Genomic DNA, 230,686 nt, shown 5'->3' on the forward strand with positions numbered 1-230,686 from the left:
TTGAGGTCGAGGCGCCGGGTGCGGGCGTGGGCTCCATCGGCGGCGGTGGCCGTTACGATGGGTTGGTCGAGCTTGAGGGCGGTAAGCCCACGCCGGGTGTCGGATTCGCCGTGGGCTTTGAGCGCGCCATGCTCGCCCTTGAGGCGTTCGGCAAGGAGATGGCATGCGACGATGAGGGCTGCGTCTTCGTGGCGAATGCCGGTGCCGACCTTCGCGACGAGGTGTTCGCGTTGGCACTCGATCTACGCGCCCGTGGCGTCCGCACCGAGTGCGACTACCAGGGCAAGTCGCTTAAGGCCCAGTTCAAGCTGGCGGATAAGTTGGGCGCGTCCCACATCGTGATCATCGGCGGCGACGAGCTCGCCGCGGGCAAGGTCAAGCTGCGCAACATGGCAACGCATGAGGAACGTTTAATCGATCGCGTTGGGGCCGCTGAAATCATTGCAGCTCTGTAGCGCATTCGACGATGGAAACCCAGGGCGGTGGGAACAAGTGTCCCGCCGCCCTTTCCGTTTGGGGCGGCTGCGCTGCCCGCCGAGAAGCTCATGCCGCCCGCCGAAGTGCGCGAGCCGTCTACCGATAATTTGTTGAAACGTAGGAGATGTACTCCACTTCACTAAAGTATGTGGTAGATACGGGAGAGCCTGCCTATAATAATGCGGTCTGCGAGGTTTATGCGCCTCGTGCTAAGCAATGAAGGAGGTAGTGTGGCAGAGAATACGCAAGCTGGCCAGCGCCTGAGCGAAGCGCTCACCGGCGACATGATCGCTGATGTCATGTCGGGCACCCGTCGTATCGACCTGACCGACCTTGAGGCGGCGGTCGAGGTTCTGTCCGACATCGACATCCCCGCCGAGCTCCGCGACAACCTGGCGCTGTTCCTGCGCCTCGAGCGCCGCATCCTGCGCGAGTACGACGCTCAAGTGCTCGATGTATTCGATGAGCTCATGGTGAGCGTCATTCGCGCGAACGCCGGCGATCCCGGTGCCGAGGCCGATGGCGAGGATGTTGACGAGCAGGGCATGCCCGCGGGGGAGACGCCCTCCGCCCGCGCCTTCCGCGACGCCGTCTCCCTCATCGACGCACTGCCCATCGACCAAGCTCAGGTCATCGTACGCGCCTTCACGGCGTTTTTCCACCTGGCGAACCTCTCCGAGGAGAGCTATCGCGTGGGTATCCTGCGCGAGCGTGAGCGCAGCGTCTCCACCGAGGACGCCGTCGACCCGGCGAACGCCCTCACCGTGGCGTTCCATCAGCTCACCGATGAGGTGGGCGGAGCCAAAGCAACCGAGCTGCTCTCTCGCCTGGAGTTCCATCCGGTTTTCACCGCGCATCCTACCGAGGCGCGCCGCAAGGCCGTTGAGGGTAAGATCCGCCGCATCGCCGGCCTGCTCGAGGAACGTGGGCGCCTGGGCGGCTCCGACCTCGTTGAGAACGAGCGCCACATGCTCCAGGAGATCGATGCGCTCGTGCGCACGAGCCCCATTGCCCTCAAGAAGCCCACGCCCGTCGAGGAAGCCGACACCATCATCGACATCTTCGACAGCACGCTGTTCGATACCATCCCCGTGGTGTACCGCCGTTTTGACGACTGGGTTTTGGGCGAGTATGCCGGCACGGTTCCGCCCGTGTGCCCGGCGTTCTTCCACCCTGGCAGCTGGATCGGCTCCGATCGTGACGGCAACCCCAACGTCACCGCCAAGGTGAGCCGTCAGGTTGCCGCGAAGTACGCCACGCACATGATCGCCAAGCTCGCCGACAAGTGCCGCCGCGTGGGCCGCAACCTCACGCTCGAGGCCGCATACACCAAGCCGTCCGATGAGCTGCTCAACCTGTGGAGCCATCAGGTGGAGATGAGCGAGGTCCTTACCGAGCGTGCCAGCGAGATCTCCAACTCCGAGCCCCATCGTGCCGTGATGCTCGTGATGGCAGCGCGCCTGGACGCCACCGTGGCCCGCAATGCCGACACGATGTACCGCACCTGCGACGATTTCCTCGCCGACCTGCGTGTGGTCCAGCGTTCGCTCGCCGAGGCCGGCGCCGTTCGCGCCGCATACGGACCGGTCCAGACCCTCATCTGGCAGACCGAGACCTTCGGCTTCCACATGGTGGAAATGGAATTCCGTCAGCACTCCGTGGTGCACACCCGTGCGCTCGCCGACATTCGCGAGCACGGCATCCACGGCGAGCTCGCCCCCATGACGCGCGAGGTGCTCGACACGTTCCGCGCCATCGGCTCCATCCAGAAACGCTATGGCACCAAGATGGCGCGCCGCTACATCATCTCGTTCACCAAGAGCGCCCAGCATGTGGCCGACGTCTACGAGCTCGCGCAGCTCGCCTTCGCGCATGCCGAGGACGTGCCGATGCTCGACGTGATCCCGCTGTTCGAGCAGCTGGAGGATCTCGAGGGCTGCGTGGACGTGCTCGAGGAGATGCTCAAGCTCCCCGCCGTTCAGGCGCGCCTGGCGCAGACCGGTCGCCGCATGGAGGTCATGCTTGGATACTCCGATTCCTCCAAGGACGCCGGCCCCACCACCGCCACGCTCGCCCTGCACTCCGCACAGGAGCGCATCGCCGCGTGGGCGGAGAAAAACGACATCGACCTCGTGCTCATGCACGGCCGCGGTGGTGCCGTGGGCCGTGGCGGTGGTCCTGCCAACCGCGCGGTGCTGGCCCAGCCCGCCGGCTCGGTGAACTGCTTCTTCAAGGTCACGGAGCAGGGCGAGGTCATCTTCGCGCGCTATGGCAATTCCACGCTGGCACAGCGCCATGTGGAGAGCGTCGCGGCGGCGACCCTGCTTAACTCTGCGCCCTCTGTGGAGCGCACCAACACCGAGACCACCGAGCGGTATGCCGACATGGCCTCTGTGCTCAACCGTGCGAGCCACAAGCGCTACCTCGACCTGCTTAACGCCGAGGATTTCACCCCGTGGTTCTCGACCGTCACCCCGCTTACCGAGGTCGGCCTGCTGCCCATCGGCAGCCGTCCGGCCAAGCGTGGCCTGGGCGCCAAGTCGCTTGACGACCTGCGTACCATCCCGTGGGTGTTCTCGTGGAGCCAGGCACGCATCAACCTGGCCGCGTGGTACGGCCTGGGTACCGCGTGCGAGGAGCTGGGCGATCTGGAGTTGCTGCAGCGCGCATACCGCGAGTGGCCGCTGTTCAGCACGTTCATCGACAACATCGAGATGTCGATCGCCAAGACCGACAACCGCATCGCTAAGATGTACCTGGCGCTGGGCGACCGCGATGATCTTGCCGCGAAGGTGTTTGATGAGATGATGCTCACGCGCTCGTGGGTGCTGCGCATTGTGGGCGACGCGTGGCCGCTGGAGCACCGCCGCGTGCTCGGCCAGGCGGTGCGTGTGCGCAACCCGTTTGTGGATGCCCTTTCGTTGGCGCAGGTCCGTGCGCTGCGTGAGGTCCGCGCCAACCAGGACGAGCTGTCCGAGGAAGCCAAGGCCGAGTACATGAGCCTCGTGCTGGAGACCGTGACCGGCGTCTCCGCCGGCCTGCAGAACACGGGGTAATCCGGAGTACGATGCTCCCACAGCGCCCCCGCAGGTTGCTTTGCCTGCGGGGGCGTTTTTTTGTTCGCGGCGGTACGTGGCGTCAGCAGGCACCGACCTCGACGCGTGCCGCGCCCGCAGGAGCCGGACCCCGCCACGTGCCGGACCTGTAAGAGCCGCACAACGCCGCGCGCCGGACCTACGGATTGACATTGCCTATGCTGCCCATAGGCAATCCCGGCCAAGGGCGGAAGCTGATGACGAAACCCGGTTAGTCTATGCGCCACACGGGATCGGCAGCAGTGCCGGTGACCAGCAGCTCGGGTTGGTTTCCGTGCCATGCCAGCGCGTAGTCATCTCGCGCGACGGGGTCGACGCCGTCATCGCACCCGAATGCCGCGTAGTATTCACCGAATCCCACCCCGCCCGGCACGACGTATGCGGTCGTTTCCCCATAGAGCAAAAAGTTGTAATGGACGGCGACAACGCGGTCGCCTGCCGGGCTTGGCGGATTGAGGACGTGGGTAATTTTCAGAGATAGCAGAAGCCCTTCGGCGAATATCGTCCAGACGGATGCGCATAGGGCGCATGTGAGCATGATGCGACTCAGGTGTCGCATGAGATGGCCGGGGCAACGTGCGGCACGGCTCGCGTCTCGTGCGAAACGACCTCGGGGGCGTATGAAGCGGTCCATGCACCGCGCGGAGTGGTCGAGGCTCCGTACGAAATGACCCGTGTGTTGCGTGAAGCGACCCGGGTGCCGATCCCGGGATGTCGGTTCGGCGTCGTCTCGCCGGTGCTTCCGATACAAACGCGAGGCGAGCACCAGCGTGGGGCATGTGAGCGCCACCAGGAATATGGCGAGGCTTCTGCATGACGCGATTGCGACCGGTCCAATGAGGAGGGGCGCATCGAGGGTGCTCGGCACGGAGGCGTGCAGCGCAAGAGCCGCCCCGCCTGCGACGAGCGCCGCGAGATCAGCGCGCATCGGCGCCACGGGAATGGAAATCCCCGTCATGCTCCGGCACGTATTCCAGAATGTCACCTGGCTGGCAGTTGAACTCCCGGCATATGGCTTCGAGCGTGCTGAAACGGATGGCCCGGGCCTTACCGGTCTTGAGGATGGAGAGATTGGTGGTGCTGATACCCACGCGCTCGGACAGTTCGCCGAGCTTCATCTTGTGCCTCGCGAGCTCCACGTCGAGGTTAATCCGAATTCCCATGGCTACACCGTCAGATCTGCATCGTCTTTGAGCTCGGTCGCACGCATGGTGAGGTGGACGAGCGCGAATGCGATGGCACTCAGGCAAAGGCTTCCCATGAGGAGCGACAGGGCAACGATGAGCGAGTAGGGGGCCGCGGCGGCAAGTGGAATCCACAGGAGGGCGCATGCGAGCCACGCGGTCGCGGCGGCTCCGTACCAGAGCGTCGCCCGTGAGAGGAGTCCGGCTGCCCTGCGTTCGAATCCCCCATTATCGCCGACGAGCGTGAACACGCGCCAAATGTAGGAATGGTGCAATTGGGGACGTACCCCAATTGCACCATTTTGCCTTACAGCGCCAGCAATCCCTGGTCAAAGGCGCTGGGGAACAGGAACGTGCGGTGCTTGGGATTGCCGTGCTTGTCCAAGCCCAAGACGACCTCGATGCGTCCGCCCTCTCGGTCGATGTCCACGTTCACTTCTTGCTGCTCTCTATAGGGGCATTTGACTGCTGTCGTACTCGATGGACGCCGCAACGACCCCGTCAAAAGTGAAGTTCAACCGTACGTTGTCATGGGGAATCACATCATACTCCCAGGGTTTACCGTTGTGATCGGCGTTCCATTCGGTAACGGCTCGGCAGTACTCTCGCGCAGCCTTTGCCTTGGCACGAACGTCTTCATTGTCGACGTCCTTCGCCGCTTTGGTTTCGATCATGTAAATGCGATTGTCGGTCTCAACGATGAAGTCGGGCTCATACCGTTTCGTGGCGGCAGAGTCATAGTAGATATTGAACTGCTTCGGCGAGGGTCTCATCCATCGTAGAACAGCGCCATCATTTTCGAGGATTATAGCGAGTGTTCTCTCAGTGTTGCTGTCGAACTTGTATAGGGTGTGGCACGCCTTCTTGAACCCTCCAAAAACCTTTGAGTGCACCTCTCCAACGGGCACGTTGGAGTGCAGGTCGAAAATGTCTTCGGCTGCCATCTTGCTGCCAAAGCCGCTCTCTATCTTCGAGAACGGACGCATCTGGACGGTCTCGTACCCGGTCTCCTCTCGGTAGAAGTGCTCATTCATTTGAAGGTAGATCATCTCGGCGATGCCCTTCTGATGTTCGCGCATCACCTGCTCGGCATCGTCTTCATTGAGGTAGGTGAGAAGGTGTTCCTTGAGCTCGCCGATGAGCGAGTACAGCAGGTCGGCGCACTCGCCGTATTCGATGTTGTCGCGCACGATGATGTGGCGAACGATTCCATTTTCCGGGGTATCGACGTGCGTCTCGGCAGCACTGCTGACGTCCAAGCTTACGGTGCGGCCACCTTCCATGAGTTCGGTGCCAACGAGTTTGTCTCCCGTCGGCCTCCAATTCATGTTTCGCGTGTTCAAATGGAACGGGTGGTAGCCGCGCTTCACTTTGGCGAATGGCAGAACAACAGCCCGGGGGATTGGGATGATGCTGTCGGTGAGCGCCTGCACGCAGGCTTTCATGGTGGTTTTAACGACGGATGTTAGTCTTTCCTCGGAGAGGCTGAGTCCCGGGAACTGGCGCATGGTCTCGTGGGCTACGCTTGTCGTGGCTATCTCGAGGGTTCGCTCATCGCTGATCGCATCGAACGTCCGGACCTGCTTGTTGAGCTCCTCTGTCGTTTTCGATGAGAGGGCGGCGACGAACCGAGCGACTTCTTCCATCTTCTCGGCAGTTTCCGTCTCTTCGGGCGAGGTTGCGCCGACGGCGTCTTTCAACGCCAGGGCGACATGGCCGACAAAGCTCTCATCGCCGGTGGCGGTGTCATAGACCGTGGGCATCTCGACCGTTGTCTGCGCTTGGGGGACATTGCCTCCAAGGGAGGGATCAATGAAGTAGACTTTGCGGACGAGCGAGTTTGGGTCATTCGCCTGCTTGATGATCTCGGCGTATTTGTTGTGGCTCACAATGGTGAGGCGGTCGATATGCTCATCTCCCGTGCGGCTGCCGTAAGGCAGGCGAAGGCCGCGGCCAATCGTCTGCTCAGTGAGGGTGTCGGAGGCGGAGGTGCGCAGCGGAACGATGGTGTAGAGGTTGGTGACGTCCCAGCCCTCTTTGAGCATGTTCACGTGGATGACGATTTCAACTTTGTTGTCCGGTCGCTCGAGGGAGAGCAGAAGCTCAATGTTCTCGTCCTTCTCGGCGCCCTTCTTTGTGGAGTTAACCTCTATGACCTTGCCGTGGTAATAACCCCCGAAGAAATCGTTGGACGTAACGTACTCCATGATGTGCTTCGAGTGCTCCGTGTCTTTTGCGACCACCAATACAAATGGCTTGACGAATGGTTTGCCGAAGGTGCGGGAGTAAACCTCGAGACGGCTTTTTGTGTCCTCGTGGAGGCGCAGACCGTCAAGGAGCTTGATGCGGTCGAGTTGCTCTTCGGTGTAGTCCTCGGGTCGGAAGTTCTCTCGAGTGGCAACGAGGGGCACCTTTACGTACATCCCGTCGTTGAGGGCATGCGCCAGCGAATATTCGTATACGACGTTTCGGAAGTCGATTTTCTTCGCGCCCTTTTGGATCTGAGGGGTCGCGGTCAGCTCCACGCCGAGAATCGGACGCAGGTCGTTGATGACCTCGAAACTCTTGTCGGCATGATAATGGTGGCTCTCGTCCATGAAGATACAGAGGTCGGGAAGGGATTGGAGGTACTCGAAGTAGGACTGGCCGAGTATCTCGTTAAGCCTTTTTGTTCGAGCACCGCCCTTCTTGCCGTCCTTGCTTTCGGAATTGAATTTGGCGATGTTGAAGACGTTGATGACGACGTCGTTGACGCCGAGGGCGCCCTGTCTGAAGTCTCCGTAGTTATCGCCGTCGATGATTCGGGGAGGGTTGACGAACTTGTCGAGCCCGCGGAACACGTACTTTGGGTTTGCAGGGTTGCCGAGATCGTCCTTGAGCTTGCGGTAGATCGTCAGGTTGGGGGCCATGACGAAGAAGTTCCTGATTCCCTTCTCATAGTGTAAGTAGGCGATGCAGGCGCCCATCAGCCTCGTCTTGCCGATGCCTGTGGCGAGGGCGAAGCATATGGAAGGGAAATCGCGCTCGAAGGACGTGAGCGTGGGGTAATGCTCGCGTACATTGCGCAGGTCCTCGTCATAGAACGAGGAATCCGCGTCTGCAGGCTTCTTTGTGGGGCTCAGAATGTCGCAGATCCGCGCGAACACCTCGAGACTCTCGTGCTGAGGGGTGCGTAGAGAGAGCACGTTGCTGATGTACTTTGAGCTATAGCTGTAGTAGCGCTTGCTATAGGGTTCCTTAATCATCTTCCCGCTCCTCGTCGTCGCAGACGGGCAGGTCGACGATGTTCAGGTTGTAGTTGTCCACGCCGTACTCGCACTTGGCGAGGACGGACTGCGGGATCTTCTTAACGGTGATATTGTCGTACCGCTTGTTGAGATCGAGGTCGAATGCCGGGGCGCACACGAGAAGGCTCTCCAGCGGATCCATATCGGAGGCGATCCCATCGAGCATTCCTGCGGTCAGGTATTGCGTGGTGACGTAGATGTAGCTCTTGTCCTGGCTGTAACCCTGTTTCCAGAACACGTCTGGATCCGGGGCGTAGCGGAAGCCGTTGAGCTTGGTGACGGCTGCAACGAGCATCTCAGGGCTGTATTGCTCGGAGAATACAGGGTTGCCGCGACTATCGATTGCTATGAGGCTGGGAGCAAGTTCGAAAAAGCGGTATCCTCCACCTCCACGCCAGCTGACCAAATCGGTAATTCCCGTTTCGTCATTTCCATCGATGACCTTTTTCAATCTCGGTATGCAATGCGTATATGCATGGCCCCCCAGCTCGATGCCAATCCATCTCCTGTTCATCTTCTGCGCAACAGCGGCGGTTGTTCCCGAGCCGAGAAAAGAGTCGAGAACAAAATCGCCCTCATTTGTGCAAAGCGAGATTACTTTCTTGATCAGCCTTTCTGGTTTCTTGCTGTTCGCAAACAGGACTCCGCCCTCTTGGCCGACTCCACCAGTGGTCTTTATATCCAACCAGAGGTCTCCCTGATTCTGAGACAAATTATCCGATGCGAATATCACTTGGACGCGCGGCTGCTTTGCATTCATGTCGACACGCGTATTGACGAGATAGATCAGGCCCGATGATGATGGGACTGCCATAACATCTTGGTCTAGCAGATGTGTGTTCTTTGCTATCTTAAAAACACTTGTCGAGCCTACCGCCTGGATAATGTACTTCGCATGCGCGAACTTCCAAGACTCCTCTTCTTCTTTCGGAAGTCCCAATCCCTTGAAATGCTTTGCGAGCGATACAACCTTGCCTCTTGATAGTATTGAATTGCATCTGTTTAACGTCGCTTCCGTTGCCCCTTCAGAGGAATGCAGTATATTATGCAGCTCGTCGATCTCGTCATCGGAGATGCCAGTGAGAAGCTGCTTGTATTCGTTGTTCCATTCCTGCAAGGGCACTTTTTCAGGAGTAATTAACGGTGGTTGCGCCTTATAATAGACAAGGATGTATTCTTTCAGTTTTGGGAGGCGCTTGTCGGCGTGTGCCATTTTCACGCCAGAAGCCTCACTCATTTTAACGGTTATAGTGTTGAGTCGATTCTTTCTGCCGAATATCTCATCGAGCAGAACCGTCAAATAGGCCTGCTCGTTATCATCTATTTGAACGAACAAGAGGCCATCATCGGCTAATAGACTGCGGAGAATCTCAAGTCGGGGCTTCATGAGATCAAGCCAAATCGAGTGCTCTAGATTGTCGTCATAATATTCGAACGCAGCTCCAGTGTTGTACGGCGGATCGATATAGATGCATTTCATTTTGCCGGCATAGTCCTGTTCAAGCGCCTTGAGCGCGAGCAGGTTGTCGCCGTGGATGAGCATATTACCAGTATCAGGATCTCCGTAGTCCATCGATGGATCGTGGATAAGGATGCGAGGCTCAACCTCAGGCTCTTCGCCCTTACCGATCCAAGTTAGCTCGAGTCTCTGCATATTATTCTCCTATTCAACCTCAAAGGAAATGGTCATGATTCGTTCGAGCTCGCTGTTGCCGCGAAGCTTCTCGCGCATCTCGGCTTGGAGCTGCTCGTTTTGTGCTTCGATTTCGTCCTCACGGTCATAGAGGTCTCGCTGCATCCGCTTTCGCTTACGCTTCAACTCTTCCAGCTCGTCCTTGACGGCAAGCATTTCGTCTAGGGGGAGGTCGGTGCTGTTGCGGAATTCACGGTTCTTTTCGGTGATCGCCTTTTTTATGTCGTTCAGCTCGCGCTGGAGACCTTCCTTTAGGTCCTCGCTGTACGCGTCCAACTTGGCGCATTCGTCTAAGTAGTACTGCTTGTTTGCCGCCTCGATGGCTCGCTGACGCTGTTCGACGCGCTCCTTGCGGAGTGCTTCCACCTCACCGTTAACGGCACCCGCCGCATCGGTCAATTCGGCGGGAAGTTCGAAAAGGGTGTTTACGAGGTCTTCGTCTAGCTGGCGCCCATCGTCCATGACGGCGGTGATGACCAAATGCTCTTCCTCTCCAATGCCGGAGTAGGAGAGCTTGTCGATCGTGATGACACCCCTGATCCCAGGGTGCTCATCGAGATAAGAGACTCGCCTGTCGCTGTTGCTGTAAAGGAACTTGACCGATCCAAAAGGCAGGTCAATGGACTTTGCCTCATCAATCCAGTGAAGATACCTTGGGTCATCTCGACGCAAGAAGGTGTCGCCTTCATCCTCAGCGTCTCGCCACTGCAGGTTGTACACACGCCCGCTCGGGTCTCCGCCGAATCGGAATCTCAGCTTGTTTTCGGGGGTAACGCGCTCGGCCCCGTGGGCAAGCAGGAAGAACAACGTCCATTGACTGAACTTGTCTAGGCTGGCGACGGTGCTCGTTTGACAGTCCTTGAGACGGGCTGCCACATCTTCGTCGAAGTTCTCGAGGATTGAGTGACGGGCCTCGACCATCTTCTCATCGATGCTCTCGGCGAGCTCGTCCTGCAGCGCGTCGAACTCCGCCTGTATCTCGTCGGAGGTCTTGCACTTCTGATAGATCCCGGCGATGCGCTTCTCGAAGTCGACGCCGGACTCGATGGACCCGATGACCTCGTCCGAGGAGCCGAAGACTCCATTGAAGAGGTTGAACTTCTCGGACAGCAGCTCGTAAACACGGACGTCCGCGGCGTTCCTCTTGTTGAGGAAGTTGATGACCACGACGTCGTTCTTCTGGCCGTAGCGGTGGCATCGTCCGATGCGCTGCTCAATGCGCTGGGGGTTCCAGGGGAGGTCGTAGTTCACGAGCAGGCTGCAGAACTGGAGGTTGATTCCCTCGGCAGCCGCCTCGGTGCCAATGAGTATGCTGGCACGGTCGCGGAATTCCTCGACGACGGCCGCCTTCATATCCGCCTGCCGCGATCCCGATATTGCTCCGTCGCCGTCGTGGCGTTGCTTCCAGTCCTCGTAGATGCGCTTTGACACCTCGTCATTGTTCGAGCCGTTGAGGAATACGATCTTGTCCTCGTAGCCGTTGTCCGAGAGCAGCCTTAGCAGGTATTCCTGCGTGCGTCGCGACTCGGTGAAGATGACCGCTTTGCGTTTTCCACCGAGCTCCTCAATCTTCGCGAAGCCTTTCTCAAGCGCGAAGAGGAGGTTATCGCCCTTTGCGTTGTGTGTGATGCTGTTTGCGAGTGAGGCATACTCGTTCAGTCGCTCGAGCTCGAGGAGTATCTTGTCGCGCTCTTGCACAAGGTTGGGGGCGCCGATGTCTTCCTCGTCTTGATTTCCGTCCATAAGGTCGCCGTACGCGTCGTAGTCACTCATATCCAGATCGCCTTCGACGCCTGCCAGTAGTCCCTCCAGGCGTTCGATCAGCGAAGATAGCGTGCCGGAGATGGCGAACGACGACGAGGCGAGCAGCTTCCGCAGGACCATCGTGATGAGGGTGCGCTGACCTTGCGGGAGCGCATAGAGCTTGTCTGATTGGAGGTAGTCGGAGATGCCGTTGTAGAGTTCTTCCTCCTCGGCAGAAGGAGCGTATTCCTGCAGGATGGCGTGCCTGTTCGTGTAGCGGATGTATTCAGTTACCTGTTTGCGCAGTGTGCGGTGGCAAATGTGCTGGAGCCTGTCCTTAAGGTTCTTGTTCCGCAGATCAACGTTCGAGGCCGTAACATACATGTCTCGGAACGTCCTCGCGTCGCCAAATGCGTGATCATCGATGATGCTGGCGAGGCCATATAGCTCCATGAGGTTGTTTTGAAGCGGCGTTGCCGTGAGAAGTAGTTTTTTGCGGCCGTCTAGGGCGCGCTTGAGCTTCTTACCAGTGACGTTGCTCTTTTTGTAGACGTTTCTCAGGCGGTGCGCCTCGTCCATGATGACAAGGTCCCATGGGACCGTGCGGATTTCGGCATCCTTCCTTGCGGCGAAGTTGTATGAGCAGATCACCACGCGGCCATCGATGTCGAAGGGGTTGGGCTTGCCCTCACGCTTTGCCTTATTGAACGGAGTCGCCTCCATGAGGATGGAGTCGATAAAGAATTTCTCGGTGAGCTCTTGTCGCCACTGCATGCGCAGTGACGCCGGAACGATGAGCAGGATTTTTCTTTTGCGTTCAGCCCAGAACTGGGAGAGCACGAGTCCCGCTTCGATGGTCTTTCCGAGTCCGACCTCATCGGCGAGAAGCGCTCCAGAGGACAACGGGGACCTCAGTGCAAAGAGCGCGGCGTCAACTTGGTGTGGGTTGAGATCGACCTTTGTGCCCGACATTGCGGACGCGAGATTGTCGACGCTGGACTGCGGCCTCTTGAGCGAAAGTTGTTCGGCGAAGTAGCGCGTCTGATATTGGGTGTACTTGGGGGCTGCCATTACCGCATCGCCTCCACCTGCTGAATCGGTCCCTGGCGAACGGGTGCGTTGGGATTCATGTCGAGCATGGCGTTTACCTCGCGCTCGTTGGTAAACACCTCGCCGTGGTCCTGGACCCGCTGCTTTGATTTGACCTGCTGAGCCATGCCATTTCTCCATGTGTACGATATATAGTACAGCAGTGTAGCCCAAATCTGGTATGTACGAAATATCAGACACTGTACGGAATATGAGTCAATACGATGGACTCATGAAGAGAGACGAGACATGTGAGTACGTATGCAAGAAGGTGGGCGAGAACATCGGCCGTCTTCGGGAAGAGCATGAAGTTTCACAGGCTGAGCTTGCCCGGCGAATCGAGGTAAGCCGTCCTAATCTCAATAAGGTTGAAAGCGGCAATCAAAACTTCTCGCTCGACTATCTCGTCCTGATCGCAAACGGTCTGGACATTCCCGTTATCGAGTTCTTCTCCGGCTTGGAAAAAGATTCCCCGCGGGTCATCCTCGAGAAGAGCAGGGCCGCCGACCGGCAATAGGGCCTGTCCGTCGTCCGGTGACAGCGCATTGTCCCTTTATAGCAGCGGATTCTCCCTGCTCATGTGCTCCTAATGTCGAATGGTGGAAGTTCCTAATGTCAGATTTGGGAACATTGCCAACCATTTAAATGGAGCTGGATTAGACCCATGTGCACACAAGCGATGGCTGTTGCAATGTCGAACGTGTCGGCTCGGTTTCAGTCTATGTAGGTCCGATAATGTATCAAATCGTGATTTATATAATCGTGATATGATGAATCCAGATTCTCAAAAAGAGGGTGGGCAGCATGGGCTTTATCGAGTGGAACTTGTTGACGCCGTTGACCTCGTGAGCTGATGTTCGGGGTGTTGGGGCGGTTGACCTGCTGGGCAAACCGTTCGGGGCTCTTGCCGCCATGTAATTCTGCCATTGGCATGCCCGACCCCACCCTCCAATGTTCCCAGCGTGTTAAGACCGCGTGAGCCGGGCGCTCTTCTGTGATGGAGTGCCCTGCTTTCCGCTATCCTAGTGAGCTGTCGCGCGCGGAGGGCCGCTGTGGCGAGGGGCGATTTCATCGTCGATCCCGGCAGCCGGAATCCGTGTTCGCGATATGCCGAGCCGCGCTGTCTACGCGCCCCGGCAGTCTGTACACCAGCCGCCCGCTTACGGCACGGGGCGGCACAGATCAACAAGGAGGAAGCAGTGGCACAAGACTGCACCACCAACCCCGCCAACATGCATTCCATGCACACCCGCACCTGTGGCGAGCTCCGCTCCGCCAATATCGGCGAGGAGGTTACCCTCACCGGTTGGGTGAGCCGTCGCCGCGACCACGGCGGCCTGATCTTCTGCGACCTGCGCGACCGTGAGGGCATCACGCAGATCAACTTCGACCCCGAGCACTCCGACGGCGACGCCTTCAAGATCGCCGAGACCATGCGTCCCGAGTGGCCCATCCTCGTGCACGGCATCGTGCGCGACCGCGGCCACGACGCGGTGAACCCCAAGCTCGCCACCGGCGAGATCGAGGTCCTCGTCGACCACGCGCAGGTGCTCAACCGCTCCAAGACCCCGCCGTTCCAGATCGAGGACGGCATCGAAACCGCTGAGGACACGCGTCTGCGTTACCGCTACCTGGACCTCCGCCGTCCGGAGATGGCCGCGCGCCTGCGCCTGCGCTCCGATTTCACCTTCGCCATCCGCTCGGCTCTCCACGACCGCGCCTTCACTGAGGTCGAGACGCCGGCCCTGTTCAAGTCCACGCCCGAGGGCGCTCGCGACTTCGTGGTGCCCAGCCGCCTGCAGCCCGGCAACTTCTACGCCCTGCCGCAGTCCCCGCAGCTGCTCAAGCAGCTGCTCATGGTCGGTGGCGTCGAGCGCTACTACCAGGTCGCCAAGTGCTTCCGCGATGAGGACCTGCGCGCCGACCGCCAGCCCGAGTTCACGCAGGTGGACATCGAGATGAGCTTCGTGGAGCAAGACGACGTCATGGCGCAGCTCGAAGACGTGCTCGCCGACGCGTTCGCCAAGGTGGGCGTCGAGATGCCCACGCCGCTGCGCCGCATCTCCTACTGGGACGCCATGGACACCTACGGCTCCGACAAGCCCGACACCCGCTTTGGCATGGAGCTCGTGGACCTCACCGACGTGTTCGCCGGATCCGCCTTCAAGGTGTTCGCCAGTGCCGCGAACACGCAGGGCCACGTGGTCAAGGCCATCAACGCCAAGGGTGCCGGCAGCTGGCCGCGTGCTCAGATCGACAAGCTCGCCAAGGTCGCCGCGACCTTCGGTGCCAAGGGCCTGGCATGGATCGCCTTCCGCGAGGAAGGCTCCATGAACAGTCCCATCGTCAAGTTCTTCACCGACGAGGAGATGGCCGAGCTCCGTCGCCGCTGCGACGTCGAGCCCGGCGACCTGGTGATGTTCGCCGCCGGCCCGCGCCTCGAGGCAAACGAGATCCTCGGCGGCATGCGCTGTCACATGGCCGACGCGCTGGAGCTCCCGCGCGAGGGCCACGACTTCCTGTGGGTCGTGAACTTCCCGCTGTTCCATTGGGACGAGGAGGGCAAGCGCTACGAGGCGGAGCACCAGCCCTTCACGCTGCCCCACATCGACGAGCTGCACCTGCTCGACGAGGACCCGCTCAAGATGGGCTCCTGCACCTACGACTTCGTCATGGACGGCTTCGAGGCCGGCGGTGGCGGCATGCGCATCCACGACTCCGAGCTGCAGCTCAGGATGCTCGAGTTTATGGGCTTCACCGAGGAGCGCGCCCGCGCGCAGTTCGGCTTCCTCATGGAGGCCCTCGAGTTCGGCGCCCCGCCGATGGGCGGCTTCGCGCTCGGCCTCGACCGCGTGTGCATGCTGCTTGCCGGCACCGACTCCATTCGCGACGTCATGGCGTTCCCCAAGACCAGCAGCGGCTCCGACCTCATGTCCGCGGCTCCGTCCGAGGTGAGCCTAGCGCAGCTCAAGGAAGTCGGCCTGCGCCTGGAGTAGCCTCGCTTTTCCAGGCACCCCACCTCGCCCTTCAATCGTCGGGCGCCGCACGCAAGGCGTGCGCCCTCCTCTTTCAGAGCGATCTGGGGCACCTGGAAAACCGAGCGGCTGCGCGAGGCGCCCGACCTTGCCCCTCAATTTGGGGACAGACACGTAATTGAGGTTCAAATCTTGCACTTGATGGGGAGGCAGCCAGTTGGCCGCCTCCCCATCTTACAAATAACGACAATTTGTACCAATGGGGCGCGATGTTGGAACTCTCGGCGCCGGTGATTCTAAAGAAGACGAACAAATAATGGAAATATGTCCAATATCGTCATCGCGTGGCATCGCTTAGGGAGTCTCAATCGCGTCTGTTTCTCAAAAATGTCTTCGCCGACGTTGATTTTGGTACAGATTATCGATATTTGTATATGATGGCGCCGAGATGGCATAAGGAGTCGGGCTGCGCCTGGGGTAGCTCGCATGTTCGTATCTCAATTTAGTGCCTGTTCCTCAAATGAGGTACCAATCACCTCCGTTGACCATATGGACGGGTATTGGAGTTTTATACTGGGGTGACGGATGAAGCCGACCCGAGGGAGGGCGTTATGGACCAGCAGTTGATCGGTGCGATCGAGGCGGGTGGCACCAAGATGGTGCTGGCGACCGGCTATGCCGATGGAACGATCGTGGAACGTGCGAGCATTCCCACCGAGGAGCCAGCGAAGACGGTTCCCGCCATGGTCGAGTGGTTCGCCGATAAGGGGATCGCCGCTCTGGGTATCGCTGCCTTTGGTCCCACGGCGGTCAATCCCAAATCGCCCGACTACGGTCACATCCTGCAAACGCCTAAGATCGCTTGGCGCGGCTATGACTTCCTTGGCGAAATGGCCCGTGGGCTCAACGTACCCTGCGGCTACGACACCGACGTGAACGGTGCATGCCTGGGCGAGGTCATATACGGTGCGGGCAAGGGCCTCGACAACGTGATCTACATCACGGTGGGCACCGGCATTGGCGCGGGCGTGTACGTTGGCGGGCATCTGCTCCACGGCATGCTGCATCCCGAGGCCGGGCATATCGCGCTTGCGCGCGTGCCGGGCGATGAGGGCTTCGCGTGCAACTGCCCGAGTCATGAGAGCTGCTTCGAGGGCCTCGCCGCCGGTCCCGCCGTGGTCGCCCGGTACGGCGTGGAGCGGGCGTCCGACATGGCCGACGATGAAGGATTCCTCGAGCTCGAGAGCACGTACATCGCCCAAGGTATATGCACGTATATCTATACACTCTCGCCGCAGCGCATCGTGTTGGGCGGTGGCGTGCCCGATCACGCCCCCAAACTCATGGCCCGCGTGCGCGCCAAGGTACTCGAGCAAATCAATGGGTATCTGGCGACGCCCGAGCTCGCGGATATCGATACCTATATCGTGTCGCCCGCCTGCGACGGCAACCAGGGCGTGCTTGGTGCCATCGCCTTGGGCGCCAGAGCACTCGAGGGCTAACACGGGGTTCCCTGCTTCTAACACGAGCACGGTGCCGTAAGGATATCGGATGGCGCCGCGCGGCCAGTTAGATGGCCCCCCCCCCCCCCCCCCCCCCCCCCCCCCCCCCCCCCCCCCCCCCCCCCCCCCCCCCCCCCCGCCCCCGTAAAACGCGCTTTTGTTGCATTAGCGCTCGAGCGCTGCCAGGTAGTCGTCCACGGCCGCCCCAAGGGCACCGAGAGTCCCTGGTTCCGGCGTCAGGACATCGCTGCTCCACTCTTCGGGCGTGAGGGAGATTCCCAGACTCGGCCCGCCGATGATTTGAACACCCATGGCGCTGAACAGCCGTTCTAGATCCTTGCGCATGCCGGCGGTGGCGTTTCGTCCGCCAACGCCGCTGATGGCAGCGCGCTTGCCCTTGATGGCGGACGGGCTGGTGCGGTCATGCTCGTCGAGGGGGCGCGAGAGCCAGTCGAGGAGGTTCTTGAGCCCTCCCGGAATCTGGTAGTTGTATTCGGGCGAGAAGAACCACAGGCCGTCGGCGGCGAGTACGGCGTCGCGAACGCGTTGCACCGCCTCCGGGGCTGGCCACTCGATGTCCTGGTTCATGAGGGGCACATCGCCCCAATCGAGGAAAGTGACCTCGGCGCGATCGCCGATAATGCGTTCGATCTCACGTGCGAGTTGATGGTTAAACGACTGCTTGCGCAGCGAACCGACGATCATGAGGATACGGGGCATGCGAGCTCCTTTCGGATGGTGGGCGCCTTCGCGCGCCCGTATTCACATGGTTCCCGCAGGGCATCAATCAATACCTACCGAATAGGTATACATAAAACGTACGCGAGAGAAGCGTGGGTTCATCATGATGGGGGTGCCTGGCCTACGGGACCCTATCGGCCGCGTGCGCCCCATCGCTTCGCGCGATTCCGCCATCCTGTGACGCTGGGGGGGTGCGTGCGGAGGCCCCGCGGCGCTGTGCCGTCGATTCTCTCAGCGTACGTAGTGGGGCGTGAGTACAATAGAGGTCGGATCGGGCGTGCGTGCCTTCGATCCGAATGTCGATTCGCAGGAGAGGATGTAGGCGATGGATTCGATCATCAAGCTCGTGCCCGATTTCAAGGGCAAGATCTGGGGCGGACGCCGCATGGCGAGCGATTTTGGGTATGACATCCCGGATGGCCCCGTGGGCGAGTGCTGGGCCATCTCCGCGCATCCCAACGGCGATGACGTCATCGCCACGGGCGAGTCCGCCGGCAAGACCCTCTCCTGGCTGTGGGCCAACCACCGCGAGCTGTTCGGCAACTGCGAGGGCGACGTGTTTCCGCTGCTCGTGAAGATCATCGACGCCGCCGCCGACCTGTCCATCCAGGTGCATCCCGACGACGCGTACGCCGGCGAGCACGAGAATGGCAGCCTCGGCAAGAAGGAGTGCTGGTACGTCCTGTCCGCCGACGAAGGCGGCACCATCGTCGTCGGTCAGAACGCGCGCTCGCGCGAGGAGTTCGCCCAGATGGTCGAAGAGGGCCGCTGGGATGAGCTGCTCAACGTGATTCCGATCCACGCCGGCGACTTCTTCCAGATCGACCCCGGTTGCGTGCACGCCATCAAGGGCGGCACGGTGATCCTCGAGACGCAGCAGTCGAGCGACGTGACCTACCGCGTGTACGACTACGATCGCCCTGGCGACGACGGCAAACTGCGTCCTCTGCACCTCGAGCAGTCCCTCGACGTCATCGACTACGCCATGGATGCGCCCGAGTCCGGCGAGATCACCGCGCCCGAGGTCGACGGCGTAACGGTGCTCGTGTCCAACGACTGCTACACCGTAGAGCGCCTGCGCGTCGACGGTGAGCTGAAGTTCGCGACGCCCTTCCCCTTCACCTGCGTGAGCGTCATCGAGGGCGACGGCTCGATCAATGGCGAGCCAGTCGTCAAGGGTAGTCACCTGCTGGCACTTTCCGCCTGCGATGAGCTGGTGCTCACGGGCGACATGACGATCATCACCTCGCATCTATAGCGTTTTCATCACGCCGCGGCGCATCGTCGCCATTTCTGCCCGAAAGGGCTCCCGGGTTTCCGAGGTCTTTCCTGTCTTCAATCGAATGCGGCCTTCGGTCGCGAAATCGTCTCGATTTCGTAGCTGAAGGCCACTCTCGGCACGAGCCGGCGAGATATGCGAGCGAGGGCGGTCTTCAATTGCGCGTCCTGGCTGTCCCTCAGCGCCTTGTTGTCCTATACTCACCTGTGTACCAACGGGGAGCTGGCGGAGGCCGGCTGAGAGGAAGCCCGTGGGAGCGGATGCGCTCGCCCGTCAATCGCGGGGTGCCGCGCGTCTATCGGCGATATGCAGCGTCGTCGCCTTTCCCGCACCGCTTCGACCCGCAACCTGATCCGGGTAATGCCGGCGTAGGGATTGAGCAGCCTTGCTCCGAGTGAACAGATGCGAGCGGGCCCCTACGGAGATGAGGGGCCCGCTTTTTTGTGACCCCGGAAAGGAAGGCTCATGGAGGCAAGCGTCGCGATCCAGGTCCTGCCCCAGCGCGTGGGCGGCAACGACGAGGTGTGTCGCATCGTCGACGAGGCAATCGCCTACATTCAGACCAAGTTCCCCGACGCATATGTGGGACCCTTCGAGACCACCATTCAGGGCGACTACGACCTGTGCATGGAGGTCGTCGCGGGCGTGAACCGCATCTGCGTCGAGGCGGGCGCGCCCGAGGTCGCCACCTACGTCAAGATTTTCTTCGCACCCGAGGAGGGCGTCCTCACCACCGAGGAGAAGATCTCCAAGTACCACGAGAACGATGCGTAAGGACGTGAGCACATCGAGCACCAAGGCGTGCGGGGGTACCGACGTCCGCGATGGCTCCGCATCACCGGTGACACGAAGTGCGGATATGAACAAGGTTCATGTCGCTGATGATGCGCATCTGGAATGCAAGGCGGGGTCCCGGGCGCGGTCTGCGGTGCTCACGAAGCTTGTGGCACCGTTGACCATCGTTGCGCTGCTTGGGCTGTGGCAGCTCGCATGCTCGACAGGCCTGGTGCCTCCGTTCATGCTGCCGAGTCCGGTGCGCGTGGTGCAGGCGCTCGTAGGTGACTGGCCCTTGCTCGCGGGTCACGCCGCGACCTCGCTTGCCGAGGCGGGCATGGGTTTGGCCGCCGGCGTCGCGCTCGGCTTTGTCGCCGCGCTTGCGATGGATCGCTTCGATCTGCTGTACCGCGCGTTCTACCCCATTGTGGTGCTCACCCAGACCATCCCGACCGTCGCCATCGCACCGCTGTTGGTGCTGTGGTTTGGCTACGGGATGTTGCCCAAGGTGGTGCTCATCGTGGTCGCCACGTTCTTTCCCATCACGGTGGGATTGCTGGAGGGGTTGCGCTCCGTCGACCCGGACGAGATCGACCTCATGCGTGCCATGGGCGCCTCGCGCCTGCAGATCCTGCACCACGTCAAGCTGCCCGCCGCCCTGCCGCAGCTCTTTAGCGGCCTCAAGATCTCGGCGGCGTATGCCATCGTGGGCGCCGTGATTGCCGAGTGGCTCGGCGGTTTTTCGGGGCTGGGCGTGTACATGACGCGGGTGCGCAAGGCGTATTCGTTCGACAAGATGTTCGCGGTGATCTTTTTGATTTCCGGTCTGAGCTTGGCGCTCATGTGGGTAGTGGATGCGCTTCGCCGCGCGCTCATGCCCTGGGAGCGCCAGTCGCGTGAGCCGTAAGGGACCCGCCGCCGTGGCGTGTCTGCCGTCGTGGACGAGAGGGGTAGAAATGTCGATAATACCCCTCGTTTTGAAGCGATTTTTCGTCATTCCTACCCATTTGCTGATCGACACCATATCGCAATGATTTTTCAGAAAGAGGTTTTCCATGTTTACAGATGAAAACAGCCTGATTGTTTCACGCAGGGCGGCGTTGGGCGCCGGTGCTGCGGCTCTAGGCACTGCCGGCGTTTTGGCGCTTGCGGGCTGCGGCGGTGGTAGCTCCCAAGGATCCGGTTCCTCGTCGGGAGAGGGCTCCGGCCTTCGCAAGGTGACCTTTGCCCTGGACTGGACGCCCAACACGAACCACACGGGCGTGTACGTTGCCGCGGAGCGCGGCTACTACAAAGAGGCGGGCCTCGAGGTCGAGATCGTGCAGGCCCCCGAGAACGGTGCCGATGCGCTCGTGGCCGCAGGCGACGCCGAGTTTGGTGTGAGCTTCCAGGACACCATGGCAGCCTACGTTTCCGGCGATGACAAGCTGCCGGTGACGGCCATCGCCGCGATCATCCAGCACAACACCTCGGGCATCATCAGCATGAAGGACAAGGGCATCACGAGCCCCGCCAAGATGGCGGGTCACACGTATGCCACGTGGGAGATGCCCATCGAGCAGGGCGTGATCGAGCGCTGCGTCGAGACGGACGGCGGAGATTTCAGCCAGGTCGAGATGATTCCCTCCACGGTGACCGACGAGGTCACCGCGCTTTCCACCGATCAGGTTGACTCGATTTGGATTTATTGGGCCTGGGCGGGCGAGAAGTGCAAGCTCGCGGGCCTCGATACCAACTACTTCGCCTTCGCCGACATCGACTCGGTCTTCGATTACTACACGCCGGTGATCATTGCCAACGATGATGTCATCAAGCAGGATGCAGATATGGTGCAGGCCTTTGTCGATGCGACCCGCCGTGGGTATGAGGATTGCATCGCCGATCCCGAGGGTGCGGCCGAGATCCTGCTGAAGGCTGCTCCGGAGCTTGAGAAGGAGTTGGTCGTTGCGAGCCAGACGTACCTGGCCGAGCAGTATCAGGCCGATGCAGAGGCTTGGGGCGTGATTGACCAGGACCGCTGGGATGCGTTCTTCGAGTGGGTGGGCGACCAGGGCTTCGCCGATGCGATTGAGCCTGGTGCCGGCATGACAGATCAGTTCTTGTCGTAGCGCGGCGGTATCGGCGGATGCTTGCATTTCGATAGGGCATGAGATCAAAGAGCGGCTTTTGGGGAAGGTTTACTGGTATTCGTTACCTGCGGTTTCTCCTGCAAACGATGCGGGATACTCGAAAAACAGCGAAAAACTGCCTCTTAAAGCCGCGCTTTGCTCAGAGGGAGTGAATTTCAAAGTGGCGCACTTGGAAATACAGGGGGTTTCAAAGGGTTTCGACGGTGTCGATATCCTTGAGGGCATCTCGATGACGGTCGAATCTGGGCAGATCGCCTGCTTACTCGGCCCTTCCGGGTGTGGCAAGACTACGCTGTTCAACGTGGTGGCAGGGCTTTCTTCTCCGCAATCGGGGCGGGTCTTGCTCGATGGCGAGGACATCACGGGGAGCCCAGGGCACCTATCCTATATGCTGCAGAAAGACCTACTTCTGCAGCACAAGCGCATTATCGACAACGTTTCGCTGCCGTTGGTGCTGCGTGGTGTCCCCCGCGATGAGGCGCGTGCCCAGGTCGCGGGACTCTTTGAGACGTTTGGGCTTGAAGGCACGCAGATGCGCTGGCCCAGTGAGCTCTCGGGCGGGATGCGCCAGCGTGCCGCCCTGCTACGCGCCTACCAGTATTCACGCGATTTCATGCTGCTCGACGAGCCGTTCTCGGCACTTGACGCCTTCACGAAGGCGGACATGCACACGTGGTTCCTCGACGTCGCCGAGCGCATGGGCACGACTTCTCTTATCGTGACGCACGACATCGATGAGGCGATTATGCTGGCAGATCACATTTACGTGATGCGCGGAAACCCCCAGGCGGGAGTGCCCACCACCATCGTGGGGGAGGAGCTCATCGCTTGTCCCCGTTCCGCCCGCGCCGAGTTCGCCGTGAGCGAGGCGTTTCTCGTCCATAAGCGCCGGATTATGGGACTGCTCGGTCGATAGCCCCCTCCTTTCCTCTCTTTTGTTCACGCTTGGCACATGATGTTGAGGTTTTTCGTACTGTTTTTGCATACTTCTGAGTAGCGATCGATTATGTCCCAACGCGACCTGCGGTTTTATCGACTCAAATGAGGGTGTACTTGCCAATTCGCAAAAGTAATACGAAAAACCTCAACTTCTGGCGAGAAGTGGCATGTGGGTCCGTTGTGCCGCGCCCGTCAACGCCCGCGAGAAGTGATTGCGTGTTATTCCGATGCAACCTGCAGCACTGGTGTGAAGTGACGCATGAACAGCTGAACGCCTCAAAAGAGTGAGGTATTTCAAAAATGTAACAGATGGCAAACTTTCTAGTGCCAATGTGCTTCCGTTGTGTTAGTTTACTTAGGTGAACATTCCAATGGAGGTGCTTCGTCATGCAGAAGATTGGTCAGACTTTGCCGTTGTCGCTGGTACGAGCTGGTGAGACGGTCACTGTATGCCGGGTTCGCGGCAACGAGGACATGAAGCGCCACCTGCAGGAGATCGGCTTCGTCGATGGAGCCGAGGTGCATGTCGTCTCATCATCGGGGTCGAACATCATCGTCCTCGTTAAGGGGGCACGGTTTGGCATTGACGCCAAGGTTGCGCAGCACATCATGGCGGCCTAGCCGCGCGTGTGAGGGTTGCATCGTGCAACGGAATCGGGCACACCGGTGCGTCTGTGCTCACCGGTACGCCCGAGACCTCTGTGCGTTCGATCAGTATGACGAGACCGTTTACGTCCGGGATGTTCAAGATTTGCAGAAAGGGGGAAGTATGAAAACGCTGGCAGAAGTAGAAGTGGGGGATAGTGCCACGGTGGTTAAGCTCCACGGCGACGGTGCCCTTCGCCGTCACCTTATGGACCTGGGGCTCATCAAGGGCACGCCGTTCAAGGTCGTGAAGGTCGCTCCGCTGGGCGATCCGGTCGAGCTCACCGTGCGCGGCTATGAGCTGTCCATCCGCAAGGAGGAGGCCGCGATCGTTGAGGTCGCCTAATGCGCCAGATGCGCATGGTTCTATCGGTAGAGTTAGCTTTATCTAACAAGTGAGACGGAAAAGGAAGCGATTCCAGAAGGCACTTCGAGCCGCAGCTGAGCGGCACGCCGGAAAAACACCTCCGCCCTCGCTTAGGCGAACTCAGCAACGAATACGTTTCAAAGCCAAGAGAGAAGAAGGATCGCATGGCGAATCCAACACTGCATATCGCGCTTGCCGGCAACCCCAACTGCGGCAAGACCACCCTATTCAACCTCATCACCGGTGCCAACGGGTACGTGGGCAACTGGCCGGGTGTCACGGTTGAGAAGAAGGAAGCACCCCTGTCGCGCGACAAGGGCGTGATCATCACCGACCTCCCCGGCATCTACTCGCTGTCCCCGTATAGCCCCGAGGAGCGCGTGAGCCGCGACTACCTTATGAGCGGCGAACCCGACGTGGTCATCCAGGTGATCGACGCGACGAACCTTGAGCGCAACCTGTATCTCGCGCTCCAGGTCATCGAGACGGGGCTGCCCGTGGTCGTGGCCCTCAACATGGCTGACCTCGTGGAGAAGAGCGGTGACCGGATCGATGTCTCCGCCCTCGAGAAGAGCCTGGGTTGCCCGGTCGTCATGATCTCCGCACTCAAGAACAGGGGGGTGGACGAGCTCATCGCCGCCGCCCGCAAGGCCGCCACGGCGAAGCGCGGGGCGTCGGAGGCCGCCGCATGCCGACATGCCTTCGACGCCGCGATCGAGGGCGTTCTCGAGCGGATTGAGGCGCAGATTCCCGCGTCGGTCGAGGTTGGCAAGCGCCGCTACTACGCGGTCAAGTTGTTCGAGCGCGACGCCGAGATCTTGGCGGAGCTCTCCCTGCCGCAGGCGTCCGTCAAGCGGATCGAGGAGCTTGTGGCCGCGTGCGAGCGTGACTGCGACGATGACGCCGAGTCCATCATCACCGGCGAGCGCTACGCCGTGATCGCGCATATCGTGGATGCGTGCCTGCATCGCGCGCCGGCACGCATGAGTACTTCGGAGAAGATCGACCGCATCGTCACGAATCGCTGGCTCGGCCTGCCCATCTTCGCCCTGATCATGTTCGGCGTGTATTACCTGGCAATTTCCACGTTCGGCACCGCCATGACCGACTGGGTGAACGACAGCCTCTTCGGCGATGGTTGGGAGCTGCTCGGTGCCGCTATGCCGAGCGTGCCCGCCCTGTTCGAGGGCTGGCTCACGGCCGCCGGCGCATCCGACATGGTCATCTCCCTGGTTTGCGACGGCATCGTGGCCGGCGTGGGCGCCGTGCTCGGCTTCATCCCGCAGATGTTCGTCCTGTTCGTGCTCCTGTCCTTCCTCGAGGACTGCGGCTACATGGCTCGCGTCGCGTTCGTGATGGACCGCGTGTTCCGCCGTTTCGGCCTCTCGGGTAAGTCGTTCATCCCCATGCTGGTGTCCACCGGCTGCGGCGTGCCCGGCGTGCTCGCCACCAAGACGATCGAGAACGAGAAGGACCGCCGCATGACGGTCATGACCACGACGTTCATCCCGTGCGGCGCCAAGCTGCCCGTGATTGCGCTCGTCATGGGCGCGCTCATCGGCGACGCCGAGTCCACGTGGATCGCGCCGCTCTTCTACTTCCTCGGTGTTGTAGCGGTCATCGTCTCCGGCATCATGCTCAAGAAGACGCGTCTGTTCGCCGGTCGTCCCACGCCCTTCGTCATGGAGCTGCCGAGCTACCACATGCCGAGTGCGCGCAGCTGGGCTTTGCATGTGTGGGAGCGCGTGAGCGCCTACGTCAAGAAGGCCTTCACGATCATCTTCGCCTCCACCATCGTGGTGTGGTTCCTGTCCAACTTCGGCTTGTTCGACGGCGCCTTCGGCTACCTGCCCGCCATGGCGGGAATCCCCGAGGAGTTCACGGACCACTCACTGTTCGCCATGGTTGCGGGTGCGGTGAGCTGGATCTTCGCCCCGCTCGGCTTCGATACCTGGCAGGCCACGGCAATGTCCGTCACGGGTCTCGTTGCCAAGGAGAACGTCATGGCCACCGCCGCGTCGCTGCTGCACCTGACCGACGCCACCGAGACCGACCCGAGCCTGTGGTCCGCGTTCGCGGCGCTCTTCCCCAGCGCGGGCGCCATTGCCGCGTTCGGCGCGTTCAACCTGCTGTGCGCTCCGTGCTTTGCCGCCATGGGTACCATCCGTGCCCAGATGAACTCCGCAAAGTGGACCGCCATCGCACTCGGGTATGAGTGCGGCTTCGCCTGGGTGGTCGGCCTCATGATCAACCAGTTCTACCTAGCGGCGACCGGCGTGGTCGGCGTGTGGACCATCGTCGCCGTCGCATTCGCTGTGGCGATTGTGTTCCAGCTCGTGCGCCCCATGCCCTCGTATGCGTGGGATGACGCGGGCATAGGATGCGCCTGCGCCACAAAGGCTTAGCCCCTTTTTGGCAGCTGGGTCGAATGTGCAGCTATCCACCGTGATGGTTGGGATGCAATCCGGCTGCCCGTGCGGGCTCGCGGCTCGTTTCGACGCGGTGCTCGACGGACATGCTTGCATGCTCGGGCATCCGCTTGACGCAAATACGGCGTTTTTGTAACGAGTTTTTTGACAGCTCGAGTAGACCCCTGTTTTTGCCAACAAAACCCCAGTTGGCAAGTGCGCAAAATGGGCCTGTACGTAGGAGCCTTCGGATTTCGTTACAAAAACGTCCGATTTCGGGCATGATGGGTTTGTCTTTAGAAAAAGGAGTTGTATGTCGGCTATCGACTTTGTGATTCTCACGTTGGTCGCGGTGGCGTTCATCGCGGTCGTGCGTCGTATTCGCAAAAAGGGGACGTGCGCTGATTGCGCGAGCGCGGGATCGTGCAGCGGGTCATGCTCCAGCTGCTCCTCGTCGGGGAATGCCGCTTGTCCCGCCTGCGAGGGCGTGGACCGCGTGGCCGAGAAGCTCGCTCGCAACGTCGACAAATCGTGAATCCGCGGCGTCCCGTGCTAAGCTGGGCGTGAACGCTCTGCCAGCCAGCGGGAAGGAATAACCGTGAATTCGTTCGGTCGGACCGACCAATCCCTCAAGTACTTGCGTCTTCTTTCCCAGCAATTCCCCACGCAGCAGTCCGTCTTCACTGAGATCATCAACCTGCAGGCAATCCTCAACCTGCCCAAGGGCACCGAGCATTTCATGAGCGACCTGCACGGCGAGTACGAGGCGTTCCTGCACATCCTGAACAACTGCTCGGGCGTGGTACGGGAGCACGTTGACGACATCTTCGGCGACACGCTCTCCGAGGACGAGAAGCGCGAATTGTGCACGCTCATTTACTATCCGCACGAGAAGCTCGAGCTTGCGCACCATATGCACCTCGATTCGCCGAGCTGGTACAAGACCACGCTCGATCGGCTGCTGGTGGTGACGCGTTCGCTTTCCAGCCGATACACGCGCTCCAAGGTGCGCAAGGCTATTCCCCACGATTACGCCTACATCATCGACGAGCTGCTGCACACGCACCCGGACGAGAACAACTACCGCGTTCGCTATCACGAGCGCATCATCGACTCGATCCTCGAGACCGATGCGGGCGAGGACTTTATCTGTTCGCTTTCCGACCTGATCAAACGCTTGGTTATCGATCATCTGCATCTGGTGGGCGACATCTTTGACCGCGGCGGCGGGGCCTCGAAGATCATGGACCGGCTTTCGAGCTACCACTCCTTCGACATCCAATGGGGTAACCACGACCTGCTATGGATGGGTGCCGCAGCGGGCCAGCCCGCCTGCATCGTCACGGTGCTGAGGAATAACCTGCGCTATGGGAACTACGAGATTCTCGAGAACGATTACGGCATCTCCCTGCGCGAGCTCGTCGCGTTCGCGGAGCGTACGTACCGTCCGGTTCCCGAGGGCGTGTCGGGATTGGCGGCGATGCTCACGCCACTCATGAAGGCCGTGAACGTCCTGCTTTTCAAGCTCGAAGGCCAGATCATCATGCGTCATGCCTGCTTTGACATGCACGATCGGTTGCTGTTGGAGCGGATTGATTTGGAAGCGGGTACGGTCCGGCTGCCGGATGGTCGGGACTACGCGCTCGCGACGTGCGATTTCCCCACGCTCGATCCAGAGCGCCCCTATGAGCTACGTGAAGACGAGCAGCACATTGTAGATCGCCTGGTGGCGGAGTTCACCACCGCGGATCACCTGCATCGCCACGTCAACATCTTGTACGGCCACGGATCCATGTATCTGGCGCATAATCACAACCTGCTCTTCCACGGGTGCGTTCCCATGAACGAGGATGGCACGTTTTCGAGCATGAACTGCCTGGGCACGTGGCGGAGCGGCCGCGACTACCTGGACTTCTGCGATGAGATTGCCCGTCGCGCATGGCGTACGCACGACCAGGATGCCCTGGATTGGATGTGGTACCTGTGGATTGGCATGAAATCCCCTGCGAGCGGGCGCCTGGTCAAGACGTTCGAGCGCACGTATATCGATGACCCTTCCTGCTGGCAAGAACCCATGGATCCGTATTTTGAGCTGACGCGCGACGAGGGCGCCTGTGACGCCATCATGGCGGAGTTCGGTTTGATACCCGGAACGGGACACATCATAAATGGGCATACGCCCGTGCACACCTCCGAGGGCGAGCAGCCCATCCGCGCGCACGGACGCCTCTTGGTGATCGATGGAGGGTTTTGCAGCGCATACCATCCTAAAACGGGGATTGCGGGGTACACCCTGATCTCGAGCTCGCGCGGGTGTCGCCTCAAGGCGCATCAGGCATTCGAGAGCGTTGAGGCGGTGCTCGCGCGTAACGCCGATATCGTGAGCGAGACCGATCGGTTCGATGTCGCCGAACGTCGTCGTATGGTGAGCGACACCGATACCGGCGTGCAAATTCGCGAACAGATCGCCGACCTGCGCGCCCTGCTTGAGGCGTATCGCACAGGTGTGTTGGAGGAACGCCTGTAGGTGACTTTCCCATCGGGATCGAAGCGGCTTTGTTGCACCAGGGTTTGGCCACCGGAGCAACTCCCAGGGTTCTTTGCCGAGGGCGAAGGCGAGTCGGTCGAGTGTCGAGAGCTTGAGGTTATCGCGTCCCTGTTCGATAAGGTCGAGCGTGACCCGGCTGATGCCGAGCTGCAAGCTGAAATCGACCTTTGACAGGCCGAGATCTTTGCGAATGGCGCAGATGTTCCTGCCCAGGGTATGTTGCGAGCTCTCATTCATGCTACGAGCATGCCCGCGCAAAAAAGCGAAACGTAAACTGCGCTTTACGTTTCGGCCTTTCGCATAGGGATTACAGAAGTGCGGCGAGGGGCGTCCCTTCCTGTCATTGCGCATCGAGTCGTCGCCGTTCATGGCGACGCGGGCTTTGCTGCATGCGGAGTTATCCACATGAGGGATACGCCGAGATGCTCCAACCTTACGGCGACCCGACAATAATCTGCCGTCTGTCCGCCTTCTTTCAACACTGACGGAATTGTAGGTATCTTCGAAAATGAATAGGGGGTACGTAAAGTGCGCCTACAGCGATATGAAATGCAGAAAGTATGCGCAAAGATAGAAATATAGCCACAATTCATGCAGAACGGGAGGTTGGCCTGGAATTGCGGAAAACCTGACACGCATCTGACGCAATGCCAAGCGATCAGACATATACCTGACGTTGTGCCATCGACGTTTCGTACCGTTGTAGACGAGCGGTATCGGAAAAAGGAGAGCGGATATGGCACAGGTAAAGACGTGCGATTTGGTCGAAACCGAGCAGAAGGCACCAGAGGGTGAGACGGGTGGAGCCCAAGAGGGGGTGTCAGTTCCAACGCTGAGGAGAGCCGTCCATCGTGCTCGCATCTTGAGGGACATTAAGCTGCGCACGAACGAGGTCAGTGCGACCATTGTGATAGCGCCCGACGGGTTTGGAAAGACGACCCTGCTTTGCCAGCGCGTGGCGGAGGTCCAACGGGACTCCAGTCGCGGCGTCGCACGCATGATCGATGCGGCGGGGATGGATGGCGAGGAGCTGTATGGGCTGCTGGGAGAGTTGGAGATGCATCTTGATGCCCGCATGCGCCCGCTGGTTGCAATCGACAACCTTCCAACGCTCCACGGCGCGGCACTCGAAGGAGTTGCGGGAAGGATGCGCTCGCTTCATCGGAGGGGCTTCGAATTCTTGCTGGCGTGCCTTCCCGGCAATCGCGCATTCGCGAACGGTATGGGCGATGCCTATAAAGTCACGCCTCAGGCCCTCGTGGTCCGTCCGCGCGAATACTCGGATTGGACGCGGATGCTCGGAATCTCCGGTGAGCTCGACGTGTACGATTTGACCCAGGGGATACCCGCGCTCGTCGCGATGCTCGGCATTGTCGACGGTCGGCAGCTGAGCTTGGAGGCGTTTTCTCGCGCAGCCGCGGCGTTGTACCGGGGCGCGCTCGAGGAGATGCGTCGCGGAAGGGATTCCCTGTACCGAACGGCTTGCCTGCTCGTATTGACGGGCGCGGGATCGCTCCGCGACTTCGAGCGCATCGGCATGCGTGTGCGCGTGCAGAGCTGGTCGCGCATCGCGCGCGAATACCCGTTGTTCGGAGTGGATGTTGAGCAGGGGACGTATCGCTGTCTGGTGCAGGGAAGCAAGGCAATGGGCGAGCTATGTTGTCAGATGACGCGCGCACGCCCACTTTTCGCGGTGCGTGCCATCAAGATCCTCATGGCGGCGGACAACGTCGACCGTGCCGTGCACATCGCGGGCATGCTCGAACATACCGAGGATGCACTGGGGGTCCTGACGGAGCACCCGACTTCGTTTGCGTTGAGCGGCAATGTGGCGTTCGTGCGCGACATGATGGAGTCGATGGGGGATGTCTCCGCGGCGTCGACGCCAGTGGGAGGCGTGCTGGCGCTGTATCTCTCAGCATTGATGAGCGGGGAATTTCGTCTCGCCCGTGCATTGGGCAGTGAGCTCAGGCGCAGGAGGAACGAGATCAAAGGGGAGGTTGCGCCGGAGTCATGGGCGCAAGCACGTGCCTTGTGCAACATGTGGCCGGATTGTAGGGGCATCGGCCTGCCCGAGATCGACGCCGCGTTCACGCAGGGGCATGCGACCGTCGCATCCCAAGATCTAGAGCTTCATGCCAGGATATATGCGGAGCTCATCGGTGGATCTGGGGACGTCACGCTCGAAAGTCGCATACAGGGCTTTACTGAGCTGTCCGGAGAAGGAGTGTCCATTCCTCGGGTGCTGCTTGCGTGCGATCGTGCACTCGTCGATGCGATGTGTGGGGATATGGGCGATGTTCGAGCGACGGATGCGAACATGCAAAGGATGGCGACGAGACTTTTGGAGCGCAAGGTAGCGCCCATCGCCACGCATATTCGCATGGTCGCCGCGACGTGCCGATTATTCTCCGGTCTTCCCGTTGCCGATGAGCGCGCGTTCATCGATGCCGGCACGCTTTCCGTTCGCACCTCGGATTTTGCGACGCAATTGTTCTGCCTGGTGGGAGAGGGTTGGCAGGCCCTTGTTCTCGGGCAATGCTCCAACGCCCTGTTTCGCGCACATCAGGTGCTCAAATTGGCAACTGAGGACCAGCGTGTGGTGATGGCATGGGCTCGCATGCTCGAATGCTGTGCGCATCTCGCCGACACGCCCCGTATGGCACTTGATGGCGAAGCGGACCTGCTTGATCTTGCAGAACCGGCGCAGACACCGGCCGAGGCTTGGACGGCTGCGTTGAGACTCGCTGCGGCCCATAGATCGTCGGAGCTCAGCGCATGGTGCTCGCTGAACAAGAAGATGCTGCTCACCAAGGGCTTCACCGCGTTCGCCCGTCAGGCGGTCGCCGTGCTGGGCGATAAGGTGGGGCTGATCACCCGGGTGCTCCCCGGCGATTATGCGATGGCCGCCGGAATGGATTCGGAGCCCGCGCCGCGGGAAGGCGAAGCGCCTTGGGAGGGCTCAGACGATGCGGATCTGCTGTTAGGCCAGGTGAATGTGAGGCTCTTTGGAGGATTCCAAGTTGAGCGCGGTGGCCATGTGGCGACCGACGCAATCTGGCGACGCAGGAGGGCGTGCATCATTGCCGCCCGCCTCGTCTTGGCTGCGGGGGCCTTTGTGGGGCGCAAGGAGATCGGAGAGGAGGTGTGGCCCGACAAAGACTATCTTCATGCGCGTGAGACGCTGTACGCCGGCCTTTCGTCGTTGCGGTCGGCTTTTGGCCAAAGTGACGATGGCCCCCAATATGTGCTGACGCAAGGCGAGGGGGTTGCCATCAACACGGAGTATGTGGTTTCGGATACGATGCGTTTCGATGCTCTTGCCAGGGACATTCTTCTCGGCCGCGCGAGGACGACGGGCAGGCAGCTCATCGAGGCGTGTTTGCGGCTGGATGAGCTTTATACCGGCCCCTTGTACGTCCCGAACTTTGGAGATACCTCATTCTATGTGCGGCAGCGGCGCCTGTACCAAACCAAGTTCGTGGACTGCATGATGCGCGGCGCGCATGTGGCACTGGAGCTGGATGATCTGCCTGTCGCCTCATGGCTTATCGATGCTGCTTTGCGCCAAGCCCCGCTGCGGGAGGACGTCATCCGTGCCGCGATGCACATATACGACAAGGGCGGGCGTCGTCGCGAGGTGGTCGAACTGTACAACAGCCACGTACATGTGCTGGAACAGGAGCTGCACTCCCTGCCCGAGAGGGAAACGCAAATGGCGTACGAGGCGATAATTCACGGTGATAGAGAGGTGGAACTCTTGGCTTAGCGTCACCAGGGTCCACTGCAGAGCGAACTCGTGCAAAAAGGGGCGACCCGCTGGCCGCCCCTTGAGTTGATCGAGCAGGTAATCGAGTAATTAATCGAGTGTGATGTGCTCGATGTCCTTGCGGCTGCTGACGCGGTACAGGGCAAAGCGATGACCGATCACCTGGACGACTTCGGAGCCCGTGCGCTCGGCGAGTTGGTCGGCCGCCTCGCGGCAGGAGAGTAGGCTGCCATCTTGGACGGCGCACTTGATGAGCTCGTGCGCCTCGAGGGCCTCTTCGGCCTGCTTGGCGATCGCGTCGGTTACGTCGGCTTTACCGATGAGGACGACGGGGTTGAGGTGATGGGCGAGGGCGCGAAGCTGACGGACCTGCTTGCCGGTGAGTGCCATGTATCTACTCGCTTTCTGCGGGAGCGGTTTTTGCAGGTCAACGATACCGCACCCAGCCTCGTCCGACAAGCTGTTTGCATATGAAGACCACGTGGGTGAGCATTTAAAATACGATTTCGAGGCGAGCGAGAATACCCGACTACATGGTCCGCGTGTGCGGTTTTGATTTTGGCGCGCGGCAATCTCGTTGCTTCTTGTGTTTCCACTTGTTCCGGTGCGCAGGTGGGAAAGCGCGCGCGCTAAAATAGAGAGAACGCAAAACATGAACGTACGATCCGCAAAGGAGACCGCCATGTCCATTACGCCCCAGGAGATCGCCGAGACACGCGGTATGGTCTCAGAGCACAATTTGGACATTCGCACGATCACCATGGGCATATCGCTCATGGGCTGCGCCGACGAGAATCTGGATCGCATGTGCACCAAGGTGTACGACCACGTTACCCGCACGGCGGAGCATCTTGTCGAAACGGCAGAGAGCCTTGAGCGTGAGTACGGTATCCCCATCGTGAACAAGCGCGTTTCGGTGACCCCGGTCGCCCAGATCGCGTCGGCGTGCCCCGATGAAGATCTTGTGCCCCTCGCGTATGCCCTCGACCGCGCCGCCGAATCCCTTGGCATCGATTACCTCGGCGGTTATTCGGCGCTCGTCCACAAGGGCATCGGAAACGCCGATCGCCGTCTCATCAGCTGCATTCCGCGTGCGCTTGCTGAGACGAGCCGCGTGTGCTCCAGCGTGAACGTTGCCACCCTGCGCGCTGGCATCAATATGGATGCGGTGCTCATGGCGGCCCAGACGATCATCGATGCCGCCAAGCTCACCGCCGATCGCGAGTGCGTGGGCGCGTCCAAGTTCGTCTGCTTTGCCAATATGGTCGAGGACTCGCCCTTTATGGCGGGTGCCGTGCATGGTTCCGGCGAAGCTGACGCCGTCATCAACGTGGGCGTATCCGGCCCCGGCGTCATGGCAGCCGCCCTTGAGGAGCTGCCCGAGGACGCCGATATGATGCAGGTCGCGGAGCGCATCAAGCAGACCGCCTTTAAGATTACGCGCGCTGGCGAGCTCATGAGCCGCGAGGCCGCTCGCCGTCTGGGCGTCGACAAGGGCATCGTCGACCTCTCGCTTGCCCCCACACCCGCCATCGGCGACTCCGTTGCCCGCATCCTCGAGATCATTGGTGTCGGCCAGTGCGGAGGCCCCGGCACCACGGCGGCACTCGCACTGCTCAACGACTGCGTTAAGAAAGGCGGCGTTATGGCGAGCTCCTCGGTGGGTGGCCTGTCTGGTGCCTTCATCCCCGTCTCCGAGGACGCCGGCATGATCGAGGCAGCGGAGGCTGGTGCGCTCTCCCTCGAGAAGCTCGAGGCCATGACTTGCGTGTGCTCTGTGGGCCTCGATATGATCGCCGTTCCTGGCGACACCGATGTCGAGACCATCGCGGGCATCATCGCTGACGAGATGGCCATCGGCGTCATCAACAACAAGACCACCGCCGTCCGCATCATCCCCGCTATCGGAAAGGGCGTCGGCGAGTCGGTCGATTACGGCGGCCTGTTCGGTCGGGCTCCCATCATGCCGGTCAACAGCCATGCCGGCACGGTGTTCGCCCATCGCGGCGGCCGTTTCCCGGCACCCATGAATTCGCTCAAGAACTAGCGAAGCGTCGAGGTTATCTCGGTTGATGCGCAGGTGAAGTCTAGCGCGGACGGGGTCTTAGGACCGGCCCGTCCGCGCTTTTGTCCGCTTAGGTCGATTGCGGCGTTGATTCGACAAAGATGTTGAGGTTTTTCGTATTCATTTCGGGTTTTGTCGAGTAGCAGCCCCAAATCCCCAACATGTACCTGCGTGTTTGTTGGGAAAAACCGAGCTCTACTTGGCAAAACCGGAAAACGATACGAAAAACCTCAACTTCCAAGCTGGATTACGTTAGCCGAAGACTTTTGCGGCGATGCGTGCGGACTCCGCGGCGTCTTTGGCATAGAAATCGGCGCCGATCTGCTCTGCATATTCGGGCGTGAGCACGGCTCCACCCACCATGACGAGCGTTCCTGGGGCCTCGCGGTGCAACAGGTCGATGGTTTTCGCCATATTGGGGACGGTCGTGGTCATCAGTGCGGACAGGCCCACGAGCTTAATGTCGTGTTCGCGCACCGCATCGAGCACGGCCTGCGGCTTTACGTCGCGTCCGAGGTCGATCACCGTGTATCCGTAGTTGTCGAGCAGCATTTTGACGATGTTCTTGCCGATGTCATGGATATCGCCCTCAACGGTGGCCACGCAGATCGTTCCCTTGTCGAGCTCCTTACTGGCGGGCATCTGCTCCCGTATGACGTCAAAGCCCGCACGCGCCGCTTCCGCCGAGGCCATGAGCTGCGGCAAGAACAGCTCTCCTCGATCGAAGCGCGTCCCAACTTCGTCAAGGGCGGGGATAAGGTGAGCATCGATGAGGTCGAGCGGGGAGAGAGTGTTCAGCAGTTCGCGTGTGAGCTCGGCCGTCTCGCGTTTGCGTCCGGTGAGCACGAAATGGCCGATTGACCGCTCGGAGTTCGGGGAAGGCGCGCTCGGCGCATTCCCATCGACGCGTGTGGAGGCGGTAGCGTCCGGCAAACGGATGGCCTTGTCGTCGGACTTCGCGTATGGATCGCGCCATCCCGCGTAGCGCTCGATGTAATCGCGTGCGCCGGCATCCTCGCCATTGAGGACGCGGAAGGTGCGCACGGCGTCCATGTAGCGATCCGAGCCGGGGTTGAGGATCGGGGTGTCCAGTCCGGCTCCGAGGGCGGCGGCGAGGAACGCGCCGTTGAGCAGGGGCCGCTGCGGCAGTCCAAAGCTGACGTTCGACACGCCGAGCGTGCACTTGACCCCCAGGCGTTCCTTGACCATCGAGATGGCACGGAGCGTCTCGAGCGCTTGACGCTGATCGGTCGAGACGGTCATGGCGAGGCAGTCGATGAGGAGGCGCGTGCGCGGGATGCCGTGTCGCTCGGCTTCTCCCACGATGCGCGTGGCGATTTCGAACCGCTGCTCGGCGGTGGTGGGGATGCCCGCCTCGTCGAGCGTGAGGCCAATGACGTTGGCTCCGTATCGCGCGGCGATGGGCAAAATCTCGTCCAGGACCTCTTGCTTGCCGTTGACGGAATTGATGATCGGCTTGCCGGGGTACCGCCGGACGGCGGCCTCGAGCGCGGCGGGGACGGTGGAGTCGAACTGGAGCGGCAGTGTGACGGCCCCCGAGAGGCGTTCACCGGCGACCTGTAAGGCATCGACCTCGTCGATATCGGGGAGTCCCACGTTGACGTCGAGGATATCGGCCCCCTGCTCCTGCTGCGCGATGCCCTCGCTTACGAGATAGTCGAAATCTCGAGTGCGGAGCGCCTCCTTGAGCCGCTTCTTGCCCGTGGGATTGATACGTTCGCCGATGACGGCGATGGCTCGGCTTTCGGTGGGAAGCGAGATGAGTGCTTGGGCGCTCGTGACGGTGAACGCCTGGGGCACCTCTCGCTTGCGCGGGGTGCGCCCCCGCAGCACATCGGCGATGAGGGCGATGTGACGGGGATCGGTGCCACAGCATCCTCCGAGAATACCAATGCCGTCGTCCACCATGCCACGAACTGCCGCGGCGTACTCCTCGGGCCCGATGTCAAAGACGGTGCAGTCGTGTTCGACATGGGGAAGACCCGCATTCGCCTGGACAATCAGCGGCTTTTCCGTGACGGCGAGCATGCGCTGGGCAAGTGCGCGCAGCTCGTGCGGCCCTTGGGAGCAGTTGATGCCCAGCGCGTCGACCCCAAGGGCATCGAGGGTGACGGCGGCGACTTCTGGGGAGGTGCCCAGGAACGTACGGCCATCCGCCTCAAAGGTCATCGTCACGAAGATGGGAAGCCCGGTGTTTTCGCGGCAGGCAAGGATGGCGGCCTTGACCTCGAGTACGTCGGTCATCGTCTCGATGATGAAGAGGCCGGCGCCGGCGTCCGAAGCAGCTCGAGCCTGCTCGGCGAATGCGTCGTATGCCTCATCGAAGCTGAGCGTGCCCAAAGGGCGCAAGAGCGCGCCGAGCGGACCGATATCGGCGGCGACCAGGTGAGCGCCGGCAGCACGAGCGCACGAAACGGCGGCAGCGTAGACCTCGTCGACCGTGGCACGGCCATCGAGCTTCAATCGGTTCGCCCCAAAGGTGTTGGTGGTGATGACATCGCTGCCTGCCTCGACGTACGCGCGATGGATGGCCTCGATGTGCTCGGGGTTCGTGAGGCAGAGCAGTTCGGGAAGTTCTCCGGCAGCTAGTCCGGCGGCTTGGAGCATGGTTCCCATGCCGCCGTCGAATAGCAGGTGACAGTCTCCGCTGATGGCTTTGTGCAGCAAGGTGTCCATGAGTCTCCTTGTCGTTGGATGGTCTTTCATCCTAACAGGTGGTGCCGCGTTTGCGCATGGAGCAGGAGGCGCGCATGCGGCAGATGGCGCATCGCGCCGGCGCATCGGCGGCACGGGGCGGCCCCTCAAAAACGCCGATCATGGCGCTTACGGATTTACTGGGCACCATGAGGTTGGTGGGTGTGACGGTGAGCCCGATGCGTCGGGTGGCGTCAAGGGATGCGAGGAGCCGCCCCTGCGCCTCGAGCGGGCAATCGCCATATCCGCACGAGAAGCGCCAGTTGCATGAAAGGCCGGCGGCGGATGCCGCGTCCTGCACCATGGAGTCGAGATGTCCGACGGCGGACTCGATGAGCGCGGAGGACGCTGCATCGTAGATTGCGGCATCCAACGGGCTTTGTGCGCCGAGCGCGCGCAGGCGCCGCTCGTTGTCCATGCCGAGCGTGCATGCGAGCACCGTGCACCAGCGTGCGTCCTTGAGGTGGCGGTAGATGTCACGCCCCCTGAGGGTTGCGACCGTTCCCGTGAGGCGAATACACGCCTTCCCCTCGTCGTCAAGGGTGGAGGCGTCTACGGGAAACGTCGCGAAGACGCCTCGCGCCCGTCCATGGGCTTCGACGTCGCGTGCGACCCGCTCGATCCTGCACGCCAGGTCGTCTTCGATGTTCTGTCCCGTATGCCCCAGATATCGCAGCATTTCATTGCGGTCAATCGCGAGGGGATCCTCCGTGCCTCCAAGCGTGACGACGCGCGGCCCCGCAAGCGCGCCGGGGAGCTCGCGCATGTTCGACGACGTGGCCTCGGTTTGCGTATCCACGGCTAGCGGGTCTCTTGACGAAGGGCACTCATAGCGGCACGGGCGACGCTCGGTCGGTTCATGGTGTAGATGTGCAGGCCGTCCACGCCGTGGTCGGCGAGGTCCTCAAGCTGGCGGCACGCATATTCGATGCCGGCGGCACGCAGGCTGTCCGGATCGTCTTCAAAACGCGCGAGCAGTTTGATAACGGGAGAGGGAAGCGAGGCGCCGCACATGAACACCATGCGGCTGATCTGCTGCTTTCCCATGAAGGGCATGATTCCGGCGGTGATGGGGACGGTGATGCCCGCGGAGTCCGCAAGCTCGCGGAAGCGATAGAAGTAATCGTTGTCGAAAAAGAGCTGCGTCACGAAGAAGCTCGCTCCCGCATCCTGCTTTTGCTTGAGATGGCGCATGGAGCGCGCGAGGTCGTCGCATTCCAGGTGGCCTTCCGGATACGCCGCCGCGCCGACGCAAAAGCCCGCCTCGACGAGCGGCGGGATGATGTCCTTCGCATAGCGGAAATCGGCGCAGCCCGGGCCGGTCGGGGCTCCTTCGGGGACATCCCCGCGCAGCGCGAGCACGTTTTCCACACCCGCCGCGCGCATCTCGTCGATCTTCGCGGCGAGGTCCGCGCGCTTGAGCGAGATGCAGGTGAGGTGGGCGACCGAGGGGATAGCGAGTTCCGTATCGATCATCTGGGCGATCTGCGTGGTGGCGGCGTTGTTGCCCGATCCTCCAGCCGAATAGGTGACGCTGATGAAGTCGGGCCCCAGGGGCGCGAAGGAGGCGGCGACTTCTCGAGCTCGCTCGAGCGTGAGCTCGCCTTTGGGCGGAAACATCTCGAACGAGACGGGGAGCCTGCGGAGCCGCTGCGCCGTTTCGAAGATATCGGATATATACATGGTGAGCCTTCCCCTTGCAATGGTAGCGATTCACTATAGCGCAGCGGAGCGCTGGTGGGCGGGAGGGGCATCCACGATATATATTGGTTACGAAGGATGCCGCGCGCAGCCAGCTTTGATTGCCGCTGTGCTCACCATAATCTAACTGGTATTTTGTGTGTAATGCCAATCTTGCCCCGCATAACCGTTCACCGTTCGATGGCGCACGCTGGCGGCTCCGCCGGGAAGCGGACGGTATAAAACTGACATGCTGTACCTCATATATGGCGAAGCTATGCGTCGACATCGGGTCGACGATAGAAGGAGGTTGCATGAGTACATTGCACACCCAAAGCCGCCCCGGGAAGGGAGCGCACCGTACGCGTACGAAGCGCGTGCTGTGCGCGGCGCTGGTGGGCGCTTTGGCGCTTGGCGCTCCTGCGGTGTCGGCGGTCGCGGCGGGGCTGGGTCCCTCGCTGCGTTCGCAGTCGACGACGCAGATGAGTTCCAAGCCCGAGGTCGTCTACATCAACAGCGTGACCGATCCGGCTCAGCGCGTGCAGGGGTTCAACGAGAACTGGAAGTTCAAGTTGGGCGAGGTCTCGGGTGCAAACACCGAGGCGTTCGACGATTCCTCGTGGGATGTCGTCGACCTGCCGCATGATTACAGCATCGACCAGGATTACACCAAGACCGGCGAGGCGGAGAGCGCCTACAAGCCGGGCGGTATCGGCTGGTACCGCAAATCCTTCGAGGTGGGCAACGACCTTGCCGGCAAGCAGGTCCGCATCGACTTCGACGGCGTCTACATGGACGCGACCGTTTACATCAACGGCCAGGAGCTGGGCAGCCATCCGTACGGTTACACGCCCTTCTCCTTCGATCTCACGCCCTATCTCAAGGTGGGCGAGCAGAATGTCATCGCCGTTCGCGTGAACAACCAGATCCCGTCGTCCCGCTGGTACTCCGGTTCCGGTATGGGCCGCGACGTCGACCTGGTCGTGACCGACCCCGTCCACGTTGCCAAGGACGGCGTTCAGGTGACCACCCCGCAGCTGGAGTCCCAGAAGGGCGGCAACGTCACCACGCATCTGAAGACCTCCGTTGCCAACGCGGGCAAGTCCGAGGCCGCGGTGACCCTCGTCCAGACCGTGTTCAAGCGCGGTGAGAGCGTCGAGCAGGCCATCGGCACCCAGACCACGCAGGTCACGGTTGCCGCTGGCGAGACGAAGGCCGTCGAGGCCGACCTCACAGCGACCAAGCCCGAGCTGTGGGGCACGGATAGCCCGGTGCTCTACACCGTGCGCACGCAGGTAAAGATGGGCGACAAGGTTATCGACACCTACGATACCGATTTCGGCTACCGCTTCTTCAAGTTCGACGCCGCCAAGGGCTTCTCGCTCAACGGCGAGTCCATGAAGATCAAGGGCGTGTGCATGCATCACGACCAGGGCGCCCTGGGCTCCGTCTCGACGCGCGATGCGCTCGAGCGCCAGGTGAAGCTCCTGAAGGAGATGGGCTGCAACTCCATCCGCACATCGCACAACACGCCGGCCCGCGAGTTGGTCGAGATCTGCAACGAGCAGGGCATGCTGCTCGACCTCGAGTTCTTCGATGGCTGGACGTCGCAGAAGAACGGCAACTCCAAGGACTACGCTCGCTTCTTCAACAAGGCCATGGGTGAGTCCGAGCTCATCGGCGCCTCCGCGGACAAGACCTGGGCGCAGTTCGATCTCGAGCAGAGCATCGCGCGCGACTACAACGCGCCCGCGATCATCATGTGGTCCATCGGTAACGAGATGACCGAGGGTACCGGTGGCATCTCCAACTTCAACCAGGTGCAGCAGAACCTGATCGATTGGGTCAAGGCCGTCGATACCACGCGCCCCGTCACCACGGGCGACAACCAGTACAAGAACAATGGCAGCACCACGCTGAACCCGCAGGGCATCGCGAACGCCAAGGGCATCGTCGGCCTCAACTACGCCGACGGCAACGTGTATGACAAGGCTCATCGCGAGCATAGCGATTGGATCTTGATCGGTTCCGAGACCGCTTCCGCCATCAACAGCCGCGGCATCTACAACACGCATGGTCAGGATGGCAGCGCCCAGCAGCTCACCGCTTACGATTACAGCGCGGTCGGCTGGGGCCACGTGGCCTCGAAGGCTTGGTACGATGTGCTCACCCGCGACTTCATGTCCGGCGAGTACGTGTGGACCGGCTTCGATTACCTGGGCGAGCCCACGCCGTGGAACGGTACGGACTCCGGTGCCAAGGGCACCTGGCCGTCTCCGAAGAACTCCTACTTCGGCATCATCGATACCGCCGGCCTTCCCAAGGACTCCTACTATCTGTATCAGAGCCTGTGGAACGAGGACGTCAACACCCTGCACATGCTGCCCGCATGGAACAGTGATGTGGTGAAGAAGGACGGCCAGAACAAGGTCGATGTCGCGGTGTACACCGATGCAGCAGCCGTCGAGCTGTTCTTCACGCCGAAGGGTTCCACCGAGCGCCAGTCGCTGGGTAAGAAGGCCTTCACGACCAAGACCACCGAGGGCGGCGTTTCCTATCAGATCTACGAGGGCGATGGCGCCTACACCGGTAACGATATCCATCGCAACCTGTACCTCACCTGGAAGGTCCCCTATGCCGACGGCACCATCACCGCCGAGGCATACAACGCCAAGGGCGAGAAGATCGACACCTCGACGTGGCAGGGTCGCCAGAGCGTGACCACCACCGGCAAGGCCGCGAAGCTCAAGGCCGAGGTCAATCGCGAGGGCATGACCGCGAACGGCACCGACCTCGCATACGTTACCGTGAGCGTGACCGATGCCGAGGGCAACGTCATTCCCAACGCGACCAACAACGTGACGTTCAAGGTGACCGGCTCGGGTAGCCTCGCCGGCATCGACAACGGCAGCTCGCCCGACCATCAGTCTTATCGCGATGACAACCGCGATGCGTTCTCCGGCCAGCTGGTGGGTATCGTGCGCGCGGGCGAGAAGGCTGGCGATGCCACCGTTACGGTGAGCGCCGATGGCCTCGAGTCCACCACCATCACGATCCCCGTCGCCGCCTCCTCGGATGCTCCCGAGGCGAAGACGGCCGACAGCCTGTACTTCGCGCGCTACCACTACGTGAAGACGGGCTCCGCGCTCGAGCTTCCCGCCGCCGTTCAGGTGCGCTATAGCGACGGCGCGTCTGAGAACAAGGCTGTTACCTGGGATAACGTTCCTGCTGATAAGCTGGCGACCCCCGGCAGCTTCACCGTAAGCGGTACGGTCGCCGATACGCCCGTTCGCGCTACCGCCGTGGTCACGGTCGTCGACGATATCGCTGCGCTGCTCAACTACTCCACCACCGTGAGCAAGGGCGCCGAGCCCGTGCTGCCCGATAGCCTCCCGGCCGTTATGGCGGACGGCACCGTGCTCAACGCCAATTTCCCGGTGACGTGGAGCGCTGCCGAGGACGGCGCGTACGACAAGGCGGGCACCGTGATGCTTGCCGGCACGTCCAACGTGTTCGGCAAAGATGTCACCGTTACCGCTTCGATCCGCGTCCAGGAGGAGACCATCACCATCGGCGGCAACATCGCCAAGGATGCGATGAAGATTACGCAGAGCGTGCCCGAGGGCAAGCAGAGCGATACGCTGATGGCGATCGTAGACGGCAAGACCGAGCCCGGTGCGAATACCGGCGGCGGTGCAAATCCCACGCTGTGGTCCAACTATGATTATTCTCAGGATGGCAACAAGACCGCGCAGGTTACCTTCGAATATGCAACTCAGCAGCGTTTCGGCCAGTTCAAGGTGACCTTTGCCAAGGACAGCTGGTCCGCTCGCTTCCCCGATGACAACGCGACGAAGTTCGAGGTGTCTGAGAACGGTAAGGATTGGACGCCGCTGACCGTTACCGAGACGCGCGCGGATGCCCAGGGCAATGCTCGCCTCTACACTTATGACTTCGCTCCCGTCACGGCGACCTTCGTCCGCATGACGGTGACGAACGCCGACGTGCAGACCGGCACTACTGCAAAGCCCTGCACCGCGATCACCGAGGTCGAGCTGAATACCGCTCAGGGTAGCTTCGTGACGAACGCGACCGCGAAGCTCGCCTCGCTCAAGGTGAACGGCACCGCCGTGCCGGACTCCGCCCTGAAGCAGGGTGGCTATAACACGCCCGCCGAGACCGCTAAGGTCGAGCCGGTCGCCGCCGATAACGCCGCCGTGACCGTGCTCCCCGCGCACGACGACAAGGTCCTGATCATCATCGAGTCCGAGGACCACAAGACCCGCAGTACCTTCACCGTCAACCTCGGTGCCCCCGAGACGATGGATCCCGCCGACGATTCGCGCGACTATCCGGTCGACAAGATCGTCAATACGGAGACCGGCAGCGTGCATGAGCCCGCTTCGGGCAACGAGGGTCCGCTGTCCTTCGCCTTCGATAAGAACAACGAAACCTACTATCACTCCCACTGGACCGCGACCACGCTCGACAACCTGTGGGTAACCATGGAGCTCGAGGAGCCCACCGCCATCGACGGTCTGCGCTATCTGCCGCGTCCTGCCAGCAGCGGTAGCCACAACGGCACCTTGTTCGGCGCCAAGCTCCAGTACAGCGAGGACGGCAAGACCTGGAAGGACGCCGGAACCGCAACCTGGCTTTCTCCCGAGGATGCCGACTACACGCGCGATTGGAAGCTGCTCCAGCTCGCCAAGCCCGTGACGGCCAAGTACTTCCGTCTGCAGGCTACGGCCACCTATGCCGACGGCGGCCGTAACAATGCGTTCCTGAGCGCCGCCGAGCTGCGCTTGACGAAGGCGAAGAGCACGACGACCGACATCGCCAGCGATGCCGTCTCCATCGAGGTTCCCGCTTCCGTTACCGTCGACCGTGTCGACGCCGAGCATCCCGTGGATGCCTCCGTGGTATCCGTCGTGGTCAAGCATGGCGAGAAGACCTTGGAGAACGGCGTGGATTACACGCTCGAGTTCGCCGACAACACCGCTGCCGGCACCGGCAAGGTGACCGTCAAGGGTATGGGCAAGTACGCCGGCTCTGTCGAGCGCACCTTCGAGATCAAGGTTGCCGAGCCCGTGCTCGAGGGCATCGCCATCAAATCGGCTCCCTCGAAGACCACGTACAAGGTCGGCGAGAAGCTCGAGCCCGCAGGCTTGGTGCTGATGCTGAGCTACTCCAATGGAGACGCCGTCGATGTTGAGTACGGCGCCGATACTGCTGCGGCGTTCGCGTTCACGCCGGGTCTGGACGAGGCTTTCGCCGAGGAAGCCGCCGCGCTCGAGGTAACCGTTGCCTACGAGGGCAAGACGGCTGTGTTCGACGTTCGCGTCGAGAAGGCCGCCGAGCCCGAGCCCGAGCCCGAACCCGAGCCCGAGCCCGAACCGGAGCCCGAGCCCGAACCGGAGCCCGAGCCTGGCGTCAACTACGCCGGCAAGCTCAAGGAGCTGCTGGCGAACAACGCGAACCTGGTCGAGTCTGATTACAAGCCCGAGGCCTGGGACCGCTTCGTCGCCGCCCGCGACGCCGCGCAGGCTTTGCTCGGCAGCGGATCGGCTACCGACGAGCAGCTCAAGGATGCTTTCAACGAGCTGAACGCGGCTGTGAAGGGCCTGCTGGAGAACCCCTCCGACAAGCCGGCTACCGGTGACAAACCCGCCGCGGGCGACAAGCCCGGTGCGGGCGGTGGCCTGGCGCAGACGGGTGATCCCGCCGGCATTGCCGCCGTCATCGCCATGGGTGGTGCCACAGCCATCGCTGCAGCCCGCCGCCGTCGTCGCTAAACGACGATCATGCAACGGGGGAGGGCGCAACCGCGCTTTCCCCCCGCTTTTTATTCAGAGCCCCCTGCCTCAAGCAGCTGGGGGAGCGAAAGGTTGGACAGGGTCATGAAGATGACACGAATGATTAAGGGGGCGAAGTTTCCCCTGAAGGCGGCGACCGCGGTGGTCCTAGCGGCGACCGTGGCGCTTCCGGGTGTCGGTTGGGCAGCGTCTCGCAATGCCGACGCGTCCGACGTCACGGTGAATGCCGTGACCGTCGGCAACCCCTTGAGGCTTCGCTATGACGAAGCCGCGTCGGCCGCCGGCGATGCAGCGGGCGATGTGTGGCAGAAGCGCACGCTGCCCATCGGCAACGGCGACATGGGCGCGAACGTGTACGGCGAGGTGCAGACCGAGCACCTCACCTTTAATGAGAAGACGCTGTGGACCGGTGGTCCGAGTGATTCCCGCAAGAACTACAACGGCGGCAACAACGTCTCGAAGGGTGCCAACGGCGCTACGATCAAGCGCATCCAGCAGCTCTTCTCCGAGGGCAAGAACACCGAGGCCGCCAATATGTGCGACCAGCTCATCGGTGACCAGGAAGGCTACGGCGCCTATCAGGCCTGGGGCGACATCTACTTGAAGTACACCGACCTGGGCAATGGCTCCGCGTCCGATTACGAGCGCTCGCTGGATCTTACGACCGGTATCGCGGGCGTCGAGTTCGATGCGGCCGGCCGGCACATCGCGCGCGAGTTCTTCGCCAGCCATCCCGACAAGGTCGTCGTAGGCCGTCTCGAGGCGAGCGGCAAGGCAGGCGTCAACGTCGAGATCACCTTCCCGTCCAAGCAGGCGGGCGCCAAGGTCAGCGCATCGGGCAACCAGATCACCATGACCGGTGCGGTGCAGGATAACCAGCTCAAGTACGCTTCCGTGCTCAAGGTGGTGGCAAACGGCGGCAACGTGAAGGCCCAGGGCGACAAGCTCGTGGTCTCGGGTGCCGACGACCTTACGTTCTACGTTGCAGCGGCGACGGATTACAGGAATGATTATCCGGTCTATCGCACCGGTGAATCCGATGCCGAGCTCCTGGCGCGCGTGCAGAAGACGGCGGACGACGCCGTGGCGCGCGGCTACGACGCCGTCCGTGCCGACCACGTCGAGGACTTCTCCGCGCTCATGAACCGCGTGGACCTCGACCTGGGCTTTGACGGCGTGGTGTCCGAGCGCGCCACCGACGACCTGCTCACCGCGTATCGCAATAAGACCGCGACCGCGGCCGAGCGCCGTCAGCTCGAGACCATGCTGTTCCAATACGGCCGCTATCTCACGCTGGGTTCTTCCCGCGAGGACTCGCAGCTGCCCAGTAACCTGCAGGGCGTGTGGAACAACGTCAACAACCCGCAGTGGGCGTCCGACTACCACATGAACGTCAACCTGCAGATGAACTACTGGCCCGCGTACTCCACGAACCTCGCCGAGTGCGCCACGCCGCTGCTATCCTACGTGGATTCCCTGCGCGAGCCCGGTCGCGTGACCGCCGCCGTGTATGCAGGCGTCGAGACTCCCGAGGGCGACACCCAGGGGCAGGGCTTCATGGCCCATACGCAGAACACCCCGTTCGGCTGGACCTGCCCCGGCTGGTCCTTCCAATGGGGCTGGTCGCCCGCTGCCGTGCCCTGGATCCTTCAGAACACCTACGATGCCTACCGCTACAGCGGCGACCTCGAGCTCCTGAAGAACGACATCTACCCCGCCCTGCGCGAAGAGGCCCAGCTGTACAGCAAGACGCTCATCAAGGACGAGAACGGCAAGTACATCTCGTCTCCGGCGTACTCGCCCGAGCAGGGTCCGCGTACGGCGACGAACACCTACGAGCAGGTGCTCGTGTGGCAGCTCTTCCACGATGCCATCGAGGCCGGCAAGCTGGTGGGCGAGGATGAGGCGGTGCTCGCCGTATGGCAGGACCGTTTCGACAACCTGCGCACGCCCATCGAAATCGGTTCGGACGGCCAGATCAAGGAGTGGTACATCGAGGACGCGTACAACAAGGACGCTGATGGCAACACCTTGGGCGAGGGCTATGGCCACCGCCATCTCTCGCATATGCTCGGCCTGTTCCCCGGAACGCTCGTGTCCCAGGACACGCCCGAGTGGTTCCAGGCGGCACGCACGTCCATGAACCTGCGCACCGATTCCAGCACGGGCTGGGGCATGGGCCAGCGTATCAACACGTGGGCGCACCTGCGCGACGGCGACCGTGCGCTCAAGTTGATCGGCGACCTGTTCAACAGCGGTATCTATCCCAATCTGTGGGACACCCATCCGCCGTTCCAGATCGACGGCAACTTCGGTGCGACCTCCGGTATCGCCGAGATGCTGCTGCAGAGCTCCAACGGCTACATCGACCTGCTGCCTGCCCTGCCGAGCGAGTGGGATCACGGTAGCGTATCGGGCCTGGTGGCACGCGGCGACTTCGAGGTCGCGATGACGTGGGCTTCCGGTGCGCTGGTCACGGCCGATATCACGTCGAACAACGGCGGCGTGGCCACGGTGAACGTGCCCGATGCCGCGCTCGCCACCGTGACGGATGGCACGGGCGCCCCCGTGGCGTTCACGGCGCTCTCCGCCGATCGCATCAGCTTCGATACCACCGCTGGCGGTACGTACCGGATCGCCCAGATTCCCGCTGTCGAGCGCCCCGCCGTGCCGCAGAACGTCGCCGTCGCCGCAACGGGCGAGGGCGAGGCTACGGTCACCTGGGATGCCGTGGCGGAGGGCGCCCTCTATACCGTCGAGCGCCGCGTCGACGGCGGCGACTGGACGGCCGTGGGCAACAGCGTGTCCACGACCACGTTCGCGGACGAGGCCTGCCCCGCGGGCTTTGGAACGGTTGAGTACCGCGTCCAGGCGATTCTTAACGGCCTGCGCGGTCCCGCCAGCGAAGCGGTCGCGCTGCCCGAGGCGCCCGCCGTGTGCGAGGTGCTCGGCCGCGTCGACGACCAAGACCCGCATGTGATCTACAGCGGCGCTTGGGCCAATTGGAACAACAGCACTGACGGCAACTACGGTGACACCATCAAGTACCTGCAGAATCCGACCGGCACCGAGACCGCGAGCCTCACGTTCCGCGGAACGGGCATCGAGGTCGTCACGGTGACGAACTACGACCGCGGCTACTACGAGGTGACCATCGACGGCAAGGTCGTGGCAGAGCGGGTCGACACCTACTCCGCGACGAGCGTGCGCCAGAAGACCGTCTACTCCAAGACGGGTCTCGAGCCCGGCGTGCACACGATCGTGCTGCGCGCGACGGGCACCAAGAACGCCTCGTCGTCCCTGGCCAAGGTGGAGCTCGATGCATTCAACGTGATCGATACGTCTGCCAAGCCGGTGACGGGCGTGACCGTGCGTTCGGAGAACGGCATGACGCTGCTGGCAAAAGACGGCTCGACGCTCCAGATGGTCGCGGACGTGAAGCCTGCCGACGCGCGCGTGCAGGACATCGCGTGGTCGGTTGCCACGAAGAGCGGTTCCGCCACGGGCACCATCTCCGAGGACGGTCTGCTCGCGGCGAGCGGCGAGGGCGTGCTTACGGTCACGGCTGCGTGCGGCGACATATCCGGCTCGCTCGATGTGACCCTGGCTCCTGCCGGGACCGTGTCCACCGCGGTCGAGGACTGCAAGGGCACGCCTCCCGTGGATGCAAAGGGCACCCTGAACGATGATGAGCGCCTCACCTGGACGGGTGGCTGGTACAGCTGGGGCGAGGCCGGTCACCACGGCGGCTCCAAGGGCGAGAGCAACAACCTGGGCGATTCGGTGAGCCTGCGCTTCGAGGGCACGGGCATCCGCGTGTACTCGGCGTTGAACAACGATAACGTGGCCTTCAAGGTCGAGATCGACGGCGCCGTGGTGAACGAGGCCCTATCGCTGGGCGGCAATGACCAGAAGAACGTGAAGGTCTTCGAGAAGCTCGACCTCAAGAACGGCGAGCACACCATCAAGCTCACCTCCGTCGCGCGCGCGGGCGCCGGCCAGAGCAAGTCGAACGTCGACTGGTTCGAGATCATCGCGCCGAGCGACGCGGCAAACAAGATCGAGCTGCAGGCGCAGATCGAGGCGGGAGCGGGTCTGCTCGAGGGCGCCTGCACCGCTGAGAGCTGGGACGTCTATAGCAAGGCGCTCGATGCTGCGGTGAAGGTCATGAACGACGTGAACGCCACGAGCGAGACGGCCGCCGAGCGCGCCGCATCGCTGAAGGAAGCGCGCGAGCAGCTCGTTTTGATCGACGACGCTTCCATCGAGTTTGACACCGAGGCACATCTGGCATTTCCCGCGATCGAATCGCGCGCGGTGTGCGCGAGCTGGGACGCCGTTAAGGATGCCGCGACGTATCGGGTGCGCGTCTTTGCAGCCGATGCCGAGGGCGCGCCCACGGGCGACGCCCTGTCCGATATCGTGGTCGACGGCGTGCTCGCGCGCGTGAGCGGCCTCGATCCCGAGACGTCCTACGTCGTGCGCGTCGATGCACGCAACGAGGCGGGCCGCGTTATCAAGCGTATCGAGGGCGCGGTCGACACCCTGCCCGTCGCATCCGAGGATGCCCTTGAAGCCCCCACGGGCCTGGCGGTGCAGCCGAGCGAGACGAAGGGCGAGGCCGTGCTTTCGTGGAACGCCGTCGAGGGCGCTACGCGCTATCACGTATACGTGAACGGCGTGAAGAGCGCGGCGGTCGACACCGCGTCGGTCATGCTGTCCGGCCTGGTGAAGGACGGCGTGTACTCCGTCAAGCTCGTGGCGAGCAGCGACAGCGGCGCCACATCCCTGCCGGCATCCCTCGTGTTCACGTACGAGGGCGCCCAGGAGCCCGCCGTTGACTACGCGGGCAAGATTCGCGACCTGTTGGATGCGAACAAGAACCTGGTCGAGTCCGAGTACGAGGCGGCTGCTTGGAAGCAGTTCGCCGAGGCCCGCGATGCGGCTCAGAAGCTGCTCGACGACGACTCGGCAGACGAGAGCGCTCTGAAGGCGGCGTACGAGAAGCTGGTGGATGCGCTCGAGAATCTGGCGGACCATCCCGCCAAACCCGAGCCGGGTGTGGACTATGCCGAAATGATCCGCAAGGTTCTGGAGGAGAGCAAGGGCCTGGCCGAGGACGAGTACGAGCCCGAGGCGTGGACGCGTTTCGCTGCCGCCCGCAACGCGGCGCAGGCGCTGCTCGACGCGGGGTCGGATGACGCCGAGGCGCTGAAGGCCGCCTACGACGAGCTGCTCGCCTCCATCGCGAACCTCAAGGAGCATCCGGCGCCCGAGCCCGAACCCGAGCCCGAGCCCGAACCCGAGCCCGAGCCGAGCCCCGATCCCGATACCGGCGGCAACGGCGGCGGTAACGCCGACGGCAACGGTGGTAGCGCCGGTGGAAACAATGCCGGCGGCAACGCTGCATCGGGCGGTGGAGCAGGGTTCTCGAACGGTCTGGCCCAGACCGGCGACCCCGCATCCCTCGCCGTGGTGTTCACGGCGCTGGGTGCCGCGGCAATCGCTGCAGCGCGCCGCAAGCGCTAGGACGTCATGCCCGCGGTGCCGGCTGCCGGCTTGTGAAGCCGGTATGCGGATGCCCACGGATAAAGGACCAAGCGTGAAGGCCCCGTCGCATGGAGCGGCGGGGCCTTTTACTTTTGAAGGCCCGTCCGCCCAAAGGGCGTACGCCGGCGGAAGATTTGAGTTCCAACCGTGTTGTCAATTGTTGTTTGAGGATGGCTCCGCTATGCCTAGCTGCATGCTTCCCGCTGCGATCGCACCGGGGAGCGAGGTGTAGCGCCTGGCGCGAGGCAGCGCGGGGCGCGTCTGTATCGACCGACCATCTCGGGGCGGCGCCGCGGCGCCGCGGCTTTTTGACCTATGAAAAGGGAGCTCCCCTATGGCTGATCTTACCGAGCGTTTTGGAACCATGGTCTTCTCCGAGGACGAGATGAAGCGGTGGCTGCCCAAGGACGTGTACAAGAGGCTCGCCAAGACCATCGAGGAGGGCGAGTCGCTCGACCTCGATGTGGCGAACGCCGTGACGCACGCCATGAAGGAATGGGCGCTGCTGCACGGCGCCACGCACTACGCGCACTGGTTCCAGCCGCTCTCGGGTATCACGAGCGAGAAGTACAACAAGCTCATGAACATCGAGGCGACCACCATGGTGCGCGAGGCGCGCCGCGCCGTGGACGCGATGGAGGAGATCGTCGCCGCCGACTACTGGCCCGTTCCCACCTACGACGATATCCTGTTCTACGTGCAACCTCTCAGAAAGGGGACAGGCACTTTTCTGAGGTCGCGAGCTGAGGCTACAGCGCGAGCTCGCGGGCGACCTCGTCTGCACAGGCCAGGGCGTCGGCGATGGCGTTGACTACCAGTGAGGAGCCGGTGCGCGCATCGCCGCAGGCGAAGACCGCGGCCCCCGGCGCGCCCTGCGTCTTGGGGGCGCAACGGTGGGAAGCCCCCTCCATGACGGTCAGGGCGCGCCCCTGGTCGGAGACGAGCGCGCCGAAGGCGTCGAACGTGCTCGTCTCCGGTCCGGTGAACCCGCAGGCGATGAGCACCAGCTGTGCCGGGATCTCATGCTCGGATCCCTCGATACGGCGGGGGGTGCCGTCGCTCCAATCGAGGTTGGCGACGAGCAGCCCGCGCACGCCGCCCCGTTCGTCCGTGAGAACCTCGATCGTGTCGGCAGCCCACGTGCGCATCTCGGCGCCCATGAGTTCGATGGCCTCTTGCTGCCCGTAGTCGGTCTTCTTCACGTTGGGCCATTGCGGCCAGCCATTGCCCTCGCGCGGGCATGCGGGCGGCTCCGGCAGGAACTCGAGCTGGCGCACTGATTGCGCTCCCTGGCGCACGGCGGTGCCCACGCAGTCGTTGCCAGTGTCGCCGCCGCCGATCACGACGACGTCGAGGCCGCGTGCCGATATGACGCTCGAGTCCGTATCGCCCGCGAGTACCGCGCGGGTCGCCGCCTCGAGGTAGTCGACGGCGTATACGACACCCGCCGCATCGGCGCCCGGGGATGCCAGGGGGCGCGGCGTACGCGCCCCGCATGCGAGGATGACGGCGTCCGACTCTTCGAGCAGCCCCTCGGCGACGTCTGCGCGAGAGGCGTCGACGCCCAGCCGGAATTCAATGCCCAGCGACTCCATGAGGTCCACACGGCGCTGGACGATCGACTTTTCGAGCTTCATGTTGGGGATTCCGTACATGAGCAGACCGCCGGCTCGGTCATCGCGCTCCACGATGGTCACGCGCGCGCCGCGCCGGGCGAGGTCCCACGCCGCCGCGAGCCCGGCGGGGCCGGATCCCACGACGGTGACGCGCGGCGCGTTCCTGCCAGGGGCGGGGAAGCGTGCGGGGCCGCCGTGCTCCCACTCCCAGTCGGAGATGGCGCGCTCGTTGTCGTGGATCGTGACGGGCTGGCCGTCGACGGTCCCGAGGTTGCACGCCGCCTCGCACAGGGCCGGGCATACGCGGCTCGTGAACTCGGGCAGGGGTGAGGTGAGCGCGAGGCGTTCGGCGGCGGCCTCCATACGTCCACGGTAGATGAGCTCGTTCCACTCGGGGATGAGGTTGTGCAGCGGGCACCCGCTCGTGCGTGCGCGCCCGAACGATATGCCCGATTGACAGAAGGCGACGCCGCACATCATGCAGCGGCTCGCCTGCTCACGCCGGACATCCTCGCCGGGTTCGCGATACAGCGGGTCGAAGTCGCGCGTGCGTTCATCGGTCGGCCGCAGGACGTGGGCCTGCCGATCCGTGGTGAGAAAAGCTCCGGGTTTACCCATGGTGGGCCTCCTTGGTGCTCATGGGACTGCAGATGGATGAGGGAATGGTGCTTGCAGCGGATGCTGCGCTTGCTGAGGGCGCGGTCATGATTTCGAAGGCGCGTTCGACGGCCGCCTCGTGGGAGTGTCCGGCGCGTTCCTCCTCCGTCACGATCTCGAGCATGTGCCGGTATTCGGTGGGAATCACCTTGATAAAGGCGTGCTCGATGTCGGAGAAGCAGTACAGAAGCCTCATGCCGCGCGGACTCGCCGTGTACCTGACGTGCTCCTCGATGAGTGAACGGATGCGGGCGAGTTCGGAGGCGTCCGGCCGCTCGAGCGTGAGCGTCTCCGCGTTCACGCGGCTGGCAAGCGTGCCGTACTCGTCGTAGACGTAGGCGACGCCGCCCGTCATGCCGGCGCCGAAGTTGTGCCCGACCTCGCCGAGGATGAGCGCGACACCGCCCGTCATGTACTCGCAGCCATGTGCGCCCACACCCTCGACGACCACGGTCGCACCCGAGTTCCTCACGGCGAAGCGCTGGCCGGCAAGGCCGTTTACAAAGCCGCGACCGCCCGTCGCGCCCATGAACGCGACGTTGCCCACGATGACGTTCTCGTCGAACTTGAAGGTCGCGCCCTCTGGGGGTGCCACGGACAGGACGCCTCCCGAGAGGCCCTTGCCAAAGTAGTCGTTCGCGTCGCCGCGCACGCTGAGCGTCATGCCGCTGGGAACGAATGCGCCGAAGCTCTGGCCCGCAGAGCCCGTGCACCGTACCGTGATGGAGCCCTCCGGCAGCCCGTTGGGGTGCGCACTGGTGACGGCATGTCCGAGCATGGTGCCCGTGCAGCGGTTGATGTTGGCAATGTCGACGTCCAGCTGGACGGGGACCATGTGCGAGCGGGCGTGGGCGGTGCGAGGGATGAGCAGCGTGGCGTCGAGCGTCTCGTCGAGGTTCGAATCGGCCGCCATGTAGGGCAGGTAGTGGCGGCAATCGGCCCCGGGGATATGGGAGCCGAACTCGCAGCGAGCCGGCGCGAGGACACGGGAGAGGTCGAGGAGGTCGGACTTCCAGTTTCCGGCGCCGCGCACCTGGCGCAGGCATTCGACGTGCCCGACCATCTCGTCGACGGTGGCGAAGCCCAGACGCGCCATCACGCCGCGCAGCTGCTCGGCGACGAACAACATGAACCGCTCGACGTGCTCGGGCTTACCGGCGAAGCCGTGGCGCAGGCGGCAGTTCTGCGTGGCGATGCCGGCCGGGCACGTGTCCTGCTGGCAGTCGCGCTGCATGAGGCACCCCATGGCGATGAGCGGCATGGTGGCGAAGCCGAACTCCTCGGCGCCCAGCAGGCACGCCACGGCGACGTCGGTGCCGTCCATGAGCTTGCCGTCCGCCTCGAGCACCACGCGGGAGCGCAGGCCGTTGCGCACGAGCGTCTGCTGTGCCTCGGCAAGGCCGAGCTCCAGCGGCAGGCCGGCGTGCCAGATGGAATCGCGCGGGGCCGCGCCCGAGCCGCCGTTGTGGCCCGAGATCAAGATCTTGTTGGCGGCACCCTTGGCGACGCCGGTGGCGATGGTTCCCACGCCCGCCTCGCTCACAAGCTTGACGCTCACGCGCGCACGGGGGTTGGCGCACTTGAGGTCGAAGATGAGCTCGGCCAGGTCCTCGATGGAGTAGATGTCGTGGTGCGGAGGAGGCGAGATGAGGCCGATGCCGGGCGTCGACTGTCGGACCTCGGCGATCCAAGGGTAGACCTTCTTGCCGGGCAGGTGGCCGCCCTCGCCGGGTTTCGCGCCCTGCGCCATCTTGATCTGGATCTCGGTTGCCGAGGAGAGGTACCGGCTCGTCACGCCAAAGCGGCCAGAAGCGACCTGTTTGATGGCGGAGTTCACCGAGTCGCCATCCGCGAGCGGCGTCTCGCGGCGCGGGTCCTCGCCGCCTTCGCCCGAGTTGGACCGGCCGTGCAGACGGTTCATGGCGATGGCGAGACACTCGTGGGCCTCGCGGCTGATGGAGCCATAGCTCATGGCGCCGGTGTTGAAGCGCGTGGCGATGGAGCGCGCGTCCTCGACCTGATCGAGCGGGATGGGCGCGCGATCGGATGCGTCGAAGTCGATCAGGTCGCGCAGGCGCACGACGCGGCCCGGGCGGTGCAGGCGGGCGCTATACGCTTCGAATGCCTCGGCGTCGTCTTCGTGCACGGCACGTTGCAGCAGGTAGACGGTTTGGGGGTCGATGAGGTGGTCTTCGCCGCCCAAGGGGCGCCACTTGGTGAGGCCGAGCGTGGGGAGCTGGTCGGGCGCGGGAGAATGCGCGATTCTCTCCGCGGCATCCACCCGCTCATCGAGTTCGCGCTGAAGCTCGGCGAGGCCCATGCCGCCCACGCGGCTGACCGTGCCCGAGAAGCAGCGGTCGACGAGCTCAGGTGCGAGGCCGACGGCCTCGAAGATCTGGGCGGAATGGTAGCTTTGCATGGTGGAGATGCCCATCTTGGACATGATGGACACCACGCCCGCTGTTGCCGCGCGGTCGAAGCGTTCGATGCCCTCTCGAGCGCAAAGCACACGGCCGTCGGCTTCCACAAGGTCGCCCTCGTGCGCCAGACGCGCGATGTGCGTGTGGGCGCCGTACGGGTAGATGCCGCTTGCCGAGTAACTTACAAGCGCGGCGAGGTCGTGCGCCGAGAGCGCGTCGCCGCACTCGACGATGAGGTCGGCGAAGGTTCGCAGCCCCGAGCGCATCAGGTGGTTGTGAACCGCTCCGACGGCGAGGAGCGACGGGATGGAGACCTCACCTGAGCCCGCGCGGTCGGAGATTGCCACGATGTTCACGCCGTCGCGCACCGCCCGCTCGACCTCGCGGCACAGCTCATCGAGCGCGCGCTCAAGCGCACCTTCTCCCGCATCGCGCAGGTAGACGGCGCGGAAGGTGCGGGCATGGAAACCCGTGCGGTCGATTGAGGAGATTGCCTTGAACTGCTCGCCCGTGAGGATCGGGGAATCCAGGCGAATGAGCTGGCAGGCGCTGCGGCTGTCCTCCAGCAAGTTGCCGTGATTGCCCAGGTACAGGATGGTCGAAGTGACCACGTGCTCGCGCAGCGCGTCGATGGGCGGGTTCGTCACTTGGGCGAACAGCTGGTAGAAGTAGTCGAAGAAAGAGCGCGTCTTGGTGGAGAGGCAGGCGAGCGGGGCGTCGATGCCCATGGAGGCGAGCGGCACCTTGCCCGTCAGGGCCATGGGGCGCACGACCTCATCGACGTCATCCCAGTGGTGGCCGAGTTTGGCGGCCTCGACGGCCGACAGCATATCTGCCCCGTCGGTGTCTGCATTGCTGCCAGACTCGTCCGCGATGTCCGCAAGGGTGAGCATCTCCTCGGCAATCCAGTCGCGGAACGGCTTGAGCTTGGCAAGGCCAGAGCGAAGCTCGTCGTTGTAGATCACGCGCGCCTGGGAGAAATCGACCTCGAGCATCTCGCCCGGACCGAGCAGCCCGGAGGTGAGGACGTTGGCAGGGTCGACCTCGATGGTTCCAACCTCGGAGGACAGCAGGAAGCGGTCGTCGCGCGTCACGTAATAGCGAGCCGGGCGCAGGCCGTTACGGTCGAGGGCGGCGCCGAGCGTGCGTCCATCGGTGAACGCGATGGCGGCAGGTCCGTCCCAGGGCTCCATGAGCATGGACTGGTAGGCGTCGTAGGAACGGCGCTCCGGCGTGAGCGCGTCATTGTGATCCCAGGGCTCGGGCATGAGCATCGAGACGGCGCGCGTGAGGGGCCTGCCGTTTTGCACAAGGAATTCGAGCACGTTGTCGAGGATCGCGGAGTCCGATCCCTCGCGGTTGATGATGGGCAGCACGCGTTCCAAATCGTGTTGGAGCACGGGCGAATAGAGGTTGGGCTCACGCGCGCGGATCCAGTTGACGTTGCCCTTCAAGGTGTTGATCTCGCCGTTGTGGATGATGAGGCGATTGGGGTGCGCGCGCTCCCAGCTGGGCGTGGTGTTGGTCGAATAGCGGGAGTGGACGAGCGCGACGGCCGTCTTGACGGCGGCGTCGTTGAGGTCGATGTAGAAACGGCGCATCTGGGTCGCGACGAGCATGCCCTTGTACACGATGGTCCGCGCGCTCATGGAGCAGATGTAGAAGATCTTCCCGTCGAGGGAGGGCTCGGCATCGGCGCGCTTCTCGATGGAGCGACGGCACACGTAGAGGGCGCGCTCGAATTCGTCACCGGCCTCGATCGAGTCGGGGCGTCCCAGGAACGCCTGCATGATGGTGGGCATGCAAGCTTGTGCGGTCGAACCGAGGTCGTGCGGATCGACGGGGACGGTGCGCCAAAAGAGCAGGGGGATACCGCAAGCGGCGCATTCCTCTTCGAAGATGCGGCGTGCGTCCACCACTCCGTGTTCATCGCGCGGCAAAAAGACCATCGCCACGCCGTAGTCGCCCTCTGCGGGCAGGAGATGCCCGCACTTCTGTGCCTCCTTGCGGAAGAATCGGTGGGGGACCTGGAAGAGAATGCCCGCGCCGTCACCGGTGTTGCGCTCGAGCCCCACGCCGCCGCGGTGCTCGAGGTTCACCAAGACGGAGAGGGCGTCGTCGAGGATCTGGTGGCTGCGCTCACCCTTGATGCTCGCCAGGGCGCCGATGCCGCATGCATCGTGTTCGAATTCGGGTTTATAGAGGGTCGGCTGGTCGTCCTTGCCTGTGGCGGGCGATATGGGTGTCTGTTCCATGCCTGCTCCTTTGCTCTTGATGCCAGTGAGAATCGTTCGGCAGGAATGGTACGTTCGGTTGGTTGCGTGTGGTTTGCAGGTGTGTTTCCCGATGGTTTCCGGCATGCGAACATCTGAATACGCACATTTCACACCCATGCTGAGCTGGGATTATCCAAAAACGGACGAAATACGCCGTCGCATGATTTTTTTGCCGCAGGTGTGCTTACGACATTCTTTCCGCAGGCAGCATGCGGTACGCTACGATATGTTTCACGCTTGCAACGCAGCGGTAATTGCATCGAAACGTATGGCGTATAGGCTGCAATCGTCCGCTAGCACCAGCGTCGCTCACGCGCGGCGCGCCACGAAGGGAGCATCTGATGGCCGATCTCACCGACCGCTTCGGCACGATGGTCTTCTCTGAAGACGTCATGAAGAAGTGGCTGCCCAAGGACGTGTACAAAAAGCTCGCGGGAACCATTGAGGAGGGCAAGCCGCTCGACCTCGACGTCGCGAACGCCGTGGCCCACGCCATGAAGGAATGGGCGATCGCTCACGGCGCCACGCATTACGCGCATTGGTTCCAGCCCCTGTCGGGAATCACGAGCGAGAAGCACGACAGCTTCCTTGAGCCCAACCACGATGGCACCGCCATCACCAAGTTCTCGGGCAAGGCGCTCATCAAGGGCGAGCCCGACGCCTCGAGCTTCCCCAACGGCGGCCTGCGCGCCACCTTCGAGGCACGTGGCTATACCGCATGGGACGCCACGAGCCCGGCGTTCATCAAGGACGACGTGCTCTGCATCCCCACGGCGTTTTGCTCCTACACCGGCGAGGCGCTGGATAAGAAGACCCCGCTGCTGCGCTCCATGACCGCCCTCGACGAGCAGGCCAAGCGCGTACTCGCCCTGTTCGGCAAGCATCCCAAGCGCGTCGTGCCTTCCGTGGGCGACGAGCAGGAGTACTTCCTCATCAAGAAGGACGCATACCGTAAGCGCCGCGACCTCGTTATCTGCGGCCGCACGTTGTTCGGCGCGGCTCCGTGCAAGGGCCAGGAGCTCGAAGAGCACTATTTCGGTGCCATTCGCCCAACCGTCTCCGCGTACATGAAGGACCTCGATAACGAGCTTTGGGCACTGGGCATCCCGGCCAAGACGAAGCACAACGAGGTGGCGCCGTGCCAGCACGAACTCGCGCCCGTGTATTCCGAGCTCAACGAGGCCGTTGACAACAACCTCCTCATGATGGAGAAGATGAAGCTCATCGCCAGCCGCCACGATCTGGTGTGCCTGCTGCACGAGAAGCCGTTCGAGGGCATCAACGGTTCGGGCAAGCACAACAACTGGTCGCTCGGTACGGCCGACGAAAACCTCCTCGACCCCGGCGACACCCCGCTCGAGAACTTGCAGTTCGTGGTGTTCCTTACTGCGGTCATCGAGGCCGTCGACAAGTACCAGGATCTCCTGCGCGCCAGCGTCGCGAGCTGCGGCAACGACCACCGTCTGGGCGCCAACGAGGCGCCGCCGGCGATCATGTCCATCTTCCTGGGCGATCAGCTCACCGAGGTCGTCGAGATGCTGATGGACGGCGAGGCGAGCGTCCACGCCACCACCGACACGCTCACCTTCGGCACGGTGCTGCTGCCCAACCTCGAGCAGGACAACACCGACCGCAACCGCACGAGCCCTTTCGCCTTCACGGGCAACAAGTTCGAGTTCCGCGCCGTGGGCTCCGAGGCGAACGTCTCCGACGCGAACCTGGTGCTCGACTGTGCCGTCGCCCAGGCCCTGCGCGACTTCGCGGACGCCCTCGAGGGCACGCCCGAGGACGACTTCCAGGAGGCCGCGCTGGCCTACTGCGCCGAGCATCTGCGTGAGCATCGCCGCATCCTCTTCTCCGGTGATGGTTATTCCGAGGCGTGGGAGAAGGAGGCCGAGTCTCGCGGCCTGTGCAACTTCCGCACCGCCGCCGACGCGCTGCCGGCATTTGTCGCCGAGAAGAACCTCGCGCTGTTCCAGGAGCTCGGCGTGCTTTCCGAGGCAGAGGCCGTGTGCCGCTACGAGGTTAAGCTCGAGAAGTACAACAAGCTCATGAACATCGAGGCCACGACGATGATCCGCGAGGCGCGCCGCACGTACCGCCCGGTCATCACCGCCTACGCCACCAAGGTCGCCAAGGGTCTTGAGGCCATCCGCGCCGCCGGTGCCGAGGCGGCGATGCAGTGCGAGCAGAATACGCTCAATAAGCTCTGCAACGGCATCACCGACATCAACGAGGCCATCAAGGCGCTCGATGCGGTGCACGTCAAGGCGGAGTCCATGGCAGATGGCCAGGAGCAGGCGAATTGCTATGCGCACGAGGTTGCACCCGCTATGGCCGACCTGCGCGCGGCAGTCGATGCCATGGAGGAGATCGTGGCTGCAGATTACTGGCCGGTCCCGACGTATGATGACGTCTTGTTCTACGTGTAGGAACTCTGTTATACTCTTGCGCGCTGTCCCCATCGTCTAGCGGCCAAGGACGCCACCCTTTCAAGGTGGATATCACGGGTTCGAATCCCGTTGGGGGCACCATCGAATTGCCAGCCCGGATCCCTTGCGGGATTCGGGCTTGTTGTTGTAACGGGGCTCGTTCTTTTCATGAATGGGGGAGCAACATGGACGCCAAGCGTATTGCCCGTGCCGGACTCATGGTGGCGCTATTGGCGGCTTCCGCCCAGGTCATGCTGCCTTTTGGCCCCGTGCCCTTCACCTTGCAGACGTTCGTGCTCGCCATGATCCCCGCCGTGCTCGATCGCCGCACGGCGGTCCTTACGGTTGTCGCGTACGTCTTGCTCGGCGCCGTTGGCCTTCCGGTTTTCTCCGGCTTCATGGGAGGCTTCGGTGCGCTTGCGGGCCCCACGGGCGGTTTTCTGTGGGGATTCATCCTGGGCATGGTAGCAGCCGGCGTTCTGGACAGGGCGCTTCCGGCACGTATCCCCGCGTACCCGCGTGCCCTCGCATCCGCCGCTGTGTTGCTGCTCGTTTCGTATGTATGCGGCACCGTCCAGCTCATGGCGTTTCTGACGATCGACCTGTGGGGCGCGCTTGCCATCGCGGTGGCTCCCTTCATCATCCCCGATGCCGTCAAGCTCGTCTGCGGCGCGCGGGTCGGGGTGTCCGTTGCCCGCGTCTTGCCATAAAAACGCGCGCCACGGGACGTGACGCGCGCATCTTCGAATATGTGCCACAGGGACTGGCGGCTGCGTTAACCAAGCAGTTTCATCGCCGCCTCGTGTGCGGCGTGCTCGCAGGCATCGTCGAGCATGGCGAGTGGCAACAGCTCTCGCGCCTGTATGTTACCGCCGCGCCCGCGGCGCTCGAGGGCTCGCGTGATGAGCCAATCGGCGAGCTCGGGGTTCTTGGAGAGCGCGGGTCCGTGGAGGTATGTTCCCACCAGGTTGCGGTGGAGGCATCCCTCAGAGCCGTCTTGACCGTTGTTGCCGGTGCCCTCGAGCACTGAGGTGCCGAGCGGATGCTCGCAGGCGTCGAGCACCGTGCGTCCGCCGTGGTTTTCAAACCCTACGAACGGGGCGTCGGCGATATCGGTTTTCACCGCGACGTTGCCCGTGAGGCGGCCTTCGCCACGTACCGTGTCGGCGGCGATGATGCCCAGCCCCTCAACCTTTTCATCGCCCATGTAATACGAGCGCCCGAGGAGCTGGTAGCTGCCGCAGATTGCGAGAACGACGCCATCATCCTCAACGTAGCCCTGCAGCTCGTCGCGCTGGTGGCGCAGCTCGTTGGCAACGGCGAGCTGGTCGCGGTCGGCACCGCCGCCTATGAGCACGATGTCCGCCGTGGACAGGTCGAGCACATCGCCCATGTGCACGTCGTCAACCTCGACGGGAATGCCCCGCCACCTGCAGCGGCGTTCGAGGATGATGGCATTGCCGCCATCGCCGTACAGGTTCAAGGCGTCGGGATAGAGGTGGACGATGCGCAACGGACGACCCAGGTCGAGCATCTTGTCCGAGTGCTGGGTGTCGTCGTCATCGTGGATGGCCGTTACATCGATGGACACGGTTTTCGCATCGCCGGTCACGACGTCCCCGAGCCCCTCGAGCTCCTTGACGATTGGGGGGAACGCGGTGTAGTTGGCAACGGCATGAAGGACCTCGCCGACATCCTCGCCCGCCAAGGTATCGATGACATCGCCGATGCTATTAACGAGCGAGGCGTCGATGCCGGCGTACTTGAGGCGAACCTGCAGGTCGTGCGCGCGCGATCCGCCCGCAAAGGCATGTACGCCGGGAGCGCTCAGACATTCGAAGTCAACGTCCCAAATCCACGAGACGTCGCGTCCGTCCGCATCTGCGTCGTTGAGGTAGAAGGCCATGAGTTTGCCGCCCGAGGCCTTGACCTGCTGGATCTGACGATCGAAGCCCACGGGATTCTTGGCCAGGTCGGTCGCGACGATGCGCCCCTTCGCCTGCCAACGCGTCATGCGCCCTCCGGTGGGCACATAAGTGTCGAGGACGCCCTGGAAGCGGCTGGAATCGCCGTCGAGCGCGTCGAGGACCCAGGCGGCGGTCCAAGCGGCGGTGATGTTGTAGACCATGTACAGGCCGTTGTATCTGGTGGAGAGGGGCGCGGTCTGCGAGGACCCGTCTTGCTGCGCCTTCAATTCGAAGGAATAACCGGTGCTGGTGAGGTGCACGTTCGAGGCCCCCGAGGCGAGGTCGGGGCGCCTCCAGCCACAGGCGGGGCAGTGGTAGGAGCCCAGCTGACCGTATTGGATGTAGTCGTATTCGAGTGGGGCGTTGCAGTGGGCGCAGAAGCGCGACTCGGCGATGTGCGAGGCCTCGCCGCCGGTGGGGCCATCGAGCCCAAAGGGAAGCGAGGGATTGGGCACGCGGTCGGCGATGGAGGCGCACAGCGGGTCGTCGGCATTGAAGATCAGCGTGGTCGTTGGCGACAAGGCGAGCGCCTGCGCGATGACGTCCTGGGTATGGTCGATCTCCCCATAGCGGTCGAGCTGGTCGCGGAACAGGTTGAGCAAGACGAAATACGTGGGCTTGAGGCGCGGCAGGATGCGCACGGTGTACAGCTCGTCGCACTCGAACACGCCCACGCGGCGCTTGCCGGCGGTTCGACGTCGATTGGAGTTCGCCTCGAGCAGGGTGCCCGTGATACCGGTCTCCATGTTGTTTCCCGCTCGGTTGCACACGCAGACGGCTCCGCTCGCCGCCACGGCATCGGCTATGAGGTTCGTCGTGGTGGTCTTGCCGTTCGTGCCGGTGATGACCACGCTTGCGTCCAGGAGGCCGGCAAGATCGGCGACGAGTTCGGGGTCGATGGAAAGGGCGAGCTTGCCGGGCAGTGCACCGCCGTTACGATGGAGGACGGAGCGGAGCCCCCAGCGGGCAAGGTCGGCGGTGACGGTTGCGATGTTCGATCTGATGCTCATGAGAGCTCCTATCGTGATGGGGATGTCATGTGCCTGGCGTTCGCTCCCGCCTTCCATGGTGGAGGGCCGGGGAGAACGACGGGCTTACTGGCTGGCAGCTGCGTATCGGGCGCGGCTGCGCTCCTCGGGTGTCATGCGGCTGCGCGGGGAGTAGATGACGTGTGTGCGGCAGCACTCGACGCACAGATCGCATCCGGCGCAGGCATCTGCGTCGATGCGGAACACGGGCGGCTCAAAGCTAATCGCCGGGCAGCCGGTGATTTGCTGGCAGCGGTGGCAGCTCATGCAGGCGTATGCATCGATCTCGGCGGGCTCCGCCTCGTATTCGCCGCGCTGGATTTGGGCGCAGGGCGAGGCGAACACCACGGCGTGGACGCCGGGGCGCGCCAAGGCACCGCAGAGAACGCCCGCGGCGCGTTGGCTGTCGAACGGATCCACGATCACGGCGTCGCCGCAACCCAGGGCGAGGGCACGTTCCGCCAGTCCTTCGATGGCCTCACGCGTGAGGAATGCGCGGCTGGATGCGAGCACGGCAAGGATGGTGACCCGTCCTTCTGCGGAAAGCCCCGCGAGTTCGGCTGATTCGTCATCACGGGCGAGCGCGGCGTCGGGCACGAAGTGGATGCACGCCTCGCAGGAGGGTTCCTGCGGTGTACCGCCCTGGGGCACAGGCACCTTGTAGCGGTCGAGCAGCGCCTCTTCGCCGCCTACGCACGTGCAGGCGGCCGGGTGCATGGAGCCAACGGCGGCGCAGCCTGCGTCGCCGCAGATAACGCGGGCGCGTCCACGCCCAAGTGCCTCCCTACATGCCACGTATGCCGCGCGGTGGGGGCAACCCGGGCACGCCACGCCGCGCCGGATGGGATGGGACGTCACCATGGTCTACGCCTCCTCATCGGTATAGGGCTCACGGCTCACGAGCGAGAGTTCGAAGGTGAGGGTGTGCCCGGCCATGGGATGGTTGAAGTCAAACAGCGTGTCGCCGTCGTCGGCCACGCGCATCACGCGTGCGAGTTGCTGGTAGCCCTCGCCGTTCATGAGGTAGATGAGTTGCCCGGGTACCAGTTCCTCATAGTTTGGAATCTCGATCGTGGGCATGACGTACAGAAGGCGCGGGTCGTGCTCACCGTAGGCGTCCCTGGGCGCAAGGGTCACGGTCTTCTTCTCGCCGGGCTCCATGCCGAGCACCGCGACCTCGAAGCCTGGGACGACCTCGTGGTTTCCCTCGACATATGTGAGCGGCGTGCGGCCCTCGGTGGTATCGAAGACCTCGCCGTCCTCAAATGAGCCGGTGTAGTGCACGGTGACGCGGTGCTTGAGCGAAAAATCCTGCACGGGCGGTTCCTCCGGAATCGATTGGCAACCCGATAAGCGTATCACGGATGGCCCGGTGCCCGGCGCGCATGGGGGCTAGAACCCATGCCGTAACGCGAACTCCTCGGCACGCTCTCGGATTCCCTCGACGCCCTCCGCCCATGCGGCGAAATCGGGCGTGTCGGCGATGATGCCGTCGGCCTCCCACACGGCTTGGTGCGACAAGTCCCATGCCTCGAGGGCCGCGGGCCGCACGGGCAGGTACGGGTCGTGGTAGGTCGGGTTGATGAGGAAGAACGCCCCGCCGTCGCAGCGCGCCGCGAAATCACGGAGCGCACGGCGCGCGCTGCGACGCTGTCCGAGCTTGTAGAGCAAGATGGTGCGTCCCAAGAGGAACCACGGCAGGTCCTCGGCGTCCTCACCCGCATCGCGCGCAGCCGCGAAGAACCCGTCTTCGTCCTCCAGACGCGCGAGTGCGAGGAAGAGCGTGCCCACGGCGAGGTTGGGGTAGCCGTGCGCGCGCATCACCGTGCGGGCGTACGAGGCGGCGGCGCGGTAGCGGGCTGTGAAGATGCATCCTTGGGCGAGCGCCTCAACGGTGTGAAGCCAGCCGATGACCTCGGGGTCGCGTGCGGTGAGCTCCCCGGCATCCTCGCTTGCCGCGAGTGCGCTTTCACGCCATAGCCCCTCGATATCGGGGTCGAATCCCGGACGGGACATCACGAGTCTCTCCCGAGTTTCACGTTCGAGCTGGAGCATATCGCCCAGGCAGGCATCGAGGGGCACCTCGGCGAGCTGTATGGCGACGAGCCTCGCGTCGACGCAGTGGGGGTCCGTTCGCATGATCGCCGCGAGCTGGGCGCGGGCACGCTCGAAGAGCGCGCTGCGGTCGCGTTCGAAATCTCCGTCGGGCAGGTCCTCCATGCGGAGCAACCCGTCGAGGAGCTCCTCCTGCACGCGCATGTACGACACGAGGGCCCGCGCGCCGTCATCGGTTGCATAGCGATCGGGATCGCGCTCGATCTGTTCGTGAACGAGTTCGCGCGCCGCGTTCGTGAGCTCGGGATGGGCGAGGGCGTAGCGATGTTCAAGGTACGCGGGAACGTATGCACGTGGATTCATCAGTTCTCGCCTCCGGGTGCGTTGCCGCGCGTCTCGGTGTGGGGGAGCGGGTCGCGTGCGTCGAGGGAACGCTGCACCAGGTCGTGTTCGGCGATCCACAACGCAAAGCTCGCCGAATCGGGCGTGCCCATCCCTTCTTGCAGGAGCGGCGTCGCCTCCGAGAGGGCCAGCACCAGCTCATCCTCGCTGCCGGGTTGCACATTCACGCGCGAGAACACGCCGTCGGGGAATTCTGCCTGGAAGTAGAGGGATTGGGCACTGCGAGGGTACACGCGCATGAGCGTTCGCAACGCCGTCGTGGCCCCTGCCATGTCGAAGGAGCGGTATGCCAGGCTCATCTGCGCGATAAGGCTCCACGCGTCCGGTGCGTGGCCGCCGGGTTGTGTGCGGCGCGAGGCGCTCTTGCCCGCAAGTTGATAGGCGGCTGCATGGCGCGAACGGTAGCGTTTGAGTTCCTCGGGCGCCACCTCGAGCTTGGCGAGCGCGAGCATGCCGGTGTGGCGAATGCCCGCCATGTCGAGTGGGTAGGCTCTCAGGCCCTCCTCGGCGCACATGAGGGCCATGCGGTACTGCCCGGCGATGAACAGCCGCGAGGCGAGCATGGCAATCCAGCGTTGGAGGGGCCGCTGCCCCAAATCGCGCGCGAACTCCTCTTCGTAGGGGTTCGATGCGTCCTCGAGGAGGTGCTCGACGTCGCGTTCGACATCTGCGCGATGGTCGAGCAGATAGGAGATGAGTTCGTCGTCCGATTCCGATTGCAGGGTGGCGAGCATGCGCTGGGCATCCCAATTGCGCGGGTCGAGCTCGGTCGCCTCGCGCAGGTAGTTCTCCGCAATGTCGAACTGCGCCTCGGCGTCCTGTTCGGTCGGTGCGAACGGCGCACGGTAGTCGACGACCTCCGTTGCCTTGGATACCAAGTGAAACGAGCGCTCACGATCGGTGTGGATGAGCGACGAGGGGTCGTTTTGGAACGCCTCGGAGGCACGATCGATGTACAAGGGGTCTTGGAGGAGCTGAACGCCTTCGCGTTCCATATTGGCGAGGATGAGGCGAAGGCAGTCCTCCTGGATGGGGTCGAATGCCATGGGTCTCTCCTTTCCGGTTGACTGGTGGCGTGGGCCTGGTCGTTCGTGATGGTCGCGGGACGTGGCTCCGGGGCCCGAGGTATATATCCGCACGTACGGCTCTTATTCGTTATCGAACTAGTGTAGCCGTTTTCTTCTTGCCCATGGCGTGCGTCCCTTTGGGCTCACGCCATTGGCTTGCAGGACGTTGACGCGTCAATGAAGGACGGTCGCCTGTGACTCGTCTTGAACGATTTCGACGACGAGTCCGTGGGGAAGGCATACGATTTCTTCTCCAACGCCCGCAATGGGGTCATGCTCGACACAGACCTGGTTGTTGCAGTTGGCGCTCTCGACCTTTACGGTGCCGTTCGCGATGCGAATGGTGTTGAGGCCTTCGTGCGCATCGGGCCCCGTTCCCGTCCCGGGCGTTTCGACCACATATGTCGTCTCCGTGGAGAGCGGGTCGGTGCGGCGGAAGCCCTCTTTGGTCTGGGTAACCACGAGCGCGCCGCTCGCCGAAAAATCGCCAGCGTTTGCGGAGTTTGCCAACCACCAGATTCCACCTATGACGGCTGCCAGCAAAAGACCAGTAAAAAGGAGGATATCCCCCGTTTTGATGCGCGTTTTCATACACGTTCCCTTTCGCGACCTGCTGCTAAGAGGGCGAAGTATGCAAGAAGCCTAACAGATTTCGAACCTAGTCGGATGGGCGCACGCGATATGATGTGAGCGTCTGTGATTGAACGATTTACCACGCTCTCGTTAGGCACTCGGGAATCCGCGGGGGGCGCCCCCTCGGGCACCTGTTTGGGCCCGAGCGGTGAAACCGGTCGATCTGCGGGCATAGTCCATGTGGGGCTAACGGTGCCCCGCGCAAACGCGGTTGATTCCGCGAAATGGGAGGTAAGTAATGGGACGTTTCACCAATCCTCGCGACCTGTATTTTGGTGAGGGTGCTCGCCACGAGGTCAAGAACCTCAAGGGCTCCAAAGCCATGATCGTGACTGGCGGCGGCTCCATGCGCCGTGGCGGCTTTTTGCAGGACGTCGAGGCGGACCTTAAGGAGGCCGGTTTCGAGGTCGAGATCTTCGAGGGCGTCGAGTCCGACCCGTCCGTCGAGACGGTCATGAAGGGCGCCAAGGCCATGGAGGCCTTCCAGCCCGACTGGATTATCGGCATCGGCGGCGGTTCCCCGATCGACGCCGCCAAGGCCATGTGGCTGTTCTACGAGTACCCGGAGGAGACCTTCGAGCAGGCCGTCGTGCCCTTCTCCTTCCCCGAGCTCCGCACCAAGGCCAAGTTCTGCGCCATCGCCTCCACCTCCGGCACCGCGACCGAGGTCACCGCGTTCTCCGTCATCACCGACTACGAGAAGGGCATCAAGTACCCGCTGGCCGACTTCAACATCACGCCCGATGTCGCCATCGTCGACCCCGAGCTCACCTACACCATGCCGGCCAAGCTCTGTGCCCACACCGGCATGGACGCGCTGACCCATGCCATCGAGGCCTACGTCTCCACCGCCGGCTCCATGTACACCGACGGCAACGCGCTGCACGCCATCCGCGAGATCGTCGAGTGGCTGCCCAAGTCCTACCAGGGCGACCATGAGGCCCGCGCCCACATGCACGACGCCCAGTGCATCGCCGGCATCGCCTTCTCCTCCGGCCTGCTTGGCATCGTCCACTCCATGGCCCACAAGACCGGCGCCGCATTCTCCGGGGACCACATCATCCACGGTTGCGCCAACGCCATGTACCTCGGCAAGGTCATCCAGTTCAACGCGAAGGACGAGCGCGCCAAGAGCCGCTACGCCTTCATCGCCAAGGACATCCTGCATCTCGAGGGTGAGACCGAGGACGAGCTCGTGGAGGCCCTTGTCCAGAAGATCCGCGACCTCAACGACGCTCTCGACATTCCGCAGGGTATCAAGAACTACGGCCAGTACGGCGTGAAGGCCGATGAGTCCATCATCGACTACGATGAGTTCGAGGCTAAGAAGTCCGAGGTTGCCGCCAACGCCATCCTCGATGCCTGCACCGGTTCCAACCCGCGTATCCCCACGCAGGAGGAGATGGAGCAGCTGCTCGAGTGCGTCTACACGGATACCCCGGTCACGTTCTAGTCTCCCTTGGCGTGCGCGCTGCGTGATTCGCGGCGTGCACGTGCGATGTCATCGCACACATGAGCCGCCCTGGGCAGTTTTGAACTGTCCCAGGGCGGTTTTTTTGATGCTTGTTCTTACGATCGCCCGATTTCCGCGCTTGCGTCCCGGCCGATGCCGCTGTTGGTCGGCCCCCGGCCTCCTTCACTCGACGACGCGAAGAAACGTGGGTTTGAAACGAGTGCATTATTTCAAACCATTGATTTCTCACATAAACGGCCTTGGTAATGTGATTTATCACGGGTTTGAAATGAACGCGCTCATTTCAAACCCGTGTTTCCTCACAATCCAGCAGGACGAGCGGGCGGCCAAGGAGGGTTTGATCGATTTGTCAAGCCCCGAATAGGTCGTACGGCCATATTGGGGGTACAGACGGTCGAAAGAACTTTCAATGTGACGCAAGTCGAGCTCTGATGATGCGATTTCGACCTTTGACCCGACCGTTGGCCGATGAATTGCCACCGCCCATGGATAAAAATGCATCGGCTGTGGCACTGAGCTGGGTGTCAGATAATCCCCAACCACGTGCAAGACTCATTCCGTCGTCTCATTGATACCGTAGAGGTTCCGAGGTGTGCGGATGACGGGACGACATATGGGGGACGCAAAACAGCGAGTTTTGGATAAGTTCGACCGGTGTGACCGGCAGGGACTGTGGCTGATACCGGAGTGCCACGCAGAAGAGGCCTTGCTGCATCGGCTTCGCGCGGCAGGCGAAGTGACCTGCCCCTGTCGAGGCATCTTCGCACGGACCGCGGCGTATGGGTCTGCCCCGCCGCGCGTGCGTTCCTACAAGCTCGTCCGCACTTTGGGCAAAACGCACCCGGAATGGATATTCTGCCTGTATTCCGCTGCGATGGTGCACGGATTGCAGGTTCCGAACCGGCTGCTCGACAAGGCGCACGTGGTGTCGGCGCTCCCAAACAGCCCTGCAAGTCCAATCGCGCGCCACACGTGGGCGCTACGCGATGGCGACGTCGTCAAGGTCATGGGAGTGCAGGTGACGTCCTTTCGGAGGACTCTTATCGATTGCCTCTGCGCGGCGCCGTTTAAAGAGGGTCTGGCGATTGTCGACTCCGCATTGCATTGAGGGATGACAAGTGAGGAAGAGCTGAGTCAGTGGCTGGCGGAGGATGGCTTCCGTAAACGGGGTGTTCGCCAGGCACGCGAGACGCTGTTGTGGGCGGATGGGAGAAGTGAGAACGGAGGAGAGTCCATCGCGCGCGCCACGATGATCGAGCTCGGTTTCCAGCCGCCTGAATTGCAGGTGGAAATAATCGACCCCATGGAACCGGACAACCCGAAGTACGGTGATTTCGGCTGGTGCTTGAGCAACGGCCACTGGATCATCGGCGAGCTGGACGGGCTGGAGAAGTACCGGGCGAGAGCGGCGAATGCCGGCGATATCGATGCGGTGATTCATGCCATGGCGAAGGAGCGCCGTCGGGAGGCGCATATCAACATGGCCAATGCAACGGTGATTCGGTTCTCCATGGAGGAGGTCTACAACGTCGAGTACTTCGAGAACCTGTTGACGACGGCGGGCGTTCCTCGACGGGATTACGTCGACCGGGCGTCACGACAAGGTGTTGTGCGCGGCGGGACATCGCGCTGATATGGCGAATTGAAACAGCGGGGACGATTTCAAACCCATGATTTTTCACATTTTGAGGCTTGGTAATGTGATTTACCAACGGTTTGAAATTGTGGCGTCATTTCAAACCGTTGATTTCTCACAGAAAGCAGCTTGATAATGTGATTTATCAGGGGTTTGAAATCGGGACCCTCGTTTCGGAGCTCGCGTTTCGAAGCGCGCGTGTCGGCTTTGTTACGAATGTATAAAAGTGAATGAATCAATCAGAAATGATAATATTTACTGTCAAACTTTCGCAATATTGCAAATGTTTTGATGGGCAATGCATATGGAAGCGACGAACGGCCTCGGGTCGGACAACGGTCCCGGAAGCGGCAGCGGACCAGGGCTCGGCAACGGCCCCGGGAGCGACGCACGGCCCCGGGTCCGGCGGGCGGAGCTGCATCGCAGCGTATACATGGCAGAAGGGCGGAACACATGGCGTATCAGGTAGGAGTCGTTGGCGCAGCGGGGTACGCCGGGGCGGAGCTCGTCCGCTTGCTCCTCGCACACCCGGATTTCGAGCTCAAGGCGATAACGTCCAACGCCGATGCCGGTGTGCGGCTCGCGGACATCTACCCCGCGTTTACGGGAGAGACGGACCTCGTGTTCACCAGCCATGACGATCCCGCGCTGATGGCCCTCGATGCGGTGTTCCTTGCCGTCCCGCATACCGCAGCCATGGGGATGGCGCCCAGCCTCTTGGCGCACGGCGTCTCGGTGTTCGACTTGTCCGCGGATTACCGGCTGGCGAGCGCGGAGGTCTACGAGGAATGGTATGGGGTCCCGCACGCCTCGCCCGAACTGCTCGCAGGGCGCGCATTCGGGCTTCCGGAGCTGTTCGCCAAAGATCTCGCCGATGCCCGTGCCAGTTTGGAGACGGGGGAGCCAGCCCTGGTGGCATGCGCGGGGTGCTATCCCACGGCCACGTCGCTGGCGGCTGCTCCGGCGTTGCGCATGGGCTGGTGCCGCGAGGATACGATTGTGGTGGTGGATGCCGTCTCTGGCGTGACGGGCGCGGGAAAGGGCTGCAACGCCCGCACGCATTATTGTTCGGCCGATGAAAATGTCGAGGCATATGGTGTGTGCAAACACCGTCACACGCCGGAGATCGAGCAGATCTTGCAGGCGAAAGACCGTGTGGTGTTCACGCCGCACCTCGCGCCGCTCAAACGCGGACTGCTGTCCACCGTGACGCTGAGGCTCACGCAGGAGGCGGCAGCTATGGATGTTGAGGAGGCCGTCGAGGCGTACCGCTCGTTTTACGAGGATGCGCCCCTTGTCACCGTGCTCGATGCGGGCGCCATGCCGCGAACTGCCTCAGTGGCGGGCACGTGCCGGTGCCAGATCGGCCTCGCCGTGGACCCGCGCACGGGAGTGCTGGTGGCAACGGGAGCCATCGACAACTTGTGCAAGGGGGCTGCCGGTCAAGCTGTGCAGTGCGCCAATATCGTCTTTGGGCTCGAGGAGCGACGAGGTTTGCCGCTTGTCGCCATGCCAGTCTAGCCAAAACGAGTCCTAAGGGATGCATTATGAACACGACCTTCAACACGACCTCGACATCTTCCGCCGTATCGTTGCGCCCCATCGCTCGGGGCGGCGTGACGAGTGCGCAGGGCTTCACCGCCGCCGGCGTCCATGCCGGTTTTCGAAAGAACCCGGGCCGCGCCGACCTCGCGCTCGTGGTCGCCGACCGCCCCGTTGCCGCAGCCGGCGTCTTTACCACCAACCGGTTCTGCGCAGCCCCCGTGCAGGTGAGCCGCGAGCAGCTCGGCGGAATCGAGCACGGATATGGCACGATGCGCGCTGTGGTCATCAACTCCGGTAACGCCAACGCTGCGACGGGGGAGCCCGGTCTCGCCATCGCACGGGAGACCTGTGGCGTCGTCGCGGATGCCCTAGGTTGCAAGGCAGGTGAGGTGCTTGTCGCCTCGACGGGGGTCATCGGTGTCCCCCTCGATATCGAGCCCTTCGAGCAAGGGGTCCCGCAAGCGGCGGCGGCGCTTTCGCGCGAGGGCGCCCATGATGCGGCCCGCGCGATCATGACGACTGATACGCATGCCAAGGAGTACGCGGTTGCGTACGAGAGCACGGCGCCGGGTTTTGAGGGCTGCGCGTTCACTGTGGGCGGTATGTGCAAGGGCTCGGGCATGATCATGCCGAACATGGCGACCATGATCGCCGTCATCACCACCGACGCCCCCGTTCAGCCCGCCGCCCTGCACGAGATCTTGCTCTCGCAGGTGCGTGTGACATTCAACAAGGTGACCGTCGATTCGGACAGCTCCACCAACGACACGTGTGTGATATTCGCCTCGGGTGACGCGGCACCGGGCGTTGCGCTCATCGAGCAGGGGACGCCGGCCTACGCCGAGCTGTGCCAAGCGGTCCATGCCGTGTGCGAGAACCTTGCCCGTGCAATCGCCGCGGACGGCGAGGGTGCCTCGAAGCTCGTGACCGTGAACGTTCACGGTGCCGCTACCAAAGCCGATGCCGATACCGCCGCCCGTTCCGTTGCCAATTCGCCGCTGGTCAAGACTGCGATCGCCGGTCACGATTGCAACTGGGGGCGCATTGCGGCGGCCCTTGGCAAATGCGGGGTGCCGTTCGATCAGAGCCGGGTCGACATCGACATCATGGGGATGCCCGTGTGTCGTGCCGGCCTCACCGTGCCCTTCGATGAGGCCGAGGCCCTGCGACGATTCGAGGAGCCCGAGATCGTCATCGAGGCCAACCTGGGCGCGGGCACGTGCTCCACGACGGTGTGGACCTGCGACCTCACGCACGAATACGTGTCCATCAACGCCGATTACCGTTCCTAGGAGCAAGTCATGAAATACGCACGCGACAGCAGGACCTCGCTTTCAAGCGAGGAGACCGCGCAGCTGCTCTTCGAGGCGCTGCCTTGGATGAAGAACCTGACGGGCAAGACGGTCGTCATCAAGTACGGCGGCGCCGCGATGGTGGACGAGCGCCTGCGTGCCGATGTGATGAGCGACATCGTGCTGCTCAAGATCATGGGGATGAAGCCGGTCATCGTCCACGGCGGTGGTAAGGATATCAACGCCGCGCTCAAGCGGCACGAGATCCCCGTGGAGTTCCGCGGCGGCCAGCGCGTTACGAGCAATGAGGCGATGGAGCTCGTGCGCGAGGTGCTCGTGGGAAAGGTAAACGGACAGCTCGTGTCGGCGGTCAACCAGCACGGCAATCTTGCCGTGGGCGTGTCGGGCTCCGATGCGGGAACGATTGTGGCCGAGCAGCTCGCGCCCGAGTTGGGCCGTGTGGGGCGCATTGTCCGCATCAACGGCGGCTACCTTAACAACCTGGTCGAGAACGACTACATTCCCGTCGTCGCGACCGTGGGCGTTGGCGAGGACGGCGGTTTTTACAACATCAACGCCGATGTCGCCGCAGGGCACATAGCCGCTGCGCTTGGCGCCCACAAGGTGATCTTCCTCACGGACGTCGACGGCCTGTACGAGGACTTTTCCGATAAGTCCTCCCTCATATCGAACCTCACGGTCGACGAGACGCGCGCCATGTTGAAGGACGGTGCGATCGACGCGGGCATGATCCCCAAGCTCGAGAGCTGCATCGCCGCCCTCGCCGGCGGCGTGCTGCGCGCCCACATCATCAACGGGACCATGCCGCATTCGCTGCTGCTGGAGCTGCTCACCGACGCGGGCATCGGCACGGTGATTCACGCGTCCCGCAATGCCTACGAATACGACCGCCATCCCGATCCGTCGGCGTATGACGCCGAGGCCTGCGCGCCGTCTTCGCCAGCACCGCTTGACGCGTTTTCCGCGCGCTTGACCGAGAACAGCTAAACGAGAAAGGGGAGGCGTATGTCGCTTGCGGCTCAACAGACGCTCGAGTCTTCATATGTAATGCACACCTTCGGCAGGTCGGAGGTAGAGTTCGTCGGCGGTCACGGCATGACGCTCGTCGACGACGCGGGACGCGAGTACCTTGATTTTCTCGCGGGAATCGGCGTGTGCTGCCTGGGTCATGGGCACCCGGCGGTTTCGCGTGCCGTGCGGGAGCAGGCGGATCGGCTGGCGCACGTGTCGAACTACTTCTATATCGAGCATCGAGGCGAGGTGGCGGCGCTCATCTCCAAGCTTGCCAACGGCGATGTGGAGGGTGCGCGGGCATTGGCTCATGCCATGGATGCAGGTGATGAGGAGGCGGTGCGCGCCGCGTCTGCCCCGGCGGAGGGCGAGCAGGTGTGGAAGACATTCTTTGCGAACTCGGGTGCGGAGGCAAATGAGGGTTCGATGAAGCTCGCTCGCCTGTACGCCAAGCGTGTCGGCAACGGCGGTAACACGATCGTGTGCCTGCGCGGCGGTTTTCACGGGCGCACGCTCGAGACCATCGCGGCGACCATGCAAGATTGGCTGCAGGAAAGCTTCCGGCCGTTGCCGGGCGGCTTTGCGGCGTGCACGCCGAACGACGTTGATGAGCTGAGGGCCATCTTCGATGCCCTGGGCGATGAGATCTGCGCCGTCATGCTCGAACCCATCCAGGGGGAGAGCGGCGTGCATCCGCTCACGCGTGAGTTCATGGAGGCAGCGCGCGACGTGGCGCATGAGCATGGAGCGCTGCTCATTGCCGATGAGGTCCAGACGGGCATCTTCCGCTCCGGCAAACCGTTTGCGTTCCAGGTTCTCGGGGTAGAGCCTGACATCATGAGCCTGGCAAAGGGTATCGCCGGCGGCGTTCCGGCGGGGGCGTGTGTGGCCAAGAAGGAGATTGCCGACGTGTTCCGTCCCGGCGACCACGGGTCGACGTTCGGCGGGAGCTGCTTGGCAGTTGCGGCGGCGGCAGCCGTGCTTTGCGAACTCACGCTCGGCGCATATGACGACCGCGCCGCCGAGGTGGGAGCCTATTTTGCGGAGCGTCTTGGCAGCTTGGATGCGGTTCGCGAGGTGCGTGGCATCGGCCTCATGGTGGGCTGCGATATCGCCGAGGATGTGGGAGATGCCCATGATGTGGTGGCGGCGATGCTCGCGGAGGGCTTCGTGATCAACGCTACGGGCCCGCATACGCTGCGGTTCCTACCCCCGCTCATCTGCGGTACTGCGGATATCGACCGGCTCATTTCCGCTCTCACTCGCGTTTTGGCCTAGTTGCCGCTATACTGTTCACCCACGGGCGATTGGCGCAACGGTTAGCGCAGGTGCTTTACACGCACAAGGCTGGGGGTTCGAATCCCTCATCGCCCACCATAGAACGTCAACGCGGGGGTCACGGCGCCCCCGCGTTTTCGTTTGAATTGCGTGGATTCGAACCCCGTTCGGGGTGCGGAGCTGAGGAAACGGCGCGAGCCGTTTTCCAGCGCAGCCCGCAAGGCGCGCGAGCGCCGCGGCGGGAGGAGGGCGGCGCCAGCCGCCCGGCGAATCCCTCATCGCCCACCCATGTTTTTGAACGCGGGGGCAGAGAGTGCCCTCGCATTTTTGTTTATGATGGTGAGGACGAACCTGCATCGCGAGAAAGGCTGCCATGAGCGACTTCGACCTCTCGAACTATCCCGTCCTGCCGTGCGAACCCACGGGTGGGCTGCACGACAAGCTCGCCCGCGTGAAATACGTCTTCACCGACCTCGACGCCACTATGCTGGCGCCTGGCTCCTGCGCCCTCTCGGACAACGACGGCAACCCGTCAACCACACTCGTCGAGGCCATCGTCGCCCTCAAGCGCGCCGGTATCGAGATCATCCCGTGTTCCGGCCGTGCCCGCGTGATGATGCACGAGGACTCCCGCATCCTCGGTTTCAACTCTTACATCGGCGAGATGGGCGGCCTGCTCATGCTCGACTTGAAGGCGAACCGGTGGGAGTACTTTACCGGCGACATGCCCTACGACCCCGATTGCGGCCTCACACCGCATCAGGTCATCGAGCGGGCAGGCGTGTGCCAGGGCATCATCGATCGCTGGCCGGGGCGCATCGAGTACCACAACGACATGGCCAACGGCATCAAGTACCGCGAGGTCACCGTCGGCATGCGCGGCGAGGTGCCGGACGATCAGGCACAGGCGATGATCGACGTCGCCGGGCTCGGTCTCGTGTGGGGCAACAACGGCTATCTCACCCACGTGTCCAAGCCCACCACCCTCGACCTCGGCGAGGACGGTTCCGGTCGCGCCTTCAACATCATGCCCGCCGGCCTCAACAAGGGCCGCGGCATCGAGCGCTTTTGCGAGCTGTGCGGCATCGACCGCTCCGAGACCCTCGCCATCGGCGATTCCGAGTCCGACTTCCTCGCCGCCCCCTACGTGGGGACCTTCGTGTGCGTGGAAAATGCGCTCAAGGACCCGGCTGCGCCCGCGCTCATCGAGGAGAACGACAACGTCTACATCACGCGCGGCAAAGTCGTCGAGGGTTGGATCGCGATGGCGAACGCCCTGCTGGCGGCTAAGGCGTAGAAAGACCACGCGGGATTGCCCCGTATCGCGCAGGCGAAATATCACACGGTGCCGCTCCGCACGGTGGGCACGGCAAGAGGGGAGAGCGTTTGATGCTCGATAGCGAACGACCGATCGGTGTATTCGATTCCGGTTTGGGTGGGCTCACGGTGGCACGTTGCATCGCCGAGGCGCTGCCGCATGAATCGATCTATTACGTGGGTGACACCAAGCGCTGCCCGTATGGCGTGCGTTCCGAGGAGGAGGTCCGCTCGTTCGTCCTCCAGGCGGGGCGCTGGCTGGCCGAGCGCGACATCAAGATCATGGTGATCGCCTGCAACACCGCGACGGCGGCGGGTCTGCGCATCGCACAGCAGATCCTGCCCGTACCCGTGATCGGCGTGATCGCGCCCGGAGCGCGCGCCGCCATCAATTCGACCCGCACCCGCAAGGTCGGCGTGCTCGCCACGCCGCTCACCGTGCGTACCGGTGCCTATACGCGCGCCATTCAGGACTTGGACGCGGGCGTCGACGTGTATGGCTGCCCCGCTCCCAGCTTCGTCGAGATGGTCGAGCGTGAGCTTGCCACCGGGGCCCACCTGCAGGAGCGCTGGCTCCAAGACGGCGACATCTTCGACACGCCGGAGAACCGCGTGGAAGTGGAGCGCACGTTGGCGCCGATTGTCGATGGCGGGGCCAAGGTGGATACCGTGGTCTTGGGCTGCACGCATTTCCCGCTGCTTGCAGGACCCATTCGTCATGCGCTCGGCCCGGGCGTGCGCGTTGTGTCCTCTGCGGAGGAGACCACGCGTGAGCTCGAGGACATCTTGCGTCGCCGCGACCAGCTGGCGCCGGAGCCCGTCCGTCCCGAGCATCGCTTTGCCACCACGTCCGACAACATTGCCGAGTTTGCCGCGGCCGGCAGCTTCATCTTCGGTCAACCGCTCAAGAGCATCGAGCATATCGCACTCGACGAGCTTCGCGGGCTGTAGGGACCGCTGCGGGGACCGCCCCGTGGGCAAGACCGAGGCGGGCCGCGAACGTTGAGTGCCGTTCGCCCGTCAGCCTGAAGTCGGCTGCCCGCGTTTGGTGAGACCCCAACCCATATACGACTCACAGGTACGTGTCGCGCCATGCGCGCTCAGATCGAAAGGAACGAAATCCATGGACCGCATGCTCATCGACCGCTCATACGGCCGCGCAGCAAACGAGATGCGCCCCGTCAATCTCACCCGCGACGTCATGAAGAACGCACTGGGCTCCTGCCTGGTTGAATTCGGCGATACGAAGGTGCTATGCGCCGCCACGATCGAGGAGGGCGTGCCCGGCTGGCGCAAGGCGAGCCGCCAGGGTTGGGTCACTGCGGAGTACGCCATGCTTCCCGCGTCCACCAATCGTCGTACTCGTCGCGAGACGAATAGCCGCAAGGGCCGCTCCATGGAGATCGAGCGCCTGATCGGCCGCAGCCTGCGCACCGTGGTGAACATGAAGGCCCTCGGGGAGTGCACCGTCACCGTGGACTGCGACGTTATTCAGGCCGATGGCGGTACGCGCACGGCCAGCGTCACCGGCGCCTGGGTCGCGCTCCACGACGCGCTCATGGCCTGGGTGGAGGCGGGGAAGATCTCCCGTCTACCCCTCACCGGCCAGGTCGCCGCCGTTTCCATGGGCCTCGTGGACGGCTGCGAGCTGCTCGACCTCGATTATTCCGAGGACAGCCATGCCGAGATCGACATGAACCTCGTCGCCACGGATTCCGGTCAGATCATCGAGATCCAGGGCACCGGAGAGCAGACGCCTTTCGACCGCGCGCGCCTCAACCGGCTGATCGACCTCGGGGAGCTCGGCATACGGGAGCTCATCGACCTGCAGAACGACGTGACGGCCTTCCGCGACTGAGGAATGCGGGGCGCCCAGGTTCCCACTCGACCCATCAGACGCCCGTCCGGGCGCACGTAAATCGACAGAGCACATGAGAGGACAGGAGGCGCACATGGCGCTGGATAAGATCGACATCGATACCCTCGACTCCGAGCGCACCATCGTGGTGGCGACGGGCAACGCCCACAAGCTCACGGAGATCGAGGCGATTCTGGGCGCGGTCCTGCCCGAGGTCCGCTTCGTCGCCCTGGGACAACTCGGGGACTTCGAGGACCCGGAGGAGAACGGGACGACCTTCGTGGAGAACGCCATCATCAAGGCCGAGGCCGCCGTCGCGGCGACGGGGCTCGCCGCTATCGCCGACGACTCCGGCCTCGTGGTCGATGCGCTCGACGGAGAACCTGGCGTCTATTCCGCCCGCTATGCCGGCGTTCACGGTGACGATGCCGCGAACAATGCCAAGCTCCTGAGGAATCTCGGTGATACGCCGGATGTGGAGCGCACCGCACGGTTCATGAGCGTCATCGCCCTCATCGAGCCCTCGGGTGCCGTCCTCACCGGCACGGGAGCCTGCGAGGGTACTATCGGCCATGAGGGCCGCGGTGACCACGGCTTCGGCTACGACCCGCTGTTCCTGCCGGACGACACGCCCGGCAAGACCATGGCCGAGCTCATGCCAGAGGAGAAGAACGCCATCAGCCATAGGTTCCACGCGTTGCAGGACCTCTCGCGCCAGCTCGTCGGCTCGGCGGGCGACGCCGCGGCGGAGGGCCGCTGACGTGCGCGCCGTCGTCCAGCGCGTGTCTCATGCCCGTGTGAGCATTGGCGGCGAGCTCGTGGGGTCCATACGCCGCGGGTACCTCATCTTGCTCGGCGTTGGTCATGCCGACACGCGTGAGACTGCCGAGAAGCTCTGGGGCAAGATCTTTGCCCTGCGCATCAACGATGACGCGGAAGGCAAGACCAACCTCGCCCTCGACGATGTAGCGGGCGAGGTTCTCGTCGTGTCGCAGTTCACGCTGTTCGCCAACTGCAAAAAGGGCCGCCGCCCGTCCTTCACCGAGGCCGCGCCCCCGGCGCAAGCAACGGAGCTCTACGAGTACTTCGTCAGTCTCGCCCGAGCCGATGTGCCGCACGTCGCGACAGGCCGCTTTGGAGCCAACATGCAGGTGGAACTCGTCAACGACGGCCCCTTCACCATCGTCCTCGACACCGACGAGCTGTAACTCGCAAGACGAATCGACACCCACCCCGGCACACCGATTGCCGGGATTGCCTATGCCCACCGGGAGATTGCCTATGGAAAACATCCTTTTCGCAAGTCCAAAGGGACGAACGTCATAGGCAATCTCCCCCGTGCCATAGGCAATGTTGTGCCCATGGCCGGCGTGACCTTGAGGGACACGCCGTCTCCCTGCTATACTTCCAGCGTTTGTATATTTTGGGTGCAATCTGTACTTTTGCGCCCCAACGGAGGCTATGGCATGGAAGAGCTGGAAGTTAACCACGTCGCGGAGATTCAGGATGCGCTTGCTGGAATGGTCGGCGACCGTGTGAAGGTTAAGGCCAACATGGGCCGAACCCGCGTTATCGAGCGCATGGGCGTCATCAAGGGCGTGCACCCTGCCGTGTTCATCATCGAGGTCGACGAGCGTCGTGGTCGCAAGTCCCGCCAGTCGTATCAGTACGTCGACGTGCTCACGGGTACGGTCGAGCTGTTCGACCCCGAGAGCGGCGAGCACATCTTCACCCCGCTTGGCACGCAGCTCGAGGAGCACTAGATGTCGGCGACCGGTCAAATGACGGGCACTGTGCCCAACCCGGCGTTCGACCCGTATCGCGCAACCGCTCGTGCGCAGGGCACCATAGCCCCGCAGGGCCGGTCCATGCTTATCACCGCGCCCGCCAAGATCAATCTGTACTTGGGGGTTCATGAGGGCACTGGCGAAGACGGCTACCACCGTGTCGATACGGTCATGACGACGCTCGACCTCACGGACACCTTGGCCATCGCGCCGTCCGATCGCCTCATGGTCAAGACGGTGCCCGAGGCCGATTTTCCGCAGGAGAGCAACACCGCCTACAAGGCCGCAGTCGCGATGGGCAAGGCGTTCGATCGCGAACCGAACTTCGCCATCCTCATTGACAAGCATATTCCCATCCGCGCAGGACTCGGTGGTCCGTCCACCGACGCCGCTGCGACTATCATGGGTATCTGCCGCTATTGGGGTGTTGACCCGCGTGATGAACGCATCGATGCCGTGGCTCGTTCCATCGGCGCCGATGTGCCGTTCTTCCTCTACGGGCCACCCGCCCACCTGGATGGACGCGGAGATCGCATGAGCGAGTTGTTCCGCCCGCTCACCGGCACTCCTGTGGCTCTGGTCAAACCCATGACGGGTGGCGTGTCCACGGTCGAGGCATACCGCCGATTCGACGAGGCCCCCGTTGCGGCCAGCCCGCTCGAGCCCATGCTCGAGGCGATGCGGTCCCACGACGAACAGGCCATCTTCGAGCATGTCTCGAACAACCTTGCACCGATCGCGCGCGAACTGTGCCCCCAGATCGGCGAGATCGTGGACTGGATGCGCGAGCAACCCGACGTCCGCGCGGTCGATGTCTGCGGTTCCGGCGCGACCGTCTTTGCCGTGTGCAACACGCAGATGGCGGCCGAAAAGATTGGCATCGCGGCCATGAAGGAGCATGGTTGGTGGGCGCAAGCTGCGAAGATGGAAAAAACTGGACCAATTATCGCTGTGGGCTAGATTTTCATCCGAGGCTTTGATACTATAGCGAAGCTTCGGGTTGTGGCTCAGCTTGGTAGAGCACCGCGTTCGGGACGCGGGGGTCGCTGGTTCAAATCCAGTCAACCCGACCATCGATTTTTACAGGGTCGCCTTCGGGCGGCCCTGTTGCGTAAGGGGCTCTGCGAATGCTGGCATATGGCAAGAAGCGTGCAAGGCCCCATAGATTGTCTAGAAGCCGTTTACCGAGTCCTTACGAAGGGCCTCGATCGCCCGTGTAAAATAGGCGGATGTTGTGCAGAGCCATGGCGGCGGGTTATACTCATTCGAGCTGTAACGCGCACGGTGTTTCGCCGTTCACGCCAAACGGAAAGTTTCTGGGAGGAAATGTATGTTCCCTAAAGGTTTTGAGTGGGTTGTCATCCTGATCGTCGCCCTGCTGATCTTCGGTCCCAAGAACCTGCCTAAACTCGGCAAGTCCCTGGGCAAGACCGTCAAGAACATCCGTGAGGGCATGTCTGGCGAGGAGTCCACCACCGAGGACGCCGAAGTCGTCGAGGAGGACGACGAGGTCGCCCAGCTCGAGGCTCAGCTCGCCGAGGCCAAGGCCAAGAAGGAAGCCGCTGCCAAGGACGCCGAGTAACCCGCTCGCAAAAGGGTTGATCGCGGCCGGTTGACCCGCTTTGGGTTCACCGGTCGCTTTGCTGTTATTCTGCACAATAAGAAGAGGAGTTCGACGCATGGATGCAAGCCAGATCGTACTGACCGCCGAAGGCCGCAAGAAGCTCGAAGAGGAGCTCGCCTATCTCGAGGGTGAGAAGGCCAAGGAGATCGTCGAGCACATCAAAGAGGCCCGTGCGTTCGGCGACCTTTCCGAGAATGCCGAGTACGATGCGGCCAAGGAAGACCAGGCCCGCAACGCCGCCCGTATCGCCGAGATTCGCGCCACACTCGCCAACGCTCAGGACGCCGTCGCCGGCTCCAATGCGATCGTCTCCATTGGCAGCATCGTGACGCTGATTGACGGCGACGGCGAGGTCTCCGACTTCACCATCGTCGGTACCACCGAGACCAACGTGCTTGAGCACAAGATTTCCAACGAGTCTCCGGTCGGCCGTGCCATCATCGGTCATGCCGAGGGCGAGAGCGTTGAGGTCGTGCTTGCATCTGGCAAGAAGCGCGTTTTCACCATCGCCAAGATCACGCGCTAGGGTTCGCGCTCCGTATTTCCGGTAGAACCCTAGCGCTCGTTCCGCTCCCTGGCGCCTCATGGCGCTGGGGGGCGGTTTTCGTTTACGTTGCTTATGGCGGGGACGATGTCCGCGTCTCCCGTTGACCATCACTGTCCGACGGACCCGATTCCGTCGTATGAGAGGAGCTGTTCGCATGGCCGAGAACCTCGTTGCCACCGAGGCCGTCAACACGCTGAATGACGAGCGAGCCCGCCGTCTCGCCGACCGCGCCGCCCTGTACGCCGCCGGCAAGAACCCCTATCCCGAGCACTCCAGCGTGACCGACCACGCGGCCGATTTGCTCGAGCGCTACGAGGGGCTTGCCAATGAGGAGTTTGCTCCCGAGGTCGTCACCATTGGCGGCCGCGTGGTCGCCAAGCGCGGCCAGGGCAAGATCATGTTCATCGTCGTGCGCGACCCCTCCGCCGATATCCAGCTTTTCTGCCGCGTGAACGATGTGGAGGAGGAGTCCTGGGAGGTGCTGAAGGAGCTCGACCTCGGCGATATCGTCCAGGCGACCGGCCAGGTGACCCGCACCAAGCGCGGCGAGCTCTCCGTCGCCCCGCGCACGGCGCAGCTGCTCTCCAAGGCCGTGCGTCCGCTGCCCGAGAAGTTCCACGGTCTCTCCGACAAGGAAACCAGGTATCGCCAGCGTTATGTCGACCTCATCGTGAACGAGGGTGTGCGCGAGACCTTCCGCAAGCGCTCTGCCATCGTCTCCGCGTTCCGTCGCTACATGGAGGACAACGGCTACATGGAGGTCGAGACCCCCATCCTGCAGTCCATCCAAGGCGGCGCCACCGCCAAGCCGTTCATCACGCACTTCAACGCGCTCAACCAGGAGAACTACCTGCGTATTGCCACCGAGCTGCACCTCAAGCGCCTGCTCGTGGGCGGCTACGAGCGCGTGTTCGAGATCGGCCGCATCTTCCGCAACGAGGGCATGGACCTCACCCACAACCCTGAGTTCACCACCATGGAGGCCTACCGCGCCTACTCCGATCTCGAGGGCATGAAGGAGCTCGCCGAGGGCGTCATCAAGGCCGCCGCGCGCGCCATCGGCCTCGAGGGCATGATCGACTACCAGGGCCAGGCCATCGATTTGTTCTCCCCGTGGCCGTCTCGCCCCATGACCGACGTCGTGTCCGAGGTCCTCGGCCGCGAGGTCACCATCGACACTCCCGTCGAGGAGCTCCGTGCCGCCTGCGACGAACACGACATCGAGTACAAGCCCGAGTGGACCGCCGGTAAGCTCATCGCCGAGCTCTTCGACGAGCTGGGCGAGGCCATCCTCATCAACCCGACCTTCGTCGTGGATTACCCGGTCGAGGTGTCCCCGCTGGCCAAGCGCCACGAGGACGACCCGCGTCTCACGCACCGCTTCGAGCTGTTCATCGCCGCGCACGAGTACGCCAACGCGTTCTCCGAGCTCAACGACCCGGTCGATCAGGCCGAGCGCTTCGCCGCGCAGATGGAGGAGAAGGCCGGAGGCGACGATGAGGCCATGGAGTACGACGAGGATTACGTGCGCGCCCTCGAGCACGGTATGCCCCCGGCGGGCGGCATCGGCATCGGCATCGACCGCGTGGTCATGCTGCTTACCAACTCCACGTCCATCCGCGACGTCCTGCTGTTCCCGCACATGAAGCCCGAGAAGGGCTCCAAGTCCGGCGCCGCTGCCGCCAAGGCCGCCCAGATGGCCGAGGCCGCGGGCGCCGCGAGTCCGTTCCTCACACCCATGAAGCCCACGGTCGACTACTCCAAGGTGGTCGTCGAGCCGCTGTTCGAGGACTTCGTCGACTTCGACACCTTCGCCAAGAGCGACTTCCGCGCCGTGAAGGTCAAGGACTGCGTCGCCGTGCCCAAGTCCAAGAAGCTGCTGAACTTCACCCTGGACGACGGTACCGGCACCGACCGCACTATCCTGTCCGGCATCCACGACTACTACGAGCCGGAGGACCTGATCGGCAAGACGCTCATCGCCATCACCAACCTGCCCCCGCGCAAGATGATGGGCATCCCGAGCTGCGGCATGATCATCTCCGCTGTCCATGCCGAGGCAGAGGGCGACGAGACCCCCGAGCGCCTCAACGTGCTGATCGTGGATGACAGCATCCCCGCCGGCGCCAAGCTGTACTAGGCTTTCCCAGGCACCCGATCTTGCCGTTCAAGCGGGGGCGCGCCACCCTAAGGTGTACGCGCCCCCGCTTTCGCGTCAATATCGGGCACTTGGAAAACCCTAGCTTCGCACGGGGCACCCCGCCTTCGGGTTCAATCGTCGGGCGCCGCACGCAAGGTGTGCGCCCTCCTCTTTCGCACGAAATGGTGCAGTTGGGGACGTACCCCAACTGCACCATTTTGTGAAAGGCCGTTCGAGCTGCTCGAGCGGCCTTTCGCTATGAAATGAGCTCCAGTGCTCGGTCGGGGGTGATGCATGCCTCGGGGAAGCGTTGCAGCAGCGGGGCATCGCGCGTGACGATGTAATCCGCTTGCGCGGATTCGCCCGATGCGAGAACCAGATTGTCCTCCAGGTCTCCGAACTTATCTCGCAGAGACCGCGCCATGGTGCATTCAAAAAGACCGAGGGGCGTTGGCGTGGCGAGCTCAAGGATGCGCTCGACGCATGCCCATGCGACGGGTTCGTATGATGGGCCCGCTTTGCCCTCACGCATATCCTGCTGTCGAAATCGCCTCGGCAGGATGTAGAACACGTCCTTTAGGGTGGTGGGGCAAACGAGCAGGGTCGTCTCGCTCAAGATGGCGGCCTCGAGCAAGCGCTCTGATGCGCCTGCGTTGACTTCGCTTCGCATGAAGTAGTCGATCCACACGTTGGTGTCGATTATCAGGCTGAGGTTTTTGCCGGATACACGCATCGGGCCTCCATCTCGCCGATCATGTCGTCGTACATCTCGTCGCGCAGCTGATGCCAGGTCTTTTCCCCTAACAGGTCGCCGGTGGGACCCGTGTAGCCGTGTTGTCGTGCGGCCCTGATTGCCAAGCCGGCGCCGTCATGGATGAGAGATAGCTTCCTTTGTCGGTCTGCGTCTATATCGCATGCCTCGGCCTCCTTCATAAACGGGGGCACATCCTGGTGGTCACATAGATATGTCCAAAGCGCCCGAACGGCCTGGCTGGGGCTATAGCCGCACTGGCTCAAGACCGCGTCGCCTCCGACTTTTATCGAGCGTGCTAGGCGTGTGTTCATTTGCATTGTCGCTTCCATGGCTCCTCCTGACGCTATACGTATAGCATAAGTGTATCAGGTAACGGACCATACGCTTCGCCGTCTGCCGAGCGGTGAACGGTTTCGCGCCCGCCATAAGCTACTTAGCGTTACTATGTAGCTACTACCTAGTAAGGCAAAGTAGCTTTGCGGAAGAGCGGCTCAAGGCGGTGGTGCACATGTTGCGTTACATGCAGGCATTGGTAAAAGTCATGGTGAAGAATCCTGTTTTGTGGTTGGTTATCCTGGTGTGCCAACTCATGTTGGCGGCTCCGTTTATCAAAGGCGACGACACGATGGGCTACTTCCTGGGAGCGGAGCAGCTCGATACCGCGTTGCGAGAGAGGCGCAAGAGCATTGAGGAAGGTGCGTACGACTCCGCTCCGCCCGAGTTCCGCGAGCAGATGAAAGAGGAACTGAGCCTCATGACGCGGGCGAGCCTGACCGATGATCCGGCGGAGTACGCCCGTCTACGCGCCCAACTTCTCGCGAGTGACCTCGAATCATTCAGGGCGGGCAATCTGATCGGCCCCACCGAGAAGAGTCTCGAGTCGGAATACCAGTTCTTCACCCTGCTCTCCCAGCAAGAAGACTCGCGCATATTCGAAACGTACCGCGAGGCTCCTGCGTTGTTCTATTTCGCTGCGGCATACAGCTCGCTTCCCCTGCTCATGTGGGTGTTGCCTTCGGTTGTGCTGGCGGTACTGCTCAACCGCTCGGTGAGTGGCAGATGCCTGCTCGCTCAAGCTCCCTTGGGGTGCTTTACCGCGATGGCGGGTCAGATCCTTGTGCTCTCGGTGCTCTCGGTAGGCGCAATCATCCTTATCGCCCTTCCCTCGTTCATTATCCCCATGCTCGTCAATGGTTTCGGCGAGGCGAGTTATCCAGTAGTGAATGTGTTGGGCGAGGCCCAGACAGCGGTGCGCGAATGGTCGGTGGGAGAAATTGTTCCCCGTGCCCTACTAATGCTGCTTCTAGCGGCCATGTTTTCCACGCTTCTCACTCATGCGATAGCCCGTGTCGTGCCGAGGCGAATCTTGTTTGTCGCCCCTGTGACGGTTTGCTTGCTCCTGGCTTGGCCGATGGTCGAGGCGTATATGGCGATGGGGTCGCTCCCCGGCGTCGAAAGCGTGAATAATGAATCTGCCATGCTCGAGGTAATCGCGCCATACAATCCGCTTTCATATTTGAACGACTTTATGGACGTGGCGGGTCGTGCGAACTATTGGCCCAATCAGGTTCAGCTGAACGACGAGCGCCTTACGCTTGGATTGGCGGCTGTCGTACTGTTGGGGTGGGCGTTCGTGGCCCTTGCAATTGCCTTTGGCGCTGTCGCTGTGCGAGGCCGGGCGCTTGCTCGCAAGGATGCCCACCGCCCCGCTTCGTCCGGTAGCGGCATGGTCGTCCAGGGAGTCTTGTTATCATACGGAACCCATGTGGTGATTGACAACGCCTCATGCGAGCTGCCCCCGGGCACGATCACGGGACTCATAGCGCCGAATGGCAAGGGCAAGACGACGTTGCTCGAGGCCATGGTGGCGTTGAGCGGGACGCGACGTGCGGGAAGCGTGCATGCCAACGGCATTGCATCGGCGCAAGCGGCGTTTCGCAGGCTGGTGCTGTACGTTCCCTGCGATGCAGGACTGCTGTACCCCAACCTTTCGGCGGCGGACCATATCAAGCTCGCCGCAGCACTGTGGCCCGATAAGGTGGACACGCGCAAGCTCATCGAGCTGTGCGGTCTTACGGGTTATCTCAACAAGCCCGTCCGCGCGTATTCCTCGGGCATGAAGCAGCAGTTGGCGCTTGCGGTGGCGTACTGTACGGGTGTTCGTTATCTGGTGCTTGACGAGCCCATGAACGCATTGGACCCTGGTAACGTGGCGCTCAATACGTACATCATGAAGCGCTTGGCGTTGCAGGGAATGAGCATCTTACTCTCATCGCATATTCTGTCCAACCTCGACGAACTCTGCGATACCATGCTGGCCATCAAAGACGGCTCGCTCATTCGTGCTGCACTCGATGCGGAGAGCGGGGGCGCGCGAGAGGTGTACGAGCGGTTGTTTGGAATGCCTCGCACATACGGGAGCGAAGGGAAGGATGGCACTCCATGACCTCATCGCAGATGTTGAAAGGCGTGCTCGAGGGGTGCGTGCTGGCGCTTGTCGGGCGAGGGGAGACCTACGGGTACGAGCTTGTGGGCACACTTGCATCGTGCGGGCTTTCGGGTATTGCCGAGGGCACTCTGTACCCGCTGCTCATGCGCCTGGAAAAGAAGGGCTTCATCTCCTCGACGTACCGCGAGTCCGAGATGGGCCCGCGTCGCAAGTACTACCGCATCACGCCCGAGGGCGCGGCGGAGATCGACGCGTTCGCCGAGGAGTTCGCGAAGCTGTCCGACGTGGTGGAGAGCGTACTGGGGGAGGAGCCCGGCAGCGCAGCTGGGAAAGCGCTCGGCAGCGTGTCCAGGCCAACATTCGAAATGAGCGAGAGTATCGAGGAGAAGGCGGGGAAGACCCATGCGTGAGACCATCATCACCCTGCGTGTGCGCAATGCAAAGCTCGAGTGCGCCTTGGCATCCAAGTCGGCGCAAAACGCGATTCGGCGCATCCGGACCGAGCTCACCCGCCGTGGCCTCACCACGGCTCAACGCGAGGGCATCTTGCACGACAATCTGCTCATGCTGGCGGAGTGCGAGTCCTCGGGCGGCGATCCAGTCGAAATGCTGCTGGGCACCGCCAGCGTGTCGTCCTTCGATGCGGCGATCAACGCGTTTTGTGACGGCGTCGCGCCCGAGTGTCCGCGGCTGCCTACGGCGCTCGTCGTCGTGAGGTTTTTCGCCCTGATGCTCGTAGCGCTTGCCGTGGTGCTCGCCGCGCACTTGGCGTACCGGGTTGGCAGCAAACCCCCGGGAGGCTGGCTGCCCTGGTACATGGTGAATCTGCGGACCTTCGACATGCTTATGTTCAACATGGAGGTCGTCCTGGTGGCGACAGTCTTTCTTATCGTGCAAATCGTCTCAGCACGTGCTCGCCGTAATCCATGGCCGCATGCGTTGCCTGCAGTTGCGGCACCTTTACTGCATGCATTGCTCATGTGGTATACGTCAGTAGTCGGCGTCATCACGCTGCCCGGAGGTGTCATCATCTTCAATCCTCTCGTATTGGATTCCATCGCTCCGATTGTCCAGGCGCAGGCTTCGATGCGAGCGATGTTACCGGGGGAATTTGGCTCAATTGTGTATACGAGTGACCAGCCGTGGATGAACGTCAACTACCTCATTTTATTTGCAGCGATTGCAATCGTGCTTGTCTTGAGCGCACTCGTTGTATACCTCATCGAGTCGCGCAATCCACGTACGTAGTCCGTTCATCGTGGCACATGCACGCCAAAGCGCGCTAAAGGGGCACGTCCCCCTTTGGCGCGCGGTCGTCCCATGCGGCTGTCGGAACATTGATACCGTCGATTTCTCACAGAAAACGGCCTAAAACTGTGAGGAATCAGGGGTTTCAACGTACGCGAGGAGATTCCGCTGCCGCCGTCTAGCGACATCACGGAAGCGTCTGCGGGCGCGTGCTGGTTTGGCGCGTTGATCTTTGGGAATATACAAAACCGTATGTGAAGTATTCACTGACGTTGTTCCAAGGAGGCACCATGGACTACAAGATCACCGGTTACGAACCAGCCAAGCTATTCCATTACTTCGAGGAGATCAGCGCTATCCCGCGCGGCTCCGGCAATGAGAAGGGCATCAGCGATTACCTGGTGGCGTTCGCCAAAGACCGCGACCTATGGGTGTACCAGGACGACGTATATAACGTGATTATCAAGAAGCCCGCCTCCGCAGGCGCCGAGGACAAACCCGCCGTAATGCTGCAGGGCCACATCGATATGGTGTGCGACAAGCTCGGGTCCGTCGAGCACGATTTCGAGAAGGACGGCATCGACCTGGTTGTCAAAGACGGCATCCTTACTGCTAACGGCACCACGCTCGGTGCCGACAACGGTATCGCCGTCGCCCTCATGCTCACCGTGCTCGATGATGATGCGCTTGCCCATCCGGCACTTGAGTGCGTCTTTACCACCGATGAGGAGTCCGGCCTCGTGGGCGCCGAGACCCTCGACAAGTCCCAGATCGACGCTCGCATCATGATCAACCTCGACTCCGAGGAGGAGGGCGTTGCCACCGTGAGCTGCGCCGGCGGCGTCGTGGTCACCTACACCCGTCCCATCACGCGCGAGCACAAGTCCGGCAGCACCCTCACGCTCGAGATCTCCGGCCTGTTGGGCGGTCACTCCGGTGCTGATATCCACCTTGAGCGCGGCAACGGCAACCTCATCATGGCCCGCATCGTCGAGCGCCTCATGGCTGCCGGCGAACCCGCCCTCGTGAGCTTCAACGGCGGTACCAAGGACAACGCCATCAACCGCGAATGCAAGGCGGTCCTTGTCTACAAAGATCACGCCGCCGCCGAGGCGGGCGCCGAACTTGCCCGGAGCATCGCCGATGCCGTCTCCGCGGAGCTCGAGGTCTACGACCCCGGCTTCTCCTGCGCCCTCGCCATCGCCGACGACGCCGAGGTCGAGGCCATCAACGAGGACACGGCGCTCGCCTTCGTGCGCACCCTTCGCCTCGCGCCCAACGGCGTGATGCGCCGCAACCTCGCGGCGGGCGGTGCCGTGGACGTTTCTTCCAACATCGGCGTGGTCGCCACTTCCGACGACGAGGCCACGATTCTGCTGTCCCCGCGTTCCTCCATCACTTCCCTGCAGGAGGAGTTCAAGGACCGCCTGCAGACGCTCGCCGACGTTCTGGGCTTCGACGCCAAGTTCGAGTACGAGTATCCGGGCTGGAGCTATGCCGAGCACTCGCCCGTGCGCGACGTTTTCCTCGAGAGCTACCGCACGTTGTTCGGCACCGAGCTGCGCATCGAGTCCATCCATGCCGGCCTTGAGTGCGGTCTGTTCGCCGAGGCCCTCGACGGGCTGGACGCCATTGCCGTGGGCCCAACCCTCAAGGACGTCCACACGCCCGACGAGAGCATGGAGCTCGCCTCCTCCGAGCGCTTCTACACGTTGCTCGTCGACGTGCTCAAGCGCCTCGCCGCGTAGCGCGGATTTTCAGTTGGGGACGTATTCCAGTTGCAACAGAAGAGGACGTCCCTACCAACTTCATCATCGCGCCTCCGGTAAGCCCACGGGCTACCGGAGGCGTTGATTCGTTTGGCGTCATGTTGCGCGGCTTCAAAAGGAACGGTGCTCGCGCAAATGGGCTCGCCCCCCGTTGATCTTGAGGTTTCGTTACGAAGCGCGTTGCGTCCGTGTGTGTCACTTCAACGATTGAGCTGCTATCGGGTATGATGGTGAACCTTAAAGGGTACAGACCAAAACTAATACGTCTGAGATAGCACGTAAGAGGTACACGCATGTTGGATCGATTCACCGACCGCGCACGCAAGGTCATGTCACTTGCGAAAGAGGAGGCCAAGTCCCTCAAGACCACCAAGGTCGGCACCGAGCACCTGCTGCTCGCGCTCGCCAAGGAGCAAGAGGGCATTGCCGCCGAGGCCCTGCGCGACCTCGAGATCACGTACGATGACGTCCTGGAGCAGCTTAAGGAAATCCGCAGTTCGAAGGCGGATGAGCAGGAGACCGAGGATGCCAAGCTCGCGTTCACGCCGCTTGTGATCTCGGTTATGGAAAAGAGCTTCCGCCTGGCGCGCGAGAACAACCAGACCTATGTTTCCACGGAGCACCTGCTGCTCGCCATTGTGAGCGAGGGCGACGGCGTCGCGATGGACATCTTGCGCCGTTTGGGCGTTTCCGCCGCGAGTGTGCGCACCGCTGTGGAAAAGCTCACGTCAAACGACCAAGGCAAACAGCGCCCCCTTGCGGGCGCCGGTTCCGGTCGCCCGGGCGCGGGGCTGCCGTTTTTTGGCGGAGGAGCGCAGGGGCAGGCGGGCGGCAAGACCGAAAGCACGCTCAAGCAGTTCGGGACCAACCTCACCGAGGAAGCGCGCGCCGGCAAGCTCGATCCGGTCATCGGGCGCGAAAAGGAGATCTCCCGCATGATGGAGATCTTGTCCCGCCGAACCAAAAACAACCCGCTCATTCTGGGTGATCCGGGCGTGGGCAAGACCGCGATCGTCGAGGGGCTGGCACAGGAGATCGCGGCGGGCAACGTGCCCGAGAACCTTATGAACCAGAACGTCTGGACGCTCGACCTGCCCGGGCTCGTCGCCGGCGCCAAGTATCGCGGTGAGTTCGAGGAGCGCCTTAAGAACGTGATCGCCGAGGCAACCGAGGCGGACGACATCATCCTGTTCATCGATGAGATGCACACGCTCATCGGCGCGGGTTCGGCGGAGGGCTCCATCGACGCAAGCTCCATGCTCAAGCCTGTGCTCGCCCGCGGCGCCTTCCAGATCATCGGTGCTACCACGGCCGAGGAGTTCCGCAAGTACCTCGCCAAGGATCCTGCTTTCGAGCGCCGTTTCCAGGCGATTGATGTGGATGAGCCGAGCGTCGAGGACACGGTGGCGATTCTCGCCAAACTCGCCCCCAAATACGAAGAGCATCATCATGTTCGGTACACGACCGCGGCGCTCGAGGCGGCCGCGAGCCTGTCTAACCGCTACGTCCAAGACCGCTTCCTGCCCGATAAGGCGATTGACCTCATGGACGAGGCCGGCGCCCGCGCGCGCATTGCCCGCAACAAGGCCCCCGAGGCGGTTCGCGAGGCGGAGGCGCGCGTTGCCGAGCTCAGGGCGGGCATGGATGAGGCGACCGCTGCCGACGACATGAACAAGGCCGCAGAGCTCAAGGAGCGAATGCAGGCTGCTGAGATTGCCCTGGGCGAGGCCCGCGCCGCTTGGACTGCGGAGCTCGACGCGAGCCCCATCGTCATCGATGTGCCGCAGATCGCCGACATCGTGTCCGTGACTTCGGGCGTTCCCGTCTCGTCGCTCACCGAGGACGAGAGTCGTCGCCTGCTTGCGTGCGAGAGCGCCCTCAAGACGCGCATCATCGGCCAGGACGAGGCCGTTGCCGCCGTCGCAAAGGCCATTCGCCGCAGTCGCAGCCCGCTCAAGGACCCCCGCCGCCCGGGCGGCTCGTTCATCTTCCTCGGCCCCACGGGCACGGGCAAGACCGAGCTCGCCAAGACGCTCGCCGAATATCTGTTCGGCAGCAAGGATGCACTCATCAGCTTCGATATGTCCGAGTTCGGCAGCCAGTACGAGGTCTCCAAGCTCATCGGTTCGCCTCCCGGCTATGTGGGCCACGAGGAGGGCGGCCAACTCACCAAGGCAGTCCGCCGCAGCCCGTACTCGGTCGTCCTGTTCGACGAGATCGAGAAGGCGCACCCGGACATCTTCAACATACTGCTGCAGGTGCTCGATGAGGGACGCCTCACCGATAGCCAGGGCAAGACGGTGGACTTCCGCAATACGGTCGTCATCATGACGAGCAACGTCGGCGCACGCGAGATCGCGCAGGACGCGAGCGTGGGCTTTGGCACCACGGGCGAGGCCGGTCTCACCGCCAACGAGATCAAGAGCCGGGCGATGGGCGAGCTCAAGCGTTTGTTCCGGCCTGAGTTCATCAATCGCGTGGACGACATCGTGGTATTCCAAAAGCTGCAGGGCGAGAGCCTGACGCGCATCGCCGAGCTGCTCGTTGCCGACCTGCGCGAACGTCTGATTGCCAACGGCATGAACATCGTGCTCACCGACGAGGCGCTCGACAAGATCGTGCGCGAGGGTACCGATCTGTCCAACGGGGCCCGTCCGCTGCGCCGCGCCATCCAGCGGCTGATTGAGGATCCGCTCTCCGAGGAGCTGCTGGCGGGGGAGTGGAATGCCGGTGACACGGTGCTCTGCGATGTGGCGGATGGCAAGTTCGTGTTCAGCCATACGACGGGCGAGATCCCCGCACCCCGTGCGGTTGGCGCGTTGGGTGCCGGTTTTGGACCTTCCGCTCCGCGTCGCGCCACGAGTGCTCCGCGCAAGACCAATAGCGCCGGTGGCCTCACCAGCGTCGGTGCGGGCGCGCAGTAAACGCAAGGATGCGATTTGGACCCGTGTGCCAAAGGGGTGTTCCCCAAAGGCGCACGGGTCCAGTTTTTCGCGCTGAGTAGCTTTTCTGCAAATCCTTCGGACACTGCGCGATTCATGCGACAATGGGACAAGCGTGTAATCGAGGAGGTTCGTCGTGGAACAGAAGAGCACAGAAGATCGCATGAAGGAGGCCGTACGCCTCACTGCGCCCGGTCAGCCGCTGCGCACCGCGCTCGACATGATCATCGCGGGTCACATCGGCGCCCTTATCTGCGTGGGCGACACTGAGGCCGTCCTCGCCGCCGGCAACGATGGGTTCCCGCTCAACATCTCCTTCACGAGCAACCGCCTGTTCGAGCTTTCCAAGATGGACGGTGCCATCGTCATCGACGGTGGGCTCAACAAGATCCTGCGCGCCAACTTTCACCTCAATCCCGATCCGTCGCTCGCCACGAGTGAGACGGGCATGCGTCATCGTACCGCCGCACGCATGAGCGTGCTCACCAACGCTACGGTCATCTCGGTCTCCGAGCGCCGCGGCGTGGTGAATGTGTACGTTGACGGCCGCTCCTACCAGATTCAGCCCGTCACCGAGATCATGAGCTCGGTCAATCAGCTCGTGTCCACGCTCCAGACCACGCGCTCCTCGCTCGACCGTGCGCTGCTCCGCTTGACCGCCCTCGAGTTGGACGACTACGTCACCCTCGCTGACATCACGAGCATCTTCTCCAGCTTCGAGATCATGGAGCAAGCGAAGGTCGAGCTCCAAAGCTGCATCACCAAGCTCGGCAACCAGGGCAAGCTCGTGCAGATGCAGCTCGAGCAGCTCGCCGGCGCAAGCATGGAGACCGAATACAACCTGATGATCCGCGACTACGCCGCCGATGCTTCCGAGGAGAACAGCGAGCGGATCCGCGTGATGTTCTCCGACATGTCGGCCCAGGACCTTACGAGCCCCAGCAAAGTCGCCGCCGCTCTGGGGTACGAGGACCTCGACGAGGATTCCGTTATGTCGCCGCTGGGGCTGCGTACGCTTTCTCGTGTCTCGGTTGTTCGCGATGGCGTTGCGGAGCGGATCGTGGACGAGTACGGCTCGCTGCAGGACCTCATGGACGACATCAAGAAGGACCCCGATCGCCTGGGAAGTTTTGGCGTGAACAACCCTGCCATTCTCGCGGACTCGCTCGCGCGCATGCATGGCGGAAAGCGCGAACCGTAACACGATACCTTGGACGAGGCGGCGCGGCTTTGCGCCGCTTTGCATGTAGGGGGATGCATGGATACAAATACGCGCGCCCGCGGCTGCGCCATCATCGTCGCCGGCGGGTCCGGCACGCGGTTTGGAAACCCGGGCGGCAAGCTGTTGATTGATGTGGCGGGAAAGCCACTGATCACCTGGACGCTCGAGGCGTTCGATGCCGCAAGCCGGGTCGAGCGCATCGTCGTGGTATGCCCACCCGAGAAGACGGATGAGATGAATCGGGCGGCCGTCGCGCCGTTCGGATTCGCGACGCCCATCGCATTCGCGCCCTCTGGCGCTGAGCGGCAAGACTCCACGCGTAACGGTTTGGACTCTGTTCCCACAGACTGCGATATCGTTTTGGTGCACGATGCCGCCCGCCCGTTGATCCTCCCGGAGACGATCGATGCGGCGATCGACGCGCTGGTATCCGCCGATCAGGCCCCAGCATTCGGCGACCCGGGTGGGAACGTTTCTGGCAAACGCGAGCTTGGAGCAGACTGCGCACTCCATGGTGATGCGCCCAGTCCGACTCGGTGCGAGGACGCATCGATTAGCTCCGTATCTGCCTCCGATGACCTTCATGCACTCGATGGCGTCGTGTGCGGCCAGCCCGCGGTCGATACCCTCAAGGTCATCGATGCAGGAGGGTGTTTTGTCGAAACTCCTTCTCGCGCTCAATTCTGGACGGTCCAGACCCCGCAGGTGTTCTGGGCCGATTCCCTGCGCCGCGCGTATGAGTGGGCCGATCGCACGGGCTTTGTGGGCACTGATGATTCGTCCTTGGTCGAGGGCATGGGCGGCCGTGTGCGCGGCTTCAAGGCTCCTCGCGACAACCTCAAGGTGACGCTGCCCGAGGACCTTGCCCCAGTGGAGGCCGCCCTGCACGCCCGGCTTCAAGGCTGACCATCGTGATGCAGGTGCTTCCTTAGCGTTGAGTGCCGCATTCGGGAACGCATCTTGAGGTTTTTCGTACTGGATTTCGATTCCTTCGAGTAGAGCTTCTGTTTCCAAGACAAAAGCGCAGCTCGGCGTTGCTTGAAAACGCGGTCTATTCGGGCTTTTCCGAAAACGATACGAAAAAGCTCGAGAAGATGTCCGAGAAGGTACCCAGTGGCCAGTCAATTCCGCGCTATGGGGCGAAAAGAGCGTTGCAGGGTATATGCTTAGCCCGTGCACACAGTTGGAACAGGGGGTCGCATGGCATCGAATCTGCGCATTGGGCATGGATATGATGTGCATCGGTTGGTTGAGGGCCGCCGCTGCATTATCGGCGGTGTGGATATCCCGCACAGCAAGGGGCTGCTCGGGCACAGCGATGCCGACGTGCTTGCCCACGCCCTGTCTGACGCTATCTTGGGAGCCTGCCGTGGAGGGGATATCGGTAAGCTATTCCCCGATACCGACCCGGCGTATGAGGGCGCGGACTCTTTGACGCTACTTTCCAAGGTGATGGAGTATGCGCGGCAGCTCGGATATGAGCTCGTAGATGCCGACTGCACCATCGCCTGCCAAGAACCCAAAATCGGCCCGCACCGCGAGGCTATGCGCGAGAACCTCGCTCGCGCCATCGGCTGTTCGGTAGAGAACATCGGCGTCAAGGCCACCACCACCGAAAAGCTCGGCTGGGAAGGCAAAGGCGAAGGCATCGGTGCCTGGTCCGTCTGCCTGCTGGAGCGATGTATCTAAAATGATTGCCCTTGGGCGATTCGCCATCTTGCTTTGCATCCTGAGCGGACCTATGCCCGGCGGAGCGGAACTCCCCGCTTCTGCAAGGTCACCCGCTCGTATAGACTGTCACGTATACGGTTCCAAGGTCGCTCGGGGGCGTTTCATCCGCCGCGAGTTCCGCACGCAAAGCAGAGTCCAGCGGACTCTGCGTCTTGCGCAGGACTGTCCGAGCGCCGGATGAAACGCCCCCGAGCGACCCAGGAGGAGTTGCTTATGAAGATCTACAACAGCGCCACCCATCAAAAAGAAGAGTTCCGCCCCATCGAGGAGGGCAAGGTCCGCATGTACGTGTGCGGCCCCACTGTCTACGACAACATCCACATCGGCAACGCCCGCACGTTCATCAGCTTCGACGTGATTCGCCGCTGGCTCATCGCGAGTGGCTACGAGGTCACGTTCGCCCAGAACCTCACGGACGTCGACGATAAGATCATCAACCGCGCCAACGAGCAGGGCCGCACGGCCGAGGAGGTCGCGACTGAGTTCTCGGACAAGTTCATCGGTGTCATGCGCGCCGCCAACGTGCTCGACCCCGACGTGCGCCCCCGCGCCACCAAGGAAATCGGCGCGATGATCGGCATGATCAAGACGCTCATCGAGGGCGGCCACGCCTATGCGGCCGACAACGGCGACGTGTACTTCTCCGTCCGCAGCGATCCCGCGTATGGCGAGGTGTCCGGCCGCAACATCGATGACCTCATGGTCGGCGCCCGCATCGAAGAGAATGAGGACAAACGCGATCCGCTCGACTTCGCCTTGTGGAAGGCCGCCAAGCCCGGCGAGCCCAGCTGGAAGAGCCCCTGGGGCGAGGGCCGTCCCGGGTGGCACACCGAGTGCGCCGCGATGGTCCACCGCTATCTGGGCACCCCGATCGATATCCACGGCGGCGGCTCCGACCTCGCCTTCCCGCACCATGAGAACGAGTGCGCTCAGGCCACCTGCGCCTGGCACGAGGGTTTTGCCAACACCTGGATGCACACGGGTATGCTGCTCGTTGACGGCGAGAAAATGAGCAAGAGCCTGGGCAACTTCTTCACGCTGGCCGAGGTGCTCGAGAAGCACTCCGCTGCGGCCCTGCGCCTGCTCATGCTGCAGACCCACTACCGCAGCCCGCTCGACTTCTCCTGGGAGCGCCTCGAGGGCGCCGAGAACTCGCTCGCGCGTATCGCGGGCACGGTCCGCAACCTCAAGTGGGCTGCCGACCATGCCGAGGGTGAGCCGAATGCCGAGCTCGCCGAGGCCCTGACCGCCGCCATGAGCAAGGCTGCAGCCGATTACGAGGCCTGCATGGACGACGACTTCAACACGGCCGGGGCCGTCGCCGCGTACTTCCAGCTCGTGACCGAGGCGAACAAGTACCTTGAGCAGGCGGCTGGTGCTGTTGACGAGGACGCCTCCCGCGTGTGCGCTGCCGTGATCTCCGGCGCGCTCGCGCAGCTGGGCGTTGAGCTTCCCGTGATCGAGGAGCCGCTTCCGGTTGGCCTGCTTGGCGTGGCCGCTGGCCTTACGGGCTATACGGGAGACGATATTGACGAAGCCGCCGAGAAGATCCTCGAGGCTCGCGCCGCCGCTCGCGCCGCGAAGGACTGGGGCACCGCTGACGCCATCCGTGACCAGCTGCGCGACATGGGGCTGGCGATAGAGGATACCGCCTCCGGCTCCCGCATCAAACACCTCGCTTCCTAGGGCACCCCACCTTGCCCCTCACTCGTCGGTCGGCGCCCTAAGGCGTCCTCCCTCCTCCTTCGGGGCAATCTGGGGCACCCTAGGAAGCGAGGATTTGGGCACGCCGTCTTGCCGTTCAATCGTCGGGCGCCGCATCCGACCCCGGGTGCGGCGCTCGTGTGTAAATTGGGGATGGGTGCAGTTTTGCACGCCGGGATGTGACAATGTCGCTGAATGATTCATAGCGAAGGGGGCCGAGATGGCACAGGGGAAGCGCCCGCAAAGGGGCGGAGACTATCAGGGCAAACCGAAGCGCGTCAATGAGAGCCGCTCCAAGACGCCGCGTAGTCACGATCAGAAGTCCGCAGGGCAGCAGCGTCCCGTCAGGGCCCGCGGCCAGCAGTCCCGCGATGTCCAGCGAACCACGCAATCCCAGGCGGCTCCTCGACGCCGCGACGTCCATGTTGCAGAGGGGAACTACATCGAGGGCCGTCGCGCGGCATTCGAGGCGCTGCGCACGGGCTTTCCCATCAAGCGTGCCCTCATCGCCCAGGGAGTGGAGGGCGAACCGGCTATCCGTGAGTTGCTCGCGGGCCTTGGCGAGGCAGGCGTGAACGTCAAGAGCGTCCCCCGCGCACAGCTTGACGCCATCTCCAGTCACGGGGCGCATCAGGGTATCGTGTTCGAGGTGGGCAGGTTCCCCTACGCGGACCTTTCCGATATCATCGCCGCCGCCCCCGCCGACCGTCCGGCGCTCGTTGTGGTGCTCGACCATGTGACCGATGCCGGTAATTTCGGCGCCATCGTGCGTTCCGCCGAGGTCGTGGGTGCCTCTGGCGTCGTCATCCCCAACAAACGCGCTGCCGAGGTGACAGTCGCCACCTACAAGACGTCGGCTGGCGCGATCATGCACCTGCCGATCGCGCAGGTTCCCAACATAGCCCGCGCGCTCGAAGACCTCAAATCCGCTGGCTTTTGGGTCGGTGGTGCCACCGAGCATGCCACCGATGTGTGCTGGGATGCGCCATTCGAGGGCCGCGTGGCGCTCGTTATGGGATCGGAGGGCGATGGCATCTCGCGTCTGGTCCTCGACACGTGCGACTTCACCACTAAGCTCCCCCAACTCGGTCAAACCGAGAGCCTCAATGTGGCCCAGGCCGCCACGGCTTTGTGCTTTGAATGGCTGCGTCGCAATCGCACGACGTTGGTGGATGCACCGGCGATGGGGGAGTAAGAGGTCATGCACATCAAATTCACGGCACTGCCACGTACAATGCGCTGCGCGGCACGGAATGCGGGGGAGTAGGACATGACCAAAAAGAACCGCCAAAAGTCAAAGGCCAAACGCTTTGGCGAGGGTTCTGCAAAGCCCATTGTCGATGCCAGCACCTACGGCGTGGGGAACGCGTTCGCCGGGCTCAATGCCACCAACACGGCGGGCCCCGTAGTCCCTCCGCGCGGTGTGCGCTCGGGCAAAAAGGAGCTGCTCGTCGTCGACGGCTACAACGTAATTCATGCCACGACCAAATACGAGGGCCTCATGTTCGATCGTGGTGACCATCCGTACTCCACAGATCTCTACGACTGTGCCCGTGAGGCGCTCATCAACGATGTCGCCGCATTTGCAGGCCGCCAGTACGAGGCAGTCGTGGTGTTCGACGCCGCGGGCAACGTGTCTCCCGAGCGGCCGAATCTACCCCAGGGAGGCGTGCGAATCGAATTCTCCCCCACGGGCGTCACAGCCGATACGGTCATCCAAGACTTGTGCACAAAAGCGCGCGAGGAGGGGAGGGCATGCTCGGTGGTTACCAGTGACGCCATGATCCAGGCCACGGTCATGGGGCATGGCGTCACGCGTATTTCCGCCCGTATGCTCGTTGAAGAGATTGGCGATATGCAGCGCGACTTCGAGCGCGCACGTGAGGAGAATGTGGACATAAAGCTCACGCTTGGCAGCAGGCTCAGCCCCGAGTCCCTCGCCAAACTTAAGTCCTTGCGCGGCAGGTAGAGCTCGGCTATCCTAAAACGGCTTCGCATGTGCGAACGTGCCAAGCGTGCCAGCGTGGCTCAACGGTAGAGCAACTGATTTGTAATCAGTGGGTTGCGGGTTCGATTCCTGTCGCTGGCTCCATTGAGGTGAGAAGTCCGGTGCCATTTGCGGTGCCGGGCTTTCTGCTATGACGGGCCGGAATCGAACCCGGTTGCGGGCGCGGAGCTGAGGCAATGCAAAGCATTGACCAGCGCAGCGCGCAAGGGCCGTGAGGCCCGCAGCGGAAGGAGGGCGGCGCTAACCGCCCGGCGATTCCTGTCGCTGGCTCCATTGAGGTGAGAAGTCCGGTGCGATTTGCGGTGCCGGGCTTTCTGCTATGACGGGCTGGAATCGAACCCGGTTGCTTGCGCGCAGTGTGAGGAATCCGCAGTTTGAAACAGCTGGGACATTTCAAACTGCGGATTCCTCACATAAAAGGGCCTGGTAATGTGATTTATCATGGGTTTGAAATACCAGGGTCATTTCAAACCAACGTTTTCTCACACCGAGCACGGGATCCTACCGAGCACGGGATCCGGCCGAGCCGAGCACAGATCTGTACGGACATCACGCCCCAGCGCTGCATCCTCCTAAAGTGCTTGCACGGAACATGCGTGCACATGAGCTGAGAGAGTGGCAATCACAGGTCCAACACATCAAGAATATGGCCATTGACCTGCAATGCGATACGCCCGGACACGTGTATATAAAAGCTTTTGTTGACATGGCCGGTTTTCACGTTTTATTATTCCATTCGCTCGAGCACGCAACGAGGGAAACCAAGGACCGTGGTTGAGTTTGACAGACTGGGGATGTGGCACAGCGGCAACTGCGGCGGACTGTAAATCCGCTCCCTCTGGGTTCATAGGTTCGAGTCCTATCATCCCCACCAGTCAGGCCTGTATAGCTCAGTCGGTAGAGCACTTCGTTGGTAACGAAGAGGTCACCAGTTCAAGTCTGGTTGCAGGCTCCATCTGGCGGTGTAGCTCAGTTGGTCAGAGCGCACGGTTCATACCCGTGTTGTCACTGGTTCGAATCCAGTCACCGCTACCAGGTAACTAGGGCGGCTTCCGAGGAAACGAGGGGGCCGCTTAAGTTAAGTAGGGACTTGCTCCAAAAGGGGGCAACCTTTTCCAGAAGGAGGGCTTCATGGCCAAGGAAAAGTTTGAGCGCACTAAGCCGCATGTTAACATCGGCACCATCGGTCACGTTGACCACGGTAAGACGACCCTGACCGCTGCCATCACCAAGACTCTGTCTGAGACCGAGGGCTGCAAGGCCGACTTCACCGCCTTCGAGAACATCGACAAGGCTCCCGAGGAGCGCGAGCGCGGCATTACGATCTCCGTTTCCCACGTTGAGTACGAGACCGCCACTCGTCACTACGCTCACGTTGACTGCCCCGGCCACGCCGACTACGTCAAGAACATGATTTCCGGTGCTGCCCAGATGGACGGCGCTATCCTCGTTATCGCCGCTACCGACGGCCCGATGGCCCAGACCCGCGAGCACATCCTGCTCGCCCGTCAGGTCGGCGTTCCTTACATCGTCGTGTTCCTGAACAAGTGCGACATGGTCGACGACGAGGAGCTCATTGACCTCGTCGAGATGGAGACCCGTGACCTCCTCTCCGAGTACGAGTTCCCGGGAGACGACCTGCCGATCATCCGCGGTTCCGCTCTCGGCGCCCTCAACGGCGAGGAGAAGTGGATGGATTCCGTCCGCGAGCTCATGAAGGCTGTTGACGAGTACATCCCGACGCCTGAGCGCGACAACGAGAAGCCGTTCCTGATGGCCGTTGAGGACGTCATGACCATCTCCGGTCGTGGTACCGTCGCTACCGGTCGTGTCGAGCGCGGTGAGCTCAAGCTCAACGAGAACGTTGAGATCGTCGGCATCAAGGAGACCAAGTCCACGGTCTGCACCGGCATCGAGATGTTCCGCAAGTCCATGGACTTCTGTGAGGCTGGCGACAACGTCGGCCTGCTGCTCCGCGGCATCAAGCGTGAGGAGATCGAGCGCGGCCAGGTTCTCTGCAAGCCGGGTTCCGTTACCCCTCACACCAAGTTCACTGGCGAGATCTACGTCCTGACCAAGGACGAGGGTGGCCGTCACACCCCGTTCTTCGATGGTTATCGTCCCCAGTTCTACTTCCGTACCACCGACGTGACTGGTACCGTGAAGCTGCCTGAGGGCACCGAGATGGCTATGCCTGGTGACCACATCACCATTACCGGCGAGCTCATTCACCCGATCGCCATGGAGGAGGGCCTGCGCTTCGCTATCCGCGAGGGTGGTCACACCGTGGGTTCTGGTATCGTCTCCACCATCATCGAGTAACCTACACTCGCTGATCTAGGCGTATTTAAGGGACCCGGCGCCGCATTTGGTGCCGGGTCTTTTTTCTGCCAGTCTCGTACCTAACGCGCCAAAGGTGTTGGGTATTCTCACGTCTGTGCTGCTTTTCACGGCCTTTTGTATAAGAGTTGTGAATCTCATTTGCAGAATAGACGCGGTAATACCAATGGGATTGACAGCATTACCAAGATGATGGTATTGTTAGCGACCGTGCCCGCAACGGGGCAGTACATGGAGGTTTAGATACATGCGCACTATGGTTACCCTGGCTTGCACCGAGTGCAAGCGTCGTAATTACACGACCACCAAGAACAAGGCAAACATGCCTGATCGCATGGAGATTAAGAAGTATTGCCCTTGGTGCAAGAAGCATACGCTGCACAAGGAGACTCGCTAGTCTCTTTCGCATACACGCCAGTAGTTCAATTGGTAGAGCAACGGTCTCCAAAACCGTCTGTTGAGGGTTCGAGTCCTTCCTGGCGTGCCAGTCTTTAATCCGTAAGCCTCCTCGCGAGGCTTACGGTTTTCAATGTATAGGCGCATTGCGCGGAGGTAAGCCATTATGGCCAACAAGAAGAGCACCAAGACGCCTGCGAAGGCGAAGAAGTCAGACAAGAAGCCTGGCCTCATTGCCCGCGGCAAGGCATACATGGCCTCTGTTCGTTCCGAGATGAAGCGCGTTGTGTGGCCTACCAAGAACGAGCTCGTCAACTACACCGTCGCCGTTTGCGCCTCACTGATTGTCGTTGGCGTATCGATTGCCGTTCTCGATCTTGTCATCAGTGAGGGCCTCGTGCTCTTTGCCAGCTTGAGGGGGTAAGCAGATGTCCAAGCGCTGGTACGTCGTACATACCTACTCTGGGTACGAGAACCGTGTCAAATCCGATCTTGAGCATCGTATCGAGACCATGGGCATGCAGGATCGTATCTTCGACATTCAGATTCCCACCGAGCGTGTCACCGAACTTAAAGAGGGCGGCAAGCGCGATGAGAAGGACGTCAAGATCTTTCCCGGTTATGTGCTCGTCCGTATGGAGATGGATGACGACGCCTGGACTTGTGTTCGCAATACGCCCGGCGTCACCGGTTTCCTCGGTGGCAGCGGCAAGCCCGCTCCGCTTTCCCGTGACGAATACAACAAGATGATGCGTAAGACCGACAAGGGAGCATCTGCACCCAAGCGTGCTGTCGTCGATATCGAGGTCGGGTCTTCAGTTCGCGTCATCTCCGGCCCGCTCTCTGATTTCGACGGTAAGGTCTCCGAAGTCATGCCTGAGTCTGCCAAGGTCAAGGTAACGCTCATGATCTTCGGCCGCGAGACTCCCGTTGAGCTTAGCTTCGACCAGATCACGGTCATTGCCTAAGCATTCCCGTTTGTTTGTCCGCGCTTGAGCGCTTCGGCCCCGACCGCTCATCGGTGTCCGTGCTTCTAGCGAACGTGCGCTGACGATATTTGATTTCGATATTCCACGTTCAAGGAAGGTGTGACATGGCAGAGAAGAAGATCGCCACCGTCATCAAGCTTCAGATTCCGGCCGGCAAGGCCAACCCCGCTCCGCCCGTGGGCCCCGCCCTTGGTGCCGCGCAGGTCAACATCATGCAGTTCTGCCAGGCTTTCAACGCCGCCACGCAGGACAAGATGGGTGACATCATCCCGGTCGTCATCACCGTTTTCGAGGATCGTACCTTCGACTTCGTGTGCAAGACCCCGCCGGCGGCTCACCTCATTAAGAAGGAGCTCGGTCTCAAGGGCGGTTCCGCCGTTCCCCAGCGCGATAAGGTCGGCCAGCTCTCCGATGAGCAGCTCACCAAGATCGCCGAGATCAAGATGCCCGATCTCAACGCCAACGACATCGATGCGGCCAAGAAGATCGTCGCCGGTACCGCCCGTTCCATGGGCGTCACCATTGCCGAGTAAGTATTTGCTCGCTCGTTATTAGGTAACTCGCACGCCAAAGGGGCGTGTGAACGATGTGGGAGGGTTCGCCCGCTTGCACCACAGGAGGTATTGACATGGCTACTAAGCATGGCAAGAAGTTCCGCGAGGCTGCGGCCAAGGTTGATCGCGCCGCCGTCTACTCTCCGCTTGAGGCCGTGAAGCTCGTCAAGGAGCTTTCCGCCGCTAAGTTCGACGAGACCGTTGAGGCTCACTTCCGTCTGGGCATCGACACTCGTAAGGCCGACCAGAACATCCGTGGCTCCATCTCCCTGCCCCACGGCACCGGCAAGACCGTCCGTGTCGCTGTCTTCGCCGAGGGTGCTCAGGCTGAGCAGGCTGCCGAGGCCGGCGCTGACGTCATCGGTTCCGACGAGCTGATCGCCCAGATCCAGAAGGGCGAGATCAACTTCGACGCCGCCATCGCCACCCCCATGATGATGGCCAAGGTTGGTCGCATCGGTAAGATCCTCGGCCCCCGTGGTCTCATGCCCAACCCCAAGCTGGGCACCGTGACCATGGACGTTGCCAAGATGGTCTCTGAGCTCAAGGCCGGCCGCGTTGAGTATCGTGCCGACCGTTACGGCATCTGCCACGTGCCGCTGGGCAAGGTCTCCTTCGATGAGCAGAAGCTCGTTGAGAACTACGCCGCCCTCTACACCGAGATCCTCCGCGTCAAGCCGGCTTCCGCCAAGGGCAAGTACGTCAAGAGCATCTCCGTGTCCTCTACCATGGGCCCTGGCGTCAAGGTCGACTCCGCCGTTCAGCGCAACTTCATGGAGGCCTAAGCGATACGTCGCTTCCTACATATGACTCGGAAACCCGGTTCGCCCCGTGCGGACCGGGTTTTTCTTTAGGTCTAGTAAACCGGCGGCAATAACCGCTCACGTCATTCTGGCTACCGTCTACCTTCTAGTAAAGAGTACATCGACACACATAGTACTATGTAGTAAAGTAGTTTCACAATCCAAGTACGAAGGAGGTGGCCGATGTGGCGACACGAGATTCAGTGAGCGATTTAATTAGGGGAAATATCGATGCGATTATCTTAAAAACTCTTTCAGGCGCTGATAGCTATGGGTATGAGATTCTCAAATCCGTTGCTACAGTGAGTCATGGCGAGTACGAGATGAAGGAGCCATCGCTCTATACGAGCCTTAAACGCCTTGAGATGCAGGGTTATGTCGAAAGCTACTGGGGAGACGAGACGCAAGGCGCTCGACGTAAGTACTATCGCATGACGGTGGAGGGCGCGCAGGAGCTGACTGACGCGACTGAACGTTGGATCCATGTGCGTCAGATTATCGATAGCTTACTGCTGCAAGATGGGAGCGAACAATGAACGAACTTCGCATGTACGTTGAGCACCTCTTTGAGGGCAGGGTACTCACGGCGGAAAACATTGAACTCAAGGAAGAAATCTACGGCAACATGGTTGCCCGCTATGAAGATCTGCTCGAAGACGGACTTTCTGCCGAGGAGGCTCTTCGGCGCACCAAGGAGAGCTTTACGAGCGTCGATGATGTGCTTGCCGAAGAGGGTGCGGAGCACGTTGTGCTTCCCGAAGTCGATGCATCGATCGAATCGGTGGTCCCCCTTGATGATTCGGACCAGCTGACTGCAACGTCTGATCCGGTTGTGACGCATGGATATCCCACGCCTGTTACGGAATCCGGTTCTGCCGTCCTGCATCCGCAGCCGAGCCAATCGGTCGAGCGTCGCCGTATATGGCCACTCGTCCTTATATCGGTCGCGGGGATTATCATCTTTTTGCTCATCGGCCTCGTTGGCTGCAATATGGTGCGCGGTATTGAGAGCCTGGGTGCCTTCACGGGTAACCATGGTGACAGCGTGAGTATTGATGAGAGCGGAGTGCATGTCCAGGGCGGGGGCAGTACGGTTGATGTGACCCCTGATGGCGGCGTTTCCGTCTACAAGGAAGACTCCGGAGTTGTGGTCGATGCGAACGGGCGTGTATACCTGGATGGCGATGTTGCCGACGAGTTGACCAAGGAGGTCGTAAACGCTTCGAGCAATGACGTGCTGACCTACGTGAACAGCAGCCTGAGTGATGTTGATGGGCTGGGGGCGCTTCTTATCAATCTGCCTATGGGCGAGTGTAGCGCCAATCTTGACGTGACGCGCGGCAGCGGCGTGCTGCGCTTTGATTACCTGCGTGTTCCCGATTATGTTGACGGGGATTCCATCGATTTGGCGCTTGCATACAACGCGACGGTGCTCTTCTGTGTGGTTCCTGACGTGCAGGAGATTCAGGTGACGCTCACCGAGAGCGATGATCCCCATGATGCTGATTACTACGTGTTTAAACGTGCCACAGTCGAGGAGATGTACGGCGTTTCCCTGAACGCCGATATGGTGAACGAGGCAGGCTGGGATCAGCTCAAGCGCGATAACCTGTACAAGCACGATGTTGCGGAGCATATAGTCGACCGCGCGGAGAGCGCAGGACAGTAGGCTCTCAAAGAGCGGAACGTATTGCGGCCGTCGCAGTAATGCGGCGGCCATTTTTATGAATTGAAATGCTGTGAAATATGTAACGTATGTGAACGGCGCAAGACGATAACGAACGCCGCGCTTCTACAACACGCATGAGCTGGGTCAGTTAATACCAACCGAAATACTAGTAATATAAGTGAACAGTTTCTAATTAATGAATCGGTATATCAGTGATGTAATTTGCTAAGGTGGATAATACATGTGTACACCATGCCTCAGGGGGAGGTTCGTTTTGTTTCGTAAGGCTGTCATTGGGTTGCTGATCGCCTCATGCTCGCTGGGGTCATTCCCCGCCGGCGTTGGCGCCTATCAGGCAGCTCAGGCGTGCGACAAAATCGAAGCGGCCCTTGCGGGCTATTCCCTTGCCCAAGCCGATATGAAGACGCGGATGGAGCGAGCGAACACCGAGGTGGAGGCCAGCGCCGAGGTTGTCGCAGGCGCCGATGCATGGACGCCGTCACCCCTCGCTTCGGATTTGGAGCGTGGGGGGGGGTATTCCCAGGTTGTATCGAATGAGCCTGCAGTAGGGTCGAGCGGGCACGATGTAGCTGCGGTAAACGACGAATTGCCCGATGGGGTGCAGAGCGCTTCCGAATCGGAACAAGGCAATCTGAGCGCAACGGATGGTGCGCGCGAGGATTCCCCGAATGAGCAAGATGAATCGGACGTCGCGCAAAGCGAGCTCTCCAGCTCCGATGGGGTAGGGGAGCCTGTTGCCCGCGCGACCGAGGGTGCCGACGGGCAGGATGACGCTGCTTCGGGCACGGTTTCGGATGCGGAACAAGACGCTGCGCAGATTGAAGGCGCCGAGGTCCTGCAACAGGGTGACGGCGAAACGACCGGCAACGTGCTGGTTGCCGATCGCGCTGCGGTGGACCCGCTGGGCGGCCGTGACTTCGTGGGTCAGGTTGTCAAAGATATCAACGGAACAAAATACATCCTTATCGGCAACGAGCAGCAGCTGCGCGCGATTGGGTCGAATAAGCATGTCGTAGGGAAGGTATTTAGTCGAACAGAGATTCTTGGAATGCCAGGGCCGTGGGAGCTTGAATACGCGGGCGATGCCGATATCGATGTGGGCAATAAACTGTCGGACACGAATTACGGTGACTCGCTGATTATCGGAAAAGAACACTGTGGCGTCGATGCTTCTGGAAACATGGATACCAAGGCGAGCCCTAATACCGGTCTCGTGTACTCGGCAACGGCCAATTACATCATTTTTCGCGATATCGACGTGAGCTCTGGTGGAAACTGGACGCCCCTCATGCTCCAGGGAACCATGACGGGTGCGGTTGCGGCAGAGGGTGAAAAGATTTGGGATGCCACTGGCAGCACCATTCTTGCTACGGGGCGCCCTTCGATTTCGGGCGTTAATGTTGACATCCAAGGAGTGCTGGACACTTCGGAGTATGCTGGCGTTGGCTTTTTCGGTACGGTTTCGAGTCCGATGAACCTTAACAGCATTGGAGTTTCGGGGGGAGTTGCTCGTGTGAGCAATATCGCACTCGTGGCTCCTCAGGTGAATAACGCGACGACGCGCTTCAAGGATGTCCCCGATAATCTTGTTGAACTTTTGACGAGTTTGCTCGGTGGTTTGCTCGGCGGCGTAGGCGACTTGCTGTCTTTGCTGCTCAAAACTATAACCGTAGGCAATCTAGAAATTGATCTGGGCGACGTGTTGCGCGGCTTGCTTAACTTGCGCAATGCCGACCCATCCACCACGGCATCCGGTACATTCGCCGGTCGCCTTGTGGGCGATGTGCGTATAGAAAACTGTGAAGTGGTCAATGCTCCCGATGGCGCAGCTGCCCGCGTCACGAGTTCCTGGGGAATGACTGGCGGATTCGTTGGTTATTCGGAGGGCATGACCGAATACGATGGCCTCTCGAAGATCCTCGGGTTTACAGTTGATGCTCTCGAGACGATTCTCAACGCCGTTCCTGGTCTTGGCTTGGGTGATCTCATTAAACTCTTGCTCGCAAACAACATTCTAGATGTTAAGAGCCTGATCCCTACGGGGTACAAAAATCCGGTGATTTCGGAATGCTCGGTTTCGCTTTCTCAGGAGGGGCTGCGGCGGAAAAGTTGGACCGTTCCCTACGCTGCAAGTCCCAGGCTCCGACGGTACTGCGCCGGGCTCATGTAGCCCAGATTGCTCTTGAGCCTCCCGTCACGGTACCACGACAGGTAGGCATCGAGCCTGCCCATGAACTCCTCCATGGTCACCCCGGACCAGTCCTGCCCATAGAAGAACTCCACCTTGAGCCTCCCGAAGAAGCCCTCCGCCCTCGCGTTGTCCGGGCTGCACCCCTTCCTGGACATCGACCTCACCAGCCCATGCTCCTCGCATATCCTCAGCCAGCCGGGCCAGCGGTAGTGGCAGCCGCGGTCGCTGTGCACCTTGGGATGCTCGCCCTCGCGCAGCTGCCTGCATGCCTCCAGCAGCGAGGAGTTCGCCATCTCGGCGTCGGGGGAGGTGGACGACGACCAGCTGATCGGCATGCCGTCGAAGCAGTCCACGATGGGCGACAGGTACACCTTCCCTGCCGGGATGCGGAACTCCGTCACGTCGGTGACCCACAGCTCGTTTGGCCTGTTCGCGCCGAAATGGTGCTTCCCATCCTCGTCCCTCAGCAGGTTGCCGGGGGCCTCCGATATCTCGCCCGCATAGGAGCTGTAGCGCCTCCTCCTCTTGGGCGCGCGGGCGGCGAGGCCCTCCTGCCTCATGATGCTGCGCACGGTCCACTCGCCGATCCCCGCATCCGGCCCGGCCCCGGAGTTGACCTGCGCATATATGCGCCTGTATCCGTAGGTCCCGCCGCTCTCCTCGAATGCGGCCCTGACGGCCTCCCGGGCGGCGGCGCGCTCCGGGCCCTCGCCCCTGGCCAGGGCCCCCTTCGCGTACTCATAGCTGCTCTTGGCCATGCCCACGGCGGCCAGCAGCTCCCGGAGGCTCCACCTCCCCCTCAGCGCCTCCACCATCGACGCCTTCTCCCTGTTCGTCAGCCGGTTCGGGTCGGTGCCCGGGTCTTTTTTTACGATCTCGAGGGTCGCCTCGCGCACGTCCAGCTCGAGCTGCACCTGTCTGAGGCGCGCCTTCGCCTCTCTCAGCATGTCCTGCAGCTGCCCGATGTCGTCGGGAAGCTCGTCGATCTCCTTGGCCACGGGAAGCCCTTTCTCCTGGTGTCTCCCTCCATTATGGCCCATGATCTCCCTGCGCCATGCGTAAGGCGCGGTCCGCGACACGCCGTTCCGCTCGGCGACCTCCGCCGCCGTGCCCGTCCTGGCCTCGAGCTCCGCGACCACCTGCACCTTCCTTTCCAGGGGCACGGGGCCCCGATCCGGGCTCGGGCCCCTGCGTTTCCTCTGGCCCGGCGCATATTCGTCGATCCACTCGCCGAGCAGCTGGCGGCTCTTGGGATAGCCGAGCGCCCTCGCCGTCCGTGCCAGGCTCCTGCCATGGCCGAGGTAATAGTCGACCGCGGCGCGCTTCATCGCGTCGGTGTATGTCGGGTCGGAGACGGACTTCCGGACAGGCACCACGCCGGTCCTCTCGTATTCCCTCCACCAGCCCCTGAGCGTCCCCCGGTTGGGATACCCCAGCTCGGCAATTGTGTCAGCATAGCTATGGTCGAACCTGATGAATGTCTCGAGGGCGCTCCTTCTCTGCTCCTCGCTGTATGCCATGCGATGGCCTCCTTGAACTCCTTTGGTCCAAGTTCTCCACCGCAGTCCCGGACAGTCCTGTTGGCTTGTCGACGACAGACAAGAACGGCGGCTTTATTGGTGAACAGTCGGGCACCATTATCGTGTCTTGCGCGGTGAACTCTCCCGTGATGGTAAAAGCGCGTCTGTTCGCTGGTGGTTTTTCTGGCGTTGCTCGTAATGGGGTAATGAAGGGCGCCTTGTCCGACCTGGGAGTTGAGCTTGTCAGGGTGGCGCAGCCCCAGAGCGTTACTCAGGAATGTTCGGTTGTCGCTGGCGCTTCGGTTGAGGCTGCCAGTTATGCGGGCGGATTCGCAGGCGCTTTCTCCAATAGCTATAGCATCAACGACACCATTTCGGGGCCTGTTGCGGTAAGGGCGACAATCCATTCTGAAGAATCGGGCGATGAAGCTAAATCTTACGCTTTGGCGGGCGGGTTTGCAGGTGCTGCGACGCTCGGCTGGGTGAGTGATTTAGGTAAATCGGAGAATGCACCTGAAGAGAATAATCTGATCGGTTTAGTTGGCGATCTTTTGACGGATGTGCTTGAGGGCAAGGATTCCGACGGTAGACGCGATGCCCTCTTGACTCTTTTGGGCGTTGACGAATCCGCCATTCTGGGCGCGAAGATATCTGGCGGCACGATTACGGTTGAAAGCGCCGGCGATTATGCGGGTGGTTTGTTGGGCCGTGGCGACGGCACGCTTGTCGCCGCGTCAGATGACGCCCATTGTTCGAAATTGAAAATCTATAGCCGCGCCGACGGTCTTTTATCGAAGCCGAATACGCCTCGTGGAAATACCATATCGCAGTTGGCTATGGTGAAAGCAAGTGGAAGCCATGCTGCGGGTGTTGCTGGGTTGATGGGTACCGCTTCGGTTGGCGGTGTTCTTGATAGGACCGTCGGTCTGGGCGGCTATCTGCCGTTCGAGCTAAGCGATGTCACGGTGGCGGGCGTCGCGGAGGGCGCAACGGTGACTGCGGCCGACTCGTATGCGGCCGGTGCCGTTGCCGAGGCTGCGGGTGGATCGTGCACCAACGTGCATATTAAAGACATTGCGTCCGTGCAGGCGGGCACGCACGCCGGCGGTTTCGCGGGCGTTATGGGTCCTGGCAACTTGGCGGGTAGCGGTGGTCTTGACCTACTTGGTCTTGGCGCTGTGAGCGTTAAGGGCCTGCTTGCCGTAAGCGAAGGCGTGAACGTGACGGCGGAAAACTGCACCGTGGCGGGCCATGCAAACGGGTTCACAGTGGCGGCAACGAAAGACACCGCGCCCTTGGCCGGCGTTTCCGCAGCAACGGCAGGCGGCTTTGTGGCCGACAATCATAGCGGCCAGCTGTCGAACTGCAACGTGACGGGCCTTCATCGCGTGACGGCCGATGCCGACAACGGTGCGGCCGGCGGCTTTGTGGGCAATTCCGAGACGGGCGGCTTGGCCGATGTGGCAGATGACACGTCCATCCTTGCGCTCGGCTCCATTTCCGGCCTGCTCAATGCCGTTCCGTATCTCATTCCGAAATACAGCGACTGCAACGTGACCTATGCGGGTGACGCTGCCGTCGCAGCCGACAAAGCCGGCGGCTTTGCGGGCGTGTTCCGCAGCGGCGTGGTGGAAGGCAAGCCCGCCGATGATACGGATGCCGACGAGTGGGCCGTTAACAACCTGAAGAGCGTCGAAGGCGGCGGCTATGCAGGCGGCTTCGCGGGCTTGCTTACTTCGGGCGCGCTTGCCGCAGCGGCCGATGGCGGCGGCGGTCTGAGCATTCTGGGCGGTCTCAAGGGGCTGAAGGTCGATGTGTCCAATTTGCTTAGCCTAATCGACGCCTATGTTGCCACGGTGTCGGATGCGGGCGTGAATTCGCCTGATGGTTTCACGGTGAGTGCCAGCCGCGTCGACGCGCTTGACGCGAATTCCGGTGCGGCGGGCGGCTTCGCGGGCTATGCCTCGGGTGTCCAGATTTCCAACTGTGACGTGAGCAAGATCGCCCATACGGCGATCGAAGACCCCGCCGATCTTGAGGCCGACGCGATCGATGCCTATTACGACGCAACCACGCCGTGGGCCATCGACGGCCTGCGCTATGCAGGCGGCTATGCGGGCCGCCTAGACATCGGCTCCACCGCATCGGTGGGCGAAGGCCTAGGCATTCTGGGTACGGCCATCAACCTGACCGACGTGCTCTCCGCACTCAATGTGATGGTTTCCACGGTCGAGCATTCCGATGTCTACGGCATGCCGGGCGGCTATGCGGTGCGTGCCACCACGGCCGACGGCACCGAGGGCTACGCGGGCGGCTTCGCGGGTCGAATCACTGGCTCGCATGTCCAGGATTCGAGTGCCCATTCGTTCTCGCACGTGGTGGGTCGCATCGCTGCGGGCGGCTATGCCGGCGGCATGGAGCCTGGCAGCGCGGCCGAAGTGCTCGGCGGCGGTGAAAGCAGCATTCTGAAAAAGCTCGTCAACATCGACAGCCTGGCGAGCCTGGTGGAAAGCTTTGTTCCTACAGTGCGCAATAGCTCCACCGACTGCGTGCCCTGCGGCGGCGTGGTGCGCGCGCAGGCGGCATCCGACGGCACCACCATGCGCGGCATGGCGGGCGGCTATGCCGGATACAACGAGGGCGGCCAGATTTGGGGCAACGATACGCGCGATTGGAAAGCGGCTGCATACACCGGTCCCACGCGCACGGCGTTCGCCGACCGCATGCGCTCAGTGTTCGGCACCGAGGTCGCGGGTGGCTACACCGGCATCATGCGTCCTGCCGATACGGCCGATACAGGCAGCCTGAGCCTGCTGTTCGGCCTGATCAAGGTTGACACGCTGGCCTCGGCGCTGTCGGTGGTCTATCCCACGCAGCGTCAGACGCGCGTGACGGGTCCGCTTTCCGGCATCGATGCAAACACCTGGAACACATGGGTCGATTACGTCGGCGTGAACGGCGGTTTCGGTGCCGACCTTGCCCAGACCGGCAAGGTGAACTCGCAGGAAGAGCTGGACGCCAAGCTTGCCAACTATATATACGGCTACAACGTGGCGGCGGGCCGCAGCGCCTATAGCAACGCAGCCAACGAATGCGACGGCGGCGTGGCCGGCGGCTACGTGGGCATTATGCGCAGCGGCGTGGTCAGCGACGGCGCGGCAAGCGATGCCAAGACCGTACGCGCCATGCGTGCCGCGGGCGGCTATGCGGGCTTCATGGAAAGCGGCGGCGCGGCCAATCTGGGCGGCGTGAGCATTCTGGGCCTCAATCTCAACCCGGGCCAGCTCGTTTCGGCTGCCGAAGTGTTCGTGCCCAGCATTCAGGGCTCGTCTTCCACGACGGGCTATCGCGAGGGCATGACGGTGCAGGCCCGCGGCATGGGCAGTGCCGAAAACGACGAGAAGTACGACCTTGGCCATGCGGGCGGTTATGTGGGCTATGCCGAAGGCGCGCAGATCTGGGGCGATACCGAAAGCGCAACGGGTTGCAACGTAGGTAACCTGCGCCTGGTGAAAGGCACCAACACGGTGGGCGGCTATGCGGGTACGGCGGCTCCAGGATCTGCGGCAGACGCGAACACCCATGCAAGCAACGGTCTTTTGCAGGGCATTCTGGATACTGTCATCGGCCAGCCGGGCGATGTTGCTAATGTGCTCGAGGCAACCATGACCACCATCCGCGGTGCGTCTGTGACGCCTGCCAATGAGGCATGGGGCTTCGTGGTTGACGGCTCGTATCAGCGGGCCGGCGCAACCGGGTTCGCCACGGCAGCGGGCGGCTTCGTGGGAAGTTGCGAATCTGCCGTGCTGGGCAGCAAGGAGGGCGCTTCGAAACTTTCCGTCAACGGTCTGCGCGGCGTTTCCGGCGGCAAGAACGCTGGCGGTTTCGTGGGTCTTGCCGACGTGGGCAGCGTGGCTGACGTGGGCGGCACCGATGCCGGCACTAACAAGACATCCATCTTGGACCTGATCGGCCTGGGCAACGTCAGCGTGCTGGATGCGTTCCGCAGCTACGTGTACCACGCGAGCGTGACGGGCGTGGCAGACGGCGCCCAGGTGCGCGCCAACACGGCAGACAAGGTGGGCACCATGGATTCGTTGCGCTACTTCGGCAACGCGGGCGGTTTTGCCGGCAGCTTGTTGAACGGCTCTGTCAAAGATTGCACCGTGAGCGCGCTTTCCACGGTGTCGGCTCCTAGCTACGCGGGCGGTTTCGCAGGCTATATGGGCAAGAACTCCACGGTTGATATCGATGAAGCTAGCGTGGGTATCGGAAAGATATTCAATCTGCTGAAGCTACAGGCAGGCGTACTGGACGTGTGGGGGTCGCATGCCGACCGTTGCCGCGTGGAAGGCGTTGCCTCCGGCTTCACGGTAACCAGCGGCGCCGATGCCGGTCAAGACATTGTGGAACAGGGTAACGATGCCGCGCAAAACATCGCGGGCGGTTTCGTGGGCCTGGGCGATTTGTCCAAGATCGACGCCTGCGAGGTTTCGAATCTGGGAATCGTGCGCAGCGATCAGGTTGCGGCGGGCTTCATCGGCCAAACCGACATGTCGTTCATTGCGAACACGGAGGTCGATTCCGCTGTGGTTGAGCTGCTGCTGGTTATTGTTGACCAGCTGGTACGGGCTCTTCACGGGGACAAGCTTCAGAACATTGATCTGGCAAACTTCAGCATCACCGGTTTGGATAAGCTGCTGAATTTGAAAATTCTCTCTGACGGCGATTTGCTCTACGTGAATCTGCTGGGCCTGCGTATCGGCGTGGCGCTTGCCAAGCCCGATCCGAATAACCCGACGCAGTCGGATGCGGTCATTGTTACGATTGGCGATTCCTCCATCAAACTGCCATGCAATAAAAATGGCGTGATAAGGGATGGCAAAACCGAGGCGAATCTTAAAATCACGCTCATCAAGGGCAACCGCACCGCGGTGACCAATTCCAAGGTCACGGGTGCGCATGCGGGCTACGATGTATTCGGCGGAGGCGCCACGCAGGATGCCGACGGCGCGCCGGTGGAAGGCGTCCTGCCCGGCAACGTGAACCAGCGTCCCGACAACGCAGGCTATGCCGGCGGCTTCGTGGGCCACAACAAAGAAGGCCTGTTCGAAGGCAACCAGATGGTCTATTGCGACGTGGTGCGCGGCACCGCCGAGCTGGTGGGCCCGTTCTCGGGTATGACCAATCTCGAGTCGAAGTATTTCAAAGACGCAAGCACCATCGAGGGCAAAGACAACGAGGGCCGCTACAACCTGTATTCGATCTATCGCGACATGAACGCCGCGCTGACCGACGCCGTGGCGAAGGTCGACGGCACCTTCTCGCACGCGCAGCAAGACACGGCGAGCGGCACGGACTACAACCGCTACGAGGTGCAGCACTACGACAAGATTTCAAGTTTCGACGAACTTGAGGGCGCCGTCATGCAGGGCGCCGCGGGCACTATGCCGGTGGCTATGGACGCCTATGTGTCTCCCGCGAAGGCCGTGCTCATGGATGACGCGCTCAATATTCCCGGTACGGGCGGCATCACGCCCGAGCCGGGCGAGGGCCAAGACCCGTGCTCCGCGCTGGTGGACATCACGCTGCAGAAGGTGTGGATGGACAACGGGAATGCAGGCAACACGCGCCCCGACGAAGTAACCTTCAAGCTCAAGCGCACCTACACCAACGCCGCTGGCGTGGTCGTGGACGACCCGACGTTCGGCACGAATGGCGTGCTCGAGGTGAAGCTGACCGCGGCCGATGCCTCAGAGTGGTCCGAAACCTGGCGCAAGGTGCTGACCGGCCTGCCTGTGGCGTTTGAAGACACGACGGTCGATCCGTCGGTTGTGCGCTACTACACCTACTCGGTGACCGAGGTACGCGTGGGGGCATACGACGCGACGACCCATTACAGCTACGCGATTGACAACGACGATACGGGCTACGTGATCACCGTTACCAACACCTTGCCGCTGCCCGAGACAGGCGGAAGTGGCACCTGGTGGATAGTACTTGCGGGCGGCATGCTGCTCGCGTGCGCTGCCTACGAGCGCAGGCGGCGATCCGTTGCATATGCCGGGTACGCACCCAGACATGCCGCTCGTGAGGCAACCGGTGCGCCCCATTGGTTGCGGTTTGGGATTGCCCGCGACCCGCGCAAGCACCTGAGGCATGCGCGTGCGAATCGTCGGCGGAAGTAGGTGTCTCCGCGGTGCCCATGGTGCGCCGCGTCAGATAGGTAGGTATTCAGGTCATGCGTTTGAGGGAAGGAATGATTCAATGAAAACGATGACAAAACGCATCGCCAGCATGGCGCTGGCGACAATCATGGCGGTGGTGCTGCTCGCGAGCGCCCTGCCCACGAAGGCCTTCGCGGCCACCACGGGCAATCTGACCATCACGAGCCAGAGTGCCGAATTCGACGGCAAAGACGTCAAGGCGTGGCAGATGTTCTCCGCCACCGCTACCGCTGACGGATCCAATGCGAGCTACACGCTTAATGCGGCATGGGAGCAGTTCTTCACGACCGAAATTGGCGGCAACATGACCGGTCTGTCCGATGAAGGGCTCTCTCAGGCGGCAATCGAGTACGTGAACGCTCTTGGCGCCAGCGACAGCGCCAATGTGATCGATTTCGCCAAGAAGGCCTCCGACTGGGCGAAGAAGCAGAACATCCTGGCAACCGCTACCGTTACTGCTACTGCAAGCGGCAATAGCTACGTTGCTACGTTCACGGGTCTTGCTTTGGGCTACTACGTGGTCTCCCCCGAGGGTGGCTCCACCGCTGATCGCGGAACCGACGCCATCCTGGCGAACGTGGTCAAGGCTGACCAGAACGTGAACCTCAAGAGCGAGTATCCCACCATCGAGAAGACCGTTGATGGCAACAACCATGCAGACGCTCAGGTTGGCGACACGCTGAACTTCGAGCTGAAGTCCAAGGTTCCCAACATGACCGAGTACACCACCTATGTGTTCAACTTTGTCGATACCCTGTCCAAGGGCCTGACGCTTAACCAGAACAGCATCAAGGTGACCATTGGCGCTTCCGAGCTTCAGAAGGACGTCGATTACACCGTCTCTGCCACGGGTGGCAATAGCGCTGCTACCGAGCTGAAAATCATCATGACCGACTTCAAGACGGAGCATGGTGACAAGGCTGGCCAGGAAATCAAGGTGACCTACTCTGCAATCATCAATGAGCATGCCGTTGCTGGCCAGGATGACGCAGGCAACAGCGCGAAGCTCGAGTACAGCAACGACCCCATCAAGGGTGGTACGGGTACTTCTGTTCCCAGCGTGACCCACGGCTACACCTTCGACTTCGACATCAACAAGACCGACGGCATGGACGGTTCCGCCCTTGCCGGCGCTGTCTTCCAGCTGCAGAAGAAGGGTGAAGGCACCCCGATCAAGCTGATTGTTGAAAACGCTGGCAACGAGACCCAGCCCGCCATCGTTCGTCCTGCCAAGACCGGCGAGACGGGCCAGGCTGTTGACACCATCACCACTCCCAAGAGCGGTAAGATCACCTTCGAGGGCCTGGACGCCATCGCCTACCAGCTCGTCGAGACCAAAGCTCCCGACGGATACAACAAGCTCAAGGATCCCGTCGACGTGACGATTGCCGCAAATTACGATCAGGATGGCGTGCTTCAGAGCTGGACGGTGAACGGCGGCGGTAACGACGTTGCTCTTAACATCCAGAACAACAAGGGCACGCTGCTCCCTGAGACCGGCGGCATGGGCACCATCCTGTTCACGCTCGTTGGTGCGGCTGCCATCGGCTACGGCATCTACCGCAAGCGCACGGCCAAGCACGTTGCGTAATCGGGTTCAGCAATGAAAAAGCCCCGCGACTGGTTCTCAACCTTGGCGATCATCGGCGGTTTGCTGCTGGTGCTCTACCCGACCATCTCGAATGTGCTCAACTTGTTCAACGCCACGCGCGTGCTCGAGCAGTATAGTGAGGCGGTCGACGAGCTCACCGATGAGGAGGCGGCGCAGCTCATGGAAGCTGCCCGCGTTTACAATGCCAAGCTCGCGGGGCTTTCGGGCATCCCGGCTGCCAAAGGTGGCTGGGATGCCATTGAGCCCTCGATGGCTGCCGAGCTTCGCGAGGAGTACAGCAGTCTGCTCGACCTCACGGGCACGGGTGTGATGGGCTACATCACCATCCCACGCCTCGACGAGACCATGCCCATTTACCACACCACCGAGGAAAAGGTCCTGCAGGTGGCCACGGGGCACATCGAGACCTCGTCGCTGCCGGTGGGCGGCGCGTCTACCCACGCGGCGATCTCCGGCCACCGCGGTCTGCCCTCGGCCAAGCTCTTCACCGAGCTCGACAAGATGCAGCTCGGCGACATCTTCTACGTCCGCGTTCTCAAGGAGACCTTCGCCTACCAGGTGGACCAGATCCTCACGGTGCTACCGGAGGAAACCGAGGCGCTTGCCATCGAGCCGGGTGCGGACTATATGACGCTCGTCACCTGCACGCCCTACGGCATCAACTCGCATCGGCTTCTCGTGCGGGCGCACGCGATTCCGTATCTGCCCTCCATGGAGGGCGAGGTAGGCGTGATGGGGAACCCCATCAATCTCTCGTGGCCGCACGTGGCCCTGGTTGTGGGGCTGGTGCTCGCCGCGATCGTGCTGGCAAGCTTGCGGCTGCGGCACGAGCAGAAGCGCGAGGGCTCGCAACGCGGTGCGTATGGGAGCGAAGCGGGCACGACGTACGGACGATCGAAGGGAAAGGAGGACGAACATGCGCGTGGTGGACGGCATTTTGCTTAAGCGGGGATTCGTGTTCGCGCGTCACCGGTTGCATCTCAAGCGCTCGACGTTTCCCTCTGTCCGCATGAGACTCGTCCTCTTGTGCGTCTGCGCGGCCCTCGTCCTGTGCGCTACCCCAGCCGTCGCATCCGCTGCTCCCACGGGCTCCATCACGTTGAATTGCTCGGTCGAGCGCGACGGGGTGGACGCGCCGCTTGCGGGGGATCGCTACGCGGCGGTCTTGGTTGCCCGTGCCTCGATTGACGGGGATGGCGTGCACTACAAGGTGCTCGACGCCTTTGCCTCCGCGGATTGCGCGTGGGCGGAGCTGGACGCGGCCGGGCTGCGCGATAAGGCGCGAGAGGTCCATGACCTGGCGCTTGACGCCGCCGTGAACGCCGCGGACACGCTCAGCACTAACGCGAGCGGCATCGGCTCTGTGTATGGGTTGGAGCCGGGCGTCTACCTGCTCTATCGTACGGAGGCGGCACCTGCCAATGCCGACACGACTGTCGACCCGTTTTTGGTGAGTGTCCCCACGCTGGTGAACGGGGTTCTTGCCTACGAGGTGACGGCGTATCCCAAGTTCGGCTTTGGGGACGACGAACCCGACGCTCCTGAATCTGGGAAGCCCGGCCAGGGTGACTTTGTTCCCTGGCTCGACCTACCCACCACGGGCGACCTTCAGATGATCGTCGTGGGGGTGCTGGTCCTTGCCGGCGGCGCGATGTTTGCCCTCGCTCGCCGCATCACCCGCTAAATCCGACGCCCCGCCGTTTACAATCGGGGACGTAGTCGTTTTGTAAATCGTGCGTGCCGAGTGTACGCCGAGTGTGCGCCAGAGGGGATGGGTACTTTTGGCACGGCGACTCGGCACGGCGCCTTGGCACGTCGCCTTGGCGCACCCTAAACCAGCGTGGCGATGGCGCGTACGATGGCATCGGCCGCGGCTGAGGTCTTGGACGCATCCTCGACCTGCAAGATGATCTTGCCCTTGATGCCCAGTTCGGAAATCTCGGAGAACAGTACGCGTGGCCCGTCGATGACGGGGGAGACGCCACCGGCGGCGGTGCGCGCGAGCGCGATGAGCTGCTCGGCAAGACCATCCATATCGTCGGCACGAGCACTCCCGTCCTCGCCTAGGCGCGGGACGGCAAACGGAACGGTCACGCGGCTGGCGGGCAGCAAATGCACGAGGGCGGTCTTCGAAATGATCGAGTTGGGGATGATGACGGTCTGCCCCATGGCGTCGCGGATGGTGGTGTGGCGCCAGGTGACGTCCTGCACCACGCCGCGCTCCGCGCCGACCTCGATGTTATCGCCAGGGGTGACAATTCCCATGAAGGTCACCTGAAGCCCGCCGATGAGGTTGGACAGCGTGTCTTGAAAGCCGAGCGAGACTGCGATGCCGCCAACGCCAAGGGCCGCCACGAGCGCGTTCGCGTTGACGCCAAAACACGCGTCGAGGATGATACTCGCCCCCGTTGCCCAAATGACGCCGCGCGCGATGTTGACGATGATGCTCGAGCTGGGCAGCGGGTTGCTGTCGCGGTCGAGGAAATGCTTGAGTGCGCGGCTGGCGATGCGCGCAACAACGGCCGTCGCCGCGATGAGCGCGATGGCCCACAAAATGCTCTGCACCAAAGGAATCTTAAAAAACGAGATCATGGCTTCCATGGACGGCTCCTCGTATGTGTGCGCGGGTGCGCTGCCGCGATGCTCGCATGGGGGTGCGCGCCTCGCGGGTGTAGCGTGTCGAACATGGAGAGTGTGCCCATTCGCGCGCACTTTGAGACGGTGCGCACCCGTTTGCAGGGCAAGAAGCGTGTCAGCCTTCCCGGGGAACGGCGCCCTCGCGCTCGGCCATGCGCCTTGTGAACCTCAGGAACAGCTCGTCCGAGACGGCAATCTGCGCATCGTTGTAGTGGACCATGGCCATGTTTTCGAGCATACGCTCGTAGTCCTTATCCGGTCGCAGCCAGTTTGCGGCATCGAAGCAATCGGAGATCTTGTCGAGGAACGCCATGCCCGCCTCGATTGCCGCTTCGCGCTCACGCGGCGTCGCGTCGCTCGGCAGCCCGTCCATGAGGTCGCTCACGTGCAGGTACGCTTCGGTGAGGTTTCGTTGCGGAATGGCGCGGAAGATGCGCTCGATTTCTGCGAGCTCGCCATCGGAGTAGAGATGGGCCGCAATGCCCATGGCGACGCGGTCATCGTCGGTGAGGGCGCTCAGAAGGAAGCCGAATTCGTGCGCGGAGCGTTCAAAGGAGTCGATGGCATCGAGCACGCGGGCGGCGCGCTCGGGATAGTCGGGGTCTGCCTGGCGTGCGCGGATATGGCGGATGAGCTCGCGCTGATGCTTAAGATGGGCGATCTGCTCGTCAAGCTGACGGTCGAGATCGTCGAGCAGGCGGTCCGCTCGTGCGCCTAGGTCCTCGCCCTCGCGGCGCTCCGCGTCGAGTTCGTCGAGCATGGGCCCGATTTGATCGAGGGAAAACCCGAGTGAGGCGAGCTGACGGATGCGCAAGAGGCGCAACAGGTGCACCGCGTCGTAATCGCGGTAGCCGTTGTCCCCGCGCGGGGGCTCGGGCAAAAGCCCGATGGCGTGGTAGTGGCGCAACGTCCTCACGCTCACGCCTGCCATGCGCGCCAGCTCGCCACTCTTCATGCTGTTCCCCATTTCTCCTATCGCATCTATCCGATCTTGTACCCGTCCGCGTGATGTGTCATTTGGGGAGGTACCCCAAATGACACATCCGTCCCTTATTGGTGCGTACCTCGGCACGCGTATGTGTTATGCGGGCTCGTCGTCCAAGTTGCGCAGCGTGGGCGCGGCGAGAGCCACGGCTGTCACGGCGATCCACGCGATCGCCAGCACCATGAAGGTGCGCTCGATACCAAAACCGGCGATGAGCGTGGAGCCCAAAAACGTTCCCGCAGGAGCGACGACGAGGTAGAGTGCGTTGAGCGTGCCCATGGCAGATCCGCGGCGTTCCTCGGGGATACGCTCGTAGGCGAAAAATCCCAACAGCGCGGATGCCGGACCCGAGAAAAGGCCCACGGCGGCGGCGCTGACAAGAAGGAGCCCCATGGCGGGCAGCGTGCCCATAATGCTCACGCCCGCGGCCATGCCCACGAGTGAGAGCACGAACCATCCGCGGCGGCTCAAACGACTTGAGAGTGCCGTGTAGATAAGGGATCCCAGTAACATGCCTATGCCCATCGCCGAAATGAAGACACCGGCGAGCTCGGGTGTGCGCTGTGAGGTGAAGTACGCTGGCAGCACAATGCCCTGCCAAGCCCCCATAACCATGGTGATTCCAAAGGACAGCAGCGTGGTGGCGCGGAGCAGGCGGTTGTTGGCGAAGAGTGTGGAGAGGCCGTCGGTGAGGACGGAGCGCGCGAGCGCGATGATGCCGCCTTTGCCGGCAGGGGAGTTGGCGGTGCTCGCCGGCGATATCGTCCCCACACCGTGGGGGAGGCTGGCGCTGACGAGCGCGGCGGCGCAGGAGCACACGGCGGTGACCCAGAGCGCGTCGATGTCGTTGAGCAGACCGATGAGCAACGCGGCGGCAGCCGGACCGACGATGCCCGTGAGGGCGTTGAGCGATTGGCTCGCACCCACGAAGCGCTGGAGATCGACGCCCTCGCGTTCGCAGACTTCGGGAAGCAGGGCGTCGCGCGCGGTCATGCCGGGAACGTCACCCACGGCGCCGAGCAGCCCGAGCGCCACGAACCAACCGAAGGAGAGTCCCACCGTGGCGTCTATCACGGGCAGCAGGGCCACGCTGAGCGCGGAGATGAGGTCGGAAGCGACGCAGATGGCCTTGCGATTGACGCGGTCGAGCACCGCGCCGCCCACGATACCGAGGACGAACTGCGGTACGGCGCAAATGAGCGCGAGCGATCCGGCAGCCAGGGCATCGCCCGTGCGGGCCAACAGGACGAGCGGCAGCACCACGCCGGCGATGGAATTGCCGAGCAGCGACAGCGCATCGGAGATGAGGTAGCGCAGGACGGCGCCTTTGAACATGAGGTTCCTCTCGAACGGGGCGGTACATCCCGCCGTTGTTCGACAGTAAAAACCCCGACGTAGCGTCGTGGTCAAAGCCCTGCACAAACCTTTCACGATGTGTAATTCGGGGACGGGTGCATTTCGCACATCGGGGATGGACGCGTTTTTTTAGAAGAGCTCAACTGGGGTTTTGCCGCAAAAAACCACGGGCTACTCGACCACTTTCAAAATTCGTTACAAAATCGCCCGATTTGTGGCACCGACCCCGTCTGGGCACGCCAAAAGGCCGATCGCAATACGGCCACACGCGGTGCCTTTGCATCGATGGCCGTCCGGCCGTGATCGGGTGGAAGGACGGGGCGGCGCCCTTCCCAGTGGCTTCGCCGTGCTCGAACATACCTGCTAGAATGAACGATTGTGAGAAAACGCAACGCGCGGCACGACGCGCCGCGGATATGAAAGGAATGGCATGGATCGCACCAAGATCGCCCAGCTATACGCCGACGCCGAATCCCTCGGCGGCCAGACCGTGACCGTTGCCGGCTGGGTCAAGTCCGTCCGTGATATGAAGAACTTCGGCTTCGTCACCCTGAACGACGGCAGCTGCTTCAAGGACCTGCAGGTCGTCATGAACCGCGAGGCGCTCGCCAACTACGACGAGATCGCGCATCAGAACGTCTCCGCCGCGCTCGTGTGCACCGGCGAGCTCAAACTCACCCCGGAAGCGCCGCAGCCCTTCGAGCTCGCCGCGACCGAGATCGCGGTCGAGGGCGTCTCGGCACCCGACTACCCGCTGCAGAAGAAGCGCGCGACCGTCGAGTTCCTGCGCACCCAGCAGCACCTGCGCCCGCGCACCAACCTCTTCCGCGCCGTGTTCCGCATCCGTTCCGTGGCCGCCGCCGCCATCCACCGCTTCTTCCAGGACCGCGGCTTCGTTTACGTGAACACTCCCATCATTACCGCGAGCGACTGCGAGGGTGCAGGCGAGATGTTCCATGTCACCACCATCGATCCGGCCAACCCGCCGCTGGATGATAAGGGCAACGTGGACTACTCCAAGGACTTCTTCGGCGCGCCCGCCTCGCTCACCGTTTCCGGTCAGCTCAACGCCGAGAACTTCGCCATGGCCTTCGGCGATGTCTATACCTTTGGCCCCACGTTCCGCGCCGAGAATTCCAACACCACGCGCCATGCCGCCGAGTTCTGGATGATCGAGCCCGAGATCGCCTTCGCCGACCTCGCCGACGACATGGACCTCGCGGAGGATATGCTCAAGTACGTCATCCGTGATGTCATGGACCGCTGCCCCGACGAACTCGCCATGCTCAACAAGTTCGTGGACAAGGGCCTCGTCGAGCGCCTCACGCATGTCGCCAACTCCGATTTCGCGCGCGTCACCTACACCGAGGCCGTCGAGATCCTCGAGCGCGCCGTCGCCGCTGGCCATGAGTTCGACTACCCCGTGAGCTGGGGCATCGACCTGCAGACCGAGCACGAGCGCTTCCTCACCGAGGAGCATTTCAAGTGCCCGACCTTCGTGACCGACTATCCTGCCGAGATCAAGGCCTTCTACATGCGCCTGAACGACGACGGCAAGACGGTCGCCGCGTCCGACTGCCTGGTGCCGGGTATCGGCGAGATCATCGGCGGCTCCCAGCGTGAGGAGCGCCTCGATGTGCTCGAGCGCCGCATCGCCGAGCTGGGCATGGACGCCGAACAGTACCGCTACTACCTCGATCTGCGCCGCTACGGCACCTGCAAACACGCCGGCTTTGGCTTGGGCTTCGAGCGCCTGGTCATGTACCTCACGGGTGTGGGCAATATCCGCGACGTCCTTCCGCATCCCCGCACCGTGGGCAGCTGCGAGTTCTAGGGCGGCGCCCCTCGACTCGTTTGACCGGGCGGCGCCCCGGCTCGTCTGTGCGGGTTGCGCCCCGGTTCGTTTGTATGGGGCGCGCTCGGCTCGCTTGTGTGAGGCGCCCTCGGCTCGCTCAATTGAGGGTAACAATGTCGAAAATCCTGCCGGTTTTGCGGCTTGTTTTCGACATTGTTACCCTCTCTTCGCATGCGACGGCTGTGGTGCCGTGCCGGCCGCGAGACCTCGGGTCCCGCGAGACCTCGGCGGCCGCGACGCTTCGGCGGCAGCGCCGGCTCGTCGGCTGGGCATCAAGCCCCCGTCGTGTTACACGTCTGTAACGAGTTTGAGCGCGGCGCGGGGGCACGTTAGTATATCCCTTGCGTGCTTTTATACGGTAAAGCGCCTTATCAAACACGGCGTCGCCGGCATCTTGGCGGGCGCCCGGAACAGCGAAACGGAGTTGATCGCCATGCTGAGTATCTCGCGCAGGAACCTTATCACCCTCGGAGCGGGCTTTTTTGCCGCGAGTGCGCTTGCGGGCTGTGGCGATGACGGCAAAGCCGTCCCAGGCGGCGGCGCCTCCTCCAAGGACTCCTACAAGATCGGCGTGCTGCAGCTCACCGAGCACGGCGCGCTCGACCAGACCAACGAGGGCTTCGTGGCTGCCATCGAAAAGTCGGGCATCGACGCCAAGATTGACCAGCAGAACGCCCAGAACGACCAGTCCGCCTGCCAGACCATCGCGAGCAAGCTCGTGAACGACGGTGACGACCTGATCTTCGCCATCGCCACACCTGCCGCCCAGGCGGTCGCCGGCGCCACCACCGAGATCCCCATCGTGGGGTCCGCCATCACCGACTACGCGGAGGGCGGCCTCGTGGAGTCCAACGACGCTCCCGGCGGCAACGTCACCGGCACGTCGGACCTCACCCCCGTCGCCGACCAGATCGACCTGCTTCACCAGTTGCTGCCCAATGCCAAGACCGTGGGCATCCTCTACTGCTCCGCCGAGTCCAATTCCGAGGTGCAGGTGCAACTCGCCGAGGAGGCTCTTGACGACGCGGGTCTTGCGCATGAGCGTTACTCCATTTCTTCCTCCAACGAGATCCAGCAGATGGTCGAATCCATGGTCGGTAAGGTCGACGCGATCTACGCTCCCACCGACAACACCATCGCCGCGGGCATGGCGACTGTCTCCATGGTCGCCAATGAGAATAAGCTCCCCGTCATCGTAGGATGCGACACCATGGTCGAGGATGGAGGGCTGGCGTCGTATAGCATCAACTATTACGACTTGGGCTATAAGGCGGGCGAGATGGCCGTGAAGATCCTCACCGAGGACGCCGATCCCGCCAGCATGCCCATCGAGTACCTGTCGAGCGAGGAGTGCCAGCTCATCGTGAACCAGGCGACTGCCGACGCGCTTGCCATCGATATCTCGACCCTCGAGGATGCCCAGATCGTCTAAGCGATTGCCCGGGATACGGCGCCGTGCGCGCCTCGATCCTCGTCGTTTTCCTCAACCACGCCGCGCCTCCTTCCGGGCGCGTTAGGAGAATCTCATGACTGATATGACCTGTTCCCGCCGTTCGTTCGCGAAGGGCGTTGCCTGCGCCTCCGCATGTGCCGTGGCGGGCGGCCTTGGCCTTTCCGGCTGCGGCGGCGATTCTGCCGGCGAGGCCGGATCTTCCGATGCCAAGGCGGCCTCGTACAAGATCGGTGTTCTGCAGCTCACTGAGCACCCGGCGCTCGATGCCGCTAACAAGGGCTTTGTCGAGGCGATCGAAGCTGCCGACATCAACGCCAAGATCAACCAGCAGAATGCGCAGAACGACCAGTCCGCTTGCCAGACCATCGCGAGCACGCTCGTGAATGAGAATTGCGATCTGATCCTCGCTATCGCCACGCCTGCCGCCCAGGCGGTCGCGGGTGCAACCTCCGACATTCCCATCGTCTGCACTGCCATCACCGACTTCGCCGCCTCTGGGCTGGTCGAGGACAACGACGCCCCGGGCGGCAACGTCACCGGTACTTCCGATATGAATCCCGTTGCCGACCAAATCGACCTGCTTCACCAGTTGGTCCCCGACGCCAAGAAGGTCGGCCTGCTCTACTGCACTGCCGAGTCAAATTCCAAGATCCAGATCGACCTCGCCGCCGAACAACTCGATGAGCTCGGCCTGGAAGGTGTCGAGTACACCGCCTCCAGCTCCAACGAGGTCCAGCAGGTGGTCGAGTCCATGATGGGCAAGGTCGACGCGATTTACACGCCCACGGACAACACCATCGCCTCGGCCATGACCGTGATCGCCTCCATCGCCAATGAGAATAAGGTTCCCACGGTGTGCGGTGAGGTCGCCCATGTCGAGGCGGGTGGCTTGGCGAGCGTGTCGATCAACTACGAGGAGCTCGGCCGCCGTGCGGGCGAGATGGCCGTGCGCATTCTCACCGAGGACGCCAACCCGGCCGAGATGCCCATTGAGACCATGACCGCCGACGAGTGCGACCTGGTCTACAACCAGAAGACCGCCGACCAGCTCGGCATCGACGTGAGCTCCCTCGCCGACGCCGGCGGTACCGACGTGAGCGCATAGGGCGTGCGCATGGTACACTGACCTGCGCATCTATATCTGTCGCATAAGCGATGAACCCCGGCGAACACCTCCGTCGGGGTTCATTTGGCTCGATTTGAAGGAGGGACAACATGAGTGGTGCTCTACTCGGCGCCGTCTCCCAGGGCATTCTCTGGGGCATCATGGTCCTTGGTGTGTTCATCACCTACAAGCTGCTCGATATCGCGGACCTTACGGTTGACGGCAGCTTCGCGCTCGGCGGAAGCGTCTGCGCCGTGCTTGTAGTCGCCGGTGTCGACCCCCTCATCGCGATTGTCGCCGCGATGCTCGCCGGTATGCTCGCCGGTGCGGTCACGGGCTTTTTGCACACCGTGTTCGAGATTCCCGCCATCCTCGCCGGTATCCTCACGCAGATCGCCCTGTGGTCGGTCAACCTGCGTATTATGGGCAAGTCCAACACGCCCCTGCTGCAGCATGACACGATCTTCTCCCGCATGACGGAGGCGACGGGCCTCTCCATCAACGCCGGCTCCATCATCGTGGGCCTTATTGTGGCGGTCCTCATCATCGCCCTGCTGTACTGGTTCTTCGGCACCGAGATCGGCAGCGCCCTGCGCGCCACCGGCAACAACGAGGACATGATCCGCGCGCTTGGCGTGTCCACCGCCAAGACCAAGATGATCGCCCTCATGCTCTCCAACGCGCTGGTGGGCCTCTCTGGAGGCCTCATCTGCCAGAGCCAGAAGTACGCCGACATCGGCATGGGCACGGGCGCCATCGTCATCGGCCTCGCCGCCATCGTCATCGGCGAGGTGCTCGGCCGCCTCACCCCCGGCAAGCTCACCGGCTTCAAGAGTCGTCTGGTCTCCGCCGTGGCTGGATCCGTGGTCTACTTCCTCATCCGCGCCATCGTTCTCCAGATGGGCATGGACGCCAACGACATGAAGCTCCTGTCCGCCATCATCGTCGCGCTCGCCTTGTGCGTGCCCGTGGTATGGGAGAGGTTCAAGCTGCGCGCGAGCTACTCGAAGGGTGGTGAGGCAGATGCTTAAGCTGTCCCACGTCAAGAAGACCTTCAACCGCGGAACCGTCACCGAGAAGCGCGCCCTCACGGGCGTCGACCTCACCCTTGCCGACGGCGATTTCGTCACCGTCATTGGCGGTAACGGTGCGGGTAAATCCACCCTGCTCAACATGATTGCGGGTGTCTACCCGCTGGATTCCGGTACAGTTGAGCTTGACGGCGAGGACATCTCCCGCCTCTCTGAACCCAAGCGCGCCAAGTACCTGGGCCGCGTGTTCCAAGATCCCATGCGTGGCACCGCCGCGGACATGCAGATCGAGGAGAACCTGGCCCTCGCCAAGCGCCGCGGCGAGCGCCGCACGCTTCGCTGGGGCATCACCCGCGCCGAGCGCGAGGAGTACGCCGAACTGCTCAAAAAGCTCGATCTGGGCCTCGAGACCCGCATGCAGGCCAAGGTGGGCCTGTTGTCCGGTGGCCAGCGCCAGGCACTCACGCTGCTCATGGCCACGCTCACCAACCCGCGCGTGCTGCTGCTCGACGAGCACACCGCGGCGCTCGACCCCAAGACGGCTGCTAAGGTGCTCGAGCTCACCGAACAGATCGTCGGCGAGCGCAAGCTCACCACCCTTATGGTGACGCACAACATGAACGACGCCATCCGTCTGGGAAACCGCCTCATCATGATGCATGAGGGCCGTGTGATCTACGACGTCGCCGGGGATGAGAAGCGCGCCCTGACCGTGCCCGACCTGCTGCAGAAGTTCGAGGAGGTCAGCGGCGGCGAGCTCGCCAACGACCGCATGCTGCTGAGCTAGGAACGTCTCGGCGCCCCGGCACCCACCGCCGCGCCGCAACCCGCGCCGACATCGCCTATGTCCGCACGCACATTGCCTATGGCTTCCTTCCGTTTGACCGGGTTGAATAGGAAGGAAGCCATAGGCATTTTTCTTAAGCGGGGATTGTGGGTACAAGGCTGAGAAAGCACAATTCCAATGTGCTGGTATGGAAGGGGTACACCATGAAGCTGCGGATTAAGGCGAAGCTCTTGAGCGTTCACAGCGAGGTGGAGGTGAGCACGACAGATAAGGAGGTCGTCTATTGTGCGGACACCGACCCGCTCTCCTCGCCGCGCCTCACGCGCCTCAAAGACGCCGAGTGCCGCGAGCTTGCCACTATCACGACCGTACGCCTTGACGCCAAGGACCGCGCGCATCATGTCGTCATGGCCGGGGGTCGCACATTCGATATTAAACGCAGATTTCGCACGCCTGCCAGCACAGTCGAGAGCTACCTCACCGTCGAGGGCGCCGATTGGCAGGTCGTGATGACGCGCGGTTGGACGAATCGCTTCGAGGTGCGTGATACGGCCGGCAGGGTCTACGTGGAGGCGAAGCAAGTCCCCATGGAGCGAAATGACACATACGAGCTGAACGTGAAGATCCCAGAGCACATGGATGAGCTGATGGTCATGTGCATCGTCGCGCGCAGCATCATGGCGGCGGATGCACCGGCGAACGCCATGTAACTGGTTCTTGTACGGGCGTGTGTGAACCGGGCGAACGTCGCGTAGTGACCGAGTGAGGCTAGAACAAATGAGCGGACACGTTCAAGACGTGCCCGCTCAATGCATGTAAAGACGATGCGATGTCCGCTATTTCCTAGAGCGCGCTGATGAAGCGCTGCAATCCGGCGCGGCCCGTGTCGTTCCACTTGAATACACCGGCGTCTTCAAGTACGCCCGCAAACACTGCGGCGACCTCGTCGCGCAGGATGCGCTGAGCGTTCTCGCGCGTGAGGTCCGGATGACGTCGCGCCACCTCGGTCGCCCATTCGGCATGCGGGGCGGTGCGATCGTTGGCCTCAAGGTGCATGAGGAGCGTCGCTTCATCCTCGTTAGTTGCCCGCGCCGCCAACAACACGTCCTTGACGCATGCGAGCTCGTCAACCAAGCGCGGAGGCAGAATCGCCAAGCCCATGACCTCGATGAGGCCGATGTTCTCCTTCTTGATGTGATGTTTGTCCGCATGGGGATGGAACACGCCAAGGGGATGCTCGTCGGTGGCGATGTTGCAACGCAGCGCGAGGTAGAGCGTGTAGTTCCCGTTTTCCCTCGTGGCAACCGGCGTCACCGTGTTGTGAGGCGTCCCATCTGGATCGCGTGGCACGATACCGCATGACGCATCCGCGTGACCGCGCCATACCTCCAAGACGTGGGCGGCGGCATCGAGCACGCGGTCGCGCGATTCGCATGAGAGCCGCAAGACGCTCATGGGCCACTGGAGCACCTCGCCGCGGACATCGTTGAATCCCGGCATGGTGAATGTGCGTTCGACCTGTGCCCGCATCATTGGGAACACGTGGCGCCCGCCTTGGAAGTGATCGTGCGTGAGGATCGATCCGCCCACGATGGGAAGATCGGCGTTGGATCCCACGAAGTAGTGGGGCAGCGTATCGACGAAGTCCAGCAAGCGTGCGATGTTCTCACGGTCCACGTGCATGGGACGGTGCTCTTGGCTCATCGCGATGCAGTGCTCAGTGAAATACGCGTAGGGGCTGTATTGGAGCCCCCACGTTTCATCTCTGAGCTCGATGGGGACGATACGGAGATTTTGACGTGCCGGATGCGCACCCTGTGGGCTTGCCGCCGCCCGTCCTGCGTATCCCTCGTTGGACATGCACAGCTGGCAGGCGGGATAGGGCTCGGCATCGTCAGCGCGCGTGAGGGCGGCAGCGATGTCGCGCGGGTCCTTCTCGGGCTTGGAAAGGTTGATGGTGATCTCGAGTTCACCCCACCGTGTCGGAGAGGTCCACTCGATATTGCGGGCGATCGCCGAGCGGCGCACGTATCCGACGTCGCAGCACAGACGGTAGAACCAATTGGTGGCGTCCAACGCTCCCTTTTCCCGGCGAAGGTCTTCGAATGAGCGGGCGATGTCGGAGGGACGCGGAGTAAGCCGTCCCATGATTGCCATCGAAGCGCGGTCTCGCCCACCCGCACTGTCCTCGAACCTTCCGTTGGCCACGGCGACCTCGGACAGCACGGCGAGCGCGTCATCCAAGTCGAACGAGTCCTCATCGAACGTTTCGGTTCCCGCTTCCCAGGCCGTGCTCGGCGCAGGTCCTTCGGCTCCCATGGTATCGAGGAGCTCGTTGTATGCCCAGCGGCGATCTTGCGCATCGATGATGCCGCAGTCGATCGCATATAGAGTCATCTGCTCGAGCGCACGCCTCACCTGCTCGTGCTCGTCGCATGTGGGGGTGTCGGTTACAGCCATGTTGCGGAAGCACCGTCCTCGGTGATGGCGTAGGTGCGGCAGGAGCCCTCTCCCAGCCATGCATCCATGCGCTGACAGAACTCGGCGGCCAGCTCGACAGGGACGAAGCACTGGATGGAGCCGCCGAACCCGCCGCCGTGAATACGCACTGCGCCGCGTCCGTTCAGGATGTGCTCTGCCAGGCCCAGGGCGAGCATGGCGTGCTGCTCGCGCACGTCAACGCCGGAGGGGGAGACGTTTTGCAGGTACATGGCGGAGCTTGCGCCCGACTGGCGCGTGTAGGCGAGGAAGGCGTCGATGTCCCCGTTCTTCAGGGCTGCCCAGCGTTTGTCAACGAGGTCGTTCTCGTACCAGTAGTGAATGGCGCGCAGCACGGCGCGATCCCCGAGCTTCTCGCGGAGTGCCGGCACGGCGGCATCGAAATCGGCGGGGTCAACCTCGCACAGGCGCGTATGGCCGAGCTCTGCGGCGACCGCCTGCATCTCGGCGGGGGTGGCGGCGTACTCATGGGTGAGGTCGGTGTGGTCTGCTCCGACTTTCACCAAAACGAGGGAGTAGCCGTAGTCCTCGAAGGCGAGAGCGAGTTTTTCGGTGGCGGGTCGGGCGTTCTCGAAGTCCATGAATGAGAGCCCGCCCAGGCACACGGCGGCCTGGTCCATGAGGCCACACGGCTTGCCGTAGTAGTTGTTCTCGGTGCGCTGGCTCATTTGTGCCAGCGTGACGGGATCGACTGCGGGCGCTTCCCAGAGAGCCTCCATGGCCCGTCCGTATGCCGCCTCGACCGCCGCGGAGCTGGACAGGCCGCCGCCGGAGGGAACGGTGCATACGAAGGCGAAGTCGAAGCCCGCCGGGGTGCCACCGTGCGCGGCGATCTCATGAGCCATGCCACGCACGAGGCTGGCGGAGGTGCCGACCTCGTCTTCGCGCACGTCAAGGTCGTCGAGCTCGATGCTGAACGTGGGATACCCCTCGTCTGCGATGCGGACCGTGTTGGTGCCGTTTGCCACGGCGATGCCGTCCACCGAGACGTCGAGTGCACCGGCGATCACATGCCCGCCCTCGTGGTCGGTGTGATTGCCCGAGATCTCCGAGCGTCCGGGTGCGTGGATGGCGAGCACGTGGGCGTCGGCAGGGATGGGGCCGAACTCTGCCTCGTACAGCTCGCGAGCTTTGTCGAGCGCCTGAGTGCGGGTGATGGTTGTCATGGTTTGATCCTCCTATCCGTTCGCCGCGCGTATCGTGGCGTGTTGCGGTGATTGGCGGGTGGTCGAGAAGCGGTAGACGATGCGCTCCCGATAGGGTGCGTTTGGCGTGCAGACGGGCTGGTCCCATGCGGGATGATGCACCGCGTCGGGATAATACTCGGGCTCGAAGGCGAAGCCGCAGCGCGGCGTGTACGACGCGCCGTCCTTCGCCTGCGCATCGTCGAGCCAGTTGCCGGTGTAGAGATGGGCACCTGGAGCGGTTATGGCGACGTCGAGCGTCCGTCCACTCGTCGGGTCCTCGGCGTGAAGCGCGTGTCGCGGTGCCGCGCCGCGTTCGAATCCGTCGATGCAGAGGCAGTGATCGTATCCGCGCGCGCGGCGGAGCTGTTCGTCGACTTGGGTTATAAGCTCGCCCAACTGGTGCATCTTGCGGAAATCGAAGGGAGTTCCGGTGACGTCGAGCACCTCGCCGGTAGACACGCTGTCTTCGCGCACGGGCAGGTACGAGTTGGCGTCGATGCGGACGAGCTGGTCGTCGACCTGCCCGCTGTCGTGCCCGGCCAGGTTGAAGTAGCTGTGGTTCGTCATGTTGACGACCGTCTCGGCATCGGTATCGCATTGATGCGATACCTCGAGGGCGATGGACCCGTCGTCTTCGAGAGAGAGCCGGTAGGTCACGGTGAAGGTGCGATTACCCGGTAGTCCGATCTCGCCGTCGGCGAGGTGGCAGGTGAGTGCCAGGGCGTTGTCGGCATCGAGCGCGCGCGCCTCCCAAAGGCGCTTGTGCAGGCCGGTGTCGAGGTCGGAGTGCAAGTTGTTGGCGTGTTCCGGGCCATCGTTGGCGGGCAGGTGGTACAGGGCTTCACCCAAGGGGACCTCGGCGCGGTCGGTGCGGTTCGCGATGGGCCCGATGGTCGCCCCATAACAGGCGGGATTGTCGAGATAGCCGTCTATGGAGCCGAATCCGAGGACAATGTCCGCGATGGATCCCGAGGCATCGGGAACACGGACGGACAAGATGGTCGCTCCGAAATCCATGATCGATACGGAGGCTTCCCCCACTTGTAGCGTGTAGACGTGCACGTCCTCCCCGGTGGGCAGGGTGCCGAACGGTTCGGCTTCGATCATACCGACCTCCTTGCAAGACGAAAGACGCTGTTTTCGGCGGGTGAGCGCGAAAAAGACGCATGAGTGCGCCGAAAACAATGTTAACGTACTCATAAGTAAAATCACGCGATATACCCCATTTGGTCGATTTCGCGGCGTGAACGGTCGAACGAATCCACCGAGAACGGGGGTGCACGTTGATGGGAGGATATTCGATGGTCGATCGGGAAGTGACCCTGGGCGCCACGCAGCGCGCGGGGCGCAACGTCTCCATGTCCGATGTCGCCGCCGCCGCCGGGGTCTCCCAGCAGACCGTATCCCGCGTGGTGAATGGGGCGCCGAACGTGAGCGAGAAGACCCGGACGATGGTCCTTGAGGCGATGCGAGAGCTGGGGTTCAGGCCCAACTACGCGGGCAGGTCGCTGCGAGGGGGGTGCTATCGCGCGGTGGGCCTGTGCGCATACGATGTCACGCAGGTGGGCAACCTCACCATGCTTGACGGCATCCTGGCGGCGGCATGCGCCCAGGGATGCGCGGTGACGATGGTGGAGATGGATGAGAGGTCTGCCTTCTCGCTGGAGGACGCCTCGCGTCGCATGGCCGCCCTGCCCGTCGACGCGATGATCATCGGCATGAGCCGCATGGCGCCCGATTTCGAGACGTTCGATCCTCAGCCGGGTATGAACACCGTCATCGTGACCATGTGCGCGCACCCGCGCGTGACGACGGTCGATTCCGACCATTACGGTTGCTCCAAGCTCGTGATGGACCATCTATTCGAGTATGGTCACGAGCAGATTCGCTTCGTGGGCGGCCCTGCCTTTTCCATCGACAGCAAATTTCGCGAGGCGGGATGGCGCGATGCGCTCGCGTCTCGCGGGATCGAGCCCGTGGCGCCCCTGCGCGGTGACTGGACGGCCGACAGCGGCTACGAAGTCGGGCGCGCCCTTGTTGCCGATCGCACCATGACCGCCGTGTACGTTGCGAACGACCAGATGGCGGTTGGCGTCATCGCGGCTCTGCGCGAGGCGGGGCGCCGCGTCCCGGAGGATGTGAGCGTGGTGGGCATCGACGATTCGCTTAGGAGCATGATCCCCCATGTGGAGTTGACGACAGTTCGCTTTGATTTGAGGGAACGCGGCCGATTGGTGTTCGAACATGCCATGGGTTCGGTCGATGCGCCCATAGAGGCGGTGCGCATACCCGGTGAGCTGGTGCGTCGTTCGACAGTGGCGCCTCGCCCCTAGGCGCGCCGACGGTTCCGCCTCCGGTATCCAAAAACCGTCCACGTAGAAAAACAGACCTTCTGGCGATATAAGACGGGCAAGGGAGGTGCGTATGCCCTTGCGGTGTTAACGTTACCACAAGCACGAGACACGGCGTGTCCAAGAGAAGGGGGCGCCGGGTCGCCATGCGCAACCAGCGCATGGCGTGGTTCAATGCGATATCCCATCGCATGAAAGGAGCGTTTCAATGCAAGTTTCACGTCGTCAGTTCCTGCAGGTCGGCGGTCTGGGCCTCATGGGAGCCATGGGCGCCGGTGCCCTCGTTGGCTGCGGTGGCGGCTCCGAGGCCCCCGCTGGTAGCGAGCCCGCTGCCTCCGGCACCGACAAGCCGGTCATCTTCTACAACCGCCAGCCTTCCAACAGCTCCACCGGTGAGCTGGACATGACCGCGCTCAACTACAACAAGAACACCTACTACGTCGGCTTCGACGCCAACCAGGGTGGCGAGCTCGAGGGCACCATGATCGTCGACTACATCAAGGCCCACATCGACGAGATCGATCGCAACGGCGACGGTATCATCGGTTACGTCCTCGCCATCGGCGACGTGGGTCACAACGACTCCATCGCTCGTACCCGTGGTTGCCGTAAGGCCCTGGGCACCGCGGTCGAGAAGGACGGCGCCATCGTGTCCGACGCCGCCGGCACCAACACCGATGGCTCTGCTACCGTGGTCAAGGACGGCACCCTCGAGGTCGACGGTAAGACCTACACCGTCCGCGAGCTCGCCTCGCAGGAGATGAAGACCACCGCCGGCGCCACGTGGGACGCCCCCACCGCCGGTAACGCGATCTCCACTTGGGCTTCTTCCTTCGGCGATCAGATCGACGTCGTCGTCTCCAACAACGACGGCATGGGCATGGCCATGTTCAACGCCTGGTCCAAGGAGAACAAGGTTCCCACCTTCGGTTATGACGCCAACTCCGACGCCGTCGCCGCAATCGCCGAGGGCTATGCCGGCACGATTTCCCAGAACCCTGCCGTCCAGGCCTACCTCACCCTTCGCCTGATCCGCAACGTGCTCGACGGCGTCGACATCGACACCGGCATTGGCACGGAGGACGAGGCTGGCAACGTGATCGCCGCCGACGACTTCAAGTACAGCGCGGACGAGCGCTCCTACTACGCCATGAACCTTGCCGTAACGGCCGACAACGCCGACAAGTTCGTCGACGCCACCGCTCTGTACGAGACCGCGCAGGAGCAGCTCAGCGAGGATGATAGCCCGTCCAAGAAGATCTGGCTGTCCATCTACAACTCCGCCGACAATTTCCTGTCCTCCACCTATCAGCCCCTGCTCGAGAAGTACAAGGACATCCTCAACCTCGACCTCGAGATCGTTGGCGGCGACGGCCAGTCCGAGTCCTCCATCACCAACAAGCTCGCCGATCCCAGCTCCTTCGACGGCTTCGCCATCAACATGGTCAAGACCGACAATGGCGCTTCGTACACATCCTTGCTTGGCTAATCGGTTGACCCGCGCTGCAAACACGGTTTCGTAGCGACTCATGGGGGAAGAGGCGGCGCTTCTTCCCCCTGATTTATGAGGGCGCCGGTGCATGTGGCTACTTTTCACGGCGGCGCCCTTCCTCTTTCCTTCGGCACATCCCGTCTTTGGAGAGGCGGGCTTTCGAGAGATACCGGGAGGGATTACATGACAGAATCACAGCAAGATATCGTCCTCTCCATCAAGGGGATGAGCAAGACGTTCGGGCGCAACCGCGTTTTGGATCACATCAACCTCGATCTGCGCCGCGGTAGCATCATGGGCTTGATGGGCGAGAACGGCGCCGGCAAGTCGACCATGATGAAGTGCCTGTTCGGCACCTATCAAAAAGACGAGGGCACCATCACGCTCGACGGTCGCGAGATCAGCTTCTCCGGACCTAAGGACGCGCTGGAAAACGGTATCGCGATGGTGCACCAGGAGCTCAACCAGTGCCTGGAGCGCAACGTCGTGGACAACTTGTTCCTCGGTCGTTATCCCGTCAACAAGATGGGCGTCGTCGACGAGGCGCGTATGCGCAAGGAGGCCAACGACCTGTTCCGCCGCCTGGGCATGACCGTTAACCTCACCCAGCCCATGCGCACCATGTCGGTGTCCCAGCGCCAGATGGTCGAGATCGCCAAAGCTATCTCGTACAACGCCAAGGTCATCGTTCTTGATGAGCCCACTTCGTCGCTTATGGCGCAGGAGGTGGAGAAGCTCTTCCAGATGATGCGCAAGCTTCGCGAGCAGGGCATCTCCCTCATCTACATCTCGCACAAGATGGATGAGATCTTCGAGATCTGCGATGAGGTCTCGGTGCTGCGCGACGGCAACCTCGTGATGACGAAATCCACCAGCGAGACGAACATGAACGAGCTCATCTCGGCCATGGTCGGCCGTTCGCTCGATAACCGCTTCCCGCCGGTGGACAACGTGCCGGGCGAGCCCATTCTGAAGATTCAGAACCTGTCCACGAAGTTCGACCCGCACCTGCAGGACATCACCTTCGACGTGCGCCGCGGCGAGATCTTCGGTCTGTACGGCCTGGTGGGCGCCGGCCGCACCGAGTTGCTTGAGACCATCTTCGGCATTCGCACCCGCGCTGCCGGCCGTGTGTATTTCCGTGACCACCTCATGAACTTCAGCAACGCTCGCGATGCCATGGATCACGGCTTCGCCCTCATCACCGAGGAGCGCAAGGCCAACGGCCTCTTCCTCAAGGGCGACCTCACGTTCAACACCACGATCGCGAACCTCGAGCAGTACAAGAACGGCCCCGCCCTGTCGAACGACAAGATGGTGCGCGCCACCAACCGCGAGATCAAGACCATGAACACGAAGTGCATGGGGCCCGATGATCTCATTTCCAGCCTGTCCGGTGGCAACCAGCAAAAGGTCATCTTCGGCAAGTGGCTCGAGCGCTATCCGCAGGTTTTCCTTATGGACGAGCCCACGCGCGGCATCGACGTCGGCGCCAAGTACGAGATCTACGAGTTGATCATCGACATGGCGAAGAAGGGCACGACGGTCATCGTCGTCTCCTCCGAGATGCCCGAGATCCTGGGCATCACCAACCGTATCGGCGTTATGTCCAACGGCCGTCTGTCCGGCATCGTTGACACCAAGAGCACGGACCAGGAAGAGCTCCTGCGTCTGAGTGCTAAGTATCTCTAGCGAGGGGGAGCTATGGCAACTACACCTAAGATCCTGACGGTTGAGGGGGAGACAGCCCTCCTGCAACCAATCGATACCTACATGAGCGGTATCCAGAGCAAGATCGATGAGCTTCGCTCGAGCGGCACCACCAAGGTGCTGTCGCTGCAGTCGAGCATCGACGCGATCAAGAGCGACCGCCTGCTCACCAAGCAGGAGCGCGAGCAGCAGATCGCCGCGCTGCAGAAGGAGATGGACGCGGCCAAGCAGGTCGAGAGCTCCCACAAGCAGCAGGTGGCAACGCTGATCGCCGACGGCGAGGCATACCTCAAGGCCCACTACGACAAGGAATACCTCACGCCGGTCAAAGAGAGCTGCGCGGCCGAGCGCGTCGTGGCGAAGGAGAAGTACCAGAAGCGCCTAGCAGAGCTCGAGGCCGAGCACAAGCAGCTGATGGCCAAAACCTCCGACGCCAAGGAGGCCAAGGAGGAGAAGTACGTCTACAAGAACAAGCAGTTCGATGCCAAGGTGACCTACCAGCTTGAGCTGCAGCGCATCAAGGATCGCCAGCACGACGCCGCGGCCTATCGCTATCACCTCATCGACCTGCTCCGTATGAGCCACTTCACGCTCGCCGAGAAGCTCGACCAGCGTTGGGAAGCCTATCGCTACACGTTCAACGCGCACGACTTCCTGCTGAACAACGGCCTCTACATCGCCATTCTGCTGGTGTTCGCGGGCCTGTGCGTGGCGGCGCCCATCGTGAAGGGCACTAACCTACTCACGCCGCAGAACCTGCTCAACATTCTGCAGCAGGCATCGCCCCGTATGTTCTTGGCTCTCGGCGTTGCGGGGCTCATCCTGCAGACCGGTACCGACCTGTCCATCGGTCGTATGGTGGGTATGAGCATGGTCGCCTCGACGGTCATCATGCACCAGGGCCCCAACACCGGTACCATCTTCGGCGTGGCATATGACTTCTCCGGCATCCCGGTGGTGGGCCGCATCGTCATGGCACTCGTCGTCTGCGTGGCGCTGTGCACGTTCTTCTCGGCGATCGCCGGCTTCTTCACCGCGCGGTTCAAGATGCACTGGTTCGTGTCCACCATGGCCAACATGCTGGTCATCTTCGGCTTGGTAACCTACGCTACCAAGGGTGTTTCGTTCGGCGCGATCGATCCTACGATTCCCAGCATGGTGACGCCTAAGATCAACGGCTTCCCCACGATCATCCTGTGGGCTATTGCCGCCATTGCCATCGTCTGGTTCATCTGGAACAAGACCACCTTCGGTAAGAACATGTTCGCCGTCGGTGGTAACCCCGAGGCCGCTGCCGTCTCTGGCATCAACGTCTTCGCGGTCTCCATCGGTGCCTTCCTGCTTGCCGGCGTGCTGTACGGCTTCGGCTCCTGGCTGGAGTGCATCCGCATGGTCGGCTCCGGCTCCGCTGCGTATGGCCAGGGCTGGGAGATGGACGCGATCGCCGCGTGCGTCGTCGGCGGCATCTCCTTCACCGGTGGTATCGGTAAGATCTCCGGCGTCACCGTGGGTGTCCTGATCTTCACCGCACTCACCTATGCGCTCACGATTCTCGGTATCGACACCAACCTGCAGTTCGTGTTCTCCGGCGTCATCATCCTTATCGCCGTCACGCTCGACTGCCTGAAGTACGTTCGCAAGAAGTAGTTGACCGACTACGGGGCCGGTGCCCCATCGATGCGATTCCCATCGCCCCTCGGAGTATCGGCGCTTCATGAGCCTATGGAGAATGTCATGAAGAAGGTATTCATTTGCTGCACGTCTGGTGTCACTACCGGTCTGCTCGTTCAGAAGATCGAACTCGAGGTCTCGAAGCGCGAGCTTCCGCTCGAGGTGGAGGCCCTTCCAATTAACGTGTTGGTCGAGCGGTTGTCGGAGGCCGACGCGATTCTGCTGAGCCCCCAGGTCGCATTCGCCCAGAGCGGCATTCGCGAGGCTTCCGACGTTCCGTTGGCGAGCATCGACCCAGATGTGTACGCGCGTGCCGATGTCGCGGCAATCGTCGACGCGGCGCTCGAGCTGCTCGCGTCAAACGCATAGGCACTGCCTACGCGCAAACATGAGCTGATGAAAGAGGCGGCGGCCCCGATGTTTGTCGGGACCGCCGCCTTGTTTATATCAGTTGGGGCGCAAAGGGGTGGAGGGCGCAAAGTGCAAGGGGTGCCTTAGCGTGTGCGAAGCGGCCTGTTCCCGTTGCGATACACGAGGAAGCTGTAGAGGTACGTCACGATGCTTGCACCCAGGACCGCGGCCATCAAAACCCAGAACGCGATCTCTCCGTGCTGGAGCGAGAGTGCGCCCGCGCCGACGACCGCAATTCCGGCCAATACGCACGCGATGCCGCAGAAGCGGTGCGTGAGGCGCCAGTTGTCATCGTCATTCAGTGCCCATGGGGTCCTTACGCCAAAGGTGTAGTTGCTCTTGATCTTGGGCATGTAATTGCCGAGTAGCATGAGGCCCACTCCCACCGCGATGCTCGTCGCTGCCCCGATGGGGCTGCCCGATTCGGGCAAGATGCCGAAGACGGTGAGTTCGGAGCTCCACGTCATGGCGACGATGAAGATCGTGAACAGGATGACGAACCCGGTGTAGAACAACCCCATGCGCTCGTACGCCTGGCCGCGCGGATCTATGCGCGGGATGATGTGGAACATGAAGAGGAATAGCAGGGGCAGCGCATCGAGGGCCACAATCGCGGTGCGCCCCGTCCATCCGTCGACGGTTCCGGCTGCGTCCCAGTGTGTGGGAATCATCTCGGGCATGTGGGGGAGCAGGGCGATATGTCCCAGCAGGCTCACGATGCACAGTGCCGTCAAGGCAATGAGGGTGCGGCGGCTCAGGGGGCTTGTGGAGTGTCCGGGCTTGGTCGCCCTTTTATCGTTCGACATGGTGCTCATTGGAATCTCTCCTATCGGTGAACGTGTAGAACCAACTCATCAGATCCTGCAATACCGTCGTGTCGAGGCTGTAGATGATGTTCTGGCCATCTCTGCGTGCCTCGACCAGGCCTGCTGCCTTGAGTGAGTTCAGGTGGTGGCTGAGGGACGGTTTCGTCATGTCGAAATGGGTGGCGATCTCGCCCGCAGTTAGTTTTCCGCCGCGCAGCAACTCGAGGATGCGCCTACGTGTGGGGTCGGCAAGCGCCTTGAACGCCTCTCCTCCCATCGATCCTCCAATCCTTGGGGTCTTGGGGTCGATCCACCCGTTAGGTGGACGGCCTTTCACTTGGTTGATATTAGAAGATTAGATATCTATCTAAATAATGTCAAGTGCATTCTTTGGGGTGAGGCGGATGATGGTCACTATCGTGGCAAAACGCCGCCTGGGCCTGCGCCAGCCCGTGCCGATGCGCAGCATGGCGCGCATCGGTGCTTCCGCGCTCCGTTGGGATCAGATGCCGCGGGTTTTGTTTTTGAGGAGGAGGACGGGGCCGAGGTCGGGTTCGTGTGCCGGTGCAACGAGGCGGCAACCGGGACCGAGCGCGCGGGCAAGCGGTTCGAGCAGAAGGTCGCCCGCGGCGAAGGTCCCGCCCACATACGTGACGGGGATGGACGCGCTCTGTGGCCCGCTGCGATGGAATAGCCCCCGGACGATCGCGTCGACCATGTCGGCCTCTTCTTGAGCGGCGCGTTCGAGGATGGCGAGAGCGGAGATGTCGCCGGCACGGGCGGCATCCGTGACGATCGGCGCGAGCGCGGAAACCGATGAGCGCTCGGCGTAATGACGCTGAGCCCACCCGATTACGTCGAAGTCATCGTCGATACCGAGTCTTTCGCGCACGAGTGTGTACAGGGCACCGCGCGCGTCGCGCCCATCGGCTTGACGGGTGAACGCTCGCAGGGCCTCCTTGCCCAGCCAACCGCCGGACCCCTCGTCACCGAGCTCGTAGTCCCATCCGCCGCAGCGCATGCTCTCGCCTCGACAGACGCCCAGCGCGATGGACCCGGTGCCGGAGATGATGGCGATGCCGTCCGCACAGTCCAGTCCTGCGGCCCAGGCGGCCTCGACGTCGTTGACTAACAGATGGGGCCGTGCGCCGGCGATGCGTTCCACCACCTCGTCCATGCGTCGCGATACATCGGCGCCCTCGCCGTAGCCGCAGAGGGCGAAGCCGATGCCCACGCTGGGAGCAGCGGGCTCGATGCACGTGTGGGAGGCTCGATCGAGTCCCCAGCAGACGCCTTCGGAAAGGACGCGCTCCATGCCCTCGAAGCCCACTTGCGAGTAATGGCAGGTGCCCAGTACCAGCCGATCGACGAAGGTGATGTCATCGTCATACAGGGAGAAGGCGGTTTTAGTTCCGCCTCCGTCGACGCCGAGCCACATCATGGGCAATGCCTTTCGTAGAAGTTGGTCGCTAAAGGGTAGAGGGGTGCGGGGAGGGGGCATGGGGCGAGCAGGATGCCCGAGGCGGGTCCATCGATCATGTCGTTCACGGCACGGCGTGAGCGGATGGCGGCGATTAGCTGGTCGATGCGCTCGGAGCGTGCGCGGCGCATACGGCCCATACGAGGACCGCGTGCACACGGCTCGATGAGGGAGCCGCCGCCGCACGCAAGTCCGCCGCCCCAGGGGACGCCGGCCTCGCGACAAGACGCCGTGAGGCGCATGAGCGCGTGTTCGGCGGGAGTGCAGGCATAGGTGTCGGTTGCGGCGAGCGCGTATAGGGGGCGCACGTGGCCGGGAAACGCTCCGGCGATGCGCGCAGCCTCTTCTGGACCTGTCGATTCGGCCGCGCTTGGGATGGGCGGCACGATGCGTTGGACGCGGATATCCCGCGCTTGGGCGATGCCGTCTGGCTGTTGGGGGGCGAACGTGCGCTCGTAGACGCCGAGGGCCTCCTCGAGGTCGTCCGCGAGGTGGAGCAATGCGGCTCCGAGCTTCCCTGTGCCCGCGTCGAGCAGTGCGAGGCCGATGGTGAACCCGCAAGCGGGATCGGCATCCTCGGAGTGTGGGAATTGAGCGGCCATCACGGGTCCTTGCGGGGTGGAGGGCAAACGAGATTGAGGATTACTCTAGCGCGTCCGCGCCGTAACGGAAAGGGCGAAGTTTTCGGTGAAGCTCGATGAGGATGTCGCATGATGTGAGGGCGTAGCGATGGGAGAGGGGCCGTATAATGCCGTACCGTAACGATGCCCACTCCACGAGTGAAAGGTCTGGCTCGTGTCCCGCATGATCTACCTCGTCCGCCATGGTCAGACGGTATTCAACACACGCCTGCTGATCCAAGGCCGCTGCGACTCGCCGCTTACCGACCTCGGCCGCGAGCAGGCCCGCGCCGCGGCCGCCTGGCTGCACGGGCGCGGCGTCCAATTCGATGCGGCGTTCTCCTCGCCCGCCGAGCGCGCCTGCTCGACGGCGGAGATACTGTGGGGTGGGCCGTATGCGCGCCTCATGGGCCTGAGCGAGCGCTCTTTCGGTGCGCTCGAGGGGACCGACGTGCTTGCGCTGCCCAAGCCGATGGGCGATTATCCGGTGGCGTTCGGGGGAGAATCCGAACAGGAGCTGACCGAGCGCCTGAACAGGGCCATGCGCGCGATCGCATGTGGGGACCTGGAGCGGGACGCGGCTACCGAGCACACTTCCGCGTCCGCAGCGCTACCCATTCCGGGCCGCAGCGACGCTCCCATCGAGGCGTGCGCGATCGAGCCCCTTCCGACGGGTGCTCCGCGCACGGGAAACGTCCTCGTCGTGAGCCACGGGGCCGCGTGCAAGACGTTTGCACGAGCCTGGAGCGAGTTCGCCCAGGACGAACTCCCCGACCCCTTCCCCAACTGTTGCGTGCTCGTGTATCGATACGACCATGGCCGCTTCACCTTGCTCGAGGCTGCCGACCCCGCCTCGCACCTCGGTGGCGAGGGGCTCCCCATCTAACGCGTCTGCTGGGATGGCGCGTCCCGCGGCTCGCGTGCGGCGCCCCGTGCCTCCAGGCGCTTTGCGCGACGTTCCGCTTTGCCCCTCGGTTCGCTCGTTTCGGGACCGAGATCGAGATTGCGGAAATCTGGCTGCATGGCTCCTGTCGTTGTCGGTCGCGTTATCATCATCACGAATGACAGCCATGGGTAACATGTGCCGCGCCCTCGTGAGACTGGATCGGGCGCGATGGGAGGGCGGAATGGAACACGCAATCGACACGTCATCAGAGCCGACGGGCACGGAGCCCGAAGCTTGCGTATGGCCCCTGCGCCTCGATCATCTGGAGATCGGCAAGGACGCCGTCGTCGCATCGGTTGACTCGGACGACCAGGCGCTTCGTCAGCATATTCTCGACATGGGCCTCACCCCGGGCACCGAGGTGACCATGATGAAGTACGCGCCCATGGGCGATCCGATCGAGATTCGCCTGCGCGGTTACGAGCTCACGTTGCGCCGTGCGGATGCGGCCCGCATCGCGTTGGCGAATATCCACGACGCGCACAAGCTTCAGCGCGAGAACGCCGCGGTCGGTTCGACCGAGCATCCGGCTCTGGGGGAGAAGGCCTATCGCCCCCGTCCCGGTGCCCATTCGATTCCCGCGGGGAATCCCATCGCCTTCGCCCTCGCCGGCAATCAGAACTGCGGCAAGACCACCTTGTTCAACCAGCTCACCGGATCGAACCAGCACGTGGGCAACTTTCCCGGCGTGACGGTCGACCGCAAGGACGGCCAGATCAAGGGGCATCCCGAGGCGACCATCACCGACCTGCCCGGCATCTACTCGCTTTCGCCCTATACGAGCGAGGAGGTCGTGAGCCGCAATTTCATCCTACAGACGAAGCCCGACGCTCTCATCGACATTGTCGACGCCACCAACATCGAGCGCAACCTCTACCTTACGATGCAGCTCATGGAGCTCGATTGTCCCATGGTGCTCGCCCTCAACATGATGGACGAGGTTGCCGCGAACGGCGGCACCATCGACGTCAACCTGCTCGAGAGCATGCTGGGCATTCCGGTCGTGCCCATCTCCGCCGCCAAAAACGAGGGGACGGGGGAGCTCGTGGAACACGCGATGCATGTCGCGCGTTACCGCGAACGTCCGGGTCGTCTCGACTTCTGCGCGTCCAACGGACCCGATGGCGGCGCCCTGCATCGCTGCATCCACAGCGTCGCGCACCTGATCGAGGACCACGCGAAGGCAGCGGGGATTCCCGTGCGCTTCGCTGCGACCAAGCTTGTCGAGGGCGATACTCTGGTGCAGGAGGCGCTCGGCCTCGATCAAAACGAGCTCGATGCGCTTGAGCACATCATAAGCCAGATGGAGGGGGAGTCCGGGAAGGACCGGCTCTCGGGCTTGGCGGACATGCGCTTCGCGTTCATCGGCGAGGTGTGCCGTGCCTGCGTGGTCAAGCCCCGCGAGAGCCGCGAACACAAGCGCTCGGTGGCGATCGACCGCATCCTCACCGGTAGGTTCACGGCGTTTCCCGCGTTCCTGCTCATCATGGCGCTCGTGTTCTGGGTCTCGTTCGGCTCCCTCGGTGCATGGCTGCAGGGCCTGATGGAGGAGGGGGTTTCGTGGCTGACCGGCCTCGCGGCCGGCGCGCTGGCGGCCGCCGGCGTGAACCCCGTGGTCCAGTCGCTCGTTATCGACGGCGTGTTCGCGGGTGTTGGCAGCATGTTGTCGTTCCTGCCGCTTATCGTCGTGCTCTTCCTGCTGCTCTCGATGCTCGAGGACTCCGGCTACATGGCGCGCGTCGCGTTCGTGATGGACAAGGTCCTGCGCCGCTTCGGCCTGTCGGGGCGCAGCTTCGTGCCCATGCTCGTGGGCTTCGGCTGCAGCGTACCGGCGATCATGGCGACGCGCACCCTGCCCTCCGAACACGACCGCAAGATGACCGTCATGCTCACCCCGTTCATGAGCTGCTCTGCTAAGTTGCCCGTGTACGGCCTGCTCACCGCAGCCTTTTTCGCTCGCAACAGCGTGTTGGCAATGGTGTCGCTCTACTTACTGGGCGTCGCCGTCGCCGCCGTGGTGGCGCTCGTGCTCAAACGTACGGCGTTTAAGGGCGAGCCGGTGCCGTTCATCATGGAGCTGCCAAATTACCGCCTACCCTCCGCCAAAACGACGGTGATGCTCGCGTGGGACAAGGCGAAGGACTTCATCCAGCGCGCCTTCACCATCATCTTCGCGGCGAGTATCGTCGTGTGGTTCCTGCAGACCTTCGACGGCCAGCTCAACGTGGTGTCCGACCAGTCGCAGAGCCTCCTTGCGGGCCTCGGCGGCATCATCGCGCCCGTGCTCGCGCCGCTCGGCTTTGGCGATTGGCGCGCCTCGACGGCGCTCGTGACCGGACTGCTCGCCAAGGAGAGCGTGATCTCCACGCTCGCGGTGCTGCTGGGGACGGAGTCCGCCTCGGCGCTTACCTCGCTGTTCACGCCGCTTACCGCCTATGTCTTCCTCGTGTTCACGCTGCTGTACCCGCCGTGCGTGGCGGCAATCGGGGCGGTGAAGAACGAGCTGGGCCCGCGTTGGGCGGTCGCGGTCTTTGCCTTGCAATGCGGGGTGGCGTGGATCGCTGCGTTCGTCGTGCGCATAGTCGGCACCGCCTTGGGCTTTGCCTAGCGGCACTGCGTGTGATTTGGGAGCGGCCGTGCCTTTGACCCGTGCCCTTTGCGCGGCCTTGCCCGGGGCTCTGGCGCCCCCCCCCTGCCCGGGACCCCAGTTCCGCCTAGCCCGGGGCCCTAGCACCCCCTTGCCCGGGTCTCAAATTCCGCCTAGCCCGGGACCTTTGTGAGGAATCCTATGTTTGAAATAGCCGTTTCGTTTCAAATCCATGATTCCTCACAGAAAAGGGCCTGGTAATGTGATTTATCATGGGTTTGAAACGAACGAGGATGTTTCAACGAGCGCAGGGCCAACGAGCGCACCGTCAATGTGTGCAGCTTGTGCGCGATTAGCGTCGCTACCGTTGCCACTTGACGCCCACTTCCTTACTTGCGATACTACCTAACCGCACACGCACGATTCGCTGCCAGAGACAGCCGGTTCCCGCGTGCCCGCTCAGACGGGTGCAACGGAGTAAAGGGGCAACCCGCCAGCCGAGGTGGTTGAGTAGATATGTCTTCTCACCCCCGTCGCTCTTGCAGCGCGGGGGTTTCTTTTTCGAGACACACCCCCGCCACTCTTAAGGCGGGTCGTGCCCGGGAAAGAACAAGAAGGAGGTGTACCACATGCCAAAGCAGTACAAGATCGATGCAGTTGCCGAGATCGAGTCCAAGCTCGAGTCCAACGCCGGCGTCTTTGTCGTGGCTTACAACGGCCTCACCGTTCTTCAGGCTCAGGAGCTCCGCAAGCAGCTTCGTGAGTGCGGCGCTCAGATGAAGGTGTACAAGAACAACCTCGTCCGCATCGCCCTGGAGAACAAGGAGCAGCCGAACCTCGACGAGATCCTCGCTGGTCCGCTCGCCTACGTGTTCTTCGAGGAGGAGCCTGTCAGCGCCGCCAAGGTGCTCAAGGAGTTCGCCAAGAAGTCCAAGGGCGTTCTCGAGATCAAGGGCGGTATCTCTGACGGTCAGGCTGTTACCGCTGCCGAGGTCGACGCCATCGCCGAGCTCCCCAGCAAGGATCAGCTCCTGGGTCAGATCGCCGGTCTCATCAACGGCTTCGCTCGCGACATTGCTGTTTGCGTCAACGGCGTTTCCTCTGGTCTCGCTCGCACCGTTCAGCAGATCTCCGAGCAGAAGGCGGCCTAGTCGGCGGCCTTCCCGCGGCCGCCTAAGGCCGCACCTCTGGCGCTTTGCGCGCCGTACTTTAGTTTGATCTCCCTGCCAGATGCAGGGAAACCGAAAGGACTTAGAAATGGCTAAGCTTACCACCGATGAGATCATCGAGGCTCTGAAGGAAATGACCCTGCTCGAGGCTTCCGAGCTCGTGAAGGCTATCGAGGAGACCTTCGGCGTTTCCGCCGCCGCTCCTGCCGCCGTCGTGGCCGGCCCTGTTGCCGCTGCCGAGGAGGCCGAGGAGAAGACCGAGTTTGACGTCGTGCTCGAGGGCTTCGGCGACAACAAGATCCAGGTCATCAAGGTCGTCCGTGAGCTCACCTCTCTCGGCCTCAAGGAGGCCAAGGAGGTCGTCGAGAACGCTCCTAAGGCCGTCATCGAGGGTGCCAAGAAGGAGGACGCCGAGGCTGCCAAGGAGAAGCTCGAGGCTGCCGGCGCTGCCGTCACCCTCAAGTAGTTTCCTGCAGGTGCATCGCCTGCAAGCTGCCTGAGCGTACAAGCTCTTTGCAAGGCGGGATCCACTCAAGTGGGTCCCGCCTTTTTTATGGATGAACACCTTAGAATGGGATTTCTGGCTAAAAAATACCGTTTTGTATCGCTGATGGCCTTGTCGAACCCCGCGCAGAGCCTCGATTCTGCTTCCGCATGGGCTACGGGATGTATTTCTCGGCTTTGTGAGCCTCTGGGTAGTGCAATATGTGCCCAGGGAAGTCTAAAACCGTGGCGAAAGGGTTGAATGCTCAATAGTCAAGTGCAGCTAACGGTACAAAACGGTACTTTTTAGCCATTTTCATTGCCCTTGCGAAATCTGAGACTACAAATAGAGCGGATATGCCAAGAAGTCTGGGAGGGGCGGAGCAGCTAAAGGATCTTGACGCCTAGATATCTGCTGCTTTTTCGTCTATGGAAGTCCTGCGTCCGACCTGCTCTTAAATTAGCTCGAAAACCGTCCAATTAACGGCGCGCACCTTCTTTGTGAGATCGCGCGCGATGAAAAAGTCCCGATGCGCCCAAACAAACCGCCTCCCATCCTTCGAGGTCCGAGAGATGGGAGGCGGTTTGTGTGAAGCAGGCTTTTCGCGTGCAGCTGTGGCGTGCGACGGGAGTGTTTCGCCGCATGATCGCGATGTGTTACAGCACGGCAGAGGCAACAATGTAGACGATATAAATGAACACAAAGAAAACGCCCTCGCGTCGAGTCATGGTGTGCTTGGTGCCCACAAAGGCGAAGCCCACGAGGACGACGGAGAAGATCGCGAGCAGGGCGAAGTCGATGTTGTAGCTGAATGCATACACAATGGGGGAGAACAGCGCGGGCACGCCCATGACAAGCAGGACATTGGTGATGTTCGAGCCCACGACGTTGCCCACGGCGATGTCGGTGTTGCCCTTGAACGCGGCAACGACGCTGGTGACGAGCTCGGGCAGGCAGGTGCCGAGCGCGATGACGGTGAGGCCGATGATGCGCTCGCTGATGCCGAGCGCGGTGGCGATCTCGACGGAGTTGTTCACGACGTAGTCGGCGCCGAACTTGAGCAGGGCGATGCCGAACAGCACAAGGGCGATCGAGACGTGCATGCCACGGGGCTCGCCCTCGTCTTCCTCCTCGGCGACATCGTCGTCTTCATCCTCGAGTTCATGAGGCATGAGCTGCGTCTCGGGGTCGAGCTCCTCGTGGCCGCTGTCGCCTTCGCGCAGGCCGAGGAACACGGTGTAGCCCATGAACGCCGCGAAGACGGCAAGCAGGATCAGACCCTCGACGGCAGTGAGCTCGCCCCCGGTATTGGAGAGGAGCATGAGCAGGAGCACCGAGGCGACGCTCACGGGGATCTCGAAGCGCTGGGTGTGGCGGGCGAGCGGTAGGCGCGTGATGACCGCGCTCATGCCGAGAATCAGCAGGAGGTTCGCCATGCAGCTTCCGGCGACATTGCCGAACGCCATGTCGGCGTGTCCATCCACGGCGGAGACGACCGAGACCACGAGCTCGGGCATGGCGGTGCCCACGGCGACCACCGTGAGGCCAATGACGCGGTCGGGAAGGCCAACACGTGCGGCGATCTGACTCGACCCGTTTACGAGAAGGTCGGCGCCCCAGACGAGCAGGGCGAATCCAACGATGATGAGGAATAGTTGCAGGAGCATGTCTGCCTTTCGTTAGGAGATGGATGATGCGGACGGCGGTTTTCAAGAAAGAGGGCGCGGAACGCGTGCGCTCCGTGCCCTCTCAGTCGTTTAACTGACACGCTTATCTAGATTACCCAGATTTTTGCAACGGTGGCAAGGATTCAAGCTTCGTATCCGCAGGAAATCTGGGGGTTGCCGAACGAAAGAAGCGACAGAAGACTCATGCGAAGCAAAAGCCGCAGCGTGAAGGCCGTGCTAATTCGCCTCGACGCCTTGTGTCCAATCGGCAATGTCCTCGATGCGGATGACGTTGGCCACCTCGACGGCCGCAGCGGCGCCAGAGAGCGCCCCAAGCGCGGCGAACATGTTTCCCTCACGGCAGGTGTTGGTGAGCAGTGCAAACGATCCGTTCTCACGCGGGATGACGCGTTCGACAGTGACGCCGTGTTGATTGAGAACCTCTGTGGCGCCCGTCGCGACACCGTCCGTGCCGTCAGCGGTCAGGCGCACGTAGTAGCGGGTCTCGAGGTCCGCCACGTTGCGGATGGGAAGCTCACGTGCGAAGGGCGCGGGTTCGGGCAGGGGCTTCACGCCCGCGGAGATGTCTTCGGCGAGATTCATGACGTCGCCCACGATGGCGCTCGCGGTGGGGAAGGCGCCCGCGCCGGCACCGTAGAACATGGTTTCGCCCACGGCATCGCCCACCACGTACACGGCGTTCATGGCGCCGTTCACGCCGGCGAGCGGGTGACTCGCGGGGATCATGGCGGGGTGCACGCGGATGTCCACGCCCTCATCGGTGCGGCGTCCGATGGCGAGCATCTTGATGGCGTAGCCGAGCTCGCGCGCGACCTCGATATCCTCAGCGGAAATCTTGCGGATGCCCTGCATATACACATCGTCGGTGGTGATGCGCGTGGTAAAGCCGATGGAGGAGAGGATGGCGATCTTGCTCGCGGCGTCGAAGCCATCGACGTCTGCGGTGGGATCGGCCTCGGCGTAGCCCAGGCGCTGGGCGTCGGCCAGGACCTCCTCGTAGCCCAGGCCCTCGGTCGTCATGCGCGAGAGGATGTAGTTGGTGGTGCCGTTCACGATACCGGCGATGGCAAGGATGTTGTTGCCGGTGAGGTCGTGCTCGAGCGTGCCCACGATGGGGATGCCGCCGCCGCAGGACGCCTCGCAGCGCAGCTGAACGCCCGCGGCGCTGGCGGCACCCGCAAGTTCGGCCATATGGCGGCCGAGCAGGGCCTTGTTAGCCGAGACGACATGCTTGCCGGCGGCAAAGGCCTCCGTGAAGATCTCAGTCGCGGGATGCTCTCCGCCGATGACCTCGACGACGATGTCGATGCGCGGGTCACTTACGACGTCACGCCAATCGGTGGTGAATTGCTCCGCGGTGACTCCGAGTTCGCGGGCGCGCGACTCGTCGAGGCCGCAGGCGCGGGCGATGCGCAGGTCGATGCCGTAGGCCCGGCGGTATTTCTCGGCATGGGATTCGATCAGCTGGAAGACGCCGCCACCGACGGTACCCAAGCCGATGAGTCCGACGTTGACGGTGCGGGTGCTCTGGTGCATGACGCGCTCCTTTACCTGCTGTCGCGCGAATGCGCGCGACGGGGCTGATTCTTGCATAGCCTGCATTTTACCCGCTTGCATACGGATGCGGCCTCTGTGCTGCGTAACAACTGTGTTACATGGTGCCTTAGATGCAATCAAGTCCCTACCGAGGCTAATACATGCATATTTTCGGAACGACTTCGCATGAATGGGCACGCAATTGTTTCACCGATATTTCGAGGGGATTTTCCTTACTCCGGTATGCTAAAGCGTGTACCCTAGAGCAACCGCGCAAATATACCCGCGGGCCAGCTCATCGCCGTGCTTTCAGCCGGCCTCGTTTGAAAGGAGAGCCGCATGTCGTGCCTCACCGGTAAGTCATTCAACCCTGTAATGAATCGCAGAAGCGTTATCGCGGGCGTAGCAGGTTTGGGGGCTGTAGGTATTCTAGCCGGCTGCTCCGGCAACGAGTCCGAGGGCGGCTCCACCGCTGCCGCTGACGATGGCTCCGCGTTCAAGATCGGTGCCATCGGCCCGCTGACGGGCTCCGCCGCGTCGTACGGCACTTCCGTGTGCAACGGCGTCGAGCTCGCCTGTAAGGATTTCTCCACCGACGACCTCAAGTTCGTCAGCAAGTCCGAGGACGACGTCGCCGACGGCGAGAAGTCCGTCAACGCCTTCAATAGCCTCGCCGACTGGGGCATGCAGGCACTCGTCGGCCCCACCACTACCGGCGCTTCGCTTGCCGTGGCCGAGGTCGCCAATCAGGACCCGCAGATGTTCATGATCACCCCGTCCGCCTCGAGCCCCGATGTCACTGCCGACAAGACCTGCGTGTTCCAGGCCTGCTTCAACGACCCCAACCAGGGTGCCAACGCCGCCACGAAGCTCGCCGAGATGTTCCCCGACGAGAAGTTCGTCGTGTTCTACAACTCCGGTGACACCTACTCCTCCGGCATCCGCGACGCCTTCGTGGCAAAGGCCGAGGAGCTCAAGCTTAACATCGTGGATGAGGAGACCTTCAAGGACGATTCCGCCACGAGCTTCACCAACCAGCTCACCAAGGCCAAAGACGCCGGCGCCACGATGATCTTCGCCCCTATCTACTACACCCCCGCCTCCGTTCTGCTGGCTAACGCCAACGAGATGGGCTATGACGTGAAGATGATGGGCTGCGACGGCATGGATGGCATCTTGGGCGTCGAGGGCTTCGATACCTCCCTGGCCGAGGGCCTCTACCTCATGACCCCGTTCTCTGCGGACGAGGAGAAGAACGCCGATTTCGTCGCTGCCTACAAGGACGCTTACGACGAGGTGCCCGATCAGTTCGCCGCCGACGCCTACGACGCGGTCCACGCGGTCTCCCTCGCACTCGCCGAGGCCGGTCTGGGTGCCGACGCCGATCCGGCCGACGTCGCCGCCAAGCTGCCCGAGGCAATGACCAAGATCACCGTCGAGGGCCTCACCGGCACCCTCACCTGGAACGACAAGGGTGAGGTCGAGAAGGACCCGATGGTCTACGTAATCAAGGATGGAAAGTACGTAGCGGCCTAAGCGCCGTCCGTCCTGTGCCGCCGCGCGGTGCATCAAGCTACGATGGGGACGGGCCTTTACCGAGGGTCCGTCCCTTTGCCTGTTGCGCCATGCGGCGCGTGAAAGAAGAAAGGGGGAGAGGCTATGACGGTCTTTTTGCAGTACCTCGTCAACGGCCTGTCGATGGGAAGCGTCTATGCCATCATCGCCCTGGGCTATACCATGGTGTACGGCATCGCCAAGATGCTCAACTTCGCCCACGGAGACGTCATCATGATCGGCGCCTATATCTCGTTCGTGGTGACCTCGTACATGGGGCTGCCGGCGATCGTGTCGGTCATCGCCGCCGTCGCCGTCTGCACGGCGCTCGGCATTCTCATTGAGGGGCTTGCGTACAAGCCCTTGCGCCAGGCCGGCCCGCTTGCCGTGCTGATCACCGCCATCGGTGTGTCCTATTTCCTGCAGAACGCAGCGCAGCTCATCTGGGGCGCCACGCCCAAGAACTTCACGTCCATCGTGAGCTTCCCGGTACCGGCGTTCCTCAAGGCTTATAACGTCTCGGCGGTCTCGCTTGTCACGGTGATCGCCTGCCTGCTTATCATGGTGGGTCTCATGTGGTTCACCGGAAAGACCAAGATGGGCAAGGCCATGCGTGCGGTCTCCGAGGATAAAGCGGCCGCCCAACTCATGGGCATCAACGTCAACCGCACCATCTCCATGACCTTCGCCATCGGTTCGGCGCTCGCCGCCATCGCCGGTGTCCTGCTGTGCTCCTACTCCCCGGTGCTCCAGCCCACCACGGGTTCCATGCCCGGCATCAAGGCCTTCACCGCTGCCGTTTTCGGCGGCATCGGCTCGATCCCCGGCGCCTTTGTGGGCGGCATCCTGCTCGGCATCATCGAGGCAATGGCCCAGGCCTATATCTCCACGAGCCTCGCCAACTCCATCGTGTTCGGCGTGCTCATCGTGGTGCTGCTCGTCAAGCCCGCCGGTCTGTTCGGCAAGTACGTCCCCGAGAAGGTGTAGCGCCATGTTTAAGTTCCTCCAGAACAAGAAGACGCGCAGTGACTTTTTGACGTACGCCCTAGTCATCCTCGCGTTCATCGTCGTGTCCTTCCTCAAGGACGCCGGTATGATCCCGCGCATGATCGCGGGCCAGCTCGTGCCCATCTGCGCCTATATTGTCATGGCCATCTCCCTCAACCTCGTCGTCGGTGTCGCGGGCGACCTGTCGCTCGGCCATGCGGGCTTCATGAGCGTGGGTGCCTACAGCGGCATCGTCGCCGCGATGAGCCTTTCCGAGGCGATCCCCAACGACACGGTCCGTCTCGTGATAGCGCTTGTCGTGGGTGCCGCCTGCGCCGCCCTTGCCGGGTTCCTCATTGGCATTCCGGTCCTGCGCCTGTCCGGCGACTACCTCGCCATCGTGACGCTCGCGTTCGGTGAGATCATCAAAGAGGTCGTCACCTGCCTGATCGTGGGCGTGGACGAGCGCGGGCTCCACGTCCTGTTTAATCTCACGGGCAAGCTCACGGTCGACAACCTCGGCCTCTCCGAGACCGGCGTCGCCATTATCAAGGGCGCGCAGGGAGCTTCGGGCACGGATATGATCTCGACGTTATTCGCCGGCTTCGTGCTGGTCATGGTCGCACTCGTGATCGTGCTCAACCTCGTGCGCAGCCGTACCGGCCGCGCCATCCTAGCCGTGCGCGACAACCGCATCGCCGCGGAGTCCGTGGGCATTTCCACTACTAAGTACCGTATGATCGCCTTTGTAGTCTCCGCCGCCCTCGCAGGTGCCGCGGGTGCGCTGTTCGGCAACAGCTTCTCACAGCTGTCCGCCACCAAGTTCGATTTCAACATGTCCATTCTCATTTTGGTCTTCGTCGTCCTGGGTGGACTGGGCAACATGCGCGGCTCGATCATCGCCGCGACGATCCTCACCATCTTGCCCGAAGCGCTGCGTCAGTTCTCCGACTACCGCATGCTCGTCTACGCCATCGTGCTGATCCTCGTGATGATCGGTACCAACAACGACTCGCTCAAGAACTTGGTGGCCCGCGTTATCCCCAAGCGCAAGACGTCCGAAGAGGAGGTGTCGGCAGATGCCTAAGTTCGAATTCGAGCGCGGCAAGATGGTGCCGGTCCCCAGCCACTCCATCGTGCCTGAGCGCGACGTCGATTCCGCTCCCGTTCTCGAGGCCCTGCACCTGGGCATCGATTTCGGCGGCCTCAAGGCGGTCGACGACTTCAACCTCACCATTGGCAAGACCGAGATCGCCGGACTCATCGGTCCCAACGGAGCGGGTAAGACCACGGTGTTCAATCTGCTCACCAAGGTGTACGCTCCCACCCGCGGCACCATTCTGCTCAACGGCAACGATACGAGCGGCAAGTCCGTCTACCAGGTCAACCGCATGGGCATCGCCCGCACGTTCCAAAACATCCGCCTGTTCAACACCATGACGGTGGAGGAGAACGTCAAGGTCGGCCTGCACAACACCAAGGCCTACTCCACGCTCTCGGGCATCCTGCGCACGCCGGCGTACTGGCGTCGCGAGGCCGAGGCGCACGAGCGCGCCCTCGAGCTGCTGTCAATCTTCGACATGCAGGATCTCGCCAGTCATCAGGCGGGGAGCCTCCCTTACGGTGCCCAGCGCCGCCTGGAGATCGTGCGCGCGCTCGCCACGAACCCGAGCCTGCTGCTGCTCGACGAGCCCGCCGCCGGCATGAACCCCTCCGAGACCGCCGAGCTCATGGAGAATATCGTCAAGATCCGTGATACCTTCAACATTGCGATCATGCTCATCGAGCACGACATGAGCCTCGTCATGAACATCTGCGAGGGCATCTGCGTGCTGAACTTTGGCAAGGTCATCGCCAAGGGCACGCCCGAGGAGATCCAGAGCAACGAGGCGGTCATCGAGGCGTACCTCGGCAAGCAGAAGGAGGCGTAAAGACGATGGCTGCGGACACTGCCAACAAGGTCCTCGAAGTCGAGGACATCAACGTCTACTACGGCGCGATCCACGCCATCAAGGACGTCTCGTTTGAGGTCCATGAGGGCGAGATCGTCGCGCTCATCGGCGCAAACGGCGCCGGCAAGTCCACGACGCTCAAGACGCTCTCGGGCCTGCTGCGCTCGAGTACGGGTTCGATCGAGTTCATGGGCGAGGACATCATGCATGTCCCCGCAGATAAGCTCGTCGAGCGCGGTCTGGCGCATGTGCCCGAGGGCAGGCGCGTCTTCGCCCAGATGAGTGTCGAGGAGAATCTCGAGATGGGCGCCTACACCCGTCCCAACTCCGAGATCGCCCCCGGGCTCGAGCGCGTCTATGCGCACTTCCCGCGCCTCAAGGAGCGCCGCCGCCAGGTTGCAGGCACGCTTTCCGGCGGCGAGCAGCAGATGCTCGCCATGGGTCGCGCGCTCATGAGCGCACCCAAGTTGCTGATGCTCGATGAGCCCTCCATGGGCCTCGCCCCCATCTTGATCGAGCAGATCTTCCAGATCGTGAAGGACCTGCATGCCGCTGGTACCACGATCCTACTCGTTGAGCAGAACGCCCAGATGGCGCTCTCCATCGCCTCGCGCGCCTACGTCATGGAGACGGGCCACGTGACCCTTTCGGGCACCGGTGACGAGCTGCTCCACAACGACGACGTTCGTCGCGCCTACCTTGGAGGGTGACGCCCCCCCCATACGGTCCACGCCATCCCACCCTCGGCGCGAGGGGCCCTGCCCGCCTGCTCGCGTCGAAACCCCATCGCGCGCCCTCGTCACGCCATCCGACGGGGGCGCGCCCATCTGCATCGATGTCCCGCTGGCCCTGTCGCCCGGGCGCTTCCCCCGATGTGCGCCTCGGGCCTCGAAAGATCGCCGCACGGGCGAGATTCTCGCAGTTCCATGGCTTGGATTCCAGTAAAGTTGAGGGGTTGAAAATCCGCAGCGTGCCCTAAGGGGGCTCTCGATCTTAAACTCGCGAGGTCGGGGAGTTGCACAGGAAGGAGTCTTGAATGACCGAACAGGTTTCAACGGAGGAAAAGGGCGAACTTTTCAAACTCGACGGTAAGCCGTCGTTTGGAGAGGCGTTCCCGCAGGCCATGCAGCACGTCCTTGCCATGCTCGTGGGCAACATCACGCCGCCCATGCTCATCGCCGGTACCTGTGGCCTTTCCGCCGCCGACCAGACCATGCTCATGCAGTCCGCGATGATCATCGGCGGGCTTACCACGCTTGTGCAGCTGTTCCCGGTGCTCGGGTTCGGCATGGGGCTTCCCAGTGTCATGGGTGTCGCGTTTGCGTACATGCCCATTCTTACCACGATTGGCATGCAGTACGGTATCGCCGCGATCTTTGGTGCCCAGCTCGTGGCGGCGTTCGTCTCGATTTTCATCGGCATGTTCATCGGCAAGATCCGTAAGTTCTTCCCGCCCATCGTGTGCGGCACGGTCGTGCTCGCCATCGGCCTGTCGCTCTATGCCACCGCTATCAATTACTTTGGCGGCGGAGCAGGGGCAAAGGCGGCCGGGACCTTCGGCTCTCCCGAGTTCTGGATCCTCGCGGCGGTCACCCTCGGTGTCACGCTGGCCTGCAGCCTGTTCGGCAAGGGTTACATCAAGATCTCCGGCATGGTCATTGGCGTGGGCGTGGGCTACGTGGTCGCGCTCATCATGGGAGGCCTGATCGACTTCACGCCGGTCGCCGAGTCCGCGATCATCTCTGCGCCCATCCCGCTGCACTTTGGTCTCGAGTTCCACCCCGACGCGATCATCATGATGATCCTTATGTACATCGTCCAGGCCGTGCAGACCATCGGCGATGTGTCCTCCACCACCATGGGTGGCTTTGGTCGCGACGCGAAGGACACCGAACTTGGCGGCGCCATCAAGGGCCAGGGCATCTGCGGCATGATCGGCGCGCTCATCGGCGGCCTGCCCACCGATCCGTTCAGCCAGAACGTCGGCCTCATCTGCACCACCAAGGTCGTCGCCAAGCGCGTGTTCGCCATCGTGTCCGGCATCATGCTCGTCGCGGGCTTCTGCCCCAAGCTCATGTCGCTCATTGCCACGGTCCCGCAGCCGGTGCTCGGTGGCGCGACCATCACGGTGTTCGCCGCCATTACGCTCTCCGGTATCCAGCTCATTTCCGAGCAGCCGCTCAACTACCGTAACCGCATGATCGTGGGCATCTCGCTCGCGTTGGGCGTCGGCATCGCCAGCGTGCCCGAGATCCTGCAGTTCGCTCCGCAGCTTGTGCAGAACGTCTTTGGCAGCTCGCTCGTGGTTGCCTTCATCGTCGCCTTTGTGCTGAACATGATCGTTCCCGAGGACGATAGCGAGGAATAAATACGCCAAGAGCGCTTCAAACCGATAGCTCCTCGAGTTGAAGGGGCTTCGCGCCTAAGGCGGCTCGCGCGCACGGCGCAGTCAGGGCCCTTCCGCAATGCGCGGGAGGGCCATTCTTGTCATGAATGCGGTTTAATTTCAAACCCCTATACGTTTCGCCGACTGCGCTGATTGCGGTATTTCCCTCTTCGGGAGGGAGCCGAACGGTATTCTTGCGTCGCGGTTATAGCTGTCGGCCTCGGAGACTTCTTGGCTTGAGCCGCTTTACAACGAGATTCGTCATGCGCTGTTGCTGTGGGTCTCTTGGGGGAAGGGAGACCGCGAACCCAGTTCCGAAAATGACGACTTGCGCGCAAACGGTTGGCGTGTGGCGACCCCATCTTTCGTTTTTTGGGAGATACTGGGGCGATGGATAAGAGTTCGAAGGGACTTGCATGAAGCTCGGTTGCATTGTCATGGCGTCAGGGGCGGGCGAACGTTTCCGCATGGCAGGAGGCACGGGCTCCAAGTTGCTCACGTCCATCGACGGACCGCTTGGTGAAGTTCCGCTTGTGGTCCAGACGGCGGCGAGCGTGCCTGATGACCTATTCGAAATTGCGGTTGTTGCCTGGCGGTCTGAGGTCGACTCGGTCGTGCGGTTCGCGGGGCTCAACGTCGCCGTGGTGAGCCCCTGCGTCGATATCCAGCCGCGGAGGAGCGACACGGTTCGTGCCGGCGCCGCCTATGCCGATGCGCGAGGCTGGGACGGCGTTCTGTTTCTTCCGGGTGACCAGCCATTGGTGATGCGTGAGAGTTTCCGTGCCCTTGCGGAGGCGTTCACACGCGATCCCTCGCGAGCATGCCGTTTGAGTTGGCGCGGCGTTCCGGGCTCTCCCGTGCTTTTTCCCGCACGTTGCATTCCGGTGCTTATGGCGTTGCAGGGCTCCGATGGGGGCTCATCGCTCTTCAGGTCGGGGGAGCTCGAGGTGTCGTTGACCGAGGCACGAGAAGCGTGCGAACTTATCGACGTCGATATCCCCGCTGATCTCGAGCGCATCAAGGAAGCATGTCGGCAGCGGCGTCATTTGGAAATCGTATAGGCCGCTTCGGGTGAGCGCCTTTCGTGCGTTGCACTCATGTGAAACGGACGAAAGGCGCTCGCTCGGCGAGGGATCGAGTTCGCAAAGCGCGCTCGCGGGATTCAAATGCGCTGCAGCCGGTCGGTTCGCAGGGATCCGGCGTATATGGAGGCGGGGCACGAGCGACGGAGCTCCGCAGCGAAGGAGCGCGTCTGCCGCGCTGCTCGGTCATCGTCGACTTGGTTGACGATGACGAGGCCGTTCGCGTCCACGAGGCCCTCGGCGGCGATGGCGCGTGCGACGAGTTCGGGTGTTGCGGAAGCCTCCAGCTTCGCCCCGGTGAGCGTGCAGAAGACTTCGGGTCGGTGTACGGTCCGGGCGATTGGTCGCTCGAAGCCACTCGCCCCCACCACGAGGACGGCTAGGGACGCGCGGGCGGGGATAACCGGCTCCCAGGTTGCGTGGGCCTTGAGGGGCAGACATCTCGACCCATCCGCCTCGACGAGCACGTAATCGGCATGCGCGGCGAGCGCATCGATGCCGCACGGGGGCTCGGCGACCTTGCCCGTCGTGGCGTCAAACGCTCCGACCGCCGCGATGCCGTCACGCGCGAGGACGGCATCGAGCCGCTCCACGCCGTCCAGGAGCGACATGTTCGACGGGGGGAGCATATGCGTCGAGGTCGCGAGCACCACGCGCGCCCCTTGGGCGGAGAGCGCGCGTCCGCCGCTGGTGAGCAGTGTCGACTTGCCCCCGCTTCCCACCACGGCGATGATGCCTCGGTGACGTGCGAGCAGGTCGGCGATGCCCCAAGTCGTGTCCATGCATCCTCCGTTCGGTCTTCCGTAACGGTACCATGTAGATGCGCGCCGAGCCTCGCGCGCGAAAGGAGTTCACATGTCCGTTGTAGATGCCCTGGGGAAGACATGCCCCCAGCCCGTGATCATGACGTCCAAGGAGCTCGACGCCCTCGCCGCCGCCGGACGTTCAGCCGAGGCGGTCGAGGTACTCGTCGACAACATGGTCGCGGTCGAGAACCTCAAACGCTTGGCGGGATCGCGCAAGCGCGGGGTCGAGATTGCGCAGGAGGAGCCCGGTGCCCGATGGCGCGTCGTCATCGCCGGTGGAGAGCCGGGTGACGAGACCCCCGCGGAACCGTTCGAGCCCTCATGCGACATCCCGCTGCCCTCGGTTGCCCAAGTTGCCGGCAAGGTCATCGCCGTGGGCAGCGAGTTCATGGGGCGCGGCGACCAGGAGCTCGGCTCGATTCTCATGAAGGGCCTCATCTACGCCTTCGCCAACGCCGACACCCCGCCTGCCAAGATGGTCTTCTTTAACGGGGGCGCCCGCCTCACCTGCGAGGGCTCGGTCTCTCTCGAGGACATCCGCCAACTCGAGGAGCGCGGTTGCGAGATCCTCACCTGCGGCACGTGCCTGGACTTCTTTGGCATCAAGGAGAAGCTCGCCGTGGGAGGCGTGACGAACCTGTACGCCCTATCCGAGATTTTCCTCGCCCCCGAGGGCGTCGTATCCCTGTGATGCAGGTATCCCATCGCCCCCGGGGACCTGCGCGCATCATCCCGTGCTCGGACAGTCCTGAGCTCGCGCGGAGGGCACATTAAGTGCCCTCCGGCTCGTGCGGAACTGCGCGCGGGACGATGCGCTCAGGTCCCCGGAGCGATGGGATGGTTGGAGCGAAAGGAAGGCGAATGCGGTGATATATCTCAATTGCGCGGCGACATCGCTCGTGAGGCCGCCGTGCGTAGTCGATGCGGTGGCCACCGCGATGACGGCACTCGGGAGTTCGAGCCGCGGTACGGCTGAGGGCGACCTGGCCGCGGCGCGCACCGCGCTCACGTGCCGCATGGCCGTGGCCGACCTTTTGGGCAGCAGCCATCCCGACCGCGTCATCTTCACCGCCAACGCCACGCAGGCGCTCAACACGGCCATCTTCGGGCTCGTACGCGCGCATGACCGCGTGGTCACCACGGTGACGGAGCACAACTCGGTGCTTCGCCCGCTCAACGTGCTGGCGCGCGACGCCGACGTCGAGATCGAGCACGTGGGCCTCGACGTCGCCCACGTGCTCGATTATCGTGCGCTCGAGCGAGCGGTCACGCCGGCCACGCGCGTGGTGGTGTGCAGCCACGCCTCGAACCTCACGGGAGACGTGGTCGACATCGAGCGTGTCGCCGCCATCGCGCACGCAGCCGGTGCCTTGCTCGTGGTCGACGCGGCGCAGACCGCAGGGCATATCCCCGTGGATATGGAGCGCACGGGCATCGACGTCCTGTGTTTCACGGGTCACAAGGCCTTACTCGGCCCTACGGGGACAGGCGGTCTCATCGCGGCACCCGGCATCGACATCGAGCCTTTGCTCCAAGGCGGCACGGGCGTGCATTCCGCCGATCCGTTCCAGCCCGAGGCCTGGCCCGAGCACCTCGAGGCGGGGACGCTCAACGGCCATGGTCTCGCTGGTCTGGAAGCCGCAGTGCGCTATCTGGACGAACGCGGCGTCGAGGCCGTGGCAGCCTACGAGGAGCGCCTGCGGTCGCGCTTCGCCCGGGCTGCGCGGGCCATCCCGGGCGTCGTGCCCTATGGTGCGGGTGACGCCGCCTTTGGCCACACGCCGGTTGTGGCGCTGAATCTCGTCGGCATGACCAGCTCACAGTTGGCCGACGTCCTCGCCAGCCGGTACGGTATCGCCGCGCGGGCGGGCCTGCATTGCGCCCCGCTCATGCACCGCGCGCTGGGAACGATCGAGACGGGCTCGGTGCGCTTCTCCTTCGGCCAGTTCACGACCGAGGCGGAAGTGGACGTCGCCTTGGCTGCCCTGGCAGAGATCTCGGCTGAGGAGGTGCGCGCATGAGCACTCGTGCGCCCGAGCCCGTCTGCGTGGTCTCGTTTTCCAGCACGCACGATGCCGTGCGCGCGGAGCTCGCCTGCACCCAGGCGGGGGTTCCGGGGCGCATCATCCCCACGCCCGTGCAGATCCACGCCGACTGCGGGTTGGCGTGGAAGATGCCACCCGCCGCGCGCGCGGCGTTCGAGGCGGCCGTCGCTGGCGCCGTCGAGCCGGCGGGGTATCACGACCTGATGTTGTAGTGTTCGGGCCAGGGCCCCACGTATGCGTCATCGCGGTTCGCATCGACGTGCGCGGGTGCCCATCTGGGCTTGATGGGAGGAATGGACATGCTGGTCTACATGAGAGGGGCGGGCGATATCGCCACGGGCATCGCGCTGCGCCTGCATCGTGCCGGCCTCGCCGTGGTGATGGCCGACATCGCCGAGCCTACGTGCATCCGCCGCACCGTGGCGTTTTGCGAGGCCATCCGCCTGGGCGAGGCGTGCGTCGAGGGCGTGTGCGCCCGCCTGGCGCACGATGCGGCGCAGGCACGTGCGATCGCGGATACGAGCGACATCGCCGTCGTCGTGGACCCCGCAGCCGATATGCTGGGCGAGACGGCTCCCGATGTGGTCGTCGATGCGATCCTCGCCAAGAAAAACCTCGGCACGACGATCGACATGGCCCCGGTCGTCATAGGCGTGGGGCCCGGTTTCACCGCGGGCGTGGACTGCCATGCGGCGGTGGAGACCAAGCGCGGCCACTATCTCGGCCGGGCCCTCTATGAGGGAAGCCCCATCGCGAACACGGGCATCCCCGGCATCATCGGCGGGCATGGGTCCGAGCGCGTCCTGCGCGCGCCGGCCGACGGCACCTTCGATCCCCTCGCCGCGATCGGCGACATCGTCCGCACGGGAGACGTGGTCGCGCGCGTCGATGGCGTGCCGATGCCCGCCACGATAGACGGTGTCCTGCGCGGTCTGCTTGCCCCCGGTGTCCACGTGCTGCGTGGCATGAAATCCGGCGACATCGACCCGCGGGGCGATGCGTCGTTCTGTGATACGGTGAGCGATAAGGCGAGTGCCGTGGGTGGCGGCGTGCTCGAGGCGATCTTGCGGCTGAGCGGCGCCCTGGGTCGCCAGACCGCGGCGCCGGCCCTGCGTGTCGAAGTGGCCCCGACGGCGTTTCCGGAAGGGGAGTGACGGCAATGTCCGAAGACGTGAAATTGACTAAGCTCGCCGCATGCGCCGGGTGCGGCGCCAAGGTGGGCGCGGGCGAGCTCGCAAAGCTCTTCGAGGGGTTCGAGCAGCCGCGCGACCCCAACCTGCTCGTGGGCTTCGACCGCGCCGACGACGCCGCGGTCTACCGCGTGAGCGATGACGTCGCCCTGGTCCAGACCCTCGATTTTTTCCCGCCCATCGCCGATGACCCCTTCGTGTTCGGCGCGATCGCCGCCACGAACGCGCTGTCCGACATCTACGCCATGGGAGGGGAGCCCAAGACGGCACTCAACATCATGATGATCCCCGAGGACCTTGATCCGGGCACGGTGCGCGAGATTCTGCGCGGCGGCGCCACTAAGGTCGCCGAGGCCGGTGCCATTGTGTGCGGAGGACACAGCATCTACGATCGCGAGCCCAAGTACGGTATGGCGGTGACCGGTCTCGTGCATCCGCGGTGCATCCTCACCAACGCCGGCGCGCATGTGGGCGACGCGCTCATCTACACCAAACCGCTCGGCATCGGCATCGTGACGACCGCCGCCAAGGCGGGTTTGGTGGGGAGGGCCGCCGCGGACGAGGTCGAATCCCTTATGATGACGCTCAACCGCCCCGCGCGTGACGCGATGGTTCGTTATCGCGTCCACGCGTGCACGGATGTGACGGGTTTCGCCGTTATGGGGCATATGCTCGAGATGGCGCAAGGGGCGGATGCGGCAATCGAACTCGAGGCCGCTGCCTTCGAGCTACTCGATGGGGCGCGCGACCTGGCGGCTATGGGCATCGTACCGGCCGGCGCCTATCGCAACCGCCGGTACGCGGAGGACGCGGCGGACCTCTCGGGTATTCCGCTCGACATGGCAGACGTGCTCTTCGACCCGCAGACTTCCGGTGGCCTCATGATCTCGGTCGATCCTGCCGACGCGTCCGCGTTGCTCGCAGATCTCGACCCGGTCGTCCCCGCGGCGCGTCTGGTGGGGCATGTAGTGGAGCACGAGCCGGGATCGTCCCGCGTCCGCGTGCATTAGGGCACGCCTGACAACACGCAGACGCTCGCTCGGCGGAAGAGGGCCCGTATCGAGCCGCTCGCGCATGCGCAAGAGACCATTCGAGAAAGGAAGTCCCCATGCGCAAGATCGAAACTATCGACAGCTTGATCGGCGCGCTCGACCGGGATGTGCCTGCGGTGCTCGTCATCGTGGTCGAGACGGCAGGCTCCGCCCCGCGCGAGCCGGGTGCCTGGATGGCGGTGTTCGACGACGGCCGCATCGAGGGCACGGTCGGCGGGGGAGCGTTGGAGGCCCGGGCCATCGAGGACGCTCGGTTGCTGCTGGCGTCGGGTGGGTCGAGGCTCGTGCGCTATACCATCGGCGGGGCGCAAAGCGACACCGGCATGGTGTGCGGCGGTGCCGTTGAGCTGCTTTTCATGCGCATGGGCGGGGAGCATCGTCTCATGTTGGAGAAGATGACCGCCATGTTCGGCGCGCGTTCCGAAGGCGTGCTTGCCATTGACCTCACGGCATTCGGCGGGTCCCTCTGGCCGGGGGAGCACGGCCCGGACGCCTCCCGCACGATAGAAGGCGCTCCGCACATGCGCATCGAGTGCTCTGGCGATGGGGGCGCCCGACCGGGCGTTGTCGGCACGTGGTATCGCGAGCCGATCTTCCACGAGGGTCGTGCGTACGTTTTCGGGTGCGGACATGTGGGTCGTTCCCTCGCCGAGGTCTTGGCGTTCGCGGGATTCGAGGTCGTGGTATGCGATGATCGCGCCGAAGTCCTCGGGCTCGCCCATCTGCCCCGCACCGTGGAGCGCCTCCGCGTCGATTACGGGGACCTCTCTGTGCGCGTCTCGATTGATGCGCGGGACTTCGTGGTGGTCTGCACGGCGGGCCACGCATCGGATTTCGACGTCTTGGCGCAGGTCTTGTCCGCCCGTCCTCGGTACGTGGGGTGTTTGGGCAGCAAGAAGAAGGCGGCGCATACTCGGGCGCGTCTGCGGGAAGCCGGGTTTCCTGCCGACGCGATCGATTCGATCCACATGCCGGTGGGTGTTCCGATCGCCTGCGAGACACCGGAGGAAATCGCCGTCTCCATCGCCGCCCAAGTGGTGGACGTGCGCCGCTCGATGTAGACCGGGGCTTGGCCGGAGCTTCGGAGCCTCGTTCACATCTTCCGGTGGCTCATATCCTCCACTGGTGCCGTCAAGGTAAAATGACGAGGTTGCCTTCAAACGTGAAAAGGGGAGGATATGCTGAAGTTCGCCAAGCGCCTCGTTCCGGCGACGACCGCCGAGGCGCATGAGATGCTGCTCGCCAACCGCGGCGCCCGTGTGCTAGGGGGCGGCCTGTGGCTGCGTCAAGGGCGCCGAGCCATCGCGTGCGCCATCGATCTGTCCGCTTGTGGTCTGGATTATATCGAGGAGAGCGACGATGCCTTCGTCGTCGGCGCCATGACTCCGCTGGCGGACCTCGAGCACGATGCGGCGTTCAACAGCGCGACTTGCGGCGTGTTCGAGCACGCGGTGCACGACATCGTGGGCGTCCAATTCCGCAACCTCGCAACCGTGGGCGGCAGCTTGTACGGCAGATTCGGCTTTTCTGATGTCCTCACGGCGCTCATGGCCCTCGACGCCGGGGTCAAGTTCACCGGCGCCGGCCGCATCGACCTGTCCACCTTTGCCGCGAGTCCCTATGAGCGCGACGTGCTCGAGCACCTCGTGGTCCATCGTCGTCCGTACAAGGCCGCCTACGGCTGTCTTCGTCGTCAGGCGACTGATTTCCCCGTGGTGAACGTGTGCGCCGCCTGGTGGGGCGATGCATGGCACGTGTCGGTGGGCGCCCGACCGCTGCGTGCGCGCCTGCTCGCGGGTGAGGAGCTCGGCTGCGGCACGCCCAAGCCTTCTCGCGAGGAGCTCTCCTGCGCCCTCGAGGCCGTTCGCTCACTCGATTACGGCACGAATTACCTTGCCGGTGCCGCCTACCGTCGCCACCTTGCGGGCGTGCTCGCCGTCCGCGCGATCTGCGAAGCGGCCGGTATCGAGGTGCCGCCTTCTCTCGAGGAGCGTTTCGAGCTGGAGGCGCGTGCATTCGAGGGCGATGCTGCCGCGTCCCCGTCGGGCTCTTGCGTCCCAACAGCCCCGATTGATTCCGCTGCCAAGGAGGCCGCTCGATGAAACTCACCCTGAACGGACGGCGCATCGTTGAGGACGTCGCCCCGGACATGACCCTGTTCGACTTCCTGCGCTCGCACGGATGCAAGTCCGTCAAGTGCGGCTGCGAGACCACGAGCTGCGGCTTGTGCACGGTGTGGCTCGACGAGCGCCCCGTCCTCTCGTGTGCCGTCCCCATGGCGCGCGTGGAGGGCCGTGCGGTCACCACGCTCGAGGGGCTGCAGGCGGAGTCCGCCGGTTTGGCGCGCTGCATGGCCGAGGAGGGCGCCGAGCAGTGCGGCTTCTGTTCCCCGGGCCTCATCATGAACGTGCTCGCGCTCGCCCGCGCCGCCGCCGACGACCCCTCGCTCGTCGCCACGCGCGAGGACCTCTCCCGCAACCTCTCGGGTAACCTCTGCCGTTGCACCGGCTACGAGAGCCAGCTGCGCGGCATTGTGCGCTATCTGAGGGAGGAGGGCGTCGCCGTTGGCTTCAAACTGCCTGTCATCGAGCAACGTCCGACCTGCGACGAATCCGACGCGCGGATCGCGGGCGGCTTTGAGCGCATTGCGCACCCCACGGTCAAGAAGGACGCGGCGGCCCTGCTCGCTGGCAAGCCCGCCTACACGGATGACCTCGCCCCCGCGGATGCCCTGACGGTCAAGTTCCTCCGCAGCCCCCACGCCCATGCGCGTATCCGCCGCATCGATACCTCCCGCGCGACGAAGGCCCCCGGGGTCATCGGCGTGTACACGTACGAGGATGTGCCGCGCACGCGCTTCACGCTCGCCGGCCAGTCGTATCCCGAGCCGAGCCCCTATGACGGCCTGATCCTCGAGGACAAGGTGCGCTACGTGGGCGACGAGGTGGCCATCGTCGCCGCGGAGACCGCAGAGGCCGCCGAGCGCGCCCTGCGTCTCATCAAGGTCGATTACGAGGTGCTGCCCGCCGTCCTCGACCCGCGCGACGCGCAGGATGCCGCCGCTCACGGCGCCGTCATCCACGACGAGTCCGATTACCATCTCAACTACGACCTCGGCGGCGACCGCGCGAGGAACCTCATGGCCCATGGCGAGAACACGGTGGGCGACCTCGATGCCGCCTTTGCCGAAGCCGACGTCGTGGTCGATCGCACGTACGAGACGCAGGCCGCCGCCCAGGCGATGATGGAGCCCTTCTGCGCATTCGCGGCCATCGACGCGTTCGGTCGCATTTCGGTGACGAGTTCCACGCAGGTGCCGTTCCATATCCGCCGCCAGGTCGCCGGAGCACTCGAGATTCCGCAGTCGCAGGTGCGCATCGTCAAGCCACGCGTCGGCGGTGGCTTCGGCGCCAAGCAGACGGGATGCTGCGAGGTCTTCGCCGCGTTCGTGGCGCAGCGCACCGGCCGCCCCGCCAAGGTCGTCTACACGCGCGAGGAGACGCTGGCCGCTTCGAACTCGCGTCATCAGATGGTGCTCCACGTGCGCGTGGGCGCCAAGAAGGATGGCACCATCACCGCGATCGACCTGCATACCCTCTCCAACGCCGGCGCGTACGGCGAGCACGGTTCCACCACGGTGGGGCTCTCGGGCGCCAAGTCGCTGCCCATCTACAATCATGTACTCGCGAGTCGCTTCACCTACGATGTCGTGTACACGAACACGATGCGCGGCGGGGCCTATCGCGGGTATGGTGCCACGCAGGGCTGCTTCGCCGTCGAATCGGCGGTCAACGAGCTCGCCGACGAGCTGGGCATCGACCCGATCGAGCTGCGCCGCCAAAACCTCGTGCAGGCGGGCGAGATCATGCCCCAGTACCACAACGAGCCGCTCAACAGCTGCAAGCTCGACGACTGCCTGCTGACGGCGCGCGAGATGATCGGCTGGGACGAGAAGGGGCTTGTGCACGACCTCGGCGATCGGGTCCGCGGCCTCGGCGTCGCGGTGACCATGCAGGGGTCGGGTATCTCGAACATCGACATCGGCTCGGTCGACCTGCGCCTCGAGGAGTCGGGCTTCATCGCCATGCAGATCGGCGCCACCGACGTGGGTACCGGGTGCGACACCATCCTCGCCCAGATCGCCGCCGAGGAACTCGGGTTCGACCCCGATGCCATCGTGGTGCGCGGCGTCGACACGGATGTCTCCCCGTTCGACACGGGCGCCTATGCGTCCTCGGGCACCTACATCTCGGGCATGGCCGCCAAGCGCGCGGCCGCCCAGCTGAGGGAGAAGATCTGCGCCCAGGCCGCCTCCTGGTGGGGCCTCGAGCCCGAGCGGGTCGCCTTCGACGGCGAGCACGTCTACGAGGCCGGTGAAGACGGGGAGCCTGTCGAGGGGGCGCTCGAGGCCGGCCGCGTGCTCGATGTGCGCGCCTTCGCCAACGAATGCGTGCGCGGCGGCGCGGGCGATTGCCTCACCGCCCACGCCGCGGCGAGCTCCCCGGTGTCGCCGCCGCCGTTCATGGCGGGCATCGCCGAGGTCGAGGTCGAGAAGGCGACCGGCAAGGTCAGCCTCGTGGACTACGTCGGCGTGGTCGACTGCGGCACCATCGTCAACAGCGCCCTCGCGCGCGTGCAAGCCGAGGGCGGCATTGCGCAGGGCATCGGCATGGCGCTCACCGAGGAGGTGTCCTACAGCGCGGCGGGCCGTTCACGCGGCCGTTCGTTCATGACGTACCGCCTGCCCACGCGCCTGGACATCCCGCAGATCCGCGTGGCGTTCGAGCCGAGCTACGAGCCGACGGGCCCGTTTGGCGCCAAGTCCATCGGCGAGGTCGTCATCAACACGCCGGCGCCCGCCATCGCGAGCGCTGTGGCCCATGCCACCGGCGCGTACGTGCGCGACCTGCCCATCACGCCCGAGAAGGTGCTCGTCGCCCAACCCGAGTCCTAGTCCCAACCCGAGGCGTGTGCAAGGCGGAGTCGAGGGCGGGAATGTCGAAAAAACGGCCCGCGAGGGTCCCGATTTTCGACATTCCTACCCTTAGGCTCATCGTATCCCTGCCCATGCGCTAGGATGGACGCGCCGATGCCGGGGCCGATGACGACCGGCTGGAACCGAGACACATTTCGAGAGGAAAGCGCCATGCTGTTCGAATACTGCGCCGAGAACTTCACCAACATCGAGGCCGCGCTGCGTGCCGGCGCCGGCCGCATCGAGCTGTGCGACAACCTGGCGCAAGGAGGCACCACGCCGTCGGCGGGCGTGATCGAGCAGGCGGTGGGCATCGTGCATGCCCACGAAGATGCCGAGGTGCGCGTGATCATCCGGCCGTGCAAGGGCAATTTCGACTATTCGAAGGCCGAGATGAAGGCCATGGAGACTGACATCCGCTATGCGGGCGCCAACGGCGTGGACGGCATCGTGATCGGGTGCCTCAAGCGTCGCTCCAAAGGCAAGGGCTTCGAGCTTGACGCAGATGCCACGACGCGCCTCATCAAGGTCGCGCGCGGCGTGGGCGAGATGCGCGGCCGCGACTTGGGCATCACGTTCCATATGGCGTTTGACGAGCTCGCGCCCGCCGAGCAGCTCGAGGCGATCGACGTCCTCGCCGGCCTCGGCGTCGACCACATCCTCACGCACGGCGGCGCCGCGGGCGCCCCGATCGAGGACAATTTCGATCAGCTCCGCGCCTGCATCGAGCGCGCAGCGGGACGCCTGGTCATCCTGCCAGGAGGCGGCATCACCCACCAGAACGCCGCACGCGTCGCCGAGGCGCTTGGCGTTGACGAGTTGCACGGTACGAAGATCGTCAAGCTCGGCTAGACGGGCCATGCCCCTTCGCCGACGCCCATCCGCGCCGCACGAGCTTGACCTCGGCGGCGCGTTCGCGTTCGGTGAGACGCGTCATGATGCGCCCAAAGATCGCGGCGAGGAGTTGCTGGAAGATGGTCCCGCACATGACGGGGAAGACCGCCTCGCCGGGGAAATACTGCGTCGCTATGACCGCGCCCGATGAGATGTTGCGGAGCCCGCAGTCAAACCCCATGGTCACGAGCGTGGAAAACGGTTGATTCAGCAGGCGCGCGGCGATCATGCCCCACAAAAAGCCTGTGCTTGCGAACAGTAGGATAAACAGGGCGACCCCTGCCCGCTCCCAGGTCATATTCAGGACGTACTCGCTCAGCTCCGTTGAGTTCGCGGTGATGATGACGACGAGCAGAACCTTACACAGCGGGTCGATGACGGGGGAGAGCTTCTCGTGCCCCCAGCCGCGCGAGAGGTCGTTCACCGCCATGCCGGCAAGGGCCGGCAGCGCGATCATGAACACCATGTTGACCATCATGCCGATGGTGTCCATCTGGATGGTCGCGCCCATGAGGACGCTGAGTGTGAACGGGATGGAGAACGGCGAGAGCACCGTCGAGACGAGGATGGCGCTGAGCCCAAGCGCCGTGTTGCCCGAGAACATGCCGACCCACATGAAGCTGACGATGCCGATGGGCACGCTGTATTCCAGCAGAACTCCGGTGATGATCTGCGTGTCCCCGGCGAATAGGATCGACGCCATGCCGAATGCAACAACCGGCATGAACACAAGCGTGACGCCGAGTATGACCAAGAGGGGGAGGGGATGCCGCACCGTCTCGGCGAGTTGGCGGAAGGTGTTGTTGAGCGATCCCTGGAAGGTCATGAAGGCGAAGAGGAACGGGACGACCGTCTCGATGGGGCCGAACACCCCGGGGAACAGGACGCCCGCGGTGACGCAGAGCGGGACAATGAAGGGCATTCGCGCGCCAATCGCCTTCCCCAGTCGTCTCCATGCGCCCATGCTGCTCCTTTCGCCGCCTCCTATGGGTACCCAAGCATAGTCCGTACGCGTTACAGGGTTGTTACGACCCAAGGCGATGCGCATGTCGAATATGCGTCGACGCTTGTCTTTACGGGAGCATCTCCGCCGCCTGCCGGGAAGGAGACGTTTTGTCGAGTCACGCGTGTATACTGGGAGACGTTCAAAACGCACGCCCGCCGCAGCGGGCAATCATCAAGGATTTGATCTTATGTCGAGCGTGATCCGCATCGGCCGCGCATTCGCTGCAAGCGGCCCCACCCATTCGTCCCTCCTTTCTTTGGGAAAGGAGGATGGCCATGGCATCGCTTAAGACGACTCATCACTGGTGCGTGGCGGCAAGCGATCCCAAGCTTGAGGGCGAGCTCGCCGCGGGGCTGGACGTGGCGCCGCTCGTGGCGCGCATCATGGTCGCCCATGGGATCCGCTCGGTTGAGGAGGGTCGCCTGTTCCTCACTCCCTCGCTGGAAAGGGACTGGGCGGATCCCCTTATCATCCCCGGCATGGCCGAGGTGGCGGATCGTGTGGAGCGGGCGGTGCGGAGCAGCGAGCCCATCGCCGTGTTCGGCGACTTCGACGTCGACGGCATCACGTCCACCTGCCTGCTCACCGAGGCTTTGCGCGCGCTCGGTGCGCGTGTCCAGCCCTTCATACCTCATCGATTCGACGAAGGCTACGGCTTGACCTGTCAGGCCCTCGACCGCGTGATCGAGGCGTGCTCGCCATCGCTCGTCATCACGGTCGACAACGGCATTGCCGCTCGTGATGAGGTGGGCTACCTCACGGAGCGAGGCATCGACATCGTGGTGACCGATCATCACGAGCCCGCCGACCTTGTGCCCCAGGGCATTCCCGTCACCGACCCGAAGATTGACGGGCGAGGCCCCAGCCGCGAGCTCGCCGGCGTCGGCGTTGCCCTCAAATTGGTGCAGGTCCTGGGATCGCGGCTGGGCATGCCCGAGCTATGGCGTTCGTTTACCGAGGTCGCCGCCCTCGGAACGGTGAGCGACATGATGCTTCTTACGCCCGAGAACCGCGCGCTGGTGGCAGACGGTATTGCCCACATGCGCACAACGACAAGGCCCGGTTACGTCGCGCTCGCGGCGGTGACCAGAACGGACCTCTCTGCCATCACCGCCGATGGGCTTTCGTTCTCGCTCATTCCGCGCTTGAACGCCGCCGGACGCATGGCCGACCCCACCCTGGCGCTCGACCTGCTTATGGCCCGTGACCCCGATGAAGCGGCGTCGCTTGCCTCGCGCCTTGAGGAGATCAACCAGGAACGCCGCACCATCGAGGCAGAGCTCACCGAGCAGGCTGAGGAGCTCGTCGAGAGGACGTATGACGGCGGCCGTTGCATCATCGTGGGCGGCGAGGGGTGGCATGAGGGCGTGAAGGGCATTGTGGCGAGCAGGCTGGTCAACCGCTACCACGTACCGGCCCTTCTGTTCTCGATTGAAGACGGCATTGCCCGCGGCTCCGGTCGCTCCGTGGGTAACGTGAACCTCTTCGAGGCGGTCGAGAAGTGCTCGGACCTGCTCATTCGTTTTGGCGGTCATGCCGGTGCGGTGGGCGTGACGTGTGTCGCGGAAAATCTCGATGCGCTGCGCGAACGGCTCGATGCGGTGCTCGCGGAACTCCCGCGGGAAGATTTCGAAGACCGCGGCGAGGTGGCGGCGACGGTGCGCCTCTCGGAACTTGATATCGACACCATTCGCCAGATCGGCATGCTCGAGCCATTCGGGCAAGGCAACAAAGTGCCCCTGCTCGCTGCTTGCGGTGTCACCATGTGCGATCGTGCCGTGGTGGGCAAGACGGGCGACCATATGCGGTTCGTGGCGACCGATGGCGCCGCGAGCGTTCCGGCCATCATGTTCCGCGTCGCGCAAGTCGACGCGCTCGTCAACTGCGATACGGTGGTCGATCTCGTCTTCGAGGCGGTCGCCGAGTGCTGGCAGGGCCGCGTCAAGCCCAAGCTCATGGTCAAGGATATCCTCTGCCGGTCGTGCTCCGACGGCGGGCGCGTGGGGCTGCCCGAGCTTCCGCCCCTCTCGTGCGACGCTTCGACGGCCCAAAACCCCCTCACCGACGGCACGCCATGTGCGGCACCCGCCGCCGAGGTGCCCGTACCGGTTGACGCCGACCGTCGCGCCGCCCTGGCTCGACTGCCGTATGACCAGCTCACGCGCTCACTCATCCATACGATGATTGGTTCCGCCACTCCGCATCGCGCGCAGCTCGAGGCCCTCGACGCCCTCAAGGGCGGTCGCAACACCCTTGCCGTCATGGGCACGGGCCGGGGCAAATCGCTCATCTTCCATGTGCATGCCATGCGCGAAGCAATCGCCAATGGCATGGTGAGCGTGTTCGTCTACCCGTTGCGCGCCCTCGTGGCCGACCAGTCGTTTCACCTCACCTCAACGCTCGCCAAACTCGGCGCGCGCGTCGGCGTGCTTACGGGAGAGACCCCATCGGCTGTTCGCGACCGCCTGTTTAACCAGCTTGTCGCTGGCAAAATCGATATCGTCCTCACCACGCCCGAGTTCCTCTCCATTCATCGCGACCGTTTCGCCGTCTCGCGCCGCGTTGGGTTCGTCGTCGTGGACGAGGCACATCACATGGCGGGAGCAAAGGGCGGGGACCGCGCCGCATACCTCGATTTTCCAGCGATTTTGGACCAGTTGGGCGCCCCCCGTGTCCTTGCCGCGACCGCGACGGCATCGACGGACGTCGCGACCGAGATTTGCCGTCTTGCTCGCATCGACAACGTCGTCGTTGACGCCGCCATACGCGACAACCTCGATCTCGATGACGAGCGTGATCTCTCCAGTCGCGAGAACCGTCTGGTCTCCATCGTCGCCACCGGGGAAAAATGCGTGGTGTACGTCAACTCGCGCGACCAGTCCGTCGCGCTTTGCCGTACGCTGCGCCGACGCGTGCCGGAATTGGGGGAGCGCATCGCCTTTTACAACGCCGGTCTCAGCCGGGCCGATCGCGCCGTCGTCGAATCGGCGTTTCGTGACGGTGCACTCACCTGCATCGTCTCCACATCTGCGTTCGGCGAGGGCGTGAACCTGCCCGATATCCGCCACGTGGTGCTGTACCACATGCCCTTTGGTTCTACCGAATTCAACCAGATGAGCGGTCGTGCTGGACGCGATGGTGCCCCGGCTCGCATCCATCTGCTTTACTCGCGTCGCGACGCCCGCATCAACGAGCGGCTGCTCGATGCCGCCGCCCCCGAACGCGGGGAGCTCGTTACGCTGTACCGTGCGCTCCAGACCATGTGGCGTCGCCATCGCGGTGAGGCGTCCGGGGCGCCCCTGAGCGCCAGCGATCTCGATATCGCCCAGATGTGTCTGGCCATCGACGCGCGTACACCGGTGGATGAGCGCGCGGTCCCGCATGGGCTTGCGATCTTCGAGGAGCTCGGCTTTGCCCGCGTGGCCGGCGACGAGCGTTCCCGTCAGGTCGAGATGGTCGAGAATCCCGGGCACGTGGACCTCGATCGCTCGATTAGGTACCTCGAGGGCATCCACGCCCGCATGGAATTCTCCGCATTTAGGGACTGGGCTCTCACCGCCTCCGCCCGTGATATGCTGACACGCGTGAACCGTCCAATAACCCCGCAGGTGAGCGAGGGAGGTACCATCGATGGATAAACAGCCGATTGCAACGCGGCAACCCAAGGCCACGGAATGGAAACAGGGCTCCGAGCCCTTGCGCCCGAGCGCCGAAATGGTGCACTACGCTCATGCCGACGACCTTCCCACCGAGTTCATGGCGGACAATTTCGACAAGCTCGCGAACCTGGTGGGCAGGTACATGGGCAAGGAGGATTGCGACCTGGTCGAGCGGGCGTACTGCTTTGCCGCCGAGAAGCACTGTGCACAGAAGCGCCGCAGCGGCGAGGCGTACATCAATCATCCCGTCGAGGTCGCGATAATCCTGGCGGAACTCAAGATGGATTGCGACGTGGTGTGCGCCGCACTGCTGCACGACACCGTCGAGGACACGACGACGTCTTTGGATGATGTGACCACGTATTTTGGCGAGACGGTCGCGGAGCTCGTCGACGGCGTGACCAAGCTCACCAACATCGACGTGGACACCATGGATGAGAAGCAGGCGCTCAACTTGCGCAAGATGTTCCTCGCCATGAGCCGCGATATCCGCGTGGTCATCGTCAAACTCGCCGACCGCCTGCACAACATGCGCACCTTGGCGGCGCTTCGCGAGGATCGCCGCCTGTTCAAGGCGCGCGAGACCATGGACGTGTATGCCCCGCTCGCCGACCGCTTGGGCATGAGCTCAATTAAATGGGAGCTCGAGGACCTTTCCTTCTTCTACCTGGAGCCCGAGGCCTATCAGCGCATCGCCCGCATGGTGAGCGAGAGCCGCGAGGTTCGCGAGCGCTTTTTGGCCGAGACTATCAAGGCGCTCGATGACGAACTAAGGGGTGTGGGTCTCACCGGGTATCAGATCGCCGGTCGCTCTAAGCATTATTGGTCGATCTATCAGAAGATGAAGCGCAAGGGTAAGGAGTTCTCCGAGATCTACGATTTGGTGGCCCTGCGCGTCATCACCAACTCGATTGCGGACTGCTATTCCGCCCTCGGCGCCGTCCACTCGCTGTGGACGCCCATGCCGGGGCGCTTTAAAGACTATATCAACATGCCCAAGGCGAATAACTACCAGAGCCTTCACACCACGGTCATCGGTCCCACGGCGCGCCCGCTTGAGATTCAGATCCGCACGTACGAGATGCACGAGCAAGCCGAATACGGCATCGCCGCGCACTGGCTCTATAAGCGCTCGGGTGGTTCGAGTGCGGTCAAGGCAACGAGCGCCCAGCGCCTCGACGACCAGATCAACGCCCTCAAGCGCAGCCTCGACTGGGCGGCCAACGACGAGATTGACGATCCCAAGGAGTTTCTCCACTCGCTCAAGGTCGACCTCTACGACCAAGAGATCTTCGTCTTCACCCCCAAGGGCGAGGTCATGAACTTGCGCATGGGATCCACTCCGCTCGACTTTGCCTACTCGGTACATACCGAGGTCGGTAACCATTGCGTGGGCGCCAAGGTCAACGGCGCCGTGGCTCCGCTTACGCACACGCTCGCCATGGGCGATCGCGTCGAGATCCTCACCAATAAAAACGCCAAGCCCTCGCGTGACTGGCTGAACATCGTCAAGACGCCGAGCGCCAAGTCCAAGATCCGCCGTTACTTCGCTGCGGCGACCAAGGACGAGGACGCCACGGCCGGTCGCGAGATGCTCGCCCGCGACCTTCGCAAACGCGGATACGGCATCTCCACGCCGCGTTCGACGCGCGCGCTCAACGCCGTGGCGAGCGACATGAACTACAAGGCGCTTGAGGACCTGTTCGCCGCGGTGGGCGCCGGCAAGGTGCAGCCGCGCGCCGTGGGCAATAAAGTCCAGGCAATCCTCGACCCGCAGCCGCAAAACCCCGCCGAGGCCAAGGCAGAGGCCATCGCCAGCGTAGTGCATCAGCCCCCGCGCACCGGTGGTCAGTCCAAGCGTGCCAAGAAGGGCAGCAACGGCGTGCTCGTGGAGGGCGCCGACGGAGACGGCATGCTCGTTCGCCTAGCGCATTGCTGCAACCCCGTCGCGGGCGACGATATCGTGGGCTTCATCACGCGTGGCCGCGGCGTGTCGGTGCACCGAGCCAACTGCCCCAACGTCAAGGGGCTTATGGAGCATCCCGAGCGCATGATCGGCGTGAGCTGGGATACGGGCGCCGATGCCTTGTTCCAGGTCGAGGTCGTGGTCGAGTGCATCGATCGCATGGGGCTGCTCAAGGACGTCACCATCGCCATCGGCGACGCGGGCGGCAACATCCTCTCCGCCGCCACCTCGACCAGTCGCGAGGGCATCGCGACCCTGCGGTTCCTCATCGAGATTTCCGACGCGAGCCGCCTCGACCCGCTGCTCGCCGCCATCGGCGCGGTCGAGAGCGTCTACGACGCCCGCCGTCTCATGCCGGGTGAGGGCAATAAGACCATGAAGCGCAGGTCGCGCTAACCGCTCTTCGATTACCAAGAGAAGGTGCGAACCCCCGTGCAGGTAACGACTTTACCGTCATTTGTCTTGGAGAAAACAAAGCGGTAGACTCCCGGGCCGACGTTTGTCCATTCGGCTCGGGAATATCCGTTTCGCTTCAACGTGGCCGATCCAATATACGATGTGCCGCGGTAGAGCTTGACGGTGAAGGTGCCACTTGATGGAGATTAGGCTGTGAGTTCAACTCCCATGTTCTGACCCGAGAAGTGCTCGGCGGTAAGGCTCTTGGAAGTCAGGAGTGCGAATGACGTATTGATTCTAAGTGTTTCGACAAGATTGTCCGGGCGTTTCGTCATTGGCGTCTCGTAGATATGGGCTGTCATGGGAATGCTGGCTTGTGCTGCCGCCTGTTGCGGGCATAACCCAAAGACGGATGCTGCCATCAATATGAGTGCTGCTGCATTTGCGACAATGTGTCTCATTGTCCCTCCAAATGTAGAGAGCCGATATTGCTCCAACTATGCCCTTTTGTCCCACAACAGATGTGTAAGCAATGGGGTGCAAATCGTCCTATTTAATGTGTGGGGATATTTATTAATTCTCTCAACTCTTCCACGCTGTGGACACCGAGTTTTTTAAACGTGCGGCGCCTATAAGATTTGACGGTATTCGTCGTGGTGCTTCGCGTTTCGCAAATCTCTTTGACGCTCATTCCTTTTGCCAAGTCGAGAACTATATTCGCTTGAAGGCCTGTAATGCCGTATTCGCTGAGCAGTAGCATTCCGTCTGCTTCCTGTGCCTTCTCTGTTTGCCTGTCGAGCCGGAGTGCCCCATATTGCCTGAAGAAGGTGAGCAGGGCCATGCCACAAACGATGAAATTGAGAATTAAGGGTAGCCCCCAGAGTTCGTAATAGGTCCCGACAATGGGAGAGAGGATTAGCCCTATGCCCGAGTAATAGGGAACCGCGACGAGGGACGTCGCCCTCTCTTTGTTTTTGCCGCACATGTGAAGTAATCCGAAAAGAAGCGCCGTACAAATAAAAAGTGAGCAGACGGTCAATAGACCCAAGTACAGTTGGGCCCCTATCACAACAAAGGCAGAGAGGCTGTAGAGCGATATAGCGATTTCTGTCGGCGTCTTCGCTGGGGCACGGGAAGGAAAGCACTTGGTCGGAGATGACATGAAAGCGAGGCTGTAAACCTGCAGCAATACCCCTGCGCCCCAGATGAAGTAGTAGCTTGCCTGAAATATCTGGTCTCCATTTGGGAGGGTTATGGTGTCCGACAGAGTGGATGTGATGACGATAAGGGCTGCTAGCAGGCTAATCGCCAGACATTTCCAAGAAAGATGATTGTTTGCCGGCGGGTCTGCGGGGTTGTCGAGGTGGATTTTCCCGTCCCGGACAAGCCTCTCAAGATCCGTGTGCGCAGATATATTGAGCTTTTTTCGAGCGCGTGAGCGAAGGGTGGATATCGTTCCTGGTGCAATTCCCATTGCGTCGCTGGTCGAGTGCGTTTTCTCACCCAGTAAGTCGCGAGCGATAACTTCGTTCTCCCTGGCGAGAGCGATGTCGCCGCGTCGCCGGAGAGATGAGGTCGCTGTTCGGTGGGATGCGTCTTGCAACGCCGCTTGCGCAGCTGTATGCGTTGATGGCAGGCGAGCCCCAAAAGGAATGCTGGAGGGAGGACCCAAAACCATACATTTACTTGATTGTCGAACAGGCCGCTGGAAAAACCATAGGTGAGCGCAATGCCGTTTACAAGGAAGCTCGATACTCGATAAACGAGCATTCCGGACATGAGCCACAAGGGTTCAAAGACCAATTGGTTGTCCTCGTGTAGGCTATGTTTGAGCTTGAGGAACAATGCAAGCCCACAGAGGAAGGACAGCACAATCGTCCAAAGCGGATTGTTCTGAGGAAGAAAAAGAGTCGCCTTGTCGTAGAGGAAGAACAAAGCGTAGGCGAGCAGGAATGATCTTGGCCCGCTTGCCGAAGCCGTCTCATGAGAATGTGCCTGCAGGAAGATTGCCCAGCATATCAAAGATGAGGAATAGCTAAATGCTACGCAGAGACTGAGCAGGTTCTCGACCTCAGGGGGGATTGCATATGCTAGAAACGCTTCAGAGCAGAGGATGGACGCGCTTTCGGCGATGACGAAGACTTAAGCAGAAGCGTGGCCCAAGCGGCTTATGAGAGGCTGATATTTGAGATTGGTCTTTATTGCCTTGCTGCAAAAGGGCAATGCGCCAAGTGCGATGCAGAGAGGGACGATTTCTGTGTTGGAGGATGAGATCGAGAGCGTCGGATTATATGCAGCTCTGGGGAAGCAAATAAGAACGGCGGTCCACAAGCTCAGTGAAAGTTTCTCGTTCATTTGAAAGCTCGATTCGTCAAGCGATTCAGCTTATTATTCGAAAAAGTGTATCAGAAGATAGCGAAGCCTAATTTCATATGAATTGCACCCCCATTGTTGACAAATGAAACGCCTCTGGAGTGCAAGGATGCATATGGGTTCAATAAACGGAGCATGGGGAGTTGAGATGCTCGGGGAGAGAAACAAACGTCTTAGAGTCGGGGCGGGTATGCCCGCGAAAATGCCTTGCTTTGTCTTTCGAAGATTGGACGATCATGAGTAATGTCGCCCATCATGCCGACATGTACATCATCATGAAGCATTGGTACTGCGATGTTCCCGAGATGATCACGCGCAAGGACTTCTATCTCTATTCTGACGCCGCTTGCACAAAACTGGTTAAGAGCTGGAGTGTTGAGGCGCCTGTCGGGGTAACTAGGTAAAAGGTACTTGCCCCGAAACGAGGAGGCGATTTCGGATGAAGCCAATGGGCGCTGCAATGAGACGGGTCATCGCCGTTGCTCTTGTCGGCTCAATCGCGTTGTGGGCCGGGTTCATCTACGTGAACTTGTTGTGGCAAGGTGATCGTATGCTGGCTTCAATTGTCGTCTTTGCGGTTTGCGGTGGAGTGAGCGCCCTGCCAATCACCCGCTTTGCCAAGGAAGACGCCAAGGCGGATGCTGGCCGCTTCGTAAACAAGCTGAAGAGTGATGGAAGATACTTCTTCCGAGTGTTTGCCATTTCGGGACTGCTATGCATGGGGGCTTCATTCAGAATCGATGCTCTGGGCGATGAGATATGGCTTTTTCAGCTCGGAATGTGGATTGAGGCAGTGAGTGCTTGGATAAGGGGCTATATCTCTCTTGTGGGTTTCTGGTATACGCCTCGCGGGTATCGAGGGGTGTGAATTTGGTTTTCGCCCACTCGGAGTGTCAGCTCGATTTAGGATGGCGTAGGATAATCGAATGAATGTCGAGGCGGGACTCGAAGTCTCGCCTCGATTGTTTTTACGCATGCCGCGAAGGAGTTGTAGATATGAAGCTCGATCTCGAGAAGAGGGGGTCGCTCGCCATCCATTGCGTGGTGAACGGGCCCATCCAGACGAACACGTACTTCGCCGTGAGCAAGGGCGAGGCTGCCATCATCGATCCCGCATGGGACGGGGAGAAGCTCGCCGAGGTCTTTGCCGAGCGCTGTCCCGATGCTCGCGTGAGCGCCATCATCTGCACGCACGGCCACGCTGACCATATCGGTGGCGTGGCGGGTCTGCGCCGCGCGCTCGGACCGGATGTGCCGTTCATGATCTCCGCGGCAGACAAAGATTTCATGGCGGGGGCGATCGAGAGCATGCGCGAGATGTGGGGGTTCGACCACGAGATGCCGCCCACTCCCGACCGTCTGCTCAACGAGGGGGACACGTTTGAGTTCGGTGACGTTGTCCTGCAGGTCATGGCCACACCGGGCCACACTCCCGGCGGTATCGTGCTTTTCTGCGCGGCGACTACGGGTGACGTGGCGTTTGTGGGTGACACGCTGTTCCCTGGCGCGCATGGCCGCACCGATCTCGAAGGCGGTAATGAGAAACAGGTGATAGACTCGCTCGGCAAGATGGGCACGTTCCTGCCCGCCGATACTTTGTGTCTCATCGGCCACAACGACACGACCACCATTGCGCGTGAGCTCGAGACGAACCTCTTTATGCGCCGCGGCTTGCGCCATTATCGGTGAGCGCGTGGGCTCAACATCGGCTCGATGTGTCGAGCTGGCTAACGTCCCAATGCTCGTTTAGATGAGCCGTTCGCGTGGTAAAATGCAGACGTTTACCGTTCAGAGTATGGACAATGGGAGGTCCAATATGCTCGTCAATGCAGCTCAGATGCTCAAGGATGCCGAGGCCGGTCACTACGCTCTCGGCGCGTTCAACACCAACAACCTCGAGTGGACCCTGGCTATTCTCCAGGCTGCCGAGGAGGCCAAGTCTCCGCTGATCCTTCAGTGCACCGCCGGTGCCGCTAAGTGGATGGGCGGTTTCAAGGTCTGCGCCGACATGGTCAAGGCTGCCGTCGAGGCCACGGGCGTTACCGTTCCCGTCGCCCTTCACCTCGATCACGGTTCTTACGAGGACTGCTTCAAGTGCATCGAGGCCGGCTTCACGTCCATCATGTATGACGGCTCTCACGAGGAGACCTTCCAGCTTAACCTCGACCGCACCAAGGAGCTCGTTGAGCTTGCCCACTCCAAGGGCATGTCCATCGAGGCCGAGGTCGGCGGCATTGGCGGCACCGAGGACGGCGTGACCTCCAACGGCGAGCTCGCTGACCCCGCTGAGTGCAAGCAGATTGCGGACCTGGGCGTTGACTTCCTCGCCTGCGGCATCGGCAACATTCACGGCGTGTACCCCGCCGACTGGGCCGGTCTTTCCTTCGAGCGTCTTGGCGAGATCAAGGCCGAGACCGGCGACCTGCCCCTCGTTCTGCACGGTGGCACCGGCATCCCCGAGGATCAGATCAAGAAGGCCATCTCCCTGGGCATCTCCAAGATCAACGTCAACACCGACCTGCAGCTCGTCTTCGCCAAGGGCGTCCGCGAGTACATCGAGGCTGGCAAGGATCAGCAGGGCAAGGGCTTCGACCCCCGCAAGCTCCTCAAGCCCGGTCGCGACAACATCGTGGCCCGCACCAAGGAGCTCATGGAGGAGTTCGGTTCCGTCAACAAGGCGTAACGTTTTAGGTCACTGACCAGTTGGGGCGCCCGGCTTCTTTCCACGCAAACGTCCTCGGGGAATCTCTTGTCGATTCCCCTGCGGAATGTTTGCTTAGGGAAGAAGCCGGGCGCCCCTTTCGTAGCCAGACCAGTTGCGCAAGCGCTTTAGTCGGAATCTCGCAACATGGGTGTGATTGCTGTGGTACCATAGCTGAGCGTGATTACGTGCCCGAGTGGCGGAACGGCAGACGCAGGGGACTCAAAATCCTCCGCTGGCGACAGCGTGTGAGTTCGAATCTCACCTCGGGCACCATGCATGGCACGTGATACGTGGATGCAGAGCGCAGTTCAGCAATGAGCCGAACTCACGCGAGTGTCCGAGCGTTAAGCAAACAGGCCCGTGGCCTGTTTGTAGCGAGGCCGCGAAGGCTTTGGCCTGAGCGGATGTGGACGCCGCAAGGCGGCCGCTTCGAATCTCACCTCGGGCACCACATCCATTGCTCGTGAGGAAAGCATGGAGCAGACGCTCCCGTGCTATCATTCTCGAGTCGCTGGTTTTCCAGCAGGAAAGCGGGATCTGAGGGTCCCCACCTTTCGGCACCATTGGGTAGCTGTCTGGTCGCACAACCGAACGCTTGCACTCACGCTACAATTTGCGTGAAATCGAGCAAAAGCTGTCGACCCGGATACCACATGGTTCCGGGTTTATTTGTACGAGTGCAAGAAGGAGGTATCGAGATAGCTAAGTCTGATGACACCCGCATCAACGATGAGATTCGCGCTCCGCGCGTTCGTCTTATCGGCGTCGATGGATCGCAGCTCGGTCTGTTCGACACACGTGATGCGCAGCGCATCGCCGATGACCAGAACCTCGACCTGGTGGAGATCGCTCCCAACGCGGATCCGCCGGTTTGCAAGGTCATGGATTACGGCAAGTTCAAGTACCAGCAGGCCATGAAGGCCAAGCAGGCTCGTAAGAACCAGTCCAAGATCGAGGTCAAGGAAATGAAGTTCCGACCCAAGATCGACGTGGGCGATTACGAGACCAAGAAGGGTCACGTCCTGCGCTTCCTCAAGAAGGGCGCGCGCGTCAAGATCACCATCATGTTCCGAGGCCGCGAGATGGCGCATCCGGAGCAGGGTCTGAACGTGCTCGAGCGTCTTGCCGAGGATCTCAAACCGTTCGCTACGGTCGAGTCCCAGCCCAAGCTGGAAGGCCGTAACATGCTCATGCTGCTCGCCCCCATCAAGGGCGCCTTCGATAACGAGGGCGAATCCGAGCCGAGCGATAAGTAGTCAACCAGGTATCAGAAGGAGAGTTCCATGCCTAAGATGAAGACCCACAGCGGCAGCAAAAAGCGTTTCCGCCGCAGCGGCACGGGCAAGATCATGCGCGCCAAGGCCTACAAGAGCCACATCCTGACCAAGAAGTCCACCAAGCGCAAGCGCGGCTTCCGTCAGGAGACCGAGCTCGCCGCCGCCGACGCCAAGGTCATCAACGCCCGCCTCGCCGGCCGTTAATCCATCCTTTCCGCTGTTATCTCATTTAGGAGTTGATTAGATATGGCACGTGTCAAGCGCGCTGTGAACGCCAAGAAGAAGCGTCGTACCGTCCTTAACCGCGCAAAGGGTTATTACGGTCAGGCATCCCGTTCCTATAAGTACGCCAAGGAGCAGGTGCAGCACTCCCTCCAGTACCAGTACCGCGATCGCCGCAACAAGAAGCGTGAGATCCGCAGCCTCTGGATCACCCGTATCAACGCCGCCGCCCGCATGAACGACATCTCCTACTCCCAGTTCATGCACGGCCTGAAGCTCGCCGGCATCGAGCTCGACCGCAAGGTCCTCGCTCAGATGGCCTACGAGGACATCGAGTCCTTCAACGAGCTCGCCACCATCGCCAAGAAGGCTCTTGAGGCCTAAGTGCGTTTCTACGGGATGTCCCATGGGGCATCCCGTTTCTTTTTACGATGGATACCCGATCGAAACAGGGTATATATCCCGTACAGATGACCGCCGCATACATGTAATAGAACCGAATGGTCGTCATCTATATAGGGCGGAAGATCGCCCAAAGCTCCTTTTCATATAGGAGGTTAAGAGTTCCTGTTATGGAGGAAATGTGAAGTAGCGATTCTCGCTTCACAGCCCCTCCGACTCTGGCAATATATCTCCTTGCCGCGCGGGTGGCCGAGTGAAGACGAGGCCGGGAAGACCCGCGGCGGGTACCTTGAGAACCGGATACCGCGAAGAGACGGAAGTAAGTGGAGACACCATTTATAAGGTGTCAGCAGTGATGTACTTTTCGAGATCAGTTGTGTAAGGTCTGACTTAGTCAGGCCCCGTTCAACTTTTCCTTAACCAGTTTACTGAAACGCTAACACATCGAATGGAATCCGATTCAGCGAGATGCTGGTCGGGACGGGCACTCCGCGCCCACCATGATCGCGACCGGACGCAGCGTCCGGCCATCATAATTGGACGGAGAGTTCGATCCTGGCTCAGGATGAACGCTGGCGGCGCGCCTAACACATGCAAGTCGAACGGCACCCCCCTTCGGGGGGAAGCGAGTGGCGAACGGCTGAGTAACACGTGGAGAACCCGCCCCCTCCTCCGGGATAGCCTCGGGAAACCGTGGGTAATACCGGATGACCCCGGCAGGCCGCATGGCCGGCCGGGCAAAGCCCAGACGGGAGGGGATGGCTCCGCGGCCCATCAGGTAGACGGCGGGGTGACGGCCCACCGTGCCGACGACGGGTAGCCGGGTTGAGAGACCGACCGGCCAGATTGGGACTGAGACACGGCCCAGACTCCTACGGGAGGCAGCAGTGGGGAATCTTGCGCAATGGGGGGAACCCTGACGCAGCGACGCCGCGTGCGGGACGAAGGCCCTCGGGTCGTAAACCGCTTTCAGCAGGGATGAGACAAGACGGTACCTGCAGAAGAAGCCCCGGCTAACTACGTGCCAGCAGCCGCGGTAATACGTAGGGGGCGAGCGTTATCCGGATTCATTGGGCGTAAAGCGCGCGTAGGCGGCCCGGCAGGCAGGGGGTCAAATGGCGGGGCTCAACCCCGTCCCGCCCCCTGAACCGCCGGGCTCGGGTCCGGTAGGGGAGGGTGGAACACCCGGTGTAGCGGTGGAATGCGCAGATATCGGGTGGAACACCGGTGGCGAAGGCGGCCCTCTGGGCCGAGACCGACGCTGAGGCGCGAAAGCTGGGGGAGCGAACAGGATTAGATACCCTGGTAGTCCCAGCCGTAAACGATGGACGCTAGGTGTGGGGGGACGATCCCTCCGTGCCGCAGCCAACGCATTAAGCGTCCCGCCTGGGGAGTACGGCCGCAAGGCTAAAACTCAAAGGAATTGACGGGGGCCCGCACAAGCAGCGGAGCATGTGGCTTAATTCGAAGCAACGCGAAGAACCTTACCAGGGCTTGACATATGGGTGAAGCGGGGGAGACCCCGTGGCCGAGAGGAGCCCATACAGGTGGTGCATGGCTGTCGTCAGCTCGTGTCGTGAGATGTTTGGTTAAGTCCAGCAACGAGCGCAACCCCCGCCGCATGTTGCCAGCACCTCGGGTGGGCACCCATGCGGGACCGCCGGAGTCAATCCGGAGGAGGGCGGGGACGACGTCAAGTCATCATGCCCCTTATGCCCTGGGCTGCACACGTGCTACAATGGCCGGTACAGCGGGATGCGATGGCGCGAGCCGGAGCGGATCCCTGAAAGCCGGCCCCAGTTCGGATTGGGGGCTGCAACCCGCCCCCATGAAGTCGGAGTTGCTAGTAATCGCGGATCAGCATGCCGCGGTGAATGCGTTCCCGGGCCTTGTACACACCGCCCGTCACACCACCCGAGTCGTCTGCACCCGAAGTCGCCGGCCCAACCGTTTGGGGGGAGGCGCCGAAGGTGTGGAGGGTGAGGGGGGTGAAGTCGTAACAAGGTAGCCGTACGGGAACGTGCGGCTGGATCACCTCCTTTCTAGGGAGCACGAGGCTTTCTGAAAGCACTAGAGAATCAGATCTCACAAGTTACGGCGCAGGTGTGCCCGAGTCTCCGCCCCCCGCCCCTTCGCGTGTCCGGTCCCCGGGGTCACCCCGCGTACCTTGAGAGCCGCATAGCGACAAGACGGATCTATTTATTGATCTGATCGATTCTTCTATATAGAGATATGAGATACATATCTTCCAATCTGCAAACATATAGTAAGTTGCATGACGATCGCCGGTGACGCACGTCACCGAGCGTATGCGACACCCAGACATTCAAGTGTCTAGATACGGCGTCCCGTCCCGGTTGGGGCGGGAAGATATCTAGGGCGCACGGCGGATGCCTTGGCACATGGAGCCGACGAAGGACGCGGCAAGCTGCGATAATCCGCGGTTAGGGGCACACACCCTTCGACCCGCGGGTCTCCGAATGGGCGAACCCGCCAGGAGAAGTCCTGGCACCCTCCGGATGAACACATAGTCCGGAGGGGGACAACCCGGGGAACTGAAACATCTAAGTACCCGGAGGAAGAGAAATCAACATCGAGATTCCCCGAGTAGCGGCGAGCGAAAGGGGACCTAGGCCAAACCGTGGAGCGGGCGGGCGCCAGCCTATACCGCCCACGGGGTTGCAGGGCCTCCCGCCCGGGAGCTGGCGCTCCCGGCGGGGAACCGTCCAGGGGAGCCGAACGGCATGGGAAGGCCGGCGGCACAGGGTTAGGGCCCCGTAGGCGCACCCTGGGACGGACCCCGGAGGAGGCTCCTGAGTAGGGCCGGGCACGTGAAACCCGGTCCGAACCCGGGGGGACCACCCTCCAAGCCTGAATACTCCCATGTGACCGATAGCGCACCAGTACCGTGAGGGAAAGGTGAAAAGCACCCCGGGAGGGGAGTGAAACAGTACCTGAAACCGTGCGCCCGCAAGGCGTCGGAGCCGGCTCGTTCCGGTGACGGCGTGCCTTTTGTAGAATGAGCCAGCGAGTTGCTGGCACGCGGCGAGGTTAAGCTATGGAAGCGAGCCGGAGCGAAAGCGAGTCCGAAACGGGCGACATGAGTCGCGTGCCGCAGACGCGAAGCCGGGTGAGCTATCCCTGGGCAGGCTGAAGCGGGGGTAAGACCCCGTGGAGGGCCGAACGGACGTACGTTGAAAAGTGCGCCGATGACCTGGGGATAGGGGTGAAAGGCCTATCAAACCCGGAGATATCTCGTTCTCCCCGAAATAGCTTTAGGGCTAGCGTCGCGCGTTAACCGCCGGAGGTAGAGCACCGGATCGATGAGGGGGCTTCGCCGCCTACCGATTCGAACCGAACTCCGAATGCCGGTCGGTCCAGAGCGCGGCAGTCAGAGCATGTGGGCTAAGCTGTGTGCTCGAGAGGGAAACAGCCCAGACCGCCCGCTAAGGCCCCCAATTCTCAGTTAAGTGGCAAAGGATGTGCGTCCGCGCAGACAACCAGGAGGTTGGCTTAGAAGCAGCCACCCCTTCAAAGAGTGCGTAACAGCTCACTGGTCGAGTGGACATGCGCCGACAATACACGGGGCTAAACTGAGAGCCGAAGCGGCGGCAACGATCATTCGTTGGGTAGGGGAGCGTCCCCAGCGGGGCGAAGCCGGAGGGTCACCGACGGTGGACTGCTGGGGAGTGAGAATGCTGGCATGAGTAGCGAGAGACGAGAGAGTAACTCGTCCGCCGTAAACCCGAGGTTTCCTGGGCGAGGCTAATCCTCCCAGGGTCAGTCGGGGGCTAAGCCGAGGGCGGAGGCCGTAGGCGAAGCGCAGCAGGTGGACATTCCTGCACCGGAGATGCACCGTCACGACCGACGGGGCGACGGATTGGGGTGGCTCGGCGGGGTTCTGGACGTCCCCGTGATGGAGCGCGGCCCGGAGACCAGGCAAATCCGGTCTCCACGGAGGGCGAGGCTCCGGACGAAGCGACTGAGCGAAGCGAGTGAGCCCGTGGTCCCCAGAAAAACCCCTAGGCAGGGGCATCTCCGCCCGTACCGCAAACCGACACAGGTGGGTGGGTAGAACATACCGAGGCGATCGGGTCAACCATGGTCAAGGAACTCGGCAAAATGGCCCCGTAACTTCGGGAGAAGGGGCGCCGGCGCGTACGTGGACCCACTCGCTGGGCGAGCGGAGGCCGGCCGCAGTGAAGAGGCCCAATCGACTGTTTACCAAAAACACAGGACTCTGCAGAAGGCGAGAGCCGACGTATAGGGTCTGACGCCTGCCCGGTGCCGGAAGGTCACGCGGAGGGGTTAGCCGCGAGGCGAAGCCCCGAAGCCAAGCCCCGGTAAACGGCGGCCGTAACTATAACGGTCCTAAGGTAGCGAAATTCCTTGTCGGGTAAGTTCCGACCTGCACGAAAGGCGCAACGAATTGGGCGCTGTCTCGACCATGGACCCGGTGAAATTCCACTAGTCGTGAAGATGCGACTTACCCGCGGAAGGACGGAAAGACCCCGTGAACCTTCACTGCAGCTTGGCATTGGCCGCTGGCCCGTCGCGTAGAGGATAGGCGGGAGGCTTCGAAGCCCGGGCGCCAGCCCGGGTGGAGCCGACCTTGGAATACCGCCCTCGGCGCGCCGGCGTCCTAACCCCGGGCCGTGATCCGGCCGGGGGACCGTGCCAGGTGGGTAGTTTGACTGGGGCGGTCGCCTCCCAAAGGGTAACGGAGGCGCGCGAAGGTCCGCTCGGGACGGTCGGCAACCGTCCTCAATGAGTGCAAGAGCGTAAGCGGGCTTGACTGCGAGGCAGACACGCCGAGCAGGTGCGAAAGCAGGCTCTAGTGATCCGGCGGCCCCGCGTGGGTGGGCCGTCGCTCAACGGATAAAAGGTACTCCGGGGATAACAGGCTGATCTTGCCCAAGAGTCCACATCGACGGCAAGGTTTGGCACCTCGATGTCGGCTCATCGCATCCTGGGGCTGGAGCAGGTCCCAAGGGTACGGCTGTTCGCCGTTTAAAGCGGTACGCGAGCTGGGTTCAGAACGTCGTGAGACAGTTCGGTCCCTATCCTCCGCGGGCGCAGGAGAATCGAGGGAGGCTGCCCCTAGTACGAGAGGACCGGGGTGGACGCACCTCTGGTGAACCGGTTGTCGACCAACGGCACGGCCGGGTAGCCACGTGCGGCGCGGATAACCGCTGAAGGCATCTAAGCGGGAAGCCGTTCCCGAGATCAGTTCTCCTTCCGGTAAGGGCCCAGGTAGACTACCTGGTCGATAGGCGGCAGGTGCAAGCGCGGCGACGCGCTCAGCCGAGCCGTACTAATAGCCCGAGCTCTTACCCGCATCCGACCGGCGGGACGCCATACTAACGTATCTAAGGTGTCGCGTCGTCACGGTCAGGTCGATCTCGGATCCGCCGCGGAAGTCGCTGTGCGGCCCTCAGGGCACGCGCGTGTCACCCGGGTGGACGGTACGAGAGCCGCCCACCGGTCAGCGGCCATTGCGTGCGGGGCACGCCCGGTCCCATTCCGAACCCGGAAGCTAAGCCGCACCGCGCCGATGGTACTGCGGGGGAAGCCCGTGGGAGAGCAGGGCGCCGCTGACCGGTGGACGGCTCTCGCCCCCTTGCGGGGGCGAGTCGAGGGGGGAGCGCGAGCTCCCCCTTTTTTCATATGGAGACTTCTTATGTCATATATCGCCTTTGTTATTGGCAACCTTGCATCTGGTAAGTCAACTGCCTCCCGTTATCTGTCCTTTCGTGGCGCACGACACATCGACCTTGATCGAATGGCAAAAGAGCTTTATGTGCCGGGCTCTGATCTGACACAGGCAATTGCCGATGAATTCGGCTGGGATGTTCTCGACGAATATGGCGACATTCGTACATCTGTTTTGGCTGAACGAGCTTTTGCCACTCCCGAGACAACTCATATCCTTAACGATCTTGTGCACCCTGTTTTGATTGAGCAGCTGAGCACGCTGCTTCTTCCCATCCAGTGTTGTTCAACGCTCGTACCTTCCTTTCCTCTCACTGTCGTTGAGGTTTCCGCACCTGCGGCGTTTTCTGATGCGTTTGGACTTGCAGATGAGGTGATCGCCGTCAGCGCGCCATTGGAAGTCCGTCGCGAGCGCGCGATTGCCCGGGGTATGTCCGTCGTGGATTTTGATGCGCGAGCTTCGGTTCAGCCTTCCGAAGATGAAATCATCGCCATGGCGGATCATTGTATCGACAACACTCGAGGCGATGATTCGTTGTTCGATGCCCTTGATGCATGGGTGCGTCTTCGAGGTATTGAGGGCCTTCACGAAGGTGAGCGATAATGATCAAGCGATCCCGTTTTTTTACGTGGTATCGGGTGCTTCCACTCGCTATTGTTCTGGTGTTCGGCGTGATCTCATATGCCTATTCATTTGCCCCCTCGTTGATTTTCAAGTCCCTGTATCCTCTTTCATATGAAGACGAAATCACTTCGTCTGCCGCCGCCCATGGCGTTGATCCGTATCTTGTCGCAGCAATTATTCGCTCGGAATCAAGCTGGGATGCAGAGTCGCAGTCTCATCGCGGGGCCATGGGCTTGATGCAGCTCATGCCCGAGACCGCTTCTGACATGGTGAGCAAGGGTCTGGTCGATGGTTCTCAGTTCTCCGCCGATGACCTTCTTGATCCCCAGACGAATATCGAGTTCGGTTGCGCGTATCTCTCGTATCTCCTTTCGTATTTCAATGGCGCTACGGACAAGGCTATCGCTGCTTACAATGCCGGCATGGGTAATGTCGATATTTGGACACAGGAAGACGATCTGCTGCGAAACGCGATCACGTTCCCCGAAACTCAGGCATATCTCGTCCGCGTTACGATGGCACAAACTCGTTACCAGGAACTGTATCCCCAGGCTTTTTGCTAGTCGTCCGTGGTGCTGCCACGCACTAGCCCTGTCTTGAGATTGACATCCTGGGGTATCAACACATAGAATGCGTGACCCCCGAGAATCGAGCGAGTGGATGGTGCGGTATGGCCGATTTTGAAGTTGAGCGTGTGGGTGGTGAGCTTCGGCGATTCGGAGTCAGCGGTACGTCGGCCTCCTTTGAGGTGGTCTCGCCGTTTGAACCTTCGGGCGATCAACCGGAGGCGATTGCCTCGCTCGTTGAGGGTGTGGAACAAGGTGATCGCTACCAGGTTCTCCTTGGTGTAACAGGATCAGGTAAGACCTTTACGATGGCCAAGACAATCGAGGCTCTTGGAAAGCCGACCTTGGTCATGGCTCCGAACAAAACGCTCGCCGCGCAGCTTGCGAGCGAGCTCAAGGAGTTCTTTCCGCATAATTCGGTTGTGTATTTCGTCTCCTATTACGATTACTACCAGCCCGAGGCGTACGTACCTTCCAGTGACACCTATATCGAGAAGGACTCTTCGATCAATGAAGAGGTCGAGATGCTTCGGCATCAGGCAACGGCAAGCTTGCTGTCACGCCGCGATGTGATCGTGGTCGCCTCCGTCTCGTGTATCTACGGTATCGGTTCGCCTGAGGATTACGCGGGCCTTGCCCCCAATGTGGACAAGAAGGTTCCATTGGAACGCGATGAGTTCATCCATGCTCTCATCGATATTCAGTACGATCGCAATGACTACGACCTGTCGCGCGGAACGTTCCGCGTGCGTGGTGATGTGGTCGATGTGTATCCACCCTATGCCGAGCATCCGTTGCGATTCGAGTTCTTTGGCGATGAGGTCGAGGTGATTGCCGAAATCGACGAGGTGACCGGAGAACTCCTGCGCGAGTACGACGCCATTCCCGTTTGGCCGGCATCGCACTATGTGACCGAGAAGCCCAAGGTGACGGCTGCGCTCAAATCAATCGAAGAGGAGCTTGAAGAGCGCGTGGCAGAGCTTAAAGCCAACGACAAGCTTCTTGAGGCGCAGCGGTTGGAACAGCGGACGAGCTACGATCTCGAAATGCTGGAGACCATGGGTTTCACGACGGGTATTGAAAACTACTCGCGCCATCTTGATGGCCGAAAGCCCGGCGAGCCCCCCTTCACCCTCATCGACTACTTCCCCAAGGACATGCTCTGCATCATAGATGAGAGTCATGTGACTGTGCCTCAAATTCGCGGTATGCACGAGGGCGATCGCTCGCGCAAGGTGACGTTGGTCGAGCACGGTTTCAGGTTGCCCTCCGCTCTGGACAATCGACCGCTGAGGTTCGATGAATTCGAGGCTCGGATTCCACAATTCATTTACGTGAGCGCGACGCCGGGCGATTACGAGCTGCGCGTGAGTCAGAATAATGTTGAGCAAATCATTCGTCCTACCGGCTTACTCGATCCAAAGATCGACGTACGTCCGGTACGTGGGCAAATCGATGACCTTATCGATGAGATCCGCGAGCGCGTCGCTCGGCACGAACGCGTGCTGGTGACGACACTTACCAAGCGCATGGCCGAAGATTTGACGGACCATCTGCTTGATGCGGGTATTCGCGTTAATTACATGCACTCAGATACGGCGACGATGGATCGCGTTGAGATCCTGCGGAGTCTTCGTCAGGGGAAAATCGACGTGCTCGTGGGCATTAACTTGCTGCGAGAGGGTCTTGACCTGCCAGAGGTGTCCCTCGTCGCCATTTTGGACGCCGACAAAGAGGGCTTTCTGCGCAATCGCCGCTCGCTTATCCAAACTATCGGCCGCGCGGCACGCAATGCCGAGGGCGAGGTCATCATGTATGCCGACACGGTGACCGACTCGATGCGCGAGGCAATTGACGAGACGAGCCGACGTCGTGCCATCCAGATGCGTTTCAACGATGAGCGTGGAATCAGGCCGCAAACGGTGCGCAAGGCAATCAGCGATATCTCGAGTTTTATCGCCGAAGCTGAGGAAAATGTGGGCAAAAAAGACCGCTCCCGCGGAGACAGCCTTGGTCACGGAGCCTTTTTCTCTCCTGTCGAGTCGACAGCGTCTGGAGCGGATGGTGGTCCCACAACGGGGGAGCGCCTTGCCAACGAGCTCTCGGAGCTGCCTCACGATGAGTTGATGCGCGTGATCGCCACCATGGAGGAGGACATGCGCGCCGCATCCGAGGCTATGGACTTTGAGGAAGCGGCCCGCTTGCGCGATGCCGTGGTGAGCCTCAAGGCGATGGTAGAGGGTACCAGTGAGGACGAGGTTATCGAGGCGCTTCGCAAGAGCGCCCGCAAGGGGTCTGCGTTCGCATCTGGCCGCAAGCGCCAGGGTACCCGATTCAAGAAGTAGGATGGTATACTTATCCTCGGGAAAACGTGCGGCGAAAGCCGTTGGGGAGGGATGGACATGACTAATTTCGATGCGATATTCGACCGCTTGCATGGGCTCTCATGGAGCCATGCGGTAATGGCCGCCGCCTGCTTCGTACTGGGTTGTGCGCTGTTTGTCGCACCGCTTTGGGATTATGCCGACACGATGAGCGCATTGCACCTGCTATCGTGGTTTGGCATTGGCGCGGGTGCACTCTCGGTGATCGGCGCATTTGCCTCCACGGCCCCGTTCACCCTGCGGGGTGCCGAGCCTGCTGTGGGTGCCCTTCTGCTTGTTTCCGGACTGTGGACGTTGAACTTCCCGGTCGCGGCGGGTGCGCTCAAGATCTCCCTCTTCGCCACGTGTGCTTTCATGGCTCTGTATATCCTCGTCACTGCCGTTGCTATGGAGTGCCGCGGCGTCGGTCGCTGGACGGTGCAGGTCGCCGTTGCGGTTGCCGCTCTCTTGGCCGCGTTTGCCGGGCTGTTTGGCTTGTTCGGCGCCGCGGGGATGCTTCCCGCGTTCGCCCTCGCCCTCTACGTGGCGGCATGGGGTTTCGTGTATGCAGCCGTCTCGCTTTCCGTTTCGGGCGGAGTCGAGGGTGCCCGCGGTTAAAGAGTCGACAAAAGGGCCTGTGCGCAGCGGATGCCGTCAGTTGCGGCGCTCATGATGCCACCCGCGTAGCCCGCACCCTCGCCGCAGGGATAGAGACCGGGAGTGCTGACGGAGACGCAGTTCGCACGATCGCGGACAACCGTGACGGGTGAGCTTGAGCGCGTTTCGGGTGCGGTGAGGACGGCGTCTGGATCATCGTAGCCCTTGAGCTTGCGCCCAAGCACCGGAATGCCCTCGCGTAGCGTTTCGGTGACGTGCGCCGGCAAGATGCCCTCAAGGGAGCCCCAGGTAACGCCTCTCGGATAGGTTGGCTCAATGCGTCCGTGGCCCGTGCTAGGCTGACGGGAGAGAAAGTCCCCGACTGTTTGCGCCGGCGCGCGATAGGCTCCGCCTCCGAGCTCGAATGCACACTGTTCACAGGATCGCTGCAGATGCATGCCCGCGAGCGGATTATCGCCGGGAAGATCGTTGGGCTCGATATTGACGAGGAGCGCCGCGTTGGCGTTGCGGCCGTTGCGTGCGCTGAGGCTCGCCCCGTTTGTCACCACGCCGCCCGGCTCTGATGCGGCGGCGACGACTTCGCCGCCGGGGCACATGCAGAAGGAGAAGAGGCTCCTGCCGTTTTTGAGGTGCGCGACGAGGCTGTAGGGAGCCGCGCCGAGCGAGGGATGCCCCGCTGCCGTGCCATAGAGGGCATTGTCAATATCGACTTGCAGATGTTCGATACGGACCCCCATGGCGAAGGTCTTGCGTGCGAGCGAGACATTGCGGCTAAGCAAGAGCTCGAAGACGTCTCGCGCGGAATGACCGCAGGCAAGAATGAGGTGTGAGGCGGGAAGATGCTCTCTTCGCCCGCCATGTTCGACGGTGATTCCGGCTATCTTCCCCTGGTCATCCATCGTGACGTCGACGAGCTTGGTGCGGAAGCGGACCGTGCCGCCGCAGGCGCGAATGCGGTCGATCATATGAGTGACGACGGTGGGAAGAACATCTGAGCCGATGTGCGGTTTGGCGTCCCAGAGAATGTCGCGCGGTGCGCCCGCCTCGACCAAAGTCCTCAGCACGAGACGGTGCAGGGGATTCTTGGTGCCCGTGTTGAGCTTGCCGTCGGAGAACGTTCCAGCGCCGCCGAGGCCGAACTGGATATTGGAGGCGGGGTCGAGTTCGCCCGTGGCGTTGAAGCGCGCGACTGCATCGGTGCGCCGCTCTGCGTCGTCGCCCATCTCAATGAGCAGAGGAGAGAGGCCTGCTTCGGCTAAGGTGAGCGCGGCGAAGAGTCCCGCGCATCCAGCTCCCACCACGATGGGTTGAGGATGGGGTTCGTTGTGCGAGGAACGCGTGAAGCCGTGCTCAAATGTGGGCTCGGAGAAATCAACCACACGTACGCGCCGCGCATCACGGGTGGAGACGCTCTCGATGAGCTCGAGTTCATCGAGGGCCGGGTCGACCTCAAAGCGTGCGCTCAGGGTGAAGTGCACCTGTGCCTTTTTGCGCGCATCAATCGACTTGCGATGAAGCGTGACGCTACGGAACGTCTTTGGGTCGCAGCGGAGTAACCGTGCGGCCTCGCGTTTGCATACGTCGAGGCAGCTCGCCTCCGTTGCGCCCTGCTTAAGCGAGCAAGGGATTTCCGAAATCTCTAGCATGAAGTTCCTTTCGAGGCGCACAGGCCCGCACGCATGCCCGACGCCCATGCCCATGCGAGGTTGTAACCTCCGCAATCGGCATCCATATCCAGCGCCTCTCCACATGCGAAGAGGCCGCTGGGAGATGTTCCGTCGTGAAAGCTCACAATGCCGCACGTCTCGAGGTTTACGGACGAAAGGGGGATGCCGCCGCGGTGTATGTGCGCTTGTGCATGTTCCGTCGTTCCATGGACGCGGAAGCGCAGGTGGTGAAGGAGGGTGGCGGCGTGTGCCATGGGATCGGCGGAGTCGTTGAGCATGGCGCAAAGCAGAGACGCAAGAGGACGGGCGACCAAGCCGTCGAACCACGATGCATCGCCGCAGCACGACCCGATGCTGCTGGCGCGCGAGCGGAGGAGCTCGGTCATGTCGGCTTGGCCCAGGCTGGGAAAGAGGTCGAGTTCGATGATGTCACCGGGCTCGATCCTCCGGGAGAGGTTGAGCGCCGCTATTCCGGAGATGCCATAGGGGCGGAAGAGGACCTCGCCTGCCTCGGACGCAATGACGGCGCCCTCGCGCATGAGCGAAAGCGCGCCTTCGACCCTCAGCCCGTCGAGATGCTCGAGGGCGAGTGCGTGCCGTGTCGCGCCTGGTGCGTTGGAATCGATTTCGCAGGCGATGGGACATAGGACGGGAATTTCATTGAGGTGTGCAAGGCGGAAGACCTCGCACGTGGATGCCGAGCGCCCGCCGACCGCGATGATGACCCGTCGAGCATGGAGCGTCCGTTCGGTGCGCTCTGCAACGGCGAGTGCCTTGCGCGCGTTGCGAACGCGAGCCTTGGCATCGCGCCCCTGCTTGAACGAGAGTGCGGCAGCGGGAACGCTCAATGTGAGGTCCCAATAGCCGGATGGAGACGTGCATGGAGCTGCGTGCGAGACGGTCGCACAGGTGAGAATGTCGACCCCGAGACGACTGCATGCGTTGAGGAGTACATCGCGTACGGATTCGGCCCGACGTGTCACGGGGTAGAGGCGCCCTTCGCCTTCCTCGGCGAGCATGAGCCCCAGACGCTCGAAAAAGTCGGCGATATCCCGCTCTGCGTGCGCACCGAACATGGCTCGTGCCGCATCTTCATGCAAGAAATGCCGGGGTGCCAGCCTGGCATTGGAGATATTGCAGCGGCCGTTGCCGGTGGCGAGGATACCCAAACCCGCCTCGACGTCTGCCTCCACGATGCAGCAGCGGGCGCCGGCGCGCGCTGCGGTGATCGCCGCGGCGAGCCCACTTGCGCCTCCGCCGATGATGGCGACGTCGTAGATGACGTCGCCGTTCTTCGTCCGCTTGTCCACGCCCACGGTTGTTACGCCGAGGCTTCGCCGGAGTCGGCGGGTTCCACGTGCTCCGGCACTTCGCTGACCTTGGCAAGCGCGCGGGGAAGGAGGCCCGATGGCAGATCGGCCTCGATGGAGCCCGCGTCGCAGGCGGCGGCGAGGGCGGGATTGATGGGAAGACGGCCGAGGACCTCGAGGCCGTATTGCTCGGCAACGGCGTCAAGCTTGCTGGGCCCAAAGACCTCGATTTTCTTGCCGCAATCGGGGCACTCCACGTAGCTCATGTTCTCGACCACGCCAAGGACCGGGATGTTCATCTTCTCTGCCATGTTGACGGCCTTGGCAACGATCATGGAGACGAGATCCTGCGGGCTCGTCACGATAACGATGCCGTCGACGGGAAGGGATTGGAAAACGGTGAGGGCGACGTCGGCGGTGCCGGGAGGCATGTCGACGAGCAGATAGTCGAGCGGGCCCCAGGAGGTCTCACTCCAGAATTGGCGGATGGCGCCGGCGATCACGGGGCCGCGCCAAAGAACGGGATCGGTCTCGTTTTTAAGCAGGAGGTTGCTCGACATGACCTTTACGCCGTGCTCGGAAATCTCGGGCAGTAGCAGGTTGCCCAGGCCCATGGCGTGGCGACCGCTCATGCCGAACATCTTGGGGATAGACGGGCCGGTGATATCGGCATCCAAAATGCCGACCTTGTGGCCGCCACGTGCCAGCTCAACGGCGAGAGACCCCGTCACAAGGGACTTTCCAACGCCGCCTTTGCCGGAAAGCACGGCGATAACGCGCTTGACCTCGGACAGGTTGTTCTCCTCAAATTCCTGCGGCGCGGACTGTCCGCCCGCCGCGGTTGCGTGCTCACAGCTCATGTGCGCATCCTTTCCTCATGATGCATAACTTTTTCCATTGTACCCCGAAGCGATTCGCATCCGATTGGCTCCAGGTTTTGCGCCGAGAAGCCGCGAGGATCTGATGTTTCTTCAGGCCGTCATTCCCAATCGGGTGCATGCTCCCCGCGCGACCTGTTTGACCGTCTGCCGAGGGACGGCTTGCCGTAGGGAGACAAAGCGGCGTTCCCTGTACGGGCTATTCGCTATAGTGGAAAAGATGGGCGCCGAGCATAGGGTGCGCCCCGTATTCGAAAGGGGAGCACGCTATGTTGCTCGAAGGCAAGAAGGCAATCATCACCGGCGGCACTCGCGGTATCGGCTACGCCATCGCGGCCCGCTTCATTGAGGAGGGCGCTTCCGTGACCGTGTTCGGTTCTCGTCAGGAGACGGCCAATCACGCGGTCGATCAGCTGCTCGCTACGTATCCCGAAGCCAAGGTCTGGGGCCGCACGTGCGACCTCGCCTCCCTCGACGCCGTGACCGAGGCGTTCCACGCCGCCGCCGAGGACATGGGCGGCGTCGACACGATCGTCAACAACGCCGGCATCTCCCAGTCCACCCCGCTGCTCGATTACACCGCCGACGAATGGCAGAAGGTCATGGACCTCAACGTAACCGCGGTCTTCAACGGTTGCCGCGCCGGCGCCCAGCTCATGATCGAAGCGGGTCACGGCGGCACCATCACCACCACCAGCTCCATGGTCTCCAAGTACGGTCAGCCCTCCGGCTGTGGGTATCCGACCTCCAAGTACGCCGTCAACGGCCTCACGCAGAGCCTGTCTCGCGAGCTTGCCCCCAAGGGCATCCGTGTGAACGCCGTTGCCCCTGGCGTCACTAAGACCGATATGGTTGCCGCACTGCCCGAAGAGGTCATCAAGCCGCTCATCGCCACCATCCCGCTCGGTCGTATCGGCGAGCCCGAGGACGTCGCCAATGCCTTTGTCTACTTGGCGAGCGACATGAGTTCCTACGTGACCGGCGCGGTCATTCCCGTTGATGGTGCTGCTCGCAGCTAAGCGCACCTCGCAGGCACGTCCACACTTAGCGGTTACGTGCGCTAAGAGCGCCCATTTGCAGCGCGCATAACCATACAGGCGACTCAGCGGCCCGGGAACGATCCCGGGCCGTTTTGCTCTTCGTGCCGGGCCCGCGCCGAGGATTGCGGTCTTGGGGCTATCGAGCACCCCGCCAAATCGAACAAAGCGTGCAGGAAACGTGGGCTCTCTCCAAGCGAACAGGCGTGCGCCGCGGTGGCGGTACACTAAAGGGTCGGATACGAATGTGTCCATAGAACATATCCGAATTCACGTCAGATAAGGACCTTCCATGTCTGATTCCTCCATCGTCATCAAAGGCGCCCGCGAGCACAACCTGCAGGATATCGATGTCGAAATCCCGCGCGACAAGCTCGTGGTGATCACGGGCCTTTCCGGTTCGGGTAAGTCGAGCCTCGCCTTCGATACCATCTATGCCGAGGGACAGCGCCGCTATGTCGAATCGCTGTCCAGCTACGCCCGCCAGTTCCTGGGTCAGATGGACAAGCCGGATCTCGACTCCATCGACGGCCTGTCGCCGGCGGTCTCCATCGACCAGAAAACGACCTCGAAGAACCCCCGTTCCACCGTGGGCACCGTCACCGAGATCTACGACTACCTGCGACTTCTGTACGCGCGAATCGGTATTCCGCATTGTCCCGAGTGCGGCCGCGAGATCGAGCGCCAGACAACCGACCAGGTTGCCGACAAGATCCTCGAGGCAGGGCAGGGCCGTCGTGCCCTTGTGCTCGCCCCCGTGGTTCAAGGCCGCAAGGGCGAGTTTGCCAAGCTGCTCGAGGACCTGCGCGCCGAGGGCTTTTCGCGCGTGCGTATCGACGGCGAGGTCCGCGGGTTGGACGAGACCATCGAGCTCGATAAGAAGTTCAAGCACACCATCGAGGTCGTGGTGGACCGCATCGTGATCCGCGACACGAGCTTGGGTCGCATCGCGGAATCTGTGGAGCAAGCGACCAAGCTCGCTCACGGCAACGTGAGCGTTTACCTGCTGCCCGATCGCGACGCGCCGGAAGGCACCGAAGGCGACCTGCTCACCTACTCGCTCGCACTCGCCTGCCCCGAGCACGGGCATTCCATCGACGACCTGCAGCCGCGCGACTTCTCCTTCAACGCTCCCTATGGCGCCTGCCCCGAGTGCGATGGCCTGGGCTTCAAGAAGGTCGTGGACGCGGAGGCCCTCATCGAGGACCCGAACCTTTCCATCGAGGATGGCGTGTTCGGCAGCTTCTTCGGCAAATCGAACTATTATCCGCAGATCTTCCGTGCGCTGTGCTTGCATCTGAAGGTCGACCCCGCCACGCCTTGGAAGGATCTGCCCGCCCGCGTGCGTAAAGTGTTCCTCGATGGCATGGGTGACAAGAAGATGCGTGTGGACTACCACACGCAGGACGGCCGCGATACGCACTGGTTCACCAAGTATTCCGGCGTGCGCAACATTTTGTACGAGCGTTATGTCGAGACCACCAACGAGAACACCAAGGCGAAGCTCGAGCGGTATATCCGCGAGGAGCCCTGCACCACCTGCAAGGGAGCGCGCCTGCGCCCCGAGATGCTCGCCGTCACGGTGGGCGGCAAGTCCATTTACGAGGTCTGCTGCATGAGCTGCCGCGAGTCGCTTGCGTTCTTCAAGGGCCTCGAGCTCACCGAGCGCGAGGCGTTCATAGGCCGTGCCATCGTCAAGGAAATCATCGAGCGCCTGCGCTTCCTCGTGGACGTCGGCCTTGACTACCTCACCCTCGACCGCGCCTCCGCCACGCTCTCGGGTGGCGAGGCCCAGCGCATCCGCCTGGCCACGCAGATCGGTGCCGGCCTCATGGGCGTGCTCTACATCCTAGACGAGCCCTCGATTGGCCTGCACCAGCGTGACAACGAACGACTCATCGCCACGCTCGAGCGTCTGCGTGACTTAGGGAATACCGTAATCGTGGTCGAGCATGACGAGGACACCATTCGTGCCGCGGATTACGTGGTCGACATGGGGCCCGGTGCGGGCGAACACGGCGGCAAGGTGGTGTGCGCCGGCACGCCGGAAGAGATCATGGCCTGTCCGGATTCTTGCACGGGAGCCTACCTCACGGGCGCGCGCATGGTGCGTCTTCCCGATGAGCGCCGCAATCCTGGGCGCGGCGCGCTCAAGATCACGGGCGCCAAGGCGAACAACCTGAAGAACGTCTCCGCCCAGATCGAGTTCGGCACGCTCACCGTGGTGACGGGCGTCTCGGGTTCGGGCAAGAGTTCGCTGGTCACAGATACGATTGCTCCTGCCCTCACCAACGCGGTGCACCATTCGACGCGCGTGGTGGGGCCGTACAAGACCCTCGAGGGCATCGACCAAATCGACAAGGTCATCGATATCGACCAGAGTCCCATTGGTCGCACGCCGCGCTCCAACCCCGCGACCTATATCGGCCTGTGGGATGATCTGCGCGCGCTGTTCGCCAGCGTGCCGGAGTCCAAGGCGCGCGGTTACTCGCCTGGGCGCTTTTCCTTTAACGTGCCCGGCGGTCGCTGCGAGGCATGCAAGGGCGATGGTCAGATCAAGATCGAGATGCACTTCCTGCCCGATATCTACGTGCCGTGCGAGGTCTGTGGCGGCAAGCGCTACAACCGCGAGACACTCGAGGTGCGCTACCGCAACAAGACCATCGCCGATGTGCTCGACATGAGTGTGACCGAGGCGCTTGCCTTCTTTGGCAACATCCCGCAGATCAAGCGCAAGCTGCAGACCCTCTACGATGTCGGCCTGGGCTACGTGCGCTTGGGCCAGCCCGCCACCACGCTTTCCGGTGGCGAGGCGCAGCGCGTGAAGCTCGCCAAGGAACTGCACCGCAAGCAGACGGGCAAGACGTTCTATATCCTGGACGAGCCCACCACGGGCCTGCACTTCGAGGATGTGCGCCAACTCGTCGACGTGCTCCAGCGCTTGGTGGACGCCGGCAACACGGTGCTCGTCATCGAGCACAACCTCGACGTGATCAAGGTGGCCGACCGCATCATCGACCTCGGCCCCGAGGGCGGCAACGGCGGTGGGCGCATTGTGGTCTCGGGCACGCCCGAGAAGGTCGCCGCGTGCAAGAAGAGCTACACGGGCACATTCCTCAAGCCCCTCCTCGAGCGCGACCGCATGCGGATGGCGGCAATCCCTGGTGCCTGATCTTGACGTTCAAGCTGCCGCTCGCGTGCTCGCCCGCGGCAGCTCTTACACGGTAATCTCGGGCATCTGAGGCATCCTCGACGAGCGGAGCACCCCTCCTTCTCACGTCGTTTTTGGAACATGGGAGGTCGTTTATGGCCAAGCCGGCCAAATTGCAGAAGACCAACGCGATGCGCGAACTCGAGCGCGCCGGTATCGCCTTCACGGTTCATACCTATGAGGACGATGGCGAGGAGGCGCGGGGCCTGGGCGAGGCGATAGCCGAGCAGCTGGGCGAGGATCCCGGCCAGGGCTTCAAGACCCTCGTCACGGCGGGCGCGTCGGGCGCGCATGTGGTGTGCTGCGTGCCCGTTGCGGGGGAGCTCGATTTCAAGGCGGCTGCTCGAGCGGCGGGGGAGAAGGCGCTTGCCATGCTCCCAACCAAGCAGCTCACCGATGTCACGGGCTACGTGAGGGGCGGATGCTCCCCTGTGGGTATGAAGAAGCGCCTCCCCGTTGTCATTGACGAGACATGCCAGTTGTATGATGAAATTTTCATTTCGGGCGGTCGACGCGGTGTTCAACTTGCGCTCGCGCCCGATGACCTGATTGCATTCATCGGGGCGATCGTCGCCCCGATCGTGAGGGAGAGGTAGTCGCATGGCTCACGACGACGAAGCGTCACGCCCGGCCGGAGCTCACTTCGCGCAGCGCCCGACAATCGATCCGCGCGCGCCTCAGCGCCCGGATGAGACATCCCAATTCATCATGGCGGCTCAGGCGGGTGCTTCCTCCATGCGAGGAAACCGTCCCGTCTCACCCGATGAGACTGCCGTGTTCCTGCGTGCTGCGGCCTCACGCGATGCCGCTCCTGCCCCCCGGTTCGAGCCTGCGTCTATGGATGCATTTGACGAGACGAACGTATTCGACGAGATTCAGCCCGAGCCTGTCGCCCCAGTCGAGCTTTCCGAGCCGCAAGACACCTCCGTTGAGGAGGAAGACCTTAGCCAGTCCGACTATGAGCAGGCTGGACGCTCGGCGGGCATGATGACCGCCCTCATCCTGGTGAGCCGTCTCACCGGCTTCGTGCGCACGTGGGCGATGGGCGCCGCGCTCGGCCTGTCCCTGCTCTCGTCTTCCTATCAGATCGCCTACAACCTGCCAAGCATGCTCTATGAGCTTGTGATCGGCGGCATGCTCATCACGGCGTTCCTGCCGGTCTACCTCGAGGTACGCCGCGAACGTGGAGTCGCGGCGGGCAACGAGTACGTGGGCAATCTTCTCGGTATTCTGCTGCTCGTGCTGGGCGTCGCATCGGTTGTCGCCACCATCGGCGCGCCTGCGGTGATTTGGACGCAATCGTTCATGAGCGCCGACACCGGGCAGATGGACACGGCGATTTACCTCTTCCGCTTTTTCGCCATCGAGATCCTGTTCTATGGCCTGGGCTCGGTGTTCTCGGGTGTGCTCAATGCGCATCGTGATTACTTCTGGAGCAATTTCGCCCCGGTGTTGAATAACGTCGTGGTCATCGCGAGTTTCGCCGCATTCTTCGTCCTTGACGAGGTCCTCCACGTCGACCAGATCATCAGCGTCACTGTGCTCGCCGTGGGTACGACGCTCGGCGTGTTCATCCAGATGGCGTGCCAGATCCCCGCGTTGAAAAAGCACGGGGTGCATCCGCGCCTGCACGTTGATTTCTCCGACCCCAATCTGCGCAAAACCCTGGCCCTGGGCATCCCCACGCTCGCCGCGACGGTTTGCGCCTTCATAACCGCCAGCGTCCAGAATGCGGCTGCTCTGAACGTCCAACCCGAGACGGGCGCCTCGGTGGTGGCCTATTCGCGCCTGTGGTACACGCTGCCCTACGCCCTGTTCGCCGTCCCCATCACGACCGCCCTCTACACCGAGCTCGCCCGTGACGCGGCGCGCCACGATGACGATGCCGTGCGCGAGGGCGTCGCCCGGGGCATCGCGCAGATGCTCTTCATCCTCATCCCATTCGCGCTGTACCTCATCGTGTTCAGCGAGCCGCTCAATATGGTGTATTGCGTGGGCAAATTCGGGCTCGAAGGTGTGAGTCTGGTGAGCGAATACCTTTGCTGGCTCGCTCCGGCGCTGCCCATTTACGGCGTATGCGTCTTGCTCCAGAAGAGCTGCTCCGCCCTTATGGACATGAAGCCCTATGCCTTCTCGACCGTGCTCGGCGCCCTTGCGCTCGTCGTGGTCGCCTTGGGCGGCGGCGTGGCCTTGGGCGGCGGCATGCCCGTCATCGCATTTGCGACGAGCGCCTTTTACATCGTCGCCATCGTCATCACGTTGGTGTGGATGCGCAGGCGCCTCCACGGGCTGATGCTCGGCACCATGGCTCGGGGCCTGTTCTTCGGGCTCATCTTGGGTGGGATCGGCGCCGTGGCTGGCTGGGGCGCGATGCAGGCCCTCCAGTCGATTTTTGGCCCCATCATCATCCAGTCGGCGACGGGTCCAGTTGCCGCCCCCATTCTCAAGACGGTCGGCTATATCGCCGTCGCGGGTATCGTGTCCCTGATCGTGACGTTTGTGCCCGCGGTTGTCATGAAACTGCCCGAGGCGAGCATGTTCACCTCGATTCTCCGACGCTTTGCGCGTCGTTAGCGGTGGTGCTCGAGGTAATACGAAACGCAGCGGTCGGCGAGGACGTCCATCGAGTCGATGAGGTAATCGGGTTTATGCGTGAGGTCCTGATAGACGACTGATAGCTCGGTGCAGCCCACGATCACCGCATCGCACCCGTTCTCGTGCATTCGCCGTGCGAGGTCGAGGAACGCCGTGGGGTCGTAGGGGAGGTTTCGCTTGACGCGGTCGTAGATAAGCGGCATCACGATGCCGCGCTGGTCCTTCTCGCTCGGCGCCATCACCGAGAGTCCCGCATCGGACAGATAGCTTTGGAACACCCCGGAGGACAACGTGCCATCGGTCGCAAGGAGGCCGATGGTCGCGTGCTCCCCATGCATCTCGACGATTCGGGCGGTCGTTTCCCGCATGATGTTGAGTACGGGGACCGTCGCGCTTTCGGCGATCTGTTCGTAGAAATAGTGGGCGGTGTTGCAGGGAATCGCGATGAAATCGGCACCTGCGCGCTCGAGCCACAGCACGACGCGCGTCATCTCCGGAAGGGGATTGGGATTGCCGCCATCGAGGATATAGGCAGTGCGATCCGGGATCTGAGGGTCGTTGAAGACGATCATGGGGATGTTGTCCTGGTCGCAGCTGGCCGGCGTCTTCTTGATGACGAGCTCCATGAAGTATGCGGTCGCCAGCGGGCCCACGCCCCCAAGCACGCCGAGAACAGGCTTATGCATGTTTTGCTCCCTCGATGGTCTCTTGCTCACGGTAGGTCGAGTCGCGCCCCGGGCCTGCCGATAAAGGGTAGAATGCGGGGTCGATGGAACGTTCGCGCCGTACGCGGTCCCACGCGACGGCGTCCATTATAGCGAAGGGATTTGTAGCTTATGAGACCCGCCCGCCCCGCCCAAAGCGACCTGCCGCGCGTGCTCGCTCCCGTCATCTTGGGGTCCGATTTCTGCTGCTATTCATATATCCGCTGCTTCTGGGAGGCGTATGGCGTCAAGCCGATCGTCCTGGCGTCTGCGGACATCAAGTCGGTGCGCAGCCGGTTTTGCGACTACCGCGTCATCCCCGGCATCGACAAGCCAGAGGTCTGCCTGCCTGAGCTCGCGCGCTTGGGCGATGAGCTCATCGCCGCGGGCAAGGTCCCGTTCCTCGTGGGCTGCGGCGACCATTATGCCCGCCTGGTGTCCGAGAACAAGCCCCAGATTGAGGAGCGCTGGTACACGCCCTACCTCGACTTCGAGCTTCTCGACGACATCACGCAGAAGGAGTGCTTTTACGAGATCTGCGAGGAGATCGGCGTTCCGTACCCCAAGACGGTCTACCTCGATTGCGGCGACAAGACCGCGACGGTGGACGACGGCGGCTTCATGTATCCAGTGATCGCCAAGCCGTCGAACTCGGCTGCCTGGCACTACGCCGAGTTCGAGGGGCAGCAGAAGGTGTACCTCATCCACAGCCGCGAACAGCTCGAGGCGCTCTATAAGCAGCTCCAGGAGACGACCTACGACAAGCTCCTCATCGTCCAGGAGTTCATCCCGGGCGACGATACGCAGATCCGCATTCTGTCGACGTACCTGGACGCCGCCGGCGATCCCATCTTCATGGTGGGTGGCCGCGTGATGGTGGAGGACCACTCCCCAACTGCCATCGGCAATCCGGCGGTGATCGTGTCCGAGCAGCTCGATGCCGTGAGCAACGACGCCCTGCGCTTCATGCGCCATGTGGGGTATCGCGGCATGGCGAATTTCGACGTCAAGTACGACGAGCGTGACGGCACGTACAAGTTCTTCGAGATCAACACCCGCCCCGGCCGTAGCTCCGATTTCGTGCGTCAGGCGGGCATCAACTTCGCCCAAGTCCAGGTGGACGATGTCCTCATGGGGGAGAAGCGCGCCCGCATCTCCAACACCAAGCCCTTCATCTACACCACGGTCCCTCCCTATGTGGTCAAGCGCTCCATTGACGACGCCGCGATTCGCAGACAGGTCCTCGATGGTTTCCGCTCCGGGCTCACCCATTACGCCCTCGATTGGGATAAGGACTGCCTGGGTCAGCGCTTCTGGTCGAAGGTGACCTACTACCACCAGATTGACAAGTTCCGCAAGTACTTCTGGGGCGACGGCGCCAAGGACTTGGCGTAACGCCGTCCGTCCAGCGGCCCAACGGCCCGAGCGCCTGAATTCCGAGGACCTATGGCAGATCCGAATACAACGCCGTCAAAGTTGCAGGTAGCGCACCCCGGCGTGCATATGCCCGTAGCGCCCTTCTCCGTGAGGGCGGCAAGCGAGCATGTGCGCGAGCAGGGCGCCGGGCATGCCCCGAGTCTTGTGGATCAGGTGGCGAAGGTGCCCACCGATCCCGGGTGTTACCTGTGGAAAGACGCCGATGGCGCCGTCATATACGTGGGCAAGGCCAAGAACCTGCGCGCGCGTCTTCGCCAGTACGTGACGCTCACCGACGATCGCGCCAAGATCCCGCTCATGATGCAGCTCGTAGCCTCGTTCGACTACATCGTGGTCGAAAGCGAGCACGAGGCGCTTGTGTTGGAGCGCGAGCTCATCGCTCAGTATCATCCGTACTTCAACGTCGATTACAAGGACGATAAATCCTATCCGTATATCGCCATCACGCGCGGGGACCTGTTTCCCGCCATCAAGTACACGCGTGAACGGCATCGCCCGGATACGCGCTATTACGGTCCCTACACCGATAGTCGCGCCGCGCGAGAGACGATCGACACGCTGCGCAAGGTGTGTCCTGTCTGCTCCGCCTCGTGTGCGGAGTGGAAGCGCGTGCGCCGTCTGCTCGACAAACGCCCCGCAGATGCCGACGTTATCGAGCTCATATGCGCACAAAAGGGGCGCCCGTGCTTTGACTACCATGTGGGAAGGGGCCCGGGCGTATGCGCCGGGATGATCTCATCGGACGAGTACGCCAAGAACGTGCGCCGTGTCGAGCGCTTCCTGTCCGGTCAGCGTCGCGAGCTCACGAATGAGCTCAAGGTGGACATGGCGGATGCCGCGGCCTCACTTGATTTCGAACGCGCGGGGCGCATCAAGCGTCGGCTCGAGGTCATCGACGGCCTGGACGATCGACAGCAGGTCGTGTTTCCCACGGGCGTCGACCTCGATCTTATAGGCTTTTACCGTGAGGAGACCATTGCCGGTGCCTGCGTTTTCGTGGTGCGAGAGGGACGAGTTCAGCGCACGTGCGAGTTCATCTTGGACAAAGGCTTCGATGTGGATGAGGCTGAGCTCGTCGCGGGCTTTGTAAAACGCTATTACGATGAGACCGCCGACATTCCGGGTGAGGTGGATGTGCCGGTTGAGCTTGCCGACGCCGAGGTGATGGGGGAGTGGCTCGCCGCCAAACGCGGTCGTGCGTGCCGTCTGCATCATCCGCAACGGGGCGAAAAGCGCCGGCTGCTCGATATGGCGGCCAAGAACGCCCGGCATGCCCTCATGCGTTACATGATGCGAACGGGGTATTCCGACGATCGCACGAACCAGGCTCTGCTGCAGCTTGAGAGTGCGTTGGCCCTCGACGCGCCTCCCCTGCGCATCGAGTGCTTCGATATCTCGACCCTGCACGGCGCGTTCACCGTCGCCTCGATGGTCGTGTTCACCAATGGAAAACCCGACAAGTCTCAGTATCGCCGGTTCAAGATCCGGGCAGAGCTCGACGAGGCGAACGACTTCGTATCCATGTCCGAGGTCCTGGGACGGCGTTATGCACCCGATCGGATGGCAGATGAGCGCTTTGGCAGCCGACCCGACCTGCTTGTGGTCGACGGTGGCAAGCCGCAACTTACCGCTGCGATGCGGCAGCTCGCCGAGCTCGGGCTCGACATTCCCGTCTGCGGCCTTGCGAAGGCGGACGAGGAGGTGTTCGTCCCTTGGGATGACACTCCCATTGTGCTGCCGAGCGGCTCGGCGTCGCTGTACCTCATCAAGCAGGTGCGTGACGAGAGCCACCGGTTCGCCATCACGTTCCACCGCGAGCTGCGCGGCAAGGCCATGACGACCTCGATTCTGGATGAGGTCCCCGGCGTGGGTCCTACGCGGAAGAAGGCGATTATGCGCCACTTCGGCTCCATGAAGAAGCTCCGCGCGGCGCGTGTCGAGGAAATCGCGGCGGTGAAGGGCGTTCCCGCGGACGTGGCGCGGGCGATCTATGAGAGCCTGCGCGCACTGGATGCCGATCGTTCCGAGTAGCCCGGAGTATCTCCGGGCTCGGGGAGCACGCTGGTCGTCCCGTGTATGAAACTGGTATGAAATGTGGCAGGTTAAAAGATAGGTTTTCGATGAGTCTTAATACCAGTGAAACAAAGCAATAAGCTGCGCACTTTAGATAAATAAAGCGCTAGAATCCAGAACTGGTATTAGCGCTAGTACCAATACTGGGGAATGTCAAGAATCTCGTGAACGGTTCGATTTGCCGCCTGCGCGGAAGTCGAACCGTTCATCGAAGGGATTCTCAAAAAGCAAGGAGGTGCCGTTAGTCTTAACTTGTCTGTAATATGCGCCGCGGATGCGGCATATGAGCGCTTGATTGGAGTACCCATGCGCGATCTTCTGAACAAGGGTCTGTCCCGCCGCTCCTTCATCGGTCTCGCCGGTGGCACCGCTGCCGTTGCGGGCCTCGGCCTTGCCGGATGCGGCGGCGGTGGCAACGATGAGGGTTCCGCTCCTGCCGAGGGCGGCACCAAGGGTGGCGGCGTGATCACCGCCGGCTCCGCTTATACCACCACCAACTTCGACCCCTCCAGCACCTCCTCCGCTCTCGCTTGCGGCACCAACTGGCATGTCGTCGAGGGCCTCTATGGTCTTGACTTCCATGACTACAGCGTGTTCAACGAGCTTGCAGCCGACGATCCCGAGCAGGTCGACGACACCACCTTCGATATCGCCCTGCGCGAGGATGCCAAGTTCTCCGACGGCAATCCCGTCACCGCAGACGACGTCGTCGAGTCCTTCAAGCGCGCCAACGCCGACGGCAACATCTACGTTCCGATGCTCGCTCCTATCGCCGATATCGTGAAGAAGGATGACACCACCGTCACCGTTACCACCACGGTCCCGAACTTCTCGCTGCTCAAAGAGCGCCTCGCTATCGTCCGCGTGGTTCCCGCCTCCTCCACCAAGGAGGACATGACCGCCAAGCCCGTCGGCTCCGGCCCCTGGATGTATGAGACCATCAGTGACTCCGTTGTCGAGATGGTTCCCAACCCCGAGTACAACGGTGATCACCCGGCTCTCGACGAGAAGCTGCACTACGACATCCTCGTCGACCCGACCGCCCGCGTTCAGGCCCAGCAGGAGGGCACCACGCTCGTTATGGAGATGGTCACCGCTGACGCCGTCGATCAGCTCCAGTCCGCTGGTTGCCAGATGGACACCGTCGACGGCTTCGGCACCCGTTTCATGCTCTTCAACACCCAGAAGGCCCCGTGGGACAACGTCAAGGCCCGTCAGGCCATCATGTACGCCCTCGATTACGACAAGATGATCGAGAACGCGTTCGCCGGCCTCGCCACCGCCCCCACCTGCTACCTGCCCAGCAGCTACACCAACTACCATGAGGCCGGCACGGTCTACACTCACGATGTCGACAAGGCTAAGTCGCTTCTGGAGGAGGCCGGCGTGACCGGTGGCTCCATCAAGCTCCTCACCACCGACAACGAGCAGGTCAAGAGCATGTCCGTCCAGGTTCAGCAAGACCTCAAGGAGCTTGGTTTCGAGGCTGAGATCGTGACCCGCACCTCCGCCGACACCTATGCCGACATCGACGGCGGCGGCGATTTCGACCTCCTCCTCGCCCCTGGTGATCCTTCCTGCTTCGGCGCCGACCCCGACCTTCTCATGAACTGGTGGTATGGCGACAACGCTTGGATGAAGGTCCGTGCCCGCTGGAGCGAGTCCGCTGAGTGGAAGGAGCTCACCGAGCTCATGGCTTCCGCTCTCGGCCAGACAGGCGATGAACAGCAGGAGACCTGGAACAAGTGCTTCGACATGATCGCCGAGCAGGCCGTCCTCTACCCGGTGCTCCAGGTCAAGACGGTCACCGCCTCTTGGCGCGACACCCCGAACGGCGAAGGTGTCCGCATCGACGGCTTCAAGGGTATCGGCACCACCGGTATGTCCTTCATCGACTGCGCCACGGTTTCCGAGTAGACCGTATCATCGCAGTTTGCCCATCCTCTGTGGATGAGATGAGTACATGAACGTGGGGGGCTCGGGAGACGTGGTCTGCCCGGGTCCCCCACAAGTCATTTGCAAGTGAAGAGGGGGAAGTAGTGAATAACCTTTTGCGCCTCATCGGTCGACGTCTCGTCGCGCTGCCCATCATGGCGCTCGGCGTCACGCTGCTGGTGTTCGGCCTTATGTCGTTCACCGATCCGAGTATTCCTGCCCGCAATGCGCTTGGAGAGGGCGCATCGCAAGAGGCAATCGAGCAGTATATGGACGAGCAGGGCCTCAACGACCCGCTTCCCGAGCGGTATGTCAACTACATTGGTGGACTGCTGCAGGGTGATTTGGGCACGTACGGTGCCGGCCGCACGCCCGTTATCGACCGCATCTCGACGGCTTTGCCCGTTACGATGCAGCTCACGTTCATCGGCTTGATCATTGGCGCCGTCGTCTCGTTCGTGCTCGGCGTCATCGCCGCCCTGTATCGCGATAAATGGCCCGATCAACTCATCCGCGTGTTCTCGATCGCCGGCATCGCCACGCCGTCGTTCTGGTTCGCCGTTTTGCTGATTCTGCTGTTCTCGTCTTACATGGGTGTTCTTCCGGCGTCCGGCCCGCTGCCGCACTTCACCGCCAATCCCGGTGGGTACCTGGCCCGTATGCTCATGCCCGCCGTCGCCCTCGCGTTCCCGCTCACGGGCCAGATGACCCGTATTGTGCGTACCGCTATGGTCGAGGAGCTCGATAAGGATTACGTGCGCACGGCCCGCGGCGGCGGCCTTCCCGAGTTCGTCGTCATCGCGCGCAACGTGTTGCGTAACGCCCTCATCACGCCGGTCACCACGCTCGGCCTCAAGATCGGATACCTCATGGGCGGTGCCGTCGTCATCGAGGTCATCTTCAACCTGCCCGGCATGGGCACGGCCATCCTCGCTGGCATCACGGGCGGCGAGACCATGCTCGTCCAGGGCGTCGTCATTGTCGTGGCTCTGGCCTTCGTCATCATCAACATCGTGGTTGACATGTTGTACCTGCTCATCAACCCGCGCATTAGGACGGTGTAGGCCATGGTTAAGATTCGTGAAGAGCAGACCTCCAAACTCGAGGAGGCTGCTTCCAAGGGCATGAAGTTCGGCGGCTTCAAGAACATGAAGATGAGTAGCAAGATTTCGCTCATCCTTCTCGTTCTTGTGGCGCTCACCGCCATCTTGGCTCCGATCATCGCTCCGCATGACCCGCTCGAGATCTTTACGGCGCGTCAGGCTCCGGGCAACGGTTTCTTGTTCGGCACCGATGACAAGGGCCGCGACATCTTGTCCCGCATGCTGTACGGCGGGCGCTACTCGCTCGTCATCGGCTTTGGCGCCACCCTGTTCGCGTTGTTCTTCGGCTCGATCATCGGAGCCATCGCCGCGGTTGCCCGCAAGAGCATCTCCGAGGTCATCATGCGCCTGCTGGACATCATCATGTCCGTGCCCGGCATCGCCCTCGCCGCCGTCCTCGTGTTGATCTTGGGCAACTCCGTTCCCGCGATCATCTTCTCCATCGGTTTTATGTACACGCCGCAAATCGCCCGCATCGTGCGTGCGAACATCGTTTCGGAGTACGGTGAGGACTACGTTCGCGCCGTCATTGTCTCCGGTGCCCAGGCTCCGTGGATCCTTATCAAGCACGTCCTGCGCAACTGCATCGCCCCGATTATGGTCTTCACCGTGACCCTCGTGGCAGACGCCATCATCTTCGAGGCCTCCCTGACCTTCATCGGGGCCGGCATCACCGAGCCCACGGCCACGTGGGGCAACATCTTGGCAGATGCTCGCGGCGGCGTTCTCGCCGGTCGTTGGTGGCAGGCACTCTTCCCGGGCATCGCCATCATGGTCACCTGCCTTGCTCTGAACATCCTATCCGAGGGCCTCACCGACGCCATGGCAGCCAAGCCCGGCGCAATGGTCGCCACCGATGACGAGGACGCGGAGTCCCGCCGTGCCGACGATATTCTCGCCTCCGACCCGGTTCGCGCTTACGCCGAGCAGGCCGAGAGCCTCAATCGCCGCCTGGCTGCCCTGCGCGACGTGGAGCTCAAGCGCACGGATCGCCACGTACCCGACTTGAGCGTCCCGCCGCTGCTGCGGGTCAAGAACCTCTCGATCAACTTCGACCACCACGGCGACGTCAATGTCGTCGACAGCGTGTCCTTTGACGTGCGACCGGGTCAGTGCATGGCTTTGGTGGGTGAGTCCGGATGCGGAAAGTCCATCACCACCAAGGTCATCATGAGCCTGACCGATGCCGATGAGCATATGACTGGCGAGGTCCTCTTCGATGGTCAGGATCTTCTCAAACTGACCAAAGAAGAGCACCGTCAACTTCTCGGGCACGAGATCGCCATGGTGTATCAGGACGCCTTGTCCTCGCTCAATCCCTCCATGCTCATCTCGGCTCAGATGAAGCAGCTCACGAGCCGTGGCGGCACCCGTTCCGCCGAAGAGCTCCTCGAGCTCGTCGGCCTCGATCCCAAACGCACGCTCGAGAGCTATCCCCACGAGCTCTCTGGCGGCCAGCGCCAGCGTGTGCTCATCGCCATGGCCCTCACCCGCGATCCCAAGCTCGTCATCTGCGACGAGCCCACGACCGCCTTGGACGTGACCGTCCAAAAGCAGGTCATCAAGCTTTTGAACGACCTGCAGTCCCAGCTCGGCTTCGCCATGATCTTCGTCTCCCATGACCTCGCGCTCGTCGCCGAGGTGGCAAGCGAGATCACGGTCATGTACGCCGGCCAGGTCATCGAGCAGGCGCCTACCAAGGAGCTCCTCACCAACCCGATCCACGAGTATACGCGCGGCCTGCTCGGCTCAGTGCTCTCCATCGAGGAGGGCGCTAAGGACGGCACGCGCCTGCACCAGGTTCCCGGTTCGGTCCCGTCCCCACAGGATTTCCCCAAGGGCGATCGCTTCGCTCCGCGCTCGAGCCATCCGACGCTCGGCCTAGACGTCCATCCCGTCATGAAGCAGCTGCCCGGCAAGAACCACGTGTTCTCCGAGTTGCCTGACGCGTATCTCAAGGAGAACGGCCTCACGCCGTATCTTGAGAAGATTGCCACCACGACCGCACAGGAGGTGATGTAGATGAGCGCCGCCGCTGAGAAGGAGCCGATCATCTTCCTCGACGACATCTCCGTCACGTTCAAGACGCGCACCGGCTCGCTTTTGCATCCCAATCTGGTGCACGCCGTCAATCACGTCACCATCAAGCTCATGCCCGGCGAGACGATCGGCATTGTGGGCGAGTCCGGTTGTGGCAAGTCCACCACCGCGAACGTCATGTGCGGCCTGCAGTCGCCGACGTCCGGCAAGGTCTATTTCAAGGGCGAGGACGTGACCAAGCGCACTGCCGACCTGCGTCGCAAGATGGGTCGCGTGGTCTCCGTCGTCTTCCAGGACCCCGCCACCGCGCTCAACCCGCGCATGATCGTTCACGACCAGCTACTCGACCCGTTGCTCGTCCATAAGGTCGGCAGCACCGCCGAGCAGGAGAAGCGCATCAAGGAGCTCGTCGAGCTCGTCGGCCTGCCCAAGAGCGCGCTTCGTGCCATGCCCGGCCAGCTTTCCGGCGGTCAGCGCCAGCGCGTCGCCATCGCCCGTGCGATGTCGCTCAACCCGTCCGCTATCATCGCAGACGAGCCGACATCCGCCCTCGACGTATCAGTCCGCGCACAGATTCTGAATCTGCTCACCGATCTTAAGAAGGACCTGGGCCTGTCGATGATGTTCATCTCGCATGATATTCAGACGGTTCGCTATATCTCCGATAAGATCGTCGTCATGAATCACGGCCAGATTATGGAGGAGGGGCCGGCAAAGCAGGTCTTTGAGAACCCGCAAGACCCCTACACAAAGATGCTGCTCGGTGCAGCGCCCTCGCTGCTTCACCCGAACCTCGGGAAATAAGCGGCTGTCAGTCGCGGCGCGTACGGGCCTCGTGCGCGCCGCCTTTCTTCGCGGGCATGCGCGAAGTATGCCTTTTGCGAGCCAGGTATGATAGATGCCCGGCGTGTGCCGGGAATACGGATAAGGAGTACACAACAATGGCTAACAAACTTTATCGTGGCGTCATCCCGCCGGTTGTCGTCCCCGACACCGAGGACCGTCAGCTCGACGTCGCCTCGTTCGAGCGCAATATCAACCGCATGATCGAAGCGGGTGTCGACGGCCTGTTCTTCCTCGGCTCCTCGGGCGAGGTCGTATTTTCGACCGACGAGCGTCGCGACGAGATCATCCGTGAGGCCGTTCGCATCGTCGACCATCGTGTTCCCGTGTTCGTGGGCATTATCGATACCGAGACCGAGCGCGTGCTCGAGCACGGCCGTCGCGCACAGGAGCTTGGTGCCGATGTCCTCGTCGCAACCTGCCCGTTCTATGCCCTTGGTGGCCTTGCCGAGGTGGAGGAGCACTTCCGCATCCTGCATGAGGAGCTCGATCTTCCCATCTTTGCCTACGACATCCCCGTGTGCGTCCACACCAAGCTTCCTTGGAGGCTCCTTGCCAAGCTTGGTGCCGAGGGCGTTCTCGCCGGCGTCAAAGACTCCTCCGGCGACGACATTTCCTTCCGCTATCTCTGCCAGGAGAACGAGAAGCTCGGCCACCCGCTGAGCTTGCTCACCGGTCACGAGATCGTGGTCGATGGCGCATATCTCTCCGGCGCCGATGGTTCCGTGCCCGGTTTGGGTAACGTTGACCCTGATGGCTACGTGCGCATGTGGAAGGCCGCCGAGGCGGGAGACTGGTCGACGGTCAAGCTCGAGCAGGATAAGCTCAACGAGCTCTCCCATATCTTTGATTGTACCGATGGCGTGCAGGGTTACGGCGCGGGTGTGGGTGCTTTCAAGACCGCCCTCATGCTCATGGGTATCTTTGAGTCCAACCAGATGCTTCGCCCGGTCAAGGCACTCGAGGGCAAGAACGTTGAGGCGATCCGCGAGGTCCTCGCTGTCAGCGGCCTGCTGTAAGATTCGGCAAAGTCCGACCGCGTGCACGTTGAAGGGCACGCGGTCGGTACGTGTATTGGGAGGTTGAGCATGTCTCTTGAACCCCGCTACGTGTGTTCCGTCGATATCGGTGGTACCAAGATCGCCAGCGCCATCCTTGAGTATCCCGCTTCGGGCGGCCGCCCCCAGGTGGTGTATAGCGCCGAGGTGCCCACGTGCGCCCAAGAGGGTGGCGAGGCCGTGTACGCGCGCATCGAAGGCGCAATCCGTGCGGCGCTCGAGGAAAAACCTGAGCTCAGGGTGCTCGGCGTAGGCTTGGGTTCGGCTGGCGTGGTCGATCCCAAGACGGGGGCAATCGCCTATGCTAACGCGATCATGCCCGGCTGGAGTGGGATCGAGCTTGGGCCGCGTTTGCGCGAGGCTCTGAATATGCCGGTCGAGGTCATAGGCGATGTGCAGGCACATGCGCTGGGCGAGGCCCATTGGGGCGCGGGCCGCGGCCATTACTCCGTGTTGTGTTTGGGTATCGGCACGGGCATCGGCGGCGGCTACGTTGAGGACGGTCGCGCCATGCGCGGCTTCCACGGTGCCGCCGGCCACATGGGTCACATCGAGTGCACGGCTGCGGCAGGCATCGACTGCGCCTGTGGGCGTTCGGGCCATCTCGAGTCCGTGGCCTCAGGCACTTCGATCGGGCGCATGTTCGATGAGCGCTACGGTCGAGTGGATGGAAGCCGTCCCTCAGTGGGCCGCGACGTCAACGATCTGTGTTGTGCTGGTGACGAGCGCGGCGTCGACGTCATCCACGATGCCGGCTTTTCGCTCGGTGCGAGCCTGGGCTCCCTGGCCAACATTCTCGACCCCGAGGTGATTGTCCTTTCCGGTGGCGTCATCCATGGCAAGGACGGTTGGAGAAGCGTCACTTGGCGCGACTCCATCCGTGAGGGCTTTGCCAGCCAAGCGCTCGACCCACTGCTCGACACGCCGATTCTCATCGGCACCCTCGAGGGCGAGGCCCCTCTTATCGGCGCCGCCGAGAACCTTTTAGCGTCACTTTAGTCGGGCGGCTTTCCACTGCACCCCACCTCGCCCTTCAATCGTCGGGTGCCGCACGCCGGGCGTGCGCCCTCCTCATTCAAGGCGATCTGCAGCACTTGGGAAGGCCTTGGAAACCCCATACATCCGGGTAGATTTAACCTGCAAGGAGTAATCCTATGAACCCCATTATTGAATCGCTTAAGGGCAGGCTCATTGTGAGCGTCCAGGCATACCCCGGCGAACCACTGCGTACGCCCGAGCACATGGCGGCCATGAGCCGCGCCTGCGAGCTCGGCGGGGCGGCCGCCATCCGCTGTCAGGGTCTTTCCGACATCGCGGCCATCAAGGGCCGCGTGGAGATTCCCGTCATCGGCCTGTGGAAGGACGGACACGAGGGCGTCTATATCACCCCGACGCTGCGCCATGCCCGCGCGTGCATCGCCGCCGGTGCCGATATCGTTGCCATTGATGCCACGGACCGTCCGCGCCCCGACGGTAAAACGCTTGAGGACACGGTTCGCCCCCTCAAGGAGGAAGGCATCCTGCTCATGGCCGACTGCATGACCATCGAGGATATCCGCCGTGCCGTCGAGCTTGGATTCGACCTCGTGTCGACCACGTTGTCGCACAACAAACCGGCGATCGAAACCACGCTGGACGAGGGCCCGGACCTACCGCTGCTGCGTCAAGCCACCTCGGAGTTCCCTAACCTGCCCATCATTTGCGAGGGTCATGTCCACACCCCCGCCGAGGGCCGCGCCGCCATCGACGCCGGTGCCTGGGCTGTGGTGGTGGGCACTGCCATCACGCACCCCACAAGCGTCACCAGCTGGTTCAAGGCCGCGCTTGAGGAGTAGGCCCACCTGTCGGCCGAGGATATATTCTCTGCGGGTGCGGTTCCGCTTCGCCCCACAAAACACCCTCCAAGAATATACCCCCGGCCTTAAGGCGATATTGACGATCGAAAATGCCCCGCCTCATGTGAGGTGGGGCTTTTTACTGAGAAGGCTCATGATGCCGTAACGCGAAAGAGTGGGGCATATCATTCCGCACACAGTTTCGCACGAGCCGGGACTGTTTGAGCACGGGGATGATATGCCCGCCCTCTCGAGCAGTCGACCAAGTAGGTATACTGGTGGCAGTTGAACAGGAGGCACCATGTCAGATTCGAACAGCATCACCTCGGCTGAGCTTGCCGATCGCGTACCGGACATCGTCATCATCACGGGCATGTCGGGCTCGGGCCGTACGCAGGCGATGCACGTGTTCGAAGACATGGGTTACTACTGCATCGATAACCTGCCGCCGAGCCTCATCTTGCAACTCGCTGAAATCATCGGCATCAACTCCGGCGTGGGGCGCCACCTATGTGTGACGAGCGACCTGCGCAGCCAAGGCCTGTTTGACGAGTTGCTCGATACCATCGACTCACTGCGAGCTCATGAGATGACCTGCAAGGTCGTGTTCCTCGAGGCCTCCGATGAGGTGCTCATCCGCCGGTACAGTGAGAATCGTCGTCGCCATCCACTCGCGAAGCAGGGCGATACCACGGCAGATGCCATCCAGCGTGAGCGCATCGCCCTTTCGAGCATCCGCGAACGAGCCGACATGGTCATCGATACGAGCCGCATGCGCACGTCCGCCCTGCGCAAGCGTCTCCAGACCGCTTTTTCCGAGCTGACCGACCAACAGCTCATGGATGTCCATGTGTTCTCGTTCGGCTTCAAACACGGCTTGCCCGTCGAGGCCGATCTCATGATTGACGTCCGCTTCCTGCCCAATCCCTTCTACGACCCCGAAATGCGGACACTCACGGGCCTCGATGCAATGGTGGCGGACTTCGTGATCGAGCATCCCAAGACGAAGGAGTTCCTCGATGCGTGGTTCAAGCTTCTCGACGTCGTGATGCCGGGTTACATCGCGGAGGGTAAGCCCCAACTTTCCATTGCCGTGGGCTGTACGGGCGGCCAGCATCGTAGCGTTGCCATTGCGGAGGCGACCGGCCGCTATCTCGAGCGCCAGCACTATCACGTGGGCATCTCGCATCGCGATCTTGCCAAGGCGAACCTCAGGGGGTAGTCCGTGTCGTTTACCGCCGAAGTCCGCGACGAGCTCGCGCGCTGTGCGCCCGAGTGCGCATACTGCGACGTCTCCACACTCTCAGCGCTCGTGCGCGTGTGCGGCACCCTTTCCATCACGGGCAAGGGAGGCTATCAGCTGCAGGTCGCCACCGAGACAGGTGCCGTGGCACGTACGATGATCGAGCTCACGCACAAGATCTTGAAACTCAAAACCGATCTCACGGTTCGCCGATCGATTTTACACAAAGTCCGTAACTACCTCATCGTCCTGCCCGACCAGCCAGACCTTGAGAAGGCCCTCGTTTTGCTGGGGATTCTCGATCGGTCGGGGAGCCTGGTCCAAGGGGTGCCCCGGCATGTCGCCAACCGCGCCTGCTGTCGAAGGGCCTTTGTGCGTGGGAGCCTCATCGCCGGCGGGTTCGTCGCCGATCCCAAGGGCGACTTTCATTTGGAGATCGCTGTGCAGGGGGAGCAGTTTGCCCACGACCTTGCGAGCCTCATCGCGGGTATGGGCGTGAAGGCGCGTGTCAATCCCCGTCGTGGCGCGTACGCGGTCTATATTAAGAGCGCGGAGGACATTAAACGTCTGCTCTCGCGTTTAGGTGCCGATCGCGCGGTGACTGAAATCGAGGACGCCCGCGCGGTCAAGTCGGTCAAGAACGAGGTTAATCGCCGGGTCAATGCCGAACTCGCCAATCAGACGCGGTCGGCTGGTGCGGCGCAACGGCAGCTCGAGCTTATTGAAGCGCTTGAGAAGCTGGGTTTGCGTCGCAACTTGCCCGAGGGACTCGAAACCTTCTGTGCATTGCGCGAGTCCCATCCGGACTTGTCCCTCAGAGATTTGGGAGAGCTTGCGGACCCGCCGCTTTCGAAATCCGCCTTGTACCATCGCGTCTTACGCCTCGAGAAGATGGTGGAGGAGGCGCACGCAGGCACCGCCGAACCGTGACCCCCTGCTTGAAGGCTCATGACGGAGGAGAAAGATACGCTCAGACATGATGAAGCGTTTCAACAGGCGAGATTTATCCGAAAGTTCCCAATCCCGCGAATGAGCAAGCGGAAAACGGTTATATTTGGTGAGTGGTTAGTTTTCGGACTTCAACGGCGGGCAGGGAGCCCGCGGGAGGTCCAATGAAAGGAGACACACATGGCAGTTAAGGTTGCTATCAACGGCTTCGGTCGTATCGGTCGTCTGGCCTTCCGCCAGATGTTCGGTCACGAGGGCTCCGAGATCGTCGCCATCAACGACCTCACCTCTCCCGACATGCTCGCGTACCTGCTGAAGTACGACTCCACGCAGGGCAACTACTCCCGCGATCACAAGGTTGAGGCCACCGAGGACTCCATCATCGTCGACGGCAAGGAGATCAAGATCTACGCCGAGGCTGACGCTAACAACCTGCCTTGGGGCGACCTCGACGTCGACGTCGTGCTCGAGTGCACCGGTTTCTACACCTCCAAGGCCAAGGCCCAGGCTCACATCAACGCTGGCGCCAAGAAGGTCGTCATCTCCGCTCCTGCGGGCAACGACCTCCCGACCATCGTCTACAACGTGAACCACGAGGATCTCACGGCTGAGGACAACATCATCTCCGCCGCTTCCTGCACCACCAACTGCCTCGCCCCGATGGCCAAGGGTCTGAACGACTTCGCTCCCATCGTGTCCGGCATCATGACCACCATCCACGCCTGGACCGGCGACCAGATGCCGCTCGACGGCCCGCAGCGCAAGGGCAACAAGCGTCGCGGCCGCGCCTGCGCCGTCAACATCGTCCCCAACAGCACCGGTGCCGCCAAGGCCATCGGCCTGGTTCTCCCCGAGCTCAACGGCAAGCTCATCGGTGCCGCTCAGCGCGTTCCTACGCCGACCGGCTCCCTCACCAACCTCTATGCCGTTGTTGACAAGGAGGTCACCGTCGACGAGGTCAACGCCGCTATGAAGGCTTACGCTGAGACCATCTCCGAGACCTTCGCCTACAACGAGGACGACATCGTCTCCACCGACATCATCGGCGAGACCCACGGCTCCATCTTCGACGCCACCCAGACCATGTGCAACCCGCTGGGCAACGGCCAGACCCTGGTGCAGGTCGTCTCTTGGTACGACAACGAGAACTCCTACACCTCCCAGATGGTCCGCACCATCAAGTACTTCGAGAAGTTCGTCGCCTAAGTTGAGCGGCTTCTCTCGCATCTAGACCAAGCGTCTATAGGAGGGCGCGGCCTCATGGCGTATGCCCGGGGTCGCGCCCTTTTTACCTGCAAGAGGCGATACCGCCCTTGCTCGATACAGAAAGGATTGGACATGGCTTTCACTAAGAAGACCGTCCGCGACATCGACGTCGACGGCAAGCGCGTCCTCGTCCGCGTCGACTTCAACGTGCCGATCAAGGATGGCGTCGTGGGCGACACCACCCGCATCCAGGCCGCTCTCCCGACCATCAAGTACCTGGTCGATCACAACGCTCGCGTCATCCTCATGAGCCACCTCGGCCGTCCGGATGGCACCGGCTTCCAGGCTGAGTTCTCCCTCGAGCCCGTTGCCGCCAAGCTCGCCGAGCTCTCCGGTCTTGACGTGACCTTCGTTGCCGATACCTATGGCGAGAAGGCCGCCGCCGCCGTTGAGGCGCTCGAGGCCGGCAAGGTTCTCGTGCTCGAGAACGTCCGCTTCGACAAGCGCGAGAAGAAGAATGACCCCGAGATCGCCAAGACCCTGGCCTCCTACGGTGACGTCTTCGTGCTCGACGCCTTTGGTACCGCTCACCGCTCTCAGGGCTCCGTGGTCGGCCCCGCCGCCTACCTGCCCGCCGTCGCCGGCTTCCTGCTCGAGAAGGAGGTCGACACGCTGACCGGCATCTTCGCCGCTCCCGAGCGTCCCTTCGTCGCTATCGTCGGCGGCTCCAAGGTCTCCTCTAAGATCGGCGTGCTCGATCACCTCATCGATTCTGCCGACACCCTGATCATCGGCGGCGGCATGGCTTACACCTTCTTCCTGGCCAAGGGCTACAAGACCGTCGGTACCTCCCTCAAAGAGGAGGACTGGGTCGAGCGCGCTGCCGAGATGCTCAAGAAGGCCGAGGACAAGGGCGTTCAGATTCTGCTTCCGATCGACAACGTCGTTGCCGACCACTTCGGTGAGGACGCTACCGGCGAGGTCGTCGCTTCCGACTCCATCCCCGAGGACCGCATGGGCATGGACATCGGACCCAAGACCGAGGCGCTGTACGCCGAGGCCATCAAGGGCGCCAAGACCGTGTTCTGGAACGGCCCCATGGGCGTCTTCGAGTTCGATAGCTTTGCCCACGGCACTCAGGCTGTCGCCGAGGCTGTTGCCGAGCTCAAGGACAACGGTGGCACGTCCATCATTGGCGGCGGCGATTCCGTCGCTGCCGTCAACAAGTTCGACCTTGCCGACAAGATGAGCTGGATCTCCACCGGTGGTGGCGCTTCCATGGAGCTCGTTGAAGGCAAGGCTCTTCCTGGAGTGGAGGCTCTGAACGATGCCGAGTAACCGTACCACCCTTATTGCGGGTAACTGGAAGATGAACAATGACCGCGAGGAGGCCAAGGCTCTCGCCTCCGCCCTCGTCGAGGCCCTCCCCGAGGTTCCCGCGGGCGTCGAGGTGTGCGTATGCCCCCCGACGATCGATCTGTGCTGCGTCTCTCACAAGCTCGACGGCTCCGCTGTCAAGCTCGGTGCCCAGAACGTTTACTTTGAGGCCAAGGGTGCCTATACCGGTGAGACTTCCGTTGCCATGCTCAAGTCCGTTCCGGTGCAGTACTGCATCATCGGCCACTCCGAGCGTCGCGACTATTTCCACGAGACCGACGAGGACCAGAACAAGAAGGCCGCCGCGCTCATCGCCGGCGGTATCGTTCCGATCTTCTGCTGCGGCGAGCCCCTTGAGGTTCGCGAGGCCGGGACCTATGTTGAGCACGTGGTCGCTCAGGTGAAGGCCGGTCTGACCGGTCTCCAGGTCACCGATCCTTCCCAGCTCGTCGTCGCTTACGAGCCCATTTGGGCCATCGGCACCGGCAAGACCGCCACTGCCGATGATGCCCAGGAGGTCTGCGGCGCCGTGCGTGAGGCCCTCGCCGAGATCTTCGGCGCCGAGCTCGCCGATGGCATCCGCGTTCTGTACGGTGGCTCCGCCAAGCCCGGCAACATCGCCGAGCTCGTGGCCAAGCCCGATGTGGACGGTGCCCTCGTGGGCGGCGCGTCCCTCGTCGCCGAGGACTTTGCTTCCATGGTCGTGAAGGCTGCGGAGTAATTTCCGTCATGTACAGGGGCCGTGGTGTTCACACCGCGGCCCATTCTTATCAAAAAGGGAGAATTACCTATGGCTAACCGCCACCTTCCTGCTTTGCTCGTCATCATGGACGGTTTTGGCTTGGCGCCCGAGGGTGCCAACAATGCCGTGAGCGCCGCCAGCACGCCGTTTATCGATGACCTGTACGCCAAGTATCCACACACCACCCTCGGTGCTTCAGGCGAGGACGTCGGCCTGCCCGACGGCCAGATGGGCAACTCCGAGGTCGGTCACCTCAACATCGGTGCGGGCCGCATCGTGTTCCAAGAGCTTTCGCGCATCAACAACGCCATCAAGGACGGCTCCCTCAAGGAGAACGAGGTATTCGTCAAGGCCATGGACGACGTCGCTGCCGCTGACAAGACACTGCACCTCATGGGCCTCATGAGCCCTGGCGGCGTGCACTCCATGCAGAGCCACTGCGAGGCGCTCGTCTCCATGGCCGCCGAGCGCGGCGTTAAGACCGTGCGCATCCACTGCTTCATGGATGGCCGCGATGTCGACCCGCAGTCCGGCGCCGGTTATGTATCCGAGCTTGTCGCCTTCCTGGGCGAGTTGTCCGAGAAGACCGGTTGCGATGCTCGCGTCGCCACCGTCTCCGGCCGTTACTGGGCCATGGACCGCGACAACCGCTGGGAGCGCATCGAGCGCGCCTATGACGTGCTCGTGAACGCTTGCGACGCCGATGCCGACCCGGTCGAGGGCATCAAGGCCTTCTACGAGAAGGATCCGCGCGGCGACGAGTTCGTCGATCCCTTCGCCTGCCACAACGAGGGCATTCACGCCGGCGATGCTGTCATCTTCTTCAATTTCCGCCCCGACCGTGCCCGTCAGATGACCCGCGCCTTCACCGATGCGGAGTTCGACGGCTTCGAGCGCGAGAAGATCGCCCTTTCTCACTTTGTGACCATGACTGAGTACGACCCCACGTTCGACGTCGAGGTCGCCTTCCCCAAGACGTTCCCCGAGAATGTCCTGGCCGACGTCATCGCCGCCAATGGGCTTAAGCAGCTCCACACCGCCGAAACCGAGAAGTACGCCCACGTGACGTTCTTCCTGAACGGCGGTATTGAGGAGCCCAAGGCCGGTGAGGAGCGCGTGCTCGTGGCTTCGCCGAAGGTCGCCACCTACGACCTCAAGCCCGAGATGAGCGCCCCGGAGGTCACCGAGAAGCTCGTCGCTGCCATCAACGAGGATCGCGCCGACTTCTACATCGTGAACTTCGCCAACTGCGACATGGTGGGCCACACCGGCGTGTTCGAGGCTGCCGTTAAGGCTGTCGAGGCCGTGGACCACGCGCTGTCCCAGGCCATTCCGGCCATCCAGGCCAAGGGTGGCTTCGCGCTCATCACCGCCGACCACGGCAACGCCGACCACATGTACGACGTGGTTGACGGCGAGAAGAAGCCCTTCACCGCGCACACCACCAACCGCGTGCCGTTCATCATCGTGAGCGACACCGCTAAGCTCACCGGCATCGAGGATGGTCGCCTGTCCGACATCGCCCCGACCATGCTCACCATGGCCGGACTCGAGCCCAGTGCCGAGATGACCGGCCGCGTGCTCGCTGTCGAGGAGTAGCCGGACTCGCCAAAAGCCCCCGGCCCTTTTGGTTGGAAAGCTGTCACCTGTTCGAGGTGGCAGCTTTTTTCTTAGGCATTGGGTACAAGGTGGAACACGCGGGCCGATGGGGGAGGGGTTGCTATGGCAAGAGCGTCTCGATTGCTTTCGAGTACGGGCGTCTACCATGTTATGACGCGAGGTGCAGGACGTCAGATTATCTTCAACGATGACCTGGATCGTCGAATGTACCTTGATTTTTTACGGCAGGCTATCAAAAAGTACGATATCTCGTTGCTTGCATGGTGCTTGATGGACAACCACACTCACCTGCTGATTGAAGACGGCGGGGACGGTCTCGTTCGGGCGATTCACTATCTTGACTCGCGATATGCCCAGCATTTCAACATCCGAAACGGGCATATCGGCCCGGTGTTCCAAGGCAGGTTTCTGAGCAAGCCGGTTGAGAGCCAGGCATATATGCTCCAGGCAATTCGGTACATTCACGACAATCCCTGTTCATTGGGAATCGGGCGAGATGAGTATCGATGGAGCAGCTATTCTGAATATGCAAGAGGGGACGGCCTGGTGGATTCTCGATTTCTATTCGAGGCGATTGGCGGACGCGAGCACTTCGAGGAGTTCAGCGCTGCCGGCAAGGCAGACGTGTACTACCCGCGTATGGGTAGCCGGATGGACCAGGCAGAGCTTGCGGAAGCCGCGCGTATTGCGACGGAGGGAAAGGACCCGTCAGCGGTAACCGCGCTGCCCGTTCCCGAACGCGATCGCATCTTGAGGAGAATGAAGGAGGTTGGCCTTTCATACCGGCAGATCGAGCGTTTGACCGGGCTGGGCCGTTATCTCATCAAGCGCGTTGTTGGATGAGTGAAGTACCAACCAGCCAAAAGGGCCGGGGGCTTTTAGTTGTTAGGGAGGTTTCATGCTCGTATTGAGAAACGAAACGGCCATCCTGGGTGATTTTATCGAAAGCGATATCGCTGACCACATCCGCTGGGAAACGGACGAGACGGAATGGAAGCTGTGGGACGCTCCTTGGGAGCATGAGGGGAAGTCCGACAAAGAGCGTGCAGTCGAGCTCGAAGGGGATATCGAGCGCATGCGCGGATGGGTTGCGCGCAACAAGGCGCTTGCCGACGACGTGCGCCGTACCAAGTTCGAGGTTTGCCTGGCGGACTCTGACAACCCGCTTCGAGCGATCCATGTGGGCAGTTGTGCGACCTATCAGCAACCAAAAGGGCCGGGGGCTTTTGGTTGGGCTCTGAGCAGGCGCGTCCCGATGCCACGGTGCCAATGCGAACGCCGTACGGATATGCCGAGCTCCTCGCGATGAGCCAAGCGAGGGCGCGTGCTGCCAGCAAGATTGCCGTCGCCCACGACCTCGCCTTCCTCGACCGCAACGAGTAAAACGCTTTCGGGTGCCTCATGCGCGCTCGGCCTCAACGGAAGAGGCAACACATTCCGAGCCGAACGTGAGGTTATCGGTCTCTCCGCCCACGGTTTTCAAGCAGGAGAGCAGCGCCTCTGCGTCTTCACCGTGCGCTTCTCAGATAACAAGGTGATAGTCCGCCATGCGTGCTCCCCTCTTGATGTCTTTCTTGCCGCTATGATACTGCTTGAAAAAGGACGGAAACACCATGATGCTCGTTGGGCGCGGGGTGTGTATGCACGCCTTGGCATCTGGGCCAACCGGGAGGTTCCATGGATCGGATAGTCTTCTTCGACATCGACGGGACGCTTACAAGGGGAGTGACCTCGGGTGCCTATCTCGCAAATCTGCTCGGCCATGGGCACACCATGGAAGAGGCGGAGGCAGCTTGCGCGCGAGGCGAGATTACAAACGACGACGTCTGCCGGATAGACGCTGCGGGATATGTGGGACGCTCTGCCAGCGAGCTATTCGATATGCTCGAGGACATGCCACTTGTGGACGGCATCACTCAAGCTGTCGATGCGATTCATGCGGCTGGCGGTGAGGCCCATATTGCTTCACTTGCTTGGGGCATTGTGGGGGAGTACCTCTGCAAGCGCTTTCGGTTTGATGGTTATGTTGGTTCGGAGCTGGAAGTCGAGAATGGCGTATGCACGGGCGGCGTGGCGCATGCGCTTGAGGGCGAGGGAAAGTGCTCATACGCGCGTGAACTCTGTGAAAAGCGCGGCGTAGCTCTTGCGTCCTGCATGGCTATTGGCGACAGCCGTTCCGACATCCCGCTGTTCGAGCTGGTAGGCACTTCGATTGCCTTCAACGCCACCGAAGAAGCAGAGCGTGCGGCAACGAACGCCTACCGTGGGGGTAATATCGCCGAAGCGCTGGCGTGCGCCTTATAGGCAGCGAGAAAGCGTGGCCAACCAAAAGGGCCGGGGCTTTTGGTTGGGGCTTTTGGTTGAATCGGGAAATCGAACAGATTGGGGATCGCCGAACAGATTGGGGACTCGCCGAACGAATTGGGCTTCGCCTGCTGTTCGTTTGTAGTTTCGTGGAAGAACAGGGGGAGTGTGGTACCATTACCCGCTGTACGTGAATTCTGCTTAGAAGGAGTCCTCGTGGGTCCGTTCCAGATCATCCTCTTTGGCGTGTGGGCGTTGTCCACGCTTCTGCTCATCGCGCTCGTCCTCATGCATTCAGGCAAGGGCACCGGTGTGTCGGACATGATAGCCAGCTCGCTATACAACGCCAGCACCGCCACGGGTGTCATGGAGAAGAATCTCGACAAGCTCACCGTGATTGTGGCCTGCGTCTTCGCCGCCTGCGTCGTGCTCGCCATGTTCTTCTTCCCACAGGGCATCGTCGGTCTGTAGGCCAAACGCCCATCAACCACATTGCGTGCATCGGCCCGTTCGGAGTGAATCCGGACGGGCTTTGTCATGGGGCGAGCGGGAGCCTATGCATGTCTGCATCAAGTGTTACACACTTGAAACAATACGTTGGCGAAAGATATCCATTTGAGCGTTCTTTTATGCACTAAAGTACGGTTTATCATGCAAATGCTTCGCCAAACTAAAGAAAATGTGCGCCGATTACCAGAAACCTCATACTCCATTATGCAAAAGTGCGCTAATGTATTGACCATCGCGCGTGACCGATCAGCCTAGCGGTCGCGCGAAGAGCAAACGGGATGCGATACGTGTTCGCACCTCCGGTCGCACCAAAGGGGTGCATATCCGGCTCCGCGTTCCGTGAACCTGCATTATAAGGAGGATGGCATGGCTGATACCAAATTTACCCAGCCCGTGATGGGTCGTCGTACGTTTGTGGGCGGCGCCCTCGCCACGGGTGCCCTTGCTGCTCTCGCCGGTTGCGGCGGCGGTGGCGACACTGAGGGCAGCGGCACCACCGCGGCTCCCGCCGGCGACAACGTGATGGGCTTCTATCTCTCCGAGCCCGCCTACATCGACCCGTACAACGCTCAGGAGAATCAGGGCACCGCTATCGCGCGCGCCATGTTCGATGGCCTCATGACCTGGGACTGGGACACCAACTCCGCTGTGCCCGTGTGTGCCGCTGAAGCCCCGACCGTCTCCGAGGATGGTCTGGTCTACACCTTCAAGCTCAAGGAGGGCATGAAGTTCCACAACGGTGACGCCGTCGACGCCGAGTCCTTCGTCCGCGGCTGGAAGCGCGTTGCCTCCCCCAAGATGGAGACCCCGTCCGACATCTGCTACCACCTCGCCCCGGTCGCCGGTTACGCCGAGTTCAACGCCGGCGATACCGAGGAGTTCACCGGCCTCAAGGCCGTGGACGAGCTCACCTTCGAGGTCACCCTTTCCGCTCCGATGGCCGACTTCCCGGCCGTGTGCTGCCACCCTGGCCTTGTGCCGGTTCCCCAGGCCGCCGTGGACGATCCGAAGTCCTTCCTCGAGCAGCCGATCGGCAACGGCCCCTTCAAGATGGACGAGCCCTGGAAGCACAACCAGTACATCAACCTCGTGAAGTTCGACGAGTATCACGGCGAGGCCCCCAAGATCGACGGCGTGTACTGCTCCATCCAGAAGGACCCGGACACCGCTTACAACGAGTTCAAGGCCGGCACCATCGACTTCGCTCAGATCCCGACGGGCCAGATCAAGGACAATGTGGACAAGTACGGCAAGTCCGAGGACGGCTACACCTCCACCCCGGGCAAGCAGTGCCTGTTGGGCGTCGAGCTCTCCACCTACTTCATGATTCCGTGCTCCCAGGATCCGGTGCTCGCCGACGTGAACGTCCGCCGCGCCCTCTCCCTGGCCATCAACCGTCAGAACATCGTGGACACCCTGTACGAGGGTTCCCGCATGCCCGCCACCTCCATCATGCCGACCGCCATTGACGACTCGGAGGAGAATGTCTGGCAGTACTGCAAGTACGATCCCGATCAGGCCAAGCAGATTCTCGAGGACGCTGGCTACACCGCAGACGCCGATGGCAAGCGCGGTCTTGAGGTTACGCTGAACTACAACGGTGACGGTGGTCACGAGGATCTCATGTCCACCATCCAGCTCGACCTTGAG

Annotated in this window: 176 protein-coding genes, 9 tRNA genes, 3 rRNA genes and 1 pseudogene (2 of these 189 running past the window's edge); 143 read left to right on the forward strand and 46 right to left on the reverse strand. The window is 62.3% G+C overall.

Annotated features, from left to right (window positions below; all coding sequences use genetic code 11):
• Positions 1–455, forward strand: the final stretch of a protein-coding gene (gene hisS / locus ACX9NZ_RS01465) for a histidine--tRNA ligase (protein WP_118653499.1). 856 nt of this gene lie to the left of the window's left edge; 455 of the gene's 1,311 nt are visible here — the last part of the coding sequence; its start codon lies off the left edge, out of view; its stop codon occupies positions 453–455.
• Between the two features lie 306 nt (positions 456–761).
• A complete protein-coding gene (locus ACX9NZ_RS01470; protein ID WP_407496828.1) occupies positions 762–3,533 on the forward strand; it encodes a phosphoenolpyruvate carboxylase in 2,772 nt (923 codons plus the stop codon).
• Between the two features lie 250 nt (positions 3,534–3,783).
• Here the strand turns inward: ACX9NZ_RS01470 and ACX9NZ_RS01475 are convergent, their stop codons facing one another.
• From ACX9NZ_RS01475 to ACX9NZ_RS01510, 8 genes are all read right to left on the reverse strand, one after another.
• Complete coding sequence (locus tag ACX9NZ_RS01475; RefSeq protein WP_147352838.1) at positions 3,784–4,110, reverse strand: hypothetical protein; 327 nt, start codon at positions 4,108–4,110, stop codon at positions 3,784–3,786.
• Positions 4,111–4,489: 379 nt separating this feature from the next.
• On the reverse strand, positions 4,490–4,735 hold the full coding sequence (locus ACX9NZ_RS01480; RefSeq protein ID WP_294159219.1) for a helix-turn-helix domain-containing protein: 246 nt from the start codon (positions 4,733–4,735) through the stop codon (positions 4,490–4,492).
• Positions 4,736–4,737: 2 nt separating this feature from the next.
• Positions 4,738–5,031 carry a DUF2975 domain-containing protein gene (locus ACX9NZ_RS01485; protein ID WP_330005407.1) on the reverse strand — a complete coding sequence of 98 codons (294 nt, stop codon included), beginning with the start codon at positions 5,029–5,031 and terminating at the stop codon, positions 4,738–4,740.
• 32 nt (positions 5,032–5,063) lie between these two features.
• Complete coding sequence (locus ACX9NZ_RS01490) at positions 5,064–5,186, reverse strand: hypothetical protein (RefSeq protein ID WP_294159223.1); 123 nt, start codon at positions 5,184–5,186, stop codon at positions 5,064–5,066.
• A gap of 19 nt (positions 5,187–5,205) precedes the next feature.
• The gene (locus tag ACX9NZ_RS01495) at positions 5,206–8,001 is read right to left on the reverse strand and encodes a DEAD/DEAH box helicase family protein (RefSeq protein WP_407496823.1); all 2,796 of its coding nucleotides are present in this window, start codon (positions 7,999–8,001) and stop codon (positions 5,206–5,208) included.
• Positions 7,994–9,697, reverse strand: coding sequence for a site-specific DNA-methyltransferase (locus tag ACX9NZ_RS01500; protein ID WP_294159226.1), 1,704 nt, complete (start codon positions 9,695–9,697; stop codon positions 7,994–7,996). Before ACX9NZ_RS01500 ends, ACX9NZ_RS01495 begins: the two co-directional genes overlap by 8 nt.
• A gap of 9 nt (positions 9,698–9,706) precedes the next feature.
• Positions 9,707–12,550, reverse strand: coding sequence for an SNF2-related protein (locus ACX9NZ_RS01505; protein ID WP_407496825.1), 2,844 nt, complete (start codon positions 12,548–12,550; stop codon positions 9,707–9,709).
• Positions 12,550–12,696, reverse strand: coding sequence for a hypothetical protein (locus ACX9NZ_RS01510; RefSeq protein WP_294159230.1), 147 nt, complete (start codon positions 12,694–12,696; stop codon positions 12,550–12,552). Before ACX9NZ_RS01510 ends, ACX9NZ_RS01505 begins: the two co-directional genes overlap by 1 nt.
• A gap of 104 nt (positions 12,697–12,800) precedes the next feature.
• Between ACX9NZ_RS01510 and ACX9NZ_RS01515 the strand changes: the two genes are divergently transcribed.
• The 3 genes from ACX9NZ_RS01515 (at position 12,801) to ACX9NZ_RS01525 (ending at position 17,045) form a co-directional block, all read left to right on the forward strand.
• On the forward strand, positions 12,801–13,085 hold the full coding sequence (locus ACX9NZ_RS01515; RefSeq protein WP_158574813.1) for a helix-turn-helix domain-containing protein: 285 nt from the start codon (positions 12,801–12,803) through the stop codon (positions 13,083–13,085).
• 724 nt (positions 13,086–13,809) lie between these two features.
• Positions 13,810–15,564, forward strand: coding sequence for an aspartate--tRNA ligase (gene aspS / locus ACX9NZ_RS01520; RefSeq protein ID WP_407496830.1), 1,755 nt, complete (start codon positions 13,810–13,812; stop codon positions 15,562–15,564).
• Between the two features lie 590 nt (positions 15,565–16,154).
• Positions 16,155–17,045, forward strand: coding sequence for an ROK family protein (locus ACX9NZ_RS01525; RefSeq protein WP_118653509.1), 891 nt, complete (start codon positions 16,155–16,157; stop codon positions 17,043–17,045).
• A 165-nt stretch (positions 17,046–17,210) separates the two neighbouring features.
• Here ACX9NZ_RS01525 and ACX9NZ_RS01530 read toward each other — a convergent pair whose 3' ends face one another.
• Positions 17,211–17,765, reverse strand: coding sequence for an NADPH-dependent FMN reductase (locus ACX9NZ_RS01530; RefSeq protein ID WP_118654412.1), 555 nt, complete (start codon positions 17,763–17,765; stop codon positions 17,211–17,213).
• A gap of 346 nt (positions 17,766–18,111) precedes the next feature.
• Here ACX9NZ_RS01530 and ACX9NZ_RS01535 point away from each other — a divergent pair, with 346 nt between their 5' ends.
• The 10 genes from ACX9NZ_RS01535 (at position 18,112) to ACX9NZ_RS01580 (ending at position 28,854) form a co-directional block, all read left to right on the forward strand.
• Positions 18,112–19,044, forward strand: coding sequence for a type I phosphomannose isomerase catalytic subunit (locus tag ACX9NZ_RS01535; RefSeq protein ID WP_302741332.1), 933 nt, complete (start codon positions 18,112–18,114; stop codon positions 19,042–19,044).
• Between the two features lie 486 nt (positions 19,045–19,530).
• Positions 19,531–19,839, forward strand: a complete 309-nt coding sequence (locus tag ACX9NZ_RS01540; protein ID WP_118654414.1) for a thiamine-binding protein — start codon at positions 19,531–19,533, stop codon at positions 19,837–19,839.
• Between the two features lie 85 nt (positions 19,840–19,924).
• Entirely contained in the window at positions 19,925–20,746 is an 822-nt protein-coding gene (locus ACX9NZ_RS01545; RefSeq protein WP_407496939.1) for an ABC transporter permease, read from the forward strand.
• Positions 20,747–20,894: 148 nt separating this feature from the next.
• Positions 20,895–21,947 carry an ABC transporter substrate-binding protein gene (locus tag ACX9NZ_RS01550; RefSeq protein ID WP_118654415.1) on the forward strand — a complete coding sequence of 351 codons (1,053 nt, stop codon included), beginning with the start codon at positions 20,895–20,897 and terminating at the stop codon, positions 21,945–21,947.
• Positions 21,948–22,128: 181 nt separating this feature from the next.
• Complete coding sequence (locus ACX9NZ_RS01555) at positions 22,129–22,884, forward strand: ABC transporter ATP-binding protein (protein WP_407496937.1); 756 nt, start codon at positions 22,129–22,131, stop codon at positions 22,882–22,884.
• A gap of 410 nt (positions 22,885–23,294) precedes the next feature.
• The gene (locus ACX9NZ_RS01560) at positions 23,295–23,528 is read left to right on the forward strand and encodes a FeoA family protein (RefSeq protein ID WP_118654417.1); all 234 of its coding nucleotides are present in this window, start codon (positions 23,295–23,297) and stop codon (positions 23,526–23,528) included.
• A 148-nt stretch (positions 23,529–23,676) separates the two neighbouring features.
• Complete coding sequence (locus tag ACX9NZ_RS01565; RefSeq protein WP_294122463.1) at positions 23,677–23,898, forward strand: FeoA family protein; 222 nt, start codon at positions 23,677–23,679, stop codon at positions 23,896–23,898.
• Positions 23,899–24,083: 185 nt separating this feature from the next.
• Positions 24,084–26,324 (forward strand): ferrous iron transport protein B, encoded by a 2,241-nt coding sequence (feoB, locus tag ACX9NZ_RS01570; RefSeq protein ID WP_407496934.1) that lies wholly within the window; start codon positions 24,084–24,086, stop codon positions 26,322–26,324.
• A gap of 316 nt (positions 26,325–26,640) precedes the next feature.
• Entirely contained in the window at positions 26,641–26,862 is a 222-nt protein-coding gene (locus tag ACX9NZ_RS01575) for a hypothetical protein (RefSeq protein WP_294122459.1), read from the forward strand.
• A 63-nt stretch (positions 26,863–26,925) separates the two neighbouring features.
• Entirely contained in the window at positions 26,926–28,854 is a 1,929-nt protein-coding gene (locus tag ACX9NZ_RS01580) for a fructose-1,6-bisphosphatase (protein ID WP_407496932.1), read from the forward strand.
• A gap of 81 nt (positions 28,855–28,935) precedes the next feature.
• Here ACX9NZ_RS01580 and ACX9NZ_RS01585 read toward each other — a convergent pair.
• Positions 28,936–29,244 (reverse strand): annotated as a pseudogene (locus tag ACX9NZ_RS01585) (helix-turn-helix domain-containing protein); the annotation flags it as partial.
• A gap of 367 nt (positions 29,245–29,611) precedes the next feature.
• Here ACX9NZ_RS01585 and ACX9NZ_RS01590 point away from each other — a divergent pair.
• On the forward strand, positions 29,612–32,644 hold the full coding sequence (locus ACX9NZ_RS01590; RefSeq protein ID WP_407496930.1) for an AfsR/SARP family transcriptional regulator: 3,033 nt from the start codon (positions 29,612–29,614) through the stop codon (positions 32,642–32,644).
• 90 nt (positions 32,645–32,734) lie between these two features.
• On the opposite strand, the gene yhbY is transcribed toward ACX9NZ_RS01590, so the two are convergent.
• Positions 32,735–33,034 (reverse strand): ribosome assembly RNA-binding protein YhbY, encoded by a 300-nt coding sequence (gene yhbY / locus ACX9NZ_RS01595; protein WP_118654423.1) that lies wholly within the window; start codon positions 33,032–33,034, stop codon positions 32,735–32,737.
• Positions 33,035–33,326: 292 nt separating this feature from the next.
• Between yhbY and ACX9NZ_RS01600 the strand changes: the two genes are divergently transcribed.
• Positions 33,327–34,691, forward strand: a complete 1,365-nt coding sequence (locus ACX9NZ_RS01600; RefSeq protein ID WP_118654424.1) for a PFL family protein — start codon at positions 33,327–33,329, stop codon at positions 34,689–34,691.
• 270 nt (positions 34,692–34,961) lie between these two features.
• On the opposite strand, the gene ACX9NZ_RS01605 is transcribed toward ACX9NZ_RS01600, so the two are convergent.
• The 3 genes from ACX9NZ_RS01605 to ACX9NZ_RS01615 are packed head-to-tail and all read right to left on the reverse strand — an operon-like array spanning position 34,962 to position 39,107.
• Positions 34,962–37,406 (reverse strand): homocysteine S-methyltransferase family protein, encoded by a 2,445-nt coding sequence (locus ACX9NZ_RS01605; protein WP_407496927.1) that lies wholly within the window; start codon positions 37,404–37,406, stop codon positions 34,962–34,964.
• 31 nt (positions 37,407–37,437) lie between these two features.
• Positions 37,438–38,223 carry a vitamin B12 dependent-methionine synthase activation domain-containing protein gene (locus ACX9NZ_RS01610; protein WP_233546252.1) on the reverse strand — a complete coding sequence of 262 codons (786 nt, stop codon included), beginning with the start codon at positions 38,221–38,223 and terminating at the stop codon, positions 37,438–37,440.
• A 2-nt stretch (positions 38,224–38,225) separates the two neighbouring features.
• Positions 38,226–39,107 (reverse strand): methylenetetrahydrofolate reductase, encoded by an 882-nt coding sequence (locus ACX9NZ_RS01615; protein WP_118654426.1) that lies wholly within the window; start codon positions 39,105–39,107, stop codon positions 38,226–38,228.
• A gap of 311 nt (positions 39,108–39,418) precedes the next feature.
• On the opposite strand from ACX9NZ_RS01615, the gene ACX9NZ_RS01620 reads away from it, so the two are divergent.
• From ACX9NZ_RS01620 to ACX9NZ_RS01630, 3 genes are all read left to right on the forward strand, one after another.
• Complete coding sequence (locus ACX9NZ_RS01620; protein WP_407496924.1) at positions 39,419–44,899, forward strand: sugar-binding domain-containing protein; 5,481 nt, start codon at positions 39,419–39,421, stop codon at positions 44,897–44,899.
• A 105-nt stretch (positions 44,900–45,004) separates the two neighbouring features.
• Positions 45,005–50,449, forward strand: a complete 5,445-nt coding sequence (locus tag ACX9NZ_RS01625; RefSeq protein ID WP_407496922.1) for a glycosyl hydrolase family 95 catalytic domain-containing protein — start codon at positions 45,005–45,007, stop codon at positions 50,447–50,449.
• Positions 50,450–50,804: 355 nt separating this feature from the next.
• Positions 50,805–51,281, forward strand: coding sequence for a glutamine synthetase III (locus tag ACX9NZ_RS01630; protein WP_369834854.1), 477 nt, complete (start codon positions 50,805–50,807; stop codon positions 51,279–51,281).
• On the opposite strand, the gene ACX9NZ_RS01635 is transcribed toward ACX9NZ_RS01630, so the two are convergent.
• Together ACX9NZ_RS01635 and gltB are read right to left on the reverse strand one after the other, a co-directional pair.
• Positions 51,220–52,704 (reverse strand): glutamate synthase subunit beta, encoded by a 1,485-nt coding sequence (locus tag ACX9NZ_RS01635; protein WP_294122442.1) that lies wholly within the window; start codon positions 52,702–52,704, stop codon positions 51,220–51,222. The genes ACX9NZ_RS01630 and ACX9NZ_RS01635 overlap by 62 nt on opposite strands.
• Entirely contained in the window at positions 52,697–57,418 is a 4,722-nt protein-coding gene (gltB, locus tag ACX9NZ_RS01640) for a glutamate synthase large subunit (RefSeq protein WP_294159256.1), read from the reverse strand. The genes ACX9NZ_RS01635 and gltB overlap by 8 nt, the downstream gene beginning before the upstream one ends.
• A gap of 362 nt (positions 57,419–57,780) precedes the next feature.
• On the opposite strand from gltB, the gene ACX9NZ_RS01645 reads away from it, so the two are divergent.
• From ACX9NZ_RS01645 to ACX9NZ_RS01655, 3 genes are all read left to right on the forward strand, one after another.
• Positions 57,781–59,871 carry a glutamine synthetase III family protein gene (locus tag ACX9NZ_RS01645; RefSeq protein ID WP_294122438.1) on the forward strand — a complete coding sequence of 697 codons (2,091 nt, stop codon included), beginning with the start codon at positions 57,781–57,783 and terminating at the stop codon, positions 59,869–59,871.
• Positions 59,872–59,896: 25 nt separating this feature from the next.
• Positions 59,897–59,973 (forward strand) — tRNA-Glu (locus tag ACX9NZ_RS01650).
• 83 nt (positions 59,974–60,056) lie between these two features.
• On the forward strand, positions 60,057–60,581 hold the full coding sequence (locus ACX9NZ_RS01655) for a biotin transporter BioY (protein WP_330006245.1): 525 nt from the start codon (positions 60,057–60,059) through the stop codon (positions 60,579–60,581).
• 65 nt (positions 60,582–60,646) lie between these two features.
• Here ACX9NZ_RS01655 and ACX9NZ_RS01660 read toward each other — a convergent pair whose 3' ends face one another.
• The 6 genes from ACX9NZ_RS01660 to ACX9NZ_RS01685 all read right to left on the reverse strand — a co-directional run bounded on the left by ACX9NZ_RS01660 (position 60,647) and on the right by ACX9NZ_RS01685 (position 66,981).
• Entirely contained in the window at positions 60,647–62,848 is a 2,202-nt protein-coding gene (locus tag ACX9NZ_RS01660; protein WP_304292703.1) for a MurT ligase domain-containing protein, read from the reverse strand.
• A gap of 84 nt (positions 62,849–62,932) precedes the next feature.
• On the reverse strand, positions 62,933–63,727 hold the full coding sequence (locus tag ACX9NZ_RS01665) for an indolepyruvate ferredoxin oxidoreductase subunit alpha (RefSeq protein WP_199588939.1): 795 nt from the start codon (positions 63,725–63,727) through the stop codon (positions 62,933–62,935).
• Positions 63,728–63,730: 3 nt separating this feature from the next.
• Entirely contained in the window at positions 63,731–64,183 is a 453-nt protein-coding gene (locus tag ACX9NZ_RS01670; RefSeq protein WP_118654336.1) for an FKBP-type peptidyl-prolyl cis-trans isomerase, read from the reverse strand.
• A gap of 75 nt (positions 64,184–64,258) precedes the next feature.
• Complete coding sequence (locus tag ACX9NZ_RS01675) at positions 64,259–65,284, reverse strand: hypothetical protein (protein ID WP_407496783.1); 1,026 nt, start codon at positions 65,282–65,284, stop codon at positions 64,259–64,261.
• Positions 65,284–66,369 carry a hypothetical protein gene (locus ACX9NZ_RS01680; protein WP_118654334.1) on the reverse strand — a complete coding sequence of 362 codons (1,086 nt, stop codon included), beginning with the start codon at positions 66,367–66,369 and terminating at the stop codon, positions 65,284–65,286. Before ACX9NZ_RS01680 ends, ACX9NZ_RS01675 begins: the two co-directional genes overlap by 1 nt.
• Before the next feature lie 195 nt (positions 66,370–66,564).
• Positions 66,565–66,981 carry a NusG domain II-containing protein gene (locus tag ACX9NZ_RS01685; protein ID WP_302741376.1) on the reverse strand — a complete coding sequence of 139 codons (417 nt, stop codon included), beginning with the start codon at positions 66,979–66,981 and terminating at the stop codon, positions 66,565–66,567.
• A 280-nt stretch (positions 66,982–67,261) separates the two neighbouring features.
• Between ACX9NZ_RS01685 and ACX9NZ_RS01690 the strand changes: the two genes are divergently transcribed.
• The 19 genes from ACX9NZ_RS01690 (at position 67,262) to lysS (ending at position 84,553) form a co-directional block, all read left to right on the forward strand.
• Complete coding sequence (locus tag ACX9NZ_RS01690) at positions 67,262–68,476, forward strand: iron-containing alcohol dehydrogenase (RefSeq protein WP_118654332.1); 1,215 nt, start codon at positions 67,262–67,264, stop codon at positions 68,474–68,476.
• A 634-nt stretch (positions 68,477–69,110) separates the two neighbouring features.
• Positions 69,111–69,605 carry a hypothetical protein gene (locus tag ACX9NZ_RS01695; protein WP_459389425.1) on the forward strand — a complete coding sequence of 165 codons (495 nt, stop codon included), beginning with the start codon at positions 69,111–69,113 and terminating at the stop codon, positions 69,603–69,605.
• Positions 69,606–69,608: 3 nt separating this feature from the next.
• Positions 69,609–70,130, forward strand: coding sequence for a hypothetical protein (locus ACX9NZ_RS01700; protein ID WP_330006250.1), 522 nt, complete (start codon positions 69,609–69,611; stop codon positions 70,128–70,130).
• Positions 70,131–70,586: 456 nt separating this feature from the next.
• A complete protein-coding gene (argC, locus tag ACX9NZ_RS01705; RefSeq protein ID WP_294158139.1) occupies positions 70,587–71,654 on the forward strand; it encodes an N-acetyl-gamma-glutamyl-phosphate reductase in 1,068 nt (355 codons plus the stop codon).
• Positions 71,655–71,680: 26 nt separating this feature from the next.
• Positions 71,681–72,970, forward strand: a complete 1,290-nt coding sequence (argJ, locus tag ACX9NZ_RS01710) for a bifunctional glutamate N-acetyltransferase/amino-acid acetyltransferase ArgJ (protein WP_118654329.1) — start codon at positions 71,681–71,683, stop codon at positions 72,968–72,970.
• Between the two features lie 9 nt (positions 72,971–72,979).
• Positions 72,980–73,978, forward strand: coding sequence for an acetylglutamate kinase (gene argB / locus ACX9NZ_RS01715; protein WP_118654328.1), 999 nt, complete (start codon positions 72,980–72,982; stop codon positions 73,976–73,978).
• An 18-nt stretch (positions 73,979–73,996) separates the two neighbouring features.
• A complete protein-coding gene (locus ACX9NZ_RS01720) occupies positions 73,997–75,280 on the forward strand; it encodes an aminotransferase class III-fold pyridoxal phosphate-dependent enzyme (protein ID WP_304292527.1) in 1,284 nt (427 codons plus the stop codon).
• Positions 75,281–75,303: 23 nt separating this feature from the next.
• Positions 75,304–75,379 (forward strand) — tRNA-Val (locus tag ACX9NZ_RS01725).
• A 274-nt stretch (positions 75,380–75,653) separates the two neighbouring features.
• Entirely contained in the window at positions 75,654–76,577 is a 924-nt protein-coding gene (locus ACX9NZ_RS01730; RefSeq protein WP_407496776.1) for an HAD family hydrolase, read from the forward strand.
• Positions 76,578–76,669: 92 nt separating this feature from the next.
• Positions 76,670–77,548: a glutamate racemase gene (gene murI / locus ACX9NZ_RS01735; protein WP_294122419.1), complete on the forward strand. Its 879-nt coding sequence runs from the start codon at positions 76,670–76,672 to the stop codon at positions 77,546–77,548.
• Between the two features lie 172 nt (positions 77,549–77,720).
• On the forward strand, positions 77,721–78,455 hold the full coding sequence (gene rph / locus ACX9NZ_RS01740; protein WP_118654324.1) for a ribonuclease PH: 735 nt from the start codon (positions 77,721–77,723) through the stop codon (positions 78,453–78,455).
• 94 nt (positions 78,456–78,549) lie between these two features.
• Positions 78,550–79,215, forward strand: coding sequence for an RdgB/HAM1 family non-canonical purine NTP pyrophosphatase (rdgB, locus tag ACX9NZ_RS01745; RefSeq protein ID WP_118654323.1), 666 nt, complete (start codon positions 78,550–78,552; stop codon positions 79,213–79,215).
• A 1-nt stretch (position 79,216) separates the two neighbouring features.
• The gene (gene dtd, locus ACX9NZ_RS01750; protein WP_118654322.1) at positions 79,217–79,663 is read left to right on the forward strand and encodes a D-aminoacyl-tRNA deacylase; all 447 of its coding nucleotides are present in this window, start codon (positions 79,217–79,219) and stop codon (positions 79,661–79,663) included.
• A 258-nt stretch (positions 79,664–79,921) separates the two neighbouring features.
• Entirely contained in the window at positions 79,922–80,218 is a 297-nt protein-coding gene (locus ACX9NZ_RS01755) for a Veg family protein (protein ID WP_118654321.1), read from the forward strand.
• Positions 80,219–81,202, forward strand: a complete 984-nt coding sequence (ispE, locus tag ACX9NZ_RS01760) for a 4-(cytidine 5'-diphospho)-2-C-methyl-D-erythritol kinase (protein WP_407496772.1) — start codon at positions 80,219–80,221, stop codon at positions 81,200–81,202.
• Positions 81,203–81,238: 36 nt separating this feature from the next.
• Positions 81,239–81,315: transfer RNA gene (locus ACX9NZ_RS01765), tRNA-Pro, on the forward strand.
• A 257-nt stretch (positions 81,316–81,572) separates the two neighbouring features.
• Positions 81,573–81,824 (forward strand): Sec-independent protein translocase subunit TatA/TatB, encoded by a 252-nt coding sequence (locus tag ACX9NZ_RS01770; RefSeq protein ID WP_118654320.1) that lies wholly within the window; start codon positions 81,573–81,575, stop codon positions 81,822–81,824.
• Between the two features lie 97 nt (positions 81,825–81,921).
• Positions 81,922–82,392, forward strand: coding sequence for a transcription elongation factor GreA (gene greA / locus ACX9NZ_RS01775; RefSeq protein WP_118654319.1), 471 nt, complete (start codon positions 81,922–81,924; stop codon positions 82,390–82,392).
• A gap of 175 nt (positions 82,393–82,567) precedes the next feature.
• Positions 82,568–84,553: a lysine--tRNA ligase gene (gene lysS, locus ACX9NZ_RS01780; protein ID WP_407496770.1), complete on the forward strand. Its 1,986-nt coding sequence runs from the start codon at positions 82,568–82,570 to the stop codon at positions 84,551–84,553.
• Positions 84,554–84,809: 256 nt separating this feature from the next.
• Here the strand turns inward: lysS and ACX9NZ_RS01785 are convergent, their stop codons facing one another.
• Together ACX9NZ_RS01785 and ACX9NZ_RS01790 are read right to left on the reverse strand one after the other, a co-directional pair.
• Positions 84,810–85,286, reverse strand: coding sequence for a PIN domain-containing protein (locus tag ACX9NZ_RS01785; RefSeq protein ID WP_407496768.1), 477 nt, complete (start codon positions 85,284–85,286; stop codon positions 84,810–84,812).
• Positions 85,256–85,636, reverse strand: coding sequence for a hypothetical protein (locus ACX9NZ_RS01790; protein WP_118654316.1), 381 nt, complete (start codon positions 85,634–85,636; stop codon positions 85,256–85,258). Before ACX9NZ_RS01790 ends, ACX9NZ_RS01785 begins: the two co-directional genes overlap by 31 nt.
• A gap of 179 nt (positions 85,637–85,815) precedes the next feature.
• Here ACX9NZ_RS01790 and ACX9NZ_RS01795 point away from each other — a divergent pair, with 179 nt between their 5' ends.
• The 25 genes from ACX9NZ_RS01795 (at position 85,816) to ACX9NZ_RS01915 (ending at position 109,322) form a co-directional block, all read left to right on the forward strand.
• Positions 85,816–87,753: an ATP-binding cassette domain-containing protein gene (locus ACX9NZ_RS01795; protein ID WP_118654315.1), complete on the forward strand. Its 1,938-nt coding sequence runs from the start codon at positions 85,816–85,818 to the stop codon at positions 87,751–87,753.
• A complete protein-coding gene (locus tag ACX9NZ_RS01800; protein WP_118654314.1) occupies positions 87,750–88,166 on the forward strand; it encodes a PadR family transcriptional regulator in 417 nt (138 codons plus the stop codon). Before ACX9NZ_RS01795 ends, ACX9NZ_RS01800 begins: the two co-directional genes overlap by 4 nt.
• A complete protein-coding gene (locus ACX9NZ_RS01805; RefSeq protein WP_118654313.1) occupies positions 88,159–89,004 on the forward strand; it encodes a hypothetical protein in 846 nt (281 codons plus the stop codon). Before ACX9NZ_RS01800 ends, ACX9NZ_RS01805 begins: the two co-directional genes overlap by 8 nt.
• A gap of 290 nt (positions 89,005–89,294) precedes the next feature.
• Positions 89,295–90,752: an aminoacyl-histidine dipeptidase gene (locus ACX9NZ_RS01810; protein WP_118654312.1), complete on the forward strand. Its 1,458-nt coding sequence runs from the start codon at positions 89,295–89,297 to the stop codon at positions 90,750–90,752.
• 314 nt (positions 90,753–91,066) lie between these two features.
• Positions 91,067–93,697, forward strand: a complete 2,631-nt coding sequence (locus tag ACX9NZ_RS01815) for an ATP-dependent Clp protease ATP-binding subunit (RefSeq protein ID WP_304292490.1) — start codon at positions 91,067–91,069, stop codon at positions 93,695–93,697.
• A 154-nt stretch (positions 93,698–93,851) separates the two neighbouring features.
• Positions 93,852–94,916 carry a DNA integrity scanning diadenylate cyclase DisA gene (gene disA / locus ACX9NZ_RS01820; protein ID WP_118654310.1) on the forward strand — a complete coding sequence of 355 codons (1,065 nt, stop codon included), beginning with the start codon at positions 93,852–93,854 and terminating at the stop codon, positions 94,914–94,916.
• Between the two features lie 57 nt (positions 94,917–94,973).
• Complete coding sequence (locus tag ACX9NZ_RS01825) at positions 94,974–95,843, forward strand: IspD/TarI family cytidylyltransferase (RefSeq protein WP_407496763.1); 870 nt, start codon at positions 94,974–94,976, stop codon at positions 95,841–95,843.
• Between the two features lie 294 nt (positions 95,844–96,137).
• Complete coding sequence (gene ispF / locus ACX9NZ_RS01830; RefSeq protein WP_118654308.1) at positions 96,138–96,626, forward strand: 2-C-methyl-D-erythritol 2,4-cyclodiphosphate synthase; 489 nt, start codon at positions 96,138–96,140, stop codon at positions 96,624–96,626.
• Positions 96,627–96,881: 255 nt separating this feature from the next.
• Complete coding sequence (cysS, locus tag ACX9NZ_RS01835) at positions 96,882–98,354, forward strand: cysteine--tRNA ligase (RefSeq protein ID WP_118654307.1); 1,473 nt, start codon at positions 96,882–96,884, stop codon at positions 98,352–98,354.
• 238 nt (positions 98,355–98,592) lie between these two features.
• The gene (gene rlmB / locus ACX9NZ_RS01840) at positions 98,593–99,567 is read left to right on the forward strand and encodes a 23S rRNA (guanosine(2251)-2'-O)-methyltransferase RlmB (RefSeq protein WP_302741405.1); all 975 of its coding nucleotides are present in this window, start codon (positions 98,593–98,595) and stop codon (positions 99,565–99,567) included.
• A 75-nt stretch (positions 99,568–99,642) separates the two neighbouring features.
• A complete protein-coding gene (locus ACX9NZ_RS01845) occupies positions 99,643–100,341 on the forward strand; it encodes an NYN domain-containing protein (RefSeq protein ID WP_407496760.1) in 699 nt (232 codons plus the stop codon).
• Positions 100,342–100,389: 48 nt separating this feature from the next.
• Positions 100,390–100,464: transfer RNA gene (locus tag ACX9NZ_RS01850), tRNA-Thr, on the forward strand.
• Positions 100,465–101,170: 706 nt separating this feature from the next.
• Positions 101,171–101,254 (forward strand) — tRNA-Tyr (locus ACX9NZ_RS01855).
• 5 nt (positions 101,255–101,259) lie between these two features.
• Positions 101,260–101,335 (forward strand) — tRNA-Thr (locus ACX9NZ_RS01860).
• A 3-nt stretch (positions 101,336–101,338) separates the two neighbouring features.
• A tRNA-Met gene (locus ACX9NZ_RS01865) sits at positions 101,339–101,415 on the forward strand.
• Positions 101,416–101,511: 96 nt separating this feature from the next.
• The gene (tuf, locus tag ACX9NZ_RS01870; protein WP_118654303.1) at positions 101,512–102,702 is read left to right on the forward strand and encodes an elongation factor Tu; all 1,191 of its coding nucleotides are present in this window, start codon (positions 101,512–101,514) and stop codon (positions 102,700–102,702) included.
• A gap of 265 nt (positions 102,703–102,967) precedes the next feature.
• Positions 102,968–103,117 (forward strand): 50S ribosomal protein L33, encoded by a 150-nt coding sequence (gene rpmG / locus ACX9NZ_RS01875; RefSeq protein ID WP_006720939.1) that lies wholly within the window; start codon positions 102,968–102,970, stop codon positions 103,115–103,117.
• 14 nt (positions 103,118–103,131) lie between these two features.
• Positions 103,132–103,207: transfer RNA gene (locus ACX9NZ_RS01880), tRNA-Trp, on the forward strand.
• Between the two features lie 75 nt (positions 103,208–103,282).
• A complete protein-coding gene (gene secE / locus ACX9NZ_RS01885; RefSeq protein ID WP_407496757.1) occupies positions 103,283–103,540 on the forward strand; it encodes a preprotein translocase subunit SecE in 258 nt (85 codons plus the stop codon).
• 4 nt (positions 103,541–103,544) lie between these two features.
• Positions 103,545–104,084 (forward strand): transcription termination/antitermination protein NusG, encoded by a 540-nt coding sequence (nusG, locus tag ACX9NZ_RS01890; RefSeq protein WP_118654301.1) that lies wholly within the window; start codon positions 103,545–103,547, stop codon positions 104,082–104,084.
• Positions 104,085–104,209: 125 nt separating this feature from the next.
• Positions 104,210–104,638 (forward strand): 50S ribosomal protein L11, encoded by a 429-nt coding sequence (gene rplK, locus ACX9NZ_RS01895; protein ID WP_118654300.1) that lies wholly within the window; start codon positions 104,210–104,212, stop codon positions 104,636–104,638.
• Between the two features lie 95 nt (positions 104,639–104,733).
• On the forward strand, positions 104,734–105,444 hold the full coding sequence (gene rplA / locus ACX9NZ_RS01900; RefSeq protein ID WP_118654341.1) for a 50S ribosomal protein L1: 711 nt from the start codon (positions 104,734–104,736) through the stop codon (positions 105,442–105,444).
• A 203-nt stretch (positions 105,445–105,647) separates the two neighbouring features.
• A complete protein-coding gene (locus ACX9NZ_RS01905) occupies positions 105,648–105,998 on the forward strand; it encodes a PadR family transcriptional regulator (RefSeq protein ID WP_459389426.1) in 351 nt (116 codons plus the stop codon).
• Positions 105,995–107,131, forward strand: a complete 1,137-nt coding sequence (locus tag ACX9NZ_RS01910) for a permease prefix domain 1-containing protein (protein ID WP_407496752.1) — start codon at positions 105,995–105,997, stop codon at positions 107,129–107,131. Before ACX9NZ_RS01905 ends, ACX9NZ_RS01910 begins: the two co-directional genes overlap by 4 nt.
• 274 nt (positions 107,132–107,405) lie before the next feature.
• A complete protein-coding gene (locus ACX9NZ_RS01915) occupies positions 107,406–109,322 on the forward strand; it encodes a hypothetical protein (RefSeq protein WP_459389427.1) in 1,917 nt (638 codons plus the stop codon).
• On the opposite strand, the gene ACX9NZ_RS01920 is transcribed toward ACX9NZ_RS01915, so the two are convergent.
• Positions 109,274–110,863 (reverse strand): IS3 family transposase, encoded by a 1,590-nt coding sequence (locus ACX9NZ_RS01920; RefSeq protein WP_407496995.1) that lies wholly within the window; start codon positions 110,861–110,863, stop codon positions 109,274–109,276. The genes ACX9NZ_RS01915 and ACX9NZ_RS01920 overlap by 49 nt on opposite strands.
• Before the next feature lie 551 nt (positions 110,864–111,414).
• On the opposite strand from ACX9NZ_RS01920, the gene ACX9NZ_RS01925 reads away from it, so the two are divergent.
• The 4 genes from ACX9NZ_RS01925 (at position 111,415) to ACX9NZ_RS01940 (ending at position 120,386) form a co-directional block, all read left to right on the forward strand.
• Positions 111,415–117,051, forward strand: coding sequence for an LPXTG cell wall anchor domain-containing protein (locus ACX9NZ_RS01925; RefSeq protein ID WP_407496711.1), 5,637 nt, complete (start codon positions 111,415–111,417; stop codon positions 117,049–117,051).
• Positions 117,052–117,130: 79 nt separating this feature from the next.
• On the forward strand, positions 117,131–118,681 hold the full coding sequence (locus ACX9NZ_RS01930) for a SpaH/EbpB family LPXTG-anchored major pilin (RefSeq protein WP_407496713.1): 1,551 nt from the start codon (positions 117,131–117,133) through the stop codon (positions 118,679–118,681).
• A gap of 12 nt (positions 118,682–118,693) precedes the next feature.
• Positions 118,694–119,647 carry a class C sortase gene (locus ACX9NZ_RS01935; RefSeq protein WP_302741448.1) on the forward strand — a complete coding sequence of 318 codons (954 nt, stop codon included), beginning with the start codon at positions 118,694–118,696 and terminating at the stop codon, positions 119,645–119,647.
• The gene (locus ACX9NZ_RS01940) at positions 119,619–120,386 is read left to right on the forward strand and encodes a hypothetical protein (RefSeq protein WP_407496715.1); all 768 of its coding nucleotides are present in this window, start codon (positions 119,619–119,621) and stop codon (positions 120,384–120,386) included. Before ACX9NZ_RS01935 ends, ACX9NZ_RS01940 begins: the two co-directional genes overlap by 29 nt.
• A gap of 146 nt (positions 120,387–120,532) precedes the next feature.
• On the opposite strand, the gene ACX9NZ_RS01945 is transcribed toward ACX9NZ_RS01940, so the two are convergent.
• From ACX9NZ_RS01945 to ACX9NZ_RS01955, 3 genes are all read right to left on the reverse strand, one after another.
• Entirely contained in the window at positions 120,533–121,303 is a 771-nt protein-coding gene (locus ACX9NZ_RS01945) for a mechanosensitive ion channel family protein (RefSeq protein ID WP_294122368.1), read from the reverse strand.
• Between the two features lie 151 nt (positions 121,304–121,454).
• Complete coding sequence (locus tag ACX9NZ_RS01950; RefSeq protein ID WP_304292301.1) at positions 121,455–122,294, reverse strand: MerR family transcriptional regulator; 840 nt, start codon at positions 122,292–122,294, stop codon at positions 121,455–121,457.
• A 126-nt stretch (positions 122,295–122,420) separates the two neighbouring features.
• Positions 122,421–123,659 carry an MFS transporter gene (locus tag ACX9NZ_RS01955; protein WP_407496718.1) on the reverse strand — a complete coding sequence of 413 codons (1,239 nt, stop codon included), beginning with the start codon at positions 123,657–123,659 and terminating at the stop codon, positions 122,421–122,423.
• Positions 123,660–124,110: 451 nt separating this feature from the next.
• Here ACX9NZ_RS01955 and asnS point away from each other — a divergent pair, with 451 nt between their 5' ends.
• From asnS to ACX9NZ_RS01985, 6 genes are all read left to right on the forward strand, one after another.
• Positions 124,111–125,514 (forward strand): asparagine--tRNA ligase, encoded by a 1,404-nt coding sequence (gene asnS / locus ACX9NZ_RS01960; RefSeq protein ID WP_407496720.1) that lies wholly within the window; start codon positions 124,111–124,113, stop codon positions 125,512–125,514.
• A 454-nt stretch (positions 125,515–125,968) separates the two neighbouring features.
• The gene (locus ACX9NZ_RS01965) at positions 125,969–126,967 is read left to right on the forward strand and encodes an ABC transporter substrate-binding protein (RefSeq protein WP_118654093.1); all 999 of its coding nucleotides are present in this window, start codon (positions 125,969–125,971) and stop codon (positions 126,965–126,967) included.
• Positions 126,968–127,061: 94 nt separating this feature from the next.
• Positions 127,062–128,093, forward strand: coding sequence for an ABC transporter substrate-binding protein (locus ACX9NZ_RS01970; RefSeq protein ID WP_118654094.1), 1,032 nt, complete (start codon positions 127,062–127,064; stop codon positions 128,091–128,093).
• A 110-nt stretch (positions 128,094–128,203) separates the two neighbouring features.
• Positions 128,204–129,124 carry an ABC transporter permease gene (locus tag ACX9NZ_RS01975; protein WP_118654095.1) on the forward strand — a complete coding sequence of 307 codons (921 nt, stop codon included), beginning with the start codon at positions 128,204–128,206 and terminating at the stop codon, positions 129,122–129,124.
• Positions 129,117–129,911 (forward strand): ABC transporter ATP-binding protein, encoded by a 795-nt coding sequence (locus tag ACX9NZ_RS01980; protein ID WP_407496723.1) that lies wholly within the window; start codon positions 129,117–129,119, stop codon positions 129,909–129,911. The genes ACX9NZ_RS01975 and ACX9NZ_RS01980 overlap by 8 nt, the downstream gene beginning before the upstream one ends.
• 203 nt (positions 129,912–130,114) lie before the next feature.
• On the forward strand, positions 130,115–130,621 hold the full coding sequence (locus ACX9NZ_RS01985) for an LURP-one-related/scramblase family protein (protein WP_407496725.1): 507 nt from the start codon (positions 130,115–130,117) through the stop codon (positions 130,619–130,621).
• Positions 130,622–130,754: 133 nt separating this feature from the next.
• Here ACX9NZ_RS01985 and ACX9NZ_RS01990 read toward each other — a convergent pair whose 3' ends face one another.
• The 3 genes from ACX9NZ_RS01990 to ACX9NZ_RS02000 are packed head-to-tail and all read right to left on the reverse strand — an operon-like array spanning position 130,755 to position 134,704.
• The gene (locus ACX9NZ_RS01990) at positions 130,755–132,371 is read right to left on the reverse strand and encodes a UDP-glucose--hexose-1-phosphate uridylyltransferase (RefSeq protein ID WP_407496727.1); all 1,617 of its coding nucleotides are present in this window, start codon (positions 132,369–132,371) and stop codon (positions 130,755–130,757) included.
• Entirely contained in the window at positions 132,362–133,576 is a 1,215-nt protein-coding gene (locus tag ACX9NZ_RS01995; protein ID WP_294122352.1) for a galactokinase, read from the reverse strand. The genes ACX9NZ_RS01990 and ACX9NZ_RS01995 overlap by 10 nt, the downstream gene beginning before the upstream one ends.
• A gap of 12 nt (positions 133,577–133,588) precedes the next feature.
• Positions 133,589–134,704 carry an aldose epimerase family protein gene (locus tag ACX9NZ_RS02000; protein WP_407496729.1) on the reverse strand — a complete coding sequence of 372 codons (1,116 nt, stop codon included), beginning with the start codon at positions 134,702–134,704 and terminating at the stop codon, positions 133,589–133,591.
• Positions 134,705–134,898: 194 nt separating this feature from the next.
• Here ACX9NZ_RS02000 and ACX9NZ_RS02005 point away from each other — a divergent pair, with 194 nt between their 5' ends.
• The 5 genes from ACX9NZ_RS02005 (at position 134,899) to ACX9NZ_RS02025 (ending at position 141,190) form a co-directional block, all read left to right on the forward strand.
• Positions 134,899–135,930 (forward strand): LacI family DNA-binding transcriptional regulator, encoded by a 1,032-nt coding sequence (locus tag ACX9NZ_RS02005; protein ID WP_118654100.1) that lies wholly within the window; start codon positions 134,899–134,901, stop codon positions 135,928–135,930.
• A 226-nt stretch (positions 135,931–136,156) separates the two neighbouring features.
• Positions 136,157–137,437 (forward strand): substrate-binding domain-containing protein, encoded by a 1,281-nt coding sequence (locus tag ACX9NZ_RS02010; protein ID WP_006720964.1) that lies wholly within the window; start codon positions 136,157–136,159, stop codon positions 137,435–137,437.
• A gap of 186 nt (positions 137,438–137,623) precedes the next feature.
• Positions 137,624–139,132 (forward strand): sugar ABC transporter ATP-binding protein, encoded by a 1,509-nt coding sequence (locus ACX9NZ_RS02015; protein WP_276670628.1) that lies wholly within the window; start codon positions 137,624–137,626, stop codon positions 139,130–139,132.
• A gap of 12 nt (positions 139,133–139,144) precedes the next feature.
• Positions 139,145–140,797, forward strand: a complete 1,653-nt coding sequence (locus ACX9NZ_RS02020) for a galactose/methyl galactoside ABC transporter permease MglC (RefSeq protein WP_276674451.1) — start codon at positions 139,145–139,147, stop codon at positions 140,795–140,797.
• An 87-nt stretch (positions 140,798–140,884) separates the two neighbouring features.
• Positions 140,885–141,190, forward strand: coding sequence for a PTS sugar transporter subunit IIB (locus ACX9NZ_RS02025; RefSeq protein ID WP_050754969.1), 306 nt, complete (start codon positions 140,885–140,887; stop codon positions 141,188–141,190).
• Positions 141,191–141,315: 125 nt separating this feature from the next.
• Here ACX9NZ_RS02025 and ACX9NZ_RS02030 read toward each other — a convergent pair whose 3' ends face one another.
• From ACX9NZ_RS02030 to ACX9NZ_RS02045, 4 genes are all read right to left on the reverse strand, one after another.
• Positions 141,316–142,038: an SdpI family protein gene (locus tag ACX9NZ_RS02030; protein ID WP_294122341.1), complete on the reverse strand. Its 723-nt coding sequence runs from the start codon at positions 142,036–142,038 to the stop codon at positions 141,316–141,318.
• Positions 142,025–142,315, reverse strand: a complete 291-nt coding sequence (locus tag ACX9NZ_RS02035; protein WP_006720969.1) for an autorepressor SdpR family transcription factor — start codon at positions 142,313–142,315, stop codon at positions 142,025–142,027. Before ACX9NZ_RS02035 ends, ACX9NZ_RS02030 begins: the two co-directional genes overlap by 14 nt.
• A 225-nt stretch (positions 142,316–142,540) precedes the next feature.
• Positions 142,541–143,479 carry an N-acetylglucosamine kinase gene (locus ACX9NZ_RS02040; RefSeq protein WP_330005197.1) on the reverse strand — a complete coding sequence of 313 codons (939 nt, stop codon included), beginning with the start codon at positions 143,477–143,479 and terminating at the stop codon, positions 142,541–142,543.
• On the reverse strand, positions 143,476–144,120 hold the full coding sequence (locus tag ACX9NZ_RS02045; RefSeq protein WP_317440373.1) for a hypothetical protein: 645 nt from the start codon (positions 144,118–144,120) through the stop codon (positions 143,476–143,478). The genes ACX9NZ_RS02040 and ACX9NZ_RS02045 overlap by 4 nt, the downstream gene beginning before the upstream one ends.
• A 202-nt stretch (positions 144,121–144,322) precedes the next feature.
• Between ACX9NZ_RS02045 and ACX9NZ_RS02050 the strand changes: the two genes are divergently transcribed.
• The 4 genes from ACX9NZ_RS02050 (at position 144,323) to rplL (ending at position 149,306) form a co-directional block, all read left to right on the forward strand.
• Positions 144,323–145,024, forward strand: coding sequence for a histidine phosphatase family protein (locus tag ACX9NZ_RS02050; RefSeq protein WP_118654137.1), 702 nt, complete (start codon positions 144,323–144,325; stop codon positions 145,022–145,024).
• A gap of 241 nt (positions 145,025–145,265) precedes the next feature.
• Positions 145,266–147,692 (forward strand): ferrous iron transport protein B, encoded by a 2,427-nt coding sequence (gene feoB / locus ACX9NZ_RS02055; protein ID WP_317440372.1) that lies wholly within the window; start codon positions 145,266–145,268, stop codon positions 147,690–147,692.
• A gap of 608 nt (positions 147,693–148,300) precedes the next feature.
• Positions 148,301–148,822, forward strand: a complete 522-nt coding sequence (gene rplJ, locus ACX9NZ_RS02060) for a 50S ribosomal protein L10 (RefSeq protein ID WP_118654107.1) — start codon at positions 148,301–148,303, stop codon at positions 148,820–148,822.
• A gap of 106 nt (positions 148,823–148,928) precedes the next feature.
• Complete coding sequence (gene rplL / locus ACX9NZ_RS02065) at positions 148,929–149,306, forward strand: 50S ribosomal protein L7/L12 (protein ID WP_118654108.1); 378 nt, start codon at positions 148,929–148,931, stop codon at positions 149,304–149,306.
• 674 nt (positions 149,307–149,980) lie between these two features.
• On the opposite strand, the gene ACX9NZ_RS02070 is transcribed toward rplL, so the two are convergent.
• Positions 149,981–150,991: a calcium/sodium antiporter gene (locus tag ACX9NZ_RS02070; protein WP_304292476.1), complete on the reverse strand. Its 1,011-nt coding sequence runs from the start codon at positions 150,989–150,991 to the stop codon at positions 149,981–149,983.
• Between the two features lie 237 nt (positions 150,992–151,228).
• Positions 151,229–152,548 carry a homoserine dehydrogenase gene (locus ACX9NZ_RS02075; protein WP_118654110.1) on the reverse strand — a complete coding sequence of 440 codons (1,320 nt, stop codon included), beginning with the start codon at positions 152,546–152,548 and terminating at the stop codon, positions 151,229–151,231.
• Positions 152,549–152,887: 339 nt separating this feature from the next.
• On the opposite strand from ACX9NZ_RS02075, the gene ACX9NZ_RS02080 reads away from it, so the two are divergent.
• The 7 genes from ACX9NZ_RS02080 to ACX9NZ_RS02110 all read left to right on the forward strand — a co-directional run bounded on the left by ACX9NZ_RS02080 (position 152,888) and on the right by ACX9NZ_RS02110 (position 160,488).
• Positions 152,888–154,084, forward strand: coding sequence for an ABC transporter substrate-binding protein (locus tag ACX9NZ_RS02080; protein ID WP_199588920.1), 1,197 nt, complete (start codon positions 152,888–152,890; stop codon positions 154,082–154,084).
• Positions 154,085–154,207: 123 nt separating this feature from the next.
• Positions 154,208–155,089 carry a branched-chain amino acid ABC transporter permease gene (locus ACX9NZ_RS02085; RefSeq protein ID WP_294158015.1) on the forward strand — a complete coding sequence of 294 codons (882 nt, stop codon included), beginning with the start codon at positions 154,208–154,210 and terminating at the stop codon, positions 155,087–155,089.
• 4 nt (positions 155,090–155,093) lie between these two features.
• Positions 155,094–156,176 (forward strand): branched-chain amino acid ABC transporter permease, encoded by a 1,083-nt coding sequence (locus ACX9NZ_RS02090; RefSeq protein ID WP_294158013.1) that lies wholly within the window; start codon positions 155,094–155,096, stop codon positions 156,174–156,176.
• Entirely contained in the window at positions 156,169–157,020 is an 852-nt protein-coding gene (locus tag ACX9NZ_RS02095; RefSeq protein WP_294122311.1) for an ABC transporter ATP-binding protein, read from the forward strand. The genes ACX9NZ_RS02090 and ACX9NZ_RS02095 overlap by 8 nt, the downstream gene beginning before the upstream one ends.
• A 5-nt stretch (positions 157,021–157,025) precedes the next feature.
• On the forward strand, positions 157,026–157,751 hold the full coding sequence (locus ACX9NZ_RS02100; RefSeq protein WP_118654113.1) for an ABC transporter ATP-binding protein: 726 nt from the start codon (positions 157,026–157,028) through the stop codon (positions 157,749–157,751).
• Positions 157,752–158,077: 326 nt separating this feature from the next.
• Complete coding sequence (locus tag ACX9NZ_RS02105; protein ID WP_294158009.1) at positions 158,078–159,409, forward strand: uracil-xanthine permease family protein; 1,332 nt, start codon at positions 158,078–158,080, stop codon at positions 159,407–159,409.
• Positions 159,410–159,843: 434 nt separating this feature from the next.
• Complete coding sequence (locus ACX9NZ_RS02110; protein ID WP_118654115.1) at positions 159,844–160,488, forward strand: nucleotidyltransferase family protein; 645 nt, start codon at positions 159,844–159,846, stop codon at positions 160,486–160,488.
• 101 nt (positions 160,489–160,589) lie between these two features.
• Here the strand turns inward: ACX9NZ_RS02110 and yqeC are convergent, their stop codons facing one another.
• The gene (gene yqeC / locus ACX9NZ_RS02115) at positions 160,590–161,291 is read right to left on the reverse strand and encodes a selenium cofactor biosynthesis protein YqeC (RefSeq protein ID WP_118654116.1); all 702 of its coding nucleotides are present in this window, start codon (positions 161,289–161,291) and stop codon (positions 160,590–160,592) included.
• A gap of 73 nt (positions 161,292–161,364) precedes the next feature.
• Between yqeC and yedF the strand changes: the two genes are divergently transcribed.
• The 9 genes from yedF to ACX9NZ_RS02160 all read left to right on the forward strand — a co-directional run bounded on the left by yedF (position 161,365) and on the right by ACX9NZ_RS02160 (position 171,429).
• Positions 161,365–162,006, forward strand: coding sequence for a sulfurtransferase-like selenium metabolism protein YedF (gene yedF / locus ACX9NZ_RS02120; protein WP_407496738.1), 642 nt, complete (start codon positions 161,365–161,367; stop codon positions 162,004–162,006).
• Positions 162,007–162,181: 175 nt separating this feature from the next.
• The gene (locus tag ACX9NZ_RS02125) at positions 162,182–163,336 is read left to right on the forward strand and encodes an aminotransferase class V-fold PLP-dependent enzyme (protein WP_118654118.1); all 1,155 of its coding nucleotides are present in this window, start codon (positions 162,182–162,184) and stop codon (positions 163,334–163,336) included.
• A complete protein-coding gene (locus ACX9NZ_RS02130; protein ID WP_118654119.1) occupies positions 163,333–163,572 on the forward strand; it encodes a DUF3343 domain-containing protein in 240 nt (79 codons plus the stop codon). Before ACX9NZ_RS02125 ends, ACX9NZ_RS02130 begins: the two co-directional genes overlap by 4 nt.
• Before the next feature lie 87 nt (positions 163,573–163,659).
• The gene (gene yqeB, locus ACX9NZ_RS02135) at positions 163,660–164,514 is read left to right on the forward strand and encodes a selenium-dependent molybdenum cofactor biosynthesis protein YqeB (RefSeq protein ID WP_294122301.1); all 855 of its coding nucleotides are present in this window, start codon (positions 163,660–163,662) and stop codon (positions 164,512–164,514) included.
• A gap of 5 nt (positions 164,515–164,519) precedes the next feature.
• Positions 164,520–165,560: a selenide, water dikinase SelD gene (gene selD, locus ACX9NZ_RS02140; RefSeq protein WP_294122299.1), complete on the forward strand. Its 1,041-nt coding sequence runs from the start codon at positions 164,520–164,522 to the stop codon at positions 165,558–165,560.
• 98 nt (positions 165,561–165,658) lie between these two features.
• Positions 165,659–166,663: an XdhC family protein gene (locus ACX9NZ_RS02145; protein ID WP_407496741.1), complete on the forward strand. Its 1,005-nt coding sequence runs from the start codon at positions 165,659–165,661 to the stop codon at positions 166,661–166,663.
• Between the two features lie 117 nt (positions 166,664–166,780).
• Complete coding sequence (locus ACX9NZ_RS02150; protein WP_294122294.1) at positions 166,781–167,704, forward strand: FAD binding domain-containing protein; 924 nt, start codon at positions 166,781–166,783, stop codon at positions 167,702–167,704.
• Positions 167,701–170,556 carry a molybdopterin-dependent oxidoreductase gene (locus ACX9NZ_RS02155; protein WP_302741495.1) on the forward strand — a complete coding sequence of 952 codons (2,856 nt, stop codon included), beginning with the start codon at positions 167,701–167,703 and terminating at the stop codon, positions 170,554–170,556. Before ACX9NZ_RS02150 ends, ACX9NZ_RS02155 begins: the two co-directional genes overlap by 4 nt.
• 192 nt (positions 170,557–170,748) lie before the next feature.
• Positions 170,749–171,429 (forward strand): copper homeostasis protein CutC, encoded by a 681-nt coding sequence (locus tag ACX9NZ_RS02160; RefSeq protein WP_407496744.1) that lies wholly within the window; start codon positions 170,749–170,751, stop codon positions 171,427–171,429.
• Here ACX9NZ_RS02160 and ACX9NZ_RS02165 read toward each other — a convergent pair.
• A complete protein-coding gene (locus tag ACX9NZ_RS02165) occupies positions 171,416–172,435 on the reverse strand; it encodes a bile acid:sodium symporter family protein (protein WP_118654125.1) in 1,020 nt (339 codons plus the stop codon). The two genes, ACX9NZ_RS02160 and ACX9NZ_RS02165, sit on opposite strands and share 14 nt — an antisense overlap.
• Positions 172,436–172,752: 317 nt before the next feature.
• Between ACX9NZ_RS02165 and recJ the strand changes: the two genes are divergently transcribed.
• Together recJ and ACX9NZ_RS02175 are read left to right on the forward strand one after the other, a co-directional pair.
• Positions 172,753–176,115 carry a single-stranded-DNA-specific exonuclease RecJ gene (recJ, locus tag ACX9NZ_RS02170; RefSeq protein WP_294157993.1) on the forward strand — a complete coding sequence of 1,121 codons (3,363 nt, stop codon included), beginning with the start codon at positions 172,753–172,755 and terminating at the stop codon, positions 176,113–176,115.
• 76 nt (positions 176,116–176,191) lie between these two features.
• Positions 176,192–178,498, forward strand: coding sequence for a RelA/SpoT family protein (locus tag ACX9NZ_RS02175; RefSeq protein ID WP_118654141.1), 2,307 nt, complete (start codon positions 176,192–176,194; stop codon positions 178,496–178,498).
• A 206-nt stretch (positions 178,499–178,704) separates the two neighbouring features.
• Here the strand turns inward: ACX9NZ_RS02175 and ACX9NZ_RS02180 are convergent, their stop codons facing one another.
• Together ACX9NZ_RS02180 and ACX9NZ_RS02185 are read right to left on the reverse strand one after the other, a co-directional pair.
• Complete coding sequence (locus ACX9NZ_RS02180) at positions 178,705–178,959, reverse strand: hypothetical protein (RefSeq protein WP_118654127.1); 255 nt, start codon at positions 178,957–178,959, stop codon at positions 178,705–178,707.
• A 92-nt stretch (positions 178,960–179,051) separates the two neighbouring features.
• On the reverse strand, positions 179,052–179,972 hold the full coding sequence (locus ACX9NZ_RS02185; protein WP_158574845.1) for a helix-turn-helix transcriptional regulator: 921 nt from the start codon (positions 179,970–179,972) through the stop codon (positions 179,052–179,054).
• A 1,135-nt stretch (positions 179,973–181,107) separates the two neighbouring features.
• On the opposite strand from ACX9NZ_RS02185, the gene ACX9NZ_RS02190 reads away from it, so the two are divergent.
• From ACX9NZ_RS02190 to ACX9NZ_RS02260, 15 genes are all read left to right on the forward strand, one after another.
• The gene (locus ACX9NZ_RS02190; protein ID WP_158574846.1) at positions 181,108–181,275 is read left to right on the forward strand and encodes a hypothetical protein; all 168 of its coding nucleotides are present in this window, start codon (positions 181,108–181,110) and stop codon (positions 181,273–181,275) included.
• 35 nt (positions 181,276–181,310) lie between these two features.
• Positions 181,311–181,739 carry a hypothetical protein gene (locus tag ACX9NZ_RS02195; protein ID WP_118654129.1) on the forward strand — a complete coding sequence of 143 codons (429 nt, stop codon included), beginning with the start codon at positions 181,311–181,313 and terminating at the stop codon, positions 181,737–181,739.
• A gap of 128 nt (positions 181,740–181,867) precedes the next feature.
• The gene (locus ACX9NZ_RS02200) at positions 181,868–182,560 is read left to right on the forward strand and encodes an MBL fold metallo-hydrolase (RefSeq protein ID WP_118654130.1); all 693 of its coding nucleotides are present in this window, start codon (positions 181,868–181,870) and stop codon (positions 182,558–182,560) included.
• A gap of 127 nt (positions 182,561–182,687) precedes the next feature.
• A complete protein-coding gene (fba, locus tag ACX9NZ_RS02205; protein ID WP_040361002.1) occupies positions 182,688–183,554 on the forward strand; it encodes a class II fructose-1,6-bisphosphate aldolase in 867 nt (288 codons plus the stop codon).
• A gap of 208 nt (positions 183,555–183,762) precedes the next feature.
• Positions 183,763–183,848 (forward strand) — tRNA-Leu (locus tag ACX9NZ_RS02210).
• Positions 183,849–184,228: 380 nt separating this feature from the next.
• A complete protein-coding gene (gene infC, locus ACX9NZ_RS02215; protein WP_118654132.1) occupies positions 184,229–184,831 on the forward strand; it encodes a translation initiation factor IF-3 in 603 nt (200 codons plus the stop codon).
• A 27-nt stretch (positions 184,832–184,858) separates the two neighbouring features.
• Positions 184,859–185,056, forward strand: a complete 198-nt coding sequence (gene rpmI / locus ACX9NZ_RS02220) for a 50S ribosomal protein L35 (protein ID WP_006720997.1) — start codon at positions 184,859–184,861, stop codon at positions 185,054–185,056.
• 42 nt (positions 185,057–185,098) lie between these two features.
• Entirely contained in the window at positions 185,099–185,458 is a 360-nt protein-coding gene (gene rplT / locus ACX9NZ_RS02225; RefSeq protein WP_118654133.1) for a 50S ribosomal protein L20, read from the forward strand.
• Positions 185,459–186,013: 555 nt separating this feature from the next.
• Positions 186,014–187,518, forward strand: a 16S ribosomal RNA gene (locus ACX9NZ_RS02230).
• Positions 187,519–187,839: 321 nt separating this feature from the next.
• Positions 187,840–190,815, forward strand: a 23S ribosomal RNA gene (locus tag ACX9NZ_RS02235).
• A gap of 145 nt (positions 190,816–190,960) precedes the next feature.
• A 5S ribosomal RNA gene (rrf, locus tag ACX9NZ_RS02240) occupies positions 190,961–191,076 on the forward strand.
• The 16S, 23S and 5S rRNA genes sit together here, the layout of an rRNA operon.
• Before the next feature lie 80 nt (positions 191,077–191,156).
• The gene (gene coaE / locus ACX9NZ_RS02245; RefSeq protein WP_459389428.1) at positions 191,157–191,792 is read left to right on the forward strand and encodes a dephospho-CoA kinase; all 636 of its coding nucleotides are present in this window, start codon (positions 191,157–191,159) and stop codon (positions 191,790–191,792) included.
• Entirely contained in the window at positions 191,792–192,376 is a 585-nt protein-coding gene (locus ACX9NZ_RS02250) for a lytic transglycosylase domain-containing protein (RefSeq protein ID WP_407495742.1), read from the forward strand. Before coaE ends, ACX9NZ_RS02250 begins: the two co-directional genes overlap by 1 nt.
• A 107-nt stretch (positions 192,377–192,483) precedes the next feature.
• On the forward strand, positions 192,484–194,724 hold the full coding sequence (uvrB, locus tag ACX9NZ_RS02255) for an excinuclease ABC subunit UvrB (protein WP_407495745.1): 2,241 nt from the start codon (positions 192,484–192,486) through the stop codon (positions 194,722–194,724).
• 57 nt (positions 194,725–194,781) lie between these two features.
• Complete coding sequence (locus ACX9NZ_RS02260; RefSeq protein ID WP_118654013.1) at positions 194,782–195,360, forward strand: hypothetical protein; 579 nt, start codon at positions 194,782–194,784, stop codon at positions 195,358–195,360.
• Here the strand turns inward: ACX9NZ_RS02260 and ACX9NZ_RS02265 are convergent.
• From ACX9NZ_RS02265 to ACX9NZ_RS02275, 3 genes are read right to left on the reverse strand one after another with little or no spacing between them, the layout of a single operon-like run.
• Positions 195,357–197,006, reverse strand: coding sequence for an NAD(P)/FAD-dependent oxidoreductase (locus ACX9NZ_RS02265; protein ID WP_118654012.1), 1,650 nt, complete (start codon positions 197,004–197,006; stop codon positions 195,357–195,359). The genes ACX9NZ_RS02260 and ACX9NZ_RS02265 overlap by 4 nt on opposite strands.
• Positions 197,000–198,337, reverse strand: a complete 1,338-nt coding sequence (locus ACX9NZ_RS02270; protein WP_233546202.1) for an FAD-dependent oxidoreductase — start codon at positions 198,335–198,337, stop codon at positions 197,000–197,002. Before ACX9NZ_RS02270 ends, ACX9NZ_RS02265 begins: the two co-directional genes overlap by 7 nt.
• A gap of 11 nt (positions 198,338–198,348) precedes the next feature.
• Positions 198,349–199,197, reverse strand: a complete 849-nt coding sequence (locus ACX9NZ_RS02275; protein WP_294160255.1) for an Mrp/NBP35 family ATP-binding protein — start codon at positions 199,195–199,197, stop codon at positions 198,349–198,351.
• Positions 199,198–199,484: 287 nt separating this feature from the next.
• Between ACX9NZ_RS02275 and ACX9NZ_RS02280 the strand changes: the two genes are divergently transcribed.
• From ACX9NZ_RS02280 to murJ, 4 genes are all read left to right on the forward strand, one after another.
• Entirely contained in the window at positions 199,485–200,234 is a 750-nt protein-coding gene (locus ACX9NZ_RS02280; RefSeq protein ID WP_118654010.1) for an SDR family NAD(P)-dependent oxidoreductase, read from the forward strand.
• A 310-nt stretch (positions 200,235–200,544) separates the two neighbouring features.
• Entirely contained in the window at positions 200,545–203,424 is a 2,880-nt protein-coding gene (uvrA, locus tag ACX9NZ_RS02285) for an excinuclease ABC subunit UvrA (RefSeq protein WP_294122858.1), read from the forward strand.
• 134 nt (positions 203,425–203,558) lie between these two features.
• Positions 203,559–204,059 (forward strand): Cys-tRNA(Pro) deacylase, encoded by a 501-nt coding sequence (gene ybaK / locus ACX9NZ_RS02290; RefSeq protein ID WP_407495749.1) that lies wholly within the window; start codon positions 203,559–203,561, stop codon positions 204,057–204,059.
• A gap of 4 nt (positions 204,060–204,063) precedes the next feature.
• Positions 204,064–206,037 carry a murein biosynthesis integral membrane protein MurJ gene (gene murJ / locus ACX9NZ_RS02295; protein ID WP_407495751.1) on the forward strand — a complete coding sequence of 658 codons (1,974 nt, stop codon included), beginning with the start codon at positions 204,064–204,066 and terminating at the stop codon, positions 206,035–206,037.
• On the opposite strand, the gene cuyB is transcribed toward murJ, so the two are convergent.
• Positions 206,034–206,744 (reverse strand): cysteate racemase, encoded by a 711-nt coding sequence (gene cuyB / locus ACX9NZ_RS02300; protein WP_118654006.1) that lies wholly within the window; start codon positions 206,742–206,744, stop codon positions 206,034–206,036. The two genes, murJ and cuyB, sit on opposite strands and share 4 nt — an antisense overlap.
• A 150-nt stretch (positions 206,745–206,894) precedes the next feature.
• Between cuyB and ACX9NZ_RS02305 the strand changes: the two genes are divergently transcribed.
• From ACX9NZ_RS02305 to ACX9NZ_RS02385, 17 genes are all read left to right on the forward strand, one after another.
• The gene (locus ACX9NZ_RS02305; RefSeq protein WP_407495753.1) at positions 206,895–208,157 is read left to right on the forward strand and encodes a carboxylate--amine ligase; all 1,263 of its coding nucleotides are present in this window, start codon (positions 206,895–206,897) and stop codon (positions 208,155–208,157) included.
• A 108-nt stretch (positions 208,158–208,265) separates the two neighbouring features.
• Positions 208,266–210,230, forward strand: a complete 1,965-nt coding sequence (gene uvrC / locus ACX9NZ_RS02310; RefSeq protein ID WP_330005906.1) for an excinuclease ABC subunit UvrC — start codon at positions 208,266–208,268, stop codon at positions 210,228–210,230.
• A gap of 348 nt (positions 210,231–210,578) precedes the next feature.
• Positions 210,579–212,189, forward strand: coding sequence for an ABC transporter substrate-binding protein (locus ACX9NZ_RS02315; RefSeq protein WP_118654003.1), 1,611 nt, complete (start codon positions 210,579–210,581; stop codon positions 212,187–212,189).
• A 122-nt stretch (positions 212,190–212,311) separates the two neighbouring features.
• The gene (locus ACX9NZ_RS02320) at positions 212,312–213,271 is read left to right on the forward strand and encodes an ABC transporter permease (RefSeq protein WP_118654002.1); all 960 of its coding nucleotides are present in this window, start codon (positions 212,312–212,314) and stop codon (positions 213,269–213,271) included.
• A gap of 3 nt (positions 213,272–213,274) precedes the next feature.
• Positions 213,275–215,332 (forward strand): dipeptide/oligopeptide/nickel ABC transporter permease/ATP-binding protein, encoded by a 2,058-nt coding sequence (locus ACX9NZ_RS02325; RefSeq protein WP_118654001.1) that lies wholly within the window; start codon positions 213,275–213,277, stop codon positions 215,330–215,332.
• Positions 215,333–216,154, forward strand: coding sequence for an ABC transporter ATP-binding protein (locus tag ACX9NZ_RS02330; protein WP_294122845.1), 822 nt, complete (start codon positions 215,333–215,335; stop codon positions 216,152–216,154). It begins immediately after the preceding gene.
• A 137-nt stretch (positions 216,155–216,291) separates the two neighbouring features.
• Positions 216,292–217,212: a dihydrodipicolinate synthase family protein gene (locus tag ACX9NZ_RS02335; protein WP_330005909.1), complete on the forward strand. Its 921-nt coding sequence runs from the start codon at positions 216,292–216,294 to the stop codon at positions 217,210–217,212.
• A gap of 69 nt (positions 217,213–217,281) precedes the next feature.
• Complete coding sequence (locus ACX9NZ_RS02340; RefSeq protein WP_302742260.1) at positions 217,282–218,250, forward strand: ROK family protein; 969 nt, start codon at positions 217,282–217,284, stop codon at positions 218,248–218,250.
• A 155-nt stretch (positions 218,251–218,405) separates the two neighbouring features.
• Complete coding sequence (locus tag ACX9NZ_RS02345) at positions 218,406–219,086, forward strand: N-acetylmannosamine-6-phosphate 2-epimerase (RefSeq protein WP_302742259.1); 681 nt, start codon at positions 218,406–218,408, stop codon at positions 219,084–219,086.
• Positions 219,087–219,387: 301 nt separating this feature from the next.
• Complete coding sequence (rapZ, locus tag ACX9NZ_RS02350) at positions 219,388–220,308, forward strand: RNase adapter RapZ (protein ID WP_118653996.1); 921 nt, start codon at positions 219,388–219,390, stop codon at positions 220,306–220,308.
• 3 nt (positions 220,309–220,311) lie between these two features.
• Positions 220,312–221,259 carry a DNA-binding protein WhiA gene (gene whiA / locus ACX9NZ_RS02355; protein ID WP_294160235.1) on the forward strand — a complete coding sequence of 316 codons (948 nt, stop codon included), beginning with the start codon at positions 220,312–220,314 and terminating at the stop codon, positions 221,257–221,259.
• Between the two features lie 198 nt (positions 221,260–221,457).
• Positions 221,458–222,483, forward strand: coding sequence for a type I glyceraldehyde-3-phosphate dehydrogenase (gene gap / locus ACX9NZ_RS02360; RefSeq protein WP_118653994.1), 1,026 nt, complete (start codon positions 221,458–221,460; stop codon positions 222,481–222,483).
• A 132-nt stretch (positions 222,484–222,615) separates the two neighbouring features.
• Positions 222,616–223,821, forward strand: a complete 1,206-nt coding sequence (locus tag ACX9NZ_RS02365) for a phosphoglycerate kinase (protein ID WP_407495759.1) — start codon at positions 222,616–222,618, stop codon at positions 223,819–223,821.
• Positions 223,811–224,581: a triose-phosphate isomerase gene (gene tpiA, locus ACX9NZ_RS02370; protein WP_294122833.1), complete on the forward strand. Its 771-nt coding sequence runs from the start codon at positions 223,811–223,813 to the stop codon at positions 224,579–224,581. The genes ACX9NZ_RS02365 and tpiA overlap by 11 nt, the downstream gene beginning before the upstream one ends.
• Before the next feature lie 69 nt (positions 224,582–224,650).
• Complete coding sequence (gene gpmI / locus ACX9NZ_RS02375) at positions 224,651–226,201, forward strand: 2,3-bisphosphoglycerate-independent phosphoglycerate mutase (RefSeq protein ID WP_407495761.1); 1,551 nt, start codon at positions 224,651–224,653, stop codon at positions 226,199–226,201.
• 171 nt (positions 226,202–226,372) lie between these two features.
• The gene (locus ACX9NZ_RS02380; protein WP_304292380.1) at positions 226,373–227,065 is read left to right on the forward strand and encodes a transposase; all 693 of its coding nucleotides are present in this window, start codon (positions 226,373–226,375) and stop codon (positions 227,063–227,065) included.
• Positions 227,066–227,120: 55 nt separating this feature from the next.
• Entirely contained in the window at positions 227,121–227,531 is a 411-nt protein-coding gene (locus tag ACX9NZ_RS02385; protein WP_317440425.1) for a hypothetical protein, read from the forward strand.
• Here ACX9NZ_RS02385 and ACX9NZ_RS02390 read toward each other — a convergent pair.
• Complete coding sequence (locus ACX9NZ_RS02390) at positions 227,423–227,656, reverse strand: GNAT family N-acetyltransferase (protein WP_158574840.1); 234 nt, start codon at positions 227,654–227,656, stop codon at positions 227,423–227,425. The genes ACX9NZ_RS02385 and ACX9NZ_RS02390 overlap by 109 nt on opposite strands.
• A gap of 243 nt (positions 227,657–227,899) precedes the next feature.
• Between ACX9NZ_RS02390 and ACX9NZ_RS02395 the strand changes: the two genes are divergently transcribed.
• The 3 genes from ACX9NZ_RS02395 to ACX9NZ_RS02405 all read left to right on the forward strand — a co-directional run.
• Complete coding sequence (locus tag ACX9NZ_RS02395) at positions 227,900–228,526, forward strand: HAD family hydrolase (RefSeq protein WP_294122828.1); 627 nt, start codon at positions 227,900–227,902, stop codon at positions 228,524–228,526.
• 216 nt (positions 228,527–228,742) lie between these two features.
• Positions 228,743–228,997, forward strand: a complete 255-nt coding sequence (secG, locus tag ACX9NZ_RS02400) for a preprotein translocase subunit SecG (protein ID WP_118653988.1) — start codon at positions 228,743–228,745, stop codon at positions 228,995–228,997.
• Between the two features lie 405 nt (positions 228,998–229,402).
• Positions 229,403–230,686 carry the 5' portion of a peptide ABC transporter substrate-binding protein gene (locus ACX9NZ_RS02405; RefSeq protein ID WP_407495764.1) on the forward strand. It continues 396 nt past the right edge of the window, so only the first 1,284 of its 1,680 coding nucleotides appear in the window; the start codon lies at positions 229,403–229,405; its stop codon lies off the right edge, out of view.

It is taken from the genome of Collinsella sp. BM28 (assembly GCF_054551995.1).

What these genes read in the sequence shown, in the direction of transcription:
- ACX9NZ_RS02190 (WP_158574846.1), top strand. Translation starts at nt 181,108, where the DNA reads ATGAGTAATGTCGCCCATCATGCCGACATGTACATCATCATGAAGCAT.
- uvrC (WP_330005906.1), top strand. Translation starts at nt 208,266, where the DNA reads ATGCCCGTAGCGCCCTTCTCCGTGAGGGCGGCAAGCGAGCATGTGCGC.
- ACX9NZ_RS02050 (WP_118654137.1), top strand. Translation starts at nt 144,323, where the DNA reads ATGATCTACCTCGTCCGCCATGGTCAGACGGTATTCAACACACGCCTG.
- ACX9NZ_RS01550 (WP_118654415.1), top strand. Translation starts at nt 20,895, where the DNA reads ATGTTTACAGATGAAAACAGCCTGATTGTTTCACGCAGGGCGGCGTTG.
- ACX9NZ_RS01935 (WP_302741448.1), top strand. Translation starts at nt 118,694, where the DNA reads ATGAAAAAGCCCCGCGACTGGTTCTCAACCTTGGCGATCATCGGCGGT.
- ACX9NZ_RS02165 (WP_118654125.1), bottom strand. Translation starts at nt 172,435, where the DNA reads ATGGGCGCATGGAGACGACTGGGGAAGGCGATTGGCGCGCGAATGCCC.
- ACX9NZ_RS01515 (WP_158574813.1), top strand. Translation starts at nt 12,801, where the DNA reads ATGAAGAGAGACGAGACATGTGAGTACGTATGCAAGAAGGTGGGCGAG.
- ACX9NZ_RS02345 (WP_302742259.1), top strand. Translation starts at nt 218,406, where the DNA reads ATGAACCCCATTATTGAATCGCTTAAGGGCAGGCTCATTGTGAGCGTC.
- rlmB (WP_302741405.1), top strand. Translation starts at nt 98,593, where the DNA reads ATGGCACAGGGGAAGCGCCCGCAAAGGGGCGGAGACTATCAGGGCAAA.
- gpmI (WP_407495761.1), top strand. Translation starts at nt 224,651, where the DNA reads ATGGCTAACCGCCACCTTCCTGCTTTGCTCGTCATCATGGACGGTTTT.
- ACX9NZ_RS01545 (WP_407496939.1), top strand. Translation starts at nt 19,925, where the DNA reads ATGAACAAGGTTCATGTCGCTGATGATGCGCATCTGGAATGCAAGGCG.
- ACX9NZ_RS01575 (WP_294122459.1), top strand. Translation starts at nt 26,641, where the DNA reads ATGTCGGCTATCGACTTTGTGATTCTCACGTTGGTCGCGGTGGCGTTC.
- ACX9NZ_RS01600 (WP_118654424.1), top strand. Translation starts at nt 33,327, where the DNA reads ATGTCCATTACGCCCCAGGAGATCGCCGAGACACGCGGTATGGTCTCA.
- murJ (WP_407495751.1), top strand. Translation starts at nt 204,064, where the DNA reads ATGGCTCACGACGACGAAGCGTCACGCCCGGCCGGAGCTCACTTCGCG.
- aspS (WP_407496830.1), top strand. Translation starts at nt 13,810, where the DNA reads ATGCACACCCGCACCTGTGGCGAGCTCCGCTCCGCCAATATCGGCGAG.
- ACX9NZ_RS02385 (WP_317440425.1), top strand. Translation starts at nt 227,121, where the DNA reads ATGCTCGTATTGAGAAACGAAACGGCCATCCTGGGTGATTTTATCGAA.
- tpiA (WP_294122833.1), top strand. Translation starts at nt 223,811, where the DNA reads ATGCCGAGTAACCGTACCACCCTTATTGCGGGTAACTGGAAGATGAAC.
- ACX9NZ_RS02155 (WP_302741495.1), top strand. Translation starts at nt 167,701, where the DNA reads ATGAAACTCACCCTGAACGGACGGCGCATCGTTGAGGACGTCGCCCCG.
- ACX9NZ_RS01785 (WP_407496768.1), bottom strand. Translation starts at nt 85,286, where the DNA reads ATGCGTGTATCCGGCAAAAACCTCAGCCTGATAATCGACACCAACGTG.
- ACX9NZ_RS01680 (WP_118654334.1), bottom strand. Translation starts at nt 66,369, where the DNA reads ATGGCATTCGACCCCATCCAGGAGGACTGCCTTCGCCTCATCCTCGCC.
- recJ (WP_294157993.1), top strand. Translation starts at nt 172,753, where the DNA reads ATGGCATCGCTTAAGACGACTCATCACTGGTGCGTGGCGGCAAGCGAT.
- nusG (WP_118654301.1), top strand. Translation starts at nt 103,545, where the DNA reads ATGTCCAAGCGCTGGTACGTCGTACATACCTACTCTGGGTACGAGAAC.
- ACX9NZ_RS02020 (WP_276674451.1), top strand. Translation starts at nt 139,145, where the DNA reads ATGGCAACTACACCTAAGATCCTGACGGTTGAGGGGGAGACAGCCCTC.
- ACX9NZ_RS01825 (WP_407496763.1), top strand. Translation starts at nt 94,974, where the DNA reads ATGGATACAAATACGCGCGCCCGCGGCTGCGCCATCATCGTCGCCGGC.
- ACX9NZ_RS01845 (WP_407496760.1), top strand. Translation starts at nt 99,643, where the DNA reads ATGACCAAAAAGAACCGCCAAAAGTCAAAGGCCAAACGCTTTGGCGAG.
- ACX9NZ_RS01675 (WP_407496783.1), bottom strand. Translation starts at nt 65,284, where the DNA reads ATGAATCCACGTGCATACGTTCCCGCGTACCTTGAACATCGCTACGCC.
- ispE (WP_407496772.1), top strand. Translation starts at nt 80,219, where the DNA reads ATGTCGGCGACCGGTCAAATGACGGGCACTGTGCCCAACCCGGCGTTC.
- ACX9NZ_RS02070 (WP_304292476.1), bottom strand. Translation starts at nt 150,991, where the DNA reads ATGCTCCTGCAACTATTCCTCATCATCGTTGGATTCGCCCTGCTCGTC.
- ACX9NZ_RS02180 (WP_118654127.1), bottom strand. Translation starts at nt 178,959, where the DNA reads ATGAGACACATTGTCGCAAATGCAGCAGCACTCATATTGATGGCAGCA.
- ACX9NZ_RS01815 (WP_304292490.1), top strand. Translation starts at nt 91,067, where the DNA reads ATGTTGGATCGATTCACCGACCGCGCACGCAAGGTCATGTCACTTGCG.
- ACX9NZ_RS02265 (WP_118654012.1), bottom strand. Translation starts at nt 197,006, where the DNA reads ATGCTAGAGATTTCGGAAATCCCTTGCTCGCTTAAGCAGGGCGCAACG.
- ACX9NZ_RS01930 (WP_407496713.1), top strand. Translation starts at nt 117,131, where the DNA reads ATGAAAACGATGACAAAACGCATCGCCAGCATGGCGCTGGCGACAATC.
- ACX9NZ_RS02090 (WP_294158013.1), top strand. Translation starts at nt 155,094, where the DNA reads ATGTTTAAGTTCCTCCAGAACAAGAAGACGCGCAGTGACTTTTTGACG.
- yqeC (WP_118654116.1), bottom strand. Translation starts at nt 161,291, where the DNA reads ATGGACACGACTTGGGGCATCGCCGACCTGCTCGCACGTCACCGAGGC.
- ACX9NZ_RS01945 (WP_294122368.1), bottom strand. Translation starts at nt 121,303, where the DNA reads ATGGAAGCCATGATCTCGTTTTTTAAGATTCCTTTGGTGCAGAGCATT.
- ACX9NZ_RS02085 (WP_294158015.1), top strand. Translation starts at nt 154,208, where the DNA reads ATGACGGTCTTTTTGCAGTACCTCGTCAACGGCCTGTCGATGGGAAGC.
- feoB (WP_407496934.1), top strand. Translation starts at nt 24,084, where the DNA reads ATGGCGAATCCAACACTGCATATCGCGCTTGCCGGCAACCCCAACTGC.
- ACX9NZ_RS02110 (WP_118654115.1), top strand. Translation starts at nt 159,844, where the DNA reads ATGAAGCTCGGTTGCATTGTCATGGCGTCAGGGGCGGGCGAACGTTTC.
- yhbY (WP_118654423.1), bottom strand. Translation starts at nt 33,034, where the DNA reads ATGGCACTCACCGGCAAGCAGGTCCGTCAGCTTCGCGCCCTCGCCCAT.
- ACX9NZ_RS01565 (WP_294122463.1), top strand. Translation starts at nt 23,677, where the DNA reads ATGAAAACGCTGGCAGAAGTAGAAGTGGGGGATAGTGCCACGGTGGTT.
- ACX9NZ_RS02260 (WP_118654013.1), top strand. Translation starts at nt 194,782, where the DNA reads ATGACTAATTTCGATGCGATATTCGACCGCTTGCATGGGCTCTCATGG.
- rapZ (WP_118653996.1), top strand. Translation starts at nt 219,388, where the DNA reads ATGTCAGATTCGAACAGCATCACCTCGGCTGAGCTTGCCGATCGCGTA.
- rdgB (WP_118654323.1), top strand. Translation starts at nt 78,550, where the DNA reads ATGGCGCTGGATAAGATCGACATCGATACCCTCGACTCCGAGCGCACC.
- rplA (WP_118654341.1), top strand. Translation starts at nt 104,734, where the DNA reads ATGGCTACTAAGCATGGCAAGAAGTTCCGCGAGGCTGCGGCCAAGGTT.
- ACX9NZ_RS02340 (WP_302742260.1), top strand. Translation starts at nt 217,282, where the DNA reads ATGTCTCTTGAACCCCGCTACGTGTGTTCCGTCGATATCGGTGGTACC.
- ACX9NZ_RS01500 (WP_294159226.1), bottom strand. Translation starts at nt 9,697, where the DNA reads ATGCAGAGACTCGAGCTAACTTGGATCGGTAAGGGCGAAGAGCCTGAG.
- ACX9NZ_RS02195 (WP_118654129.1), top strand. Translation starts at nt 181,311, where the DNA reads ATGAAGCCAATGGGCGCTGCAATGAGACGGGTCATCGCCGTTGCTCTT.
- ACX9NZ_RS01505 (WP_407496825.1), bottom strand. Translation starts at nt 12,550, where the DNA reads ATGGCAGCCCCCAAGTACACCCAATATCAGACGCGCTACTTCGCCGAA.
- ACX9NZ_RS01620 (WP_407496924.1), top strand. Translation starts at nt 39,419, where the DNA reads ATGAGTACATTGCACACCCAAAGCCGCCCCGGGAAGGGAGCGCACCGT.
- cuyB (WP_118654006.1), bottom strand. Translation starts at nt 206,744, where the DNA reads ATGCATAAGCCTGTTCTCGGCGTGCTTGGGGGCGTGGGCCCGCTGGCG.
- ACX9NZ_RS01695 (WP_459389425.1), top strand. Translation starts at nt 69,111, where the DNA reads ATGGGGGACGCAAAACAGCGAGTTTTGGATAAGTTCGACCGGTGTGAC.
- ACX9NZ_RS01495 (WP_407496823.1), bottom strand. Translation starts at nt 8,001, where the DNA reads ATGATTAAGGAACCCTATAGCAAGCGCTACTACAGCTATAGCTCAAAG.
- ACX9NZ_RS01985 (WP_407496725.1), top strand. Translation starts at nt 130,115, where the DNA reads ATGAAGCTGCGGATTAAGGCGAAGCTCTTGAGCGTTCACAGCGAGGTG.
- ACX9NZ_RS01800 (WP_118654314.1), top strand. Translation starts at nt 87,750, where the DNA reads ATGACCTCATCGCAGATGTTGAAAGGCGTGCTCGAGGGGTGCGTGCTG.
- ACX9NZ_RS02200 (WP_118654130.1), top strand. Translation starts at nt 181,868, where the DNA reads ATGAAGCTCGATCTCGAGAAGAGGGGGTCGCTCGCCATCCATTGCGTG.
- lysS (WP_407496770.1), top strand. Translation starts at nt 82,568, where the DNA reads ATGGCCGAGAACCTCGTTGCCACCGAGGCCGTCAACACGCTGAATGAC.
- ACX9NZ_RS02150 (WP_294122294.1), top strand. Translation starts at nt 166,781, where the DNA reads ATGCTGAAGTTCGCCAAGCGCCTCGTTCCGGCGACGACCGCCGAGGCG.
- rplJ (WP_118654107.1), top strand. Translation starts at nt 148,301, where the DNA reads ATGCCAAAGCAGTACAAGATCGATGCAGTTGCCGAGATCGAGTCCAAG.
- ACX9NZ_RS02145 (WP_407496741.1), top strand. Translation starts at nt 165,659, where the DNA reads ATGCGCAAGATCGAAACTATCGACAGCTTGATCGGCGCGCTCGACCGG.
- gltB (WP_294159256.1), bottom strand. Translation starts at nt 57,418, where the DNA reads ATGGAACAGACACCCATATCGCCCGCCACAGGCAAGGACGACCAGCCG.
- ACX9NZ_RS02335 (WP_330005909.1), top strand. Translation starts at nt 216,292, where the DNA reads ATGGCTAACAAACTTTATCGTGGCGTCATCCCGCCGGTTGTCGTCCCC.
- ACX9NZ_RS01970 (WP_118654094.1), top strand. Translation starts at nt 127,062, where the DNA reads ATGACTGATATGACCTGTTCCCGCCGTTCGTTCGCGAAGGGCGTTGCC.
- coaE (WP_459389428.1), top strand. Translation starts at nt 191,157, where the DNA reads ATGTCATATATCGCCTTTGTTATTGGCAACCTTGCATCTGGTAAGTCA.
- ACX9NZ_RS02045 (WP_317440373.1), bottom strand. Translation starts at nt 144,120, where the DNA reads ATGGCCGCTCAATTCCCACACTCCGAGGATGCCGATCCCGCTTGCGGG.
- rpmG (WP_006720939.1), top strand. Translation starts at nt 102,968, where the DNA reads ATGCGCACTATGGTTACCCTGGCTTGCACCGAGTGCAAGCGTCGTAAT.
- yqeB (WP_294122301.1), top strand. Translation starts at nt 163,660, where the DNA reads ATGCTGGTCTACATGAGAGGGGCGGGCGATATCGCCACGGGCATCGCG.
- ACX9NZ_RS01755 (WP_118654321.1), top strand. Translation starts at nt 79,922, where the DNA reads ATGGAAGAGCTGGAAGTTAACCACGTCGCGGAGATTCAGGATGCGCTT.
- ACX9NZ_RS01665 (WP_199588939.1), bottom strand. Translation starts at nt 63,727, where the DNA reads ATGGTGACGTCCCATCCCATCCGGCGCGGCGTGGCGTGCCCGGGTTGC.
- ACX9NZ_RS02005 (WP_118654100.1), top strand. Translation starts at nt 134,899, where the DNA reads ATGGTCGATCGGGAAGTGACCCTGGGCGCCACGCAGCGCGCGGGGCGC.
- ACX9NZ_RS01630 (WP_369834854.1), top strand. Translation starts at nt 50,805, where the DNA reads ATGGCTGATCTTACCGAGCGTTTTGGAACCATGGTCTTCTCCGAGGAC.
- gap (WP_118653994.1), top strand. Translation starts at nt 221,458, where the DNA reads ATGGCAGTTAAGGTTGCTATCAACGGCTTCGGTCGTATCGGTCGTCTG.
- ACX9NZ_RS01995 (WP_294122352.1), bottom strand. Translation starts at nt 133,576, where the DNA reads ATGACAACCATCACCCGCACTCAGGCGCTCGACAAAGCTCGCGAGCTG.
- ACX9NZ_RS02010 (WP_006720964.1), top strand. Translation starts at nt 136,157, where the DNA reads ATGCAAGTTTCACGTCGTCAGTTCCTGCAGGTCGGCGGTCTGGGCCTC.
- feoB (WP_317440372.1), top strand. Translation starts at nt 145,266, where the DNA reads ATGGAACACGCAATCGACACGTCATCAGAGCCGACGGGCACGGAGCCC.
- ACX9NZ_RS01770 (WP_118654320.1), top strand. Translation starts at nt 81,573, where the DNA reads ATGTTCCCTAAAGGTTTTGAGTGGGTTGTCATCCTGATCGTCGCCCTG.
- ACX9NZ_RS02075 (WP_118654110.1), bottom strand. Translation starts at nt 152,548, where the DNA reads ATGCACCAGAGCACCCGCACCGTCAACGTCGGACTCATCGGCTTGGGT.
- ACX9NZ_RS01980 (WP_407496723.1), top strand. Translation starts at nt 129,117, where the DNA reads ATGCTTAAGCTGTCCCACGTCAAGAAGACCTTCAACCGCGGAACCGTC.
- ACX9NZ_RS01955 (WP_407496718.1), bottom strand. Translation starts at nt 123,659, where the DNA reads ATGTTCAAAGGCGCCGTCCTGCGCTACCTCATCTCCGATGCGCTGTCG.
- tuf (WP_118654303.1), top strand. Translation starts at nt 101,512, where the DNA reads ATGGCCAAGGAAAAGTTTGAGCGCACTAAGCCGCATGTTAACATCGGC.
- ACX9NZ_RS02030 (WP_294122341.1), bottom strand. Translation starts at nt 142,038, where the DNA reads ATGTCGAACGATAAAAGGGCGACCAAGCCCGGACACTCCACAAGCCCC.
- ACX9NZ_RS01690 (WP_118654332.1), top strand. Translation starts at nt 67,262, where the DNA reads ATGGGACGTTTCACCAATCCTCGCGACCTGTATTTTGGTGAGGGTGCT.
- cysS (WP_118654307.1), top strand. Translation starts at nt 96,882, where the DNA reads ATGAAGATCTACAACAGCGCCACCCATCAAAAAGAAGAGTTCCGCCCC.
- ACX9NZ_RS02095 (WP_294122311.1), top strand. Translation starts at nt 156,169, where the DNA reads ATGCCTAAGTTCGAATTCGAGCGCGGCAAGATGGTGCCGGTCCCCAGC.
- ispF (WP_118654308.1), top strand. Translation starts at nt 96,138, where the DNA reads ATGGCATCGAATCTGCGCATTGGGCATGGATATGATGTGCATCGGTTG.
- ACX9NZ_RS01700 (WP_330006250.1), top strand. Translation starts at nt 69,609, where the DNA reads ATGACAAGTGAGGAAGAGCTGAGTCAGTGGCTGGCGGAGGATGGCTTC.
- ACX9NZ_RS02315 (WP_118654003.1), top strand. Translation starts at nt 210,579, where the DNA reads ATGCGCGATCTTCTGAACAAGGGTCTGTCCCGCCGCTCCTTCATCGGT.
- rph (WP_118654324.1), top strand. Translation starts at nt 77,721, where the DNA reads ATGGACCGCATGCTCATCGACCGCTCATACGGCCGCGCAGCAAACGAG.
- argJ (WP_118654329.1), top strand. Translation starts at nt 71,681, where the DNA reads ATGAACACGACCTTCAACACGACCTCGACATCTTCCGCCGTATCGTTG.
- rpmI (WP_006720997.1), top strand. Translation starts at nt 184,859, where the DNA reads ATGCCTAAGATGAAGACCCACAGCGGCAGCAAAAAGCGTTTCCGCCGC.
- yedF (WP_407496738.1), top strand. Translation starts at nt 161,365, where the DNA reads ATGTCCGTTGTAGATGCCCTGGGGAAGACATGCCCCCAGCCCGTGATC.
- ACX9NZ_RS01810 (WP_118654312.1), top strand. Translation starts at nt 89,295, where the DNA reads ATGGACTACAAGATCACCGGTTACGAACCAGCCAAGCTATTCCATTAC.
- ACX9NZ_RS01720 (WP_304292527.1), top strand. Translation starts at nt 73,997, where the DNA reads ATGTCGCTTGCGGCTCAACAGACGCTCGAGTCTTCATATGTAATGCAC.
- ACX9NZ_RS01590 (WP_407496930.1), top strand. Translation starts at nt 29,612, where the DNA reads ATGGCACAGGTAAAGACGTGCGATTTGGTCGAAACCGAGCAGAAGGCA.
- ACX9NZ_RS01685 (WP_302741376.1), bottom strand. Translation starts at nt 66,981, where the DNA reads ATGAAAACGCGCATCAAAACGGGGGATATCCTCCTTTTTACTGGTCTT.
- ACX9NZ_RS02275 (WP_294160255.1), bottom strand. Translation starts at nt 199,197, where the DNA reads ATGAGCTGTGAGCACGCAACCGCGGCGGGCGGACAGTCCGCGCCGCAG.
- ACX9NZ_RS01790 (WP_118654316.1), bottom strand. Translation starts at nt 85,636, where the DNA reads ATGGAAGCGACAATGCAAATGAACACACGCCTAGCACGCTCGATAAAA.
- argB (WP_118654328.1), top strand. Translation starts at nt 72,980, where the DNA reads ATGAAATACGCACGCGACAGCAGGACCTCGCTTTCAAGCGAGGAGACC.
- ACX9NZ_RS02105 (WP_294158009.1), top strand. Translation starts at nt 158,078, where the DNA reads ATGACCGAACAGGTTTCAACGGAGGAAAAGGGCGAACTTTTCAAACTC.
- ACX9NZ_RS02160 (WP_407496744.1), top strand. Translation starts at nt 170,749, where the DNA reads ATGCTGTTCGAATACTGCGCCGAGAACTTCACCAACATCGAGGCCGCG.
- ACX9NZ_RS02015 (WP_276670628.1), top strand. Translation starts at nt 137,624, where the DNA reads ATGACAGAATCACAGCAAGATATCGTCCTCTCCATCAAGGGGATGAGC.
- ACX9NZ_RS02325 (WP_118654001.1), top strand. Translation starts at nt 213,275, where the DNA reads ATGGTTAAGATTCGTGAAGAGCAGACCTCCAAACTCGAGGAGGCTGCT.
- ACX9NZ_RS02035 (WP_006720969.1), bottom strand. Translation starts at nt 142,315, where the DNA reads ATGGGAGGAGAGGCGTTCAAGGCGCTTGCCGACCCCACACGTAGGCGC.
- murI (WP_294122419.1), top strand. Translation starts at nt 76,670, where the DNA reads ATGCTCGATAGCGAACGACCGATCGGTGTATTCGATTCCGGTTTGGGT.
- rplT (WP_118654133.1), top strand. Translation starts at nt 185,099, where the DNA reads ATGGCACGTGTCAAGCGCGCTGTGAACGCCAAGAAGAAGCGTCGTACC.
- ACX9NZ_RS02130 (WP_118654119.1), top strand. Translation starts at nt 163,333, where the DNA reads ATGAGCACTCGTGCGCCCGAGCCCGTCTGCGTGGTCTCGTTTTCCAGC.
- ACX9NZ_RS02100 (WP_118654113.1), top strand. Translation starts at nt 157,026, where the DNA reads ATGGCTGCGGACACTGCCAACAAGGTCCTCGAAGTCGAGGACATCAAC.
- ACX9NZ_RS01530 (WP_118654412.1), bottom strand. Translation starts at nt 17,765, where the DNA reads ATGCCCCGTATCCTCATGATCGTCGGTTCGCTGCGCAAGCAGTCGTTT.
- ACX9NZ_RS01940 (WP_407496715.1), top strand. Translation starts at nt 119,619, where the DNA reads ATGCGCGTGGTGGACGGCATTTTGCTTAAGCGGGGATTCGTGTTCGCG.
- ACX9NZ_RS01615 (WP_118654426.1), bottom strand. Translation starts at nt 39,107, where the DNA reads ATGTATATATCCGATATCTTCGAAACGGCGCAGCGGCTCCGCAGGCTC.
- ACX9NZ_RS02040 (WP_330005197.1), bottom strand. Translation starts at nt 143,479, where the DNA reads ATGATGTGGCTCGGCGTCGACGGAGGCGGAACTAAAACCGCCTTCTCC.
- ACX9NZ_RS02025 (WP_050754969.1), top strand. Translation starts at nt 140,885, where the DNA reads ATGAAGAAGGTATTCATTTGCTGCACGTCTGGTGTCACTACCGGTCTG.
- ACX9NZ_RS02175 (WP_118654141.1), top strand. Translation starts at nt 176,192, where the DNA reads ATGGTGCACTACGCTCATGCCGACGACCTTCCCACCGAGTTCATGGCG.
- ACX9NZ_RS01730 (WP_407496776.1), top strand. Translation starts at nt 75,654, where the DNA reads ATGAGCGACTTCGACCTCTCGAACTATCCCGTCCTGCCGTGCGAACCC.
- ACX9NZ_RS02305 (WP_407495753.1), top strand. Translation starts at nt 206,895, where the DNA reads ATGAGACCCGCCCGCCCCGCCCAAAGCGACCTGCCGCGCGTGCTCGCT.
- infC (WP_118654132.1), top strand. Translation starts at nt 184,229, where the DNA reads ATGGTTCCGGGTTTATTTGTACGAGTGCAAGAAGGAGGTATCGAGATA.
- ACX9NZ_RS02185 (WP_158574845.1), bottom strand. Translation starts at nt 179,972, where the DNA reads ATGGGAATTGCACCAGGAACGATATCCACCCTTCGCTCACGCGCTCGA.
- ybaK (WP_407495749.1), top strand. Translation starts at nt 203,559, where the DNA reads ATGGCCAAGCCGGCCAAATTGCAGAAGACCAACGCGATGCGCGAACTC.
- ACX9NZ_RS01920 (WP_407496995.1), bottom strand. Translation starts at nt 110,863, where the DNA reads ATGGCATACAGCGAGGAGCAGAGAAGGAGCGCCCTCGAGACATTCATC.
- ACX9NZ_RS02280 (WP_118654010.1), top strand. Translation starts at nt 199,485, where the DNA reads ATGTTGCTCGAAGGCAAGAAGGCAATCATCACCGGCGGCACTCGCGGT.
- ACX9NZ_RS01535 (WP_302741332.1), top strand. Translation starts at nt 18,112, where the DNA reads ATGGATTCGATCATCAAGCTCGTGCCCGATTTCAAGGGCAAGATCTGG.
- ACX9NZ_RS02080 (WP_199588920.1), top strand. Translation starts at nt 152,888, where the DNA reads ATGTCGTGCCTCACCGGTAAGTCATTCAACCCTGTAATGAATCGCAGA.
- ACX9NZ_RS01540 (WP_118654414.1), top strand. Translation starts at nt 19,531, where the DNA reads ATGGAGGCAAGCGTCGCGATCCAGGTCCTGCCCCAGCGCGTGGGCGGC.
- ACX9NZ_RS01975 (WP_118654095.1), top strand. Translation starts at nt 128,204, where the DNA reads ATGAGTGGTGCTCTACTCGGCGCCGTCTCCCAGGGCATTCTCTGGGGC.
- ACX9NZ_RS01470 (WP_407496828.1), top strand. Translation starts at nt 762, where the DNA reads ATGATCGCTGATGTCATGTCGGGCACCCGTCGTATCGACCTGACCGAC.
- ACX9NZ_RS01655 (WP_330006245.1), top strand. Translation starts at nt 60,057, where the DNA reads ATGGACGCCAAGCGTATTGCCCGTGCCGGACTCATGGTGGCGCTATTG.
- ACX9NZ_RS01635 (WP_294122442.1), bottom strand. Translation starts at nt 52,704, where the DNA reads ATGGGTAAACCCGGAGCTTTTCTCACCACGGATCGGCAGGCCCACGTC.
- ACX9NZ_RS02365 (WP_407495759.1), top strand. Translation starts at nt 222,616, where the DNA reads ATGGCTTTCACTAAGAAGACCGTCCGCGACATCGACGTCGACGGCAAG.
- ACX9NZ_RS01605 (WP_407496927.1), bottom strand. Translation starts at nt 37,406, where the DNA reads ATGGACACCTTGCTGCACAAAGCCATCAGCGGAGACTGTCACCTGCTA.
- argC (WP_294158139.1), top strand. Translation starts at nt 70,587, where the DNA reads ATGGCGTATCAGGTAGGAGTCGTTGGCGCAGCGGGGTACGCCGGGGCG.
- asnS (WP_407496720.1), top strand. Translation starts at nt 124,111, where the DNA reads ATGGATCGCACCAAGATCGCCCAGCTATACGCCGACGCCGAATCCCTC.
- ACX9NZ_RS01910 (WP_407496752.1), top strand. Translation starts at nt 105,995, where the DNA reads ATGAACGAACTTCGCATGTACGTTGAGCACCTCTTTGAGGGCAGGGTA.
- ACX9NZ_RS02330 (WP_294122845.1), top strand. Translation starts at nt 215,333, where the DNA reads ATGAGCGCCGCCGCTGAGAAGGAGCCGATCATCTTCCTCGACGACATC.
- uvrB (WP_407495745.1), top strand. Translation starts at nt 192,484, where the DNA reads ATGGCCGATTTTGAAGTTGAGCGTGTGGGTGGTGAGCTTCGGCGATTC.
- ACX9NZ_RS01475 (WP_147352838.1), bottom strand. Translation starts at nt 4,110, where the DNA reads ATGCTCACATGCGCCCTATGCGCATCCGTCTGGACGATATTCGCCGAA.
- fba (WP_040361002.1), top strand. Translation starts at nt 182,688, where the DNA reads ATGCTCGTCAATGCAGCTCAGATGCTCAAGGATGCCGAGGCCGGTCAC.
- ACX9NZ_RS01795 (WP_118654315.1), top strand. Translation starts at nt 85,816, where the DNA reads ATGTTGCGTTACATGCAGGCATTGGTAAAAGTCATGGTGAAGAATCCT.
- rplK (WP_118654300.1), top strand. Translation starts at nt 104,210, where the DNA reads ATGGCAGAGAAGAAGATCGCCACCGTCATCAAGCTTCAGATTCCGGCC.
- ACX9NZ_RS02000 (WP_407496729.1), bottom strand. Translation starts at nt 134,704, where the DNA reads ATGATCGAAGCCGAACCGTTCGGCACCCTGCCCACCGGGGAGGACGTG.
- ACX9NZ_RS02380 (WP_304292380.1), top strand. Translation starts at nt 226,373, where the DNA reads ATGACGCGAGGTGCAGGACGTCAGATTATCTTCAACGATGACCTGGAT.
- ACX9NZ_RS02395 (WP_294122828.1), top strand. Translation starts at nt 227,900, where the DNA reads ATGGATCGGATAGTCTTCTTCGACATCGACGGGACGCTTACAAGGGGA.
- selD (WP_294122299.1), top strand. Translation starts at nt 164,520, where the DNA reads ATGTCCGAAGACGTGAAATTGACTAAGCTCGCCGCATGCGCCGGGTGC.
- ACX9NZ_RS01950 (WP_304292301.1), bottom strand. Translation starts at nt 122,294, where the DNA reads ATGAAGAGTGGCGAGCTGGCGCGCATGGCAGGCGTGAGCGTGAGGACG.
- ACX9NZ_RS01560 (WP_118654417.1), top strand. Translation starts at nt 23,295, where the DNA reads ATGCAGAAGATTGGTCAGACTTTGCCGTTGTCGCTGGTACGAGCTGGT.
- secE (WP_407496757.1), top strand. Translation starts at nt 103,283, where the DNA reads ATGGCCAACAAGAAGAGCACCAAGACGCCTGCGAAGGCGAAGAAGTCA.
- ACX9NZ_RS02250 (WP_407495742.1), top strand. Translation starts at nt 191,792, where the DNA reads ATGATCAAGCGATCCCGTTTTTTTACGTGGTATCGGGTGCTTCCACTC.
- uvrA (WP_294122858.1), top strand. Translation starts at nt 200,545, where the DNA reads ATGTCTGATTCCTCCATCGTCATCAAAGGCGCCCGCGAGCACAACCTG.
- ACX9NZ_RS01525 (WP_118653509.1), top strand. Translation starts at nt 16,155, where the DNA reads ATGGACCAGCAGTTGATCGGTGCGATCGAGGCGGGTGGCACCAAGATG.
- ACX9NZ_RS01660 (WP_304292703.1), bottom strand. Translation starts at nt 62,848, where the DNA reads ATGAGCATCAGATCGAACATCGCAACCGTCACCGCCGACCTTGCCCGC.
- rplL (WP_118654108.1), top strand. Translation starts at nt 148,929, where the DNA reads ATGGCTAAGCTTACCACCGATGAGATCATCGAGGCTCTGAAGGAAATG.
- ACX9NZ_RS01645 (WP_294122438.1), top strand. Translation starts at nt 57,781, where the DNA reads ATGGCCGATCTCACCGACCGCTTCGGCACGATGGTCTTCTCTGAAGAC.
- ACX9NZ_RS01805 (WP_118654313.1), top strand. Translation starts at nt 88,159, where the DNA reads ATGCGTGAGACCATCATCACCCTGCGTGTGCGCAATGCAAAGCTCGAG.
- ACX9NZ_RS01990 (WP_407496727.1), bottom strand. Translation starts at nt 132,371, where the DNA reads ATGGCTGTAACCGACACCCCCACATGCGACGAGCACGAGCAGGTGAGG.
- ACX9NZ_RS01480 (WP_294159219.1), bottom strand. Translation starts at nt 4,735, where the DNA reads ATGGGAATTCGGATTAACCTCGACGTGGAGCTCGCGAGGCACAAGATG.
- ACX9NZ_RS01510 (WP_294159230.1), bottom strand. Translation starts at nt 12,696, where the DNA reads ATGGCTCAGCAGGTCAAATCAAAGCAGCGGGTCCAGGACCACGGCGAG.
- ACX9NZ_RS01625 (WP_407496922.1), top strand. Translation starts at nt 45,005, where the DNA reads ATGAAGATGACACGAATGATTAAGGGGGCGAAGTTTCCCCTGAAGGCG.
- greA (WP_118654319.1), top strand. Translation starts at nt 81,922, where the DNA reads ATGGATGCAAGCCAGATCGTACTGACCGCCGAAGGCCGCAAGAAGCTC.
- ACX9NZ_RS01965 (WP_118654093.1), top strand. Translation starts at nt 125,969, where the DNA reads ATGCTGAGTATCTCGCGCAGGAACCTTATCACCCTCGGAGCGGGCTTT.